Below are 171755 nucleotides of genomic sequence, written 5' to 3'. Positions count from 1 at the left end.
TCCTTTCGGGCCTGATTCCCTGTCGGCGGGGCCTTTCGACATTCACTACGTTAGCCGATTCCCTCGGCAACTCATAATCGAGTTCCGCGAGTTCGAATTCGGGCGTGCGGGCACGCCGAAATCGCCCCCGCTGAGGGGATGTCGTAGGTAGTGGTTTGGCCGCTCTCGGCTGCTGGCGATCGCCGTAACCGGGTCAAGCGGCTGGGGCCACGTTACGCACCTTCCAAGAGCGAGTCAACTTGAGCGCCGCCTCGGGACATGAGCGCGGTAGGGGCTCACTGTCGGGTCGTCGGCGACCCAGAACCGCCAGGGGTGCACGCCCCCTTCGCCGGCCACTCCTGTCCGCGGACCGCTGCCTACCTGGTCGGAGGCGACGGGGGTGCCGGTCAACACCCGCAGCGGTGTCTCTCCCGCGTCGCACGCGTCCGTGCCGTCCAGGGCCCGGTCCACGCCCAGGGCCGTGGCCAGGCGGGCAGGCCCTTTGGCCAGTTCTTTGTCATTTCGGGCCGAGAGTCGACGTTTGCGCGCCAGTTCGGCGCCCTCGGTGACCTCGCCGGCCCGAAGCAGGACGGCGCTCGCCCAGCCCTCCGGTCCGCACACCAGGTTCATGCAGAACCACATGCCGTAGGTGAAGTAGACGTACACATGCCCGGGCGGACCGAACATCACGCCGTTGCGGGCCGTGCGGCCGCGATAGGCGTGGGAGCCGGGGTCGTTCTGGCCGTCGTAGGCCTCGACCTCCGTGATGCGGAGCACGATCGGACCGTCGGGGGTCGTACGGACGAGGAGACGGCCGAGGAGGTCGGGGGCGACCTCCAGTACGGGGCGGTCGAAGAACTCTCGTGGCAGTGGCGTACGGTCCGGGGGCGTGATCATGGCGTACGAGCGTAGTCCAGACGGGTGCGTGCCAAGGGGTGGTCAAGGGTTCGTCCGCTTGCCAGGGTGAGGGCGCGGAACCGACCACGGCCGGATCGCGTTTGTAGGGATCAGGAATCCGCGCGTTCTAAGAGGAGAGACATGGCGTTCAAGAAGCTGCTCGCGAGCCTGGGTGCCGGTGGGGCTTCGGTGGAGACGGTGCTGACCGAGGTCAACGTCGTTCCCGGTGGTGTCGTCCAGGGCGAGGTGCGGATCCAGGGCGGGTCCGTCGACCAGGAGATCGAGGGGCTGTCGGTCGGCCTCCAGGCCAGGGTCGAGGTCGAGAGTGGCGACCAGGAGTACAAGCAGGACATCGAGTTCACCAAGGTCTCGCTCGGCGGTGCCTTCACGCTGCAGGCGAACGCGGTGCACACGGTGCCGTTCGGGCTGGAGATCCCCTGGGAGACGCCGGTCACGATGATCGACGGTCAGGCGCTGCGCGGGATGAACGTCGGTGTGACGACCGAGCTGGCGATCGCGCGTGCCGTGGACTCCGGTGACCTGGACCCGGTCAACGTGCACCCGCTGCCGGCGCAGAAGGCGATCCTGGACGCCTTCATGCAGCTGGGCTTCCGCTTCAAGAACGCGGACCTGGAGCGCGGTCACATCCGGGGGACGCGGCAGCAGCTGCCGTTCTACCAGGAGATCGAGTTCTTCCCGCCGCAGCAGTACCGCGGGCTCAACCAGGTCGAGCTGAGCTTCGTCGCGGACGGCAACGCGATGGACGTCGTGCTGGAGATGGACAAGAAGCCGGGACTGTTCAGCGAGGGCAGTGACACCTTCCGGTCCTTCCAGGTGGGGCTGCACGACTACCAGAACACCGACTGGGCCGGCTACCTCAACCAGTGGCTGTCCGAGGTCGGCAGCAAGCGCAACTGGTTCTAGGCTCGGGAACTGCTGATTCCGGTAATCGATCAGGAGGTACCGAGGTGACCGAGCTCAAGCGGCGGCCGCTCCCCCACGACTTCCATCCGCCCGTCCCGTCGTTCACGGTGACGAGCGAGGACGTGCAGGAGGGCGGCACGCTCAAGGACGCTCAGGTCTACGCGGCCGGCAACACCTCTCCGCAGCTGCGCTGGGAGGGGTTCCCGCCGGAGACCAAGAGTTTCGCCGTGACCTGCTACGACCCCGACGCGCCCACGGGCAGCGGGTTCTGGCACTGGGTCGTGTTCGACATCCCGGTCTCGGTGACCGAGCTGCCGGTCGGTGCGGGCAGCGGCAAGTTCGAGGGGCTGCCGGAGGGTGCCGTACAGGCGCGGAACGACTACGGGTCGAAGGACTTCGGTGGGGCCGCTCCGCCGGCCGGGGACGGACCGCACCGGTACGTCTTCACCGTGTACGCGGTGGACCAGGAGAAGCTCGGGCCGGATGCGGATGCGTCTCCCGCCGTTGTGGGCTTCAACCTGCGTTTTCACGCGATCGCGCGGGCCCATTTGATCGGTGAGTACGAGGTGCCCGCCGAAGACTGACGTTCATCGGGCGTTTGCCCGCCTCTGGTCTTGGAATTGATCAGAGGCGGGCACTTTTTTATTGCGTTGTCCATCTCGGCGTGCCCGGCCAGAGTTGATCCAAGCCCAAGCCCGCCAGGGGGTGGGACGGTGCACATGGGAGGTGGGCTGACATGCGGGACACGCTGGTACTGAACGCGAGCTTCGAGCCGCTGTCGACGGTGACGTTGAACCGAGCCGTCGTTCTGGTGCTTCAGGACAAGGCCGTCGTCGAGCAGTCCCACCCCGAACTGCGCATGCGCGGAGCCGCGGTCGACATACCGGCGCCCCGGGTGATCAGGCTGTGCAGGTATGTGCGGGTGCCCTTCCGAAGACAAGCCCCCTGGTCCCGGCGGGGTGTTCTGGTGCGTGACCGGCACAGGTGCGCGTACTGCGGGCGGCGGGCGACGACCGTGGACCACGTGGTGCCGCGGTCGCAGGGTGGTCAGGACACCTGGCTGAACACGGTGGCCTCCTGTGCGGAGGACAACCACCGCAAGGCGAACCGGACTCCGGCGGAGGCGGGGATGCCGTTGCTGCGGGAGCCGTTCGAGCCGACTCCGGCGGACGCGATGCTGCTGTCCCTGGGGCACGAGGACTTCTCGGCGCTGCCGGATTGGCTGGCGCGGGAGGCCGCCTGAGCCTTTGCCGAGATCGGTTCGTCGGCGGCCTGCGGGTTCGTCGTGGCTGGTCGCGCAGTTCCCCGCGCCCCTGGGTGGGTGCGGGGAACTTTGTGTTCACGGCTCTGTCAGTCGATCTTCGGGGTTTCCCGGCGTTCCGAGCCGCCGTTGCCTCCGCCTGAACCGCCGCCGAAGTTGCCGAAGTTGCCCATGGCTCCGGAGAGGCCCTTGAGGGCGTCGCCGATTTCGCTGGGGACGATCCAGAGCTTGTTGGCGTCGCCCTCGGCGATCTTCGGGAGCATCTGGAGGTACTGGTAGGAGAGGAGCTTCTGGTCCGGGTCTCCGGCGTGGATCGCCTCGAAGACCGTGCGGACGGCCTGGGCTTCACCTTCCGCGCGCAGGGCGGCCGCCTTGGCCTCACCCTCGGCGCGCAGGATCTGGGACTGCTTCTCACCCTCGGCCGTGAGGATCGCGGCCTGGCGCGTGCCCTCGGCGGTGAGGATCGCGGCGCGCTTGTCGCGGTCGGCGCGCATCTGCTTCTCCATCGAGTCCTGGATGGAGGTGGGCGGCTCAATTGCCTTGAGTTCGACGCGGTTTACCCGGATGCCCCACTTGCCGGTGGCCTCGTCGAGGACGCCGCGCAGGGCCGCGTTGATCTCCTCGCGGGAGGTCAGGGTGCGCTCCAGGTCCATGCCGCCGATGATGTTGCGGAGGGTGGTGACGGTGAGCTGCTCGATGGCCTGGATGTAGCTGGCGACCTCGTAGGTCGCGGCCCGGGCGTCGGTGACCTGGTAATAGATGACCGTGTCGATGTTGACGACCAGGTTGTCCTGGGTGATCACGGGCTGCGGCGGGAAGGGCACGACCTGTTCGCGCAGGTCGATGCGGTTGCGGATGGTGTCTATGAACGGGACGACGATGTTGAGGCCCGCGTTGAGCGTGCGCGTGTAGCGGCCGAAGCGCTCCACGATGGCGGCGCTCGCCTGCGGGATGACCTGGATCGTCTTGATGAGGGCGATGAAGACCAACACCACCAGGATGATCAAGACGATGATGACCGGTTCCATCGTGCTCCCCGTGCCCTTCTCTGCCTCGGCGTTCTCGGAAGATCTTATGGTTGTTGAAGATCTTGCTGGTCGAGTCTGACAGACCGTCGCCCAACTCGTGGTGCGTTCCGTTCAGTTACATCCTGCGAGGTCACATGATGATCGCCGTGGCTCCCTCGATGTCGACGACATCCACTTCCTGGCCTACTTCGTAGGCACGCCCGGTGTCGAGAGAGCGGGCGGACCAGACTTCTCCGGCGAGCTTGATCCGGCCACCGCCGCTGTCGACGCGCTCCAGGACGACGGCCTGTCTGCCCTTCAACGCGTCGATGCCCGTGACGAGTTGGGGGCGCTGGGAGCGGTGCCGGGTCGCGATGGGCCGTACGACGGCGATGAGGGCCACCGAGACGACGGTGAAGGCGAGTACCTGGACGACGACGTCACCGCCGAGTCCGGCCGCGACGGCGGCGGCGACGGCGCCCACCGCGAGCATCCCGAATTCCGGCATCGCGGTCACCACGAGCGGGATTCCGAGCGCTGCCGCGCCGACGAGCCACCACACCCATGCGTCGATGTCGTTCACGTGGTCATGGTAGGTCCGGGAGTACCGCCTCCGACAGGGCGCGATGAGGCCGGGAGGCGCTTCTTACCCGTGTTTTTGCGGGGACTTCACGTGATCACGACAGCGGAAGGCCCTGGGCGGTCCAGCGGTCGCCGACCTGCTCGACGACGAGGGGCAGGCCGAAGCACATGGAGAGGTTGCGGGAGGTGAGTTCGAGCTCCAGGGGACCCGCGGCGAGCACCCGGCCCTGACGGATCATGAGGACGTGGGTGAAGCCGGGGGCGATCTCCTCGACGTGGTGGGTGACCATCAGCATCGAGGGGGCGATCGGGTCGCGGGCGAGCCGGCCGAGGCGGCGGACCAGGTCCTCGCGGCCGCCGAGGTCGAGGCCGGCGGCGGGCTCGTCGAGGAGGAGGAGCTCGGGGTCGGTCATCAGGGCGCGGGCGATGAGGGTGCGCTTGCGCTCACCCTCGGAGAGGGTGCCGAACCTGCGCTCCAGGTAGTCGCTCATGCCGAGGCGGTCGAGGAAGGCGCGGGCGCGCTGCTCGTCGATCTCCTCGTACTCCTCCTGCCAGCCGGCGGTCATGCCGTACGCCGCCGTCAGCACGGTCTCCAGGACGGTCTGGCGCTTGGGGAGCTTGTCGGCCATGGCGATGCCGGCCATGCCGATGCGCGGGCGCAGTTCGAAGACGTCGGTGCCGGGCTTGCCGAGGGTTTCGCCGAGGATGGTGGCGGTGCCCTTGCTGGGGTAGAGGTAGCTGGACGCGAGGTTCAGGAGCGTGGTCTTGCCGGCGCCGTTGGGGCCGAGAATGACCCAGCGCTCGCCCTCCTTGACCGACCAGGAGACCTGGTCCACCAGAGCCCGGTCCTCGCGGACCACGGATACGTCCTGAAGCTCCAGAACATCGCTCATGAGCGCGTTGTCTCCCCTTGCAGTGTGACCGGTGTCGGCGTCTCGGCTGGCGCGTGCGCGCGTTTGGGCGCAGCCCTCGATGAAATCTACGCCACCGGTCGGCCGCTCCCGTCCAGTGGTCCGGTCCTTAGGCTGGGGGGCATGTTCTCGGAACCGCGCTCTGGACGCCTTGCCGCTTGGGGAAACGGTCTTTTGGCCGGACTTGTCTCGCCGGACGACGCCGTGTCGGCGATCGTCGGTGACGATGCCGTGCACCGGGTCGAGGGGCTGCCGGGTGAGACGGCGGCCGTCGGTCTGACGCTGGCGCTGGGGCGGCTGCGGTCGCTCGGCGTGACGGGACTGCGGGTGGCGCTGCCCGCTCCCGGGCATCCGCTGGGGCTGAGTGGGCCGCCGGAGTTCAACGCGCGGGCGTTGGAGGCGGAGGAGGCGGTGGTCTGTCACGGCGCCGCGCTGGGCCTGGTGCCGGAGGTGTACGAGGCCGGGCCCGCGGGTGATGTGCATGTCGAGGTGGTGTGGCATGTGCTGCCGGTGCGGGAGGCGCCGCCCGCGGACGTCCCGTCGCTGGGCGAGGCCGAGCGGGAGCTCGCGGAGGCCTTGCGGGAGGCGACGGAGGTGCTGTCACGGCTGGACGTGGCCGCGTCGGGGCCGGTGGCGGAGGCGGCGATCGGGGCGTACCGGGCTCGGGCCGAGCGGGGGCGGGAGTTGCTGGCGCCGGGGTACCCGCCTCGGGCGGTCCGGGTGTTGGAGCTCGCTCAGCGGGTGGGCCTGCTGGTGGCGCTGGCCCAGGAGAACGGTCACGGGGGTGCGGTGAGCTCCGCCGAGATGAGGGCCCGAGGGGAGGCGCTGCGGCCGGTGGAGCGGACGGGGCGGCGGGCGCAGGTGGCTGCCTACAACGCGTACGTGGAGGAGCTGGAGCGAGGGGTGCGGTGACCGGCGCGGGTCCGGCCGGCCGAAGCCCGGCGGTTTCACGGTGCGGATCGCGTGCGGGGCGGACGGACCGGCCTCCCGGGTGCGTGACGCACCCGGGAGGCCGAAGTCACTGCCCGCTCGGCGGGGGACGTCAGTGGTTGAGACCGAGGTTGCCGAAGGCGGGGTTCAGCACGCCGATGACGTTCACGCTGTTGCCGACCGCGTTCACCGGGATGTGCACCGGGGCCTGGACGAGGTTGCCCGAGACGACGCCGGGCGAGCCCACGGCCTTGCCGTCGGCGTGCGAGCCGTCGGTGGCGGAGGCCATACCGGCACCGGCGGCGATCAGCCCGCCGGCCACCATCGTCACGGCCGCTGCCTTCTTCAGGTTCTTCACTTCTAAGCCCTCCTAGCGATGGCCGCGGCAGTCGCCGCAGCACGCACTGGAGAACGGCGGACCGTCAGGAAGGATGCGCCATTCGGGGGACATTCCCACGACGGTATGAATCTCACTCCGGAGCGGAACCCTCCGTATTGCCGTGCACCTCGTGGATCAACCGGCCACTCCGTGACGAACCGCCCACAGTGCCGCCTGGGTCCGGTCCGCCAGGTCGAGTTTCATCAGGATGTTCGAGACATGTGTCTTGACGGTCTTCTCGGAGAGGACCAGCGCGCGGGCGATCTCCCGGTTGGAGCGGCCGTCCGCGATCAGCCCGAGCACCTCGCGCTCGCGCTCGGTGAGCGAACCGCCTCTGCCCTGCCCTGAGTTGTTCTCCTCCTGGGACAACAGGGCGTCCGCGACCTCGGGCTGGAGCAGGATGTGCCCGGCGTGCACGGAGCGGATGGCGCCGGCGAGGGCGTCGGGGTCGACGTCCTTGTAGACGTAACCGGCGGCGCCCGCGCGCAGGGCCGGGACCACCGTGCGCTGTTCGGTGAAGCTGGTGACGATCAGCACGCGCGCGGGGTTGTTCAGTTCGCGCAGTTTGCGCAGGGCGTCGATGCCGTCCATGCCCGGCATCTTGACGTCCATGAGGACGATGTCGGGCTTCAGCTCCTCCGCGCGCGCGACGCCCTCGGCGCCGTCGGCGGCCTCGCCCACGACCTCTATGTCGTCCTGCACTTCGAGGAAGGTGCGCAGTCCCCGGCGGACGACCTGGTGGTCGTCGACGAGCAGGACCTTGATCGCGTCAGCCACCGGGGACCTCCATCTCGATGGTGGTGCCCTTGCCGGGCGCCGATTCCACGGTCAGCGTGCCGCCGACCCCGCTGGTGCGGTCCCGCATGGAGACCAGGCCGAGGTGGCGCCCCGCGCGGCGGACCGTCGTCGGTTCGAAGCCGCTGCCGTCGTCCGTGACGCGCAGGACGGCTCCGCCGCCGCGCCGGTCCACGCTCACGTCGACATGCTCGGCTCCCGAGTGCCGCAGCGCGTTGTGCAGGGCTTCCTGGGCGACGCGGAGCATGGCCTCCTCCTGGGCGGCCGGCAGCGCGCGGAAGCTGTGGGCCGCGAAGGTCACGCGCGCGGTGTGGGCGCGGTCCAGGACCTGGATGTGCGTGCGGAGGGTGGCGGTCAGGCCGTCCTCGTCCAGGGCGGCGGGGCGCAGTTCGACGACGGCGGCGCGCAGTTCGTCGGCGGCTTCGGCGGCGAGGGTGGCCACGTGGTGCAGTTCGCCCTTGGCGCGGGACGGGTCGCGGTCGACGAGGGCGGCGGCGGCCTGGGCGGTCAGCCGCAGGGAGAAGAGCTTCTGGCTGACCGCGTCGTGCAGTTCGTGGGCGAGGCGGGAGCGCTCCTCGGCGATCGTGAGCTCGCGGCTGCGTTCGTAGAGGCGTGCGTTGGTCAGGGCGATCGCGGCGTGCTGGGCGAGGATCGACAGGAGTTCCTCGTCCTCCTCGGTGAAGCCGCAACCGCCTTGCGGCTTCGGGCAGTTCTTGTTGGCCAGGAAGAGCGCGCCGATCACCTCGTCGCCGTCTCTGATGGGCAGGCCCAGGAAGTCGGACATGTCGGGGTGGGCGGACGGCCAGCCCTCGAAGCGGGGGTCCTTGCGGACGTCGGCCAGGCGCTCGGGGGTGGCCTCGTGCAGCATCGCGGCGAGGATGCCGTGCTGGCGCGGGAGCGGGCCGATGGCCTTCCACTGCTCGTCGCTGACGCCGTCGACCACGAACTGGGCGAAGCCGCCGTGGTCGTCCGGGACGCCGAGGGCGGCGTACTGCGCGTCGAGCAGCTCGCGGGCCGAGGCGACGATCGTCTTGAGGACGTCGCGCACCTCGAGGTGCCTGCTCATGGCCAGCAGCGCGGAGCTCACCGCGGCGAGGCCGGACCGGGGGCCTTGACTCATGACCTCAGCGTACGGGCGGGGTGTGACACCGCGGATCGGACCTGTGACGGCCTTCGGCTAGGGCGAGCGACCTAGGGCAAAGGGCCTCGCCGCATTGCGGCCCGCGTCCGAGGCGACCGGGGCGGTCCCGTTCCTACGTTGGGAGCACGCCGATCAGGAGGCGTGGAGGACGAGGGGACGTGTGTCATGCCGGTAGCGATCATCACGGGGGCCTCGAAGGGGCTGGGGCGGGCGCTCGCCGAGGCGCTGGCCGCGCGGAACTGGGACCTGGTGCTCGACGCGAGAGGCGCCGAGGTCCTCCTGGACACGGCGGCGTGGCTGGAGACCCACGGAACGCGGGTGACCGCGCTGCCGGGAGACGTCACGGATCCGGCGCACCGCTCGGAGCTGGTGGCCGCGGCCTCGAAGCTCGGTGGCGTCGACCTGCTGGTGAACAACGCGAGCGCGCTGGGCGCCGAGCCGCTGGCGCGCCTTGAGGGGCTGCCCCTGGACGGGCTGCGCCGCGCGCTGGAGGTGAACGTGGTGGCCGCGCTGGGCCTGGTCCAGGAGGCGCTGCCGCTGTTGCGGGCCTCGGAGTCCGGCTCGGTGATCGCGGTCAGTTCGGACGCCGCCGCCGAGGCCTACGAGACGTGGGGCGGCTACGGGGCGTCGAAGGCGGCCCTTGACCACCTCGCGGCGGTGCTGGGCGAGGAGGAGCCACGACTGCGGGTGTGGGCCGTGGATCCCGGGGACATGGCGACGGACCTGTACGCGGCGGCCGTACCGGACGACCGGGATCCGCGGCCGGAGCCGGCGCGTGTGGTGCCGGCGTTTCTGCGGCTGCTGGACGAGCGGCCGGTGAGCGGGCGGTACGGGGCCCCGTCGCTGCTGGAGGGGCGATGAGGCTCGCGACGGGGGTCCCCCCGCTTGAGCCCGTTCGAAAGCGGGCGAGCGTACCGGAGGAACTGTCGGCACGGGTGCCGGCCGAGCAGCGTGGGGCCGGGCTCGACCGGGACGCCGTCCGGCTGCTGGTGTCGCGGGGCACCGAGGTGTCGCACCACTGCTTCGGGGAGCTTCCCCGGCTGCTGCGGTCCGGTGACCTGCTCGTGGTGAACACCTCCCCCACGCTGGCCGCGGCCGTCGACGGCCGGATCGGGCACGCGCGTGTGGTGGTGCACTTCTCCACGCGCGGGGACGACGGCCGGTGGGCGGTGGAGCTGCGGGATCCCGACGGGCGGGGCACCACGCGTGCGCGTGCGGGCGGGCCCGCGGGGACAGAGGTGCGGTTGCCCGGGGGCGGGCGGCTGGTCCTGGAGGAGGCGGTGAGCGGGCGACTGTGGTGGGCCCGGGTCTGCGAGGCGGACGTCGTAGGGCTGCTGCGGGAGCACGGGCGGCCCATTCGGTACTCCTACACGGAACGGGACCAGCCGCTGTCCGTCTACCAGACGGTGTTCGCCCTGCCCTCGCCCGACGGGGCGGGCAGCGCGGAGATGCCCAGTGCGGCGCGGCCCTTCACCGCGCGGCTGGTGGCGGAGCTGGTGAGCCGGGGTGTGCAGTTCGCGCCGGTCACGCTGCACACCGGGGTGGCCTCGGCGGAGGCGCACGAGCCGCCGTATCCGGAGCGCTTCTCGGTGCCGGAGGCCTCCGCGCGGCTGATCAACGCGGTGAGGGCCGGGGACGGCAGGGTCATCGCCGTCGGGACGACGGCCGTGCGGGCCGTGGAGTCGGCGGCCGGGGCCGACGGGGCCGTACGCGCGTGTGCGGGGTGGACGGATCTCGTCGTGACCCCGGAGCGCGGGGTGCGGGTGGTGGACGGGCTGCTGACCGGGCTGCACGAGCCGGAGGCCTCGCATCTGCTGATGCTGGAGGCGGTCGCGGGGCGGGCGGCGGTCGACCGCGGGTACGAGGAGGCGCTGCGCCGGAACTACCTGTGGCACGAGTTCGGGGACGTGCACCTCCTCCTGCCTCGGGAGGATCCTCACACAGAGCATTGCGTCCGCAACTGCTGGTGAGGCCGCTGTGCGCCCGATGTGAGCCCGCACATAGGGCGCAGATCACGTACTAAGAGAAATAGGAGACAAGACCCTCCTGTATGAGCGGGAAAGACGTTCCGGTCTGTCCTATTTTGCCCTCCCCCGGTCCACTACCCGGGGTCGTACGTCACACCTTTGCCGGGTGGTTTTGCGCCAGCTAAGAATGGCCAACGTCGCTCAGCGCCGTGGGTTCTCCCCGCGGCGTTTGTGCAGGAAGCACCCGTGTCCGCCCCCGGACAGCGAGCGACCTCCGCGCTATTCGAAGAGGTCCATCCCGCATGCCCAAGAACCCTTTCACCCGTGGTCATAGTCGCGCGCTGACCAAGCGCCACAAGATCGCCGTCGCCGGAGTCGCCACGCTCGGTGCAGCCGCCGTCGCCTTCAGCGCGGTTCCGGGCAACGCGGAGACCACGACGTCCGAGGCGGCCACCTACTCGGCCCCCGTGAAGTACTCCTCCGAGCAGCTCAAGGGCCTCCAGGCCGACGTCAAGGAGCAGCTCGCGGCCAAGGCCCTGCAGAGCAAGGCCGCCGAGGCGAAGGCGAAGGCAGAGGCTGCGGCCAAGGCGAAGGCCAAGGCCGCGACCGCCGCGAAGAAGAAGGCCGCCGCTGCCGCCGCCGCCAAGAAGGCCGCGCAGGCGCGCAAGGCCAAGGAGGCCGCGAGCCGGGCCGCGCACCGCGCCAAGCTCAAGGCCGCCGCGCCCAAGAAGAGCTACGCGAACAACCTGGACGGGTGGATCAAGGAGTCCCTGTCCATCATGCGGGCCAAGGGCATCCCGGGCAGCTACAACGGTCTGTACCGCAACATCATCCGGGAGTCCTCGGGCAACCCGAACGCGATCAACAACTGGGACATCAACGCCATCAACGGCATTCCGTCGAAGGGGCTGCTCCAGGTCATCCCGCCGACGTTCAAGGCGTACCACGTCGCCGGCACGTCCTGGAACATCTACGACCCGGTCGCCAACATCACCGCCGCCGCCAACTACGCGGCCGACCGGTACGGCTCGATGGACAACGTGAACAGCGCTTACTGAGGTCGCGCGGACCTCTCGTACGCACAAGGGCGGCACCCGGTCGGGGTGCCGCCCTTCACTGTCGTACGACGGTGGTCACTTGCGCATGACCTCGGGCTCGTGGCGGCGCAGGAAGCGGGAGACGAGGAAGCCGCAGACGACACCGATGGCGATGAGGGCGATCATGTTCAGGCCCCAGGTGCCGAGCGTGTGGTTCCACAGCGGGTCGGTTGTGTCGCCCGGTTTCACGGGTGGGTTGACCTGGTTGAAGTCCAGCGTGGCGCCGGCAGCGGCGACCGCCCAGCGTGACGGCATCAGGTACGAGAGCTCGTTGACGCCGATGGTGCCGTGCAGGGTGAACAGACAGCCGGTGAAGACGACCTGGACGATCGCGAACATGACCAGCAGCGGCATGGTCTTCTCGGAGGTCTTCACGAGCGCGGAGATGATCAGCCCGAACATCATCGAGGTGAACCCGAGCCCCATGATCGGCAGACAGAGCTCGGCGAGGGTGGCGTTGCCGAGGACCAGTCCCTCCTTGGGCAGTCCGCGGGTGGCGAAGCCGATGACGCCGACCATCAGCCCCTGCAGGATGGTGATCACGCCCAGCACGACCACCTTGGACATCAGGTACGCCGAGCGGGACAGGCCGGTGGCGCGCTCCCGCTCGTAGATCACCCGTTCCTTGATCAGTTCACGGACGGAGTTGGCCGCGCCGGCGAAGCAGGCGCCGACCGCGAGGATCAGCAGGACGGTGGTGGCCGTGCTGTTGGGCTCGGGAAGCTTGGTCCTGGGGTCGACCGGCTTGGGCAGGAGGTTGTCACCGAAGTCGATGAGCAGGCTCACCGAACCGAGGACGAGGGGCAGGATCACCGTCAGGGCCAGGAAGCCCTTGTCGGACGCGATGACCGACACATAGCGGCGCACGAGGGTCCCGAACTGACCCGTCCAGCGCTGTGGCTTCGGCGGCTTCATGCCGTGCATCGGAGGCGTCTGTACGGACTGCGGCGCAACGGCGTCTATGTCCGCGGCGTACATCTGGTAGTGCTGCGAGCCCTTCCAGCGGCCGGCCCAGTCGTAGTCGCGGTAGTTCTCGAAGGCGGAGAACACGTCGGCCCAGGTGTCGTAGCCGAAGAAGTTCAGTGCCTCCTCGGGCGGCCCGAAGTAGGCGACCGCGCCGCCCGGGGCCATCACGAGCAGCTTGTCGCACAGGGCCAGCTCGGCCACGGAGTGGGTCACGACGAGGACGGTGCGGCCGTCGTCGGCCAGGCCGCGCAGCAGCTGCATGACATCGCGGTCCATGCCCGGGTCGAGGCCGGAGGTCGGCTCGTCGAGGAAGATCAGGGACGGCTTGGTGAGCAGCTCCAGGGCCACCGAGACGCGCTTGCGCTGGCCGCCGGAGAGGGAGGTGACCTTCTTCTCCTTGTGGATGTCGAGCTTCAGCTCGCGCAGCACCTCGTCTATGCGGTGTTCGCGCTCCTGCGCCGTGGTGTCGGCGGGGAAGCGGAGCTTGGCCGCGTACTTGAGGGCCTTCTTGACGGTCAGCTCCTTGTGCAGGATGTCGTCCTGCGGGACCAGACCGATGCGCTGGCGCAGCTCGGCGAACTGCTTGTAGAGGTTGCGGTTGTCGTAGAGGACGTCGCCCTGGTTGGCGGGCCGGTAGCCGGTGAGCGCCTTGAGCAGGGTCGACTTGCCGGAACCGGACGGTCCGATGACCGCGATCAGGGACTTCTCCGGGACCCCGAAGGACACGTCCTTGAGGATCTGCTTGCCGCCGTCGACCGTGACGGTGAGGTGGCGGGCGGAGAAGGAGACCTCGCCGGTGTCGACGAACTCCTCCAGCCGGTCGCCGACGATCCGGAACGTGGAGTGGCCGACGCCGACGATGTCGCTCGGGCCGAGCAGCGTGGAGCCGCCCTTGGGGATCGGCTGGCCGTTGACGTACGTGCCGTTGTGTGAGCCCAGGTCGCGGATCTCCATACGGCCGTCGGGCATCGAGTGGAACTCGGCGTGGTTGCGGGAGACCTGGAGGTCGGAGACGACCAGGTCGTTCTCCAGGGCACGGCCGATGCGCATGATGCGGCCGATGGTGAACTGGTGGAACGTGGTCGGGCTGCGGTCGCCGTAGACCGGCGGCGCGCCCTCGCCCGCGCCTGCGCCTGCGCCTCCGCCGGGACCCTGCTGCTGCGGGATCTTCTGCGGTGGCTGGTGCGAGTACGGATGCGGCTGCGGCTGTTGCCGGGGCTGCGGCTGCGGCCAGCCGGACTGCGCGGCCTGCGGCGGGGGTTGGTGCGCGGCCGCCTGCTGCGGGGCCTGCTGTGGTGTCTGCTGGGCCCAGGCCGGGTTCGCGCTCTGTGCGGCGTACGGCTGCTGCCTGGACTGCGGTTGTCCGTCCGGGGCAGCGGCGCCGGACAGGCTCAGCAGCGGGCCGTCGCTCGCGTTGCCGAGGTGGACGGCCGCGCCGGGGCCGATCTCCGTCTGGTGGATCCGCTGGCCCCGCACGAACGTGCCGTTGGTACTGCCGTGGTCCTCGATGACCCAACCGCGCCCGCTCCAGCTGATCGTGGCGTGACGCCAGGACACCCTGGCGTCGTCGAACACGATGTCCCCCTGCGGATCGCGTCCAAGGCTGTACGACCTGGACGGATCGAGCGTCCAGGTACGTCCATTCGCTTCCAGTACGAGTTCCGGCACTCCAAGCCCCACTGAGTAGTCCCCCGCATTGCCCCCGTCACAGGGAGTGTAGGGATGTCGAACATCGTCGGGAACTATTTCAGGATCCCCCTCCTGACCGAAAGTCGAGCCCCGAGAACACCACGTTCGCACGCTTCGGCCGGTTCCGTTGACGGGGTTGAAACCGACCCGGAGAGTGGGTAATCCACGCGAGGGGGACAAGCGCGGTCTCGGCCGCGCCGCGGATCGGGGGGTCTGCCATGAGTGCGTCCACGGACGTCGAGACCACGAAGCACGCTGTGCGGCTGCCGTGGGGGGACATCCTGCTGTCCGCGACAGCCGCCGTGAGCTGGGCCTTGATCGGGATGGCGGGTGCCGCCGCGCTCGGTCTGCATCTGCTGGAGGCCGATTCCGCGGCCTCGCTGGGCCCGATGACCGCGGCTGTTGTGGCCCTTGCGGCGGGTGGTTCGGTGACGCCCTCCGGCGACGTGTCCGCGTTCGGGTTGACGGGGGCTCAGGCGGCCACCGCCATCGAGATCACGCCACTGGGCGTCAGCCTGGTCGGTGCGGTGCTTTTGTCATGGTTCTTCCTACGGTCCCTGCGGGGGGCCGGGGCGGTGATCGCCCCGTCCGAACTCCTCGCGCGCGCGGGCTCGGTGGTCGTCCTGTTCACGGCGATGATGGGCGGCCTGGCCTGGGCGGGGCACGACGTCATCACGATCGACGGGGGTGCGCTGGGGCTCGACAAGCTGCCCGGCGCGGGCGGGGGCGGCGGTCTCGACATCCCCGGGCTGGGGGACGTCGGGGACATCGGCGGCCTGCTGCCCGACCGGATCGGCGACCTCGTCGACGCGAAGGCCGCGGTCGGCTTCACGGTGGACACCGCACCGACGCTGCTCGGCGGGCTCGGCTGGTCGGTGGGGATCCTGCTGGTCGCACTGCTGGCGTCCCGCCGTACGCCGCTGCCCCGCGGCTGGGAGGCGGTGCACCGAGTCGTACGGCCGGCCGTGTCCGCCCTCGTGACGGTGCTGCTGGTCGCGGTGGCCGCGGGCCTCTCCGCGGCGGCGTACGCGGCGATCGGCGACGACCACCCCAAGCGGATCGCGGGAGCGGCGCTGCTCGGGGCGCCGAACGGGGTGTGGCTGGGCATCCCCGTCGGCCTGTTCGTCCCCTTCGACGGCCGGGCGACGGGCGTCCTCACGAACTTCCTCCCGGCCCCCCTGGACCGGCTGCTCGACTCCGACTCCGACCAGTCGATGACGCTGGGGCGCCTGGCGGAGCTGGACGGGCGGGTGTGGCTGCTGGGGGTGGGGGCGGCGTTGATGATGCTGCTGGCGGGGGTGCTGACCGCGGTGCGGACGCCGGTGGGAGGCCGGAGGGACGGCACGGGTGCGGTGGGGTTCGCGGGGCGGTGTGCGGTGCGGCTGGGTGTCGCGACCGCGTTGGCGCTGCCGCTGCTCGCCTGGCTGACGGAGGTGTCGGTGGACGCCTCGCTGTCGGTGCTGGGGTTCGACGCGTTCGGCGCGGGGGTCCGGATTCAGGGTCAGCTCGGCATGGCGGTGCTGCTCGGAGCGCTCTGGGGGGCGGGGGCGGGCGCAGCGGGCGCCCTGCTGGCACGGGCGACGGGGGCGGCGGGGTCCCGGGCGTCGGGGTTGGCACTGGGTGACTCGGTGGGGGGTCTCGGGGCGGGGTCCGTGGTCGGGTCGGGATCGGGGTCGGTGGGGGCGTGGGGGGCAGGTGCGGGGGCTCCTTACGCGGGAGGGGCTGGTGCGGGCTGGGGCGGTGCCGGGCCACGTTCCGGGGAGGCGAGGGGCTACGAGGGCGGGGGCGGGGCTTCGGGGGGCGTGCCAGGGAGGTACGAGGCTGGCGCCGACTCAGGGAGGTACGAGGGTGAGGCCGGGGCTGCTGGAGGCGCCCCAGGGAGGTACGACGGGACGGGTGGCTCGTACGACGACGTGTCGAGGTCCTACGAAGGCGGGGCACGCTCCTTTGACGAGGGCGCGGCCGGACCGTACGGCGGCGGTGAGGCGGGCACGTATCGCGGGGGCGAGGGCGCCTACCCGGGGGGAGCGGGAGGGCAAGGTGGGGCCGCGCCGCGCGGTGGTGACGCGGGGCCGGATCGCAGCGGCGAGGGCGCCTACCCAGGCGGCGCGGGAGGGCACGGTGGGGCCGCGCCGCGCGGTGGTGACGCGGGGCCGCAGAGCCCCGGCGCCGGTACCTCTCGCGGTGGGACCGGGCCGTACGTGCCCGGTACGCCGTACCGGGCGCCCAATCCGGCCACCAACCCGTACCTGCGGGTCCCGGACGAGCTGCGGAGCCCCGAGGACGCGCGGCCCGGTGACGACGGTGGGCGGGCGCCGGGGCGGGGCGGGGGCCGCGGTGAGGATCACCGGGGGGCGCGGGGACCGGAGGGTTCGGGAGAGGGCAGCGGTTCGGCGCAGGATGCCGTGCGGCCTCCTGAGGGGAGCGCTCGGCCTTCGGCGGGGCCACGCCGGCCTGAGGCTCCGCCACCGCCCGGCGACGACACCGTCTACGGCGCCCCGACGGTGGCCCGACCGATGGACCGGCCCCCACGTGCACCACGCCGACGCCCCGGGGACGAGGGTCCGCAGTCGCCACCACCGCCTCCTCCCCCACCCCCACCGCCACCACCCCCCGGAAAGCCGAAGGGGCGGCGCTGACCGGCACGGGCGTCGTGCGCTCGTGGCCCGCCGGCAATGACCTCGCCACCGGCTCGACACCGAGTGTTCCGTGTCCGTCAGACGGACCGCGGGAGCGGAAGGCACTGGGTGCCGGATACGGTGGAGGCACCATGAGCGCTTCGCAGACCTCGTCCTCCGACGTCCCCACGCTTCTCGTCAAGATCTTCGGGAAGGACAGGCCGGGCATCACGGCCGGCCTCTTCGACACCCTCGCCGCCTACTCCGTCGACGTGGTCGACATCGAGCAGGTCGTCACGCGTGGCCGCATGGTGCTGTGCGCCCTCGTGACCGCGCCGCCCCGGGCACTGGAGGGCGATCTGCGGGCGACCGTCCACAGCTGGGCCGAGTCGATCAAGATGCAGGCGGAGATCATCTCCGGTCTCGGCGACAACCGTCCGCGAGGGCTGGGGCGTTCCCTGGTCACCGTGCTCGGGCACCCGCTCACCGCGGAGGCCACCGCCGCCATCGCCGCCAAGATCGCCAAGGCGGGCGGCAACATCGACCGTATCTTCCGGCTGGCCAAGTACCCCGTCACGGCCGTCGAGTTCGCGGTGTCCGGTGTGGAGACCGAGCCGCTGCGCACCGCTCTGGTGACGGAGGCCGGCAGGCTCGGCGTGGACGTGGCCGTCGTGGCCGCCGGTCTGCACCGCAGGGCTCAGCGGCTCGTGGTCATGGACGTGGACTCCACGCTCATCCAGGACGAGGTGATCGAGCTCTTCGCCGCGCACGCCGGCTGCGAGGACGAGGTCGCCGGGGTGACCGCGGCCGCGATGCGCGGCGAGCTGGACTTCGAGCAGTCGCTGCACGCGCGTGTGGCGCTGCTGGAGGGGCTGGACGCCTCGGTCGTCGACAAGGTGCGTTCCGAAGTGCGGCTGACGCCGGGCGCGCGCACCCTGATCCGTACGCTGAAGCGGCTCGGCTTCCAAGTGGGTGTCGTCTCGGGTGGGTTCACCCAGGTGACCGATGACCTGAAGGAACGACTGGGGCTGGACTTCGCCCAGGCGAACACGCTGGAGATCGTCGACGGGAAGCTGACGGGCCGGGTCACCGGGGAGATCGTGGACCGCGCGGGCAAGGCGCGGCTGCTGCGCCGGTTCGCCGCCGAGGCGGGGGTGCCGCTGTCCCAGACGGTGGCGATCGGTGACGGCGCCAATGACCTGGACATGCTCAACGCGGCCGGGCTCGGGGTCGCCTTCAACGCCAAGCCGGTGGTGCGGGAGGCCGCGCACACCGCGGTGAACGTGCCCTTCCTCGACACCGTGCTGTATCTGCTCGGCGTCACCCGCGAAGAGGTCGAGGCGGCGGACGCGCACGAGGAGGACTGACCTCCGGCGACGGATCGGCAGGGGCCCGGCACCGTGACGGTGCCGGGCCCCTGGCGTGTCTCGTGAGAGTGGGGTTCGGGCGTCGTCAGTCGGACGGGGCCCAGTAGTCGACAAGGGTGGCCGCACCGGGCTCCAGGGCCTTCCAGGGGCCGCTGAACGACAGGACGGCGAAGGCGGCGGCCGGGAAGCCGCGGCCGCTCATCCGCTGGCGGGCGTCCCCCTCGGCGGCGCCCGCGAGGACGTCGGCGAGGCCCTGCACCCCTGGGTTGTGGCCGATCAGGACGGCGTTGTGCACGTCGTCCGGCGTCTCGTTCAGTACGGCGATCAGCTCACCCGGAGAGGCCTCGTAGATCCGCTCCTCGTAGACCGTTTTCGGCCGGTGCGGGAACTCCTGCACGGCGAGCTTCCAGGTCTCACGGGTACGGGTCGCGGTGGAGCAGAGGGCCAGGTCGAGGGGGATGCCGGAGTCGACCAGCCGTAGTCCGGCTTCGGCTGCATCTGTTCGGCCCCGGTCGGCGAGCGGCCGCTCGTGGTCGGTCACCTGCGGCCAGTCGGCTTTCGCATGCCGGAAAAGGACAATCCTGCGGGGATCTGCGACGCTCATGCAATCCAGCTTCGCATGAAACAGGCCATGGGGCGCAGGGAGTTGACGGGCGGCTTTGCGGGTGCTCAGCGGGCTATGAGCTGCTGTACGCGCTCCAGGAACCGGGTGACGAGGGGGTCGCCGGAGGCCGCGTGCGCGTCGGAGGGATTGAGGATGAGGGCCAGGAGCACCACGAAGGCGATCGTCGGCAGTACGAGGGCCCACCAGGGCAGCCGGATGTCGACGCCGCCCCGGGACGCCGGGTGGGGCGGGGTGTGCGTAGGGGCCGACATGAGTGCCTCCGCGGGTCTTCGAGTCCGGCGTGATCCGCTTCTCGCGGCCACTCCTCGAAGGTACGGAACCGGCGGGCCTCAACCCATCCGGTGATCCACCCAGTTGACCCTGACACTCGCCCCCTAGGGGATGTGGGGTTAACCCCACCATCGGGCCGGGAGCGGGTGCGCGGGATCAGGGCGAGGCGATCGTCGCGATGATCGCGATGATGACGAAGATGGCGAAGAACGAACCGAAGACCAGCAGCATCTTCTTCTGGCCGTTCTGAGGATTCGGGTCGAGCACTGGCATGCGCCCAGTCTCGCACCCCGGTCTCCCGTCGCGGCCGCCAGGGTGGCCTCAGCGGGCCGCCTCCTCCTCCACCGTGCGGTCGCGGCCCGCGAGCACCCCGACCGCCATCTGCGGGATCATCAGGCCGATCATGAGCGCGATCGGCAGGCCCCAGCCGCCGCTGTGCTGGTAGAGCACGCCCACCAGGAGCGGTCCCGGGATGGAGATCAGGTAGCCGGTGCTCTGCGCGAACGCGGACAGCTGGGCGACGCCCGCGCCGGTCCTGGCACGCATCCCGACCATGGTGAGGGCCAGCGGGAAGGCGCAGTTGGAGACGCCGAGCAGGACGGCCCAGGCCCAGGCTCCGGCGGCGGGGGCGAGGTAGAGGCCCGCGTACCCGGCGAGGCCGCAGACGCCGAGCGCGATCACGATGGGGCCCTGGTGCGGCAGCCTCGTGGCCACGCGCGGGATGACGAAGGCCAGCGGGACGCCCATCACCATCGTGACGGCCAGCAGCAGCCCGGCGGTGCCGGCGGGCACGCCCGCGTCCCGGAAGATCTGCGCCATCCAGCCCATGGTGATGTAGGCGGCGGTGGCCTGGAGCCCGAAGAAGACGGCGAGCGCCCAGGCGGTCCGGCTCCGGGTGATCCGCAGCACGGGCGGTTCCCCGCGCGCGGGCACCTGCCGGACGGGTCCGGCGCCCTCCACACGCGTGTGCACGCTCGGGGCCGCCTGCGGCTGCGTCGACCGCGGCCCCCGGTCCCGTACGAGCGGAATCCACGGCAGTACGGCCGCCGCGGCCAGGGCCGCCCACACCGCGAGCCCGGACTGCCAGTTGCCGCCCAGCGCCTCGGTCACCGGCACGGTCACGGCGGCCGCAGCCGAGGTGCCGAGGGCGAGGGCCATCGAGTACAGGCCGGTCATGGAGCCGACCCGGTCCGGGAACCAGCGCTTGACGATGACCGGCATCAGGACGTTGCTGACGGCGATGCCCATGAGGGCGAGGGCGCTGCCGGCCAGGAAGCCCGCCGTGGAGCCCGTGTACGGCCGTATGAGCAGGCCCGTCGTGATGGCGACCATGCCGGCGCACACCACCGCGCCCGCGCCGAAGCGGCGGGCCAGACGGGGGGCCATGACACCGAAGACGGCGAAGCACAGCGGGGGCACCGAGGTGAGCAGTCCGGCCAGGCTGCCGCTCATGCCGAGGCCGTCGCGCACCTCTTCGAGGAGGGCGCCGAGGCTGGTGATGGCGGGGCGGAGGTTGAGCGCGGACAGCACGATGCCGACGACGACCAGGCGCACCGCCCACGTGCGCGGGGCGGGCACCGCGGCTCCCCGCTCCGGGCCGGACGCCGAGTCGTGCGCGCTCGCGGAAAGGTGGGGGTTCGTCGACTTCACTGTCCGGGTTTCCTCGCTCGCCATGACAGTCATCATAGAATCATAGGATGATTGGTTGTCCATCCCCGGGGCGTCCGACGCCGTCCCGCCCGTGCGAAGGTGTGCCATGCCCCTGAGCCATCCCCGCCGCTCGGCGCTCTCCGAGCAGGTCATCGCGGCGCTGCGCAACCAGATCACCTCGGGCGAGTGGCCGGTCGGCTCGCGGATCCCGACCGAGCCGGAGCTGGTCGAGCAGCTCGGGGTGGCCCGCAACACCGTCCGTGAGGCCGTCCGCGCGCTCGCGCACAACGGCCTGCTGGACATCCGTCAGGGCTCGGGGACGTACGTCGTGGCGACCAGTGAGCTGGCGGGCGTGATGCACCGCAGGTTCGCCGACGCGGACCCGCGGCACATCGCCGAGCTGCGCTCCACCCTGGAGTCGTCCGCGGCGCGGCTGGCCGCCGAGCGGCGCACCGAGAAGGACCTCAAGCAGCTCGACGCGCTCCTGGTGCGGCGCGAGGAGGCCTGGGAGTCGGGGGACGCGGAGGCCTTCGTGACGGCGGACACCACCTTCCACCTGGCCGTGGTGGCCGCCTCGCACAACGACGTGATGACCGAGATGTACGCGGACCTCGGCGAGGTGCTGCGGGACTGGCTGCGCGAGGACGTCGGCGAGGAGCTGACGCCGGAGACGTACATGGACCACACCCGGCTCGTCGACGCGATCCGCGCGGGCGACGCGGCGACGGCCGCCGAGGAGGCGGCCGGCTACCCCTTCCTGTGCCGTCCGGGACGGTTCAGCGCGCCAGCTTCCGGTGGCTGACCCACACCGAGCGGACCTCTTTCCAGCACCGGCCGGTCAGCCGCACGGTCTGCGCGGGTCCTGCCTGGACCTCGGGGCCGTCGGTGTCGAGGTCCCACCAGCGGTCGCACTCGATGTGCAGGCGGACGCCGTCGGTGCGCGGATACGGGTTGTGGCAGTAGGTGGTCACCTCGGAGCCGGTGACCTTGCTGCGGCAGGAGGCGCCGAACAGCTCCGAAGGCGCGGCTCCGGGCTCCCGCACGCGTGCGTGCGACATCGCTTCGTACGGCAGGGACATCACGAGACAGACGGCTGCGGTCACTGAGGCCAGACTGCGGGACAGGCGCACAAGGGGACCTCCTCGGCCGTACTGGGGAGGGAATCACGGGTGAACGCGTAATCCAGAGTGCCCAGTTGCCGGCCGTGCGCGCCCGGCCTGGTAGGCCGAACGGGGGACGCCCCGCTCCCTGGGGGAACGGGGCGTCGAGGACGTACGGGAGATCAGGCGCCGATGGCGTGCAGGCCGCCGTCCACGTGGATGATCTCGCCCGTGGTCTTCGGGAACCAGTCGCTCAGCAGGGCGACGATGCCCTTGCCGGCCGGCTCCGGGTCCTTGAGGTCCCACTCCAGCGGGGAGCGGTCGTCCCACACGGCGGCCAGGTCGCTGAAGCCCGGGATGGACTTGGCGGCCATGGAGGCGAGCGGGCCCGCCGAGATGAGGTTGCAGCGGATGTTCTGCTTGCCCAGGTCGCGGGCGACGTAGCGGCTGGTGGCCTCCAGGGCGGCCTTCGCCGGGCCCATCCAGTCGTACTGCGGCCAGGCGTACTGGGCGTCGAAGGTGAGGCCGACGACCGAGCCGCCGTTCTGCATCAGCGGCAGACAGGCCATGGTGAGCGACTTCAGGGAGTACGCCGAGACGTGCATGGCGGTGGCCACGGACTCGAACGGGGTGTTCAGGAAGTTGCCGCCGAGCGCGTCCTGCGGCGCGAAGCCGATGGAGTGCACGACGCCGTCCAGGCCGCCGAGCTCCTCGCCGACGACGTCGGCCAGGCGGCCCATGTGCTCGTCGTTGGTGACGTCGAGCTCGATGACCTTGGTGGGCTTGGGGAGCTTCTTGGCGATGCGCTCGGTCAGCGTGGGCCGCGGGAACGCGGTCAGGATGATCTCCGCGCCCTGCTCCTGGGCCAGCTTCGCGGCGTGGAACGCGATGGAGGACTCCATCAGCACACCGGTGATCAGGACGCGCTTGCCCTCGAGAATTCCGCTCATGGTGTTCAGTGACCCATTCCCAGTCCGCCGTCAACGGGGATGACGGCTCCAGTGATGTACGAGGCGTCGTCCGAGGCGAGGAACCGCACCGTCGCGGCGACCTCCTCGGGCTGCGCGTAACGACCGAGCGGCACCTGCTTCACGATGCCCGCACGCTGCTCGTCGGTGAGCACCTTGGTCATGTCGGTGTCGACGAAGCCGGGCGCGACGACGTTGAAGGTGATGTTGCGCGAGCCCAGCTCACGGGCGAGCGAGCGCGCGAAGCCGACCAGGGCGGCCTTGGAGGCGGCGTAGTTGGACTGGCCGGGGCCGCCGTAGAGGCCGACGACCGAGGAGATCAGGACGACACGGCCCTTCTTGGCGCGCAGCATGCCGCGGTTGGCGCGCTTGACCACGCGGAAGGTGCCGGTGAGGTTGGTGTCGACGACCGAGGTGAAGTCCTCCTCGGACATCCGCATCAGGAGCTGGTCCTTGGTGATGCCGGCGTTGGCGATCAGGACCTCGACCGGGCCGTGCTCGGCCTCGATCTCCTTGTAGGCCTGCTCCACCTGCTCGGTGTCGGTGATGTCGCACTTGACGGCCAGGAAGCCGGCCGGCGGCTCACCCGAGCGGTACGTGATGGCGACCTTGTCGCCGGCATCGGCGAACGCGTGGGCGATGGCGAGGCCGATGCCCCGGTTGCCTCCGGTGACGAGAACCGAGCGGCTCAACGGATCACCCTTTCCCTTGGGGTCTGACACACCCGCCCGAACACCCTGGATGGCAGGCGGCTTCTCCGAAAACCTATCGGGCCGGTCCCGCCGGAGGACATTCGGGCACCGACAGTGGCTTCCGGGACTCGCTGTCGGGTCCCTACAGAAAGTTGCCGGCGGCGGTCACAAACGTGTGGTCCGCGCACCGGTCGCCGCGACATGATCGGAGCAGCCGTCGCCCACCCTCATGCCGACAGGAAGAGACCCAGGTGCCTCATACGATCGACGAAGCCTTCACTGCGCTTCCCCTACGTGCCCTCGCCGACGCCGCGCTGGCACGCGCGCGTGCGCTCGGCGCCGAGCACGCGGACTTCCGGTTCGAGCGGGTGCGCAGCGCGTCCTGGCGGGTCAGGGACGCCAAGCCGTCCGGGTCCTCGGACACCACCGACCTCGGGTACGCGGTGCGGGTGGTGCACGGCGGGACCTGGGGCTTCGCGTCGGGTGTGGATCTGACCATGGACGCCGCCGCCAAGGTCGCCTCGCAGGCCGTGGCCATGGCGAAGCTCTCCGCGCAGGTGATCCGGGCGGCCGGCTCCGACGAGCGGGTCGAGCTCGCCGACGAGCCCGTGCACGACGACCGTACGTGGATCTCCTCGTACGAGATCGATCCGTTCTCCGTGCCCGACGAGGAGAAGGCGGCGCTGCTCGCGGACTGGAGCGCGCGGCTGCTGGCGGCGAACGGCGTCAACCACGTCGACGCCTCGCTGCTCACCGTGCACGAGAACAAGTTCTACGCCGACACCGCGGGCACGGTCACCACACAGCAGCGGGTCCGGCTGCACCCGCAGCTGACGGCGGTCTCGGTCGACGAGTCCAGCGGCGAGTTCGACTCCATGCGGACCGTCGCGCCGCCGGTCGGACGCGGCTGGGAGTACCTGACCGGCACCGGCTGGGACTGGGAGAGCGAGCTGGAGCAGATCCCGGAGCTGCTCGCCGAGAAGATGCGGGCGCCCAGTGTCGAGGCGGGTCTGTACGACCTCGTCGTCGACCCGTCCAACCTGTGGCTGACCATCCACGAGTCCATCGGCCACGCCACCGAGCTGGACCGCGCCCTCGGCTACGAGGCCGCCTACGCCGGCACCTCCTTCGCCACCTTCGACCAGCTCGGCAAGCTGCGCTACGGCTCCGAGCTGATGAACGTCACCGGTGACCGCACCGCCGAGCACGGCCTCGCGACCATCGGCTACGACGACGAGGGCGTCGCGGGCCAGTCCTGGGACCTGGTGAAGGACGGCACCCTCGTCGGCTACCAGCTGGACCGGCGGATCGCGAGGCTGACCGGCTTCGAGCGGTCCAACGGGTGCGCCTACGCCGACTCCCCCGGGCATGTCCCGGTGCAGCGCATGGCCAACGTGTCGCTCCAGCCGGACCCGGCGGGTCTGTCCACGGAGGATCTCATCGGCAGCGTGGACCGCGGGATCTACGTCGTCGGGGACCGGTCCTGGTCGATCGACATGCAGCGCTACAACTTCCAGTTCACCGGCCAGCGGTTCTTCAGGATCGAGAACGGGCGGATCGCCGGGCAGCTGCGGGACGTCGCCTACCAGGCCACCACCACCGACTTCTGGGGCTCGATGGCCGCGGTGGGCGGCCCGCAGACCTATGTCCTCGGCGGCGCCTTCAACTGCGGCAAGGCCCAGCCGGGCCAGGTCGCGGCCGTGTCGCACGGCTGCCCCTCGGCCCTCTTCAAGGGCGTCAACATCCTCAACACCACGCAGGAGGCCGGTCGATGAGCGCCCGCACCAACAAGCCGCACGAGATCGTCGAGCGGGCCCTCGCACTGTCGCGGGCGGACGGCTGTGTCGTCATCGCCGACGAGCAGTCGACCGCCAACCTGCGCTGGGCCGGCAACGCGCTCACCACGAACGGCGTCACGCGCGGGCGCACGCTCACGGTCGTCGCGACCGTCGACGGCAAGGAGGGCACCGCCTCCGGGGTGGTCTCCCGGTCCGCGGTGACCGCGGACGAGCTGGAGCCGCTGGTGCGGGCCGCCGAGGCCGCCGCCCGCGGTGCCGGGCCCGCCGAGGACGCCCAGCCGCTGGTCACGGGCGTACCGGAGTCCCCGGACTTCACGGACGCACCCGTGGAGACCTCCTCGGCGGTCTTCGCCGACTTCGCGCCGGCGCTCGGCGAGTCCTTCGCACGCGCGCGTGCGGGCGGCCGTGAGCTGTACGGCTTCGCCAACCACGAGTTGGTGTCGACGTACCTGGGCACGTCCACGGGGCTTCGGCTGCGCCACGACCAGCCCAACGGCACGCTGGAGCTCAACGCCAAGTCGCCGGACCGTACCCGCTCGGCCTGGGCCGGACGCTCCACGCGGGACTTCAAGGACGTCGACCCGGCGGCGCTGGACGCCGAGCTCGCCGTACGCCTCGGATGGGCCGAGCGGCGCGTCCCGCTGCCCGCGGGGCGGTACGAGACGCTGCTGCCGCCGACCGCGGTCGCGGACCTGCTGATCTACCAGCTGTGGTCGGCCTCGGGCCGGGACGCGGTCGAGGGGCGGACGGTGTTCTCCAAGCCCGGCGGCGGCACCCGGGTCGGCGAGTCGCTCACCGATCTCCCGCTGACCCTGCGCAGCGACCCGAACGAGCCGGGTCTGGAGACCGCGCCGTTCGTGGTCGCGCACTCCTCCGGGGGCGACCAGTCGGTGTTCGACAACGGCCTTCCGGTCGGGGCGACCGAGTGGGTACGGCAGGGCACGCTGGCGCATCTGACCACCACCCGGCACAGCGCGGGCCTGACCGGGCTCGCCGTCGCCCCGGCGATCGGCAACCTGATTTTGGACGGCGGCCAGGACCTCTCCCTGGAGGAGATGGTCGCCAACACCACGCGCGGGCTGCTGCTGACCTGCCTCTGGTACATCCGCGAGGTCGACCCGGCCACACTGCTGCTGACCGGGCTGACCCGCGACGGTGTGTACCTCGTCGAGAACGGCGAGGTGACGGGCGAGGTCAACAACTTCCGGTTCAACGAGTCGCCGGTCGGTCTGCTCGGGCGGGCGACGGAGGCGGGGCGGACGGAGAAGACGCTGCCGCGGGAGTGGAGCGACTGGTTCACCAGGGCCGCGATGCCCGCGCTGCGGGTGCCCGACTTCAATATGAGCTCTGTCAGCCAGGGCGTATAACCTCGTAGCCGGTAGCCGTTCGGCTGCCCGAGGATTTTCCGAGGAGATGCGAGAACCGTGACGGACATCGTCGACGAGCTGAAGTGGCGTGGGCTGTGGGCCCTGTCCACTGACGAGGACGCTTTGCGCAAGGCGCTCGCGGACGGTCCCGTCACCTTCTATTGCGGTTTCGACCCGACCGCGGCCAGTCTGCACGTCGGTCACCTGGTGCAGGTCCTCACCATGCGCCGGCTCCAGCAGGCGGGCCTGCGCCCGCTGGCGCTGGTGGGCGGGGCGACCGGCCAGATCGGCGACCCGCGCCCCACGGCCGAGCGCACGCTGAACGACCCGGAGACGGTCGCGAACTGGGTGACCCGGCTGCGCGGGCAGATCGAGCCGTTCCTGTCCTTCGAGGGCGAGAACGCCGCGGTCATGGTGAACAACCTGGACTGGACGGCCGGCATGTCGGCCATCGAGTTCCTGCGGGACATCGGCAAGCACTTCCGCGTCAACAAGATGCTCACCAAGGACTCGGTCGCGCGCCGGCTGGAGTCCCAGGAGGGCATCAGCTACACGGAGTTCAGCTACCAGCTGCTCCAGGGCATGGACTTCCTGGAGCTGTACCGGCGGCACGGCTGCACGCTCCAGCAGGGCGGCAGCGACCAGTGGGGCAACCTGACGGCGGGCCTCGACCTGATCCACCGCCTGGAGCCCGACGCGTCGGTGCACTGTCTGGCGACGCCGCTGATGGTCAAGGCGGACGGCACCAAGTTCGGCAAGACCGAGGGCGGCGCCGTCTGGCTCGACCCGGAGATGACGACGCCGTACGCGTTCTACCAGTTCTGGCTGAACGTGGACGACCGGGACATCTCGACGTACATGCGCATCCTGTCCTTCAGGTCCCGCGAGGAGCTGGAGGAGCTGGAGAAGCAGACCGAGGAGCGGCCGCAGGCCCGGGCCGCCCAGCGGGCGCTGGCGGAGGAGCTGACGACGCTGGTGCACGGCGCGGACCAGACGGCCGCGGTGATCGCGGCTTCGAAGGCTCTCTTCGGGCAGGGCGAGCTGGCGGAGCTGGACGAGCGGACGCTGACCGCGGCGCTCTCCGAGGTGCCGCACGTCCGGGTCGCCGAGCTCGGTGCCGTGGTGGACCTGTTCGCCGAGGTCGGACTGGTGGCCAGCAAGTCGGCCGCGCGGCGGACGGTGAAGGAGGGCGGGGCCTACGTGAACAACGTCAAGGTCGCGGCCGAGGACGCCGTCCCCGCCAAGGAGGACCTGCTGCACGGTCGCTGGCTGGTGCTGCGCCGGGGCAAGAAGAACCTGGCCGCGGTCGAGGTCACGTCCGCCTAGGTCCGGACACGGCGGAAGGGGGCGCCTCCTCGGGGGGCGCCCCCTTCGTCGTACGGGCTGTCAGGTCCGGTGTTTGCGCTTGCCCAGCGTCGCCATGTAGAGCATGTCGCCGACGGCGACGATGATGATCGCGGCGATGAGCTGGAAGACGTGGCGGCTCCAGTCGATGCCGGGGGTCTCCTCCACGCCGAACCCGCGCGCCATGGCGTTGCCGGCGATGGCGCCGAGCATGCCGAAGATGGTCGTCAGCCAGAGGGGACTGTGCTGCTTGCCGGGGATGATCGCCTTCGCGATCAGGCCCAGCACGAATCCCACGATGATCGCCCACAACCAGCCCATGGCTGCCTCCTCGTACGGCTCTACGTGAGCATTACGGCCAGTGTCGGTCCGTTCGCACTACGCCGCATGTCGGGTGCGGCCGTACGTGCCCTGGGCGAGCCCGTTGGTCCGGGCGGGAGGTGACCCGGTCTCGTAGGCGGCGCAGGCGCGGCGTACCGTGGAAGCTGTCCGGGTCCGATACCTCCACCGGGTACGGAGCGGACGCGGAGCCGGGAGCAGTCCGAAGCGGGCGGATGGTGGAATGTGATGCGGAAGCAACATGGTGGCGGCGGCGCCCAGGTGTTCCGGATCACCGGAGCCCGCACGAGCCTTCAGGAGGACGTGCGCGGGCGTCAGCGCCGGTACGTCATCTCGATGACGGTCCGTACGATTTCCGTGGTGCTCGCGGCCACCCTCTGGAACGTCGAACGGCACGTCGCGATCGTCGCGCTGGTGCTGGGGGCGGTTCTGCCGTATATCGCCGTCGTCATCGCCAACGCGGGGCGGGAGAACGCGCCCTCGCTGCCGTCGACCTTCGTGACGGCTCCGGCCCGGCCGATGATCATGCCGCCGGGGGCCGACGAGGACTTCGCGGAACCCGTGCCGGAAGACGGGGCGGGCGGAGCGGCGTCGGGCGCCCGGGGCGAACCGCGCGAGCGGACGTGACAGGTCCTCCGGTCACCAAGCTCAAGAAAAGCTCAGATCAATCATGTTGTTCCAGTGCCGGGCCAAGGGTTACCCGTGACATACTTCGTACGCGCTCCGCATCCCCCGTCGGAGCGACAGACCGACGCCGGGCAGCTCCCCCCGTGGCTGCTCGGCGTCGCCTTTTCCCCCTGCTGGTGAGACGAAATCCGTGAGTGACGAGACCCCGATCTGCTCCGCGAAGGGCTGCCGTGCCGACGCCGTGTGGGTGCTCGCGTGGAACAACCCGAAGCTGCACACGCCGGAGCGGCGGAAGACCTGGCTGGCCTGTGAGGAGCACCGGGAGCATCTGTCGCAGTTCCTCGGAGTGCGGGGCTTCCTCAAGGACGTCGTGAAGTTCGAGGACTGGCAGGCGCCCGAAGGGGCCTAGGGCCTGTCGTTTGGATCAGGCCGGCCGTGAGGTGCGGTGCTTTTCTGCCGACGCGAGCGACGCCGGGCTGATCCGAACGACAGGGCCTAGCCTCCGATCGCGGACATCGGGCGGTCCGGCTGGACGAATGTCGGGTCGTCCAGGCCCGCGCCGGCCTTCTTGCCCCACATCGCCTCGCGCCAGATACGGGCGATCTCCTCGTCGCCGGCGTCGGAGCGCAGGGCCGCTCGCAGGTCCGTCTCCTCGCGGGCGAACAGGCAGGTGCGTATCTGGCCGTCGGCCGTGAGGCGGGTGCGGTCGCAGGCCGCGCAGAACGGGCGGGTGACCGAGGCGATGACGCCGACCACATGCGGGCCGCCGTCGACGATCCAGCGCTCCGCGGGAGCCGATCCGCGCTTGTCCGCCCCCTCCTCGGTGAGCTCGAAGCGGGTGCGCAGGGAGGCCAGGATGTCCCCGGCGGTGATCATGCCGTCGCGCTTCCAGCCGTGCTGGGCGTCCAGGGGCATCTGCTCGATGAAGCGCAGTTCGTAGTCGTGCTCGACCGCCCAGGCGAGGAGGTCGGGGGCCTCGTCGTCGTTGAGTCCCGGCATCAGGACGGAGTTCACCTTGACCGGGGTCAGGCCCGCCTCGCGGGCGGCGTCCAGACCCTCCAGGACATCCTTGTGACGGTCGCGGCGGGTCAGGGTCTTGAAGACGTCCGGGCGCAGGGTGTCCAGCGAGACGTTGACCCGGTCGAGGCCCGCCGCCTTCAGGGCCTGCGCGGTGCGCTTGAGGCCGATGCCGTTGGTGGTGAGGGACATCTGGGGGCGCGGGTCCAGGGCGGCGACGCGCTCGACGATCCCGACCAGGCCGGGACGCAGCAGGGGCTCGCCGCCGGTGAAGCGGACCTCCTCGATCCCCAGGGAGGTGACGGCGATGTCGATCAGGCGGACGATCTCGTCGTCGGTGAGCAGGTCCGGCTTGGCCAGCCACTGCAGGCCTTCTTCCGGCATGCAGTACGTGCAGCGCAGGTTGCAGCGGTCGGTCAGCGAGACTCGCAGGTCGGTGGCCACCCGGCCATAGGTGTCGATGAGCACGTGGGCCCCCTCCCTCGTCGCGGATCAGTGCCGAATCCATCGGTTTCCGTCACTTGCGAGCCTACGTGACGTCACTGACAACGACAGTGCCCGATCCCACGACGTACGAAGCGGCCGCGTCGTAGAGATCTACGAGGCGGCCGCTTCAGGGCGCGGGTCAGTGGGCGCCGGTGCCGGTCAGCGACCGGACCTCCAGCTCCGCGTACTTCGCCTTGTCCGGCTCCTCCTTGGAGAGGTAGGTGCCGATGATGCCGAGCAGGAAGCCGACCGGGATCGAGATGATGCCCGGGTTCTCCAGCGGGAACCAGTGGAAGTCGACGTCCGGGAACATCGAGCTGGGCTTGCCGGAGACGACCGGCGAGAACAGCACCAGGCCGACCGCCGTGACGAGGCCGCCGTAGATCGACCACAGGGCGCCGGAGGTGGTGAACCGCTTCCAGAAGAGGCTGTAGATGATCGTCGGCAGGTTTGCCGAGGCGGCGACCGCGAAGGCGAGGGCGACGAGGCCGGCGACGTTGAGGTCGCGGGCGAGGGCGCCCAGCAGGATGGAGACGGCGCCGATGCCGACGGTCGCCCAGCGGGCAGCGCTCATCTCCTGCTTCTCGGTGGCCTGACCACGCTTGATGACGTTCGCGTAGATGTCGTGCGCGAAGGACGAGGACGAGGCCAGGGTGAGGCCGGCGACGACCGCGAGGATGGTGGCGAAGGCGACGGCCGAGATGGTGGCCAGCAGGATCGCGCCCCAGTTGGAGTCGACGCCGCCCAGATGCAGGGCCAGCAGGGGCGCCGCGGTGTTGCCCGCCTTGTTGGAGGCGATGATCTCGTCCGGCTTGATGAGGGCCGCGGCTCCGAAGCCGAGGGCGAGGGTCATCAGGTAGAAGGCGCCGATGAGGCCGATGGCCCAGATGACCGACTTACGGGCGGCCTTGGCGGTGGGCACTGTGTAGAAGCGGATCAGGATGTGCGGCAGTCCGGCGGTGCCGAGGACCAGGGCGATGCCGAGCGAGATGAAGTCCAGCTTGGTGGTGCCGGTGGCGCCGTACTTCAGGCCCGGCTCCAGGAAGGCCGCGCCCTTGCCGCTGTTGTCGGCGGCCGAGCCGAGCAGGTCGGAGAGGTTGAAGTTGAACTTCAGCAGCACCAGGAAGGTCAGCAGCAGCGCGCCGGCGATCAGCAGCACGGCCTTGACCATCTGGACCCAGGTGGTGCCCTTCATGCCGCCGATGGTGACGTACACGATCATCAGGACGCCGACCAGGGCGACGACGCCGATCTTGCCGGCGTCGCTGGTGATGCCGAGCAGCAGCGAGACCAGGACGCCCGCGCCCGCCATCTGGGCCAGCAGGTAGAAGATCGAGACGACGATGGTGGAGGTGCCGGCCGCGGTGCGGACCGGGCGCTGGCGCATCCGGTACGCGAGGACGTCACCCATCGTGTAGCGGCCGGAGTTGCGCAGCGGTTCGGCGACCAGGAGCAGGGCGACGAGCCAGGCGACCAGGAAGCCCACGGAGTAGAGGAAGCCGTCGTAGCCGAAGAGGGCGATGGCGCCCGCGATGCCGAGGAAGGACGCGGCGGACATGTAGTCGCCGGAGACGGCGAGGCCGTTCTGGAAGCCGGTGAACTGGCGGCCGCCCGCGTAGAAGTCGGAGGCGTCCTTGGTCTGGCGTCCGGCCCAGACCGTGATGACCAGGGTCGCGACGACGAAGACCGCGAACAGGCTGATGATCAGCGGCCGGTGCTCGCTGGCCTCGCCGGCCGCCAGGGTGATCGCGGGGCTCATGCGCCGCCCTCCATCCGGGACTTGATCGCCTCGGCCTTGGGGTCGAACTTGGCGGCGGCCACGCGCGAGTACCACCAGGCGATGAGGAACGTGGTCAGGAACTGCGCGAGGCCCAGGACCAGGGCCACGTTGATGTTGCCGAAGAGCTTGGTGCCCATGAAGTCGCCCGCGTAGTTCGACAGCAGGACGTACAGCAGGTACCAGGCGATGAAGCCGACGGTCAGCGGAAAGGCGAAGGAGCGGTAGGAGTGGCGCAGTTCACCGAACTCCGCGCTCTCCTGCACCTCGGTGAACTCCTCGGTGGTGGGGAGTTTGTGCGTCTCTTTCGAGGGTGGCGGTGCGTCGGTGGCCACGGAGTCTCCTCGCGTTGCGGGTGCGGTTGTGACGGGGATCGGGGGCGAGTGTCCTCGCGTTCCCTGTTCAAGGTCACGGCGCCGCGCTGGCCCCGGTTCAACTCGCTTTGCTTCTTTCCGAACTCACCTTGGGGAAGTCATTGCTGGCCAGCGACTTCGGGAGATAGCTTCGGCCTGCACCACCCGTCATGTACCTGCCCGAGCGACACCTGTGTCTCGGGCCGGTTTCGTTTCCGGATGATGTGGAGACCCCATGTCCCAGCCGCGTTCCAGACGCAGCCTGGCGCTCGCCGTGCCCGTCGTACTGTCCCTGACGGCCTCGCTCGGCTTCCTGCCGTCGGCTGCCTCGGCCGCGCCCTCCGCGCCGGCCACGGCTCAGACCGAGGACGCGACGCACCTGTCGTACGTCGTCAACACCAAGCTGGACCACCGCACGATCGCGTCGGTGAAGAAGGCGATACCGTCGGCCGGCGGCACCATCGTGATCGCGTACGAGAAGATCGGCGTGATCGTCGTCCGCTCCTCCGCCCCGGACTTCGCCCAGAAGATCCGCACAGTGCGCGGGGTGCAGTCGGCCGGCGCCACCCGCACCGCGCCGCTGGCCCCGGCGGGCACGACGGACGAGGGCGCGGTCCAGGTCCTCTCGGCCGCGCAGGCCGCGAAGGTCGCCGGGGCCTCCGCCGCGGCGCCGGACAGCGAGCCCCTTGAGGCCGACCAGTGGGACCTGCGCGCGATAGGCGCCGACAAGGCCGCCAAGATCAACCCGGGCAGCCGCAAGGTGACCGTCGCCGTGATCGACACCGGCGTCGACGACACCCACCCGGACATCGCGCCGAACTTCTCCGCCGCCCAGTCGGCCAACTGCGACGGCGGTGTCCCCGACACCAGCGCGGGCGCCTGGCGGCCGTACACCGCGGACGACTACCACGGCACGCACGTGGCCGGTGAGATCGCCGCGGCCCGCAACGGCATCGGCGTGGCCGGGGTCGCGCCCGGCGTGAAGGTGGCGGCCATCAATGTGACCGACCGGAGCAACGGCCTCTTCTATCCCGAGAGCGTCGTGTGCGCCTTCGTGTTCGCGGCCGACCACGGCGTCGAGATCACGAACAACAGCTACTACGTTGATCCATGGCTGTACAACTGCATGGACGATCCGGATCAGCGGGCCATTGTTGATTCGGTCAACAGGGCACAGCAGTACGCGCAGAAGAAGGGCACGCTCAGCCTGGCGTCGGCGGGCAACTCCAACGACGACCTGGACTCCGACGCGATCGTCGACGCGTCGAGCCCCGACGACTCGACACCCGTGGAGCGGACCATCGATCCGCACGAGTGCTTCGACGTGCCGACGCAGCTGCCCGGTGTCGTCACGGTCAGCGCGACGGGCGTCAAGAACCTCAAGTCGTACTACTCCTCGTACGGCAAGGGCGTCATCGACGTCGCGGCCCCCGGTGGTGACCGGCTCTACCAGATCCCGGACACGCCGTCGCAGAACGGCCGCATCCTGTCGACCCTGCCGAACGGCCAGTACGGCTTCCTCCAGGGCACCTCGATGGCCTCGCCGCACGCCGCGGGTGTCGCCGCGCTGCTGAAGTCGACGCATCCCAAGGCGAGTCCGGCCCAGCTCCAGGCGCTGCTCAAGGCGCAGGCGAACGCCACGAGCTGCCCCGCGTCCTACGACCAGGACGGCGACGGCACGCAGGACGCGGTGTGCGAGGGCGGCGCCCGGGTCAACGGGTTCTACGGCTTCGGCATCGTCAACGCGCTGCGCGCGGTCAAGTGACCCGCTGCTCCCGCGACTTCGCCCGACCCGCACCCTCCGCACGGACCGCTCGTACCGAGAACGAACTGGAGAGATTCGCATCATGACTGGGCCTCATCCGCGCTGTCGGCGCACGCTCGCGATCCCGCTCGGTATGGCCGTCGCGACGGCCATGGCGTTCCTGCCGGGCGCCACGGCGTCCGCGACCGGCCTGTCCGGCACCGCCGCCGTCAGCCCCGGCGCCGTCGGCGACGCCCTCGCCTCCGCCGCCGCGGACGGGACGCCGCTCAGCTACGTCGTCAACGTCCGTGCCGGGCACGGCCCTTCCGCCCAGGTGAAGAAGGCCATCGGCAAGGCCGGCGGCACGATCGTGACGTCGTACGACCAGATCGGCGTGATCGTCGTCCACTCGTCGAACCCCGACTTCGCCAGGACGATCCGCAAGGTCCGCGGGGTCGAGTCGGCGGGCAACACGCGCAACGCGCCGCTGCCCGCGCAGTCGACGACCGACGAGGGTACGCCGAAGGCGCTCAGTTCGGCGCAGATGGCCGCCGCGCGGACCGCCGCGGCAGCCGGCCAGGACCCGCTGGAGTCGTTGCAGTGGGACCTGCCCGCCATCAAGGCGGACAAGGCGCACGAGAAGTCGCTCGGCAGCAGCAAGGTCACCGTCGCCGTGATCGACACCGGCGTCGACGACACCCACCCGGACCTCGCGCCGAACTTCGACCGGGCCGCCTCGGTCAACTGCGTGACGGGCAAGCCGGACACCGCCGACGGGGCATGGCGGCCGAGCGCCGAGGAGAGCCCGCACGGCACCCACGTGGCCGGTGAGATCGCGGCCGCCAAGAACGGCGTCGGCATGACGGGTGTGGCACCCGGCGTGAAGGTGGCGGGCATCAAGGTGGCGACCACCGCCGGTTACTTCTACACGGAGGCCGTGGTCTGCGGCTTCATGTGGGCGGCCACGCACGGCGTCGACGTCACCAACAACAGCTATTACACCGACCCGTGGTACTTCAACTGCACCGACGACCCGGACCAGAAGGCCCTCGTGGACGCGGTCACCCGGGCCTCTCGGTACGCGGAGAAGCGCGGCGTGGTCAATGTCGCCGCGGCTGGCAACGAGAACTACGACCTCGCGGCGGACGAGATCACCGACCCGGTCTCGCCGAACGACGGCACGCCCTCGGACCGGGTCGTCGACCCGTCGGAGTGCTTCGACATACCGACCCAGCTGCCGGGTGTGGTGACGGTCGCGGCGACCGGCGCCAAGGGCATCAAGTCGTCCTTCTCCAACCACGGCCTGGGTGTCATCGACGTCGCCGCGCCCGGCGGTGACTCGACGGCGTACCAGACACCCGCGCCGCCCGCGACCAGCGGGCTGATCCTGGGCACGCTGCCCGGCGGCAAGTGGGGCTACATGGCGGGTACGTCGATGGCCTCGCCGCACGTCGCGGCCGTGGCCGCCCTGATCAAGTCGACGCACCCGTACGCCCCGCCCGCCCTGGTGAAGGCGCTGCTGTACGCCGAGGCCGACGCCACGCCGTGCACCGACCCGTACGACATCAACGGCGACGGCAAGGTCGACGCGGTGTGCGAGGGGTCCAAGAACCGCAACGGCTTCTACGGCTGGGGAACGGTGGACGCGCTGGACGCCGTGACGAAGTAGCGGTACAGGGCGATCAAGAATCGTCCATATGTTGATTCAGTCAATACTGCATAGTGCAGTCATGACTGGAATCAAGTTCGTGGTGCGGGAGGGCGCTCTTCAGGGGCGCCTTCCCGTGCAGAAGCTGGCACGGACCTGTGTCGCCGAGTGCGCGCTGGCCGCCGCCGGACTCGCGGCACGGCGGGCCGGGCTCGCCGAGGTGCCGGCGGCGCGCGTGGACGACGGGGCGGTCGCCACCGCTTTCCTGAGCGAGCGTCATCTGTTGATCAATGGTCGCGCGCCGGTCAACTTCGCACCGCTGTCCCGGTTCTGGCGGACGGCGGACGGCTGGGTCCGCACCCACGCGAACTACCCGCACCACCGGGCGCGGCTGCTCGCCGCACTGGGGGTGGGCGAGGACGCGGCGGCCGTCGAAGCGGCGCTCGCCGAGCGGTCCGCCCTGGACGTCGAGGAAGCCGTGCACGCGGCCGGGGGTCTCGCCGTGGCCCTGCGCTCCCCCGAGGAGTGGGCCGCGCACCCGCAGGCCGCCGAGGTGGCGAAACGGCCACTGGTCGAACAGGGGCGACTGGACACGGCACGCGCGCGTGCCCTCGCACCGCTGGACACCTCTCCCCTGCTGCCGGCGGCCGGTCTGCGCGTCCTGGACCTGACACGGGTGCTCGCCGGCCCGGTCGCCACCCGCACGCTCGCCCTGCTCGGCGCGGACGTCCTGCGCCTGGACGCGCCCCGGCTGCCCGAACTGCCGGACCAGCACGCCGACACCGGCCTCGGGAAGCGGTCGGCGACGCTCGACCTGGCCGCCGACCGGCAGACCTTCGAGGAACTGCTCGCGGCGGCGGACGTGGTCGTCACCGGGTACCGGCCCGGCGCCCTGGACCGGTTCGGGCTGTCCGCCGAGGCACTGGCGGAGCGGCGGCCCGGGGTGGTCGTGGCGCAGTTGTCGGCATGGGGCGCGTACGGGCCCTGGCGTGAACGGCGGGGCTTCGACAGTCTCGTCCAGGCGGCCACCGGGATCGCGGCGCTGGAGGGTTCGGCGGAACGGCCGGGCGCGCTGCCCGCGCAGGCCCTCGACCACGGGACGGGCTATCTGCTGGCGGCGGCCGTGTTGCGGGCGCTGACCGAGCAGTCGGACGAGGGCGGCAGCCGGTTCGTGCGGCTGGCGCTCGCGCGCACGGCCCGATGGCTGACGGACGGTGTGGACGGCACGGACGCCCTGGCCGCGGCGACCGCCGAGAGCGACTCCTACGACGGCCCGGAACCTTGGTTGACGCAGACGGACAGCGCGCTGGGACGGCTGCGGTACGCGCTGTCGCCGGTCTGTTTCGAGGACGGTCCGGCGGACTGGAGCCGGCCTCCGGTGCCGTGGGGGACGGACGCCGCGCGCTGGCTCTGAGCGGGCCTGAACCAGGAGCGGCAGCGGAGACGTCCTTATGGGTGGAATGCCGTACCACCACTTGTTTCCCTGCAGTTGCCCGGTTCTGTCCGTCGTGGTGAAGATCGTGGGGTGACCTTGACCGGACGCACCTCCGAGGTGACCGACGCGCACGACCCCTCGCGGCGTCCCGGCACCGGCCGGGCGGTCGCCGTCCTCGGCCTGGCTGTCCTGGCCGTGGCGATTCCGTCGTTCGGGCCGTCCGCCGCGCTGCACGGCACCGGGGAGGCCGCCGCGCCCGGCACCGGTGGGGTGGCCCTGCTGCGGACGGTGCTGTTCGCGGCGTTGTGTGTGCCGCTGGGCGAGCTGTTCGCGGGCCGGCGGGCCCGCTCGGTGCCCGGCGCTCCGCCGTCCGCTCCGCGCTCCTGGGCTCCCTGCGCGGCCGCCGCCGGGTTCCTCGCCGCGCTGGGCCTGGCGTCGGTCGTGGCGACCGGCAACCTGGTGCCCCACAGCCTCTCCGAGATCGATGTCGGCGGCCTGTACGCGACGCGGGACGGCCAGGTGGCCCTGCTGGAGGTCAACGCGTTCCTGATCGCCGGTCTGTGTGCCCGCTCAGGCCGTCCGGCCCTCCAACTGTGGCCGCTGTCCGCCGTGGTGGTGGCGGAGGCCCTGCGCGCGCATCCCGCGACGGAGCACGGTCCGCTGGTCGGCGCCGGGCTGACGGTGGTCCACCTGACGTGCGCGGCGCTGTGGGCGGGCGGACTGCTGCACGTGCTGCGGACACTGCGACGTTGGGGCCCCGGGGAGCCGGGCGCGGCACTGCTCGGACTCTACGCGCGGGTGGCCGCCTGGCTGCTCGCCGCCGTCTCCGCGACCGGTGTGTGGAGTTCGCTGCGCCGGATGCCGCCCGGCACGGTCATGGACCAGCTGACGGACACGGCCTACGGGCGCACTCTGCTCGCCAAGGTGCTCCTCGTGGTGGTCGTCGCCGCGCTCGCCCTGTGGGCGCGGACCCGGCTGCGGCGCGCCTCCGACCCCCTGACCGCCTGCGCGCCCGCGCGCGTGGAGGTCGTCGCCCTGGGGCTGGTGGTCGTGGTGTCGGGGCTGCTGACGGCGCTGCCGCTGCCGATCCGCTGGTGACCGCTAGTCGGTGACGAGGACCTTGAGCGCGGTGCGTTCGTCCATCGCCTTGTAGCCGGCGGGGACGCCCTCCAGGTCGACGGTCATGTCGAAGACGGGTGAGGCGTCGACGGTGCCGTCCAGGACGTCGGGGAGCAGGTCGGGAATGTAGGCGCGGACCGGGGCGACGCCGCCGCGCAGGGCGATGTTCCGGTCGAACATGACACTGAGGTCGAGGCCGGTGCCGCTGCCGTGCGGCACGCCGACGAAGCCGATGGCGCCGCCGTCGCGGGTGATGCCGACCGCCGTGCGCATGGACTGTTCGGTGCCGACCGCCTCGACGACGGCGTGCGCGCCCTGGCCTCGGGTGAGTTCACGGACGGCCTCGACGGCCGCGTCCCCGCGCTCGGCGACCACGTCGGTGGCGCCGAACCGGCGCGCGATGTCGGTGCGGACCTGGTGGCGCCCCAGGGCGATGACGCGTTCGGCGCCGAGCCGCTTGGCGGCGAGCACCGCACACAGGCCGACGGCTCCGTCGCCGACGACGGCGACCGTGGCGCCCGGGCGGGCTCCGGCGCCGAGGGCCGCGTGGTGCCCGGTGCCCAGGACGTCGGAGAGGGTCAGCAGGGAGGACAGCAGGCGGTCGTCGGAGGCCGCCTCCTTGGGCAGGCGTACGAGGGTCCCGTCGGCGAAGGGGACGCGGACGGCCTCGCCCTGGCCGCCGTCGTAGCCGACGGAACCCCAGAATCCGCCGTGCTCGCAGGAGGTGGTCAGGCCCTCGCGGCAGTAGTCGCACACGCCGTCCGACCACATGAAGGGCGCGACGACGAGGTCGCCCCGCTTGAGGGTGGCGACCTCGGAGCCGGTCTCCTCGACGACGCCGAGGAACTCGTGGCCGATCCGCTGCCCCGGCCGCCGCGCCGCCTCGCCTCGGTAGGCCCACAGGTCGCTGCCGCAGATGCAGGCGCGCAGCACCCGGAGCACGGCGTCGGTGGGCAGTTGCACCACGGGCTCGGGCACGTCCTCCACGCGCATGTCGTAGGGGGCGTGGATGGTGGTGGCGCGCATGGCGGGGGTCCTTCTCGTGCGGGGTCTGGCAGCGCTCAGGGGGTGGTCGAGCGCGGGGTCGGACGCTTGGTCGCGCGCTCGGTCGAGCGCACCTCACCGTACGTCGCCATCGGTCCCGGGCGCGCTTCGAGGGCTCGGGTTGTGCCACTGGCCAGCAGGAACTGCGCGGCGACATACGTGAGCATGATCCAGAATTCGGGCCGTGGGAGCTGGGGCCAGTCGGCGACGCCGGTCGCGATGAGGGTGTCCGACAGGAGGAAGAGGGCCCCGCCGAGTCCGGTGAGCGCCCCGAACCGCACGGCCGAGGCGCACGCCATCGTCGTGAGCAGCACGCTGTAGCCGGCCACGGGCACGCGCAGTCCGGCGGGCAGGTCCGGCCACAGGGCTACGACGGTGCCGACGAGGGCGGTGGCGTAGGCGGGCGCGAGGAGGCCGGCCCGCGCGCGGGGGCTGCCGTACGCCTGGAAGAGCGCGAGGTAGCAAACATGGCCGGCCGCGAAGGAGGCCATGCCGGCGAGGAAGGCGGGGTCGGCGTCGGAGAGCAGGAGCACGTCGCCGCCCCAGCCGCACAGGAGGGCGCCGACCAGGAGCCGGGGCGCCCCGGACGTGACGCAGTACGCGGCCAGGAGGGGCATCAGGAGCGGCTTGGCGACGGTGTGGCCGGGGGTGAAGCCGACGGCCAGGGAGGTGAGGTCCACGACCACGGTGAGGGCGAAGACCGTGAGGAGTGCGTGACGGGTTCCGTGGGTGCTCGGCATTCTCACGCGGGCACGGATTCCTCGGCCGGCTCCGGCAGCGGCGCCGGTGCCCAGCCCGGGCCCCTGAAGACGCGTCCCGCACGCTCACGCCAACTCCGTGCCCTCTTGACGTCCTTGATGATCGCTACGTACTCGTGGGTGGCCACCTTGATCGGGTTGAACGTGTTGATGTTCTTGGTCAACCCGTAGACGGGCCGTTCGGTCTCGGCGACGAACGAGCCGAAGAGCCGGTCCCAGACGATGAGGATGCCGCCGAAGTTGCGGTCCAGGTAGCCGCCCTGGGACGCGTGGTGGACGCGGTGGTGGGACGGGGTGTTGAAGACGAACTCGAACCACCGGGGCATCTTGTCGATGCGTTCGGTGTGGATCCAGAACTGGTAGACGAGGTTCGCGGAGGAGCAGAAGGCGAGCGCGGCCGGGTGGACGCCGGCGGCGACGAGGGGGACGTAGAACGGCCAGACGGTCAGGGTCGTCCAGGGCTGGCGCAGCGCCGTGGTGAGGTTGAACTTCTCGCTGGAGTGGTGGACGACGTGGCAGGCCCACAGGACGCGGATGACGTGGTGGCCGCGGTGGGACCAGTAGTAGAAGAAGTCCTGCCCGAGCAGCATCAGCGGGACCGTCCACCACAGGACGGGGACGCGGAGCGGGGTGAACTCGTACAGAGCGGTGTAGATCGCGACGATCGGGATCTTCCAGAAGAAGTCGAAGAAGAGGCTGCCGAGACCCATGCCGATGCTGGTGGCGGCGTCCTTCGTCTCGTAGCCGGCCGCGTCCTCGTCCGGATGGATGCGGACGCTGATGATCTCGATGACGGTGAGCAGCACGAAGGCGGGTATGGACCAGACCACGACGTCGGGGAGGTTCGGCATGCGTGCACCGTAGAACCGCCGGTCGGGCGCGGCTAGACGTTGTTACCCACAAGTATTTCCAGTGGTACGCGCTTGCTTCTTGGCGATCTCCGCCAAGGGACGCCAACGGGTGGTCCGCCCTCGCCGATCAACTGCGCGGGCTGGTCGACGACTTGGCCGCCAGGAGCGGCACCGGGAGCTCGCGGGCCGCCCTGCGCTAAATCCCCGCCGCCCCCAACAGCAGCCCGACCCCGTAAGTGACCCCCATCGCCAACAGCCCGCCCCCGACATTCCGCGCCACCGCCCGCCCGGGCGCCGCCGCCCCCAAGCGCGCACTGCTCCACCCCGTCAGCACCAACGCCGCCACCACCGACACCACGGTCACCGGCACCCGCCAGCCCGACGGGGGCAGCACGATGGCGAGCAGGGGCAGCAACGCCCCGGCCGTGAACGCCAGGAAGCTCGCCCAGGCCGCGTGCCACGGGTTCGTGAGTTCGTCCGGGTCGATGCCGAGTTCCACGCGCGCGTGCGCCCGGAGCGCGTCACGTTCCGTCAGCTGCTCCGCCGCCTCACGGGCCACGTCCCGGGACAGGCCGCGTTCCTCCAGAAGCTGCGTCAACTCCTCCAGCTCCGCCTCGGGCTGTTCGCGGAGTTCTCGTTTCTCCATGGCCAGCGCGGCCATCTCGGAGTCGCGCTGGGTCGACACGGACACGTACTCCCCGGCCGCCATGGACATCGAGCCGGCCAGCAGGCCCGCCAGACCCGCGGTCAGCAACGCCGCGCGGTCGCTCGTCGCGCCGGCCACACCGACGACGAGGCCCGCCGTGGAGACGATGCCGTCGTTCGCGCCGAGGACGGCGGCGCGCAGCCAGTTGAGGCGGGCGCCGAGCCCACCGCCGTGCGCCTCGCCGTGCGCCGGTCCACTCACACCCTCTTCGGTCATCCCCGGAGGATCGCACCCCGGTCGCCGCGAGCCGCGTACCGACGCCGCCGTGAGGGACTGTCAGTCGCGGCCCGTATCCTCGTGAACCATGCTCGATGACCAGACGACCGCAGCGTCCTCCCCCACAGCGTGGCCGACCGCGTATCCGCAGGGATACGCGGTCGTCGACGTGGAGACCACCGGCCTGGCCCGCGACGACCGGATAATCTCCGCGGCCGTCTACCGACTTGACGCCCGCGGAGAGGTCGAGGACCACTGGTACACGCTGGTCAATCCGGAGCGCGACCCGGGCCCCGTGTGGATCCACGGGCTGACGAGCGACGCACTCGACGGCGCCCCTCTCTTCCAGGACATCGCCGACGAGTTCTCGGCCCGCCTCGACGGCCGGGTGCTCGTGGCGCACAACGCCGTCTTCGACTGGCAGATGATCGCCCGCGAGTACGCGCGCGCGGGCCGGGTGGCGCCGGTGAGTCAGCGGCTGTGCACCATCGTCCTGTCGAAGGAGCTCGACCTGCCGCTGCCCAACCACAAGCTGGAGTCGCTGGCGGCCCACTTCGGCGTCGTACAGCAGCGCGCGCACCATGCCCTCGACGACGCGCGCGTGCTCGCGGAGGCCTTCCGGCCGAGCCTGCGGGCCGCCGCCGCGCGCAGTGTGCGGCTGCCGCTGCACGAGTGCCGGCCGCTGACCGAGTGGACGGACCGGGCGGTGCCCCGGCAGTCGGCGGGCGGCTACGGCGGTTACCGGGCCACCAGTTGGCGGCCCACCCGCAAGCGGCCCGCGTGCCCCTACCCCAACCCGGGGCGGTACGAGGACGGCAAACCCCTCAAACAGGGCATGCGGATCGCCTTCTCCGGAGACACCTCGATCGAGCGCGACCTGCTGGAGGACCGTGCGATCGAGGCCGGGCTGCATGTCGCGACCAGCATCTCCCGGCTGACCAGCCTGCTCGTCACCAACGACCCGGACTCGGGCACGTCCAAGGTGGTCAAGGCCCGGCAGTTCGGCACACCGGTCGTCGACGAGGCGGCCTTCGGGCAGCTTCTGCGGGATGTGGAACCCGCGTCGCGGGGATGACCGAGGCCCTCACCGCCCTGTCCGCACAGGTCGGCCCGGCGTCGGTCACACCGCCGAGCCGACCTTGTCCACGATGCCGGCCTTGCCCTCCGCGCGGGCGCAGTGCGCGCCGCAGAACCAGTGGCCGTCCACCTCGACGCCCTGGCCGATGATCTGCACCCGGCAGTGCTCGCAGATGGGTGCCATGCGGTGGATCGCGCAGGCGAACGAGTCGAAGACGTGGCGTGCCCCGTCCCGGGTCTCGACGGTGAACGCCAGCTCGTAGTCGTTCCCACACACTTCGCAACGTGTCATAAGCCGAATCGTCAGGGGCGGTGGCGGCCCCCGCAAGCCGACAGGGTCCCCCCGGGTGGGCGTCGGCGACGGAGGTGAGCGCACCCCTGTGGGAAGGCTCCGCGGTCCGAGTTGTACGGTCGTGGGGTGTACCGCTTCCTGTTGTCCCGGCAGTGGGTGATCCTCACGCTGGTCGCCCTCCTCCTCATCCCCACGATGATCAGGCTGGGCATCTGGCAGATGCACCGCTACGAGACGCGCACCGCCCGCAACCAACTGGTCGCCGACGCGCTGTCCGCGACACCGGTGCCCGTGGAGCGGATGACCTCGCCCGGACACGCGGTCACCACCCACGACCGGTACCGCAGGGTGACCGCGAACGGGCACTTCGACCCCGACGACGAGGTCGTCGTCCGGCGCCGCACCAACTCCGACGACGAGGTCGGCTACCACGTCCTGACCCCCTTCGTCCTCGACGACGGCAAGGTGCTGCTGGTCAACCGGGGCTGGATCCCGGCGAACGGTCCGAGCCAGACCGCGTTCCCCGAGGTCCCCGCTCCCCCGAAGGGCGAGATCACCGTCACCGGGCGGCTGATGCCCGACGAGACGACCGCGGCGAGCGGCATCAAGAACCTCAAGGGGCTGCCGGACCGGCAGGTCATGCTGATCAACAGCGAGCAGGAGGCCGAGCGGCTCGGGGCCACCGTGCTCGGCGGGTACATCGCCCAGACGGCGCCCGAGCCGAAGGGGGACAGCCCGGAACTGATCGGCGGCAACCCGGGCAAGGAGGACGCCGCGCTGAACTACGCCTACGCCATCCAGTGGTGGCTGTTCTCGGTCGGCGTTCCGATCGGGTGGGTCGTCCTCGTGCGGCGCGAGCTCCGCGACCGCCGGGAGAAGGCGGAGCAGGAGGACGCCGCGGAGGCGGAGCCGGCCGCGGTGTGACCCACCGGCCCGCCCCCGGTCCGCCCCGGCGACGTCAGCGCAGCGCCATCAACAGCACCGCCCCTGCGGATGGGCCTCCCGATGCCGTGCGCGCAGCACCTCGTACTCCCGCCGGGTCGGTACGGGTGCGAGCGGGTGCCGGTGCAGCTGCCGTTCGCGGTAGCGGTCGTACTCCGCCTCCCCGGTCAGCTCCCGCAGGTACCAGCGGACGCCTCGCGCCCACCGCCGTACGGCAGCGCCCAAGGCCCTGGTCACGGGCGCACTCCCACGAGACCCTCCCCGGCCCGCTCGGGCACGTCGAGCCGTGACTCGACGTACGGCGCCTCGGTGGTCGGCAGCCTTCCCGGCGCCCGTACGGCCCGTACGCACACGATCCCCGCGTTGACGATCACGACCGCGACCAGCAGCAGGAACAGGGCGATCAGCACCCCGTCGACCGTGGAGTTGGTGACCACCGTGTGCATGTCGGCCGGCGTCCTGGCGGGCGCGAGCACCCGGCCCGCGTCGATGCCGTCCGCGTACCTGAACCGCTGGGCGAAGAACCCGACCCGCGGATCTGCGGAGAAGATCTTCTGCCAGCCCGCGGTGAAGGTGATCGCGACCACCCAGGCCAGCGGCACCCCCGTGACCCACGCCCACCGCAGCTTCCCCGACTTGACGAGGACCGTCGTGCACACGGTCAGCGCGATCGCGGCCAGCAGCTGGTTCGCGATGCCGAAGAGCGGGAAGAGCTGGTTGATCCCGCCCAGGGGATCGGTCGCGCCGGAGTGGAGGAAGTAGCCCCAGGCCGCCACGACCAGCCCGCTGCACAGCCAGATGCCGGGCTTCCAGTTGACCCGGCCGACCGGCTTCCACACGTTGCCGAGCATGTCCTGGAGCATGAAGCGCCCGACCCGGGTGCCGGCGTCCACCGTCGTCAGGATGAACAGCGCCTCGAACATGATCGCGAAGTGGTACCAGAAGGCCTTCATCGCGGTCCCGCCGAACACCCCGGAGAAGATCTCCGACATGCCGACCGCGAGGGTCGGGGCGCCACCGGAGCGGGCGATCAGCGACTGTTCCTCGACCGCTTTTGCGGCCTGCGTCAGCTGGTCGGGCGTGATGGTGAAGCCGAGGCCCGCCACCGCGTGCGAGGCCGACTCGACCGTCGTGCCCAGGAGTCCGGCCGGGGCGTTCATCGCGTAGTAGAGGCCGGGCTCCAGCGTCGCCGCCGCGATCAGCGCCATGATCGCGACGAACGACTCCATCAGCATGGCGCCGTAGCCGATGAGCCGGACCTGCGACTCCTTCCGGATCAGCTTCGGTGTGGTGCCCGAGGACACCAGTGCGTGGAAGCCGGACAGCGCGCCGCACGCGATGGTGATGAACAGGAAGGGGAACAGGGAGCCCGCGAAGACCGGCCCGGCGCCCGAGGTCGCGAAGTCGCTGACCGCGTCCGCGCGCAGCACCGGGGCGGCGACCACGACCCCCACCGCGAGCAGCGCGATGGTGCCGATCTTCATGAAGGTGGAGAGGTAGTCGCGGGGCGCCAGGAGCATCCAGACCGGGAGGACGGACGCCACGAAGCCGTAGCCGACCAGGCAGAAGACCAGGGTCGTCGGGCTGAGGGTGAAGGCGGAGGCCAGCGAGGAGTTCTGGACCCAGCTGCCGCCGACGATCGCCATCAGGAGCAGCGCGACGCCGATGAAGCTGGTCTCCACGACCCGGCCGGGGCGGATGCGGTGCAGCCAGAAACCCATGAACAGGGCGATCGGGATCGTCATCGCCACCGAGAAGGTGCCCCAGGGGGAATGCGCGAGGGCGTTGACCACGACCAGGGCCAGCACGCCCAGCAGGATGATCATGATGGCGAAGACCGCGACCAGCGCGGCCGCCCCGCCCGCCCGGCCGATCTCGTCCCGGGCCATCTGCCCGAGCGACGTGCCGTCCCGGCGCATGGACAGGAAGAGGACCACCATGTCCTGCACCGCGCCCGCGAAGATCACTCCGGCGACGATCCACAGCGTGCCCGGCAGGTAGCCCATCTGGGCCGCCAGGACCGGGCCCACCAGCGGTCCGGCGCCCGCGATGGCCGCGAAGTGGTGGCCGAGGAGCACCCGCTTGTCGGTGGGGTGGAAGTCGACGCCGTCCTCCAGGCGTTCGGCCGGGGTGGCGCGGCGGTCGTCCGGTTCCAGGACGCGGCGGGCGAGGAAGCGGGAGTAGAAGCGGTAGGCGATCGCGTACGAGCCGAGCGCGGCGACCACCAGCCAGACCGCGGAGATCCGCTCGCCCCGGGCCAGCGCCAGCACACCCCAGGCGACCGCGCCGAGCAGCGCGACGACGGCCCACAGAAGCATCGATCGAGGTGACATTCGTGATTTTTCAGGCACCTCAAGGGCAGGCTGAAGGACGGTTTCGGGCATGGCGGCTCCTCACCAGGAAACGGCGGGTACGGAAGAGTTCAGCGACGATCCCGGTCGGTCAGCGCATACGCCGCGAGCAGGCACAGACCGCACCCCGGCACCCAGGCGAGCTGGTACCAGTAGAAGAACGGCGTGCCCGCGATCCGCGGCTCCGCACCGGCGTACACCGGGACCCACAGCAGTCCGGCGGCGGGGGCGAGGAGCAGTACGGCGATCGCGACGCGCCGTAGCCGGTGATGACCGGTCCGTGCCATGACCTGCGCTCCTCTCCCCATCGCTGTGGGTCTGTGCAAGAGTTGCGCACCTCCCGCGGACGGTTGACAGCGAATTCCGGGGAGATTTCCCGCCGATGTCCGTCCTCCGAACCGGCGGCCCGCGCAACTAATGCGCGAGGGCACGAACACACCAAGGACGGTGACCATGGCCGGCACAGCCATGACCGCGACGTTCCTCGCCGTGATCGGCGGGGCGTCGCTGCTCGCCGTGACCGCGCGCCGGCTGCGCCCCAGCGACCGGCTGCCGTCCCTGGAGGGCTGGGCGCTCGCCGACCGCAGCCTCGGCCCGGTGTGGACCTGGCTGCTGCTCGGCGGGACGATCTTCACGGCGTACACCTTCACCGCGGTCCCGGGACTGGCGTACGGCAACGGCGGGGCCGCCTTCTTCGCGGTGCCGTACACGGTGATCGTCTGCCCGATCGCGTTCGTGCTGCTCAGCCGCCTGGGCGAGGTGGCCCGCCGGCACGGCTACATCACCGCCGCCGACTTCGTGCGCGGCCGCTACGGTTCGCCGCCGCTGGCCCTGGTGGTCGCACTGACCGGGATCCTGGCGACGATGCCGTATCTGGCGCTGCAACTGCTCGGGATACGGGCCGTGCTGACCGCCGGGGGCGTGTATCCGCGGGGCGCGACCGGCGACCTGGTGATGGTGGCGCTGTTCGCTGGGCTCGCGGTGGCCACCTACCGGCACGGGCTGCGGGCGCCCACCGTGATCTCGGCGCTCAAGGCGGTCGCCGTGTTCGTCTCGCTCACCGCCGTGACCTGGCTGGTCCTCGAACGGCTCGGCGGCCCGGGCCCGGTGTTCGACGGGGCCGCCGAGCGGCTGGGCGCCCCGGCACTGCTGCTCACTCCAGGGCAGCAGCCCGCCTACGCCACCCTCGCCCTCGGTTCCGCGCTCGCCCTGCTGATGTACCCGCACGTCCTGACCGCGGGTTTCGCCGCCGACGGCCCGCGCACCCTGCGCAAGGTCGCCGTGGCCCTGCCGGCCTGGACGGGGCTGCTCGCGCTCTTCGGGTTCCTCGGCATCGCGGCGCTCGCGGCCGGGGTACGGGCACCGGAGGGCGGCGCCGAGACGGCCGTACCGATGCTGGTGGACCGGCTGATGCCGGGGCCGCTGGCCGGGCTGGTGTTCGGCGCGATCACCGTGGGGGCGCTGGTGCCGGCCGCGGTGATGTCGATCGCGGCGGCCACCTCCTTCGTGCGCAACGTGTACGTCGAGTACGTGCACCCGACGGCCACGCCCAAGCGGCAGGTACGGGTCGCCAAGGCGGTGTCGCTGACGGCGAAGGTGGGCGCGGTGGCGTTCGTGTTCGGGCTGCGCGACCAGGACGCCGTCAACCTCCAGCTCCTCGGCGGGGTCTGGATCCTGCAGATCTTCCCGGCCGTCGCCGTGGGCCTGTTCACCGGTCGGCTGCATCCGAGGGCACTGCTCGCCGGATGGGGCGCAGGCATGCTGGCCGGCACCTTCCTCGTCGTCCGCGAGGGGTTCTCGACGATCGGGGCCGGCCCCTTCCGGATCTACGCCGGTCTCGTCGCCCTCCTGCTCAATCTGACCGTCGCCCTGGCCGGAACCGCGGTCCTCGAACGGCTCGGCGTCCCGCGCGGCACCGACCTGACCGACCTGCCGTCGCGCCTGACCCTCCGGCGGCGCCCCGAGACGGGAGCGAACACCCCGTGAGACAGCACCTGAGACACGGCACGCCCGTGCCCGTCCCGCTCACCCCGGCGGCGGCCGATCCGGCCGAACGGGAACGCGAGGCGGGTGTGGCCCGTCTGTTCGAGCTGCACTACGCCTCGATGCTCCGCCTCGCCGTGCTGCTCGGCGCCGACGACCCGGAGAACGTGGTCGCCGAGGCCTACTACCAGATCTACCGTAAGTGGCGGCGGCTCAGGGACGCCGAGGCCGCGGAGGCCTATCTGCGCTCCACGGTCTGCAATCTGACCCGGATGCGGATACGGCACCTGCAGGTCGCCCGCCGACACGTCGAGGCCCCGTCCACCGAACTCGTCGCCTCCGCCGAGAGCACCGCGCTGCTCCACGACGACCAGCGTGTCCTCATCGACGCGCTCCAGCGGCTGCCCGCCCGGCAGCGCGAGGCGCTGGTGCTCAGGCACTGGCTCGGACTGAAGGAGAGCGAGATCGCCTCGGCGATGGGGATCTCCTGCGGCTCCGTCAAGACCCACACGGCACGCGGCCTGGCCGCCCTGACCCAGGCGATGGAGGCCCGGCGATGACGCACCGAGACGCGACTCCCTCGCCCGACACGAGTCCGCACCGCACCGAGCGGGAGCTGCAGCAGGCCCTCGCCGCGCTGGCGGGCGAGGTGCACGCGGCGCCCGACGCCTATCGCACGGCGCGCGGCGCGTGGCTGCGCCGGGAACGCCGGCGCCGGCTGGTCCTCGCCGTCCTCATCGCGGTGGTGTTCGCGCTGGCGACCCTGATCGGCCTGTGGGTGCTCAACCAGACGCCGGCGCACCCGGGGGTGATCTTCTCCGGCACGGCGGCGTCACTCCCCCGGCCCCACCCCTGATTGCCCGCACGACCAGCAGGGAAACCGCACATCGTGCACCCCCGTATCGAGGACTACGCCCTCATCGGCGACGAACAGACCGCCGGCCTGGTCGGCATGGACGGTTCCCTGGACTGGCTGTGCCTGCCCCGCTTCGACTCGGCGGCCTGCTTCGCCAGGCTGCTGGGGGACGAGGAGAACGGCCACTGGCGGATCGCTCCGCTGAACGCCGACCGGTGCACGAGGCGCGCCTACCGCCCCGGCACCCTCGTCCTGGACACCGAGTGGGAGACCGACGAGGGCGCGGTGCGCGTCACCGACCTGATGCCGCAGCGCGACGTCGCGCCCGACGTCGTACGCGTCGTGGAAGGGCTCCGCGGCCGGGTCACCGTGCGCAGCACGCTCCGGCTGCGCTTCGAGTACGGCTCGGTCGTGCCGTGGATGCGCAGGGCGGACGGGCACCGGGTGGCCGTCGCGGGACCCGACGCGACCTGGCTGCGCAGCGAGCCCCCGGTGCGCACCTGGGGCGAGCACTTCGGGACGTACTCGGAGTTCACCGTCGAGGCGGGCGAGAAGGTCGCGTTCGTCCTCACCTGGCACCCCTCGCACGAGCCGCGTCCCCCGCTGACCGACCCCTTCGAGACGCTGGAGAGCAGCGTGGCCGACTGGCAGGCGTGGTCGGCGCGCTGCCGCTACGTCGGTCCGCACCGGGACGCCGTGATCCGTTCCCTGATCACTCTGAAGGCGCTCACCTACCGGCCGACCGGCGGCATCGTGGCCGCCGCCACCACTTCGCTGCCGGAGGAGATGGGCGGGGTCCGCAACTGGGACTACCGCTACTGCTGGCTGCGCGACTCCACCCTCACCCTGTCCGTCCTGGTGCAGTGCGGCTATCTGGAGGAGGCCGAGGCCTGGCGCGACTGGCTGCTGCGCGCGGTCGCCGGCGACCCGGCGGACCTCCAGATCATGTACGGCGTGGCGGGTGAGCGGCGGCTGCCCGAGTTCGAGCTGCCGTGGCTGTCCGGCTTCGGCGGCTCCCGGCCGGTGCGCATCGGCAACGAGGCCGTGAAGCAGCTTCAACTGGACGTGTACGGCGAGGTCATGGACTCGCTGTCGCTGGCCCGGCGGGCGGGCCTGCCCGCCAAGCCGCACATGTGGTCCCTGCAGAGAGTGCTGCTGGACTTCCTGCGGTCCTCCTGGCGGCAGCCGGACGAGGGGATCTGGGAGGTGCGCGGCGACCGCCGCGACTTCGTCCACTCGAAGGTCATGGTGTGGGTGGCCGCCGACCGCGCGGTGCGCACCCTGGAGGTCCTCCCGGACCTGATCGGCGACCTGGAGGGCTGGCGCGCGCTGCGCGACGAGGTGCACCGCGAGGTCTGTGAGAAGGGCTACGACCCCGAACGCAACACCTTCACCCAGTACTACGGCTCGCGCGAACTCGACGCGTCCCTGCTGCTGATCCCGCGCACCGGCTTCCTGCCGCCCGACGATCCCCGTGTCGTCGGCACCGTCGACGCGATCCGCGCGGACCTGGAGCACGACGGACTGGTACGGCGGTACAGCGCCGAGGAGACCCCCGTCGACGGGCTGCCCGGCGGCGAGGGGGCCTTCCTGGTCTGCTCGTTCTGGCTCGCCGACGCGCTCCACATGACCGGCCGTACGCAGGAGGCGCGGGACCTCTTCGAGCGGCTGCTGGGACTGGCCAACGACGTGGGGCTGTTGTCCGAGGAGTACGACCCGGGGGCCGGCGCCCAGCGCGGCAACTTCCCGCAGGCGTTCAGCCACATCGGTCTGGTGACCACCGCCCTCACCCTGTACGGGGGCGAGGGGGCAGGATAGGAACCATGGATCTTGGACTGAGGGACCGTGTGTACGTCGTCACCGGAGCGACCCGGGGGCTCGGCAACGCGGCCGCGCGTTCGCTGGTCGCGGACGGGGCGAAGGTCGTGGTGACCGGGCGCGAGGAGGAGCGGGCGCTCGCCGCGGCCGCGGAGCTGGGGCCGAACGCCGTGGGCGTGGCCGTCGACAACGCCGATCCGTCGGCGCCCGAGCGGCTGATCGCCACCGCGCGGGAGCACTTCGGCGGCTTCGACGGAGTGCTCATCAGTGTCGGCGGGCCCCCGCCCGGTTTCGTCGCCGACAACACGGACGAGCAGTGGCAGTCCGCGTTCGAGTCGGTCTTCCTCGGGGCGGTCCGGCTGGCTCGGGCGGCCGCGGCGGAGCTGGAGGACGGGGGCGTCATCGGGTTCGTGCTGTCGGCGTCCGTGCACGAGCCGCTTCCCGGGCTGACCATTTCGAACGGGCTGCGTCCCGGTCTTGCCGGGTTCGCGAAGTCGCTCGCGGACGAACTCGGACCGCGGGGCATCCGGGTCGTCGGGTTGCTGCCCTCGCGCATCGACACGGACCGGGTGCGCGAGCTGGACGGGTTGTCGGCCGATCCCGAAGCCACGCGGACCGCCAACGAGTCCCGCATTCCGTTGCGGCGGTACGGGACGCCGGAGGAATTCGGGCGGGTCTCGGCGTTCCTGCTGTCGCCGGCCGCCTCTTACCTGACCGGGGTCATGCTGCCCGTCGACGGCGGCATGAGGCACGGGTTCTGAGGCGCGGGCCGGTGGGCGTCGGTCGCTCGGTTCCCCGCGCCTCGGACAACGTCAACTGACCCTTTCCGCCTTGTGCTTGGCCCCCGTCATGCGGACCTCGGACGGCAGTGAGTCGAGCCCCGCCGAGTTGCGGGCGTGGGCCAGGGCCTGTGTCGTCAGGTGGTTCAGGGTCGTTCCCGGGTCCGCGTGCGGCTCCAGCAGGAGTCGTACGCGGGTTCCCGGAGTGTCCGGGCGGCCGGTCAGACGGGCGTGGGCCCGGTGGACGCCGTCCAACTCCGCTGCCTCGCCTTCGAGTACACCCTCCAGGGCCCGGCCCCTCAGGAGCGCGCCCTCCCCGTCGCCGGTGTTGACGCGCACCTCCGTGAGCCGGCGCCTGCGCAGCACCGCCGTCAGCCACCACAGGGTCAGGAGCACCACGAGCGCCAGTGCGGCGATGACCGTCGGCCACCACCAGCCCTCGCCGTCCCAGCGGGTGCGCTCGGCGTCGCTCAGCAGGACGTCCTTCTTGCCGTCGTGGATCCACCAGGAGGGCGGGTCGACACCGAGGCCCACGGCGAGCACCGAGCCGCCGACGGCGAGCAGCACCAGGCCCACCAGGCCGATCAGTACACGATTGACGGTCCTGGACATCGGCCTCAGCCCTTCTTCCTGGTCGTGCGCGCCACGTGCACCGACAGGGCGGGGGGCCGGGCCAGGCCCAGTCCCCCGATCGCCTCGGTGAGGGTGGCGTCCAGGTCGGCGCGTACGTCGTCCAGTTCACGGAAGTGGGAGACCGTGCGGACGTCGGCCTTCTTCCGCCTCATCCGTACGCGGGCGGACTGGACGCCGGACACCTCCATGGCCCGGTCGCGCAGCACCATGGCGGCGGCGTCCCGGTGCAGGCCGGCGCGGACGTCGGGGTGGGTGCGGCTCATCGGGAGGAGGCCGCGCAGACCCGGTGTGAGGGCCAGGACGATCAGCCACAGGCCCAGGGCGGCGGCGACACCGGCGCCGATCAGCACCCAGATGTCGTCCAGCGGCCGCTCGGCGAGCTGTTCGGACAGTGCGCGGCGCCAGTGCATGGCGGGCCGGTCGGCCCGGACGGCCGCGATGTCGTAGAGGAAGATCCCCGCGAGGAGCAGGAGCAGCAGGGCGACGATCCCGGCCGGAACCCTGCGCGCCGACCAGAACCGGCGCGCGCCGCCGCCCGCCTGGGCCTCCAGGACGGGTGGTGGTCCGTACGCGGACTGGTCGCTTCGGTCCGGTTCCGCCTCCCGTTCGATGACCGGCAGCCGTTGTGTGGTGCCTTCGGAGCCCTGGGGCTCGCTCATCGCGTCCTCCCCTGTCCCGCGCCGTACGCCTGTGCCGGATACAGCCGCTCCACCTGGACGGCGACCTCCGACACCTCCATGCCCACCAACGCGACTACCCGCTCGACCACATGCTGACGCACCCCTCGGCAACGCGCGCCGATGTCGCAGGGGTAGCCGAGTTCGAGGTGCAGGCGGATGCGGGCCACTTCGTGGTGGACGACGACGGTGGCGTGCGGGGGCCCGGCCTCGGCGGGGAGTTCTCCGAGCGCCTCGCGGGCCGCCTGTCCCGCGACCTTGGCGACCACCCGGTCGGCGATCCGCGTCGCGCCTCGGTCACCGGGCGGAACGGCGGTCGCGGTCAGGGGCCCGCGCAGCCCGTCCACCGTGCCGTTCGCACCGCTCACGGACGTCATGGCCGCCGGTCGCGTCGGTCGTCACGGGTACGGAAGAAGTCGCCGATCTCCAGGTCCCCCTCCAGGAACCGGCCGACGACGAAGCCGATGGCGCCCAGCGCCGCCACCAGCAGGAAGGCGCCGAACCCGCCGAAATACCCTGCGAAGCCCAGCGCCATGCCGGCGATCATGCCGACCACGGCCATGCTCATCGTGCGCTCCCTAAAGGTCCTTCAAGGTGTGGTGCGGCGACTACTGAAGCCGGGACTCCGGCTCCTCGTCCTCCTCGTCGGGCAGCTTCACGTCGCTCACCGCGACGTTGACCTCGACGACCTCCAGTCCGGTCATCCGCTCCACCGCGGCGATGACGTTCTCCCGCACGGCCTTGGCCACGTCGGAGATGGAGACGCCGTAGTCGACGACGATCTCCAGGTCGAGCGCGGTCTGCACCTCGCCGACCTCGACCTTGACCCCGCGGGTGGCGGACTTCGAACCGCCGGGCACCCGGTCCCGCACGGCCCCGAAGGTACGGCTCAGACCGCTGCCCATGGCGTGGACGCCGAGGACGTCCCGTGCCGCGAGTCCGGCGATCTTCTCCACGACACCGTCGGCGATGGTGGTCCGCCCACGGGTCGCCGGGTCGCCGCCGCCGCGCTTGGTGGTCTTCCGCAGTTGCCCCTGCGGGTCCGCCTCGGTGCTCTGCGTCATGTCGGTCATCGCGTCACCCCTTTCGCTCGTCCTCCTTCGACCACCGTAAGCGCGGTTGCGCGATCGCGCGCCGGAGATGCGGCAGGCTGGAGGAATGACGGCGGAGCAGTGGGCACGGACGGTGCGGCATCAGCTGGGGCTGGGCAGACTGCTGCCCCTGGGCGGGCCGCGCGACGGCGCGTGGATCTCCGAGGAGGCTGTCCGGGCGGTGCTGCGGACCGCCGCCGAGGACCTGCGGGGGGTGCGGCTGGGCGCGGTGCGGATCGGGCTCGCCCGTCCTGAGGAGGCGCACGAGTCCGCCGTACCGCCGCCTCCGAGCGCGCTGCCGCCCGGTCCGCTGCGGCTCGCGGCGGAGTTCGAGGCGACGCCCGCGGAGCCGCTGCCGGTGACGGCGGAGCGGCTGCGCGCGGCGCTCGCCGGGGCGGCGGCCGGGGTGCTGGGGCTGGAGCTCGACGAGGTGGATCTGAAGGTGACGGCCCTGCTGGAGGAGGACGCCGAGCGTTCCCCCGTACGGGTGCCCGAGCCGCCGCGTCCCGCGGAGGCGGGGTCCGGTGACGAGACCCTCGTGGCCGTGGCCGCGCTGGCGGTGCCCGGGGTCGACCGGCTGACCGGGGTGCTGGGGCGGCCGGTGCACATCGAGGACCGGGAGACCGGGGACGGCTCGCTTCCGCGCCGCCATGTCCGCGTCGAACTGGCGGTGGGCGCGGACCGCCGGGCCCTGGACGTGGCCCGGGAGGTCCGCGCCGCCGTGGGAGAGGTGCTGGCGGACCGGCCGACGGTGGCCGTGCTGGTGACGGCGGTGACGGCCTAGGGCCTGTCGTTTGGATCAGCCCGGCGTCGCGTCGGCAGAAAAGCACCGCACCTCACGGCCGGCCTGATCCAAACGACAGGCCCTAGTCGCCGACTCCGGCGAGGTCCCGCAGCCGCCGGGTCTGGGCCGCGCGCTCGGCGCCGCGCTGCTCGTCGTAGGTACGGTCCTGGGCGCCGCGCAGCAGCGCCTTGGTCTCGATGACGGCGTCGCGGGGTGCGGACAGAAGTGCGGCCGCCAGGTCGTGGACGGCCGCGTCGAGCTGGTCCAGGGGGACGGCGACGTTGGCGAGGCCGGTGCTCACGGCCTCCTCGGCCGTCACGAAGCGCCCGGTGGCGCAGATCTCCAGCGCCCGGGCGTAGCCGACGAGGCCCACCAGGGGGTGGGTGCCGGTGAGGTCGGGAACCAGGCCCAGGCTGGTCTCGCGCATGGCGAACTGCACGTCGTCGGCGACTACGCGCAGATCACAGGCGAGGGCCAGCTGGAAGCCCGCCCCGATGGCATGCCCCTGGACGGCGGCGATGGACACGACGTCACTGCGCCGCCACCAGGTGAAGCCCTCCTGGAACTGGGCGATGGCGGCGTCGAGTTCGGCGTCACCACTGCGGGCGAGATCGATGAACGACGGCTCGCCCTCGATCCCCTCCGGCGTGAACATCTGCCGGTCGAGGCCGGCGGAGAAGGACTTGCCTTCGCCACGCAGCACCACGACCCGGACGGAGCCCGGCACCAGCCGGCCGGCCTCGGCGAGCGCGCGCCACAGAGCGGGGCTCTGGGCGTTGCGCTTGGCGGGGTTGGTCAGCGTCACCGTGGCGAGGGTGTCCTCGACGGTGAGCCGTACGCCGTCCTTGTCGAGCAGGGGAACGAGTTCCTGGCCATCCTGGCCGGACGTCGCCATGGGGCGCCTCCGATGAGTGCGGTCATCCGCCGTGCCGCGGAACGGCACAGCTAAGTGACTGCACAGTAACCACCCGGTCGGTCGTCCGACCGACCGGGTGGCCACCGTCGAAGCCGATGGCCCGCCCGGATCAGGACGATGCGGCCTTCTTGCCCCGCGTCGCTCCGCCACGCCCACGAAGCGTGACGCCCGATTCGCTGAGCATCCGGTGGACGAAGCCATACGAGCGGCCGGTTTCCTCGGCCAGTGCCCGAATGCTCGCACCGGAGTCGTACTTCTTCTTCAGGTCTGCCGCGAGCTTGTCGCGCGCGGCGCCGGTTACCCGGCTGCCCTTCTTCAGAGTCTCGGCCACCCGTGCCTCCTCATGGGAAGTGCGCTCTGGTTCTCTCATGATCACCCCTCCGGGCGTTCATGGCCACCCATTCGGCAAGGTCCGTAAGACCTGGTTTTGACGACAGGAGCGGGTCCCCACATGCGGAATCCGGGATTCCACCCGGGCGCGTTCGTACCGCCGAACGGGTTCCTTTGTGAAAGGCCAGGTCAGAGACGCACGACGGCCGAGCCCTTGTCGATAAAGGACTCGGCCGTGAAATCGATGTAGGACACACCTCGGTACGAGGAGATCTCACACAGATGGTGGATCACCGGTGGGCCGAATGATCCATACGCCGTTGATCACGCATTCGATCACGCGGCACCGACGGTCAGGCGAGGGCGACGAGATCCGCGTAGTCCGCGCCCCACAGGTCCTCGACGCCGTCCGGCAGCAGGATGATCCGCTCCGGCTGGAGCGCCTCGACGGCGCCCTCGTCGTGGGTGACCAGCACGACCGCGCCCTTGTAGGTGCGCAGGGCGCCGAGGATCTCCTCGCGGCTGGCCGGGTCGAGGTTGTTGGTGGGCTCGTCGAGGAGCAGGACGTTCGCCGAGGAGACGACCAGGGTGGCGAGCGCGAGACGGGTCTTCTCACCGCCGGAGAGGACTCCGGCCGGCTTGTCGACGTCGTCGCCGGAGAACAGGAACGAGCCGAGCGTCTTGCGCACCTCGACGAGGTCGAGGTCGGGGGCCGCCGAGCGCATGTTCTCCAGGACCGTGCGCTCCGGGTCGAGCGTCTCGTGCTCCTGGGCGTAGTAGCCGAGCTTGAGGCCGTGGCCGGGCACGACCGCGCCGGTGTCCGGCTGCTCGGTGCCGGCGAGCAGCCGCAGCAGGGTGGTCTTGCCCGCGCCGTTGAGGCCCAGGATGACCACCCGGGAACCCTTGTCGATGGCCAGGTCGACGTCGGTGAAGATCTCCAGCGAGCCGTACGACTTCGACAGGCCCTCCGCCATCAGCGGGGTCTTGCCGCAGGGCGCGGGCTCGGGGAAGCGCAGCTTGGCGACCTTGTCCTGCTGGCGCACCGCGTCGAGGCCGGCGAGCAGCCGGTCGGCACGCTTGGCCATGTTCTGCGCGGCGACCGTCTTGGTGGCCTTGGCGCGCATCTTGTCGGCCTGCGAGTGCAGGGCGGCGGCCTTCTTCTCGGCGTTCTGCCGCTCGCGCTTCCTGCGCTTCTCGTCGGCCTCGCGCTGCTGCTGGTAGAGCTTCCAGCCCATGTTGTAGACGTCGATCTGCGCCCGGTTGGCGTCCAGGTAGAACACCTTGTTGACGACCGTCTCGACCAGGTCTACGTCGTGGGAGATCACGATGAAGCCGCCGCGGTAGGTCTTGAGGTAGTCGCGCAGCCAGATGATCGAGTCGGCGTCGAGGTGGTTGGTCGGCTCGTCGAGGAGCAGGGTGTCGGCGTCGGAGAAGAGGATCCGGGCCAGTTCGATACGGCGGCGCTGACCACCGGAGAGGGTGTGCAGGGGCTGGCCCAGCACCCGGTCGGGGAGGTTCAGCGCGGCGGCGATGGTGGCGGCCTCGGCCTCGGCGGCGTACCCGCCCTTGGTGAGGAACTCCGTCTCCTGGCGCTCGTACTGGCGCAGGGCCTTGTCCCGGGTGGCACCGCTGCCGTTGGCGATGCGCTGCTCGTTGTCGCGCATCTTCTTCAGCAGGATGTCGAGGCCGCGCGCGGAGAGGATGCGGTCGCGGGCGAGGACGTCGAGGTCGCCGGTGCGGGGGTCCTGGGGGAGGTAGCCGACCTCGCCGGAGCGGGTGATCTGGCCCGCGGCGGGGATGCCCTCGCCGGCCAGGCACTTGGTGAGGGTGGTCTTCCCCGCGCCGTTGCGGCCGACCAGGCCGATGCGGTCGCCCTTGGCGACTCGGAAGGTGGCGGACTCGATGAGGACTCGGGCGCCGGCGCGCAGCTCGATACCGGAGGCGGAGATCACGGACAGACTCCAGGGCGGATTCGGGATTGACGGGTGGGCGGCTGAGGACGTTCCCGCCGTCTAATGCGCGAGGAGAATGGCCATGGGCCAAGTCTAACGGGGGCGTGCAAGCACTTTTTCTGCGTTCGGGTGTTCGCTTGGTCTCGCTCCGGGTATCCGGTCGATCCCCCGCGGTCCCTCGTTCGGATGCGTGTCCGAGGCCGGAGAGGGGCCGCCGGGCGAGGATGCCCAGCGGGGGCCGGTGCACGCGGAGGGCGGTCTCCATGCAGTTCGACGACGACGCCAGGCTGGACACCTCCGAGGTGCAGGACGTGCGCGGCAGCCGCATCCCGGGCGGGAAGGCGACCGTCGGCGGTGGCATCGGTGGACTGATCGTCCTGCTCCTCGGTCTCTTCCTCGGCGTCGGTCCCGACCAGCTCGGCCTCACCGACGGCGGCGGCCCGCCCGCGGCCACGGCCTCCGGTCTCGCCGAGGTCGAACGGAGCTGCCGGACCGGGCAGGACGCGAACACGCGCGACGACTGCCGGACGGTGGCGGTGGTCAACAGCGTGCAGGACTACTGGGACCAGGAGTTCGAGCGGCGCAGCGGCACGTACACCCCCTCCCCCACGGTCCTCTTCGGTGAGCGGGTCGGCACGGCGTGCGGCTCGGCGACCTCGGCGGTCGGGCCGTTCTACTGCCCGGGCGACCGGAAGGTCTATCTCGACCTCGGGTTCTTCGACGAGCTGCGGTCGAAGTTCGGGGCGAGCGGCGGGCCGTTCGCGCAGGCCTACGTGGTGGCGCACGAGTACGGGCATCACGTGCAGGACCTGACGGGCACGCTGAGCCGGTCGCAGGACGGGCGGACCGGCGCCGGCAGCAACGCGGTGCGGGTGGAGCTCCAGGCGGACTGCTACGCCGGGGTGTGGGCGCGTCACGCGACCACGACGAAGGACGAGTCGACGGGTCGGCCGCTCATCACCAGCCTCACGGACGCGGACATCGCCGACGGCCTGGACGCGGCGGCTGCCGTGGGCGACGACCGGATCCAGGAGCGGTTCCAGGGGCGGGTGACACCGGAGTCGTGGACGCACGGGTCGGCGCAGCAGCGGCAGAGCTGGTTCCGGCAGGGTTACGAGTCCGGCGACATGACGCGGTGCGACACGTTCCGGTGAGGGTCGCGCCGGTGCGGAGGCCGTTGTCGGTGGTCGCTGCGAGACTGGACGACAGAGGGGATGGGTGACTTCTGGTCGCGAGGGAGTGATCGGCATGGCAGGCACGAGCGGTGGGCGTCCGAGCATCTACCCGGCACTGCTGTACACGGACGCGAAGGCGGCGATCAGACAGCTGACGGAGGCCTTCGGCTTCACCGAACTCGCGGTGTACGAGGGCGAGGACGGCCTGGTGAGCCACGCCGAGCTGGTCCAGGGCAACGGCGCGGTGATGCTCGGTTCCAAGGGCACCGGCAGCGCCTACGACAAGCTGATGAAGGACGCGGGCCCTTCCGGGGTGTACGTCGTGGTGGACGACGTGGACGCGCACCACCGCCGCGCCGTGGAGCACGGCGCGGAGATCCTGATGCCCCCGACGGACCAGGACTACGGCTCCCGGGACTACATGGCCCGGGACGCCGAGGGCAATGTGTGGAGCTTCGGGACGTACGCCCCCGACACGGCGGGCTGAGCGTCCTTCAGCTGCCGCCGGTGTGCACCTGGAAGGCGGCCCGGCGGACGGCCTTGGCGAGGGCCGGGTCGGGGTGGGCGGCGGCGAGGGCGACCAGCACCTGCACGGTGCGCGGATGACCGACGGCCCGTACCTCGTCGAGCAGTCGGGGGACGGTCGGCTGGAGGGCCGACTCCAGGTGCCGCACCAGCATGGGGGCCTCGCCATGGTCCGCGACGGCGGCAGCCGTGTCGACCCACAGCCAGGTGGCCTCCTCCCGGGTGAGCACCTCGTGGGCGTCCTCCGGGTCGATCCCGTCGTGCTCGGCCAGCCACAGCAGCGCGTACGGCCGCAGGGTGGGCTCGTCGGCCACGGAGCGGACGTCGGGCTCGGCCGGGGCGCCGACGACGCGCAGGGCCTCGAAGGCGAGGCCGCGCAGCAGGGCGTCGTCGCCGCGGGCGGCGCCGAGCAGCTCGGTGACCGCGCTGCCGACGGGGCGGGCGGCGAGCCAGGCGCGGTACTCGGCGCGGGCCGCGTTGGGACGCAGCTGGGCGCAGCCGCGCAGCATCTCCTCGGCGGCCACCTCGATGTTGCCGGCCGGGCTCTGGGCGGCGACGCAGATCTGCTCCAGCTTGACCCACACCGCCCAGCTGCCGAGCGGGGTCAGGGTGGCCTGGCCGTCGCCGTAGGTCAGGGCGCCGACGGAGGCCAGGGCGCGCAGGGCCCAGTCGAGGAGCGGGGCGAGGGGGGCGTCGGCCGCCTCGGGCTCCTCCACGGGCTCCGGCTGCGGGCCGTAGGGGATCTCGCAGCGCTCGGTGCGCAGTTCGGTGACGCGCTGCTCCAGGAGGTCCAGGAGCTGCTCGACGGGGACCGGGCCGGCCGACAGCTGGAGGAAGGAGAGCACCTGGGGCATGGCCGAGACGACTTCGGCGACGGCGGCGGGCTCGCGGTCGGCGGGTTCCGGGACGGCCAGCGACCAGGCGTCGAAGAGGGCGACCCAGCCGCGCAGTACGGCGCTGTCGTCGCGGTCCCAGGCGCGCAGCCGCCAGCCCGGGCGGGCGTCGTCGCCGTGCACCTCGACGAGACCGGCGAGGCGGGCGGTGTCCCAGTCCGCGCGGACCTGAGCCGCGGTCAGGCCGAGATCCCCGGCCGCGCGGGCGGCTGTCTCGTCGGAGAGGGTGCCGTTGCCATCGCCGGTGCCGTCCCTGCCGGGGCCCAGGGCACCGTCGGCCCAGTGCGCGACGCGGGCCGCGTCGGCAAGACCTCTGCGCGCCATTCTGGCCAGTTCCGCGGGGGCCGGTGTGCCCTCCGGGGGGCGGGGCGCGGGGCGGCGCGGGCGCCGTTGGTTCACAGCTGAGGGGGCGGCGGCCAGGGGTCGCGGGCGGACGAGTCGGAGCCTGGAGTCGCGCGGGATACGGGACGTCACGGGTGCAGTCTTCCGGTTGACGGTCCGAAAACCCAAACGGAATGCCCGCGCGGGCCCCGGGGAGGTCCGGCACCGGGGCCGCCCGGAGGGGCATACGCCGAGATCAGGCCAGTAGTACGGGCTTAAACGGAACCTGTGGGACCGGGGCGCCCCGCGGTCACATCAGGGGGGTGAGGAAACGGCGCAGTGCCTCTTCGTAGCCGCTCGGGTCGGCGTTCCACATGGCCGCGTGGGGGGCCTGGCGGACGGTGTGGAGAGCGATCCGCTCGGGGTGGGCGGCGGTGAGGCGGCGGGAGAGGTCCCAGGGGGCGATCGTGTCGTCCGGGCCGTGGAGGATCAGGGTCGGCGGCGGGGGCCGGTCGGGGCCCATGTCGTCGGCCCGGTCCTCGTGGTCGTCGTAGGGGACGGTCCGGTCGGCGTACAGGCCGTAGTGGTCGCTGGGCAGGCCGGTGCGGCCCTGTGCCGCGCGCACCGCCAGCGGGAGGAGGACGCCGGGGGTGTGGCGGGCCGCGGCGAGGGCGCGCAGGGTCCGCTCCCAGCTGAGGACCGGGGAGTCCAGGACGAGGCCTGCGACCCGGTCGCGCAGACCCGAATGGGCGGCGGCGCGCAGGGCCATGGTGGCGCCGGTGGACCAGCCGAGCAGTACAAGTCGGCGGGCGCCGTTGCCGACGGCGTGGCGCATGGCCGCGTCCAGGTCGCGCCACTCGGTCTCGCCGAAGTGGTTCAGGCCGTCCGGCGGGCGGGGGGCGCCGACGTCGCCGCGGAGGGCGGGGGCGAGGACCGGGAAGCGGTGGCGGTGCAGGAACTCCATGACGTTCAGGGCGTGTTCGCGGGTCGTGCCGAGGCCGTGGACCGCGATGACCCAGGTGTCCCTTTGACCGGGGACGAACCATGCGGGCAGGACGCCGAGTTCGCCCGGGATACCGACGTCGGTGTGGTCGAGGCCGAGGGTCGACGCGGGGTCGCCGACGTAGGCGTTGGGGGTGAGCCAGACCTTGTCGCCGGGGGCCAGGGTGCCGTGGGTGACGCGTTCCAGACGGCGGACGACGGTGTCGGCGCTGTGCGGTTCCGCGTCGAGGACGGGGCCCACGACGGCGTGGGAGCCGTCTCCGGCGAGGCCGTAGATCCCGGGGCGGAGGGCGGCGAGGTCACGGGTGAGGGCGATGCGGCCGGCCGCGGTGGAGTGCACGGTGAGCCGGGGTTCGCCGGGCAGCGGACGGCCCGGGGGCGCCTTCAGTCCGGCGTCGCTGGCGATCCGCCCGGCGACGATTCCGGCCGCGCCGGCGGCGAGGGCAGCGGTGACGGCAGCGGCCGTCGCTTTGACAGTGCGCACGTCTTTCAGTGTCGCGGGGGAAGTCGGTGACGGCCAGTGGGGGCGGGCGTCCTGCGCAGTTCCCCGCGCCCCTGATGCCTGCGGCGGCCTGCGCGGGCCCGGTGGGAGCTTGTGTAGCGCGTTCCGTTCGGTGGGTGGGTCGGGGCCGGGGTGGGGGGTATCCGTCCTCGGTCCGGCGGCTCGGCTGTTTCAACAGGGCCCTGTAACGGACGCCGGCCGCTGCGGGCGGACACCCCCCACCCCGTCCCCTTCTCGCCGTACGCGGCTGCACGAGCGTCCACATGGCCCACCCAGGGGCGCGGGGAACTGCGCGACCGGCCACAACGAACCCGCACCCGCCGAACAACCCGACCCGGAACCCTCAGGCGCGCTGCCCGTACCCCCGCAACCGCTCCCCCACCTCCGCCAGCTGTTCCTCCGTCAGGAGATGGGGGGTCAGGCCCGGTACCGCTCGGGCCGTGAGCCACAGGTGGCACATCCATTCCAGTTGGGCCGTGCGGTCGAAGGCCTGGGACAGACTCGCCCCGTAGGCGATCGTGCCGTGGTTCTGGAGGAGGCAGGCGGAGCGGTCCGCGAGGGCGTGGAGCATGTTCTCGGCCAGCTCGTCGGTGCCGTAGGTGGCGTAGGGGGCGACCCGGACGGGGCCGCCGAGCGCGCTGGTCATGTAGTGGATCGTGGGGAGTTCGGGCACGAGCGTGGAGACGGCCGTGGCGTGCACCGCGTGGGTGTGGACGACCGCACGGGCGTCGGTGCTGCGGTAGACCGCCAGATGCATCGGGAGCTCGCTCGTCGGCACCAGCGTGCCCAGGACCTGACGGCCCTCCAGGTCGACACCCGTCACGTCGCCGGGTGCGAGGCGGTCGTAGGGGACGCCCGACGGGGTGACCAGGACCGTGTCCCCGACGCGCACGGAGACGTTGCCGGAGGTGCCGACGACCAGTCCGTCGGTGACCGTCCGGCGGGCCGTGTCGACCAACTCGCCCCAGGCGTCCACCTCCTCGGCCCGCACGCCCCTCGTGCCGCCCCCGGCACCCCGTACCTCTCGCGGATCCCGCTGTTCCTCAGCCATGCCGCGATCCTGCCAGCCGTGGCACCGGACGTCGCGGGGCCGGGCGATGCGGGGCGCGAGGGGGAGTTTCAAAGGAGCGCATTTTTCGCATGCACGCCCCCCTTGTACCCCTTGACCGGAGATCGACCGTAATCCGGCGATCTTCCAGTACCGTCTGGGCTTTGCCGTGCACGACGCCATTCCGGGGGGACACATGGCCCGTGATCGCAGGACCGCCCGTAACCGAACCCGCGCCCTGGCCCTGTCGGCGGCCGCGCTCGCCCTGGGAGGCCCGGCGTTCGCCGGGACGCCCGCCTCCTCAGCGAGCCTGCCCAGGGGGCACGACGTGTCCTCGCACCAGAAGGACGTCGACTGGCGCAGGGCCAGGGCCGCGGGCGCCAGCTTCGTCTACGTCAAGGCGACCGAGTCGACGGCCTACCGCAACCCGCACTTCGACCGCCAGTACGACGGGGCGCGCGACGCCGGCATCCTCCGCGGGGCGTACCACTTCGCGCTGCCGGACAAGTCGTCGGGCAGGACGCAGGCCGCGTATTTCGTACGCAACGGCGGCGCCTGGTCCGCGGACGGCCGGACGCTGCCGCCCGCACTCGACGTCGAGTACAACCCGTACGACAAGAAGCGCCAGTGCTACGGCATGAGCAGGGCGAGGCTGGTCGACTGGATCAGGTCGTTCAGCGACGAGGTCAAGCGGCTCACCGGGCGCCGGCCCGTCATCTACACGACCGCCCACTGGTGGAACACGTGCACGGGCGGCAGCGGCGCCTTCGCCTCGGACCACGCGCTGTGGGTGGCCCGTTACCGCTCGGCGGACGCGGGAGCGCTGCCCGGCGGATGGTCGTACTGGACGATCTGGCAGTACGACAACAGCGGCAGCCTGCCGGGTGACCAGAATCTCTTCAACGGGTCGGCGCGGCAGCTGAAGAGGTTCGCCGCCGGGTCGTAGCCGTGGGGCATATGGGGCGTACGGGGGTCGCGGGGTTCGGCGAAGCCAAGGGCGAAGATTCCGGTCACCGTGCGGCCCGCCCCAGTTCACCTTCCGTTCATCCAGGTTACTTACGTTCAACATGCCAATGACCTCGAACGATTGCCTGGGTAAATGGAAAACTTCTCGCTGATCCTCGCGATTGTGGTCGTAACCGCACTCGCGTTCGATTTCACGAACGGTTTTCACGACACCGCCAACGCGATGGCCACCACCATCTCGACCGGTGCACTCAAGCCCAAGGTCGCGGTGGCCATGTCCGCCGTGCTCAACCTTGTGGGCGCCTTTCTCTCGGTGGAGGTCGCCAACACGATCTCCAAGGGTCTCGTCGACGAGACCGGCATCCGTCCCGAGGTCATCTTCGCCGCCCTGGTCGGCGCGATCCTCTGGAACCTGCTGACCTGGCTGGTGGGTCTGCCCTCCAGTTCCTCGCACGCCCTCATGGGCGGTCTGATCGGCGCCACCATCGCCTCGGCCGGCATGGGCGCGGTCCATGGCGACGCGCTCGTCACCAAGGTCCTGATCCCGGCGATCGCCGCGCCGATCGTCGCGGGCGTCGCCGCCATGCTGGCCACCCGGCTCTCCTACTCGCTGGGGAAGAAGGCCGACGGCAAGGCCGCCGCGAAGGGCTACCGCACCGGCCAGATCGCCTCGGCCGGTCTGGTCTCGCTGGCCCACGGCACCAACGACGCGCAGAAGACGATGGGCATCATCACCCTCGCCCTGGTCGCCGGCGGCGCCGTCGCCCCCGACTCCGACCCGCCCACCTGGGTCATCCTCTCCGCGGGTCTCGCCATCGCGCTCGGCACCTACCTCGGCGGCTGGCGCATCATCCGCACGATGGGCAAGGGCCTGACCGAACTCCAGCCGCAGCAGGGCTTCGCCGCCCAGACCAGCGCGGCCACCGTCATCCTGGCCTCCTCCCACCTCGGCTTCTCCCTCTCCACCACGCACTCCGTCTCCGGTTCGGTGATGGGCGCGGGCCTCGGCCGCAAGGGCGGCGTCGTCCGCTGGTCGACGGCCACCCGCATGTTCGTCGCCTGGGGCCTGACGCTCCCGGCGGCGGCCCTGGTGGGCGCCCTGGCCGAGTCGGTCACCAACCTCGGCGACTGGGGTACGGCGGTCGTGGCGGTCTTCCTCGTCGCCTCCAGCGCGGCGATCTGGAAGCTGTCGCGGCGCGAGGTCGTGGACGCGTCGAACGTCAACGAGACCGACGAGCCGGCCGGCGTGGTGACCACGGCGATCGCCGCCGTGACCCCGCCGCCCACGGGCACGGTGACCGAGGACCTCACCGCCACGATCCCGGCCCCGCCCGTCACGACGGAACCGGCCGCCCCGCCGGCCGCCGTCTGAACCCGCAGCACTAAGGAAGCAGCCTCTCCATGAAGATCGACTGGGAAGCACTCGGCTCCGTCTTCGGCGTCAGCCTCGTCGTCACCGTGGGCCTCGTGGCCCTGTTCACCCTCGGCATCATGGGCCTGTCCCGCCAGGAACGGGCCACGGCCCAGGGCGACTCGGCCGCTCTCGCGGTCACCGGCGCCTACGCCTGCTTCGCGGCGTGCGCGGCGGCGGTGGCGTACGGGATCTATCTGATCGTGGCCTGACGGCACTCCCGTCACTCGACGGCCGGGCGGGCACGGAACCTCGGTTTCCGTGCCCGCCCGGCCGTCTTCCATGACCGGTGGTGTGGGGTTCTGCACACTCCCCCGCCGCAGGTCAACAGCAAGTTGACGGGTCTCGAAGGCCCGTGGTGGACTGCCGGAGCCATTTACGGCAGCAGGAGAGGAAGCCGGTGCGAATCCGGCGCGGTCCCGCCACTGTCACCGGGGTAGGTAGCCCCGGGAGCCAGGAACTCTCGCCGCCGGACTCGTCGAACCAGGGCGTGGACACCCTGAGTGAGGACATGACGCGATGCTCGCCTGCCGATCGACCAGCAGTACCAGGCACTTGAACGACCCCGCGATCGGCTGACCCGATGCGTGCCGATCGCGTTTTCGCGTACGGCGCCGCCGCCGGTCTGATCGGTGACCTCCTGCTCGGTGACCCACGTCGTGGGCACCCGGTCGCCGCGTTCGGGCGGGCCGCCGGTGCCGTGGAGCGGGTGCTGTGGCGGGACCACCGGGGGTGGGGCGCGCTGCACACCGCCGTGTGCGTGGGTGGTGCGGTGGGGCTCGGGGCCGTCGCGCAGTACGTCGTACGTCCGTCCCGTACCGCTTCCGTCGCGCTCACCGGCGCCGCCACCTGGGCCGTCGTGGGCGGGACGTCACTGGCGCGGGAGGCCCGGGTCATCGGGCGGGCGCTGGAGGCCGGGGACGTCGAGGCGGCACGGGAGCGGCTGCCGCATCTGTGCGGGCGCGACCCTCAGGCTCTCGACGCCGACGGGATCGCCCGGGCCGTCGTGGAGTCCGTCGCCGAGAACACCTCGGACGCCGTCGTGGGGGCGCTCGTGTGGGGAGCGGCCGGCGGGGTCCCGGGGCTGCTCGGGTTCCGCGCCGTGAACACGCTCGACGCCATGGTGGGGCACAAGTCGCCCCGGTACCGGCGGTTCGGGTGGGCCTCGGCCCGGCTCGACGACCTCGCCGGGTGGCCCGGGGCGCGGCTGACCGCCGTACTCGCCGCCCTGGCCGGGGACAGTCCGCGGGGCGCGGTGCGGGCCTGGCGGGAGGACGCGGACAGGCACCCCAGTCCCAACGCGGGGCCCGTGGAAGCCTCGTTCGCGGGGGCGCTGGGTGTCCGGCTCGGGGGGACCCTCTCGTACGCGGGGCGGGTCGAGCACCGGCCGGTGCTGCACCAGGAGGGGCGCGCCGTCGCCCTCCACGACATCGAGCGCGCGGTACGGCTGTCGCGGCGCGTCTGCCTGCTCGCGCTCGGCGCCGGTGTCGCCGCGCGGGCCTTCGTGAAGGGGCGTACGGCATGAGCGGCGGGGGTCTTCTCGTCGCCGGCACCACCTCGGACGCCGGCAAGAGTGTCGTCACCGCCGGGATCTGCCGGTGGCTGGTGCGGCAGGGGGTGAAGGTCGCTCCGTTCAAGGCGCAGAACATGTCCCTCAACTCGTTCGTGACGAGGGAGGGCGCCGAGATCGGGCGGGCTCAGGCCATGCAGGCGCAGGCCTGCCGGGTCGAGCCGACCGCGCTGATGAATCCCGTGCTGCTCAAGCCCGGTGGCGAACAGAGCAGTCAGGTCGTACTGCTCGGGAAGCCGGTGGGAGAGATGAGTGCCCGCGGGTATCACGGGGGGCGCCAGCAGCAGTTGCTCGGGACCGTGCTCGACTGTCTCGCCGAGTTGCGGGGCACGTATGACGCGGTGATCTGTGAGGGGGCCGGGAGCCCGGCCGAGATCAACCTCCGGCGGACCGACATCGTCAACATGGGAATCGCCCGCAACGCCGGGCTGCCCGTGCTGGTCGTGGGCGACATCGACCGCGGGGGCGTCTTCGCGTCCTTCTTCGGGACCGTCGCGCTGCTCTCGCGGGAGGACCAGGCGTTCGTCGCCGGGTTCCTCGTCAACAAGTTCCGGGGTGACGTCTCGCTGCTCGACCCCGGGCTCGACATGCTCCACGGGCTCACGGGCCGGCACACGTACGGCGTGCTGCCCTTCCGGCACGGGCTCGGGATCGACGAGGAGGACGGGATGGGGGTCCGCGACTCCCGGGCCTCCGCCCCGGTGGGCGAGGACGTGCTGCGGGTGGCCGTGTGCGCGATTCCGCTCATGTCGAACTTCACCGATGTCGACGCGCTCGCCGCCGAACCCGGTGTCGTGGTGCGGTTCGTGGACCGGCCGGAGGAACTGGCCGACGCCGACCTCGTCATCGTTCCGGGGACCCGCGGGACCGTGCGCGCGCTGGACTGGTTGCACGAGCGTGGGCTCGCCCACGCCCTCGTCCGAAGGGCCGCGGAAGGGCGTCCGGTGCTCGGCATCTGCGGCGGCTTCCAGATCCTCGGCGAGCACATCGAGGACGAGATCGAGAGTCGGCAGGGACACGTCGACGGCCTCGGCATCCTTCCCGTCCGCGTGCGGTTCGCGCGGGAGAAGACCCTCACCCGGCCGGTGGGTGAAGCCCTCGGCGAACATGTCGAGGGGTACGAGATCCATCACGGGGTCGCCTCGGTGACCTCAGGAGAACCCTTCCTCGACGGCTGTCGCGTCGGCCAGACCTGGGGCACGCACTGGCACGGCTCGCTGGAGTCGGACGGCTTCCGGCGGGCCTTCCTGCGGGAGGTGGCGGCCGCCGCGGGCCGCCGGTTCGTACCGGCCCCCGACACCTCGTTCGCCGGGCTGCGCGAGGAGCAGCTCGACCGGCTCGGCGACCTGATCGAACAGCACGCGGACACGGACGCGCTGTGGCGGCTCATCGAGTCCGGCGCGCCGCAAGGACTGCCTTTCATTCCACCGGGAGCGCCCGCATGAGCACAGTGTTGTTGTTGTCCACCGCCGACACGGACCTGTTGGCGGCCCGGGCCGCTTCGGGTGCCTCGTACCGGATCGGGAACCCGACCCGGGTCGATGTCGCGCAGGAGCTGCCGGCGCTGGTCGAGGGCGCGGACATCGCCGTCGTACGGCTGCTCGGCGGCAAGCGGGCCTGGGAGGACGGGCTCGCCGCGCTGAAGGCCTCCGGCATCCCGACCGTGCTGCTGGGCGGGGAGTCCGTACCCGACGCGGAGTTGATGGCCGAGTCGTCCGTGCCCGCGGGTGTGGTCGCGGAGGCGCTGAAGTACCTCGTCGAGGGTGGTCCCGCGAACCTGGAGGAACTCGCCCGGTTCCTCTCCGACACCGTGCTGCTGACCGGTGAGGGGTTCGTCGAGCCGCACAGGATGCCGGAGTACGGCGTCCACGGCTCGTACGCGCGCGAGAACGGCCGCCCGACCGTCGGCGTGCTCTTCTACCGGGCCCACGAACTGAGCGGCAACACCGGCTTCGTGGACACCCTGTGCGAGGCGATCGAGGCGAAGGGCGCCAACGCCCTTCCCGTGTACTGCGGTTCACTGCGCGGAGCCGACGCCGGGCTCTACGAGCTGCTCGCGGGGGCCGACGCCCTCGTCGCCACCGTCCTCGCCGCCGGTGGCACGCATGCCTCGGAGGCCTCGGCCGGCGGGGACGAGGAGGCCTGGGACATCGGGGCGCTGGCCGACCTCGACGTACCGGTGCTGCAAGGGCTCTGCCTGACGACGTCCAGGGCGGTCTGGGACGAGTCCGACGCGGCCCTGTCCCCCATGGACGCGGCCATGCAGGTCGCGATCCCGGAGTTCGACGGGCGGCTCATCACCGTGCCGTTCTCCTTCAAGGAGCAGGGCCCCGACGACGTCCCGGTGTACGTGGCCGACCCGGAGCGGGCCGCGCGGGTGGCCGGGATCGCCGTACGGCACGCGAAGCTGCGGCACAAGCCGAACGCCGAGAAGAAGCTCGCGCTGGTCTTCACCGCGTACCCGACCAAGCACTCGCGGGTCGGCAACGCGGTGGGCCTGGACACGCCCGCCTCGGCGGTGCGGGTGCTGGACGCGCTCAGGGACGCCGGGTACGCGCTCACGGAATACCCCTCCGGCGGCGACGAGTTGATCCACCGGCTCATCGAGGCGGGCGGGCACGACGTCGAGTGGCTCACCGAGGACCAGCTGGCCTCCGCCCCCGCGCGGGTGCCGCTCGCCGACTACCAGGCGTGGTTCGACCGGCTGGACCCGGAGTTGCGGCAGGCCATGCTGGACGCGTGGGGTGAGCCGCCGGGCTCGCTGTACGTCGACGGGGACGACATCGTGCTGGCCTCCCTCCAGTTCGGGAACGTCGTCGTGATGATCCAGCCGCCGCGCGGCTTCGGGGAGAACCCGATCGCGATCTACCACGACCCGGACATGCCGCCGTCGCACCACTACATGGCCGCCTACCGGTGGCTGGACCACTCGTTCGGCGCGGACGCGGTCGTCCACATGGGCAAGCACGGCACGATGGAGTGGCTGCCGGGCAAGGGACTTGGGCTCAGCGGTGGGTGCGCGCCGGACGCCGTCCTGGGCGAACTGCCGCTGATCTACCCGTTCATCGTCAACGACCCCGGCGAGGGCACCCAGGCCAAGCGGCGCGGACACGCCACCGTGGTCGACCACCTGGTGCCGCCGATGGCCCGCGCCGACACCTACGGCGACCTCGCCAAGCTGGAGCAGCTGCTCGACGAGTACGCGCTGGTCTCCGACCTGGACCCGACCAAGGCCCCGGCCGTGCGCGCCCAGATCTGGACGCTGGTCAAGGCGGCCGAGCTGCACCACGACCTGCATGTCGACGAGCAGCCGGACGACGAGACGTTCGACGAGTTCGTCATGCACATCGACGGCTATCTGTGCGAGATCAAGGACGTGCAGATCCGCGACGGGCTGCACATCCTCGGCGGCGGTCCGGTCGACGAGGCCCGGGTCAACCTGGTGCTGGCCGTGCTGCGCGCCTCGCAGGTGTGGGGCGGGCAGGCCAACGCCCTGCCGGGACTGCGGGCCGCCTTCGCCGCCCATTTCGGGCTGGTGGAGAAGGAGTTGCTCGCCGAGCCGGGGGCGCCGGTGAAGGTGCCGGTGGAGCTGTCGGACCTCGTGGAGGGACCGTCCCGTACGGCCGCCGACGCGATCGACCTGCTGGAGCAGCTGTGCCGGCGGGTCGCGGAGGGCATGGAGGCCGTGTCCTGGGACACGGCGGCCGTCCCCGGTCTCGTCCGTGACGTGCTCGGCACCGAACTCGCCGACGCCGTCGCCGTGCTGGAGTTCGCCTGCGACGAGGTCGTGCCGAGGCTGGCCCGCACGACCGACGAGATCGGGCACATCCTCAAGGCCCTGGACGGCGGGTACGTCCCGGCCGGGCCCTCCGGCTCCCCGACCCGTGGCCTGGTCAACGTCCTGCCGACCGGCCGGAACTTCTACTCCGTCGACCCCAAGGCCATTCCGTCCAGGCTGAGTTGGGAGGTCGGGCAGGCGCTCGCCGACTCGCTGGTGCAGCGCTATCTCCAGGACACGGGCGAGTACCCGAAGTCCGTGGGGCTGACGGTCTGGGGCACGTCGGCGATGCGCACCCAGGGCGACGACATCGCCGAGATCCTGGCGCTGCTGGGCTGCCGTCCGGTGTGGGACGAGGCCTCGCGGCGGGTCACCGGCTTCGAGGTGATCGGCCTGGAGGAGCTGGGACGGCCCCGCATCGACGTGACCGTCCGCATCTCCGGGTTCTTCCGGGACGCGTTCCCGCACGTGGTCGGGCTGATCGACGACGCCGTGCGCAAGGTGGCCGAGCTGGACGAGCCGGCCGACCGCAACTTCGTGAAGGCGCACGCCGACGAGGACACCGTCGAGCACGGTGACCGGCGACGCGCCACCGCCCGGATCTTCGGGTCCAAGCCGGGGGCGTACGGCGCCGGGCTGCTGCCCCTGATCGACGCCCGCAACTGGCGCTCGGACGCCGACCTCGCCGAGGTGTACGCGGTGTGGGGCGGCTACGCCTACGGGCGCGGGCTCGACGGGCGGGCGGCGCGCGGGGACATGGAGACCGCGTTCAAGCGGATCAACGTCGCCGCGAAGAACGTCGACACCCGCGAGCACGACCTGGTCGACGCCGACGACTACTTCCAGTACCACGGCGGCATGGTCGCCATGGTGCGCCACCTCACGGGCACCAACCCCGAGGCGTACGTGGGCGATTCGGCCACGCCCGACCAGGTGAGGACGCGCACGCTCGGCGAGGAGACCCACCGGGTCTTCCGGGCCCGGGTGGTCAACCCGCGCTGGATGGCGGCCATGCGGCGGCACGGCTACAAGGGCGCCTTCGAGATGGCGGCGACCGTCGACTACCTCTTCGGCTACGACGCCACGGCAGGCGTGGTCGACGACTGGATGTACGAGAAGCTCAGCGCGGAGTACGTCTTCGACGCGGAGAACCGGGACTTCATGAAGAAGTCCAACCCCTGGGCGCTGCGGGGCATCACGGAACGGCTCCTGGAGGCCGCCGACCGTGGGCTGTGGGCCGAGCCGGACGCGGAGACGCTGGAGCGGCTGCGGGCCACGTACCTGGAGCTGGAGGGCGACTTGGAGGGTGACGAGAAGTGAGTACCCCGTTTCCGTTCACGGCCGTCGTCGGCCAGGACGACCTGCGGCTCGCGCTGCTGCTGAACGCCGTGTCACCGGCGGTCGGCGGAGTGCTGGTGCGCGGCGAGAAGGGCACCGCCAAGTCGACGGCGGTACGCGCCCTCTCGGCGCTGCTGCCCGAGGTCGCGGTGGTCCCCGGCTGCCGTTTCTCCTGTGACCCGGCCGCACCGGACCCGTCCTGCCCGGACGGCCCGCACGAGGTGGGCCCCGGCACCACCCGCCCCTCCCGCATGGTCGAGCTCCCCGTCGGCGCCTCCGAGGACCGGCTGGTCGGCGCCCTCGACATCGAGCGGGCGCTCGCGGAGGGTGTGAAGGCCTTCGAGCCGGGGCTGCTGGCCGACGCCCACCGGGGCATCCTCTACGTCGACGAGGTCAACCTCCTCCACGACCACCTCGTCGACCTGCTCCTCGACGCGGCCGCGATGGGGGCGTCGTACGTCGAGCGCGAGGGCGTCTCGGTACGGCATGCCTCGAAGTTCCTGCTGGTCGGCACCATGAACCCCGAAGAGGGCGAGCTGCGGCCCCAGTTGCTCGACCGGTTCGGGCTGACCGTCGAGGTCGCGGCCTCGCGGGAGCCGGACCAGCGGGTGGAGGTCGTGCGGCGCAGGCTCGCGTACGACGACGATCCGGCGGGTTTCTCGGCGCGTTGGGCGGACGAGGAGTCGGCCGTACGGCAACGGGTCGTCGCCGCACGGGAGTTGCTGCCGTCGGTGCGGCTGGGCGACGGGGCGCTCCGGCAGATCGCGGCGACCTGTGCCGCGTTCGAGGTGGACGGCATGCGGGCCGACATCGTGATGGCGCGTACGGCGACCGCGCTGGCCGCGTGGGCCGGGCGGACCGACGTGCTCGCGGAGGACGTCCGGCAGGCCGCGCTGCTCGCGCTGCCGCACCGCAGGCGCCGTAACCCCTTCGACGCGCCGGGACTCGACGAGGACAAGCTCGACGAGACGCTGGAGGAGTTCAGCGGCTCCGGGGACTCCGGGGGTTCCGAGGACTCCGGGAACGACGACGAGCCGGACCCGGACGGGCCCGGCGGGGGTGGCGGACAGCCGCCCTCCTCCGACGGGCCGCAGGCCGACGGGGGTTCCGGCGCGCAGCCGGAGGCCGGCGACGGTGGTGAGCCGCAGCCGTCCGGGGCCGGTGCCGGGGAACAGGCCGCCGCACGGGCCTCCGAGCCGTTCCGCACCAAGGTGCTCAGCGTCCCCGGCCTCGGAGAGGGCGCTGCCGGGCGGCGCTCCCGGGCGCGGACCGAGCACGGGCGGACGACGGGGGCCCGGCGCCCCCAAGGAGCCCTGACGAAGCTGCACCTGGCGGCCACCGTGCAGGCGGCCGCACCCCATCAGCGGGCGCGGGGACGGTCGGGGCGCGGTCTCGTGGTCCGGCGTGACGATCTGCGGCAGGCGACCCGTGAGGGGCGCGAGGGCAATCTCGTGCTGTTCGTCGTCGACGCCTCGGGGTCGATGGCGGCGCGGCAGCGGATGAGCGCGGTGAAGGGGGCCGTGCTGTCGCTGCTCCTCGACGCGTACCAGCGGCGGGACAAGGTGGGGCTGGTGACGTTCCGGGGCTCGGCCGCGGAGGTCGCGCTGCCGCCCACCTCGTCGGTGGACGCGGCGGCAGCTCGGCTGGAGACGCTGCCGACCGGGGGGCGTACCCCGCTCGCGGCCGGACTGCTGCGGGCGCACGAGGTGCTGCGGGTGGAGCGGCTGCGGGATCCCGCGCGGCGGGCGCTGGTCGTGGTCGTGACGGACGGGCGGGCCACCGGCGGACCCGAGCCGGTCGCCCTCGCGGGACGCGCGGCCCGGCTGTTCGCCGCGGAGGGGCTCGCCTCCGTCGTCGTGGACTGCGAGTCGGGGCCCGTGCGGCTGGGGCTGGCCGGACAGCTCGCCGGTGAACTGGGCGGTACCGCGGTGACGCTGGACGAGTTGCGGGCCGACTCGATCGCCGGACTGGTGAAGGACGTACAGAGGAGGGCCGCGTAATGCCGCAGGGACAGCCGAGTGTGGTGCCGGAGGACGGACTGACGACTCGTCAGCGTCGTAATCGGCCGTTGGTCGTGGTGCACACGGGCATCGGCAAGGGGAAGTCGACCGCCGCTTTCGGGCTTGCCCTGCGGGCCTGGAACCAGGGGTGGCCCATCGGGGTGTTCCAGTTCGTCAAGTCGGCGAAGTGGAAGGTCGGCGAGGAGAACGCGCTGCGGGTGCTCGGGGCGTCCGGCGAGGGCGGGTCCGTCGACTGGCACAAGATGGGCGAGGGCTGGTCCTGGGTGCAGCGGGACGCCCAGATGGACAACGAGGAGAAGGCCCGGGAGGGCTGGGAGCAGGTCAAGCGGGATCTCGCCGCCGAGACATACAAGCTGTACGTGCTCGACGAGTTCGCCTACCCGATGCACTGGGGGTGGGTGGACACGGACGAGGTGCTCGATGTGCTGCGGGAGCGGCCCGGGACCCAGCATGTCGTGATCACCGGCCGTAACGCGCCCGAGAAGCTGGTCGACTTCGCCGATCTCGTGACCGACATGTCCAAGGTGAAGCACCCCATGGACGCCGGGCAGAAGGGGCAGCGGGGTATCGAGTGGTGATGTCCTCCTCCGTCTCCGTCCCCCGGCTGGTCATCGCCGCGCCGTGCTCCGGCAGCGGCAAGACCACCGTCGCCACGGGGTTGATGGCCGCGTTCGCCGCGCGGGGGCTCGCCGTGTCTCCGCACAAGGTGGGCCCCGACTACATCGATCCCGGCTATCACGCGCTCGCGAGCGGGCGGGTGGGGCGGAACCTCGACCCGTACCTGTGCGGGTCCGAACTGGTGGCTCCGCTGTTCCTGCACGGGGCGCGCGGGTGTGACCTCGCCGTCGTCGAGGGTGTGATGGGGATGTTCGACGGGGCCGCCGGGGAGGGTGAACTGGCGTCCACCGCTCATGTCGCCAAGCTGCTGCGGGCGCCGGTGGTGCTGGTCGTCGACGCCTCGTCGCAGTCCCGGTCGGTCGCGGCGCTGGTGCACGGGTTCGCTTCGTGGGATCCCGAGGTGCGGGTGGCGGGCGTGATCCTCAACAAGGTCGCGTCCGATCGGCATGAGGAGCTTCTGCGGGAGGCGCTGGAGTCGGCCGGGGTGCCGGTGTTCGGGGTGCTGCGGCGGGTGGCGCAGGTGGACACCCCGTCCCGGCATCTGGGGCTGGTGCCGGTCGCTGAGCGGCGCGGGGATGCGGTGGCTTCCATTGCCGCGATGGCTGCGCAGGTGGAGCGGGGGTGTGATCTGGAGGGGCTGGTCTCGCTCGCACGAAGCGCCGGCGCGTTGCCGTGTGCGGCTTGGGACGCGGCGGAGGTCCTGGGGGCGGAGGTCCTGTGGGCTGCGCCCCCAGCCCCCCATCGGCCCGAAGGGCCTCATCCTCAAACGCCGGACGGGCTGGAAGACACGACCAGGTGGGCAAGTCAGGGGCGCGGGGAACTGCGCGACCAGCCCCCACCGGACCCGCGGCCGAGCTCTCCCCTGGTTGCCGTGGCCGGTGGACCCGCCTTCACCTTCTCCTACGCCGAGCACGCCGAGCTGCTCGCCGCCGCCGGTGCCGAGGTCGTGACGTTCGATCCGCTGCGGGACGAGCAACTGCCCGAGGGGACGGCCGGGTTGGTCATCGGGGGCGGGTTCCCCGAGGTCTACGCCGCCGAGCTGTCCGCCAACGAGCCGCTGCGCAAGGCCGTCTCCGCCCTCGCAGAGACCGGCGCTCCCGTCGCCGCCGAGTGTGCCGGGCTGCTCTATCTGTGCCGGGAGCTCGACGGGCAGCCGATGTGCGGGGTGCTCGACGCCTCGGCGCGGATGGAGGAGAAGCTCACCCTCGGGTACCGCGACGCCGTCGCCGTCAGCGACAGTTCGCTCGCCGTCGCCGGGACGCGGATGCGGGGGCACGAGTTCCACCGGACCGTGGTGGAGCCGGGGGCGGGGGACGCCGCGGCCTGGGGTGTGCGGGTGCCCCGACGGCGGCTCGAAGGATTTGTACAGCGTGGTGTGCACGCGAGTTATCTGCACACGCACTGGGCCGCGGAGCCCGGTGTCGCCCGTCGGTTCGTGGAGAGGTGCCGGACGTCATGAGCAGCAGCAGGTTGATCGGGGTCGGGGTCGGGCCCGGGGATCCGGAGCTGGTGACCGTCAAGGGTGTCAACGCCCTGCGCGCCGCCGACGTGGTCGTCGTACCCGTGATGGACACCGGAGAGCGCGGGCGGGCCGAGGCGACCGTGCTGCACTACGTGCCGCAGGAGAAGATCGTCCGGGTGGTCTTCGCCCTCAACGAGCGGAGCGATCACGGCCGCCGTGAGGCCGCCTGGGACGCCGCCGGGGAGCGGGTCGCCCGGTTGCTCGCCGCGCACCCGTCGGTCGCCTTCGCCACCATCGGCGACCCGAACGTCTATTCCACCTTCACCTATCTCGCCCACACCATCGGCGCGCTCGTGCCCGGTGTCGTCGTCGAGACCGTGCCCGGCATCACCGCCATGCAGGATCTCGCCGCACGCTCCGGGGCCGTGCTGACCGAGGGCACCGAGCCGCTCACGCTGGTGCCCGTCACCGCCGGTTCCGCCGTGCTCAAGGACGCGCTCAGCGGGCCCGGGACCGTCGTGGCGTACAAGTTCGGGCGGCAGGCCGCGGAGGTGGCCGAGGCGCTGCGGGAGACCGGGCGGCTCGACGACGCCGTATGGGGATCGGCGCTCGGTCTTGAGGCCGAGTCCATCCGGTCCGCCGCCGAGCTCGACGGGGCTCCCCTGCCGTATCTCTCCACCCTGATCGCGCCCGCGCGGCGGGACGGCAGCCGGGGCGGCAAGTTGTGAGGCCCGTCAGAGAGGCGGCCGGATCAGCCGGCCAGTCCCACCACCAGCCAGATGAAGCCCACGCCCGCGACCGTGCACAGCAAGGTCGAGCGGGCGGGGTGCTCGTGGTGGGCCTCGGGGAGGATCTCGGCCGCCGCGAGATAGAGGAGCGCGCCGCCGAAGAGGCCGAGATAGCCACCGAGCAGGCCCTCCGGGATGGTCACGAACGACGTCGAGGCGGCGCCCACCACCGGGGCCGCCGCGTCCGCGAACAGCATCGTCAGCGCTTTGCGGCGGTCGTTCCCGTACAGGCTCGTGATCGTGTAGGTGTTGAAGCCGTCCGCGAAGTCGTGGGCCACGACGGCGAGTGCGACCGCCGTGCCCATGCCGCCGCCCACCTGGAAGGCCGCGCCGATCGCCACGCCGTCCATGGCACTGTGGCCGACCATCGCGGCCGCCGCCGTGAGGCCGACCTCGGGGACCCGGCCGTCGTGCTCCTCGCCGCCGTGCGCGGCCTGGCGGGCGGCCAGCAGGCGTTCCACCAGATGGGCCAGCAGGAAACCGGCCACGAACAGCAGCAGGGCCGCGGGCACGCCGAAGACCTCGTCGCCGGCCGCGCGCAGCGCCTCCGGCAGCAGGTCCAGGCCGACCACGCCGAGCATCAGTCCGCCGGCCAGGCCGAGGACCAGATGACGGCGGTCGGTCACCCGCTGTGCCGTCCAGCCGCCGGCCAGCGTCATCAGGAACGCGCCGAGCGCGACGAAGACCGCCATAGGGCCTTGGTATCCGATCAACCCCCGTTCGCGCACATCCGGCCACCTCGCCGACCGCAGCCGTAAGACCTTTTCCCGACTTTTGTGATGAGAGGACCGATTTCCATGGCCGTTGCCCCCACCGGCAAGGTGACCTTCGTCGGTGCCGGCCCCGGCGCCGCCGATCTGCTGACGTTCCGGGCCGCGCGCGCCATCGCCGAGGCGGACGTCGTGATCTGGGCCGCGAGCCTGGTGCAGGCGGAGGTCCTCGACCACGCGCGGAAGGACGCGGAGATCCTCGACTCGGCGACCATGTCGCTGGAGGACGTGGTCGCCGTGTACGAGCGGGCCCGCGAGGAGGGTCTCCAGGTCGCACGGATCCACTCCGGCGACCCCGCCCTGTGGGGCGGTACGCAGGAGCAGCTCGACCGGTGCGCGCGGATCGGCATCGCCACCGAGGTCGTGCCCGGGGTCTCCGCCTTCTCGGCGGTGGCCGCCCTCGCCCAGCGCGAGCTGACCATCCCCGAGGTCGCGCAGTCCGTGGTGCTCACCCGGCTCGGCGGCGGCAAGACGCCGATGCCGCCCGGTGAGGAGGTGCGGGAGTTCGCCAAGCACGGCACCACCATGGCGATCTTCCTGTCCGCCGCGCGCAGTGGCCAGTTGGTGCGCGAGCTGCTGGAGGGCGGCTATCCGACGTCCACGCCGGTCGTGGTCGCCTACCAGGCGACCTGGCCCGAGGAGCTGGTGGTGCGGTGCACGATCGAGACGCTGGAGGAGACCGTCAAGGAGCACAAGCTGTGGAAGCACACGCTGTTCCTGGTCGGTCCGGCGCTGGACGCCGAGGGCACGCGGTCGCACCTGTACCACCCCGGCCACTTCCACGGGTACCGCAAGGCCGACCCGGAGGCCCGGCGGGCGCTGCGGGCGGCGAAGGGCGCCGGAACGTGATCACGGTCGTGGGTACGGGGACGGCGGCGGCGCCCGCGGAGTCCCTGGCCGGGGCCGAGCTGGTCGTGGGCGGGCGGCGGCACCTGGAGGCGGCGGCGGTCCCGGCGGACGCCGAGCGGGTCGTCCTCGGACCGCTGGCTCCGGCGCTGGACATCATCGAACGCCATCACGACAAGGGCAGCCGGGTCGTCGTGCTGGCCTCCGGCGACCCCGGGTTCTTCGGGATCGTGCGGGTGCTGGCGGAGCGGTTCGGGGCGGCGGCGCTGGACGTCCGTCCCGGTGTGTCCTCCGTGGCCGCCGCGTTCGCCCGGGTGGGGTTGCCGTGGGACGACGCGGTGGTGGTCAGCGCGCATGGGCGGGATCTGCGGACGGCGGTGAACGTGTGCCGGGCACATCCGAAGGTGGCGGTGCTGACCGGGCCCGGGGCGGGTCCTGCGGAGCTTGGTGCCGCGTTGGGCAGGGGGGCGGGTGCGGCGCCGTCGGGGCTGGTCGCGCAGTTCCCCGCGCCCCTGGAACGCGTACTCCTCGTTGCCTCTGCCCTCGGCACCGAGGACGAGTGCGTCGAACGCGTCACCCCCGCCGAGGCCGCGGGACGCGACTGGGGTACGGCCGTCAGTGTCGTCCTCTGTCTCGACGAGCGGCGGGCTCTCGGTGCCGTGCGCACCGTCGCCGGGCCTCCCCCACCCCCCTCTCAATGGGCCCTGGAAGAAGGCGAGTTCGCACACCGCGACTCCATGATCACCAAGTTCGAGGTGCGGGCGCTCGCGCTCGCACGGCTCGGGCCCCGGCTCGGGGAGCTGGTCTGGGACGTCGGTGCCGGGTCCGGGTCCGTGGCCGTGGAGTGTGCGCGGCTCGGTGCCGCCGTCGTCGCGGTCGAGAAGGCCGCCGACGGAGTCGAGCGGATCCGCGCCAACGCGGCCGCGCACGGGGCCGACGTCCAGGTCGTCCACGGGTCGGCACCGGACGCGCTCGCCGAACTGGACGATCCCGACGCCGTGTTCGTCGGTGGCGGCGGACGCGAGCTGCCCGGGATCGTCGCCGCCTGTGCCCGCCGGGCCCGGCGGAGTGTCGTCGTGGCGATGGCCGCGCTCGACCGGGTGCCGGCCGTCCGCGCGGCCCTCACCGACGCCGGGCTGGACTGCGACGGCGTACTGCTGCAGTCGTCCCGGCTCGCGCCGCTGCCCGGGGACGTGACCCGGCTCGCGGCGACCAATCCGGTTTTCCTGCTGTGGGGCGTCAGAAACCCCGTGTATCGAGAGGGAGTTGCTCAGTGATCGGCCTTATTTCCGCCACCGCGGCGGGAGCGGCGGCACGCGACCGGCTGGCCGCGGCCTGGCCGGACCGCACGCGCGTGTACGACGGCCCCGTGGGGGACGCCGTACGGCGGGCGTTCGCGGAGTGCGAGCAGCTCGTGTGCTTCCTGGCCACGGGGGCGGTCGTCCGCCTGATCGCGCCGCTGCTCGGCGACAAGGCGTCCGACCCGGGTGTGGTGTGCGTCGACGAGGGCGGGCGGTTCGCCGTCTCCCTGGTCGGCGGCCACGGCGGCGGCGCCAACGAACTCGCCCGGGAGGCCGGGGAGTTGCTCGGCGCCGAGCCCGTGGTGACGACGGCGACCGACGCGGTGGGGGTGCCGGGGCTCGACACCCTGGGGCTGCCGGTGGAGGGAGCGGTGGCGGCCGTGTCGCGGGCCCTCCTGGACGGGGAACCCGTCGCCCTGCACAACGAGTCGGACTGGCCGCTGCCGCCGCTGCCGGTCGCCGGGGAGGGGGCGTACGGCATCCGTGTCACGGACCGGCTCGTCGAGCTCTCCGAGCGGGAGGTCGTGCTGCGGCCGCCCACGCTCGTGGTCGGCGTCGGCGCCTCCAAGGACGCGCCCGCCGAAGAGGTACTGGAGTTGATCGAGGGCTCGTTGCGCGAGGCGGGGCTGTCGACGAGGTCGATCGCCGAACTCGCCACCGTGGACGCCAAGGCCGAGGAGCCGGGGATCGTCGCGGCGGCCGGGCGGCTCGGTGTGCCCCTGGTGACCCACTCCGCCGAGGAGCTGGCCGCCGTCGAGGTGCCCAACCCCTCGGACGCGCCCCTGGCGGCCGTCGGCACACCGTCGGTCGCGGAGGCCGCCGCGCTGATCGGTGGCGGTGAACTCCTCGTCCCCAAGCGGAAATCGGCCGCCACGCCCGCCATGGCGACCTGCGCGGTCGTACGGCGTCCCGCGCGCGGCCGGCTCGCGGTCGTGGGACTCGGACCGGGCGCCCGGGACCTGCTCACGCCCCGCGCGCGGGCGGAGCTCCAGCGGGCTTCCGTGCTGGTCGGGCTCGATCAGTACGTCGACCAGATCCGCGATCTGCTGCGGCCCGGCACCCGGGTCCTGGAGTCGGGCCTGGGGGCCGAGGAGGAGCGGGCGCGCACGGCCGTCGAGGAGGCCCGCAAGGGCCAGGCGGTCGCGCTCATCGGCAGCGGGGACGCCGGGGTGTACGCCATGGCCTCCCCCGCGCTCGCCGAGGCCTCCGACGACATCGACGTGATCGGCGTTCCGGGGGTGACCGCGGCACTCGCGGCGGCCGCGATCCTGGGGGCCCCGCTGGGCCACGACCACGTGTCCATCAGCCTGTCCGACCTGCACACCCCGTGGGAGGTCATCGAGCGGCGGGTGCGCGCGGCGGCCGAGGCGGACATCGTGGTCACGTTCTACAACCCCCGTTCCCGGGGCCGGGACTGGCAGCTGCCCAAGGCGCTCGCGATCCTCGCCGAGCACCGGGAGCCCACCACGCCGGTCGGCGTCGTACGCAACGCCTCCCGGCCCGACGAGTCCGGCCGCCTGACGACACTGGCCGCTCTCGACCCGGCGACGGTCGACATGATGACGGTCGTGACCGTGGGCAACACGGCGACCCGTGACATCGCGGGGCGCATGGTGACGCCGCGCGGCTACCGCTGGCAGACGTCGGAGGAGGGCTCGAAGTGAACCGTGTCGTCCACCCGATCGAGGTGGAGTCCTACCGGCGGCTGCGTGCCCGCCTGGACACCTCGCACTTCCCGCCGCTGACCCGGGCGGTGGTGGAGCGGGTCATCCACTCCGCCGCCGATCTGGAGTACGCCACCGATCTCGTCATGGACGAGGCCGAGTTGGAGAAGGCGCACGCCGCGCTGCACTCCGGGGCGCCGGTCGTCACCGACGTGGAGATGGTCGCGGCGGGCATCACCCGGCGGGAGACCGTCTGCCGGCTGCGGGACGCCGAGTCCGGCCCCGGGCTGACCCGTTCGGCCCATGCGATCCGTCTCGCCCACGAGCAGGTCGGCCCGGGGGCGATCTGGGTGATCGGCAACGCCCCCACCGCGCTGGAGGAGCTGCTGACCCTGGACGCGGCCCCGGCGCTGGTCATCGGGCTGCCCGTCGGTTTCGTCGGCGCGGTCGAGTCCAAGGCCGCGCTGCGCGAGAGCGGCCTGCCCGCTGTGAGCAACGTGTCCGAGAAGGGCGGGTCCGCCGTGGCCTCCGCCGCGCTCAACGCCCTGCTGTACCACCCCACCCACCCCGCTGAGGAGACATCGTGACCACCCCGCCGCCCGCCCTGCTCATCGCCGGTCATGGCACCCGGGACGAGGCCGGAGCCGAGGCGTTCCGCGACTTCGTCCGGGAGCTGGGGGCCCGCCATCCCGAACTGCCCGTCGCGGGCGGCTTCATCGAGCTGTCCCCGCCACCGCTGGGCGACGCGGTGACCGAGCTGGTCGAGCGCGGTGTCCGCCGGTTCGCCGCCGTGCCGCTGATGCTGGTGTCCGCCGGGCACGCCAAGGGCGACATCCCGGCCGCGCTGTCCCGCGAGAAGGAACGCCACCCGGGGATCTCCTACACCTACGGCCGTCCGCTGGGCCCGCACCCGGCGCTGCTGAACGTGCTGGAGCGGCGCCTCGACGAGGCGCTCGGCGCCACCGGGAGCCGTACTCCGATGGACCGGGCGGACGTCACCGTGCTGCTCGTGGGCCGCGGCTCCACGGACCCCGACGCCAACGCGGAGGTGTACAAGGCGGCCCGGCTGCTGTGGGAGGGGCGCGGCTACGCGGGCGTGGAGACGGCCTTCGTGTCGCTGGCCGCGCCGGACGTGCCGAGCGGACTCGACCGGTGCGTGGCCCTGGGCGCGCGCAGGATCGTCGTCCTGCCCTACTTCCTGTTCACCGGGATCCTGCCGGACCGGGTGCGGCAGCAGACCGAGGGCTGGGCGGCCGCGCATCCGGAGGTCGAGGTGCGTTCCGCCGACGTCATCGGCCCGGAGCCGGAGCTGCTGGACCTGGTGATGGAGCGCTACCAGGAGGCCGTCAAGGGCGATCTGCGGATGAACTGCGACTCGTGCGTGTACCGCATCGCGCTGCCCGGGTTCGAGGACAAGGTGGGCCTGCCGCAGCAGCCGCACTTCCACCCGGACGACGACGACCACCACCACGGCCACGGCCACCACCACGGAAGCCACACCCATGCGCACTGACCGGGCCGGGGGCCACGATCTGCGGCACCACGGCGACGCCGAGGTGCGGGACGACGGGGCGCGGCTCACCGACCTCGCCGTCAACGTCCGCGCGGACACTCCCCCGGCCTGGCTGCGGGAGCGGATCGCCGGGTCGCTGGCCGGGCTCGCCGCCTATCCCGACGGCCGGCAGGCGCGGGCGGCGGTGGCCGTCCGGCACGGGGTGCCGGTGGAGCGGGTGCTGCTGACGGCGGGGGCCGCCGAGGCGTTCGTGCTGCTCGCCCGCGCTCTGACGGTTCGTCATGCCGTGGTGGTGCACCCGCAGTTCACCGAGCCGGAGGCGGCGCTGCGGGATGCCGGGCACGAGGTCCACCGGGTGCTGCTGCGGGAGGAGGACGGTTTCCGGTTCGACCCGGCGGCGGTCCCCGAGGAGGCCGACCTGGTGGTCGTGGGAAACCCGACCAACCCCACCTCGGTCCTGCACCCGGCCGACACGATCGCCGGACTGGCCCGTCCCGGGCGCACGCTGGTGGTGGACGAGGCGTTCCTGGACGCGGTGCCGGGCGAGCGCGAGGCCCTGGCCGGGCGCACGGACGTGCCCGGACTCGTCGTCCTGCGCAGCCTGACCAAGACCTGGGGCCTGGCCGGGCTCCGCATCGGTTACGTCCTCGCCGCCCCGGAGACGATCGCCGGCCTGGAGCGGGCCCAGCCCCTGTGGCCGGTCTCCACTCCCGCTCTCGCGGCGGCCGTGGCGTGCACGGAGCCCCGGGCCCTGGCGGAGGCCGCCCACGCGGCCCACCGCGTGGCCACCGACCGGGCCCATCTCGTCGCCGGGCTGCGGGAGTTCGCCCCGGACGGCCTGCGGGTGGTCGAACCGGCGCAGGGCCCCTTCGTCCTGGTCCGCCTGCCGAGGGCAACGGACGTCCGGCGGCATCTGCGCGACCTGGGGTTCGCGGTGCGGCGCGGGGACACCTTCCCGGGGCTCGGTGAGGAGTGGCTGCGGCTCGCGGTGCGGGACCGGGCGACGGTCAACTCCTTTCTCCAGGCGCTGGATCAGGCCGTGACGCTGGCCCAGCACTGAGGCGGGTGCCGTCGGGGAAGCGGATCTCGACGGCGCCCGCTGCGGTGAGGGTGGCGCCCGCGCCCGTGACCCGCACATCGGTGCCGAGGGCCACGAGGGTGACCAGGAGGGGGCCGGTGCCTTCGAGGACGGGGGTCGCCGAGTGGCGCCCGCAGGCGTTGGTGTCCTCGGCCGCCACGACCCTGCCCATGCCCTCGCCCCAGCCGTACAGGCCGACGACGGTGCTCGTCAGTCCGTCCGCGGCCCGGCGGACCCGCGCCCAGCCCGGCCCGGACTCGGCGACCGGCGGCTCGGCGTCGTCAGCGATGGCCCAGCCCCCTTCCCGCGCGCGGACGTTGCTCCCCGGGACATGGTGCACGCGCGCCTCCCACGGCCCGTGGACCACGCTCACCGTCTCGACGCGGTGCCCGTGTGCGCGGTGCCAGGAGGCGGCCGTACGGCCTTCGCAGCCCAGCGGATGGATACGGCCGCGCGGTGACGGGGTGCCGTCGGGGGCGAGCAGGGCGAGGTGGTTGTCGGGGCCGAGGGGGGTCTCGGGGGCGGTGGCGGTGGAGTAGGCGAGCTTGGCGTAGTGCGGGCTGTCGGCGTCGGTGGCGGGTGGGGGCGGGAGGCGGTCGGTGCCGTGGTTGACGAGGCGGACGATCCCGTCGGAAGCGGTCGAGTGGAGCAGCCAGCCGGGGGCGGGCAGGGCGAGGACGGTGTCGGCGGTGTCGACGGGGCCGGGTTCCTCGGGGGCCGTCCACACGGGGTGGTCGGCCGGCAGCAGCAGACCGAGGAACGCCTTGCTCGCCCAGTACGGGGAGGCGGGACCCGAGTAGCGCTGGAGCACTCCCTCGAACGGCCGGTACCAGCCGAGGGTGAGCAGGCCGCGCTCGTCGGGGACGCCCCGCTCGGTGAAGTGCTTCAGGGTGCCCGAGGCCAGGCGCCGGGTGCGGCCGGGCGGCAGCGGGGTGGCGTCGGAGAGGGCGCCCGCCCAGAGCGGGGCGGCGGCGGCGAACCGGTAGGTGAGCGAGCGGCCCTGGTGGACGGGGGCGCCGTCGGAGCCGAAGAAGTACTGGTGGACGCCGAGGAACTCGCGCAGCCGGTCGCGGTGGCGGGCCACGGTCGCCGGGTCGGCGCGCGGTCCGGCGATCCGGGCCCACAGCACCGGGTACAGGTGCAGCGCCCAGGCGTTGTAGTAGTCGAACTTCTTCCCGTCGCCGTCGGTGTACCAGCCGCCGCCCCGGTACCAGTCGTCCAGCCGGGCGAGGCCCGCCTCGATCTCCGCCCGGCTGTGCGGGGCGCCGACGGAGGCCAGGAACTCCTCCGTGATCACCTGGAAAAGCCGCCAGTTGGAGTCGTTGGCGGTGGCCCCGACGAACCCGCCCAGCCACTCGACCACCCGGCCCCGCACTCCGTCGTCGAGCCGGTCCCACAGCCAGGGCCGGGTCTCGTGCAGCGCGAGGGCGACCGAGGCGGCCTCCACCATCGGCTGGGCGCGGTCGGTGATCGGCGGCCAGTGCTCGGGGTGGTGCGGATCGGTACCGGCGGCGAGCCCGGCGGCGTACCGCTCGACGAGCGCGGGAGCGACCCGCCCCGCCGACCCGGCGATGCGGAAGGCGGCGAGCAGGAAGGACCGCGCGAACCCTTCGAGCCCGTCGGACCAGGCGCCGGAGTGGCTGGGCGGCCCGGGCAGCCGGTACTGGGCGAAGCCGGGGGTGGCGTAGGGCAGCAGCCCGTCGAGGAGGCGGTCGGCGACGGCTTCCCAGTGGGCGCGGGTCCAGCCGGTGAGGGGTGAGCGGAGCGGGTCGGTGGGCGGCAGGTCGAGGTGGTGCGTCGGGTCGTCGGGGGGCGACACATGCGGCGCGGTCATACGGGGGTGAGTCCTCCGTCGGTCGGTGGTGGGGCGACGCTTCGGCGTACGACGATGTGCGTGCCCAGCAGGTGGTGGCTTCCGGCGGCGTGTTCGGGGTCGCGCAGGGCGATGCGTACGGCGGCCCGGCCGAGCTCCTCGGCGGGCGTGCGGACCGTCGTCAGCGGGGGGTTGAAGTCCTCGGCGAGCGGGATGTCGTTGTAGCCGACGACGGAGAGGTCCGCCGGCACGGCGAGCCCCGCGTCGGCGATGGCACGCAAGGCCCCCGCGGCGACCATGTCGTCCCCGGCGACCACCGCCGTGAACTCCCTGGTCTCCTTGAGGAGTTCACCCATGGCCCGCAGTCCGGCCGCCCGGCCCAGCCCGCAGTCGACGACCCGCGCGGCCTCGGGAGGCAGCCCGTGCTCGGCGAGCGCGGCCCGGTACCCGGCGACGCGTGCGTCCAGGGCCGTGTTCCCGGGCAGGCCGCCGAGGAAGACGATCCGCCGGTGCCCCGCGGACAGCAGGTGCCCGGTGATCGCCCGGGCCCCGGCCTCGTTGTCGAACTCGACGACCAGCGCCGGGATCTCGGGATCCGGGGCGGGACGGCCGCACAGCACGAGCCGGGCCCCGGTGGAGTCGAGCGCCTGGGCGTAGTGGGCCACCCGCTCGCGGTACGCCTCGTCCTCGACGACCCCGCCGACGAGGATCACCAGCCGGGCCCCCTCCTCCCGCATCAGCTGCACGAACTCCATCTCCCGCTGCGGGTCCCCGCCGGTCGCCCCGACCACGCACAGCCAGCCGCGGTCGGCGGCCTCGGCCTCCACTCCCTCGGCGACCTGGGCGTAGAAGGGGCTGGTCACCTGCCGGACGACGACGGCGGCCATCTTGCGGCCGCCGCCGACCAGGGCCCGGGCGTGCGCGTTGGCGACGTAGTCGAGATCGCGGGCGGCGCGCAGGACCCGGGCCCGGGTCGCGGCCGGTACCGGGTGGTTGCCGCTGAGCGCGCGGGAGGCCGTCGCCATCGACACCCCCGCTCTTTCGGCGACCTCACGGATCGTGACCCGTCGCCTGGACCCCGGCTCCGTCATGTCGTTCTCCATCCCCCGCGTCTCCTGTTCCACCGGCGGCGCCTCATGTGTTGGCCGCGTAGTCCTTCGCGAACTCACCGGCCATTCTGTCGCCGCCCCGGTCCCGCCACTTCTTGACCACCGCGTCCCACTCGGACAGCGGCAGCCGCCCGGCGACGATCCCGGTGACGGCGTCGTCGAGCATCGCCTTGAGCGTGGTGCCCTGGGCGTTCCTGGTGCGGGACTGCAGGCCGTTGGAGGCGTTGCGGATGGCGTGCGGCACGACCTTCCGCTGCCAGGAGTGCAGGGCCCGTACTGCGTCCGGCATGCCCGGCACGAACAGCACCTGCGGGCCCTCGGCGAGGTACTTCAGCGGCAGGTTGGTGTTGTTCTCGACCTCGCCGAGCTCGGTGGGCTCGGGCGAGCCGTCCTTGCCGCGGGTGAAGTGGGTGCCCTCGACGCCGTAGTGGACGAGCTCCCACTCCCTGCTGCCGAAGGGGGCGGCGAGGTAGTCGAGGATGCGCAGGAGGAGTTCGACGCGCTCCTTCCCGGCCTTCTTCAGGACGGTGTAGCCGAAGGAGCGGCGGGCGGCGACGATCCCGCCGCTCTCGCCGTCCACGCTGTAGGGGAGCGCTGCGGCCGGGGTCAACTTGCCCTGTGACTCACGGTACTTGGACAGGTAGGCGCCGAAGCCGTCCTGCATGGAGCCGACGGTGCCGTTGTAGTAGAGGGTGGTCAGGTCGATCTGGGACACGGACGTCGAGTCGGGGTAGTAGGAGCCGTTCTTGCGGAGTCCGGCCTGGAAGGCGATGGCCGCCTTGTAGCGTTCGTCGGTGGCGCAGTGGTGGAAGGTGCCGTCCTTGGTGACGGCCCACTCGTTGGGCGCGTTGTGGGCGGCGGCGTGCACGGCGTTGCCGAACAGGGAGCCGTTGGCGGCCCCGAGCGCGTAGGTGCGGCCGCTGGTGGCCCGCTGGGCGACGGCGGCGAAGTCCTCCGAGGTCCAGCCCTCCTTCATTCCCGAGTCGGTGAACAGGCCCTGGTTGAGCCAGAGGGTGGAGCCGGGCAGCGGGCGTTCCAGCGGGATGCCGTAGATGCGGCCGGCGATGCGGCCCATGTCCTGCCAGGCGTGGGTGGGGATGCCGGCCAGGTTCGGGTAGTCGGCGATCGCCTCGCCGGACAGGTACGGGGTGAGGTCCTCGGCCCGGCGTTGCACGAACTCCGCCTCGCGGGGCAGGACGAAGCCGGAGAACAGGTTGATGATGTCGGGCAGGGTGTCGGCGTCGCCCGCCATGACCGTGGCCATCTTCTTCTGGTAGTCGGCCTGGGAGACGATCGTGTACTCGATCCTCACGCCCAGCGCCTTCTCGACGGCGGCCCAGAACCGGTTCGCCGAGGCCGGTTTGGGCGGGGTGCCGAAGGACACCGACATGACCTTGACGGTCGAGCCGTCGCCGGGGGTGCGGGAGACGGACCTGACCAGGTCGGCGGGGTAGGCCGTGTATCCGGCCTGGACGCCCGCCCGGGTGGGCGCGAGGTCCGGCTTGGGCCCGCTCGCCGCCTTGTACGCGGGCCAGGGGGCCAGCTTCTTGCCCGCGTTGGAGACGTCGCTGTCGCCGGAACCGGTGGAGCAGGCGGTCAGCGCACCGGGGACGGACAGGGCCGCCGCGGACAGCAGCAGGGTGCGTCGGGACAGGCTGGGCATGGGTGAATCACCTCGTGTCGGCTTGTGTCAGCTCGGGTCAGCTCTTGATGGCGCCGGTGAGCACGCCCTTGGTGAAGTACTTCTGGAGGAAGGGGTAGATCAGCAGGATCGGCACGGTGGCGATCACGAGGACCGCCATCTGCACGGTCTGCGGGGCGGTGACGGTGCCCTCGCCGGTGGTGGCGTCGGTGAGCCCGGAACCGGCCACCACGTAGGTGCGCAGCACCTGTTGGAGGGGCCAGTGGTCGCTCTCCAGGTAGAGCGAGGCGTAGAACCAGGAGTTCCAGTAGGCCACCGCGTAGAAGAGCCCCACGACGGCCAACGCGGCTTTGGACAGCGGCAGTACGACGGAGACGAGCACCCTCCAGTCCCCCGCCCCGTCGAGGCGCGCGGCCTCGTACAGCTCGTCGGGGATGCCCTGGAAGAAGCCGCGCAGGACGACCAGGTTGAAGACGTTCACCAGGACGGGCAGCACCAGTGAGGCGTAACTGTCCAGCAGGCCCAGCTCCTTGACCAGCAGGAAGCTCGGGATCATGCCGGGCGGGAAGAGGAAGGTGAACAGGACCAGGAGGAGGACCGGCCGGCCGCCGAGGACGCCGGGTCGGGCGAGGGCGTAGGCGAGGGTGACCGTGCACAGGAGGCTGAGCGCGGTTCCCACGACCGTGACGCCGACGCTGACGCCGAGGGCGTGGGTGACGATCCCGCCGTCGAGGATGTCCCGGTAGGCCTGCAACGAGGGACGGGTCGGCCACAGCACCCAGCCCCCGTTGTCGACGACCTCCTCGGTGGAGGCGAGCGAGGTCGACACGATGACGAGGAACGGCACGCAGACCAGCAGGACGACGACGGCGAGCGCCATCGCCTTCGCGGCCTGGGTCACCGGCTTCGGTTTCTCCAGCCATCCCGGACGGGTCTGGGCACTCACTTGTAGACCCCCTGTTCGCCGAGGCGGTGGGCGACCTTGTTGGCCGCGTAGACGAGGAGGGCGCCGACGACGCCCTTGAACAGGCCCGCTGCGGCGGCGAATCCGTAGTCGCCGCCGACGATGCCCTGGTAGTAGACGAAGGTGTCGATGATCTCGGAGGCCTCGGGGCCGACGGCGTCGCGCTGGAGCAGCATCTGCTCGAAGCCGACGGAGAGGATGTCGCCGAGCCGCATGATCAGCAGCAGCACGATCACCGGGCGGACGGCGGGCAGGGTGACGTGCCAGAAGCGCCGCCAGGGGCCCGCCCCGTCGATCGCGGCGGCCTCGTACTGCTGCTCGTCGACCTGGGCGAGGGCGGCGAGGAAGATGATCGTGCCCCAGCCCGCGTCCTTCCAGACGACCTGGGCGACGACGAGCGGCTTGAAGGCGTCGGGGTTGCCGATGATGTCGACGGTGTGCAACCCCATGCCGTCCAGGCCCGAGTTGAGCAGTCCGGTGTCGCCGAGCAGCTGCTGGAAGAGGGCGACGACGATCACCCACGAGATGAAGTGCGGGAGATAGGCGACCGACTGGACGAACCGGCGGACGCTGCTCCAGGTGAGGCTGTGCAGCAGCAGGGCGAGGCCGAGCGGGACCGGGAAGTAGAACACGAGCTGGAGAACGGCGATCCAGACGGTGTTGAGCACCGCGTCCCAGAACGCGGTGTCCTCGAACATCCGCCGGAAGTTGCCGAGTCCGGTCCAGGGGCTGCCCCATATGCCGTCGAACGGGACGTACTCCTTGAACGCGATGACGTTGCCGACCAGCGCGCCGTAGTGGAAGAGCAGGAAGTAGGCGAGGCCGGGCAGCATCAGCAGGAGAAGGGTCCTGCTCTGGAAGCGTTTTCGTCGGGCGACTGCCAAGACTCTCCCTCTTCCTGGTGGGTCAGATCGAAGAGGAAGTTAAAGCGCTTTCATTCAGGGGTCAACAGTTCTGACAAATCTGGGGAGTTGAGGCAGGTCGGAGCGATGAGGTGAAGGATCAACGTGAGTGAAAACGCTCTCAGAGACTAGGCCCGTGCGCGGCGCCCCAGAAGGACGCTCGCGATGATCACCCATACGCCCGCGAGTGCGAAGGCGAAGAAGCCGACCCAGGGGACGAAGACCAGGACCCCGAGGACGAGCGCGGCCCAGCTCAGCCAGCGGGGCAGCGGCGAGTCGCCGGAGCGGACCGTGGCCAGGCCGGCGGCCAGGAGCATCAGGCCCATGCCGGCGACGAACGGGATGAAGAAGTCCTCGTTGACCGCGTTGAGCGTCTGGAGCGCCGCAGGGGTCGCGGAGGACTTGTCCGAGAGGTCCAGCAGGGCCAGGGTGAGGGCCGCGCCCACCAGGAAGCCCGCGGCGATCAGGACGCCGCCGGCGAGGACCACGCGGTGCAGCCACTCGCCGCCGGGCGGGAGGTCCCGGACCGCGCGGGCCAGGTACGCGGCGAAGAGGACGAACAGCACCGCGGCGATGACCAGGAGATACAGGCTCACTCCGGTCTGCGCGCGATGGTCGTCGTAGAACGACCTCACCTCGCGCCCGGAGGCGCCGACGCCCGGAGTGTCGCCGAGCAGAAGGAATGCGGCAACCGTGAGCGCCACGGCCACGACACCGGTGAGCGGTGCTACGCGCATGGGGACCTCCTCACCCCCCGGGCACAGCCGCCCCCTCGTTTTCCACGGTGGCAGAGATGCGGCCGCTGCGCCATCCGGGTGAGTGCCGGGCCCCGGTGCGGGCGAGGTGGGCGGTCAGCCCCGGCGTCGGGCCACCACCACGGCTCCCGCACCGGCCACGAGCAGCGCGAGCGCCCCGCCGAGGAGGTACGGCGTGACGGAGCTGCCGCCGGTCTCGGCCAGGCCCGCCTCCTCGACGGGGCCGCCCTGGGGTTCGACCTCGTCCGCGGGCGACTGCGAGGCGGCGGGGGCGGCCGGTGCCTCGCAGGTCGCCTTCGCGAGGGTCAGGGTGCCCTCGACGTCGGCGACGCCCAGCTTCAACGGGTTGACGGAGACGGTGAGTTCGAGCGCGGTGGCGGCGGCCGTGCGCGAGCTGGTCGCGTTCCTCGACAGGTCGAGGCGGACCTCGCCGACACCGGGCACCTTGACGTCGGTCGGGCCGCCGGCGGTCACCGTGACCTTCTTGCCGAGCACCGTGACCGCGCCCAGGAGGTTCGAGGAGGCGGTCGGGGTCCGGCCGGCCTCGCAGACCGCCTCGGAGGTGACGCCCTCGATCTCGATCAGGGACAGCAACGGAAGACCGGGGACATGGACCTTGGCGTGGGTGAGACGGGTGGACGCCTCGGCCTTCCCGTCGGTGACCGTCGCCGTGGCGTCGGCCGCCTCGGCGGCGAGCACACTGAACGGCCGTCCCCCGTCCACACCGTCCAACGTCGCCGTCAGCGCGGTCTGCCGGGCGCTCCGGGGTGCCTCGACCTCGTTGAGGGCGACCGCGAGGGGGACGTGCACGGTCTTGTCGAGCAGGTTGACGTCCAGCCCCGTGCGCAGGACGACGGCGCTCGCGTGCCCCTGGTCGCCGGTCGCGTGCGCGGCGCCCGCACCGGCCAGCGCCGCGGGACCGGCGGCCAGGACGGTGGCCGTCGCCACGGTGGCGAGACGGCGTGCGGGCATGCGGAAGTGGGTGCTGTTCACGGTGGTGGGACCCCCAGGAAGGACTGGCTCGGGACCTCGAAAGGATGTCGCACCACCGGTCGTTCGACAGCGATCCGCCGGGAGTTCACACGATCGTGGCGCATCCGCGCACGCTTTCGAGCCCGCACGTCCCCGGCGCCTACTCCACCACCCGGCCGTTCAGCACGACCTGGAGCGGAGCCGCCAGAACCCGTACGTCCGCACGCGGATCCTGCTCGTACACCACCAGGTCCGCGGGTGCCCCCTCCTCCAGACCCGGGCGTCCCAGCCACGCGCGGGCGCCCCATGCCGTCGCCGACAGGGCCTCGACCGGGGGGATTCCGGCCGTCACCAGTTCCGCGACCTCCGCCGCCACCAGCCCGTGCGGGAGGGTGCCGCCCGCGTCCGTGCCGACGTACACCGGGATGCCGGCGTCGTAGGCGCCGCGGACGGTGTCGTAGCGGCGCTCGTGGAGCCGCCGCATATGGGCGGACCAGCGGGGGAACCGGGACTCGCCGCCGTCCGCCAGCTTGGGGAAGGTCGCGATGTTGACCAGGGTCGGGACGATCGCGACGCCCCGCTCGGCGAAGAGGGGGATCAGGTCGTCCGTGAGGCCCGTCGCGTGTTCGACGCAGTCGATGCCCGCCTCGACCAGGTCCTTCAGGGAGTTCTCGGCGAAGCAGTGCGCGGTGACGCGGGCGCCGAGGCGGTGGGCCTCCGCGATGGCCGCCTCGGCCGCCTCCCGCGGCCAGCTGGGTGCCAGGTCGCCCACCTCGCGGTCGATCCAGTCGCCGACCAGCTTCACCCAGCCGTCACCCCGGCGGGCCTCCTGCGCGACGTACGCGACGAGGTCCTCGGGCTCGATCTCCCAGGCGTAGTTCCTGAGGTAGCGGCGGGTGCGGGCGATGTGCCGGCCGGCCCTGATGATCTTCGGCAGGTCCTCGCGGTCGTCCACCCAGCGGGTGTCGGAGGGCGATCCGGCGTCGCGGATCAGCAGGGTGCCGGCCTCGCGGTCGGCCAGCGCCTGCTTCTCGGCCACGCCCTGGTCGACCGGGCCGTGCGCGCCCAGGCCCACATGACAGTGCGCGTCCACCAGACCGGGCAGCGCCCAGCCCGACACCGTGCGGACGTCACGGGCGGCGACGGGACGGTCGTAGGAGATCCGTCCGTCGACCACCCACAGCTCGTCCCGGACGTCCTCGGGGCCGGCCAGGATCCGGCCCTTCACGTGCAGCACCGCGTGATCGTTCATGGATCGCACCCTAGTCAGCCGGGCGTCACTGTTCCCAGGGCGGTGGCCCCTCGAAGGCGAGCTGGTGGACGTCGAAGAGGACCGCCGCCTCGACGCCGAGGGCGGGACCGCCCTGTCGGGCCGCCCAGGTCAGGAAGGGGCGCGGCTCGAAGGCCCCGGCGCCGAGGCCCTTGGTGTACTCGGCGTGCGCGGCCAGGGAGGCGATGCCCCGCTCCAGGGGTTCGCCGGTGACGTCCACGCCGTGGGTGGGGCGGTCCGTCCCGGCGACGGCCACGAAGCGGACTCCGCCCCAGGGTTCGAGACCCTCGTCGGCGAGTTCGGGAAAGATCCAGCGGTTGCCGGCGTCGCGTGCCGCGTCGAGCGCGGCGAGGCCCACCACGCGGTGGTCGGCCTGGTTGACCACCCCGGCGACCATCCGCACGGTGTACGCCCCCGTCACCACGACCTCGGGACGGTGCCGCCGGATCGCCCGCACGATGTCCCGGCGCAGGGCCGGGCCCTCCTCGATCATCCCGTCGCGGTGGTCGAGGAACTCCACCGTGTCCACGCCGACTTCCCGCGCGCCCGCCCGCTCCTCGGCCTCGCGCAGCGGGGCCGCCTGATCCGGGTGCAGCCCGTCGATGCCCGCCTCGCCACGGGTGACCAGCAGATACGTGATCCGCTTGCCCTGGGTGGTCCAGCGGGAGACCGCGGACGCCGTCCCGTACTCGATGTCGTCCGGGTGCGCGGCCACGGCCAGGCAGCGCTCCCAGTCCTCCGGCAGCGGGGGCAGTGTGCCGCCCGCTCCGAAGCCGCCCGTGTCTCCGAGAGTCGTCATGCCCGAATGATGGCGCTTGTCAGGCTCTGTGCGACAGGGGAACGTACGTCCCCTGTCGGGGATCCTGTCGGGGATCCTGGCGGGGAACCTGTCGAGGGATCCTTTCAGCTGTCCTTTCCGATGCCCTCTCCCCCGCCGTCCTCCTGCACGTCGGCCATCGCCGGGTCGAGGAGCCGGGAGAGGAAGTGCCGGGTGCGCTCATGGCTGGGGTCACCGATGACCTGGGCCGGGGTGCCGTCCTCGACGATCACTCCGGCGTCCATGAAGACGACCCGGTCGGCGACCTCGCGGGCGAAGGTCATCTCGTGGGTGACGACCATCATCGTCATGCCCTCCTGGGCCAGCATCCGCATGACCGCGAGCACGTCGCCCACCAGCTCCGGGTCGAGGGCCGAGGTCGGCTCGTCGAAGAGCATCACCTCCGGGCCCATGGACAGGGACCGGGCGATCGCGACCCGCTGCTGCTGTCCGCCGGACAGGGAGGCGGGGTAGGCGTCCGCCTTCTCCGCGAGGCCCACCCGCTCCAGGTTCTCGGCGGCCACCTTCGCGGCCTCCGCCTTGCCCCGCCTGAGGACCCTGCGCTGCGGCAGTGTGAGGTTCTCGGTCACCGTGAGGTGCGGGAAGAGGTTGAACTGCTGGAAGACCATGCCGATACGGCGGCGTACGGCGTCGATGTCGACGTCGGGGTCGGTGAGTTCGGTGCCGCCGACGAAGACCTGGCCCTTCGTCGGCTCCTCCAGGAGGTTCACGCACCGCAGCAGCGTGGACTTGCCCGACCCCGAGGGGCCGATCACACAGACGACCTCGCCCTGGCCGATCTCCAGGTCGATCCCCTTGAGGACCTCGTTGGTGCCGAACGACTTGTGCAGACCGCGTACTTCGATCTCCGGCCGGCTCGCCTCAACGGTCATTTCACGGCCTCCTGGGCCTTGGCCTCCATACGGCGGACCACGAACCCGAGCGGGATCGTCACCAGCAGGTAGCACAGGCCGGCGACGAGGATCGGTGTGGAGTTGGCGGTCGTACTGGCCAGGTCCCGGCCGTACTTGGACAGTTCGCGCTCCTCCAGGGTGACACCGAGGAACAGCACCAGGGAGGAGTCCTTGAAGAGCAGGACGAGTTCGTTGGTCAGCGGCGGGAGGATGATCCGGAACGCCTGCGGGATGACGATCGAGACCATCGCCCGGGCCGGGGAGAAGCCCAGTGAACGGGCCGCCTCCATCTGCCCCTTGGGCACCGCCTGGATGCCCGCGCGGATCGTCTCCGCCATGTAGGCCGCCGCCACCAGACCGAGAGCGAGGGCGACCTTGCCGTACGTGCCGCCGATGATCTCCGTGCCGGGGAACGCGAGCGGTACGGCCACGCCGATGAAGATGAAGATCAGCAGGGCGGGCAGGCCGCGGAAGATCTCGATGTAGACACCGGCGAACCAGCGGTACGGGCCCACCGACGACAGCCGCATCAGCGCGATGACCATGCCGAGGACGAGCCCGACGACGAAGCCGGACAGCGTGTAGAGCACGGTGTTCTTCAACGCCAGCGTGATGACGTCGGGGAACATCTGGTCGGCGATGTCGGCCTGCGCGAACTGGTTCTTCAGCCGTCCCCAGTCCGCCGAGAGCGCGAAGGCGACCACGACGGCGACGAAGACGACGTACTGGACGCCGCGGGACAGGCTGCGCTTCTGACGCCGGGTCAGGCCCTTTTTGCGAGGCTGGAGTTGCGTGTCCGTCGCGGTCATGAGGCGGAGGGCGACGCGGCCGACGCGTCGTAGGGGCCGATCCACTTCTCGTAGAGCTTCTTGTAGGTGCCGTCGGCCTTGGCGTCCGAGAGCGCCTTGTTGATGGCGGCCCGCAGCTTGGTGTTGCCCTTCTTCACCGTGAAGCCGTACTGCTCACCGGTGTTGATGTTGTCGGCGACCTGGAAGGCGTCGGCGTTGGCCTTGTTCTTCAGCCAGCCCTGGACGACCGGGTAGTCGATGACGACGGCCTTGACCTGGCCGGAGCGCAGGCCGTTGAGGACGGCGTCGGAGGACTCGAAGGAGACCGGGTCGAAGCCCTGCGCCTTGACGTAGTCCTCGCCGGTGGTCTGCGCCTGGGCGCCGAGCTTCACCTTCTTCGCCTTGGCGTCGGCGAGCGAGGAGATCCCGCTGCCCTTGGCGACCAGGAGGGCCTGGGTGGCGTCGAAGTAGGGGTCGGAGAAGTCGACGTTCTTCTTGCGCTCGTCGGTGATGGTCATGCCGGCCGCGGCCAGGTCGCACTCGCCGGAGTTGAGGAAGGCGCCGGTCTTGAAGTTCTCGAAGGGGGTGTCGAGGATCTCCTGCTTCACGCCCAAATCCTTGGCGACCAGGTCGATCAGCGAGACGTCGAAGCCCTGGACCTTGCCGTCGATCTCCGACTGGAAGGGCGGGTACGGCAGGTGGGTGCAGGTGGTGAGCTGTCCGCCCTTGACCAGTTCGACCCCGCCCGCGGCGGTCTTCGAACCGCTGCCGCCGTCGTCGCTGGAGGTGCAGGCAGCGACGAGCAGGAGCCCGGCCGTCGCGGTGGTGGCGGCCAGGACGCGGGTCCGGCGCCCGGAGAGGGTGTTCACGGGAGGCCTCCTGTGGGGGAACTGTGGGTTCCGATTATAAGGAAAGGTTTGAGTCTCTCAAACCAAACCGATGGTTGCGAGGCCGTTCAGCCTAAGAAGTCGCCGGTCGTCGGGGGTCGATGGGGAACGGTTACGCTCGTCACGTCTACCCCAGTGAACGAAGAGAGCACCGTCGTGACGCACCCCTTCCTGGACCTGGCCCCGCTCGGCGCGGCACAGTTCGCCTCGATCGAGGACCGTGTGGCGCGGCTGCTGCGCACCGAGCAGGACGTCGTGATCATGCAGGGTGAGGCGCTGCTGCCGCTGGAGGGGGCGATCCGCTCCACGGCCGGTCCGGGTACGACCGCGCTGAACGTCATCACCGGTCCGTACGGGCAGACCTTCGGGGACTGGCTGCGGGACTGCGGCGCGACGGTGATCGACCTCGCGGTGCCCTTCCGCACGGCGGTGACGGCCGCGCAGATCTCCGCGGCGTTCGAGGAGCACCCGGCGATCGACTTCGTGTCGCTGGTGCACGCGGAGGCGGCCACGGGGAACACCAACCCGGTCGCGGAGATCGGGGACGTCGTACGGCGGCAGGGCGCCCTCTTCTACCTGGACGCGGTGGCCTCCGTCGGCGCCGAGCCCGTGCTGCCGGACGCGTGGGGTGTGGACCTGTGCGTGATCGGGGCACAGAAGGCGATGGGCGGGCCCGCGGGCGTGTCGGCGGTGTCGGTGAGCGAGCGGGCGTGGGCCCGCATGGCGGCGAACCCACAGGCCCCGCGCCGGTCGTACCTCTCCCTCCTGGACTGGAAGGAGCGCTGGATCGACGGCGGCCGCAAGGCGCTGCTGCACGCTCCGGCGCAGCTGGAGATGCTGGCGCTGGAGGCGTGCGTCGAGCGGATCGAGGCGGACGGACCGGAGGCGGTGATGGGCCGGCACCGGGCCGCCGCGGCGGCGACCCGGGCGGGGGCGCGGGCGCTGGGCGGGGGCCTGGAGCCGTATGTGCACGAGGACCGCGAGGCGGCTCCTGTCGCCACGACGCTTCGGGCACCGGCGGGAGTGGTCGCGTCGGAACTGGTGTCCCGGGCCCTGTCCTCCGATCCCGCACTGCCGCTGGCCGCGGGTGGGGGTGCGCTGGCCAAGGAGATGATCCGGGTCAACCACTACGGGGTGGACGCGACACGGGGGGCCGTGCGGGCCTGTCTTGCGGCGCTGGGGGCGGCACTGGGCGAGCGGGGCCTGCCGGTGGACGTGGAGGGCGCGCTGCGTTCCGCGGAAGAGGCGTGGCGCTGAGCGCCCCTTGTCGGAGAGCCGGCCCGAGTTCCACCGGGACATAATTCGTGAGGTAATTCCAGAGTTTATAAGAGCTTAGCTTCCCGTATTCTTCTGCCCGCTTTCCCTCGACCTAAACGCAAAGATTCTGCGAACGCTGGGCGGTCGAATTCGAGGAGATCTCGTGGGGGTTACACGCCTGTGACGCGTTACACACCTTGATCAATTTGCCCCTTATTTGTGGGTCATAACCACCCATACCCGTCACTTCTTGCGCGCTGGTGCGCGCCCGCGTGATAACACATGGAACGCCCGCGCGTAACCCCGTCCGACGATGCAATTTTGAATTTCCCTCGGTAAATTCAATTCGCATGACTGCAGCACAAGCAGACCTGCAAATCGACCGACCGACGGTCGCGGACGGAGCCGCACTGTGGCGGATCGCCCGCGACTCCGAGGTCCTCGACCTGAACTCGTCGTACAGCTATCTGCTGTGGTGTCGCGACTTCGCCGCCACATCGGCGGTGGCACGGAACGAGAGCGGGGAGCCGATCGGCTTCGTCACCGGGTACGTCCGCCCGGACCGACCCGGCACCCTCCTCGTCTGGCAGGTGGCCGTGGACTCGGCGTACCGCGGCCGCGGGCTCGCCGCCGCCCTGCTCGACGGACTGACCGCGCGGCTCGCCGCCGAGCGCGGACTGACCACCGTCGAGACCACCATCACGCCGGGCAACACCGCCTCCGAGCGGCTGTTCACCGCGTTCGCCGAACGCCGTGGCGCCCGCCTGGAGCGCGAGGTGCTGTTCGACACGAGCCTGTTTCCCGACGGGCCGCACGACCCCGAAGTGCTCTACCGGATCGGACCCCTCTCCCCCGGTTCCGCCACTCCCTCCGCCTGACCCCCCACGCACCCGAGGAGCGATTCGTCGTGACCATCACCCAGCCCGACCTCAGCGTCTTCGAGACCGTCGAGTCCGAGGTACGCAGCTACTGCCGCGGCTGGCCCACCATCTTCGACCGCGCGCAGGGCAGCCGCATGTACGACGAGGACGGCCACGCCTACCTGGACTTCTTCGCCGGCGCCGGTTCGCTGAACTACGGCCACAACAACCCCGTGCTGAAACGGGCGTTGATCGACTACCTGGAGCGTGACGGCGTCACGCACGGGCTCGACATGTCGACCACCGCCAAGCGCGCCTTCCTGCAGACCTTCCAGGACCTGGTGCTGCGCCCGCGCGACCTGCCGTACAAGGTCATGTTCCCGGGCCCGACGGGCACCAACGCCGTGGAGTCGGCGCTCAAGCTGGCCCGGAAGGTCAAGGGCCGCGAGGCCATCGTGTCCTTCACCAACGCCTTCCACGGGATGTCGCTGGGCTCCCTCGCCGTGACCGGCAACGCCTTCAAGCGGGCCGGCGCCGGTGTCCCTCTGGTGCACGGCACGCCGATGCCGTTCGACAACTACTTCGACGGCACCGTCGAGGACTTCCTGTGGTTCGAGCGGCTCCTTGAGGACCAGGGCTCCGGCCTCAACAAGCCGGCCGCCGTGATCGTGGAGACCGTGCAGGGCGAGGGCGGCATCAACGTCGCCCGCCGGGAGTGGCTGCAGGCGCTCGCCGCGCTGTGCGAGCGCCAGGACATGCTGCTCATCGTCGACGACATCCAGATGGGCTGCGGCCGGACGGGGGCCTTCTTCTCGTTCGAGGAGGCGGGCATCACGCCCGACATCGTCACCGTCTCCAAGTCCATCAGCGGCTACGGCCTTCCCATGTCCCTGTGCCTGTTCAAGCCGGAGCTGGACATCTGGGAGCCGGGCGAGCACAACGGCACCTTCCGCGGCAACAACCCGGCCTTCGTCACGGCCACCGCCACCCTGGAGCAGTACTGGGCGGACGGTTCCGCGATGGAGAAGCAGACCCGGCAGCGCGGCGAGCAGGTCGAGCAGGGGCTCATCTCCATCACCGAGGAGAACCTGGCCGACGTGAAGGAGTACCGCGGGCGCGGGCTGGTGTGGGGCCTGGAGTTCCACGACAAGGAGCGCGCGGGCCGGGTGGCGCACCGGGCCTTCGAACTCGGGCTGCTCATCGAGACGTCGGGCCCCGAGAGCGAGGTCGTGAAGCTGCTTCCGGCGCTCACCATCACCCCCGAGGAACTGGACGAGGGGCTGAGCATCCTCGCCCGTGCCGTCCGCGAAACCGCCTGAACCACAGCCTGAACCACCGACTGAACTGTCTACATAGGAGGCATCGCAGCACCGTGATCGTCCGCTCGTTCAAGGACATCGAAGGCACCGACCGTCATGTGAAGGCCGCGTCCGGCACCTGGGAGAGCAAACGCATCGTGCTCGCCAAGGAGCGGGTCGGCTTCTCGCTGCACGAGACGATCCTGTACGCGGGTACGGAGACGTCGATGTGGTACGCGAACCACATCGAGGCCGTCGTCTGCGTCGAGGGCGAGGCCGAGCTGACCGACCACGAGAGCGGGCAGACGCACTCCATCACGCCGGGGACCATGTACCTCCTGGACGGTCACGAGCGGCACACTCTGCGGGTCAAGGAGGACTTCCGCTGCATCTGTGTGTTCAACCCGCCCGTGACCGGCCGGGAGGACCACGACGAGAACGGCGTCTACCCGCTGCTCACCGAACCCGAGGAGGTGTGACCGCACCATGACCACCACCACCGTCACCGATCTCTACCCCAGCCGCGGCGCCACCGAGGTGTCGATCCCCCGCAAGGACCCGGTCGTCTGGTCGGCGCCCGGCGCGCCGGGGCCGATCGCCACGGGCGAGCTGGAGGCGTTCGAGCGCGACGGCTTCCTCGCCGTCGACCAGATCATCCGGCCCGACGAAGTCCCCGTGTACCAGCGTGAGCTGGAGCGGCTCGTCAACGACCCGGACATCCGCGCGGACGAGCGCTCGATCATCGAGCCGAAGTCCAAGGAGATCCGTTCGGTCTTCGAGGTGCACAAGATCAGCGAGGTGTTCGCGACTCTGGTGCGCGACGAGCGGGTCGTCGGCCGGGCCCGGCAGATCCTCGGCTCGGACGTCTACGTCCACCAGTCGCGGATCAACGTCAAGCCCGGTTTCGGTGCCAGTGGCTTCTACTGGCACTCCGACTTCGAGACCTGGCACGCCGAGGACGGCCTGCCCAACATGCGCACGGTGTCCGTCTCGATCGCGCTGACCGAGAACTACGACACCAACGGCGGGCTCATGATCATGCCGGGCTCGCACCGCACCTTCCTCGGGTGCGCGGGAGCCACCCCGAAGGACAACTACAAGCAGTCGCTGCAGATGCAGGACGCGGGCACGCCGTCGGACGAGGCGCTGACGGCGATGGCCTCGGAGTACGGCATCAAGCTGTTCACCGGCAAGGCCGGTTCGGCGACCTGGTTCGACTGCAACTGCATGCACGGCTCCGGCGACAACATCACGCCGTTCCCGCGCAGCAACGTGTTCATCGTGTTCAACAGCGTGGAGAACCAGGCCGTGGAGCCGTTCGCGGCGCCCATCCGGCGGCCGGAGTTCATCGGCGCGAGGGACTTCACGCCGGTGAAGTGACCCGCCAGGGTGACCCCTCCGGGTGACCCTCACAGCCACGACAGCGACGCGGCCCGCTCCAGTACGTTCCGTACGGCGGCCGCGTCGCCCGTCGTGTCCCGGGGCACGGCGTCCGGCGCGTACCGGCCGCCGACCAGCAGACAGAAGTCCACCGGGTCCAGGGTGAGTTCGGCGGCCACGGGGTCGCTCCGCGAACCCAGGACCCACTCCTCGCCGCCCCTGACCGCGAACAGCACCGGCGGCGTCTCCGTCCCGAGGACGGTGTCGAGCACACGGACGGCCAGCCCGATCAGCTGCCCCAGGTGCTCCTCGGGCGGTGGCGGCACGGTCAGGCCCAGGGCGCGACCGATGTCGTCGGTGTGGATCCACGCCTCGAAGGCCCGCGCCAGGAAGTGCTCGGCGACCGGCAGCCGGAGACCCATCAACAGCGTGGTCCCGGCGGCGAGTTCGGGGTCGCGGGCGTGCGGGGTGCCGAGCAGCTCGGCCGCCTGAGCGGACCAGTCGGCGACGGTCTCCTCGGGCCTGCGGCCGTACTCGTGGGCGATCACCTCAGCGCTGCGCCGCTCCCAGGTGTCCGTCCAGTCCGCGTCCTCGTCGATCCGCGCGCCCGGCACCCGGGCTTCGATCCCGAGCCGCAGCGCCAGGTGTTCGTCGGCGGCGAGCAGATGGGCGACGGTGGCGTGCACGTCCCAGTCGTGGACGACCGGGGTGGACCAGCGCCCCGGCAGCTCGGGCAGCAGCGCCCTGAGCCCCGCGACCGCGGCCGCGTAGGGGGCGGCGTGCCGGGCCACGCGGGGCGGCGCTGGACGGGCCCGGAGGGCGCCGGCGAACGGGGTGTCGAAGGGGGACGGCGGCTCGTCGAGCGGCGGCCCTTCCAGCATCCGTACCGTCTCGCGCAGCTGTTCCGCCTCGGCGGCGCAGTCCTGGCACCGGGCCAGGTGGAGCGGGACCGCGCGCTCCTCGGCCGGTTCCAGGGCGCCGAAGGCCCAGGCGGCCAGCAGGTCGCGTACGTCGTCGTGCTCGGTCACCGCTCGCCCCCTTCCCCGTGTTCCCCTGCCGCCATCATGCGCCCCCTTCCCACGCCCGGTCGGGTGGGTCGGCCAAAGTCTCCGCGAGGGTGCGCAGCGCGGTGCGCAGCCGGGTCTTCGCGGTGCCCTCGGGGATGCCGAGCTCGACGGCGGCCTGCCGGTAGGTGCGGCCCGCGAAGTAGGCGAGGTGCACCACCTCCCGTTGCGGCTGCGGGAGTTCGGCGAGGGCGGTGTGCAGCTGGAGGGAGCGCTCCCGGTCGACGACCGCCTCGGCGGGGCCGGGAGAGGCGTCCGGGATGCCGTGCAGGGCCAGGTCGTCGGCGCGGACGTCCTTGCGGTGCCGGGCCTCACCGCGCACCCAGTCCACGGCTCGCCGGTGCGCCAGTACCGACAGCCAGGTGCGCAGGCTGCCCCGGCGCGGCTCGAAGGCGTACGGCCTGCTCCACAGCTGCGCGAAGACCTCCTGCGCCACGTCCTCGGCGGCGGCCCGGCTGCGGGTCACCCGCATCGCGACCGCCCGCACCAGCCCGCCGTACGCCCCGTACGCCTCGGCCAGCGCGGACTCGTCGCCGTACACCAGCCGCCGGTGCAGCTCCGCGTCTGCGGGTTGCTGCACGGACGTCGTCCCGTCCGTGGACTCCACGGCACCACCACCCCTTGGTGCCCTTCCTAGCGTCCCGGGCGGCGCGGCGCCAGCGGTTCAGTGAGACAGGGCGTCCAGAATCCGGTCGACATCCGCGGCCGTGTTGTAGAGGTGGAAGGAGGCACGCAGGTTGCCGGCGCGGTTGGACACCTCGATGCCCGCGGCGCTCAACTCGGGCTGCCGTCCGCCGAGTCCGGGCACGGACACGATCGGCGAGCCGGGGGCGGGCAGGGGTGCGTGGCCGAGCGCGGCGAGTCCGGTGCGGAAGCGGTCGGCGAGGGCGAGGTCGTGGGCACGCACGGCGTCCACGCCGAGCTCCTCCAGGAGTTCGAGGGAGTGGCGGGTGCCCGTGTAGGTGAACAGGGCCGGGCTGACGTCGAACCGTCGGGCGGAGTGGGCCAGTTCGGCGACGGGTCCGTAGCAGCTGTCCCAGGGGATCTCGCCCGCGACCCAGCCGGCGAGCACCGGCCTGAGGTCGCCGAAGTCCTCCGGCACGGCGAGGAAGGCCGCGCCGTGCGGGCCGAGCAGCCACTTGAAGGTGGTGGAGACCGTGTAGTCGTAGGACCGCGCGTCCACCGGGAGCCAGCCCGCGGCCTGCGAGAAGTCGACGTAGATGCGGGCCCCGTGCGCCCTGGCCGCGTCCCGCAGGGCGGGCAGGTCGGCGATCCGGCCGTCGGCGGACTGGGCGGCGCTGACGGCGACGAGGGCGGTGCCGGGGCGGACGGAGTCGGCGAGCCGCTCCAGCGGCACGATGCGCACCTTGAGGTCGCCGCGAGTGTGGAAGGGGTTCACGACGGAGGTGAAGTCGTCCTCGGCGGTGAGGACTTCGGCGCCCGGCGGCAGCGAGGCGGCGACCAGACCCGAGAAGGTGGACACGGACGGTCCCGCCGCGATCCGGGTCACCGGGACACCGGCGAGCCTGGCGAACGCGGCGCGGGAGGCCTCCACGTCCTGGAACAGCGGGTCCAGCGGCCTGCCCTCGGCGCGGATCAGCGCGGCCTGCTGGAGGGCGGTCACGGTGCGGGCGGGGAGCAGGCCGCTGCTCGCGGTGTTGAGGAAGGTGTTCTTCGGGGCGAACTCGGCGCGGACGAGGCTCTCGAAGGTCTCCATGACTCCACTGTGGGGCCGGAAGACCTCTCGGTCCATTGCGATTTTCTACGTGGTTTCGCCAAGGAACGCTTATACGTCCGCGCCGACCTGCGTGTTCTGTCAGCCCTGCTGCGGTACGGCGCACCCGTCGGGACCGCAGGCCTCGGCGGAGGCGTCGCCCTGGTCGATCAGCTGCAGCGGGGAGCGGTTGCCCCAGGCCTGGGTGAGGGCCTGGGCGAAGACCTCGGCGGGCTGGGCGCCGGAGACGCCGTACTTGCGGTCGAGGACGAAGAAGGGGACGCCGTTGGCGCCGAGCTCGGCGGCCTCGCGCTCGTCGGCGCGGACCTCGTCGGCGTAGGCGGTGGGGTCGGCGAGGACCTTGCGGACCTCACCGGCGTCCAGGCCGGCCTCCACGGCGAGCTCGACGAGGCGCTCGTCGCCCTCGGAGAACAGGGACCGCTCCTCGGCGAAGTTGGCCCGGTAGAAGATCTGGACGAGCTCGTCCTGCCTGCCGTGCTCCTTGGCGAGGTGGAGGAGGCGGTGCAGATCGAAGGTGTTGCCGTGGTCGCGGTCACGGGTCCGGTAGTCGAGGCCCTCGGCGGCGGCCTGGGCCCCGAGGTTCTCCTCGCCGGCCTGGGCCTGGGCCTGGCTCATGCCGTACTTCTTGCTGAGCATGGCGAGAACGGGCTGGACGTCGCTCTTGTCCCGCCCGGGGTCCAGCTCGAACGACCGGTGGACGACCTCGACGCCGTCGCGGTGCGGGAAGGCCTCCAGCGCCTTCTCGAAGCGGGCCTTGCCCACGTAGCACCAGGGGCAGGCGATGTCGCTCCAGATCTCGACGCGCATGTCTACGGCTCTCTCCAGCTCGAACGGGTGCGGAGACTCCCTCCGCCTCGTTTGCTGAACATTCAAACAGCGCGGGCCATTCCCGGGGCGCGCAGCGTCCTCAGGGGCGCGGGGAACTGCGCGACCGGCCACGACGGGCCCGCACCCGCCGCACCACCGGCCCGGCACCCCCATGTGCTTCTGCCCCCGCCGCCGGAGGCCTCAGCTGCCGTCCCGCAGGTCCGCCGGCCACTCGGGCCGGTACTCGATGTGGTCGTACGTGACCACGCAGCCCTCCCCCATCGGCGACTGCGACATGAAGCCGACCAGGGCCGCGCCGGTCTCCTTCTCGTCGCCCAGGGTGAACAGGCGGACGAAGGTCCAGCGCTTGCCGTCGCGGGAGGCGTGGAAGGCGAAGGCCCGGCCGGTGCGGCTGACCCGCAGCCACACCGAGGTGCCGTCCACAGTGAAGGAGTTGCAGTCGTCGGAGTGCCCCCGGGTGACGACCGTGCAGACGGTGGGCACGGCCGGGGAGTTCTCCAGGCAGAGCTTGGCCCACGCCCGCTCGCCGACGTGGACGTAGAGGACGCCCGCGTCGAACGATCCGTTGAAGCCCACGGTGACGCGGGCTATCAGCTGGAAGTCGCCCTCGGGGGCACCGAGCAGACGCGGCGCGTCGGCGGCGGGGTCCAGGGACTCCCCGGTGGGCGGCACGAACCGGTCCTGCCGGGGGCCGGCCCAGCCGGAGAGAATGCCGTCCTCGTACGCCCAGTGCCCGTCAGGGCCGTAGGTGCGGAGAGAGAAAGGGAGTTGGGGAAGTTCGACGTCCATCCTCAGAGTTTTCCAGTTCCCTCTCCGCGGGTGACCCCCGGGTGCCTAGCGTTCGAGAACGTTGTTGAAGCGGCGCGGCAGACCCAGCGGGTTGTCGTCCCGCAGCTCCGGCGGCAGCAGGGCCTCCGGCGCGTTCTGGTAGGCCACCGGGCGCAGCCAGCGCTCGATCGCCGTGCCGCCCACCGACGTCGACGTGGACGTCGTCGCCGGGTACGGGCCGCCGTGGTGCTGGGCGGGGGCCACCGCGACCCCGGTCGGCCAGCCGTTGACCAGGACACGGCCGGCGAGCGGCGTCAGCTCCGCGAGGATCTCCGCGCCGCGCCCCTGGCCGGCCGCCTCCCCCTCGGACAGGTGGACCGTCGCCGTGAGGTTGCCGGGCAGCCGGGACAGCACCGTGCGCGCCTGCGCGTCGTCGTCGTAGCGGACCACCACGGTCACCGGACCGAAGCACTCCTCAAGGAGCAGGTCGTACGCCCCCTCGGTGGCCAGCTTCTGCGCCGACACCGTGAGGAAGCCCGCGCTGACCGTGTGCTCGCCGCCCGCGCCGGGCGTCACCGGCGACTCGACCTCGGGGAGCTCCGCGCGCTCGGCGACACCGGCGACGAAGTTGTCCCGCATGCGGTGGTCCAGGAGGACGCCGGCGTCGGTGTCGCTGACGGCGTCGGTCAGGGACTTCACCAGGCCGTCACCGGCCGCGCCGGACGGCACGAGGACCAGGCCCGGCTTCACGCAGAACTGGCCGACGCCGAGGGTCATGGAGCCCGCGAGCCCGGCGCCGATGGCCTCCGCGCGCTCGGCCGCGGCCTCCTCCGTGATCACGACGGGGTTCAGGGAGCCCAGCTCACCGTGGAAGGGGATCGGCACCGGGCGCGCGGCCGCCGCGTCGAACAGGGCGCGGCCGCCCTTCACGGAACCGGTGAAGCCCGCGGCGGCGACCAGCGGGTGCTTGATCAGCTCGATGCCGGCCTCGAAGCCGTGCACGAGACCGAGCACGCCCGCGGGGATGCCGTGCTCGTCGGCGGCCCGGCGCAGCACCGACGCGACCAGCTCGGACAGGCCCGGGTGGTCCGGGTGGGCCTTGACCACGACCGGGTTGCCGGCCGCGAGCGCGCTCGCGGTGTCGCCGCCGGCTACCGAGAAGGCGAAGGGGAAGTTGGAGGCCGAGTAGACGGCGACGACACCCAGCGGCACCTTGTAGCGGCGCAGGTCCGGGATCGGCGGGGTCGCGGTGTCGTCGGGGTGGTTGATCACCACGCCGAGGAACTCGCCCTCGTCGACGATGTCCGCGAAGGCCCGCAGCTGGTAGCAGGTGCGGGCGAGCTCGCCGGTGAGCCGGACCGGGCCGAGCGCGGTCTCGGCGTCCGCGGCCTCGACGAGGTGGTCCTTGGACTCTTCGAGCTTGGTGGCCGCGGAGCGCAGGAAGGCCGCGCGGACCGTGCGGTCGGCGAGGGACGCGCGCGCGTCGTACGCGGCACGGACGGCGGCGTCCACCTCCTGGGCTGTGGCCTCCACCGCAACCTGTTCGCGCTGCTTCCCGGTTCGGGGGTCGACACTCCAGACTGGTGCTGCTGCCACCGCGGGTCCCTCCACGTGTATCTGGGTCATCCACCAGGAACGTTCGATATGCTGAACGCTGTCTCTGATGGTGAATATGCTGTTGGAGACTATAACTCTGGTTCTCGTCCAACAAAGGGGTCAAGGGCGATGTCGGCAGGCGAGACGGGCGGCGGGTCACAGGTCAAGTCCGCGGTACGGACGGTTGAACTGCTCGAATACTTCGCCGGGCGCCCCGGCATGCATTCCCTGGCAGCGGTGCAGGAGGCCGTGGGCTATCCCAAGTCAAGCCTCTACATGCTGCTGCGCACGCTCGTCGAGCTGGGCTGGGTGGAGACCGACGCGACGGGCACGCGGTACGGCATCGGGGTGCGGGCGCTGCTCGTCGGCACCTCGTACATCGACGGCGACGAGGTGGTCGCGGCGGCCCGGCCGACCCTGGACCGGCTCTCCGACGACACCACCGAGACCATCCACCTCGCGCGCCTCGACGGCACCAACGTCGTCTACCTGGCCACCCGGCAGTCCCAGCACTACCTGCGGCCCTTCACCCGGGTCGGCCGCCGCCTCCCGGCGCACTCCACCTCCCTCGGCAAGGCGCTGCTGAGCACCTACTCCGACGAACAGGTCCGCAAGATGCTGCCGGAGACCCTGCCGGCGCTCACCGAGCACACCATCACCGACCGCGAGAAGCTCATCGAGGAACTGCACCAGATCCGCGAGCAGGGCTTCTCCGTGGACCGCGAGGAGAACACGCTGGGGCTGCGCTGCTTCGGCGTCGCGATCCCGTACCGCACACCCGCCCGGGACGCGATCAGCTGCTCGGTGCCGGTGGCGCGGCTGACCCCGGCCCACGAACAGCTGGTCAAGGACGCGCTGTTCGACGCACGGGACCGGCTGACACTGGCCACCCGCAGGCTCTGAGCGCGGCCCCCGCGCCCTTCGGACCGCTCCGACGCACCCTGTCGAGGCCGCACACGGCTTCTCAGGGGCGCGGGGAACTGCGCAGAACGCCCGCCCCCACCAAGCCGAGGACAGACAACCGCCCCACCGCCGGCAAGCCCTACGCTCTGAGGTATGCAGATCGTTCTCCGCGAAGTCCATGACAGCGATCTGCCGGTCTTCTTCCGGCAGATGAACGACCCCGAGGCCGTGCACATGGCGGCCTTCACCCCGAAGGACCCGGCCGACCGGGACGCCTTCGACGCCCACTGGGAACGGATCCGCGCCTCCGACGCCGTGCACCGCACGGTCCTGCTGGACGGGGACGTGGTGGGCAGTGCGTCGGTGTACGGCGAGCCGGGTGAGCGCGAGGTGACCTACTGGATCGACCGCGCCTACTGGGGGCGCGGCGTGGCCACCGCGGCCCTGCGCGAGCTGGTCGCCCAGGTGCCCGAGCGTCCCCTGTACGCCCGCGCGGCCGCCGACAACACCGGCTCCCTGCGCGTCCTGGAGAAGTGCGGTTTCCGGGTGAGCGCCCAGGCGTCCGGGTACGCCAACGCGCGCGGGGCGGAGATCGACGAGCTGGTGCTGACGCTGGACGCGTGAGGCCTCCGTGGCGGAAGCCGTGCGAGCGGCCGTGGATGAACGTCCGATGAGAAATGCGGGCGGACGGGAACGACCCGGTCCCGCCTGATCGTCCTGCTAGTGGGATGAACAAGACGATCAGGCGGGCATCGGTCTTCGCGCTGCTCCTGGTGTTCGCTCTGCTGATCCGAGCGACCTGGGTGCAGTTCTACGAGGGCCAGGCACTCGCGGACGACAACGACAACCGGCGGAACGCGATCGAGACGTACTCCTCGCCGCTCGGGAACATCATCGTGGCCGGAAAGGCCGTGACGGGTTCCGCGAGGACGACGGACAGCGACCTCGCGTACAAGCGGACCTACACGAACGGCAAGCTGTACGCGGCGGTGACGGGCTACGCCTCGCAGGCCTACGCCCCGACCCAGCTGGAGGGCATCTACGCCGACCTCCTCAACGGCACGGACAGCCGGCTGAAGACCGTCATGGACACGGTCACCGATCAACGGGCCGAGCCCGGTGATGTGATCACGACGATCGACCCGGCCGTGCAGAAGGCCGCGTACGACGCGCTCGGCGACAAGAAGGGCGCGGCCGTCGCGATCGACCCGGCGACCGGCAAGATCCTTGCGGTCGTGTCGACGCCCTCCTACGACCCGTCCTCGCTGACGGACGCCAACACCGCGGGCACGGCCTGGAAGCAGCTCACCGCGGACTCCGACAAGCCGCTCACCAACCGTGCGCTGCGCCAGCCGCTGCCGCCCGGCTCGACGTTCAAGCTGGTGGTGGCCGCGGCCGCGCTGGAGGACGGCCTGTACTCCTCGGTGGACGAGAAGACCGTCAGCCCGGACCCGTACACCCTGCCGGGCACGGTGACCCCGCTGGGGAACGAAAGCGCCTCGGCACCCTGCGAGAACGCCTCGATCCGGGTCGCGCTCGAGTACTCCTGCAACACCGTCTTCGCGAAGATGGCCGTCGACCTCGGCCAGGACAAGGTCCGGGCGATGGCCGAGAAGTTCGGCTTCAACGACGACCAGCAGGACGTGCCGGTGCGGGCGTACACCAGCGTCTACCCCTCCGACATGGACAAGTCCTCGACGGCCCTGACCGGTATCGGCCAGTACGACGTCACGGCCACCCCGCTCCAGATGGCCATGGTCTCCGCGGCCATAGCCAACGGCGGCAAGCTGGTCTCGCCGCACATGGTGTCGACGGTCACCGACCACGGCGGCGACGTCCTGAAGAACTACGACGACGAGGCGAGCACGAAGCAGATCGTCAGCTCTCGCACGGCGGAGCAACTCCAGTCGGCGATGCAGTCGGTGATCACGGACGGCACCGGCACCAACGCCAGGATCGACGGCGTGACGGTCGGCGGCAAGACGGGCACCGCCCAGCACGGCGAGAACAACAGCAAGACGCCGTACGCCTGGTTCACGTCCTACGGCAAGGCCGACGGCAAGGAGGTCGCCGTGGCGGTGGTCGTGGAGCAGTCCAACGCGGCCCGCTCGGAGGTGAGCGGCAACGGACTGGCCGCCCCCGTGGCCAAGGCCATGATGGAGGCGGCCCTGAAGAACTGAGTCCTTCGGTGGTTACTTGGCGCCGAGCACCTGCTCGATCGGGTCGATGGCGAAGTACACGAGGAACAGCGCCGAGGCGGCCCACAGCAGCCAGTGGATCTCCTTGGCCTTCCCCAGCACCACCTTGATCACGACGTAGGCCAGGAAGCCCGCGCCGATTCCGTTGGTGATCGAGTAGGTGAACGGCATCACGGCGATGGTCAGGAACGCCGGGATCGCGATGTCGTAGCGGTCCCAGTCGATGTGCTTGACCTGCGTCATCATCAGGAAGCCCACGGCGACCAGGGCGGGCGCGGCGGCCTGGAGCGGGACGATGGTCAGCAGCGGGGTCAGGAACAGCGCCAGCGCGAACAGCCCGCCCGTGATCAGGTTCGAGAACCCGGTGCGCGACCCTTCACCGACGCCGGCGGCCGACTCGATGTACGAGGTGGCGGAGGACGCCGACGCCGCGCCGCCGGCCACCGCCGCGGCCCCGTCGATCAGCAGGACCCGGCCGAGGTTGGGCACCTTGCCCTCCTCGTCCAGCAGCCCGGCCTCCGCGCTGATGCCGACGACCGTGCCCATCGTGTCGAAGAAGTCGGACAGGATCAGCGTGAAGATCAGCAGGACGACCGTCACGATCCCGACGCCGGGCGCGCTGAAGGAGCCGAACAGGCTGAAGTGGCCGATCAGGCCGAAGTCGGGGGTGTCGACGATCTTGTCGGGCCACTGCGGTGTCGTCAGGCCCCAGGACTTGATGTCGGCGATCGAGTTGATGACCATCGCGAGGACCGTCATGGTCACGATGCTGATCAGGATCGCGCCCTTGACCTTGCGCGCGAGCAGCCCGATCGTCAGCAGCACCCCGAGACAGAAGACGAGGATCGGCCAGCCGGTGAGTGCGCCGGTGCCGCCGAGCTGAACCGGCACGGTGGTGTTCGCGGCGTCGGGGATACGGCTCACGAACCCGGCGTCCACGAAGCCGATGAACGCGATGAACAGCCCGATGCCGACACTGATCGCCTGCTTGAGCGGTTGCGGGATGGCGTGCATGACGGCCTCCCGCAGACCGGTCACCACCAGCACGCAGATGAGCAGCCCCTCCAGGACGACCAGTCCCATCGCGTCGTCCCAGCTCATCAGCGGGGCGATCTGGAAGGCGACGACCGCGTTCAGCCCGAGCCCGGCGGCGAGCGCGAGCGGCAGGTTCCCGCCCACACCCATGATGATCGTCATCACCGCGGCCACCAGGGCCGTCGCCGTGGTGAGCTGGACGGCATCCAGCTGGTGCCCGAACTTGTCCTTCGCGCTGCCGAGGATGATGGGATTCAGGACCAGGATGTAGGCCATCGTGAAGAACGTGGCGAAGCCGCCGCGTATCTCACGCGCGAAGGTGGATCCCCTCTCGGAGATCCTGAAGTACCGGTCGACGGACATGCTCACTGCTCCTTGGTGCCTGAATGATCGGTGTGCGGATGCTGGCTGGATTGTTCCTGTGGTGAACGCGCCTCAGGTTTTCTCCGTGTTACGGATTCGGGGTCCGACCCGTCATCCTCAGTTCGAAGACCCGTACGAGAGCGCTTACTCGATCGCTGCTAGGCTGCCGGATCTCCGCCCGGCCACCCCCGGACGATCACATGTCATTCACATGACACACAAGGGAGAGGGAGCCCGTGGGCACAGTCGTCGACGACGCCGCCTCCGTGGAGTTCCACGCCTTCTTCGAACGCCACTATGCCGAACTGTCCCGTCTCGCCCACCTGCTGACCGGTGAGCCGGACGCCGCCGACGACCTGGCGGCGGACGCGCTGCTGGCGCTGTGGCACCGCTGGGACCGGGTGCGCGCGGCCGATCACCCGGCGGCGTACGCGCGCGGAGTGGTCGCCAACCTGGCCCGCACCCGTATCCGCAGCGCGGTCCGTGAGCGCCGGCGCATCGCCCTGTTCTGGTCCCAGCGCGAGGAGAAGGTCGAGAACCCCGACGTGGCGGGCACGGTCGACGTCCAGGAGGCGCTGCGCAGGCTGCCGTTCCGCAAGCGGGCGTGTGTGGTGCTGCGGCACGCGTTCGACCTGTCCGAGAAGGACACCGCGCTGGCCCTGGGTGTGTCGGTCGGTACGGTTAAGAGCCAGACCTCCAAGGGGATGGCCGAGTTGCAGCGGCTGCTCGGCCCCCGGAACGCTCCGCTGAGGGTGCACGCCGCGATGGCGCGCACCAGTGACACCGGAGGAAGGGACCGATGACCATGCAGCGGGACGTGCACGGCGAACTGCGCGCCCGGCTGCAGGACGCGGCCGAGGCGCACACACCGAACCGCGAGCAGATCCTCGCCCGGGTCGAGCGTGGCATGTCGGAGAAGACCCGCCCCGACCACCGGGCGACGCGGCCGCCGCTGTACGGCTGGGTGCGGGTGGTGAGCGCCACGGCCGCGGTCGCCTGTGTGCTGGGCCTCGGCGGGTACGCGGTGGCGTCCGCGGTGAAGGACGAGCCGGCCGCGCAGACGTCGGTCGCCGCCACGGGCACGCCCACCCCCTCCCCCGACGCGACGAGCCGTCCGCCCTTCCGGTCGGCGGTTCCGGCGCCGAGCAGCGCCCCCACGCACCGGTCCGGCACGCCGAGCGCCACGCCCTCGGGGGCACCGAGCGCCTCCGCCGAGGGGCCGGCCCCGGGTGTCCAGGACGGTCCGCTGTGGTCGGACGGCTCACTGGACACGCACAGCAACGAGTTCTGGGCGCAGAGCAATCTGACCCTCAAGACCTCCGCGGAACTGACCGCCCTCACGGTCGAGGTGCGGATCGCGCAGACCGGTGGCGTCACCAGTTCCGGCGCCTGGCGCTCCCTGCCCGAGGACGACTTCACGCTGACGGTCGCCGAGAAGGACGGTTTCCTCGTCTACACGTGGGTGCTCAAGGACGGCCGTAAGGTCCCGAAGGGCGAGTGGGTGTTCGCGGGACAGTACAACCACGAGCGCGGCGGCCGGAACGCGAAGGACGACACCTACACGGCGACGGCGACCGCGCGGTCCGGGGACCTCGCCGTCAAGGGCGGCTTCGCGGCCCAGGACGACGGGTCGGCGGACGGGGGGTAGCCCTCGGTGCGGAGTCCCGCCGAAAAACCTCCGCCGGGGCGGCAACCCTTTGCCCTTCGGCGACCACACAGGTGGTGCGTGGAGTCCGCCGGGCCGTTCCCACGGCCTCCACGCGGCACGCGACGCACTTCCTCACCACGAGTTCGAGGTGGGGGAACAACCATTCGGTCGCCTTCGTCGTCCTTGGTAGTGCCTGGATGACGGAGTACGACCGCAGAGACCTGCCGGCCTGAGCCCCCCTCAGCCGGCAGCTGCCGGCTGGAGCCCCCCTCGGGCCGGCACGAGGAACGCCCCGCCTGTGACGACAGGCGGGGCGTTTCCCCGTTCGGCCGCTCAGTTCATCGTGGTGCCCACCGTGGTGGAGCCGGTGGTCAGGAAGGGCGTGGCGGGCAACGACCCGTCCGTACCGCGGGCGCCGTACGCCGTGCCGGCGTCCGTCGACCGGAACACCGGAGTCGGCACGCCCGCGTCCCAGTTGTTCGCCGCGGACACCGTGGCCGGACCCAGTTCCGACAGGCCGCCCCGGTTGCCCGCCGCGAGGTTGCGCGCCAGCCGGGCCCGGCCGCCGGCAAAGTGGAACCCGGCCTCGCCGTTGGAGTACGCCGTGTTGCGGCTGAGCACGATCGCCCCGGTGTTGGAGGTCGCGTTGAACCCGTTCAGGGCGTTGCCCCAGGCCGCGTCGTCATGGACGAGGTGCGCCACCGTCACGCCGCCGCCCAGCTCGAACCCGTTGCCGTCGCCCTCGAAGGCGCGGTCCCGCCACCGGTTCCTGCCGTTCCCGAAGGCCCAGCTGTGCTCGACGGTGACCGGCGAGGAGAACTGCCACAGGTCGATGCCGTCGTCGGAGTTGCCGTACAGGCGCGCCCCGGTGATCCGGTTGCCGGTCCCGGAGCCGAACTTCACGGCGATCCCGTCGGCGTTGCGACCGTGCCCGGCGGGGTCGTAGTTGCCGTGACTGTCCAGGTTCCGCACGAGGTTGTCCCTGGTCCCGTCGCCTCGGAGGAGGTGACGACGAGGCCCTGGGCCGGCGAGTTCTTGAAGGTGAGGTTCCGGACGGTCCAGTGGTCGCCGTCGATCCCGGCCAGCCAGGACCCGGGAGCCGGCCCGGACCCGTCGATCCGCACCTTCTCGCCGCCGTACGCCCGCAGGGTGATCGGTGCCGAGCGCGTGCCGTTCGCCGTGCCCCTGAGGGTGGCCGACGGGGTGTACGTCCCGGCGCGGACCTGGATGACCGTGCCCGCGGTCGCGTTCCGCACCGCCGCCTCCAGCCGGGCCGTGGTGGAGACCGTGACCGTCCTCGACGCGGCCTCGGCCCCGCCGTCCGACAGGCCCAGACACACACCGCCCGCGCCCGCGGCGACGGCGACCGCCGCGGCGAGGGAGAGCGTGCGGGCCCTGCGGTGGCGTCCGTTGCTGTGCCGCACGGGGCGTTCCTTTCCTCGGCGAAGGGGGCGCCCCGAAGTCGCCGCCACGGCCGGCGAGGTTGCCGTGGCACGACGAAAGCAACCGAAACTTTCGCTGCCGCTGATCGCGCACTCACCGATTGACGTGCTGTGTCTCGCTCGTAACACTCCGAAGGCGCGCACAGCCCTCAACAGAAACCCCCACACCCCCACATCTCCAGGAGCGACATGCGCCCACGCATCCTCCTCGTCGCCTGTCTCTCGCTACTGCTGTCCCTTCTGACCGCACCGCCCGGTTCCGCCCTCTCAGGAGCACCGCCCGTGAGCCACCCCAAGTACGCCGGCTATCTCTTCGCCTACTTCACCGGCGAGGGCACGGCCGACGGCGAGCAGATCCGCTACGCGCTCAGCCGCGGCAACGACCCCCTGCACTGGCGCGAGCTGAACCAGGGCAAGCCGGTGCTGACCTCGACGACCGGGGAGAAGGGCCTGCGCGATCCCTTCGTGATCCGCTCGCCGAAGGGCGACAGGTTCTACCTGATCGCCACCGACCTGCGCATGTACCGGAACAGCAGCGGCAGTTGGGACGACGTCCAGCGGCACGGCAGCAAGTCCGTCATGATCTGGGAGTCCACCGACCTGGTGCACTGGACGGACCAGCGGCTGGTGAAGGTGGCCCCCGACAACGCGGGCAACACCTGGGCGCCGGAGGCCTACTGGGACGACAGCCTCGGTGCGTACGTCGTCTTCTGGGCGTCGAAGCTGTACGCCGACGACGACCCCGGGCACACGGGATCGACGTACAACAAGATGCTGTACGCGACCACCAAGGACTTCCGCACCTTCAGCGCGCCCAAGGTCTGGGACGACCCCGGCTACTCGGTCATCGACTCGACGGTCGTGAAGTACAAGGACACCTATTACCGCTACACCAAGGACGAGCGGGACCCCACCTCCAGCTCGCCCTGCGCCAAGTTCATCACCGGCGAGAAGTCGACGAGTCTGACCTCGACCAAGTACGACCTGGTCGCGGACTGCATCGGCAGCGGTGCGATGGACCGCGGTGAGGGTCCGACGGTGTTCAGGTCGAACACCGAGAAGAAGTGGTACCTGTTCATCGACGAGTACGGCGGTCGCGGGTACGTCCCCTTCGAGACCACCGACCTCGACTCGGGCACGTGGACCCCGTCCACGAACTACCAGCTGCCCGCGAGTCCCCGGCACGGGACGGTTCTTCCGGTGACGCAGGCCGAGTACGACCGTCTGCTCGGCGCGTATCCGGCGACCGGGGCCTCGGTCGTGGACGCGACGGCTTCCGGCCAGAAGGGGTACGCGATCGTCACGGAGGCGGCCTCGAAGGTCGTGCTGCCGATGCGGCCGGGCACCGATCTCACCCGTCTCGCACCGCAGTTGGCGGTCGGCGCGGGCGCCACGGTCACCCCTGGGTCCGGCACCCGGCGGGACTTCCGCAAGCCGCAGAAGTACACCGTGACGGCGGCCGACGGGACGACCCGCGGATGGACCGTCGAGGCCGTGCCGACCGGCAGTCCGGTCCTGCCCGGCCTCAACGCCGACCCGGACGTGCACTATCTCGACGGCGAGTACTGGATCTACCCGACGACCGACGGCTTCAACGGCTGGAGCGGGACGCGGTTCAAGGCGTACTCGTCGAAGGACCTGGTCCACTGGAAGGACCACGGGGTCGTCCTCGACCTCGGCGCGGACGTGTCGTGGGCCGACAAGTACGCGTGGGCTCCGGCGATCGCCGAGCGGGACGGGAAGTACTGGTTCTACTTCTGCGCCGAGCAGCAGATCGGTGTGGCGGTGGCGGACTCCCCCGCAGGCCCGTTCAAGGACGCGCTCGGCAAGCCCCTGGTGGCGAAGGGCGGTTCGCTGCAGGGCCAGATGATCGACCCGGCCGTCTTCACGGACGACGACGGGACGTCGTACCTGTACTGGGGCAACGGGCACGGCTATGTCGTCCCGCTGAACGACGACATGACCTCCTACGACGCCGCCGCGGTCAAGGACATCACCCCGGACAACTTCCGCGAGGGCTCCTTCGTGATCAAGCGGAACGGCACGTACTACTTCATGTGGTCCGAGGACGACACCCGCAGCGAGAACTACCACGTCGCCTATGCGACGGGACCGTCCCCGCTCGGCCCGTGGACCAAGAAGGGGACGATCCTGTCCAAGCGTCCCGAGTACGGCGTCCTCGCCACCGGTCACCACTCCGTGGTGAACGTCCCCGGCACCGACGACTGGTACATCGTCTACCACCGGTTCGCCCTGAACGGGCCGGGGAGGCCCGGCGGGGACGGGATGCACCGCGAAACCACCGTCGACCGCATGGAGTTCGCGGTGGACGGCACGATCAAGCCCGTGGTGCCGACCCTGGAGGGGATCCGGCCGGTGCGGGACTAGCTCACGAAGTACGTCGGGTTCGGGAGCTTGTACGTCCGGTCGGCGTAACCGCCGTCGAGGTCGGAGTACTGGTCGCCGAAGTTGGCGATGATCTCGTACCCGAGGTCCTTCTCGATGTGCGCCCGGGTGCCGGACTTGTACTGCACGGTGGTGCAGGTCCAGGTGCCCGGCGTGGCGCAGGCGCTCAGGTAGGCCGGCGGGTTCGCCTTGTCCTTGAGGAACACGTGGTCGGCGTCGAGGTTCACGTCGGCGCCGATCTTCTTCAGGTTCTCGACCGCGGCGGAGCGCTGGGCCTCGCTGAGGCCCGAGTTGTAGAAGACCTCGACGCCCTTCTTCTCGGCGTACTGCACGAGCTCGGGGCTGCCGAAGACGGCCGGGCGGTCGGCCCGGTTCACGTAGTCGGCCCAGGTGGTCGCGTTGTAGGTGTAGTTGTAGCGCTTCTCGTAGTCGAGGCTGAGCAGCAGCGTGTCGTCGATGTCGAAGACGACGGCGGGCTTCTCACCCCTGTGGTGCGCCTTGCGGGCGGCCTGGTCGATGTACTTGCGCGCCGCCTTGTCGATGCTCGCCAGGTCCTTGGCGTAGGGGCTGGTGGGCGACGCCTGGTAGACACCGTTGGCGTCGGCCGTGGTGCCGTAGTAGGTGTCGATGTCCTTGACCAGGAGCCCGATGTTGTAGGGCTCGTGCGTGGAGTTCGCCGTGGACTGGTGGGCCGTGGCCGCACCGGCGCCGTACACGGCGACGCCGACGACCGCGCAGGCGGTGGCGACGGCTGCGATACGCAGTGACTTATGCATGACAGAGGTTCTACGCGCGTCACCCCGGTGGGCGCGAGACCCGCCCGGTAAAAAACGGGTCAAGCGCCCCGAGCCGGGGTTTTCGGAGGCCGCGTCAGTTCATGGCGGCGTCAGTTCATGGTCGCGCCGATCGTGGTGCTGCCCGTCGTCAGGAACGTGGTGGCGGGCAGGGTGCCGCTGGAGCTGCGGGCGTTGTACGTCGTCGACGCGTCCGTCGACCTGAAGGCGGGGGTGCTGATCCCGCTGTCCCAGTTGTTGCCGGACGAGGTCACCTTGGAGCCCTTGCTGACCGAGCCCCCGCCGTTGCTCACCGCGAGGTTCTTGCCGAGCTTCGCGGAGCTGGTGGCGAAGTAGTAGCCCCACTTGCTGTTGGCGTAGGCGGTGGTGCGGTTGATGACGATGGCGCCGGTGTTGGAGTTCTCGGTGAATCCGTTGCCCGCGTTGCCCCAGGCGGCGGAGTTGTTGATGGCGTGCGCGACGACCTCGCCGTCGCCGCCCAGCTTGTAGCCGTTGCCGTCGCCCGCGAAGGCGGAGTCGGACCAGCGGTTGACGCCGTTGCCCATGGACCAGGTGTGCTCGACGGTGACGGGCGAGGAGAAGGACCAGAAGTCGATCCCGTCGTCCGAGTTGTTGTAGAGGCGGGCCCCGGTGATGAGGTTGCCGGTGCCGGAGCCGAACTTCACGGCGATGCCGTCGGCGTTCTCCCCGTGGTTCGCGGCGTCGTAGTTGCCGTAACTGTCGATGTTCTTGACGGTGTTGTTGACCGTCCCGTCGCCGGTGAGCGTGAAGCCGGAGTCGCCGCCGTTGACGGTCTTGATGTTGTTCCAGACCGTCCCGGTGCAGGACTGGCAGACCACCGCGCTGTCCGGGGAGTTCTGGAAGGTGATGTTGGAGACGTTCCAGTAGTCGGCGGTCAGCTTGAAGATCCAGTCGCCGTCGGGCAGCGACGAGCCGTCGATCTTCACGGTCTCCGAGCCGTACGCGGTGAGCGTGATCGGCGCGGAGGAGCTGCCGTTGGCCGTGGACTGGAGGGTGGCCGTCGGGTAGTAGGTGCCGCCCCGGACCTGGATCACCGTGCCGGCGGTGGCGTTCTTGATGGCGTTGGACAGGTCGGTCGAATTGCTGACGACGACCGTCGCGGCCTGGGCCTGGGTGGGGAGGACGGCGAGGCCCGAGCCGAGGGCGAGGGCTGCCGTGGCGATGAGAGCGGTACGACGAGACATGGAGTGCGGGTCCTTTCGTCGTGCTTTTCGGGGAGGGGGTGGTCACAGGACGGCGTCGAGCCAGCCGAAGACCTCGTCCTGCATGCGGTCGACGAAGACATGGCCCAGGTCGGGCCAGGTCTTCAGGTGCAACCGCTCCTCGGCGTGGCGGGAGTGCCAGACGGCGCGCAGCTTGTCGTGGGCGACCTGTACGCCGTCGGCGGGGAACAGCGGGTCGAGCCCGCCGTCGAAGAAGAGCATCGGCCTGGGGGCGGCGATGCTCGCCACGTCGGGGAAGTCGAGGAACCGGGGCAGCCCCGGGTGGATCATGTAGTAACTGGACTGTCCGCGCAGGGTGTTGTTGCCGGGCACCATCATTTCCTTGAGGCCGGTCATCCAGCAGACCGCGGCCGTGGCCCGGACGGCGTCGGTCAGCGCGGCGGTCTGCCAGGCGCGGTAGGCACCCATGGAGAAGCCGACGGCCGCGACCCGGCGGGCGTCCACCCGGTCCAGGCCGGCGAGGAACTCGGCGGCACGGGCGTCCTCACGGGCCATGAGCCCGGCCAGCGAGGAGCCGAGGTGGTAGAAGTTGGAGGCCAGGGCCTGCTGTTGGTCGTAGGCGATCGGGCCGCGGTCGCCCCAGCCGAGGGCGTCCGCGCACAGGACGACATAGCCGCGCCGGGCCAGTTCGTCGCCGACGAACCGGCCGCTGAAGTACCTGTCGGCCCAGGACCGCGCGGAGGCGAGCCGGGTGTCGTCGTACCAGGGCCGGACGAGCTTCTCCTTGCCGATGTCGAACCTCGCCCCGTGGTCGTGGAGCAGCAGCACCGCGGGGAACGGCCCGGGACCGTGCGGGGTGAGCAGCGCGGCGCGGACGCGTTCGTGGTGGGTGAGGGAGAGGGTGACCAGCTCCCGCGTGTAACCGTCGCCCTGGGCGGCCTGTCCGTGCTCGGGGGCGTACGGCGTCCGGTCCTCGCGGTCGACGAGAAGGTGCTCCTCGACCTTGGCGCGAGCCTGCCGACGCCATCCGCGGAAGTCGCGGACCGGTGAAGTCCCCCAGGCCAGCGGGAAGTTCAGCTCGGACTTGAGGGCCGGGTGGAAGTCGGGCAGCGGGCCGTCCACCACCCCGGCATCGGCGGGGCTCACCGCTCCCCCGGCCAGCACGGCCGCACCGGCGCCCACCACGAAAGCCCGTCGTCCCAGCGGGTCACCGGCACTCATAGGGCCTCCAGTCCCCGAGATAGGTACGCGGGGTGTGCGCGGCGGCCTCGGCGGTGGTCAGCTGGGGCCGGTTGTCGGGGACGGAGATCACCGCGCCGGGGCCGGAGTTGGCGTACTCGCGAAAACGCATGGTCTGCCAGGGGTAGGCGTCGCGCATGTTGGTGTAGGGCGCGACCGGATCGACGCCGGGGCCGATCCAGGAGTTCCGCACCACGAGCGACGGCCAGGCGGTCGTCTCGTACGACGGCACCCAGGGGCGCGCCAGCTTGTACGCCCCGTTCTCTGCGCCGGAGGTGATGCGGGAGCGGACGGCGAGGATGCCGTGCGGGTTGGCGCGGGCCGTGGACGGGGCGAAGACCATGCCCTTGGGGGTGAAGCCGACGTCCCGCTGGAGGGTGTGGAAGTGGCACTCCTCGAAGACGGCGGTGGCCCGGCCGAAGACGAAGTCCACGTCGCCCTCGATGTAGCAGCGCCGGAAGTACTGCCGGTCGAAGGCGGTGAGCGCGGTCGTCTCGACGAAGAGGGTGTCCTGGTGGGCGAGGAGGCGGACGTTCTCGAAGCGGGTGCGGTCGCCGAATGTGCAGGCGGCGACCGCCTGGGTGCCGGTGATGTCGGGGTGGTCGGCGCGCAGCCAGTCGTTGGCGAGGGTGAGGTCGCGGACGGTGAGGCCGGGGGCCGCGGAGGTGAAGGTGGCGGAGCCGGCGGTGCCGTAGGTGCCTGAACCGTCGGACTTCTGGGTGCCGTTGGCGTTGTCGTACACGATGACGGCCGCGCGGGCGTCGCGGACGGCACCACGCACGGTCAGCTCGGCTGCGGCAGCGGGGATGCTGACGACCTCGCGATAGGTGCCCGGGTGCACGACGATCGTCCAGCCGGGGCCGGTGACCGCGTCCACGGCGGCCTGGACGGACTCGCCGGGGCGGACGTGGAGGACACGGCGGCCGCCGGTGGCGAAGGCGGGGGTCGCTCCCGCCACGGCGAGTCCGAAGCCGGCCGCGAGAAGGGTGCGCCTGCGCATCAGCACGACACCTTCCAGGGTCGCCAGTCGCCGAGATAGGCCTCTCGCGTCGCCGACTCGGCCTGCTCGGAGGTGAGTTGGGGCCGGTTCTCGGGAACCGTGATCCGGGCGCCGGGCCCGGTGTCGCGGTACTCGGCGAAGCGCTGGTTCTGCCAGGGGAAGGCGTCCGACATGTTGGTGTAGGGCGCGACGGCGTCGATCCCGGGGCCCAGCCAGGTGTCCCGCACCACGAGCGAGGGCCGGGCGGTGGTGTCGGAGCTGGGCACCCATGGGCGGGCCAGCTTGTAGAAGCCGTCGGGGGCTTCGCTGCTGACGCGGCTCCTGGTGACGAGGTAGCCGCGCGGGTTGGCCCCCGCCGTGGAGGGCGCGAAGACGAAGCCGTACGGCGCCCCCGCCAGGTCGGTCCGGTTCAGGGTGCGGAAGTGGCAGTGCTCGTGGACGGCCGTGGCCCGCCCGAAGACGAAGTCGACGTCGCCCTCGGCGTAGCAGTGCGAGAAGTACTGGCGGGCGAAGGAGGTGAGGGCGATCGAGTCGGCGTAGAGGGTGTCCTGGTGGCCCAGGAAGCGGCAGTGGTGGAAGGCGGAGCGGTCGCCCTGGACCTTGAGGGCGACGGCCTGGGTGCCGGTGATGTCGGGGTGGTCGGCGCGCAGCCAGTCGTTGGCGAAGGTGATCCAGCGGGCGGTGAAGCCGTCGGCCTGGACCGTGGTGGTGGCGGAGCCGGTGGTGCCGTAGGTGCCGCCGCCGGGCTTGGGGGTGCCGGCCGCGTTGTCGTAGACGATCACGACGTCCCGGGGGTCCTCGGAGGCGCCGATCCAGGTCGCCTCGGTGCGGGTGACGTCGACGGCGACGGTCTCCCGGTAGGTGCCGGGGGCGAGGACCAGGGTCCAGCCGCTGCCGGTGGCCGCGGTGACCGCGTCCTTCACGGTGGTGTGGTCGCCCCGGCCCCGCGCGTCGACGTAGAGGGTCTGCGGGGTGAGCCGGGCGGCCGGTGATCCGAAGCGGCCGAAGGGGTGCCGGGCGCCGGCGTGCGCGGGGGCGGGTGCGAGGGCGAGCGCGGCCGCCGCTCCGGTGCTCGCGAGCAGGAATCCCCTTCTGGACAGGGAGAGTCGGGTGTCGTGCGAGGACATGCGGGTGCTCCTTGGACATGCGGCTCAGGGGTGGGGTGCCTCGCGTGGGGGGTGAGGTGGGTGGCCGGGGCGGCCGCTGGATTCCGCCCCGGCCGGTCAGGGGGCGGGGTCAGCAGATGCGGCCCGCGCCCGCACCGCGGTCGACGATCCCCGGCACCTTCTTGGCCGGGTCGACCTTCGTGCGCAGGGTCGGCGTCCAGCCCGCGCCGGACTCCAGGGTCTCGGCGGGGATCTCGGCGTTGTGGACGGCGATCAGGTCGGTGGGCTTGCCGTTGACGTAGTTGTCGTCGGCGGTGAGCGGGGAGACGTTCCACCGCTTGAGCACCTTGGCCGCGCTGATCCCCTCCGGCAGCGTGAACGCGTTGTGCTCGGCGACGAGCTGGGACTCCTTGCCGATGCCGAAGCTGTAGGAGTAGTCGGCGTTCGCCACGAAGTGGTTGTTGTAGGAGTCGACCTGTCCGAAGCGCACGCGGGGCGCGCGCTCGACGAGGTTCGAGAACAGGTTGTGGTGGAAGGTGACCTTGAGCTTGCCCCGGTCCCCCGCCGCCGTGGACTCGCTGTCGCTGTTGCCGATCAGGATCGTCTTGTCGTGCTCGGTGAAGACGTTCCAGGAGGCGGTGACGTGGTTCGCGCCCTTGACGATGTCCAGCTCGCCGTCGTGCTGCTGGTAGAGCATGCCGAAGTAGGTGGGCGCCGCGCTGTCGGGGTGGCTGCCGTCGGTGAAGGTGTTGTGGTCCAGCCAGACATGGGTGGAGCCGTAGACGACGGCGGTGTCGTACTCGGAGTTCCAGTTGCCCTTGTCGCCGTCGGTGGGGTCCCACTGCGGGAAGCAGTCGATGGGGCTCTCGAAGGTGAGGTTGCGGACGATGACGTTGTCGACGGCCTTGATCTGGAGGCTCGCGCCCTTGAACCCGGCGTTCTTGCCGACACCGATGATCGTGGTGTTGGCCGGGACGTTCGCCTTGATGGTCTGGTCCTGGTGGGCGGCGGAGGCGCGGCGCAGGCCCTCGGGGCTGTCGTCGGGCTCGGCGCTCAGGTCGGTGTCCAGGCCCCAGGCCTCGGGCGAGTACTTCGCCAGATAGGCGTCGAAGTCGTAGCCGGGCGCGGCGAGGGAGTCACAGCCCTCGGAGACCGCGTCGATGGTCCCCTTCACCTTGATGATCTTCGGGGCGCTGCCACCGGCGGCGAGGGCCGCCTTGAAGCCGGCCCAGTCGGTGACGGTGTACACGTGGGCGGCGTCGGCGGCGGCGCCTCCGGTGGTGCCGGTGCCCTCGGAGGCCCAGCCGTCCCCGGCGGCGAGGGTCTCGCGGGCCGTGTCGTGTCCCTTGGCCTGGGCGGTGGTGCCGGTGACCGCGAGGACCAGGGCGGCGCAGCCCGCCACCGCCATCACCTTTGTTATGACATGCCCATGACATAGCTGTGCGTTCATTGTGCGGCTCTCTTTCGACTGCGAGGAAGGGATGGTCAGACGGCGGCCGGCGACGGCCAGGTGATCCAGGACTCCGGGATCTCGGCGTCGAGCCGGCGCACGTCCCGGGGCGCCAGCACGCGGTGCTTCAGCAGCTCACCGGCGACCAGACGCGCCACCGCGATGGCACCGGGCGGGTTGAAGTGCGTGTTGTCCTGCTCGGTGTCGGTCCAGTTGAAGTACTTCTTGGTCTCCTCGACGCCCAGCCGCTGCCACAGCGCCAGGGACAGCGCCTGGATGTCGAGCAGCGCCACGCCCTCCTCCCCGGCGAGCGCCCGCATCGCGGCCGGGTACTCCCCGTGGGTCGGCACGGCGTTGCCGTTCGCGTCGAACTTCCGCCGCTCGACGGGGGTGGCGAGGACCGGCCGGGCACCCTTCGCGCGGGCGCCGTCGAGGTACCGGCGCAGATAGTCCTGGTACGTCGTCCAGGGCTCGGTGTAGCGGGTCGGATCGGCGCTCTTCTCGTCGTTGTGCGCGAACTGGACGAGCAGGAGGTCACCGGGCCTGATCAGCCCGAGAATCGCGTCGAGCCGCCCTTCGTCGACGAAGGACTTCGAACTCCGCCCGTTGACCGCGTGGTTGGCGACAGCCAGGTCCTTGCACAGGAAGAAGGGGAGCGCCATGCCCCACCCCGTCTCGGGCGCGGCGTCGGAGTATTTCTGGGCGGCGGTGGAATCACCGGCGATGTAGAGGGTGCGAGCCCTCCGGGGAGAGGCTTGAGCGGTGCCGGCCGCGCCGAGAGCGAGCGGCACGGTGGCAAGCGCCGCGACGGTGACTTGTCTGCGCGTGAGTGTCATATCAGGTGCACCTTTCTGACCTGTGAGGGGCGCGGGGAACTGCGCGACCAGCCACGACGAACCCGCAGCTCCCCACGACCGCATTCACCCGGGCTCTTAGCCGTTCTGTTCCTTCCACTCGGCCTGAGCCTTGTTCAGCTGCTCGGCCATGGTGTCCAGGAAGTCCTTGGCGCTCATGTCGCCCAGCAGCACCTTCTGGAAGTTGGGCTCGTTGTCCGCCTTGGAGATGGTGTTCCAGTCGGGCAGGTAGTACGGCAGCTGGACGATGGTGGTGGAACCGTCGGTCAGCGCGGCGGCGGCCAGCTTCGTGGGCTCGGCCTGCGAGATCCAGGCGTCCTTGGCGGCGTCGTTGTTCGACGGCACCTGCCCGGCGGACTTGTTGAACTTCGAGTTCTCCGCCGCGGAGGTCGCGAACTCGATGAACTTCCAGGCCGCGTCCTTGTTCTTCGAGCTCTTGAACACCCCGAGCCCGTCGACGGGGTTGGACACCTGCACCCGCTTGCCGGTGGCGCCGATCGGCTGCGGAATGCCCCGGAACTTGTCGGCTCCGAGCGCCTTCAGGTGGTCCTGGTACGACCCCAGGTTGTGGTTCAGCATCCCGATGGTGCCGGAGTCCCACTGGGCGACCATCTTGGTGAAGTCGTTGTTGAGGTCGGCCGCCGGGGTGTCCTTCTTGTACAGCGCCACGTACTTCTCCAGCGCCGCCACGTTCTTCGGGTCGTTGAGGGTGGTCTTGTCGCCGTTCCAGAAGGAGGTGATCCCGCTCTGCCCGTACGCCGCGTCCAGGGCCTGGGCGATGGACCCGGCACCGCCGCGGATGGTGTAACCGAACTCGTTCTTCTTGGCGTCGGTGAGCTTGTCCGCGGCCGCGTAGAACTTGTCCCAGGTCGTCGGCTCGTCGAGGCCGGCCTTCTTGAACAGGTCGGTCCGGTAGTAGAGCACTCCGTTGTTGGCGGAGGTCGGGATCGAGTACAGGGTTCCGTCCCCGCCCCCGGCCGCCTTCAGCGACTCGACCATGTTCTCGTTGAGCTTGCCGCTCAGGGAGGACTTGGCGAGCCGGTCGTCCAGCGGCTCCAGCGCGTTCTGGGCGGAGAACCCGGCGAGCATGGCCGCCCCGACACCGCCGACGTCCGGCAGGCCGCCGCCCTGGATGGCGGTGTCGACCTTGGACTGGTACTCGGTGGACGCGATGCCGACGTACTCGACCTTGATGTCCGGGTTCGCCTTCTGGAAGTCGGCGATGACCTCCTTCCAGATGTCGGTGCGCACACCGCCGTTGTTGTCCCAGAAGACGATCTTGCCCTTGCCGCTGCCCGCGTCGCCCTTGTCGCCGCCGGCTCCGCTGCCGTCGTCACCGCAGGCGGTGGCGGTCAGCGCCAGGACGGACCCGAGGGCGACTGCTATGGCAGCGCGCCTGCTTCTGCGGATACTGATCTTCATTGATCGGCTCTCTTCTTCTTCTGATTCCAGCGGAGAAATGAAGTCGTGGGGGGAAGTCAGTGGCGGCTGTGGGGTGCCCAGCCGTCGGTGCCCTTGAGGTAGTTCGCGACGGTGTACGTCTTCGCGGCGGCGGCGTCGAGCTGCGGCCGGTCGGCGCTCGGGGCGGCTCCCGGCCCGGAGTTGCGGAACTCGGTGAACCGCGCGTCCTTCCAGGAGAAGCCGCTCATGTCGGTCCACGGCGAGCTCTTCACGGCGGCCGGCAGTACGGTGTCGCGGATCAGCACCTGCGCCACGGCGGCGGGTTCACCGCCCGGGTGCCACGGCCGCCCCAGGTGGAACGTCTGGTCCGGGGCGTCGCTCACGACCTTCGACCGGGTGATCAGGAACCCGTACGGGTTGCCCGTCCAGGTCGAGGCGGCCGTGATGTAGCCGTTGTTGGAGTCCGAGCCGCGGCTCAGCGCCCGGATCACGGACCGGTCGATCACCGTGGTCGCCCGGCCGTAGATGAAGTCGACATCGCCCTCGATGTACGCGTCGCGGAGGTAGACCCGGCTGATCACGTCCAGCTTGGGGCTGTCCGTCATCAGGGTGTCCTGGTTGCCCAGGAAGGCGGTGTCCTCGAAGACGATCCGGTCACCGGTCGTCTTCATCGCGAGGGCCTGTTCGCCCTTCAGCTCGACCGCGGCCTCGTCGAAGTCGTTGCTGAAGGTGAGGTGGCGGGCGGTGACGTCGTTCGCGGCGATCCGGACCGTCGCGCTGCCCGTCGAACCGCCGTACTCGGCGGGGGTGTCGTAGACGATGACGGTGTCGGACCGGCGCTGTCCAGTCCCCTGGAGCACGATGTTCGGCTTGGTCGCCGGGATGTACACCTTGGCCCGGTAGGTACCCGGCGCGACGGCGATCGTCACCGGCACGGCGTTCTGGTCGGGTACGGCGTCCACGGCGGCCTGCACGCTCGGGTAGTCGCCGGGGACGTGCAGGGTCACCCCGATGCGCTGCTGCGGTCCGGAGAACCTCGGCACCAGTGAGGGCACGGCGGCGGCCGGGTCCAGCCGGTAGGCGTAGAAGGAGCGCGGGTCGAATGCCGTGCCCCACGCGTCCGTTCGTCCGGTGGTGTTCTTCAGGATCGACCCGCGCTGCACCAACTCGGCGGTGGCGTCGGCCTGGTAGGGGTGCTGGACCCCGTCGTAGTAGCTGTTCTCGATGACCATCTTCGTCCGGCCGCGCGACCAGTTCCCGTACGTCCACACCGGGTCCCCGTCGGCGACCTGTGCCGAGAGGTAGTTGTTGTAGAGGTGGGCGTAGGCGCAGTTGTCGGCGGACGGGTTGCGCTGCTTGGTCCCGGTGAACCAGTTGTGGTCGATGGTGATCTGGGTCAGCACGTTGGTCGTCCAGCCGATCCCGAACGCCTTGTTGTGGCTGCGGAACTGGTTGTACGAGACGGTGACGTACTGGCTGTCCTTGCGGATGTCGAGCAGCCCGTCGCCCATGTGCTCGAAGCGGTTGTGGTCGATCCAGACGTGGTCGGCGGTGTCCATCTGGATCGCGTCGAAGTCGGTCGTCTTGCCGTCCCAGTCGCCCTCGACGTACGAGTCCCGGATGGTCAGGTTGCGGATGATCACGTTGTGCGTGCCGGGGTTGAGATGCAGCTCGCCGTGGACGATCTCGCCGGTGTCGCCGACGCCGATGATCGTCTTGTTCGAGGCCACCACGATGTCCGAGCCGAAGGGCTCGACGGCTATCGCGCCCGAGATCCGGATGACGTACGGCTCCTCGGCCGCCGCGTAGGCGGCCAGGGCGGCCTGGTCGGTGACGGTGACGACCTTGCCGCCGGCCCCGCCGGTGGTGCCGCCGGCGAGGGAGGCGAAGCCGTGGGCCCGGTCGCTCCAGCGGTCGGCCGGGGCGCTCCGGGAGTCGGCCGGGGCCTTCTCGACGGCCCTGGCCTGCCCGATCGCCCCGAGGCTCAGCGCGGCCAGCAGGCCGAGCACAGCGGCCAGGACCATGCCGTGCCCCGGTCTCTGCAAGCGCTTGCTACGAAGGTGCTGCGTCATTGCGGCTCCCAACTGGCGTACGGGTCAGGTGCGTTACAGGTGGTCGATCCTGAAGTGCGAGAAGGTTGCCGCGCCGGCGTGTCCTCCTCCGAGGGGCGCGAGGGCGAACAGTCCGAGCAGGGCTCCGACCCAGCGCCAGGGGGTGGCGGCGAAGACGGGTCCGGAGGGCTGCGGGCCGTCGCCGAGGTCGTGGAAGAACCGGCAGCGCGCGCCCGCGCCGATCTCGATCCGCAGCCGGACCCGCCCTTCGGGGGCGAGCCGCGGATGCTCGGCGTCCCGCTCCTGCTCGGCGACCCCCTCGGCGAACCGGTGCACGAGATGAACGCTTCCGTCGGCGCCCCGCTGGAGCCCGATCCAGCTGAACGCGTCCCCGAGGACGGCGAGTCCGGCCCGCGCTCCCGGTTCCTCGCTGTGCAGTCGCAGGTCCACCTCGACCGCCGAGGGCGTGCCGGGCAGCCGCTGAGTGAGGACGTTCGGCAGTCTGCGCAGGTCGTGCGCGTCGGCCGAGCGGACACAGGTGAGCCGCAGTCCGTCCCCGGAATGGTGGGTGGCCCAGCCGGGCTGGGGGTTCGCGGTCCACTGCCACTGGCGGCCGAAGCGTCCGCCGGGGAAGTCGTCGTCGGTGGCGGGCGCGGCCTCCGACTGCGGTGGCAGATCGGGCCTGTCGTGTACGGCGACGGGGGCGCCCTCGTCGCCGAGCACCGGCCAGCCGTCCTCTCCCCAGCGCATCGGCTGGAGGTGGACGACCCTGCCGTAGGGGCCCTTCTGCTGGAAGTGCAGGAACCAGTCCTGGCCGGACGAGGTGCGCACCCAGCCGCCCTGGTGCGGGCCGTTGACGTCGGTGTCCTTCTGCTCCAGGACGACCTTCTCCTCGTACGGGCCGAAGAACCCGCGCGAGCGGAAGGCGCCCTGCCAGCCGGTCTCGACTCCCCCGGCGGGGGCGAGGATCCAGAACCAGCCGTCGTGCTTGTACAGCTTGGGGCCTTCGAGGGTGAACCAGCCGGGGATCCGGTCGCCGTCGACGATCACCTTGCCCTCGTCAAGGAGTTCGCGCCCGTCCAGGTCCATCCGGTGGCCGGTGAGGCGGTTCTTGACGCCGGAGCGGGACCTGGCCCAGGCGTGCACCAGGTAGGCCTCGCCGCTGTCCTCGTCCCACAGGGGGCACGGGTCGATCAGGCCCTTGCCGGACTTCAGGAGGTGCGGGCGGCTCCAAGGGCCCCTGATCTCGGGGGCGTTGATCTGGAAGATGCCCTGGTCGGGGTCGCCCCAGAAGATCCAGAACCGTTCGTCGTGGTACCGGAGAGAGGGTGCCCAGACCCCGCAGTCGTGCCGGGGCCTGGTGAACTCCCCCGCCGGTTCCAGGCGTTCGAGGGCGTGCCCGATCAGGGTCCAGTTGACGAGGTCGCGGGAGTGCAGCAGCGGCAGGCCGGGGACCCGGCCGAAGCTGGAGGCGGTGAGGTAGAAGTCGTCGCCGACACGGACGACATCGGGGTCGGACCAGTCGGCGTTCAGGACGGGGTTCGTGTACCTCACTGGCTGACCGCCTTCCGTACCAGGGCCGCCACGTCGAGCCGGGGCAGGCGTCCGTCGGCGACGACGGTGACGATCCGCCGTACGACGGTCTCGCCGGGCGGGATCGGCAGCCTGGTGTCGAGGGCGAGCGAGGAGCCCACTCCCGGGTACTCGTCGGCGCGCACGAACCACGGATCACGGCGGGTGCGTTCGGTGGCACCGGCGAAGACGAGGGTCCAGGTGGTGCCGGAGAGGGCGACCCAGTCGGCGCGGGTGCCGTGGACCGCGGCCTCGCCCTCGTGGTCGGCGGTGAAGACGTCCGGCGCCTGCTGTTCCTTGCGGGCCCGCCAGAAGAAGCCGCCGTAGGCCGCGCCCGGGCGGCCGTTGGTGGCCGGGCTGCCGATCGACAGGGGGTCCCGGGTGACGTTGGTGAGGGAGAAGGTGAAGTCCAACGCCCAGGCGGAGGCGGTCAGTTCGGTGGCCGCGACGGTACGGCGCTCGCGCAGCAGCTCGGCTCCCGAGGCGACCCAGCGCAGCTCCTCCACGAAGCCGTCCGGGTCGCGGAGCTGGAAGGAGTGGTGGCGTTGGGCGCCGTGGTTGTCGAGCTCGGTCGGGCCCTGGTCGCGGACGTAGGTGCGCCCGCCCCAGAAGTTGTGCCCCTCCACGTCGGGAACGGCGACACCGACGCCGAGGTGGTGGATGTGGTCGGCGGGGCCGAGTTCGGTGACCGCCGTTCCGGCCAGGGTGGTGACGGGGTGCAGATAGGGGCGCGGGGAGAGCCGGGCGGGCAGCTCGGGCCGGGTGACGTAGCGGCCGACCGGGCGGCCCGCGACACGCAGGACGGGGGAATCGGGGGTCGTCATGTACTCACCTCGTTCGCGACGTGTGGCCGGGCCCAGTCGGCGCCCAGCTCGGAGTAGAGGGCGAGGTTGTCGGCGGCGGCCGCGACGAGTCCGTCGATGCCGGGGACGACCCGTCGCTCCTCGTCGGGCAGCAGGTGCCAGGCCGTGGCCGGGAGCGGGGTCGGGTCAGGGGCCAGCCGGATCGCCTCGACGACCTTCATGAAGGCGCCCGTCACCTCGGGGACGACCAGGAGGCCGTCGCCGTCGGTGACGTGGTCCACCAGGTTCTCCAACAGGTCGGTGCGGCCGTACTCGTACTCCTCGGGGCCGTGGCCGGCCCGCTGGAGCAGCACGCGGTCCTGCTTGTACCAGTAGGTGATACGGCCGTGGCTGCCGTGCACGACGACGTACGGCTCGTCGGGGTCCTCGGCGCACAGCGTCGCGGCGACGACGACCGGGATGCCGTTCGCGGTGGTGAGGCGGACGCAGGAGGTGTCGTCGGACTCGATGTCGTTGGCGCGCAGCAGCTCGGTCTCGATCCGGGTGACGTCCTCGGCGCGGGTGCTGCCGTTCAGGGCGAGCGCGGTGGCGACGGCGTGCGCGAGAGGGTTGGTCAGCACGCCGTCGATCACGTCGACGCCGTTCATCCGCCGCTTGCCCGCCCAGGGCGCACGCCGGTAGTACGCCTCGGCACGCGCCCAGGCACCGGCCCCGCCGATCCCGGTCACCGCGCCGACCGCCCCCTCCTCGACCAGCTCACGGATCGCGGGCACGGCGTGCGAGCCCAGCGACTGGAAGCCGATCTGGCAGGCGACCTGGGCCGCGGCGACCCCGTCGGCCATCCGGCGGAACTCGGCGTACGACGGCGCCGGGGGCTTCTCCAGCAGGATGTGCACACCTCGGCGAGCGGCTTCGAGCGCCAGGTCCGTGTGGGTCGGGATCGGGGTGCAGATCACCGCGATCCGGGCGCCCGTGGAGTCGAGGAGCGTGCCGAAGTCGGCGGACTGCTCGGGCGTGCCCAGGCCTTCGGGGATCTCGTCGCCGGTCAGCGGGGTCAGCTCGCAGATCCCCGCCAGTCGTACGATCCCCTTGTCCTGCAGCCGACGGATGTTCTCCAGGTGCCAGCGGCCGTGGCCGCGCGCGCCCGCCAGGACGATGTCTACGGTGCCCGTGGTGTCTTCGGTGTTCATGGCATCCTCCCTGCGCCCGCGCCGCGCGCCACCTGTCGGTCGGCCGCCTCGGCGCTGTCGATCTTTGTGTGCAGGGTAGGCGTCCAGCCGACGTCCGCCGTGAGGTCACGCTCGCTGCCGGAGTTGTAGGCGTTGTGGATGGCCAGCAGGTCCACCGGATAGCCGTTGAAGAGGGTGCCGCTCTGGTGCAGCGCGCTGCCGTTCCAGCTCTTGACCAGGTCGGCGACCTCGACCTGGCCGGGGGTGTGGAAGGCGTTGTTCTCGGCGAAGATCGCGGACTCGGAGGAGACGCCGAGGGAGTAGCGGTAGTCGTCGCCGCCCGGTACGACGTACCGGTTGTTGTAGACGTGCACCTGTCCGAACCGGACCCTCGGCGCCCGCTGGACGACGGACTCGAACTCGTTGTGGTGCAGGGTGACCCGGAGCCTGCCGCGGTCGCCGGTGGCCGAGTCGCTGTTGCCGATGAGCATCGCCTTGTCGTGATCGGCGAACCGGCTCCACGAGACGGTGACCAGGTCGGAGCCGTTGGTGATGTCCAGCAGGCCGTCGTGGCGCAGGTAGTTGCGGGCGAACCAGGTGGGCTCCTGCGCGTCCGGGTGGCCCTTGTCGCTGAGGGTCACGTGGTCGACCCACACGTGGGTGGCGCCGGTCAGCCAGATGGTGTCGTAGGCCGTCTTCCAGTCGCCGAGGCCGCCGGTGTTGGGCTGCCAGACGGGGAAGCAGTCGTAGGCGTCCCGGATGTCGAGGTTGCGGATGATGACGTTGCCGGCGTTCCTGACCTGGAGGCTGCCGCCCTTGAGGACCGCCTTGCCGAGCCCGACGATGGTGGTGTTGGACCCGACGAGCAGCTCGACCCGCTCGGCCTGCTTCCTCGCGGACGCCTGCCGGGCCTCTTCCTGCGGGCCGCTGGGCTTGGCGGAGCCCCAGGTGCGGGGGTCGTAGGCGGCGAGGTACTTCGTCAACCGGTAGCCGTCGGTGGCGTAGTCGGCGCAGTCCAGGTGGTCACCGTCGTCGTCGGTGTTGGCGTCGACGGCCCCGGCGATCCTGATGATCTTCGGCGTGTCGCTGCCGCCGTCGAGGGCCCGGACCAGTCCGGCCCGGTCGGTGACGGTGTACACGTGGTCCGCGTCGGCGGCGGAGCCTCCGGTGGTGCCCTCACCCTCGGCGGCCCAGCCGTCGTTCACGGGCAGGGTGTCCCGGCCGATGTCCCGCGCCCCGGCGTGGGCGGGGAGACAGAAGAGCCCCACCATGCCTGCGGCCAGCACGATATGACGGAGTCTCATAGCGCCACCTCCGCAACGGAGTTGGCGGCCGCCGCCCGCTTCCGAGCACCCGCGTCCCGGGCGTGGCGCGGAGTCGCCCCCGTCGCCCCGGACACCCGGGCGTCGCCCAACCCCAGCAGGACACGGCCGACGGCACGCCCCTCAGCCCTGACGACGACCCCCACGAGGCCCACGACCACACCGCCCATGGCGATCCGACGGAGTCTCACCTCACCCTCACCTCCTGAACGGCCACGGCGGCCGGGACTCGCCCAGGGCGGCTCGGGCCCCAGCCGAGGTCTGCTGCCGAGGCCCACGGACCTACGACCGAACCCACCGGGACCTCGACCGCACGGTGGCCGACCGCACGGACACAACCGTCCGCCGGGACGTCCGTCCCCAGGTGGCCGACCGCGTGGTCACCACCGGAGGCCGCCCACAGGCCGTCGGACGCAGTCCGCCCAGCGAGAACCGGGCCCCGGCCAGCCGGCACGGCACTCCGGCCCCGGCCGCCCGGCGCCACATCCCGGCCGGAGCCGGCTGCCGACACCCACGGACCTGCGACCCCATGGCAGCCGACCCCACGGACACCACCCGAGGCCAACAGACCGCCGGACGCAGCCCGCCCAGGCAGAACCGGGCCCCGACCAGCCGGCACGGCACTCCAGCCCCGGCCGGCCGGCGCCACATCCCGGCCGGAGCCGGCTGCCGACACCCACGGACCTGCGACCCCACGGCAGCCGACCCCACGGACACCACCCGAGGCCACACACAGGCCATCAGACGCAGCCCGCCCAGGCAGAACCCGGCCCCGACCAGCCGGCACGACACTCCACCCCCGGCCGGCCGACGCCACACCCCGGCCGGAGCCGGCTGCCGACACCCACGAACCTGCGACCCCACGGGTACCACCGGAGGTCACCCGAAGGGCGTCGGCCGGTGCCGTTTCCCGGGGTTCCTGTCTGCTCCATGTGCCCCGCGGGCCGGGTGCCCCGGCGAGGGGCCGGACGGTGCTGGTCCACCCGGGCGCGGCACTCGCCGACGCCGGCTCGGAGGAGGCCCCGGCCTTCCGGTGGGCCGTGTGGTCATGGCCGTCAGCGGCCGGTCTCGGGGAGTCCGGCGCGTTCGTGCGGCTGATCCGACGGAGTCTCATCCCTTCACCGCCCCCGCGCTGAAGCCCGTGATCAGCCACTTCTGGATGAAGGCGAACACGATCACCACGGGTACCGCCGCGATGATGCCGCCGGCGGCCAGTGCGCCGAGGTCGACGCTGTCGGCGCTCATCAGGGTGTTGAGACCGACCGGGATCGTCTGCTTGTCCTGGTTGTTGAGGAACATCAGGGCGAACAGGAAGTGGTTCCAGGAGTGCACGAAGGCGAAGGAGCCGACGGCGATCAAGCCGGGGCGGAGAAGGGGCAGGACGACGATCCTGAAGGCCGTCATCCGGTTGCAGCCGTCGACCCAGGCCGCCTCCTCCAGGGAGTACGGCACGTTCTTGATGAAGTTACTGATCAGGATCATCGACAGCGGCAGCTGGAAGACCGTCTCGGCGATGATGACGCTGCCCAGCGAGTTGATCATGTTCAGCTCGGCGAAGATCTCGAACAGCGGGACCAGCAGCAGCGCGCCCGGTACGAACTGGGAGCAGAGCAGGGCCAGCATGAACGCGTTCTTGACCTTGAAGTCGAAGCGCGCCAGGGCGTAGCCGCCGGCCAGGGCGACCAGCGTCGTCATCACCAGGGTGGCGAGGCCGACGTAGACGCTGTTCTCGAAGTAGGTGCCGAAGGCCCGCTGCGTCCACACCTTCTCGAAGTGGTCGAAGGTGATCGGCCAGGGCACGAGCGAGGTCGAGCCGGCCGGGCGCAGCGCGAAGAGGAGGATCCAGTAGAAGGGGATGAGGGTGAAGACGAGGTAGATCGACAGCGGCAGGTATATGTGCCAGCGCGGGACCTCGTCCCAGGCACGGCGGCGCTTCACCGACCGGGGCGGTTCGGGGGTCTCGTGCACGGGCGCGGGCGCGAGCTCCGTGGCCTCCTTGGTGATCACTTGGAACCGCCTCCGAACTTGCTCAGCCGCAGATAGACCATCGAGCAGAAGAGCAGGATCACGAACGCGACCGTGGTCAGGGCGGACGCGTAGCCGAAGTTGTGGGCGTCGACGCTGGTGTTGGCGATGTAGAGCGGGAGGGTGGTCGTCTCCCCCGCGGGTCCGCCGCCGGTCAGGGTGTACAGCAGGTCGACGTTGTTGAACTCCCACACCGCGCGCAGCAGCGTGGACAGGATGATCGCGTCCTTGAGGTGGGGCAGCGTGATGTGCCAGAACTGCTTGATCGTGCTGGCCCCGTCGACCTCGGCGGCCTCGTACAGGTCCTTCGAGACGGACTGGAGGTCGGCGAGGATGAGGATCGCGAAGAAGGGGACACCGCGCCACAGGTCCGCCACGACCGCCGCCGAGAAGACGGTGGAGGTGTCCGACAGCCAGCTGGTGCCGTAGGAGCCGATGCCCATGTCGGCGAGGTAACGGGTCACGCCCGTCTGGGAGTTGTAGAGCAGCACCCAGATCGCGGAGGTCAGCACGCCGGAGACCGCCCACGGGGAGAAGACGAGCGCGCGGCCCACCGCCCGGCCCACGAAGGTCTGGTTGACGATCAGCGCGAGCGCCAGGCCGAACAGCAGCTGGAGCCCGACCTCGACGAAGACCCACTTGGCGCTGAAGGTCAGCGTGTCCCAGAACTGCGGGTCCTCGGTGAAGATATGGACGAAGTTGTCGAAGCCCGCGTAGCCGTTCCGCCACGGCTTGGTGGGGTTGTAGTTCTGGAGGCTGTAATAGAAGACGCTGATCACCGGGTAGGCGATGAAGCCCAGCATCAGCAGGGCCGCCGGCGCGATCAGCAGGTACGGCAGCCTGCGCGGGGTGGCGGAGGCACGGCGCCGCCGGGGTGGCGCGGGCGGTTTCGCCACGGCTGCGGCTTGGGCCATGACAGGGGCTCCGTTCTCGGTACGGCTTGCGTTCGTGGTGCAGTAAGCGCTTTCTCGCTGTGCATGGGTGCCACTTGCTGTTGCTTGGGGGTGCGGCGTGCGTGGTGGCTGGGCGCGCGGTTGCCCGCGCCCCTGGGGAAGACTCGTCAACCGGCGTAGGGGTCTGGGACCTTGCCTTGCCTGGCCAGGAACTCGAAGTCGCAGCCGGTGTCCGCCTGCGTGATCTGGTCGTTGTAGAGGGCGCCGTAGCCCCGCTCGTAACGGGCGGGCGAGGGCGTCCAGTCCTTGCGGCGGGACTCCAACTCCTCTTCGTCCACGTTGAGTTGCAGGAGGCGTGCCTCGACGTCGAGGGTGATGCTGTCCCCCGTGCGCACGAGGGCGAGCGGGCCGCCGACATACGACTCGGGCGCCACGTGCAGCGCGCACGCGCCGTAACTCGTCCCGCTCATGCGGGCGTCGGAGATCCGGACCATGTCCCGCACGCCCTGCTTGAGCAGGTGGTCCGGGATCGGCAGCATCCCGTACTCGGGCATGCCCGGGCCGCCCTTGGGCCCGGCGTTGCGCAGCACCAGCACACTGTCGGCGGTGATCTCCAGGGCGGGGTCGTTGATGGTGCGTTGCATGGTCCGGTAGTCGTCGAAGACGACCGCGGGCCCGGTGTGCTTGAGCAGGTGCGGCTCGGCGGAGATGTGCTTGATGACGGCGCCGTCCGGACAGAGGTTGCCGCGCAGGACGGCGACCCCGCCCTCGCTCGCGACCGGGTTGTCCCGGGTGCGGATGACGTCGTCGTCGTGCACGACGGCCCCCTCGATCTGCTCGCCCAGGGTGCCGTTGACGGTCGGCCGGTCCAGGTGGAGCAGATCGGTGATCCGGGAGAGGAAGGCGGGCAGGCCGCCGGCGAAGTGGAAGTCCTCCATGAGGTACGTCTGTCCGCCGGGCCGTACGTTCGCCAGCACCGGAACCGTGCGGGCGATGCGGTCGAAGTCGTCCAGGGTGAGCTTCACGCCCGCCCGGCCGGCCATCGCGATCAGGTGGATGACCGCGTTGGTGGAGCCGCCGAGTCCGAGCACCGTGGTGACGGCGTCCTCGAAGGCCTCGCGGGTGAGGATTGCGGACGGCCTGAGGCCGGTCCAGGCGAGCTCCACCGCACGGCGCCCGGAGGCCGCGGCCATCCGCTCGTGCGCGGAGTCGACGGCCGGGATCGAGGAGGCACCCGGCAGGGTCATGCCAAGGGTTTCCGCGGCCGCGGTCATGGTCGACGCGGTCCCCATGGTCATGCAGTGACCGGGGGAGCGCGCCAGCCCGCCCTGCAGTTCCCGCAGTTCACAGTCCGTCAGGTTGCCGGCGCGGTGCTCGTCCCAGTACTTCCACATATCGGTGCCGGACCCGAGGGTCTCGCCCCGCCAGTGCCCCGGCAGCATCGGACCCGCGGGCACGAAGATCGAGGCGACGTCCGCCGAGGTCGCGCCCATGAGCAGCGCCGGCGTCGACTTGTCGCAGCCGCCGAGCAGCACCGCCGCGTCGATGGGATACGACCGCAGCAGCTCCTCCGTCTCCATCGCGAGCAGGTTGCGGTAGAGCATGGGGGTGGGCTTCTGGTAGGTCTCCGAGAGCGTGGCGACCGGGAACTCCAGCGGGAAGCCGCCGGCCTGCCACACCCCGCGCTTGACCGCCTCGGCGCGCTCGCGCAGATGGACGTGACAGGGGTTGATGTCGGACCAGGTGTTGAGGACGGCGATGACCGGGCGGCCCTGGTACTCCTCGGCCTCGTAACCGAGCTGGCGCATCCGGGCGTTGTGCGACCAGGTGCGCAACTGGCCCTCGCTGCCGTACCACTGGTGGCTTCTGAGCTCTTCGGGGCGCTTCCGGTCGGTCATATGGACCACCCCGCGGCTATCGCGGCGACCTCGGCGCGCCCGGCCTCGGGCAGCTCGCGGCTGGGCGGGCGCACCGCGCGGCGGCACAGGCCGAGGGAGGCGAGGGCCTCCTTGACGACGGTGACGTTGTCCGCTGAGCCGTTGGCCGCGCGGAGTTCCTCGAAGCGGCGGATCTGCTCCCAGACCTTCATGGCGGCCGGGTAGTCACCGGATCGCAGCGCTTCGATCATGTTCAGCGAGACGGCGGGGGCGACGTTCACGAGCCCGGAGGTGAAGCCGGTGGCGCCCGCCGAGAAGTAGGAGGGCGCGTAGGGCTCGGCGAGCCCGGCGACCCACACGAAGCGTTCCAGTCCCGCGTCCCGGGCGAAGGCGGCGAACCTGGCCGCGTCCGGGACGGCGTACTTCACGCCGATCACGTTCGGGCAGGCGTCGGCGAGTTCGGCCAGGCGGTCGCCGGTGAGCTGGGCGTTGCGGATGTACGGGACGACGCCGAGTTCCGGGACCGCCGAGGCGATCGCGCGGTGGTAGTCGATCCAGCCGCCCTGCGAGACGTAGGGGTGGACGGGCTGGTGGACCATGACCATCCCCGCACCGAGCTCCCGGGCGTGCCGGGCGGAGGCGACGGCGGTGGGGACGTCGTGGCCGACGCCGACGAGGACGTCGGCCCGGTCCCCGGCCTCCTCGACGGTCAACTCCGTGACCAGGCGGCGCTCTTCGGGGCTGAGGGCGTAGAACTCGCCGGTGTTCCCGTTGGGGGTGAGGGTGGTGATTCCTCCGTCGAGCAGCCGGCGCAGCAGGGCCCGGTGGGTGTCCCGGTCGACGGTGCCGTCCTCGGCGAACGGCGTCACCGGGATCGCCACCACGTCGGCCAGGGCCGCCCGCTGGGGCTCGAAGGTCTCGCTGCTCATTCCTGGCCCTCCTGGTCCAGCACTCCGGGGAACGCTCGTTCCACGAAGGACGCGATGTGGGCGTGCAGGGCGCGGGCCGCGCCGTCCGCGTCGCCGTCCAGGGCGAGGCGCAGGATCTCCCGGTGCTCGCCGGCCTCCCGGTCCCAGGAGGGCGAGGCCGCCCAGGCGACCGCGGAGACCAGGGCGGCCTGGTCGCGGACCTCGTCGAGCATCCGGCCGAGCAGCGGATTGCCGCAGGGCAGGTAGAGGGCGCGGTGGAACTCCCGGTTGGCGAGGGAGCGTTCGGCGGTGTCGGTGGCGTCGTCGGCCTTGGTCAGGGCGTCGCGCGCGGCGTCGAGGGAGGCTCCCCGCCGTACGGCCCGCTTGAGTGCCTCGGGTTCGAGGAGCAGCCGGACGTCGTAGACCTCGCGCGCCATGTCCGCGTCCACCATGCGCACCGTGACGCCCTTGTACTGGCTCATCACGACGAGCCCGGTCCCGGCCAGGGTCTTGAGCGCCTCGCGCACCGGGGTCTTGGACACCCCGAACTGTGCGGCGAGTTCGGTCTCGACCAGGGCCTGACCAGGCGTCAGGCGCCCGGTGAGGATGCGGCGTTTGATCTCCTCCAGCACGTACTGCGTGCGGGAGGGGATCGGCGTGGGCACAGAGGTCATGCGCGCCTCTCGGATCTCGCGTATCGGATCTTGTGTATCTGATCTCGCGTATCGCGTCTCATATATGACGTACGAAGTACGACGCGTTGAAGGTAAGAGGACGGTGTTGTTTCGTCAATGCTTCCGGCAGACGAAGCCGAAGTTTCTCTGCGGGCGCGTCACACGAGCCGGGTGGCTCCCTCGAAGGCCGTGCTCGTGCGCCCGGCGAAGGCCACGGCCGCACGCGCGGTGGCCGCCTCCCTGGTGAGCGAGGGTCCGACATGCGTGACGACCAGTTCCCGCGCCCCGGCCTTGCGAGCGATGTCACCGGCGTCCTCGGGGGTCAGGTGGACCTGTTCGCCTTCGTGATGCCGATCGATGCCGAAGCCGAAGATTCTGCGCAGGCGCGTCACACGAGCCGGGTGGCTCCCTCGAAGGCCGTGCTCGTGCGCCCGGCGAAGGCCACGGCCGCGCGCGTGGTGGCCGCCTCCCTGGTGAGCGAGGGTCCGACATGCGTGACGACCAGTTCCCGCGCCCCGGCCTTGCGAGCGATGTCACCGGCGTCCTCGGGCGTCAGATGGACCTGTTCGCCTTCGTGATGCCGGTCGATGTCCGCCTCGCAGAGGAACACATCGGATTCCGCGGCGAGTTCGACGAGGGCGGCGCAGGGTCCGCTGTCCCCGGAGTACGCGAGGACGCGTCCGGCGCACTCGGCGCGCAGGCCGTACGCCTCGGTGCCGTGCGCGACGGCCCGGGCGGCGAGCCGCAGGTTCCAGTGCCGGACGGCATGGCCTTCGTACAGGGGATGGAAGGCGAGGATGCCGTCGAGGAAGCGCGGGTCGGACTGACCGAAGAACCCGGCGAGCCGGTGCGCGCAGCCGGGTGGCGCGTACACCGGGATCGGGGCGGGCGGGGTGAGTCCCCCGTAGGCGAAGGCATAGACGGCGGAGAGGAGATCGGCAGTGTGGTCGGCGTGCAGGTGGGAGATCCAGATCGCCGTCAGCCGGGAGGGGTCCGTGTGCCGCTGCAACTCCGCGAAGGTGCCGGGCCCGGCGTCCACCCACACCTCGGCGCCCCCGCCGCGCAGCAGATAGCCGGAGCAGGGGCGGCCCGGCGCCGGGTGCGGGGAGGCGGTACCGAGGACGGTGAGGCTGAGGGGCGGCATGGTCGGGAGCGTACGGTCCGGGCCCGCCGCCCGCCGCCCGTTTCCGTGCCTCTACGGCACGCGCGTACCGGTGTCTACGGCGTCCAGCCCGGGTCGCGCCCACTGAGGCCCACGGCCCGGTCCAGCAGCGACGCGTCCTGCGGCACCGGGATGATCGGGCCGAAGATCGCGTCCCGGCTCGGGTCCTCGGCGGAGGCCCGGAGGAAGTCGTACGACGCCTGGAGCGCGGCGGGGTCCGGGTCGTACGGCCGGCCGACGGCGCGGGCCAGGTCCCAGCCGTGGATGACCAGTTCGTCGATGGCGACGGCCGCGGCGATCTCCGCGGGCAGGTCCACGCCGCCCGCGCGGGTCATGCCGGTCCAGGCGGCCGGGTCGCGCCAGGCCTCGGCGAGTTCGTCGAGGGTCTTCGGGAGCTCCTCGCGCCAGCCGGGGCCGATGTCCGGGACGGAGTCGGTCGGCGGGGTGTCGGTCGTGGGGCCGAGGTCCTTGCGGGCGGCGTCACGGAAGGCCACGGAGAGGCCCAGCAGGTGGCCGAGCATGTTGCGCACCGTGTGCTCCGGACACGGGGTGGCGTTCCCCAGCCGGTCATCGGTGACGGCTTCGGCCAGCCGGGCGATGACGAGGGTCTGCGGTCCGAAGTCCAGGGGCGGGACGGTCATGCGGTGCTCCTCGGGGTTCGCGATGTCGTGAAGGGTGGACCGTCGCCGCCCCGAGAACTCATCGCTCGAATCCGGGGAACCTGCCCCATCCCACCGTGGGGGCCTTAGATCCACGATGTCCAGGCATGAAGAGGACATGGGCGGTGCTCCACGACCGCAACGCGAGGCTGTATCTCACCGGAGTTCTGGTCTCCGGCTTCGGCACTTCGGCCCTGTGGCTGGTGTCCGGCGTCTGGGTCAAGGACCTCACCGGCTCGGACGGCCTGGCGGCGCTGTGCATGCTCGCGCTGTGGGTGCCGACCCTGGCGGGCCCGCTGCTGGGCCCGATCGCCGACCGGGTGCGCCGCAAACCGCTGCTGATCGGCACCGACCTGCTGCTCGCGGCCCTGCTGCCGGTCCTCCTCACCGAGCGGGTGCCGGTCGTCCTGGCGGTCCTTCTCGTCTACGGCGCCGTGGGCGTGGTCCATGACGCGGCGGAGTCGGCCCTGGTCGCCGGCGCCGTCGCCCCGGCCCTGCTCGGGGACTTCAACGGGCTGCGGATGGCGATCACCGAGGGCATGAAGCTGGTGGCCCCCCTGGCGGGAGCGGGGCTGTACACCCTCTGCGGCGGCCCCGCCGTGGCGCTCCTGGACGCGACCACGTTCGCGCTCGCCGCGCTCCTCCACCGCGGTCTGCGGGTCCGGGAGGACGGACCCGAGCCGTCCCGCCGCACCCCGTTCGTCGAAGGCGCCCGCCACATAGGGGCCCACCCCGCGCTCCGCCCCCTGATCCTGGCGGGCGGCACCACCATGCTGTGCGCCGGGTTCAACGGCGCGCTCCTGTACGCGGTGATCGACGGTCTCGGGCACTCCCCCGCGTACGCCGGTGCGCTGTACGCCGTCCAGGGCGCCGGTTCCGTGGCGGTGGGGCTGGTCTCCGGGCCCGCCCTGCGCCGGCTGGGCGGGCGCCGGTTCGCCGCGTACGGCATCGCCCTGACGGCCGTGGCCGCCGGGCTGCGGGCGATCCCCTCCGACCCGCTGGCCCTGGCCTGCAGCGCGGCCGTCGGCGCGGGGCTGCCCTGTGTGCTGATCGCCGCGTTCACCGCCGTGCAGCGCGAGACCCCGGACGCACTGCTGGGCCGCACGGTCGCCACCGCCAACACCCTGGTGTACGCCCCGAACGTGCTGGGTCTCGCGGCGGGCGCGGCGCTGGTCGAACCGGTCGGCCAGCGACCGCTGTCGGCCGTTCTCGGCGTGCTCTGGCTCCTCGCGGCGGTCCCGCTGCTTCAGCGCCCGGACAGCGCCGAGCGGACCGCCTCCAGGTCGCCGTCCGACGCCAACCCGGCGTGATACAGCCGGACTTCGCTCGCCCCGGACTCCTTCGCGCGGGCCATGTCCGCGGTGAGGGTGCCAGGGCTGCCGCCCATCGCCGAGACGACGGGGAAGTTGGCCGCGACGACCGCGTCCGCACGGACCCGGGCGAAGGGGGTGAGCAGCTCCGGTCCGCCGGCGCAGGGCACGACGACACCGTCCGCGACGGACAGGATGTGCTCGGGGTCGACGCCGGGGTTGGCCCCGACGTGGTACGTCACCGGGTCGGCGTGCAGCAGGATCCGGAAGCCTTCGGGAGCGGCCGCGCGGACCGCCCGCACCGCCGTCTCCTGGAGCGTACGGGCGATCTCGTCGCGCCATGCGCGCGTGGCCGCCGCCGTCCCGGCACCGAGCAGCTTCTCGACCCCGGCCCAGCCCCCGTCGTCCGGCGCGCCCTGCCACAGCGGCTCCAGCGCGGCCCGTACCGCGGCGGCGAGCGCGTCGGCGTCCAGCCCCTGGTCGCCGTACCCCGCGCGGCACGTCCCGCAGAAGCAGAGCGCCATGAGGTACATCCCGGCGTCGCCGAGGGGCACCCCGCCGGTCTTGTCGTGGGCGTGCAGGTGCTGGAGGCCGTACCAGCCGAGGGACTCCAGTTCGGTGCCGGCGGCTCCCGGGCGCAGCGCCGCCTCGACGGCGAGGTCGACGAGGTACGCGCGCGTGGCGGGCTGTGCGATGCAGGGGGCCCACGGGTAGCGGTCGCCGTAGGCGTTGACGACGGAGGTGTCGGGGTACTCGGCGCCCAGGCGGGAGTTGTGCGCGAGGACGACCCAGGTGTGCACGTCGAGGCCCGCTGCCGCCAGTGCCTCGGCCGCCTCGCCGAAGGCGTCGCCGGGAGCCCAGTCGCCGGCCGCGTACGGCCGCAGGGCACGCCCGTCCCAGCGGGAGTCCGTCGGGTACAGCACGGCCGCGTGCTCGGCGGTGACGATGCGGTGGCGCGGGTGGCGGGGGGTCAGCGCGCGCGTGGAGTGGTAGGCGGAGGCGAGGGTCGCCTGCTGCACGCCGAGCCCGGCGATACGGGCCGCGGCCTCCGGGTCCCCGTTGACGTCCCAGGGGTAGACGAACGTCGACGCCTTCACTGTGCCTCCTCCAGGAGCGCGTATCCGCGCTCGATGATCTCCGCGAGCTGCTTCACATGATCCTCGCCCGGCTCGTGCAGCGGCGGCCGGACCTCCCCCACGTCGAGGCCGCGCATCCGGACGCCGGCCTTGACGAGGGAAACCGCGTACCCGCGGCCACACGCGCGCAGTTCGACGAAGGGACGGTAGAAGCCGTCGAGCAGACGGTCGGCCGTCGTCCGGTCCCCGTCGAGGAGCGCGCGGTGGAAGGCGAGGGCGATCTCGGGGGCGAAGCAGAAGACGGCGGACGAGTACAAGGGGACGCCGATGGCCTGGTAGGCGAGCTGGGTCTGCTCGGCGGTCGGCAGTCCGTTGAAGTAGAGGAAGTCGCCGGGCACCTCGGTGCGCACCGCGCTGACGATCCGCTGCATGAGGTCGAGGTCGCCGAGGCCGTCCTTGAGGCCGATGATCCCCTCGCTGCGGGCGAGTTCGACGGCGGTCTCGGGGGTGAAGACGGCGTTGTCGCGCTGGTAGACGATCACCGGGAGCGCGGTCGCGGCGGCCACCTCGCGGTAGTGCCGCAGCAGCCCCTCCTGCCCGGCGACGACGAGGTAGGGCGGCATGGCGAGCAGTCCGTCGGCGCCGGCCGCCTCGGCGAGCCGCGCGTACCGTACGGCGAGCGCGGTGCCGTATCCGGCGCCCGCGACCACCGGTACGCGCCCCGCCGTCTCCTCGACGGCCGCCCGGACGCAACGCTCGAACTCCTCGGGCGTGAGCGCGTGGAACTCCCCGGTGCCGCAGCACGCGAACACGGCCGCGGCCCCCGCGTCCACGCCCGCGCGGATGTGCGCGCGGTACACGGCGAGGTCGACGGATCCGTCCGGACCGTAGGCGGTGACGGGGAAGAACAGCGGCCCGCTGGGGATGCCGAGTCGATGGGCGAGGTCGGCAGACGTCACAGGCGCTCCCTAGAACGAGTGGACGAGAAGAAACGGGCGTGCGGGATTCTGATCGGAGTTTACATTTATGAACATAGCTCGCGCCACCCTTGACGGAGCAGGGCAATGATCCTTAGCTTGTCCACGAATGTGAATACCGTGCACTCATACGGCCGTCGCCCCAAGGAGACCCGAGAATGCCCGCTCCCCGTACCGTTCTGCTCACCGGTGCCGCCGGCGGGCTCGGCACCCTGATGCGGGATCTGCTCCCGGCCTACGGCTACGACCTGCGCCTGCTCGATCTGCGCCCCGTCGAGGGCGCGCCGGACGCGATCGTCGCCGACCTCGCCGACAAGGACGCCGTACGCGAGGCCGTACGAGGTGTCGACGCGATCATCCACCTCGCGGGCATCTCCCTGGAAGCCCCCTTCGAGAAGATCCTCAAGGCGAACATCGAGGGCACCTACCACCTGTACGAGGCCGCGCACGCGGAGGGCGTCGGACGGATCGTCTTCGCCTCCTCCAACCACGCCGTCGGCTACACCCCGCGCCCCCAGGGTGCCGACCCGCTGATCCCGATCGACACCCCGCGCCGCCCGGACACCTTCTACGGCCTGTCCAAGTCCTTCGGCGAGGACCTGGCGCAGTTCTACTGGGACAAGCACGGCCTGGAGACCGTCTCCGTGCGCATCGGCTCCTGCTTCCCCGAGCCGACCAGCGTGCGCATGCTCTCGCTGTGGATGAGCCCGGCCGACGGCGCCCGCCTCCTGCACGCGGCCTTGACCGCCGAGCAGGTCGGCCACACCGTGGTCTACGGCTCCTCCGCCAACACCCGCCTGTGGTGGGACCTCACCTCCGCGCGGGCGCTCGGCTACGACCCGCAGGACGACTCCGAGCCGTACGCGGAGAAGCTGATCGCCGAACAGGGCGAACTCCAGGAGGGCAACGAGGGACACGCCTACCTGGGCGGCCAGTTCGTCACGGACCCGCCGATCTGGCCGTACTGACACCGTTGACAACGGCGGGCGGGCACCGAACGGGCCCGCCCGCAGACGTATCCGGGCAAGGACGGCCTCCTGAGGGCAGGCGCGACAGCGCCACGCCCAGGGGCGCGGGGAACTGCGCGACCAGCCAAGACGAACCCGCAGCCGCTCCCCGACCGCACACCCCACCCACGTGGGCCCGTCCCGCCCGAACGGGCACACGCGGTCACTATCACCCCCGCAACAGACCTGGTCACCACCTCGCACCCGCTGTACAACTTCCTGCATACGGCCCGAACGGGCAGACGGCACAGGAAAGCGGGTGACACCATGACCGGAACCGCGGAAGAACGCCAGCGGCACATCGTGCGCGCCGCCCGCACCACCGGCTCCGTCGACGTCAACACCCTCGCCACCCAGCTCGGCGTGGCCAAGGAAACCGTGCGCCGGGACCTGCGCGCCCTGGAGGACCACGGCCTGGTCCGCCGTACGCACGGCGGCGCCTACCCCGTGGAGAGCGCCGGATTCGAGACGACCCTAGCCTTCCGCGCCACCAGCCACGTGCCCGAGAAACGCAGGGTCGCGGCCGCCGCGGCCGAGCTGCTCGGGGACGCCGAGACGGTCTTCGTCGACGAGGGCTTCACCCCGCAGCTCATCGCCGAGGCCCTGCCCCGGGACCGGCCGCTGACCGTGGTCACCGCGTCCCTTCCGGTCGCCGGCGCCCTCGCCGAGGCCGAGCACACCTCCGTCCTGCTGCTCGGCGGCCGGGTCCGCCCCGGCACCCTGGCGACCGTCGACCACTGGACGACGAAGATGCTGGCCGGTTTCGTCCTCGACCTGGCCTTCATCGGCGCCAACGGCATCTCCCGCGAGCACGGTCTCACCACCCCCGACCCCGCGGTCAGCGAGGTCAAGGCGCAGGCGATCCGGGCCGCGCGCCGCACGGTCTTCGCCGGCGTGCACACCAAGTTCGGCGCGGTCAGCTTCTGCCGGTTCGCGGAGATCGGCGCGCTGGAGGCGATCGTGACGAGCACACTGCTGCCCGCTTCCGAGGCCCACCGGTACTCACTGCTGGGGCCACAGGTCATCCGCGTCTGACATCCGCGTCCGACTCTCCGACTGACGTGACCCGTAGTGCTTTTGCGCTGTAGAGCGCCCGTTATATCCCTCTATGTCCAGGAGCGATCCATGCGAACCCAGAGCCGACGACGGCCACCGCGAGCCACGCTCGCCATGGCCGCCGCAGGGACGCTGCTCGCCCCGCTGCTGTCCGGCTGCTGGGTCGGGGCGGGCGGGGCGGGGTCGGGCGGTGACGCCATCAACGTTCTGATGGTCAACAACCCCCAGATGACCGAGCTGCAGAAGCTGACCCGGGCCCACTTCACCAAGGAGACCGGGATCAAGGTCAACTTCACCGTCCTGCCCGAGAACGACGTCCGCGACAAGATCAGCCAGGACTTCGCCAACCAGGCAGGCCAGTACGACGTGGCGACCCTGTCCAACTACGAGATCCCGATCTACGCCCGCAACGGCTGGCTGCACGAGATGAACTCGTACGTGGCCAAGGACCCTTCGTACGACGAGAAGGACGTCCTGGCGCCGATGCGCCAGTCACTGACCGGCGACGACGGCAAGCTCTACGGCCAGCCTTTCTACGGCGAGTCGTCCTTCCTGATGTACCGCAAGGACGTCTTCGAGCAGAAGGGCCTGACGATGCCGGCCCGGCCCACCTGGCAGCAGGTGGCGGACCTCGCCGCGAAGGCCGACGGGGCGCAGCCCGGCATGAAGGGCATCTGTCTGCGCGGCCTGCCGGGCTGGGGCGAGGTCATGGCCCCGCTCACCACGGTCGTGAACACCTTCGGCGGCACCTGGTTCGACAAGAGCTGGAAGGCCCGGCTCGACTCCCCCGCCTTCGAGAAGGCCACGAAGTTCTACGTCGACCTCGTCCGCGAGCACGGCGAGTCCGGCGCCGCCCAGTCCGGGTTCGCCGAGTGCCTCAACAACATGACCCAGGGCAAGGTCGCCATGTGGTACGACGCCACCTCCGCGGCCGGTTCCCTGGAGGCGAAGGGCTCCCCGGTCAAGGGCAAGGTGGGCTACGCCCCCGCCCCCGTCGAGGAGACGAAGTCCTCCGGCTGGCTCTACACCTGGGCCTGGGGCATCCAGGACGCCTCCCGCAACCCCGACAAGGCCTGGAAGTTCGTCTCCTGGGCCTCCAGCAAGCAGTACGAGCAGCTGGTCGGCGACCAGATCGGCTGGTCCAACGTGCCGGCCGGCAAACGCGCGTCGACGTACACCAACCCTGCCTACGTCAAAGAGGCCGCTGCCTTCCAGGAGATGACCAAGCAGGCCATCGAGCAGGCCCGGCCCAACGACCCGGGCGTGCAGCCGCGCCCCGCGCCCGGCATCCAGTTCGTCGGCATCCCCGAGTTCACCGATCTCGGCACCAGGGTCTCCCAGGAGATCAGCGCGGCCATCGCCGGACGCCAGTCCGTCGAGTCGGCCCTGAAGAAGTCCCAGCAGATCGCCGAGAAGATCTCCGAGGAGTACGAGGGACGATGACCGCGACGACCACGGCCCAGGTGGCCACCACTCCCGTCCGTACCGTGCGGCAGCCCTCGGGCCGACTGCGCGCCTGGGCCACCCGCGCCCCGCTGCTCCCCGCCCTGATCTTCATGATCGTGGTCACCCAGCTGCCGTTCGTGGCCACGGTGGTGATCTCGTTCTTCGACTGGAACTCCCTCTATCCCAAGGCCCGTCACTTCACCGGCGTCGACAACTACCAGGACGTCCTCACCGACGCCGACCTGCGCCACTCGGTGTGGACGACCATCCTCCTGACGGTGACCGTGGTCCTGGTCAGCCTGGTCCTCGGACTCCTGCTGGCCCTGCTCCTCGACCGCCGCTTCAAAGGCCGGGGCGTGGTCCGCACCCTGCTGATCGCCCCCTTCCTGGTGGTCCCGGTGGCGGCCGCCCTGCTCTGGAAGCACGTGCTCTACAACCCTGAATACGGCCTGCTCAATGGGTTGTTGCACTATGTGGGCGGCCCACAGCCCGACTGGATCTCGAACACCCCGCTGCTCGCGGTCGAGGCCTCCCTGGTCTGGCAGTGGACCCCGTTCATGATGCTCATCCTGCTGGCCGGCCTCCAGAGCCGCGACCAGCAGCAGATGGAGGCCGCGCGGGTGGACGGCGCGAGCGACTGGCAGATCTTCCGCTATCTGACGCTCCCGCATCTGCGCCGCTATCTCGAACTCGGCGCGCTCCTGGGCTCGATCTACATCGTCCAGAACTTCGACGCCGTCTTCACCATCACGTCCGGCGGCCTCGGCACCGCCAACCTTCCCTACACCGTCTACCAGAGCTTCTACCAGGCCCACGAGAACGGCCTCGCCTCGGCGGCCGGAGTCCTGGTCGTCATCGGCTCGATCATCATCGCGACCTTCGCCCTGCGCGTGGTGTCGTCCCTGTTCCGTGAGGAGGCGGGTCGGGCATGAGCAGCAGCATCGCCGTGAAGCACAAGGGACAACGCAAGGGACTCGGCCTGGGCCTGGTGGCCTGGCTGCTGGGCATCGTCTTCTTCCTGCCGATCGCGTGGATGGCCCTGACGTCCTTCCACTCGGAGACGGACGCGGCCACCAACCCGCCCTCCTTCGGCGCCGCCCTCACCCTGGACGGCTACCGCGAGTTCTTCGGCACGGGCGGCGGCGCGAGCCCCTGGCCCGCGCTGATCAACTCCACGGTCGCCTCGCTGGCCTCGACCCTCTTCGTCCTGCTCCTGGCCCTCCCGGCGGCGTACGCGCTGTCCATCCGGCCGGTCAAGAAGTGGACGGACGTCCTGTTCTTCTTCCTGTCGACGAAGATGCTGCCGGTGGTGGCGGGCCTGCTGCCCATCTACCTGTTCGCGAAGAACACCGACATGCTCGACAACATCTGGCTGCTGGTCATCCTCTACACGTCGATGAACCTGCCGATCGCGGTCTGGATGATGCAGTCCTTCCTCGCCGAGGTCCCGGTCGCGGTGATCGAGGCCGCGCGCGTGGACGGCGCCCGGCTGCCGACGATCCTCGCGCGCGTGGTGGCCCCCATCGCCCTGCCCGGCATCGCGGCCACGGCCCTGATCTGCTTCATCTTCAGCTGGAACGAACTGCTCTTCGCGAGGGTGCTCACCGGCGTGGTCGCCGAGACCGCCCCCGTCTTCCTGACCGGCTTCATCACCAGCCAGGGCCTGTTCCTGGCGAAGGTGTGCGCCGCGTCGCTCGTCATCTCCCTGCCGGTGCTCGCCGCGGGGTTCGCCGCCCAGGACAAACTGGTCCAGGGCCTGTCGCTGGGAGCCGTGAAATGAAGGCCGCCGTCATCGAGTCCGTGGGCCGTGCCGTCGTCGCCGAGGTCCCCGACCCGACACCCGGCCCGCGCGAGGTCGTCGTCGAGGTCGCCGCGTGCGGTCTGTGCGGCACCGACCTGCACATCCTCCAGGGCGAGTTCGCCCCCGAGCTGCCGATCGTGCCGGGCCACGAGTTCGCGGGCGAGGTGGTCGGGGTCGGCACCCGGGTCACCGAGCTGGCGGTCGGCGACCGCGTGGCCGTGGACCCCTCGCTCTACTGCCATGAGTGCCGGTACTGCCGTACGGGCCACAACAACCTCTGCGAACGCTGGGCGGCGATCGGCGTGACGACGGCGGGCGGCGCGGCGCAGTTCGCCGTCGCGCCGGTGGCCAACTGCGTACGGCTGCCCGAACACGTCCGTACCCAGGACGCGGCGCTGGTGGAGCCGCTGTCCTGCGCGGTCCGGGGCTACGACGTCCTCCAGTCCCGCCTGGGCGCCCATGTGCTGATCTACGGCTCGGGGACGATGGGCCTGATGATGCTGGAGCTGGCCAAGCGGACCGGCGCGGCGAGCGTGGACATGGTCGACGTGAACCCGGCCCGCCTGGAGACGGCCCGCAAGCTCGGTGTCTCGGCGTCCGCCGCGAACCCGGACGAGCTGGACCGCCCGCAGGGCTGGGACCTGGTCATCGACGCGACGGGCAACGCGGCCGCGATCCAGGACGGCCTGGACCGGGTGGCCAAGGCGGGCACCTTCCTGCAGTTCGGCGTGGCCGACTACGCGACACGGGTGACGATCGACCCGTACCGCATCTACAACCAGGAGATCACCATCACCGGGTCCATGGCGGTCCTGCACAGCTTCGAGCGGGCGGCCGAACTGTTCGCGACGGGGGTACTGGACCCCGACGTCTTCATCAGCGACCGCCTGCCGCTGGACCGGTATCCGCAGGCGCTGGAGCAGTTCGCGGCGGGGGTGGGACGCAAGATCGTGGTGGTGCCGTAGCCCCGCGGGGCCGGAGCGAAGTCGGTCCGGCCCCCCATTTGGCCCTCGGGTAAGGGAACGGCAAAGTGGGCCCGATCGTTCACGGGGCATGACAGCTATGACCCCCGGCTCGAACATCCCCCTGTCCGCCGCCCGCGTGACGGTGGACGTCGCCGCGCCCGTGCGCCTCGACGTATCGGGCCTGCTGCTCACCGCCGACGGCAAGGTGCGCTCCGACGACGACTTCATCTTCTACAACCAGCCCTCCGGCCCGGGGGTGACGTACCGCTCGGGCGGCGGTGCGGCCCCCGACGCGATCACCGTCGACACCTCGGCCGTACCGCCCGGCATCGAGAAGATCGTCGTCACCGCGAGCCCGGACGCCGCGGGCCAGACCTTCCAGGGCATCGAGCCGACCGCCACCATCCGCAACGCGGACGACAACAGCGTGCTGGCCACCTTCACCCCGCCGCAGCTCGGCACCGAGACGGCCCTGGTGATCGTGGAGGTCTATCTGCGCAACGGCGCCTGGAAGGCCCGCGCGGTGGGACAGGGGTACGCCAACGGGCTGGCGGGCATCGCGACGGACTTCGGCGTGACGGTGGAGGAACCGGCGGCCGCGCCCGCCCCGGCGCCCGTGGCCGCGCCGGCCCCGCCCACCGTGCAGACTCCGGTGGCCCCGCCCGCCCCGGCCGTGGACCCGCGGATCGCCGCGCCGCCGGCGCCCGCCGCTCCTCCGGCCGCTCCCCCGGCCCCGCCCGCTCCCGGTGCCGGCAAGATCAACCTCGACAAGGGCCGCGTCAGCCTCCAGAAGAACCAGACCGTGTCCCTGGTCAAGGGCGGGCGCCCGCTGCTCTCCCAGGTCAAGATGGGGCTCGGCTGGGAGCCGGCGTACCGCGGCAAGGACATCGACCTCGACGCGTCGGTCATCGCCTACGGCCCGCAGCGCAACCACATCGACAGCTGCTACTTCGGCAAGCTGTCCATCGTCGGCGGCGCGATCAAGCACTCCGGCGACAACCTCACCGGTGAGGGCGGCGGTGACGACGAGGTGATCGTCGTCGACCTCGGCCGGCTCCCCCAGGAGGTCACCGGCCTCGTCTTCACGGTCAACTCCTTCTCCGGGCAGAAGTTCACGGAGGTCGCCAAGGCGTACTGCCGCCTCATCGACGCCGCGAGCGGAGAGGAACTGGTGCGCTTCGACCTCACCAACGCGGAGGCGCAGACGGGCGTGATGATGGCCAAGCTGATCAAGCAGTTCTCCGGCGAGTGGGAGATGACGGCGATCGGCGACTTCGTGAAGTCCCGCACGGTGAGGGGCATGGTGAAGCCGGCGGCCCAGGCGCTCTAGGCAGTTGTTCGGCTGCGGGCCGGTGGGTGCGGTCGACGCCTGCCTGGCTGTACCCACCCAGGGGCGCGGGGAACTGCGCGACCAGCCCCCACTCACCCGCAGCCGCAGGACGACACAGCGAGGCACATCCGTAGGCGGCGCCCCTACCCCCGCAGCCCCTCCGTCAGCAGCGTCAGATACCGCCGGATCGACTCCCCGCCCCCGCCGTCCAACTCCGCGGCCCCCGCCACCCCGTGCGCCAGCCGAAGCAGCTCCACCGGCTCCACGTCCCCGCGCAGCGAGCCTTCCTCCCGTGCCGCCGACACCAACCGCTCCGCCGCGCCCCGCACCTGCGTCCCGCAGGCCGTGAGCAGGGTGCTGTCACCGTCCGTGACGGCGCATCCCAGCAGCGTCCTCATGCCCCGCACCTGGATCGTCCCGACGCACAGCTCGTACAGCCACTCCGTCAGCGCCTGCCCCGGCGGCAGCTCCCGCGCGAGTTCGTCGGCCCGCCGCGCGAAACCCTCCAGGCGGTCCACGTACGCCGCCTCCAGCAGGGCCCGCCGCGTCGGGAAATGCCGGTAGAGGGTCCCGGATCCGACACCCGCCCGCTTGGCGATGTCGTCGAGGGACGCACCCTCCCCGTGCTCGGCGAACGCCTCCGCGGCCACCGTCAGCAGCCGCTCGTAGTTGCGCCGAGCGTCCGCGCGCATGGGCCTGACCTGCGTCATCCAGATACTCCTAGCGGACCGGAGACTCTCTCCGCATGGTAGCGAACACCAGACGGAGGCAGCCCCTGACCGCTGCGGAAGCAGTCGTCGCGGCTCGGTCGCGACGGCAGGCCCGGGGCGGGTCAGAACAACGCGCTGTACCCGTTGAGCGCCGGCTGCCCGCCGAGGTGGGCGTAGAGCACGGTGGAGTCCGCGCCGATCTCCCCGCGCCGGACGAGATCGATCATCCCGGCCATGGACTTGCCCTCGTACACGGGGTCGGTGACCATGCCCTCGGTGCGGGCCGCGAGACGCATCGCCTCCAGGGTGGTCTCGTCGGGGATGCCGTAGATCCCGGCGTGGTACCGCTCGTCCAGCTCCACGTCCTCCTCGGTCAACTCCTTCTGCACGCCGATGAGCTGACCGGTGCGGTGGGCGATCCGCGCGATCTGTTCCCGAGTGGTGACGGGCTTGGCGGAGGCGTCGATGCCGAGGACGCGCCGGGGCCGCCCTCCCGCCTCCTCAAGGGCCCGGAACCCGGCGACCATGCCGGCCTGGGTGGACCCGGTCACCGAGCACACCACGACCGTGTCGAAGAAGACGCCCAGCTCACGCTCCTGGTCGGCCACTTCGTACGCCCACGCGGCGAACCCCAGCCCGCCGAGCGGGTGGTCGGAGGCGCCGGCGGGGATGGCGTACGGCTTTCCCCCGGACTCCTCGACATCCCTGAGCGCCTGCTCCCAGCTCTCCTTGAACCCGATCCCGAACCCGGCCTTCACCAGCCGTACGTCGGCCCCGGCGAGCCGGCTGATCAGGATGTTGCCGACCTTGTCGTACACGGCGTCCGGCCAGTCCACCCAACTCTCCTGGACCAGCACGCACTTGAGCCCGGCCCGGGCGGCGCAGGCGGCGACCTGACGGGTGTGGTTGGACTGGACGCCACCGATGGAGACCAGCGTGTCGCAGCCCTTCGCGAGGGCGTCGGCGACCAGGTACTCCAGCTTGCGGGTCTTGTTGCCGCCGTACGCGATCCCGGAGTTGCAGTCCTCGCGCTTGGCCCACAGCGCGGCGCCGCCGAGGTGCGCGGTCAGGCGCTCCAGACGGTGGACGGGGGACGGTCCGAAGAGGAGGGGATAGCGGTCGTAGGACGCGAGGGGCATGGGGACCTCCGGGGTGGGGCGCAGTGGGTTCAGTCGCTGTCGGCGAGTTCGGCCAGGCCCCGCCAGATCTCCGCCGTGACCCGGACCGCCCCGTCCACGTCACCGGCCGCGCAGGCCTCGATCAGCCGGTCGTGCAGGCCCGCGGAGCGGCAGTTGCCGCCCTCGGCGAAGCGCCGGCGCTCCAGGCGGCGGATGAGCGGGGTGTAGCGGGCGGTGGTGGCCGCGGCCGCGCCGTTGCCGCTGACCCGGACGAGGACGTCGTGGAGCTGGTCGTCGGCGCGCAGGGCCTCGTCCACGTCACCGGCGGCGACGGCGGCCGCGAAGCGTTCGTTGGCCGCGCGCATGGTCTCGATGTCGGCGGCGAACAGCCGGGGCACGGCGACCCGCGTGACCAGTTCGTGCATGGCCCCGACCACGGCGGCCGCGTCCCGCACGTCGGCGGCGACGACCTGGGTCACCCGGGTGTAGCTCTGCGGCTTGCTCTCCAGCAGCCCCTCGTCGACGAGGCGCGCGAAGGCCTCCCGCACCGGCGCCCGCGACAGCCCGAGCCGCTCGGCGAGCTCGGCGTCCCGCACCACCGCCCCGGGTTCGATCTCCCCGGCCACGATGGCGTCCCGGATCGATGCGTAGGCGCGGTCCCGGAGCAGGGTGCGGGTGAGCGGCCGGATGGCTTCCATAAACTGAAATGTTAGATATTAGTTGGCGGGCGGACAAGTAGGGCTTGCATGCAAGGCAGGACGGAGTGCCGGTCGACACCGAGAGACTGAGCAAAAAACCAGACAGAAGGCGAAGAACGCAAGGATGGCAATCAAGGTTTCGGACACACTGAACCGCTCTTCTCGGTGTCACCGGTCTTGAGATCACCTGATCCGCACCAGGCTGGCGACAGGAGGAAGCTACTCACCCCCGCTGCGCCGGTGTCGAGCCAGACCTCCTGATACCTGCGGCTCTGCTTCTGGCGCACTGGTTGAACACGTGGATTGTTCAGGTGTTGGTAATTGGGAGTCAACGCATGGCAGTTCGGGCACAACAGGCGCACGTCCTCCGGACGGTTCTTCGTACGGTCGCCGCCGATGTGGTCCACATGCAGTGGCACTCGTCCCGAGACCGGGTTGACTTCGGCCCATCCGCATTTCTCGCAGCGCTGCCCTCTGAGTAGGACAAGCCCCTGACGCACTCTCCAATCCGGTCTGCCGTCTTCTCTGGTGCCGCTGACCTCACCTGCTTGCCACGCCGCCAGCCAACGCGCGAAGGTGCCCGTGCGCTCGTAGCGGTCGTTGTTGAAACACTCCCAGGAGCAATACGGCCCGGCGGAGCGGGGCCGCCGTTTTGTAGTTCCACAACGGAGGCACGGGGTGGGCTTTCCACGACGTGCCTCCGCCTCTTGTCTGCGTGTCACGTTGGCGCAGGTGCGGCCGCAATGGACCGCTCCACGCGTCAGGACGGGCTTTCCACACTGAGGGCACTGCGGCTTGGGCTTCCTGTGTGATTCAGCGCGCCTTCGTGCTGTCCCCTGAAGACTGCAACGGTTACTGCAGTAGCGCCTACGCGCATTCCTCACCAGCCCGCCGCACTGCTCACACAACTTGGACATGCCGGAAAGCTATGTCCAACACGCTCAGCCTTCAGCCGATTCGCACGGGCCCACCCGGACGAGTGACCCTTTGTTCTAGCGACGCTGACGCTTCCAGGGGCCGGTGATCGCGAGCATGATTCCGGGGGTCTGGATGTTGGCGTAGAGCGTCCTGCCGTCGGGCGAGAACGTCACGCCGGTGAACTCGCTGTACTCCGGCTCCTCTTCGGTGCCGATGTTGAGTTCGTTGCGGGCGATCGGGTAGGTGCGGCCGCTCTCGGTGGCGCCGAACAGGTGCTGGACGCCCTCGCCGTCCTCCGCGATGACGAGGCCGCCGTACGGGGAGACGGTGATGTTGTCGGGGCCGTCGAACGCGCCGTCCTTGGACGGGTCCGGGTTCACGCCGAGGAGGACCTTGAGCGTGAGGGTGCGGCGCTTGGGGTCGTAGAACCAGACCTGGCCGTCGTGCTGGACGGGGCTCTCCTCACGGGCGTACGAGGAGACGACGTACGCGCCGCCGTCGCCCCACCACATGCCCTCGAGCTTGCGGGCGCGGGTGACCTGGCCGTCGGTGAACTGCTTGCGGACGGAGACCGTCCTGGCGTCGCGGTCGGGCACGTCGACCCAGTCGACGCCGTACACCGTGCCGATCTTCGTGGCGCGGGAGAGGTCGTCGACGAACTTGCCGCCGGAGTCGAAGCACTTGAAGGCCTGCAGGGCCCCCGCGTTGTCGGCGAGGGTGCGCAGCTTGCCGGGGCCGTGGTGGAAGCCCGTCGGCGGGGTCCAGCGGAAGAGCAGGCCGTTGGGGCCGGAAGCGTCCTCGGTCAGGTAGGCGTGGCCCCGCTTGGGGTCGATGACGACCGCCTCATGGGCGTACCGGCCGAACGCCTTGACGGGCTTGGGGTCGCGGTTGGCGCGGCGGTCCTCGGGGTCGACCTCGAAGATGTAGCCGTGGTCCTTGGTCATGCCGTTCTGGCCGGCCTTGTCCTCGGTCTCCTCGCCGGTGAGCCAGGTGCCCCAAGGAGTGGTGCCGCCCGCGCAGTTGGTGGACGTGCCGGCGACGCCGACCCACTCGGCGACATGCCCATGGCGGATCTCGACGACCGTGCAGCCACCGGAGGCGGCGGGGTCGTAGACGAGGCCCTCGGTGAGCGGCACGGGGTGCGGCCAGTTGGCACGCGGGCCCTTGAGCTCGTGGTTGTTGACCAGGAGGGTCGCGCCGCGCGGGCCGCAGAAGGTGGCCGTGCCGTCGTGGTTGGAGGGGGTGAACTCGCCCGACTCCAGCTTGGTCCTGCCGCTGTAGGTGATGACCTTGTACGTGAACCCGGCGGGCAGCGCGAGCAGGCCCTCGGGGTCGGCGATCAGCGGGCCGTAGCCGACGCCGTGGTGGGCGCCCGCGGACTCGGCGCCCTCGCTCTCGACGTCGGTGGCGGCGAGCGCGTTCGGTGCGGTGGCGAGAGCGCCGACGGTGCCGGCCAGCGCGATCCCGGCGCCGGTGAGCGCGGTTCTGCCGGCGAAGTCCCTGCGGGTGAGCGACATGGTGTCTCCTGAGACGGTGGGTAAACGCCGTGGAGGGTGGCGGACCTCGGTTCGGCGCAACCGTCCCGCCCATGTCTGAACAGGAGTTGAACAGCGAGCGGATTCGGTGGAGCAGCTTTAATGAATCAACACAGGGTGATGGGATTTCCTTTAGGGGCGCGGGGCACGCTCAGCCCCCTTGCTGCGACCGCGCCTTGAACGCGGCCTTCCGCGCCTCCTTGGCCACCTTCTTGTCGGGATGCAGCCGCCCCATCGCCTCCAGCACGTCCGCCGTGGCCGGGTGGTCCACCCGCCAAGCCGCCGCGAAGAACCCGCTGTGCTGCTGGGCCAGTCCCTCGACCAGCCCCTGGAGCTCCTCGGAGTTCCCCTCCGCGGCCAGCTGTGCGGCCACCGTGTCCACCGTGAGCCAGAAGACCATGTCCTCGGAAGGCGCGGGCACGTCCTCGAACCCCCGCTCGACCAGCCAGACCCGGGCGAGCCCACCCAGTTCCGGGTCGTCCAGAACCTCCCGCAGCGCGGGCTCGGCGACCACACCGACCAGCGACAGGGCCTGCTGGCAGCGCAGTCGGCGCAGGGGTGCCCCCGGGTCGCTCCCCCGCGCCGCCGCCAGCAACTCCCGTGCCGCCGCGAGAGGTTCATGCCGGTCCAGCCACTGCTCGGTCTCGGCCTGGGCGGCAGCGGGCGGGAACGCCGAGGTCCCGTCGAGCAGCGCGTCCGCCCCCTTGTCGGCGAGGTCGCCGACGGCAGGCGCCGCGATTCCGGCCTCCAGCAGCCGCGACCGCAGTCCGTACAGGCCGAGCGGGGTCAGCCGCACCATGCCGTACCGGGAGACGTCGGTGTCGTCGACGACCGCGGCGGGCTCCTCGTCGGCGTCGGCCATCAGCGCCTCGTCGACGGGCTGGTACTCGACGATCCCCGCCGGCTCCAGGATCCGGAACTGGTCGTCCAGCCGCATCATCGCGTCGGACACCTGCTCCAGGACGTCGTTGGTCGGTTCGCCCATGTCGCTCGGCACGATCATCGACGCGGCGAGGGCGGGGAGCGGCACGGGCCCGTCACCGGGGCCGTCCTCACTGACCGTGAGCAGGTAGAGGTTGCCGAGCACCCCGTCGAGGAACTCCTGCTCGGCCTCCGGGTCCCAGTCCAGGGAGGCGAAGTCGATCTGACCGCCGTCGTCCATGGCGTCGACCAGGTCGTCCAGATCCGGCACGCTCGCGTCGGCCAGCGCGGTCTCCAGGGCCGTCAGCCACACGCCGAGCACGTCCTGCGGGGATCCGGACAGCAGGGCCAGGTCCTCGCCCGTGGCGACGGTGCCCTCCTCCTCGTCGACGATCTCGACGAGTCCGGTGTCGACGGCGACCCGCCAGGCCTCGCTCGCGTGGGCCGCGGCCTCGTCCCCGGTCAGTCCGAGGTGGGCGGCCGCCGCGGGCAGCTGCTCTTCGACGAGTCCGCCCCCGGCGTCGACCCGCGTGTCCTCGCCGGCCCAGCGGGCGAGCCGGGCGGCCCGGGCGAGCAACGGCGTGGACAGGGCGTCCCGCGCCAGCTCCGCTTCGGGGTGCAGCCGCACCGGCGGCAGGGAGGACTTGTCTGACATCGGCTGGTTCTCCTAGGGCGCCTCTGAAGGCCGTACCACCGAGTACGGCCGAAGAACGACGGCGGGCCGTACGGCCATCCGGACGCCGTACGACTCAGTCGCTCAGCCTAGACGGATATCCACCCATGCCGCCCGGTTCATCTCCCCGACCGCTCCCGTCCATGGCTGAAACCTTGACAACTGGACTGACCAGGCAGGAGATTGACGCGCGTAGAAATCCGGCGGACATCTGTTCACTGTATTTTCTACGCGCGTCGCCACCGCCCCACAGGTCGCGGCTCCCACCGTTCCACGTTCACCCTCGTCCCGGCGCCTACGTTCGTCCCCGGAGGGATCCCGTTGCCGAGCAAGAAGTCCGCGCGTCTCGCCGCGCTCACCGTCGCCGCCCTGTCGGCGGCCTCCACCGTCGCCCTCGTCTCGCCCGCGCACGCGGCCGGCGTGAGCATCCACGACATCCAGGGCGCGACCCGGATATCCCCGTACGCCGGCCAGAAGGTCACCGATGTGGCCGGAATCGTCACCGGCGTGCGCACCTACGGCTCCTCCAAGGGATTCTGGATCCAGGATCCGAACCCCGACGCCGACCCGGCCACCAGTGAGGGCGTCTTCGTCTTCACCAGCTCCGCCCCGAAGGTCGCCGTCGGTGACGCCGTCACCGTCACCGGCACGGTCTCGGAGTACGTCCCGGGCGGCACGTCCAGCGGCAACCAGTCGGTGACCGAGATCACCAAGCCGACGGTCACCGTCGTCTCCAGCGGCAACGCGGTCCCGGCGGCCACGGTGGTCGACGCGAAGTCGGTGCCTGCCGCGTACGTCCCGGCGGGCGACTCGGCCGCGGCCGGTTCGATCAACGGCCTGACGCTGGAGCCGAAGAAGTACGCCCTGGACTTCTACGAGTCCCTGGAGGGCATGAACGTCCAGGTCAAGGACACTCGCGTGGTCGGCGCGACCGACCCGTACACCGAGCTGTGGGTGACGGTGAAGCCGCGCGAGAACGCCACCCGGCGGGGCGGCACGCTCTACGGTTCCTACGACTCGCAGAACACCGGCCGGCTGCAGATCCAGTCGCTCGGCGCGACCGCCGCCTTCCCTGTCGCGAACGTCGGCGACGTGCTCACCGGTTCCACCGCGGGCCCGCTGGACTACAACCAGTTCGGCGGCTACACCCTGGTGGCGAACGAGATCGGCACGCTGAAGAGCGCCGGTCTCGCGCGGGAGACCACGCAGAAGCAGAAGAACGGCGAGCTCGCGGTCGCGACGTACAACGTCGAGAACCTCGACCCGTCCGACGCCACCTTCGAGGAGCACGCCTCCGCGATCGTGAACAACCTGAAGTCGCCCGACATCGTGTCCCTGGAGGAGATCCAGGACAACACCGGCGCGAAGGACGACGGCACGACCGCCGCGGACGTCACGGTGACCAAGCTGATCGACGCGATCGCCGCGGCGGGCGGCCCGAGGTACGACTGGCGCTCGATCGACCCGGCCAACGACACCGACGGCGGCGAGCCGGGCGGCAACATCCGCCAGGTGTTCCTCTTCAACCCGGAGCGGGTCTCCTTCACCGACCGCGCGGGCGGCGACGCCACCACCGCGGTGGGCGTCACCAAAGTCCACGGCAAGGCGCAGCTGACGGCCTCCCCGGGCCGCATCGCCCCCACGGACGACGCCTGGAAGTCCAGCCGCAAGCCGCTGGCCGGCGAGTTCGTCTTCCGTGGCCGCACGGTCTTCGTGATCGCCAACCACTTCAACTCCAAGGGCGGCGACTACGGGCTGAGCTCGGCCACCCAGCCGGTGCCGCGCAGCTCGGAGATCCAGCGCCACCAGCAGGCGACGCTGGTGAACGGCTTCGTCAAGGACATCCTCGACACCCAGAAGAACGCGGACGTCATCGCCCTCGGTGACATCAACGACTTCGAGTTCTCCGACACCGCGAAGATCCTGGAGGGTGACGGCGAGCTCTGGTCGGCGATCAAGTCGCTGCCGAAGAGCGAGCGGTACACCTACGACTACCAGGGCAACCAGCAGGTCCTGGACCAGATCCTGGTCAGCCCGTCGATCCGGCGCGGCTGCGACTTCGAATACGACAGTGTGCACATCAACTCGGAGTTCAACGACCAGATCAGCGACCACGACCCGCAGGTGCTGCGCTTCAAGCCGTAACCCGCCCGCGGTCAGGCCTGGTGGAACACCCCGTTCAGCCAGGCCTGCCACTCGCCCTCGCACTCCTTGATGTCGGAGTCGGGGGCGAAGTCGTGCAGGGAGATGCCGACCGGGTGGCCCCAGTGGTTGCGCCCGAAGATCCGGGTCAGGCCCCGGTCGGTGCGCAGCCCGATGAAGTAGGGGTTGCGGAAGTCGACCACGGCCTCGAAGGTGTCCGGGCCCTGGACCGTGACGCGCGTGCCCGCGGCCACGTCCTCGCCGACACCGAGGGCCCGTCCCACGACGGCGAGCGCGTCGGGGGCCTTGGACGCCTCGGGGCCGTCGAAGGTCGCGAAGGCGGCCGGGCGGGGCGCGAAGTGGGTCAGGTACTCGCGCAGGGTGTGCAGATAGAAGTCGGTGTGCTTGGCGGCACCGTCGTACTGGTTGTCCCAGTCGTCGACGAAGATCCCGCTGTGGACGTACCGCACCCAGGCCCGGCGGCCCTCGTCACGGGGTTCGACGGTGTAGTCGAGCTGGTTTAGGGTCTGCTCGGAGATGCCGTCGACGTTCTCGACGCGGTTGGTGTAGCGGTGCGGCGGGTCCCAGGCGATGACCTTGGACCCGAAGGGGCCGGTGCCGCCGACGCGGGGCTCCGGCGGCTCCATCGGCCACAGGTAGCCGCCGGTACCGGTGGTGATCGCCTCCCACACCTGCTCGGGGCTCGCGTCGACCTCGAACTCGCGGGCGATCTCGAATTCCTTGGACATGATCTACTCCAACTCGGTCTGTTCGGTCTGCTCGGTCAGCTTGGTCTGCTCGGTGGGCTCGTTCTGCTTGAGCGTCGGATGGACCGCCACGACGATCCGGTGATCCCGTCCGCCCTCGGCGTCCGGGGCGTCGTACTTGCGGATCAGGGCGGTGACTCCGGCCGTCAACTCCTGGATGAACGCGGCCCGTTCGGCGGCGGAGGCGAAGCGCACCTCGCCGTCCAGCGCATAGGTGGCCAGCCGCTTGCGGGCCTTCGCCGCGCCGGTGATCAACTGACCGACGTCCCGCACGAGCCGGGCCCCCAGCGCCAGCAGCCAGCGCGCGGAGAGCTGGTCGCGGAAGCGGTCGGGGTCGGGCTGCACGGCGGCGAGCGCGAGCGGCGAGATCACGTACGAGGCCGCGGTCGCCCGCATCAGCCGCTCGGTGACATTGCCCTTGCGGCGCTCCCCCGCGAGCTCGACCAGGCCGTGCCGCTCCAGCGTCTTGAGGTGGTAGTTCACCTTCTGCCGGGGCAGCCCGACCTGACCGGCCAGCATGGCGGCCGACGCGGGGCCGGCCGCCAGCTCGGCCAGCAGCCTCGCCCTTATGGGGTCCAGCGAGACGGCTGCGGCCTCGGGGTCCTCGATCACGGTGACGTCCAGCATGGGTCCACCGTCTCACCGAACACTTTTTTTGTCCAGACGGTTCGAGTTTTCGGAGCGGTCGGGGAACAGGTGGCCGGCCTTCAGTCCGGGACGAGGCCCAGGGCGTGGTCGTACCGGCTGACCACACTGCTCTTCAGCCCCGGCCAGGTCTGCACACGCTCCCAGCGGTCCGAGGCCGAGCCGATCCCGTCCCCCGGGGCGGCGAGCGCGTCGAGGTGGGCCTGGGCGCTCTCCCACTCGGCGTAGTTGAGGACGCGGGTGCCGTCGGCGCTGAGGTGGAAGTGGCCGCTGATGCCGCCCGGGTGCGGGGCGGGCTCGCTCTCCAGGGCTTCGAGAACGGCGTCCACCCAGGCCCGCTGCCGCCCGGGGTCGGGACCGTCGAACTCGATGTCGACGATCACGATGCAGCCCGGAGCGCGCCGGTCGCCGTCCCGGACCGCGCTGCGGTAGTGCCGGTAGCGGCCGAGCCCCGTCCGCTCGATGTGGGGGACGGCGGTGTCGATCTCGTCGACGCGCTCCAGCCGCTGTGTCCGTGCGAAGGCGTGGTACGCCTGCTCGTCGGTCCACTGCGAGTAGTGCAGGAGGGTGGCGGTGTCGTGTCCGGTGTAGACGTGGTAGCCGAGCAGTCCGTCGGCGGGCCACGGCCGGCGTTGCCAGGCGCCGGCGACGGCGTCGACGGTCAGCCGCTGCCGCAGCGGATTGCCCACCCGCCAGGTGCTGAAGAGGGACGCGCCCACCTCGGGCCGGGTGAGGTCGGGATGGATGTCGGTACGGCGGGTCATGCGCGCGGCCTCCTCGGATCGCTGATCGATGCGTTCTTCGGCCACCCTCCGACCTCAACCACGATTCAGGTCAAGTCGGCGGTTCGGGAGGGGGTTTCGGGAGACCCGCCAGGACATGGACAAGCAGGCCGACGCCAGCCCAGCAGCCCCCTGAAGTTACCCGCGCGTTCCTGGCGCGCGGTGCTGCGGCGCACCGCGAAGGAGCTGTTGGACGACGAACTCGTCGACCGGGCGGCGGCGTTGACGTACTACGGCGTCCTCTCGCCGTTTCCCGCCCTGCTGGTGATGGTCTCGCTGCTGGGTGTGGTGGGGCAGCGCGCCACGGACAAGATCCTGGACAACATCGGGCACCTGGCGCCGGGTCCGGCCCGGGACGTCCTGCGGGAGGCCGTGGTCCAGCTCGGCGACAGCGGCGGCACGGGCAGCGTCCTGGCGGTCGTCGGCCTGCTGGCCGCGCTGTGGTCCGCCTCCGGTCCAACGCGGTGTACGACCTTCCCGAGGGGCGTCCGGTGTGGAAGCTGACGCCGCTGCGGCCGGCGCTGACCGTGACCCTGATGCTGATGCCGGCGGTGAGCGCGCTGATCGTGGTGTTCACCGGCCCGCTGGCCATGGGGGTCCCCCCGGTCGAACGAAGTTGAGACTGGGGGAGGGCGGGCCGGGCGGTGGGGTTCGGTGACGCGGCGATCGCGATCTGGGGCATCGCCAAGTGCCGGTGCTGCTGCTCCTGGTCATCGTGATGATCGGGCTGCTGTACTGGGCCGCCCCAACGTCCGTGGCCGCGGCTTCCGTTGGACCTCCCCGGGCAGTGTCGTCGCCACCCTGGTCTGGCTCGCCGCCTCCGCGGGTTTCGCCCTCTTCGCCGCCAACTTCGGTTCGCACAACAAGACGTACGGAACTCTCGCCGGTGCCGTCGTCTTCCTGGTGTGGCTCTGGCTGACGAACCTGGCGATCCTGCTGGGCCTGGAGTTCGACGCGGAGCTGGCCCGCGAGCGGGCGATCGTCTCCGGGACGGCCGAGCCGGCGGAGGAGCCGTACGTGGAACCCCGGGACACCCGGAAGTGGCCGGCGAGGCTGCGGGCATCCCGCGGAAAGTGACCACGGCCGAACAGCACCGGACCATACGCACGGACGTCATCCCCGCATCCCTGGATGCCGCACCACACCACCGGCGCGGGCGCCGCTGCTCACCTCCAGCCGCCGCACCGCACTCACGGACGTGGACGGCACCCCGCGTCCCCGGATCCCGCCCCCACACGCACCCACGTCGGCCCCACCCCACGCGCGCCCCAGGCGCCGCACCGCACGCGCGGACGGCTATGCCCCTCGCCCGCCCCTCCAGATGCCGCAACGCACGCGCGGACGTGGGCGCCGCCTTCGCCTCCAGCCGCCACACCACAGGCACCGACATCGGCCCACCCCCGCGCCCCAGGCGCCGCTCCTCACCTCCAGACCTCCCGCCGCCGCACCGCACGCACGCACGGACGTGGGCGGCACCCCGTGTCTCCGGGTGCCGCCCACGTCCGGTGTTCCGCCGGTCGCGGCCTACTTCTTCGGGTACCGCCACGACACGACGACGACCGTGGCCAGGGCCGCGCCGACGATCAGCGTCGGCCGGGGGTGCCGTATCGCCGCCATGACCAGGGGCCGGACCAGCCGGGGCACGCCGTGCTGGGCCCTGCGCTCCAGCTCGGCACTCGTCCGGGAGGCCTTGCTCTGGGTGATCTCGCCCGCCCGCTGCGTCCGGTCCTGGACCCGGTGACCGGTCTTCGCCGCCCGGTCCTGGACCTTGTGGCCGGCCTGGGTGATCTCGCCCGCCCGCTGCGTCCGGTCCTGGACCCGGTGACCGGTCTTCGCCGCCCGGTCCTGGACCTTGTGGCCGGCCTGGGTGGCCTTGTCCTGCACGGTGTGACCGGCCTGGGTGGCCTTGTCGTGCACCGTGTGGCCGGCCTGCGCCGCGCTGCTGCGCAGCTGCACGGTCATCGCGCCCGCCTTGTCCCTGAGATCTGCCGCACGGGCCCTCGCTCGGCCCTTGACGTCCATCTTTCCTGCCAACTCCTCTACTGTGTCGCCGAGTTCGCTGCGGGTGCGCTCGATCTGCCGCCGCAGTTCATCGGGGCCCTTGGCCCCCGTCACGGGGGGCTCGCCGCCCGTCCTGTCCGTCATCGGTGCGCCCTCTCCCTGATCTCCTCGACGTCCGCCTTGACGCTGCCGAGGGCCTCCTCGGGCGTCGGGGGTGTGGCACGGCGCAGGTGGGCGCGGCCGACGGCGGCCAGTACCGCCGCGATCACGAACAGCACAGCCGTCACGATCAGCGCCGAGGCCCACACCGACAGCACCAGGGCGAGCGCGGCGGTGGCCGTTCCGGCCAGGGCGAGCAGTCCCGCGTAGGCGAAGGCGCCGGCGGCACCGAGCAGCCCGCCACCCTTCCCGGCCCGCCGGCCCTTCTCGGCCAGCTCCTCCTTCGCGAGCGCGACTTCCTGCCGCACCAGCCGGGAGACCTGTTCGGTGGCCTGTCCGACGAGTTCGCCCACCGAGTGATGTTCGTCGTGCACCGGCCTGGGGGTCGTGGTTCCGGTCACGGTGTTCCGCCTCCTCTCGGGTCGGAACACCCGGGTACCCGGCCCGGCCCACGGCTACCCCCCTTGCGGACCGCCGTCCGGGCCGCCCTGTCCGAGCCGGGCCAGCTGGCTCTGGAACCAGTCGAGCCGGGCCTGCAACAGGGCTGCCTCAGCGGCGAGTTCGGGCACCCCGAGCTCCTCGGGCAGGCCCGGCACACCGTGCACGGGCACGGCGGCCGGCCGTGCCACCACCCGCAGTCCCTCACCGGCCAGCCGGGCGAACCCGGCGAGCGAGACGGCCGTACGTCCGCGCAGGCAGCCCGCGCAGGAGGGGGCCAGGGCCCGCCAGCCGGGTCTGCCCCAGCCGGCGTCGGCGAGCGCCGCCGCGACCGCGCCGCAGGCGCAGGCACCGACGGTGGCGGTCCGCACCCGTTGACGGGCGTAGCGGAAGCCGAGCTCGAAGCGGAGGTAGCGGCCAAGGACCAGGACGTCGAGGAGGACGGCCGTGCGGTGCTCGGCCGTGCACAGCAGCGCCTCGGCCGCCGCGCGGTCGTGCACGCAGTGGAAGCCGCAGTCGCAGCGGCGGTTCGGTGCCCGGTGCCGCAGGCCGTACACGCAGGACGCGTCGGCCAGGACGCCGTACGGCAGCGCGCCGCCGAGCGACACACCGGTGAACCCGGCCCGGGTGCCGTCCTGGGACAGCACCGGGTGGGCGATCTTGTATCCGGTCGGCGGCTCCGTCGGGCGTTCCTCCGGAAGCCGCAGCCTCATCGCGCTGCCGGAACCTCTTCGGGAGCCTTCAGTTCCTTGATCTCCTCGGGGAGTTCGAGCTCCTCCTCGTGGATCTCCGGCCGCTCTTCCGCGACTCCGGTGGCGAGTGCCTTGCCGAGCTTCATGACGCCTCCAGGACCAGTGGTCGTGCACCGTCCTGACCATGGTGACTCATCCGGGCCCGATTTGGACATAGGACCTCTTCGCAGCATCCCTTACCGATACACCGTAGAAGAATTAAGTGGAGCTTCACGGTCGGTCTGCCGAGACTACGCGTATGACGACCACCGCCCCGCCCTTCGGCCGCGCCCTCTGCGCCATGATCACGCCCTTCGACGAGGCCGGCGCCCTCGATCTCGACGGCGCGCAGACGCTCGCCGACCACCTGGTGACGCAGGGCTGCGACGGGCTCGTCCTGTCCGGCACGACGGGTGAGTCGCCGACCACGACGGACGCGGAGAAGGCGGCACTGGTGGCGGCCGTGCGTGAGGCGGTGGGCGAGCGGGCCTCGGTGGTGGCGGGGGTGGGCACCTTCGACACCCGGCACACCGTGGAACTGGCCCTCGGCGCCGAGAAGGCGGGCGCGGACGGGGTGCTGGTGGTCAGCCCGTACTACAGCAGGCCGCCGCAGGACGCGCTGGAGGCCCACTTCCGCGAGATCGCCGACGCCTCCGGACTGCCCGTCATGCTCTACGACATCCCGGGCCGCACCGGCACCCGCATCGAACCGGAGACGATGATCCGGCTCGCCGAGCACCCCCGGATCGTCGCGGTCAAGGACTGCTCCTACGACCTCCTCGGCGCCCAGAAGGTCCTCAACCGCACGGAGTTGGCGTATTACGCGGGCTGCGACGAGCACATCCTCGCCCTGTACGCGGTCGGTGGAGCGGGATACGTCAGCACGGTGGCCAACGTGGTCCCGGCCCGGCTCCGGGCGATCCTGGACATGTTCGAGGCGGGCGACACCCCCGTGTCCGCCCGCCTCCAACAGCGGGCCACGCCGCTGATCGAGGCGATGATGTCGGCGGGCCTGCCCGGCACGGTCACCGCCAAGGCCCTCCTGCACGCGCTCGGTCTGCCGGCGGGCCCGGTCCGCGCCCCGCTGCGTCCCGCCGGCCGGGAGGCGGCCGACGGGCTGCTTGCGGAGTACGAACGCCTCGTGGCCGCCTGATCAGGGCTGGGCGAACAGCGGCTCCCAGCGCCCGGCGTCCCCGTCGTGGCCCTCCCGGAAGCCGCTGAGCGGGACCTCCTTGTCACTGCCGAGGGTGACCAGGACGAGCCGCTGATGGAACTCGTTCCTGTCGTTCTCGGCGATGTCCCAGGCGACGAGCTGCGTGTTGCCCACCCAGGCGAGCAGTTGCTGTCCGCGCACCTCGGTCTTCGCACCGGTCATGGCGTCGAGGACCCAGGAGGAGGTCTTCCACTTCTTGCCCGCGAAGTCACCGGCGACGAGCCTGCCGTCCGGCGACCTGCCCGCGTCGACGAACCAGGCCAGGTACTTCTCGCCCGCCGGCGCCGGGACGTTCTTGCCCGAGAGGTCGTGGAACACGTAACCGGGCTCCATGGGACTGCCCTCCCAGACGTACCGGCCGTCGGCGGTGAGGGCGAAGTCCTGGCGGCTGTTCATCATGGTGCCGCCCATGGGGTCGTCCGCCCCGCCCCCGAGCCTGACCTCGGTCCAGTCGCCGCTCCCGGAGGCCACGTCGAGAAGGAAGAAGCCGGTGCGGCTGGACGTCCACGGCTGGCTCCACTCGCCGTCGCCCTCCGTCCTGACCAGCCGGTCGGGGTTCTCGCTGTACGTCGTCGCGACCAGCTTGCGGCCGTCGCGGGAGAAGGCGAGTCCGCCGACTCCGTGGTCGACCGGGATCCACCGCCGGACCTTGCCCGTGATCAGATCGAGCAGGCCGATCCGGGAGGCGGGCAGGTCCCGTTCGAGGACGGCGGCGGTCCTGCCCCCCGGGGCGACGGCGACCCAGGACCAGTCGGCGGCCTCGGTGTACGTGCCGGTCCCCGGGTTCAGCAGGTGGTAGGTGCGCTCGAGGACTGCGCTGTCCGCGCTCTTCACGACCCGCTCCGGGACGGAGTACCCGACCAGGGTCGTGCCCCCGACGGAGATCCTGTCCCGCGGCGGCGACTGGTCGGGGCGGGACTCGACCTTCTTCGGGGTCACGATGCCGCCCGAGGGCCGTACGTCCTCCTTGCCGGAGTCCAGCAGCGGCACCGCCACCCCGACGGCGACCACGGCGACCGCGACCACGGCGGCGACCGTGATCCTGCGGGTACGGCGGCGGCGCCGGACGGCGAGCACCCGGTCGGCGAACCCCGCTGCCGCCGGGGGCTGTTCGGCGGCCTGTTCGCGCAGGGCGTCGCGCACGATGTCGTCGACGTTCACGGACGCACCTCCACGGGCGAGTAGTCACGGGCGTCGAACCGCTCCGCCTCCGCGGGCCCGAGGGCGGCGAGTTCCGGAGCGAGCTGACGCAGCCGGGCCAGCGAGCGGTGAGTGGTGGACCGCACGGTGCCGACCGAACAGCCCAGCAGCCGGGCCACGTCGGCCTCGGGCAGGTCCTCGAAGTAGCGCAGCACCAGCACGGTGCGCTGGCGTGCGGTGAGCCGGGCCAGGGCCTGGCGTATCACCAGGCGCAGTTCGGCCGCGGCGGCGGTGTCGAGGCCGGGTTCGCCGGCGTTCGACGGTTCGGGCGGCTCGGCGACAGTGACCTCCCGCCGCGGCCACTTGAGCCGCCAGCGGCTGACCTGCTGGCGGTAGAGGACCTGCCGTACGTAGGCCTCGGGCTCGTCGATCTTCTGCCACCGCCCGGCCGTCCTGACCAGAGCGTTCTGCAGCAGGTCCTCACCGGCGTGCTGGTCTCCCCCGCACAGCAGCACAGCGGTCTTCAGCAGAGCGGACGACCTGCTGTCCACGAAGTCCCGGAAACTCTCCAGCCCTTCGGCATTCATCGTCACCTTCTCTTCCCCGGCGACGCCTGTGCGCCGCCCCTCCGCTCCTTGTGACGCGTACGGGTGGCCGCCGCTATGCCGTGGCCACGAAAAAAAGTCGCCGCGAAGGACAATGCGTCCTCCGCGGCGACCTTCGCCTGTGCCAGGTCAGTTGTGGCTGTGCAGGACGTCGTTGAGGCCGCCCCAGACCGCGTTGTTCGGGCGGGCCTCGACGGTGCCGGTGACCGAGTTGCGGCGGAAGAGGATGTTCGAGGCGCCGCTGAGCTCACGGGCCTTGACGATCTGCCCGTCGGGCATGGTGACCCGGGTGCCCGCGGTGACGTAGAGACCGGCCTC

At 71.3% G+C, this 171755-nt stretch carries 161 protein-coding genes, 4 pseudogenes and 1 riboswitch (1 of these 166 running past the window's edge); of the genes and pseudogenes, 67 read left to right on the top strand and 98 right to left on the bottom strand.

Annotated elements, in window-relative coordinates; genetic code table 11:
* Positions 1–234: 234 nt before the first annotated feature.
* A complete protein-coding gene (locus AQI94_RS07330; protein WP_031060372.1) occupies positions 235–876 on the bottom strand; it encodes a DNA-3-methyladenine glycosylase in 642 nt (213 codons plus the stop codon).
* A gap of 141 nt (positions 877–1017) precedes the next feature.
* Between AQI94_RS07330 and AQI94_RS07325 the strand changes: the two genes are divergently transcribed.
* From AQI94_RS07325 to AQI94_RS07315, 3 genes are all read left to right on the top strand, one after another.
* Positions 1018–1800: a sporulation protein gene (locus tag AQI94_RS07325; protein ID WP_031060375.1), complete on the top strand. Its 783-nt coding sequence runs from the start codon at positions 1018–1020 to the stop codon at positions 1798–1800.
* 44 nt (positions 1801–1844) lie between these two features.
* On the top strand, positions 1845–2384 hold the full coding sequence (locus AQI94_RS07320) for a YbhB/YbcL family Raf kinase inhibitor-like protein (RefSeq protein ID WP_031060378.1): 540 nt from the start codon (positions 1845–1847) through the stop codon (positions 2382–2384).
* Positions 2385–2536: 152 nt separating this feature from the next.
* On the top strand, positions 2537–3043 hold the full coding sequence (locus AQI94_RS07315) for an HNH endonuclease (protein ID WP_031060381.1): 507 nt from the start codon (positions 2537–2539) through the stop codon (positions 3041–3043).
* Positions 3044–3150: 107 nt separating this feature from the next.
* Here the strand turns inward: AQI94_RS07315 and AQI94_RS07310 are convergent, their stop codons facing one another.
* From AQI94_RS07310 to AQI94_RS07300, 3 genes are all read right to left on the bottom strand, one after another.
* Entirely contained in the window at positions 3151–4089 is a 939-nt protein-coding gene (locus AQI94_RS07310; protein ID WP_031060384.1) for an SPFH domain-containing protein, read from the bottom strand.
* Positions 4090–4219: 130 nt separating this feature from the next.
* Positions 4220–4651 carry an NfeD family protein gene (locus AQI94_RS07305; protein WP_031060387.1) on the bottom strand — a complete coding sequence of 144 codons (432 nt, stop codon included), beginning with the start codon at positions 4649–4651 and terminating at the stop codon, positions 4220–4222.
* A 94-nt stretch (positions 4652–4745) separates the two neighbouring features.
* Positions 4746–5543 carry an ABC transporter ATP-binding protein gene (locus AQI94_RS07300; protein ID WP_031060390.1) on the bottom strand — a complete coding sequence of 266 codons (798 nt, stop codon included), beginning with the start codon at positions 5541–5543 and terminating at the stop codon, positions 4746–4748.
* A gap of 141 nt (positions 5544–5684) precedes the next feature.
* Between AQI94_RS07300 and AQI94_RS07295 the strand changes: the two genes are divergently transcribed.
* Entirely contained in the window at positions 5685–6473 is a 789-nt protein-coding gene (locus AQI94_RS07295; protein WP_078902997.1) for a hypothetical protein, read from the top strand.
* Positions 6474–6603: 130 nt separating this feature from the next.
* Here the strand turns inward: AQI94_RS07295 and chpE are convergent, their stop codons facing one another.
* The 3 genes from chpE to AQI94_RS07280 all read right to left on the bottom strand — a co-directional run bounded on the left by chpE (position 6604) and on the right by AQI94_RS07280 (position 8785).
* A complete protein-coding gene (chpE, locus tag AQI94_RS07290; protein ID WP_031060399.1) occupies positions 6604–6849 on the bottom strand; it encodes a chaplin ChpE in 246 nt (81 codons plus the stop codon).
* Positions 6850–7005: 156 nt separating this feature from the next.
* Entirely contained in the window at positions 7006–7647 is a 642-nt protein-coding gene (locus tag AQI94_RS07285) for a response regulator (protein WP_031060402.1), read from the bottom strand.
* Positions 7640–8785, bottom strand: coding sequence for a GAF domain-containing sensor histidine kinase (locus AQI94_RS07280; protein WP_031060405.1), 1146 nt, complete (start codon positions 8783–8785; stop codon positions 7640–7642). Before AQI94_RS07280 ends, AQI94_RS07285 begins: the two co-directional genes overlap by 8 nt.
* Positions 8786–8971: 186 nt before the next feature.
* On the opposite strand from AQI94_RS07280, the gene AQI94_RS07275 reads away from it, so the two are divergent.
* The 3 genes from AQI94_RS07275 (at position 8972) to AQI94_RS07265 (ending at position 11831) form a co-directional block, all read left to right on the top strand.
* Positions 8972–9667, top strand: a complete 696-nt coding sequence (locus AQI94_RS07275) for an SDR family NAD(P)-dependent oxidoreductase (RefSeq protein ID WP_031060408.1) — start codon at positions 8972–8974, stop codon at positions 9665–9667.
* Positions 9664–10776 carry an S-adenosylmethionine:tRNA ribosyltransferase-isomerase gene (locus AQI94_RS07270; RefSeq protein WP_031060409.1) on the top strand — a complete coding sequence of 371 codons (1113 nt, stop codon included), beginning with the start codon at positions 9664–9666 and terminating at the stop codon, positions 10774–10776. The genes AQI94_RS07275 and AQI94_RS07270 overlap by 4 nt, the downstream gene beginning before the upstream one ends.
* A gap of 299 nt (positions 10777–11075) precedes the next feature.
* A complete protein-coding gene (locus AQI94_RS07265; protein ID WP_031060412.1) occupies positions 11076–11831 on the top strand; it encodes a transglycosylase SLT domain-containing protein in 756 nt (251 codons plus the stop codon).
* Between the two features lie 75 nt (positions 11832–11906).
* Here the strand turns inward: AQI94_RS07265 and AQI94_RS07260 are convergent, their stop codons facing one another.
* Positions 11907–14504, bottom strand: a complete 2598-nt coding sequence (locus tag AQI94_RS07260; protein WP_031060413.1) for an ABC transporter ATP-binding protein/permease — start codon at positions 14502–14504, stop codon at positions 11907–11909.
* Positions 14505–14743: 239 nt separating this feature from the next.
* On the opposite strand from AQI94_RS07260, the pseudogene AQI94_RS46545 reads away from it, so the two are divergent.
* Positions 14744–16186, top strand: a pseudogene (locus AQI94_RS46545) (streptophobe family protein); the annotation flags it as partial.
* A 1109-nt stretch (positions 16187–17295) separates the two neighbouring features.
* On the top strand, positions 17296–18510 hold the full coding sequence (gene serB / locus AQI94_RS07250; RefSeq protein ID WP_031045480.1) for a phosphoserine phosphatase SerB: 1215 nt from the start codon (positions 17296–17298) through the stop codon (positions 18508–18510).
* Positions 18511–18595: 85 nt separating this feature from the next.
* On the opposite strand, the gene AQI94_RS07245 is transcribed toward serB, so the two are convergent.
* From AQI94_RS07245 to AQI94_RS07235, 4 genes are all read right to left on the bottom strand, one after another.
* Positions 18596–19114 (bottom strand): SixA phosphatase family protein, encoded by a 519-nt coding sequence (locus AQI94_RS07245; RefSeq protein WP_031045479.1) that lies wholly within the window; start codon positions 19112–19114, stop codon positions 18596–18598.
* 65 nt (positions 19115–19179) lie between these two features.
* On the bottom strand, positions 19180–19386 hold the full coding sequence (locus AQI94_RS07240) for a hypothetical protein (protein WP_031045477.1): 207 nt from the start codon (positions 19384–19386) through the stop codon (positions 19180–19182).
* A gap of 175 nt (positions 19387–19561) precedes the next feature.
* Positions 19562–19678, bottom strand: coding sequence for an SGM_5486 family transporter-associated protein (locus AQI94_RS46205; protein WP_086023195.1), 117 nt, complete (start codon positions 19676–19678; stop codon positions 19562–19564).
* Positions 19679–19726: 48 nt separating this feature from the next.
* Positions 19727–21091 (bottom strand): CynX/NimT family MFS transporter, encoded by a 1365-nt coding sequence (locus AQI94_RS07235; RefSeq protein ID WP_031045474.1) that lies wholly within the window; start codon positions 21089–21091, stop codon positions 19727–19729.
* A 70-nt stretch (positions 21092–21161) separates the two neighbouring features.
* Between AQI94_RS07235 and AQI94_RS07230 the strand changes: the two genes are divergently transcribed.
* Positions 21162–21857 (top strand): FadR/GntR family transcriptional regulator, encoded by a 696-nt coding sequence (locus tag AQI94_RS07230; RefSeq protein ID WP_031045471.1) that lies wholly within the window; start codon positions 21162–21164, stop codon positions 21855–21857.
* On the opposite strand, the gene AQI94_RS07225 is transcribed toward AQI94_RS07230, so the two are convergent.
* From AQI94_RS07225 to fabG, 3 genes are all read right to left on the bottom strand, one after another.
* Positions 21832–22185 carry a hypothetical protein gene (locus AQI94_RS07225; protein WP_031045469.1) on the bottom strand — a complete coding sequence of 118 codons (354 nt, stop codon included), beginning with the start codon at positions 22183–22185 and terminating at the stop codon, positions 21832–21834. The two genes, AQI94_RS07230 and AQI94_RS07225, sit on opposite strands and share 26 nt — an antisense overlap.
* A 152-nt stretch (positions 22186–22337) precedes the next feature.
* Positions 22338–23105, bottom strand: coding sequence for an enoyl-ACP reductase FabI (gene fabI / locus AQI94_RS07220; RefSeq protein ID WP_031045467.1), 768 nt, complete (start codon positions 23103–23105; stop codon positions 22338–22340).
* A gap of 5 nt (positions 23106–23110) precedes the next feature.
* Positions 23111–23815, bottom strand: a complete 705-nt coding sequence (fabG, locus tag AQI94_RS07215) for a 3-oxoacyl-[acyl-carrier-protein] reductase (protein ID WP_031045465.1) — start codon at positions 23813–23815, stop codon at positions 23111–23113.
* 251 nt (positions 23816–24066) lie between these two features.
* On the opposite strand from fabG, the gene AQI94_RS07210 reads away from it, so the two are divergent.
* From AQI94_RS07210 to tyrS, 3 genes are read left to right on the top strand one after another with little or no spacing between them, the layout of a single operon-like run.
* Positions 24067–25590, top strand: coding sequence for a TldD/PmbA family protein (locus tag AQI94_RS07210; RefSeq protein WP_031045463.1), 1524 nt, complete (start codon positions 24067–24069; stop codon positions 25588–25590).
* Positions 25587–26981, top strand: coding sequence for a metallopeptidase TldD-related protein (locus AQI94_RS07205; RefSeq protein ID WP_031045462.1), 1395 nt, complete (start codon positions 25587–25589; stop codon positions 26979–26981). Before AQI94_RS07210 ends, AQI94_RS07205 begins: the two co-directional genes overlap by 4 nt.
* A gap of 57 nt (positions 26982–27038) precedes the next feature.
* A complete protein-coding gene (tyrS, locus tag AQI94_RS07200; RefSeq protein ID WP_031045461.1) occupies positions 27039–28307 on the top strand; it encodes a tyrosine--tRNA ligase in 1269 nt (422 codons plus the stop codon).
* 60 nt (positions 28308–28367) lie between these two features.
* Here tyrS and AQI94_RS07195 read toward each other — a convergent pair whose 3' ends face one another.
* Positions 28368–28646, bottom strand: coding sequence for a GlsB/YeaQ/YmgE family stress response membrane protein (locus tag AQI94_RS07195; protein WP_031045460.1), 279 nt, complete (start codon positions 28644–28646; stop codon positions 28368–28370).
* Positions 28647–28892: 246 nt separating this feature from the next.
* Between AQI94_RS07195 and AQI94_RS07190 the strand changes: the two genes are divergently transcribed.
* Positions 28893–29291 carry a DUF3099 domain-containing protein gene (locus AQI94_RS07190; protein ID WP_031045459.1) on the top strand — a complete coding sequence of 133 codons (399 nt, stop codon included), beginning with the start codon at positions 28893–28895 and terminating at the stop codon, positions 29289–29291.
* A 190-nt stretch (positions 29292–29481) separates the two neighbouring features.
* Complete coding sequence (locus AQI94_RS07185) at positions 29482–29700, top strand: hypothetical protein (RefSeq protein ID WP_031045457.1); 219 nt, start codon at positions 29482–29484, stop codon at positions 29698–29700.
* An 86-nt stretch (positions 29701–29786) separates the two neighbouring features.
* Here the strand turns inward: AQI94_RS07185 and moaA are convergent, their stop codons facing one another.
* The 3 genes from moaA to AQI94_RS07170 all read right to left on the bottom strand — a co-directional run bounded on the left by moaA (position 29787) and on the right by AQI94_RS07170 (position 32906).
* A complete protein-coding gene (moaA, locus tag AQI94_RS07180; RefSeq protein ID WP_031045456.1) occupies positions 29787–30776 on the bottom strand; it encodes a GTP 3',8-cyclase MoaA in 990 nt (329 codons plus the stop codon).
* Between the two features lie 157 nt (positions 30777–30933).
* Positions 30934–32553, bottom strand: coding sequence for a solute symporter family protein (locus AQI94_RS07175; protein ID WP_031045453.1), 1620 nt, complete (start codon positions 32551–32553; stop codon positions 30934–30936).
* Positions 32550–32906 (bottom strand): DUF485 domain-containing protein, encoded by a 357-nt coding sequence (locus tag AQI94_RS07170; protein ID WP_031045450.1) that lies wholly within the window; start codon positions 32904–32906, stop codon positions 32550–32552. The genes AQI94_RS07175 and AQI94_RS07170 overlap by 4 nt, the downstream gene beginning before the upstream one ends.
* Before the next feature lie 253 nt (positions 32907–33159).
* Here AQI94_RS07170 and AQI94_RS07165 point away from each other — a divergent pair, with 253 nt between their 5' ends.
* The 4 genes from AQI94_RS07165 (at position 33160) to AQI94_RS07150 (ending at position 38849) form a co-directional block, all read left to right on the top strand.
* Positions 33160–34689, top strand: a complete 1530-nt coding sequence (locus AQI94_RS07165; RefSeq protein WP_031045447.1) for a S8 family serine peptidase — start codon at positions 33160–33162, stop codon at positions 34687–34689.
* 82 nt (positions 34690–34771) lie between these two features.
* On the top strand, positions 34772–36337 hold the full coding sequence (locus AQI94_RS07160) for a S8 family peptidase (RefSeq protein ID WP_062229633.1): 1566 nt from the start codon (positions 34772–34774) through the stop codon (positions 36335–36337).
* Positions 36338–36398: 61 nt separating this feature from the next.
* Positions 36399–37730, top strand: coding sequence for a CoA transferase (locus AQI94_RS07155; RefSeq protein ID WP_031053363.1), 1332 nt, complete (start codon positions 36399–36401; stop codon positions 37728–37730).
* 111 nt (positions 37731–37841) lie between these two features.
* Positions 37842–38849, top strand: a complete 1008-nt coding sequence (locus AQI94_RS07150) for a CopD family protein (RefSeq protein WP_062229632.1) — start codon at positions 37842–37844, stop codon at positions 38847–38849.
* Positions 38850–38852: 3 nt separating this feature from the next.
* Here the strand turns inward: AQI94_RS07150 and AQI94_RS07145 are convergent, their stop codons facing one another.
* From AQI94_RS07145 to AQI94_RS07130, 4 genes are all read right to left on the bottom strand, one after another.
* A complete protein-coding gene (locus AQI94_RS07145; protein WP_031046202.1) occupies positions 38853–39896 on the bottom strand; it encodes a zinc-dependent alcohol dehydrogenase family protein in 1044 nt (347 codons plus the stop codon).
* Positions 39897–39931: 35 nt separating this feature from the next.
* Complete coding sequence (locus AQI94_RS07140) at positions 39932–40654, bottom strand: lysoplasmalogenase (RefSeq protein ID WP_031046207.1); 723 nt, start codon at positions 40652–40654, stop codon at positions 39932–39934.
* A 2-nt stretch (positions 40655–40656) separates the two neighbouring features.
* On the bottom strand, positions 40657–41523 hold the full coding sequence (locus AQI94_RS07135) for a sterol desaturase family protein (RefSeq protein ID WP_031046209.1): 867 nt from the start codon (positions 41521–41523) through the stop codon (positions 40657–40659).
* Positions 41524–41719: 196 nt separating this feature from the next.
* The gene (locus AQI94_RS07130) at positions 41720–42445 is read right to left on the bottom strand and encodes a VIT1/CCC1 transporter family protein (RefSeq protein ID WP_031046211.1); all 726 of its coding nucleotides are present in this window, start codon (positions 42443–42445) and stop codon (positions 41720–41722) included.
* 88 nt (positions 42446–42533) lie between these two features.
* On the opposite strand from AQI94_RS07130, the gene AQI94_RS07125 reads away from it, so the two are divergent.
* Complete coding sequence (locus AQI94_RS07125) at positions 42534–43520, top strand: DEDDh family exonuclease (protein ID WP_031046213.1); 987 nt, start codon at positions 42534–42536, stop codon at positions 43518–43520.
* Positions 43521–43565: 45 nt separating this feature from the next.
* Here AQI94_RS07125 and AQI94_RS07120 read toward each other — a convergent pair whose 3' ends face one another.
* Positions 43566–43814 (bottom strand): hypothetical protein, encoded by a 249-nt coding sequence (locus AQI94_RS07120; RefSeq protein WP_031046215.1) that lies wholly within the window; start codon positions 43812–43814, stop codon positions 43566–43568.
* A 126-nt stretch (positions 43815–43940) separates the two neighbouring features.
* On the opposite strand from AQI94_RS07120, the gene AQI94_RS07115 reads away from it, so the two are divergent.
* Positions 43941–44738, top strand: a complete 798-nt coding sequence (locus AQI94_RS07115) for an SURF1 family cytochrome oxidase biogenesis protein (RefSeq protein WP_031046218.1) — start codon at positions 43941–43943, stop codon at positions 44736–44738.
* Positions 44739–44786: 48 nt separating this feature from the next.
* Here the strand turns inward: AQI94_RS07115 and AQI94_RS07110 are convergent, their stop codons facing one another.
* The 3 genes from AQI94_RS07110 to AQI94_RS07100 form a co-directional block, all read right to left on the bottom strand.
* Positions 44787–44993, bottom strand: a complete 207-nt coding sequence (locus AQI94_RS07110; RefSeq protein ID WP_051832242.1) for a YbdD/YjiX family protein — start codon at positions 44991–44993, stop codon at positions 44787–44789.
* The gene (locus AQI94_RS07105) at positions 44990–47089 is read right to left on the bottom strand and encodes a carbon starvation CstA family protein (RefSeq protein ID WP_225890156.1); all 2100 of its coding nucleotides are present in this window, start codon (positions 47087–47089) and stop codon (positions 44990–44992) included. The genes AQI94_RS07110 and AQI94_RS07105 overlap by 4 nt, the downstream gene beginning before the upstream one ends.
* Before the next feature lie 89 nt (positions 47090–47178).
* Positions 47179–47394, bottom strand: a complete 216-nt coding sequence (locus AQI94_RS07100; protein ID WP_031046225.1) for a DUF3311 domain-containing protein — start codon at positions 47392–47394, stop codon at positions 47179–47181.
* A 166-nt stretch (positions 47395–47560) separates the two neighbouring features.
* On the opposite strand from AQI94_RS07100, the gene AQI94_RS07095 reads away from it, so the two are divergent.
* From AQI94_RS07095 to AQI94_RS07075, 5 genes are read left to right on the top strand one after another with little or no spacing between them, the layout of a single operon-like run.
* Entirely contained in the window at positions 47561–49093 is a 1533-nt protein-coding gene (locus AQI94_RS07095; protein ID WP_031046228.1) for a sodium:solute symporter family protein, read from the top strand.
* Positions 49090–49650 carry a sigma-70 family RNA polymerase sigma factor gene (locus AQI94_RS07090; protein ID WP_051832244.1) on the top strand — a complete coding sequence of 187 codons (561 nt, stop codon included), beginning with the start codon at positions 49090–49092 and terminating at the stop codon, positions 49648–49650. The genes AQI94_RS07095 and AQI94_RS07090 overlap by 4 nt, the downstream gene beginning before the upstream one ends.
* Complete coding sequence (locus AQI94_RS07085) at positions 49647–49946, top strand: hypothetical protein (RefSeq protein WP_031046233.1); 300 nt, start codon at positions 49647–49649, stop codon at positions 49944–49946. Before AQI94_RS07090 ends, AQI94_RS07085 begins: the two co-directional genes overlap by 4 nt.
* Before the next feature lie 33 nt (positions 49947–49979).
* Positions 49980–51764, top strand: a complete 1785-nt coding sequence (locus AQI94_RS07080) for a glycoside hydrolase family 15 protein (protein ID WP_031046236.1) — start codon at positions 49980–49982, stop codon at positions 51762–51764.
* Between the two features lie 5 nt (positions 51765–51769).
* A complete protein-coding gene (locus tag AQI94_RS07075; RefSeq protein WP_031046240.1) occupies positions 51770–52525 on the top strand; it encodes an SDR family oxidoreductase in 756 nt (251 codons plus the stop codon).
* Positions 52526–52576: 51 nt separating this feature from the next.
* Here AQI94_RS07075 and amaP read toward each other — a convergent pair whose 3' ends face one another.
* Genes amaP through AQI94_RS07050 form a run of 5 tightly spaced genes read right to left on the bottom strand, consistent with a single transcriptional unit; the run spans position 52577 to position 54926 of the window.
* Complete coding sequence (amaP, locus tag AQI94_RS07070; RefSeq protein WP_031046243.1) at positions 52577–53155, bottom strand: alkaline shock response membrane anchor protein AmaP; 579 nt, start codon at positions 53153–53155, stop codon at positions 52577–52579.
* A gap of 5 nt (positions 53156–53160) precedes the next feature.
* Positions 53161–53835 (bottom strand): DUF6286 domain-containing protein, encoded by a 675-nt coding sequence (locus AQI94_RS07065; protein ID WP_031046244.1) that lies wholly within the window; start codon positions 53833–53835, stop codon positions 53161–53163.
* Complete coding sequence (locus AQI94_RS07060) at positions 53832–54230, bottom strand: Asp23/Gls24 family envelope stress response protein (RefSeq protein ID WP_031046248.1); 399 nt, start codon at positions 54228–54230, stop codon at positions 53832–53834. Before AQI94_RS07060 ends, AQI94_RS07065 begins: the two co-directional genes overlap by 4 nt.
* On the bottom strand, positions 54227–54421 hold the full coding sequence (locus AQI94_RS07055; RefSeq protein WP_020121359.1) for a hypothetical protein: 195 nt from the start codon (positions 54419–54421) through the stop codon (positions 54227–54229). The genes AQI94_RS07060 and AQI94_RS07055 overlap by 4 nt, the downstream gene beginning before the upstream one ends.
* Before the next feature lie 40 nt (positions 54422–54461).
* Positions 54462–54926, bottom strand: a complete 465-nt coding sequence (locus AQI94_RS07050) for an Asp23/Gls24 family envelope stress response protein (protein WP_031046253.1) — start codon at positions 54924–54926, stop codon at positions 54462–54464.
* Between the two features lie 85 nt (positions 54927–55011).
* On the opposite strand from AQI94_RS07050, the gene AQI94_RS07045 reads away from it, so the two are divergent.
* Entirely contained in the window at positions 55012–55728 is a 717-nt protein-coding gene (locus tag AQI94_RS07045; RefSeq protein ID WP_062229631.1) for a hypothetical protein, read from the top strand.
* An 82-nt stretch (positions 55729–55810) separates the two neighbouring features.
* Here AQI94_RS07045 and AQI94_RS07040 read toward each other — a convergent pair whose 3' ends face one another.
* The 3 genes from AQI94_RS07040 to AQI94_RS07030 all read right to left on the bottom strand — a co-directional run bounded on the left by AQI94_RS07040 (position 55811) and on the right by AQI94_RS07030 (position 58926).
* Positions 55811–56623 carry an enoyl-CoA hydratase/isomerase family protein gene (locus AQI94_RS07040; RefSeq protein ID WP_031052177.1) on the bottom strand — a complete coding sequence of 271 codons (813 nt, stop codon included), beginning with the start codon at positions 56621–56623 and terminating at the stop codon, positions 55811–55813.
* 130 nt (positions 56624–56753) lie between these two features.
* Positions 56754–56975 carry a helix-turn-helix domain-containing protein gene (locus AQI94_RS07035; protein ID WP_004002281.1) on the bottom strand — a complete coding sequence of 74 codons (222 nt, stop codon included), beginning with the start codon at positions 56973–56975 and terminating at the stop codon, positions 56754–56756.
* A 352-nt stretch (positions 56976–57327) separates the two neighbouring features.
* Complete coding sequence (locus AQI94_RS07030; protein ID WP_031052180.1) at positions 57328–58926, bottom strand: ABC-F family ATP-binding cassette domain-containing protein; 1599 nt, start codon at positions 58924–58926, stop codon at positions 57328–57330.
* 263 nt (positions 58927–59189) lie between these two features.
* Here AQI94_RS07030 and ypfJ point away from each other — a divergent pair, with 263 nt between their 5' ends.
* Together ypfJ and AQI94_RS07020 are read left to right on the top strand one after the other, a co-directional pair.
* Positions 59190–60080 carry a KPN_02809 family neutral zinc metallopeptidase gene (gene ypfJ, locus AQI94_RS07025; RefSeq protein WP_031052182.1) on the top strand — a complete coding sequence of 297 codons (891 nt, stop codon included), beginning with the start codon at positions 59190–59192 and terminating at the stop codon, positions 60078–60080.
* Positions 60081–60174: 94 nt separating this feature from the next.
* Positions 60175–60588 carry a VOC family protein gene (locus AQI94_RS07020; protein WP_031052184.1) on the top strand — a complete coding sequence of 138 codons (414 nt, stop codon included), beginning with the start codon at positions 60175–60177 and terminating at the stop codon, positions 60586–60588.
* 7 nt (positions 60589–60595) lie between these two features.
* Here the strand turns inward: AQI94_RS07020 and AQI94_RS07015 are convergent, their stop codons facing one another.
* The 3 genes from AQI94_RS07015 to AQI94_RS07005 all read right to left on the bottom strand — a co-directional run bounded on the left by AQI94_RS07015 (position 60596) and on the right by AQI94_RS07005 (position 64395).
* Positions 60596–61993 (bottom strand): hypothetical protein, encoded by a 1398-nt coding sequence (locus AQI94_RS07015; RefSeq protein ID WP_208611834.1) that lies wholly within the window; start codon positions 61991–61993, stop codon positions 60596–60598.
* 157 nt (positions 61994–62150) lie between these two features.
* Positions 62151–63326, bottom strand: coding sequence for an alpha/beta hydrolase (locus AQI94_RS07010; protein ID WP_031053581.1), 1176 nt, complete (start codon positions 63324–63326; stop codon positions 62151–62153).
* Positions 63327–63687: 361 nt separating this feature from the next.
* On the bottom strand, positions 63688–64395 hold the full coding sequence (locus AQI94_RS07005; protein ID WP_031044035.1) for a class II aldolase/adducin family protein: 708 nt from the start codon (positions 64393–64395) through the stop codon (positions 63688–63690).
* Between the two features lie 193 nt (positions 64396–64588).
* Between AQI94_RS07005 and AQI94_RS07000 the strand changes: the two genes are divergently transcribed.
* The 10 genes from AQI94_RS07000 (at position 64589) to cobI (ending at position 78284) form a co-directional block, all read left to right on the top strand.
* Positions 64589–65338 carry a lysozyme gene (locus AQI94_RS07000; protein WP_031044030.1) on the top strand — a complete coding sequence of 250 codons (750 nt, stop codon included), beginning with the start codon at positions 64589–64591 and terminating at the stop codon, positions 65336–65338.
* Positions 65339–65491: 153 nt separating this feature from the next.
* Positions 65492–66730: an inorganic phosphate transporter gene (locus AQI94_RS06995; RefSeq protein ID WP_031044027.1), complete on the top strand. Its 1239-nt coding sequence runs from the start codon at positions 65492–65494 to the stop codon at positions 66728–66730.
* Positions 66731–66759: 29 nt separating this feature from the next.
* Positions 66760–66981, top strand: coding sequence for a hypothetical protein (locus tag AQI94_RS06990; protein WP_020121372.1), 222 nt, complete (start codon positions 66760–66762; stop codon positions 66979–66981).
* Between the two features lie 130 nt (positions 66982–67111).
* Positions 67112–67251, top strand: a riboswitch (cobalamin riboswitch).
* Positions 67252–67352: 101 nt separating this feature from the next.
* Complete coding sequence (locus AQI94_RS06985) at positions 67353–68294, top strand: cobalamin biosynthesis protein (protein ID WP_031044021.1); 942 nt, start codon at positions 67353–67355, stop codon at positions 68292–68294.
* On the top strand, positions 68291–69784 hold the full coding sequence (locus AQI94_RS06980; protein WP_031044019.1) for a cobyric acid synthase: 1494 nt from the start codon (positions 68291–68293) through the stop codon (positions 69782–69784). Before AQI94_RS06985 ends, AQI94_RS06980 begins: the two co-directional genes overlap by 4 nt.
* Positions 69781–73437, top strand: a complete 3657-nt coding sequence (gene cobN, locus AQI94_RS06975) for a cobaltochelatase subunit CobN (protein ID WP_031044016.1) — start codon at positions 69781–69783, stop codon at positions 73435–73437. The genes AQI94_RS06980 and cobN overlap by 4 nt, the downstream gene beginning before the upstream one ends.
* On the top strand, positions 73434–75455 hold the full coding sequence (locus AQI94_RS06970) for a putative cobaltochelatase (protein ID WP_031044011.1): 2022 nt from the start codon (positions 73434–73436) through the stop codon (positions 75453–75455). The genes cobN and AQI94_RS06970 overlap by 4 nt, the downstream gene beginning before the upstream one ends.
* Complete coding sequence (gene cobO, locus AQI94_RS06965; RefSeq protein ID WP_031044008.1) at positions 75455–76054, top strand: cob(I)yrinic acid a,c-diamide adenosyltransferase; 600 nt, start codon at positions 75455–75457, stop codon at positions 76052–76054. The genes AQI94_RS06970 and cobO overlap by 1 nt, the downstream gene beginning before the upstream one ends.
* Positions 76054–77553 carry a cobyrinate a,c-diamide synthase gene (locus AQI94_RS06960; protein ID WP_031044006.1) on the top strand — a complete coding sequence of 500 codons (1500 nt, stop codon included), beginning with the start codon at positions 76054–76056 and terminating at the stop codon, positions 77551–77553. The genes cobO and AQI94_RS06960 overlap by 1 nt, the downstream gene beginning before the upstream one ends.
* Positions 77538–78284: a precorrin-2 C(20)-methyltransferase gene (cobI, locus tag AQI94_RS06955; RefSeq protein ID WP_031044003.1), complete on the top strand. Its 747-nt coding sequence runs from the start codon at positions 77538–77540 to the stop codon at positions 78282–78284. The genes AQI94_RS06960 and cobI overlap by 16 nt, the downstream gene beginning before the upstream one ends.
* 23 nt (positions 78285–78307) lie before the next feature.
* On the opposite strand, the gene AQI94_RS06950 is transcribed toward cobI, so the two are convergent.
* Positions 78308–79036, bottom strand: coding sequence for a ZIP family metal transporter (locus AQI94_RS06950; RefSeq protein ID WP_031044000.1), 729 nt, complete (start codon positions 79034–79036; stop codon positions 78308–78310).
* A 105-nt stretch (positions 79037–79141) separates the two neighbouring features.
* Here AQI94_RS06950 and cobM point away from each other — a divergent pair, with 105 nt between their 5' ends.
* The 6 genes from cobM to cobC are packed head-to-tail and all read left to right on the top strand — an operon-like array spanning position 79142 to position 85498.
* The gene (gene cobM, locus AQI94_RS06945) at positions 79142–79963 is read left to right on the top strand and encodes a precorrin-4 C(11)-methyltransferase (protein WP_031043999.1); all 822 of its coding nucleotides are present in this window, start codon (positions 79142–79144) and stop codon (positions 79961–79963) included.
* Positions 79960–81237: a bifunctional cobalt-precorrin-7 (C(5))-methyltransferase/cobalt-precorrin-6B (C(15))-methyltransferase gene (locus AQI94_RS06940; protein WP_031043996.1), complete on the top strand. Its 1278-nt coding sequence runs from the start codon at positions 79960–79962 to the stop codon at positions 81235–81237. Before cobM ends, AQI94_RS06940 begins: the two co-directional genes overlap by 4 nt.
* On the top strand, positions 81234–82925 hold the full coding sequence (gene cobJ / locus AQI94_RS06935) for a precorrin-3B C(17)-methyltransferase (protein WP_031043993.1): 1692 nt from the start codon (positions 81234–81236) through the stop codon (positions 82923–82925). Before AQI94_RS06940 ends, cobJ begins: the two co-directional genes overlap by 4 nt.
* A complete protein-coding gene (locus tag AQI94_RS06930; RefSeq protein ID WP_031043988.1) occupies positions 82922–83512 on the top strand; it encodes a precorrin-8X methylmutase in 591 nt (196 codons plus the stop codon). The genes cobJ and AQI94_RS06930 overlap by 4 nt, the downstream gene beginning before the upstream one ends.
* A complete protein-coding gene (locus tag AQI94_RS06925) occupies positions 83509–84438 on the top strand; it encodes a sirohydrochlorin chelatase (protein WP_031043985.1) in 930 nt (309 codons plus the stop codon). Before AQI94_RS06930 ends, AQI94_RS06925 begins: the two co-directional genes overlap by 4 nt.
* Positions 84428–85498, top strand: coding sequence for an Rv2231c family pyridoxal phosphate-dependent protein CobC (cobC, locus tag AQI94_RS06920; RefSeq protein ID WP_062229629.1), 1071 nt, complete (start codon positions 84428–84430; stop codon positions 85496–85498). Before AQI94_RS06925 ends, cobC begins: the two co-directional genes overlap by 11 nt.
* Here the strand turns inward: cobC and AQI94_RS06915 are convergent.
* The 12 genes from AQI94_RS06915 to AQI94_RS06860 all read right to left on the bottom strand — a co-directional run bounded on the left by AQI94_RS06915 (position 85446) and on the right by AQI94_RS06860 (position 98331).
* A complete protein-coding gene (locus tag AQI94_RS06915; protein ID WP_051833040.1) occupies positions 85446–87350 on the bottom strand; it encodes a DUF2264 domain-containing protein in 1905 nt (634 codons plus the stop codon). The genes cobC and AQI94_RS06915 overlap by 53 nt on opposite strands.
* On the bottom strand, positions 87347–88420 hold the full coding sequence (locus tag AQI94_RS06910; RefSeq protein ID WP_031060863.1) for a LacI family DNA-binding transcriptional regulator: 1074 nt from the start codon (positions 88418–88420) through the stop codon (positions 87347–87349). The genes AQI94_RS06915 and AQI94_RS06910 overlap by 4 nt, the downstream gene beginning before the upstream one ends.
* Before the next feature lie 43 nt (positions 88421–88463).
* On the bottom strand, positions 88464–90101 hold the full coding sequence (locus AQI94_RS06905; protein ID WP_062229628.1) for a type 2 periplasmic-binding domain-containing protein: 1638 nt from the start codon (positions 90099–90101) through the stop codon (positions 88464–88466).
* Between the two features lie 37 nt (positions 90102–90138).
* A complete protein-coding gene (locus AQI94_RS06900) occupies positions 90139–91026 on the bottom strand; it encodes a carbohydrate ABC transporter permease (protein WP_031060869.1) in 888 nt (295 codons plus the stop codon).
* Positions 91023–91877, bottom strand: coding sequence for an ABC transporter permease (locus AQI94_RS06895; protein ID WP_031060870.1), 855 nt, complete (start codon positions 91875–91877; stop codon positions 91023–91025). Before AQI94_RS06895 ends, AQI94_RS06900 begins: the two co-directional genes overlap by 4 nt.
* Before the next feature lie 197 nt (positions 91878–92074).
* Entirely contained in the window at positions 92075–92683 is a 609-nt protein-coding gene (locus tag AQI94_RS06890) for a hypothetical protein (protein WP_031060874.1), read from the bottom strand.
* A 114-nt stretch (positions 92684–92797) separates the two neighbouring features.
* Positions 92798–93694, bottom strand: coding sequence for an SCO1860 family LAETG-anchored protein (locus tag AQI94_RS06885; RefSeq protein WP_031060876.1), 897 nt, complete (start codon positions 93692–93694; stop codon positions 92798–92800).
* Positions 93695–93833: 139 nt separating this feature from the next.
* Positions 93834–94925 carry an amidohydrolase family protein gene (locus tag AQI94_RS06880; RefSeq protein WP_031060879.1) on the bottom strand — a complete coding sequence of 364 codons (1092 nt, stop codon included), beginning with the start codon at positions 94923–94925 and terminating at the stop codon, positions 93834–93836.
* Between the two features lie 25 nt (positions 94926–94950).
* A complete protein-coding gene (locus AQI94_RS06875) occupies positions 94951–95742 on the bottom strand; it encodes a PIG-L deacetylase family protein (protein WP_051833043.1) in 792 nt (263 codons plus the stop codon).
* 104 nt (positions 95743–95846) lie between these two features.
* Positions 95847–96653: an amino acid ABC transporter ATP-binding protein gene (locus AQI94_RS06870; RefSeq protein WP_031060885.1), complete on the bottom strand. Its 807-nt coding sequence runs from the start codon at positions 96651–96653 to the stop codon at positions 95847–95849.
* A complete protein-coding gene (locus AQI94_RS06865) occupies positions 96650–97483 on the bottom strand; it encodes an amino acid ABC transporter permease (RefSeq protein WP_031060888.1) in 834 nt (277 codons plus the stop codon). Before AQI94_RS06865 ends, AQI94_RS06870 begins: the two co-directional genes overlap by 4 nt.
* The gene (locus tag AQI94_RS06860; protein ID WP_031060891.1) at positions 97480–98331 is read right to left on the bottom strand and encodes a transporter substrate-binding domain-containing protein; all 852 of its coding nucleotides are present in this window, start codon (positions 98329–98331) and stop codon (positions 97480–97482) included. Before AQI94_RS06860 ends, AQI94_RS06865 begins: the two co-directional genes overlap by 4 nt.
* A 174-nt stretch (positions 98332–98505) precedes the next feature.
* On the opposite strand from AQI94_RS06860, the gene AQI94_RS06855 reads away from it, so the two are divergent.
* The 5 genes from AQI94_RS06855 to thpD all read left to right on the top strand — a co-directional run bounded on the left by AQI94_RS06855 (position 98506) and on the right by thpD (position 103144).
* Entirely contained in the window at positions 98506–99606 is a 1101-nt protein-coding gene (locus AQI94_RS06855) for a pyridoxal-phosphate-dependent aminotransferase family protein (RefSeq protein WP_062229645.1), read from the top strand.
* A 350-nt stretch (positions 99607–99956) separates the two neighbouring features.
* Positions 99957–100484: a diaminobutyrate acetyltransferase gene (ectA, locus tag AQI94_RS06850; protein WP_031050916.1), complete on the top strand. Its 528-nt coding sequence runs from the start codon at positions 99957–99959 to the stop codon at positions 100482–100484.
* A 29-nt stretch (positions 100485–100513) separates the two neighbouring features.
* The gene (gene ectB, locus AQI94_RS06845; RefSeq protein WP_031050913.1) at positions 100514–101785 is read left to right on the top strand and encodes a diaminobutyrate--2-oxoglutarate transaminase; all 1272 of its coding nucleotides are present in this window, start codon (positions 100514–100516) and stop codon (positions 101783–101785) included.
* A gap of 53 nt (positions 101786–101838) precedes the next feature.
* Complete coding sequence (locus AQI94_RS06840) at positions 101839–102243, top strand: ectoine synthase (RefSeq protein WP_007381148.1); 405 nt, start codon at positions 101839–101841, stop codon at positions 102241–102243.
* A gap of 7 nt (positions 102244–102250) precedes the next feature.
* Positions 102251–103144: an ectoine hydroxylase gene (gene thpD / locus AQI94_RS06835; RefSeq protein WP_031050910.1), complete on the top strand. Its 894-nt coding sequence runs from the start codon at positions 102251–102253 to the stop codon at positions 103142–103144.
* 29 nt (positions 103145–103173) lie between these two features.
* Here the strand turns inward: thpD and AQI94_RS06830 are convergent, their stop codons facing one another.
* From AQI94_RS06830 to AQI94_RS06805, 6 genes are all read right to left on the bottom strand, one after another.
* Positions 103174–104172 carry a maleylpyruvate isomerase family mycothiol-dependent enzyme gene (locus tag AQI94_RS06830; protein ID WP_031050907.1) on the bottom strand — a complete coding sequence of 333 codons (999 nt, stop codon included), beginning with the start codon at positions 104170–104172 and terminating at the stop codon, positions 103174–103176.
* Positions 104173–104206: 34 nt separating this feature from the next.
* A complete protein-coding gene (locus AQI94_RS06825) occupies positions 104207–104815 on the bottom strand; it encodes an RNA polymerase sigma factor (RefSeq protein WP_031050904.1) in 609 nt (202 codons plus the stop codon).
* A gap of 57 nt (positions 104816–104872) precedes the next feature.
* Positions 104873–105925: an aminotransferase class V-fold PLP-dependent enzyme gene (locus tag AQI94_RS06820; RefSeq protein WP_031050902.1), complete on the bottom strand. Its 1053-nt coding sequence runs from the start codon at positions 105923–105925 to the stop codon at positions 104873–104875.
* A 99-nt stretch (positions 105926–106024) separates the two neighbouring features.
* Complete coding sequence (locus AQI94_RS06815; RefSeq protein ID WP_031050901.1) at positions 106025–106750, bottom strand: DsbA family oxidoreductase; 726 nt, start codon at positions 106748–106750, stop codon at positions 106025–106027.
* A gap of 201 nt (positions 106751–106951) precedes the next feature.
* Positions 106952–107560, bottom strand: a complete 609-nt coding sequence (locus tag AQI94_RS06810) for a DUF1349 domain-containing protein (protein ID WP_031045939.1) — start codon at positions 107558–107560, stop codon at positions 106952–106954.
* 45 nt (positions 107561–107605) lie between these two features.
* Entirely contained in the window at positions 107606–109135 is a 1530-nt protein-coding gene (locus AQI94_RS06805; RefSeq protein WP_078902747.1) for an aldehyde dehydrogenase (NADP(+)), read from the bottom strand.
* Positions 109136–109264: 129 nt separating this feature from the next.
* Here AQI94_RS06805 and AQI94_RS06800 point away from each other — a divergent pair, with 129 nt between their 5' ends.
* From AQI94_RS06800 to AQI94_RS06790, 3 genes are all read left to right on the top strand, one after another.
* Positions 109265–110038: an IclR family transcriptional regulator gene (locus AQI94_RS06800; protein ID WP_020121403.1), complete on the top strand. Its 774-nt coding sequence runs from the start codon at positions 109265–109267 to the stop codon at positions 110036–110038.
* A gap of 153 nt (positions 110039–110191) precedes the next feature.
* On the top strand, positions 110192–110662 hold the full coding sequence (locus tag AQI94_RS06795) for a GNAT family N-acetyltransferase (RefSeq protein WP_031045934.1): 471 nt from the start codon (positions 110192–110194) through the stop codon (positions 110660–110662).
* A gap of 104 nt (positions 110663–110766) precedes the next feature.
* Entirely contained in the window at positions 110767–112218 is a 1452-nt protein-coding gene (locus tag AQI94_RS06790; protein ID WP_031045930.1) for a peptidoglycan D,D-transpeptidase FtsI family protein, read from the top strand.
* Between the two features lie 12 nt (positions 112219–112230).
* On the opposite strand, the gene AQI94_RS06785 is transcribed toward AQI94_RS06790, so the two are convergent.
* Entirely contained in the window at positions 112231–113634 is a 1404-nt protein-coding gene (locus AQI94_RS06785; RefSeq protein WP_031045926.1) for an NCS2 family permease, read from the bottom strand.
* Positions 113635–113870: 236 nt separating this feature from the next.
* Between AQI94_RS06785 and AQI94_RS06780 the strand changes: the two genes are divergently transcribed.
* The gene (locus AQI94_RS06780; protein WP_031045923.1) at positions 113871–114437 is read left to right on the top strand and encodes a SigE family RNA polymerase sigma factor; all 567 of its coding nucleotides are present in this window, start codon (positions 113871–113873) and stop codon (positions 114435–114437) included.
* Complete coding sequence (locus AQI94_RS06775) at positions 114434–115282, top strand: hypothetical protein (RefSeq protein ID WP_031045920.1); 849 nt, start codon at positions 114434–114436, stop codon at positions 115280–115282. The genes AQI94_RS06780 and AQI94_RS06775 overlap by 4 nt, the downstream gene beginning before the upstream one ends.
* 333 nt (positions 115283–115615) lie before the next feature.
* Here AQI94_RS06775 and AQI94_RS06770 read toward each other — a convergent pair.
* Positions 115616–116706: pseudogene (locus tag AQI94_RS06770) on the bottom strand (right-handed parallel beta-helix repeat-containing protein).
* A 207-nt stretch (positions 116707–116913) separates the two neighbouring features.
* Here AQI94_RS06770 and AQI94_RS06765 point away from each other — a divergent pair.
* Positions 116914–119112, top strand: a complete 2199-nt coding sequence (locus AQI94_RS06765) for a family 43 glycosylhydrolase (RefSeq protein WP_031045917.1) — start codon at positions 116914–116916, stop codon at positions 119110–119112.
* On the opposite strand, the gene AQI94_RS06760 is transcribed toward AQI94_RS06765, so the two are convergent.
* The 22 genes and pseudogenes from AQI94_RS06760 to AQI94_RS06655 form a co-directional block, all read right to left on the bottom strand.
* Positions 119109–119906: an HAD family acid phosphatase gene (locus AQI94_RS06760; protein WP_031045914.1), complete on the bottom strand. Its 798-nt coding sequence runs from the start codon at positions 119904–119906 to the stop codon at positions 119109–119111. The genes AQI94_RS06765 and AQI94_RS06760 overlap by 4 nt on opposite strands.
* Positions 119907–120016: 110 nt before the next feature.
* Positions 120017–121129 (bottom strand): right-handed parallel beta-helix repeat-containing protein, encoded by a 1113-nt coding sequence (locus tag AQI94_RS06755; RefSeq protein WP_031045910.1) that lies wholly within the window; start codon positions 121127–121129, stop codon positions 120017–120019.
* 42 nt (positions 121130–121171) lie between these two features.
* On the bottom strand, positions 121172–122329 hold the full coding sequence (locus tag AQI94_RS06750; RefSeq protein ID WP_031045907.1) for a dienelactone hydrolase family protein: 1158 nt from the start codon (positions 122327–122329) through the stop codon (positions 121172–121174).
* Positions 122316–123347: a pectinesterase family protein gene (locus AQI94_RS06745; protein WP_031045904.1), complete on the bottom strand. Its 1032-nt coding sequence runs from the start codon at positions 123345–123347 to the stop codon at positions 122316–122318. Before AQI94_RS06745 ends, AQI94_RS06750 begins: the two co-directional genes overlap by 14 nt.
* Positions 123347–124474, bottom strand: coding sequence for a pectinesterase family protein (locus tag AQI94_RS06740; RefSeq protein ID WP_062229627.1), 1128 nt, complete (start codon positions 124472–124474; stop codon positions 123347–123349). The genes AQI94_RS06745 and AQI94_RS06740 overlap by 1 nt, the downstream gene beginning before the upstream one ends.
* A 109-nt stretch (positions 124475–124583) precedes the next feature.
* Positions 124584–125903, bottom strand: coding sequence for a pectate lyase family protein (locus tag AQI94_RS06735; RefSeq protein ID WP_031044744.1), 1320 nt, complete (start codon positions 125901–125903; stop codon positions 124584–124586).
* Positions 125904–125938: 35 nt separating this feature from the next.
* Positions 125939–126739: a rhamnogalacturonan acetylesterase gene (locus AQI94_RS06730; protein WP_031044746.1), complete on the bottom strand. Its 801-nt coding sequence runs from the start codon at positions 126737–126739 to the stop codon at positions 125939–125941.
* 96 nt (positions 126740–126835) lie between these two features.
* Positions 126836–128179, bottom strand: a complete 1344-nt coding sequence (locus AQI94_RS06725) for an ABC transporter substrate-binding protein (RefSeq protein WP_031044749.1) — start codon at positions 128177–128179, stop codon at positions 126836–126838.
* Positions 128180–128235: 56 nt separating this feature from the next.
* Positions 128236–130230 (bottom strand): pectinesterase family protein, encoded by a 1995-nt coding sequence (locus AQI94_RS06720; protein WP_031044753.1) that lies wholly within the window; start codon positions 130228–130230, stop codon positions 128236–128238.
* 33 nt (positions 130231–130263) lie between these two features.
* Positions 130264–131763, bottom strand: a complete 1500-nt coding sequence (locus AQI94_RS06715; RefSeq protein ID WP_031044756.1) for a glycoside hydrolase family 43 protein — start codon at positions 131761–131763, stop codon at positions 130264–130266.
* Positions 131760–132605, bottom strand: a complete 846-nt coding sequence (locus AQI94_RS06710; protein ID WP_031044759.1) for a DUF6807 domain-containing protein — start codon at positions 132603–132605, stop codon at positions 131760–131762. Before AQI94_RS06710 ends, AQI94_RS06715 begins: the two co-directional genes overlap by 4 nt.
* Positions 132602–133774, bottom strand: a complete 1173-nt coding sequence (locus AQI94_RS06705; protein ID WP_031044762.1) for a Gfo/Idh/MocA family protein — start codon at positions 133772–133774, stop codon at positions 132602–132604. Before AQI94_RS06705 ends, AQI94_RS06710 begins: the two co-directional genes overlap by 4 nt.
* On the bottom strand, positions 133771–135057 hold the full coding sequence (locus AQI94_RS06700) for a pectate lyase family protein (RefSeq protein WP_031044766.1): 1287 nt from the start codon (positions 135055–135057) through the stop codon (positions 133771–133773). The genes AQI94_RS06705 and AQI94_RS06700 overlap by 4 nt, the downstream gene beginning before the upstream one ends.
* Positions 135054–135266 carry a hypothetical protein gene (locus AQI94_RS06695; protein WP_158806248.1) on the bottom strand — a complete coding sequence of 71 codons (213 nt, stop codon included), beginning with the start codon at positions 135264–135266 and terminating at the stop codon, positions 135054–135056. Before AQI94_RS06695 ends, AQI94_RS06700 begins: the two co-directional genes overlap by 4 nt.
* Before the next feature lie 919 nt (positions 135267–136185).
* Positions 136186–137082, bottom strand: a complete 897-nt coding sequence (locus tag AQI94_RS06690) for a carbohydrate ABC transporter permease (RefSeq protein WP_031044772.1) — start codon at positions 137080–137082, stop codon at positions 136186–136188.
* Entirely contained in the window at positions 137079–138014 is a 936-nt protein-coding gene (locus AQI94_RS06685; protein ID WP_007381174.1) for a carbohydrate ABC transporter permease, read from the bottom strand. Before AQI94_RS06685 ends, AQI94_RS06690 begins: the two co-directional genes overlap by 4 nt.
* A 146-nt stretch (positions 138015–138160) precedes the next feature.
* Positions 138161–139891, bottom strand: coding sequence for an L-arabinonate dehydratase (araD, locus tag AQI94_RS06680; RefSeq protein ID WP_031044775.1), 1731 nt, complete (start codon positions 139889–139891; stop codon positions 138161–138163).
* Positions 139888–140799, bottom strand: coding sequence for a dihydrodipicolinate synthase family protein (locus AQI94_RS06675; protein WP_031044777.1), 912 nt, complete (start codon positions 140797–140799; stop codon positions 139888–139890). The genes araD and AQI94_RS06675 overlap by 4 nt, the downstream gene beginning before the upstream one ends.
* Positions 140796–141452 carry a GntR family transcriptional regulator gene (locus tag AQI94_RS06670; protein WP_031044780.1) on the bottom strand — a complete coding sequence of 219 codons (657 nt, stop codon included), beginning with the start codon at positions 141450–141452 and terminating at the stop codon, positions 140796–140798. The genes AQI94_RS06675 and AQI94_RS06670 overlap by 4 nt, the downstream gene beginning before the upstream one ends.
* A 158-nt stretch (positions 141453–141610) precedes the next feature.
* Positions 141611–141811: pseudogene (locus AQI94_RS06665) on the bottom strand (MBL fold metallo-hydrolase); the annotation flags it as partial.
* A 29-nt stretch (positions 141812–141840) separates the two neighbouring features.
* Entirely contained in the window at positions 141841–142596 is a 756-nt protein-coding gene (locus AQI94_RS06660; RefSeq protein ID WP_062229625.1) for an MBL fold metallo-hydrolase, read from the bottom strand.
* A gap of 74 nt (positions 142597–142670) precedes the next feature.
* The gene (locus tag AQI94_RS06655; RefSeq protein WP_031044789.1) at positions 142671–143255 is read right to left on the bottom strand and encodes a TIGR03086 family metal-binding protein; all 585 of its coding nucleotides are present in this window, start codon (positions 143253–143255) and stop codon (positions 142671–142673) included.
* Between the two features lie 125 nt (positions 143256–143380).
* Between AQI94_RS06655 and AQI94_RS06650 the strand changes: the two genes are divergently transcribed.
* The gene (locus AQI94_RS06650) at positions 143381–144583 is read left to right on the top strand and encodes an MFS transporter (protein ID WP_062229624.1); all 1203 of its coding nucleotides are present in this window, start codon (positions 143381–143383) and stop codon (positions 144581–144583) included.
* Here AQI94_RS06650 and AQI94_RS06645 read toward each other — a convergent pair.
* Together AQI94_RS06645 and AQI94_RS06640 are read right to left on the bottom strand one after the other, a co-directional pair.
* The gene (locus AQI94_RS06645; protein WP_031061608.1) at positions 144520–145680 is read right to left on the bottom strand and encodes a hypothetical protein; all 1161 of its coding nucleotides are present in this window, start codon (positions 145678–145680) and stop codon (positions 144520–144522) included. The genes AQI94_RS06650 and AQI94_RS06645 overlap by 64 nt on opposite strands.
* Complete coding sequence (locus tag AQI94_RS06640) at positions 145677–146618, bottom strand: 5-dehydro-4-deoxyglucarate dehydratase (RefSeq protein ID WP_031061606.1); 942 nt, start codon at positions 146616–146618, stop codon at positions 145677–145679. Before AQI94_RS06640 ends, AQI94_RS06645 begins: the two co-directional genes overlap by 4 nt.
* A 176-nt stretch (positions 146619–146794) precedes the next feature.
* Between AQI94_RS06640 and AQI94_RS06635 the strand changes: the two genes are divergently transcribed.
* From AQI94_RS06635 to AQI94_RS06605, 7 genes are all read left to right on the top strand, one after another.
* Positions 146795–147604 (top strand): NAD-dependent epimerase/dehydratase family protein, encoded by an 810-nt coding sequence (locus AQI94_RS06635; RefSeq protein WP_031061602.1) that lies wholly within the window; start codon positions 146795–146797, stop codon positions 147602–147604.
* A gap of 306 nt (positions 147605–147910) precedes the next feature.
* Entirely contained in the window at positions 147911–148678 is a 768-nt protein-coding gene (locus AQI94_RS06630; protein WP_031061598.1) for a DeoR/GlpR family DNA-binding transcription regulator, read from the top strand.
* Between the two features lie 90 nt (positions 148679–148768).
* Positions 148769–150142, top strand: a complete 1374-nt coding sequence (locus AQI94_RS06625; protein ID WP_031061595.1) for an ABC transporter substrate-binding protein — start codon at positions 148769–148771, stop codon at positions 150140–150142.
* The gene (locus AQI94_RS06620) at positions 150139–151077 is read left to right on the top strand and encodes a carbohydrate ABC transporter permease (RefSeq protein ID WP_031061592.1); all 939 of its coding nucleotides are present in this window, start codon (positions 150139–150141) and stop codon (positions 151075–151077) included. The genes AQI94_RS06625 and AQI94_RS06620 overlap by 4 nt, the downstream gene beginning before the upstream one ends.
* Positions 151074–151925, top strand: coding sequence for a carbohydrate ABC transporter permease (locus AQI94_RS06615; protein WP_031061589.1), 852 nt, complete (start codon positions 151074–151076; stop codon positions 151923–151925). Before AQI94_RS06620 ends, AQI94_RS06615 begins: the two co-directional genes overlap by 4 nt.
* The gene (locus AQI94_RS06610) at positions 151922–152911 is read left to right on the top strand and encodes a zinc-dependent alcohol dehydrogenase family protein (RefSeq protein ID WP_031061586.1); all 990 of its coding nucleotides are present in this window, start codon (positions 151922–151924) and stop codon (positions 152909–152911) included. The genes AQI94_RS06615 and AQI94_RS06610 overlap by 4 nt, the downstream gene beginning before the upstream one ends.
* Positions 152912–153008: 97 nt before the next feature.
* Positions 153009–154241 (top strand): TerD family protein, encoded by a 1233-nt coding sequence (locus AQI94_RS06605; protein WP_107119416.1) that lies wholly within the window; start codon positions 153009–153011, stop codon positions 154239–154241.
* Positions 154242–154384: 143 nt separating this feature from the next.
* Here AQI94_RS06605 and AQI94_RS06600 read toward each other — a convergent pair whose 3' ends face one another.
* The 5 genes from AQI94_RS06600 to AQI94_RS06580 form a co-directional block, all read right to left on the bottom strand.
* Positions 154385–154951, bottom strand: a complete 567-nt coding sequence (locus AQI94_RS06600; protein ID WP_031047901.1) for a TetR/AcrR family transcriptional regulator — start codon at positions 154949–154951, stop codon at positions 154385–154387.
* A 122-nt stretch (positions 154952–155073) separates the two neighbouring features.
* The gene (locus AQI94_RS06595) at positions 155074–156090 is read right to left on the bottom strand and encodes a 1-aminocyclopropane-1-carboxylate deaminase (protein WP_031047904.1); all 1017 of its coding nucleotides are present in this window, start codon (positions 156088–156090) and stop codon (positions 155074–155076) included.
* Between the two features lie 29 nt (positions 156091–156119).
* Positions 156120–156767, bottom strand: coding sequence for a GntR family transcriptional regulator (locus tag AQI94_RS06590; RefSeq protein ID WP_031047907.1), 648 nt, complete (start codon positions 156765–156767; stop codon positions 156120–156122).
* Positions 156768–157759: 992 nt separating this feature from the next.
* Positions 157760–159202 carry an alkaline phosphatase PhoX gene (locus AQI94_RS06585; RefSeq protein WP_031047909.1) on the bottom strand — a complete coding sequence of 481 codons (1443 nt, stop codon included), beginning with the start codon at positions 159200–159202 and terminating at the stop codon, positions 157760–157762.
* A gap of 169 nt (positions 159203–159371) precedes the next feature.
* Positions 159372–160796, bottom strand: coding sequence for a hypothetical protein (locus tag AQI94_RS06580; protein WP_031047912.1), 1425 nt, complete (start codon positions 160794–160796; stop codon positions 159372–159374).
* Between the two features lie 339 nt (positions 160797–161135).
* Between AQI94_RS06580 and AQI94_RS06575 the strand changes: the two genes are divergently transcribed.
* Complete coding sequence (locus tag AQI94_RS06575) at positions 161136–162959, top strand: endonuclease/exonuclease/phosphatase family protein (protein ID WP_031047915.1); 1824 nt, start codon at positions 161136–161138, stop codon at positions 162957–162959.
* Positions 162960–162970: 11 nt separating this feature from the next.
* Here the strand turns inward: AQI94_RS06575 and AQI94_RS06570 are convergent, their stop codons facing one another.
* The 3 genes from AQI94_RS06570 to AQI94_RS06560 form a co-directional block, all read right to left on the bottom strand.
* Positions 162971–163705 (bottom strand): SRPBCC family protein, encoded by a 735-nt coding sequence (locus AQI94_RS06570; RefSeq protein WP_031047917.1) that lies wholly within the window; start codon positions 163703–163705, stop codon positions 162971–162973.
* Positions 163706–163708: 3 nt separating this feature from the next.
* On the bottom strand, positions 163709–164350 hold the full coding sequence (locus tag AQI94_RS06565) for an ArsR/SmtB family transcription factor (protein ID WP_031047919.1): 642 nt from the start codon (positions 164348–164350) through the stop codon (positions 163709–163711).
* Positions 164351–164430: 80 nt separating this feature from the next.
* A complete protein-coding gene (locus AQI94_RS06560) occupies positions 164431–165132 on the bottom strand; it encodes an antibiotic biosynthesis monooxygenase (protein WP_031047921.1) in 702 nt (233 codons plus the stop codon).
* Between AQI94_RS06560 and AQI94_RS06555 the strand changes: the two are divergent.
* Positions 165109–166227: pseudogene (locus tag AQI94_RS06555) on the top strand (YihY/virulence factor BrkB family protein). The gene AQI94_RS06560 and the pseudogene AQI94_RS06555 overlap by 24 nt on opposite strands.
* 447 nt (positions 166228–166674) lie before the next feature.
* Here AQI94_RS06555 and AQI94_RS06550 read toward each other — a convergent pair.
* From AQI94_RS06550 to AQI94_RS46200, 4 genes are read right to left on the bottom strand one after another with little or no spacing between them, the layout of a single operon-like run.
* Positions 166675–167295 carry a DUF3618 domain-containing protein gene (locus AQI94_RS06550; RefSeq protein WP_062229622.1) on the bottom strand — a complete coding sequence of 207 codons (621 nt, stop codon included), beginning with the start codon at positions 167293–167295 and terminating at the stop codon, positions 166675–166677.
* A complete protein-coding gene (locus AQI94_RS06545) occupies positions 167292–167711 on the bottom strand; it encodes a phage holin family protein (RefSeq protein ID WP_031047927.1) in 420 nt (139 codons plus the stop codon). Before AQI94_RS06545 ends, AQI94_RS06550 begins: the two co-directional genes overlap by 4 nt.
* Positions 167712–167765: 54 nt before the next feature.
* Positions 167766–168461 carry a hypothetical protein gene (locus AQI94_RS06540; RefSeq protein WP_062229621.1) on the bottom strand — a complete coding sequence of 232 codons (696 nt, stop codon included), beginning with the start codon at positions 168459–168461 and terminating at the stop codon, positions 167766–167768.
* Positions 168458–168586, bottom strand: coding sequence for a hypothetical protein (locus AQI94_RS46200; protein ID WP_256122893.1), 129 nt, complete (start codon positions 168584–168586; stop codon positions 168458–168460). The genes AQI94_RS06540 and AQI94_RS46200 overlap by 4 nt, the downstream gene beginning before the upstream one ends.
* Before the next feature lie 152 nt (positions 168587–168738).
* Between AQI94_RS46200 and dapA the strand changes: the two genes are divergently transcribed.
* Positions 168739–169632, top strand: coding sequence for a 4-hydroxy-tetrahydrodipicolinate synthase (gene dapA, locus AQI94_RS06535; protein WP_031057566.1), 894 nt, complete (start codon positions 168739–168741; stop codon positions 169630–169632).
* Here the strand turns inward: dapA and AQI94_RS06530 are convergent, their stop codons facing one another.
* From AQI94_RS06530 to dapD, 3 genes are all read right to left on the bottom strand, one after another.
* Positions 169633–170853: a YncE family protein gene (locus tag AQI94_RS06530; RefSeq protein ID WP_031057568.1), complete on the bottom strand. Its 1221-nt coding sequence runs from the start codon at positions 170851–170853 to the stop codon at positions 169633–169635. It abuts the gene before it with no gap.
* Positions 170850–171419 (bottom strand): SigE family RNA polymerase sigma factor, encoded by a 570-nt coding sequence (locus AQI94_RS06525; RefSeq protein ID WP_031057569.1) that lies wholly within the window; start codon positions 171417–171419, stop codon positions 170850–170852. The genes AQI94_RS06530 and AQI94_RS06525 overlap by 4 nt, the downstream gene beginning before the upstream one ends.
* A gap of 147 nt (positions 171420–171566) precedes the next feature.
* A protein-coding gene (gene dapD / locus AQI94_RS06520; protein WP_031057570.1) for a 2,3,4,5-tetrahydropyridine-2,6-dicarboxylate N-succinyltransferase crosses the window boundary here: on the bottom strand, positions 171567–171755 show its final stretch. 801 nt of this gene lie beyond the right edge of the window; the window shows 189 of its 990 coding nt (coding positions 802–990); its start codon lies off the right edge, out of view; its stop codon occupies positions 171567–171569.

It is taken from the genome of Streptomyces pseudovenezuelae, from assembly GCF_001513955.1.
Taxonomy (GTDB): Bacteria; Actinomycetota; Actinomycetes; order Streptomycetales; family Streptomycetaceae; genus Streptomyces; species Streptomyces pseudovenezuelae.
Note: the sequence above shows the minus strand (reverse complement) of the source record. Positions and strands in the feature narration are given on the sequence as shown.

Coding starts and splice junctions, on each gene's coding strand:
- AQI94_RS07330 (WP_031060372.1), bottom strand. CDS start 876: ATGATCACGCCCCCGGACCGTACGCCACTGCCACGAGAGTTCTTCGAC.
- AQI94_RS07325 (WP_031060375.1), top strand. CDS start 1,018: ATGGCGTTCAAGAAGCTGCTCGCGAGCCTGGGTGCCGGTGGGGCTTCG.
- AQI94_RS07315 (WP_031060381.1), top strand. CDS start 2,537: ATGCGGGACACGCTGGTACTGAACGCGAGCTTCGAGCCGCTGTCGACG.
- AQI94_RS07310 (WP_031060384.1), bottom strand. CDS start 4,089: ATGGAACCGGTCATCATCGTCTTGATCATCCTGGTGGTGTTGGTCTTC.
- AQI94_RS07300 (WP_031060390.1), bottom strand. CDS start 5,543: ATGAGCGATGTTCTGGAGCTTCAGGACGTATCCGTGGTCCGCGAGGAC.
- AQI94_RS07295 (WP_078902997.1), top strand. CDS start 5,685: ATGTTCTCGGAACCGCGCTCTGGACGCCTTGCCGCTTGGGGAAACGGT.
- AQI94_RS07280 (WP_031060405.1), bottom strand. CDS start 8,785: ATGAGTCAAGGCCCCCGGTCCGGCCTCGCCGCGGTGAGCTCCGCGCTG.
- AQI94_RS07275 (WP_031060408.1), top strand. CDS start 8,972: ATGCCGGTAGCGATCATCACGGGGGCCTCGAAGGGGCTGGGGCGGGCG.
- AQI94_RS07270 (WP_031060409.1), top strand. CDS start 9,664: ATGAGGCTCGCGACGGGGGTCCCCCCGCTTGAGCCCGTTCGAAAGCGG.
- AQI94_RS07265 (WP_031060412.1), top strand. CDS start 11,076: ATGCCCAAGAACCCTTTCACCCGTGGTCATAGTCGCGCGCTGACCAAG.
- serB (WP_031045480.1), top strand. CDS start 17,296: ATGAGCGCTTCGCAGACCTCGTCCTCCGACGTCCCCACGCTTCTCGTC.
- AQI94_RS07245 (WP_031045479.1), bottom strand. CDS start 19,114: ATGAGCGTCGCAGATCCCCGCAGGATTGTCCTTTTCCGGCATGCGAAA.
- AQI94_RS07240 (WP_031045477.1), bottom strand. CDS start 19,386: ATGTCGGCCCCTACGCACACCCCGCCCCACCCGGCGTCCCGGGGCGGC.
- AQI94_RS46205 (WP_086023195.1), bottom strand. CDS start 19,678: ATGCCAGTGCTCGACCCGAATCCTCAGAACGGCCAGAAGAAGATGCTG.
- AQI94_RS07235 (WP_031045474.1), bottom strand. CDS start 21,091: ATGATGACTGTCATGGCGAGCGAGGAAACCCGGACAGTGAAGTCGACG.
- AQI94_RS07230 (WP_031045471.1), top strand. CDS start 21,162: ATGCCCCTGAGCCATCCCCGCCGCTCGGCGCTCTCCGAGCAGGTCATC.
- fabI (WP_031045467.1), bottom strand. CDS start 23,105: ATGAGCGGAATTCTCGAGGGCAAGCGCGTCCTGATCACCGGTGTGCTG.
- AQI94_RS07205 (WP_031045462.1), top strand. CDS start 25,587: ATGAGCGCCCGCACCAACAAGCCGCACGAGATCGTCGAGCGGGCCCTC.
- AQI94_RS07195 (WP_031045460.1), bottom strand. CDS start 28,646: ATGGGCTGGTTGTGGGCGATCATCGTGGGATTCGTGCTGGGCCTGATC.
- AQI94_RS07190 (WP_031045459.1), top strand. CDS start 28,893: ATGCGGAAGCAACATGGTGGCGGCGGCGCCCAGGTGTTCCGGATCACC.
- AQI94_RS07175 (WP_031045453.1), bottom strand. CDS start 32,553: ATGAGCCCCGCGATCACCCTGGCGGCCGGCGAGGCCAGCGAGCACCGG.
- AQI94_RS07165 (WP_031045447.1), top strand. CDS start 33,160: ATGTCCCAGCCGCGTTCCAGACGCAGCCTGGCGCTCGCCGTGCCCGTC.
- AQI94_RS07160 (WP_062229633.1), top strand. CDS start 34,772: ATGACTGGGCCTCATCCGCGCTGTCGGCGCACGCTCGCGATCCCGCTC.
- AQI94_RS07155 (WP_031053363.1), top strand. CDS start 36,399: ATGACTGGAATCAAGTTCGTGGTGCGGGAGGGCGCTCTTCAGGGGCGC.
- AQI94_RS07145 (WP_031046202.1), bottom strand. CDS start 39,896: ATGCGCGCCACCACCATCCACGCCCCCTACGACATGCGCGTGGAGGAC.
- AQI94_RS07140 (WP_031046207.1), bottom strand. CDS start 40,654: ATGCCGAGCACCCACGGAACCCGTCACGCACTCCTCACGGTCTTCGCC.
- AQI94_RS07135 (WP_031046209.1), bottom strand. CDS start 41,523: ATGCCGAACCTCCCCGACGTCGTGGTCTGGTCCATACCCGCCTTCGTG.
- AQI94_RS07130 (WP_031046211.1), bottom strand. CDS start 42,445: ATGACCGAAGAGGGTGTGAGTGGACCGGCGCACGGCGAGGCGCACGGC.
- AQI94_RS07125 (WP_031046213.1), top strand. CDS start 42,534: ATGCTCGATGACCAGACGACCGCAGCGTCCTCCCCCACAGCGTGGCCG.
- AQI94_RS07120 (WP_031046215.1), bottom strand. CDS start 43,814: ATGACACGTTGCGAAGTGTGTGGGAACGACTACGAGCTGGCGTTCACC.
- AQI94_RS07105 (WP_225890156.1), bottom strand. CDS start 47,089: ATGTCACCTCGATCGATGCTTCTGTGGGCCGTCGTCGCGCTGCTCGGC.
- AQI94_RS07100 (WP_031046225.1), bottom strand. CDS start 47,394: ATGGCACGGACCGGTCATCACCGGCTACGGCGCGTCGCGATCGCCGTA.
- AQI94_RS07095 (WP_031046228.1), top strand. CDS start 47,561: ATGGCCGGCACAGCCATGACCGCGACGTTCCTCGCCGTGATCGGCGGG.
- AQI94_RS07085 (WP_031046233.1), top strand. CDS start 49,647: ATGACGCACCGAGACGCGACTCCCTCGCCCGACACGAGTCCGCACCGC.
- AQI94_RS07075 (WP_031046240.1), top strand. CDS start 51,770: ATGGATCTTGGACTGAGGGACCGTGTGTACGTCGTCACCGGAGCGACC.
- amaP (WP_031046243.1), bottom strand. CDS start 53,155: ATGTCCAGGACCGTCAATCGTGTACTGATCGGCCTGGTGGGCCTGGTG.
- AQI94_RS07065 (WP_031046244.1), bottom strand. CDS start 53,835: ATGAGCGAGCCCCAGGGCTCCGAAGGCACCACACAACGGCTGCCGGTC.
- AQI94_RS07060 (WP_031046248.1), bottom strand. CDS start 54,230: ATGACGTCCGTGAGCGGTGCGAACGGCACGGTGGACGGGCTGCGCGGG.
- AQI94_RS07055 (WP_020121359.1), bottom strand. CDS start 54,421: ATGAGCATGGCCGTGGTCGGCATGATCGCCGGCATGGCGCTGGGCTTC.
- AQI94_RS07050 (WP_031046253.1), bottom strand. CDS start 54,926: ATGACCGACATGACGCAGAGCACCGAGGCGGACCCGCAGGGGCAACTG.
- AQI94_RS07045 (WP_062229631.1), top strand. CDS start 55,012: ATGACGGCGGAGCAGTGGGCACGGACGGTGCGGCATCAGCTGGGGCTG.
- AQI94_RS07040 (WP_031052177.1), bottom strand. CDS start 56,623: ATGGCGACGTCCGGCCAGGATGGCCAGGAACTCGTTCCCCTGCTCGAC.
- ypfJ (WP_031052182.1), top strand. CDS start 59,190: ATGCAGTTCGACGACGACGCCAGGCTGGACACCTCCGAGGTGCAGGAC.
- AQI94_RS07020 (WP_031052184.1), top strand. CDS start 60,175: ATGGCAGGCACGAGCGGTGGGCGTCCGAGCATCTACCCGGCACTGCTG.
- AQI94_RS07005 (WP_031044035.1), bottom strand. CDS start 64,395: ATGGCTGAGGAACAGCGGGATCCGCGAGAGGTACGGGGTGCCGGGGGC.
- AQI94_RS07000 (WP_031044030.1), top strand. CDS start 64,589: ATGGCCCGTGATCGCAGGACCGCCCGTAACCGAACCCGCGCCCTGGCC.
- AQI94_RS06995 (WP_031044027.1), top strand. CDS start 65,492: ATGGAAAACTTCTCGCTGATCCTCGCGATTGTGGTCGTAACCGCACTC.
- AQI94_RS06990 (WP_020121372.1), top strand. CDS start 66,760: ATGAAGATCGACTGGGAAGCACTCGGCTCCGTCTTCGGCGTCAGCCTC.
- AQI94_RS06985 (WP_031044021.1), top strand. CDS start 67,353: ATGCGTGCCGATCGCGTTTTCGCGTACGGCGCCGCCGCCGGTCTGATC.
- AQI94_RS06980 (WP_031044019.1), top strand. CDS start 68,291: ATGAGCGGCGGGGGTCTTCTCGTCGCCGGCACCACCTCGGACGCCGGC.
- cobN (WP_031044016.1), top strand. CDS start 69,781: ATGAGCACAGTGTTGTTGTTGTCCACCGCCGACACGGACCTGTTGGCG.
- cobO (WP_031044008.1), top strand. CDS start 75,455: ATGCCGCAGGGACAGCCGAGTGTGGTGCCGGAGGACGGACTGACGACT.
- AQI94_RS06960 (WP_031044006.1), top strand. CDS start 76,054: ATGTCCTCCTCCGTCTCCGTCCCCCGGCTGGTCATCGCCGCGCCGTGC.
- AQI94_RS06950 (WP_031044000.1), bottom strand. CDS start 79,036: ATGGCGGTCTTCGTCGCGCTCGGCGCGTTCCTGATGACGCTGGCCGGC.
- cobM (WP_031043999.1), top strand. CDS start 79,142: ATGGCCGTTGCCCCCACCGGCAAGGTGACCTTCGTCGGTGCCGGCCCC.
- cobC (WP_062229629.1), top strand. CDS start 84,428: ATGCGCACTGACCGGGCCGGGGGCCACGATCTGCGGCACCACGGCGAC.
- AQI94_RS06915 (WP_051833040.1), bottom strand. CDS start 87,350: ATGACCGCGCCGCATGTGTCGCCCCCCGACGACCCGACGCACCACCTC.
- AQI94_RS06910 (WP_031060863.1), bottom strand. CDS start 88,420: ATGACGGAGCCGGGGTCCAGGCGACGGGTCACGATCCGTGAGGTCGCC.
- AQI94_RS06905 (WP_062229628.1), bottom strand. CDS start 90,101: ATGCCCAGCCTGTCCCGACGCACCCTGCTGCTGTCCGCGGCGGCCCTG.
- AQI94_RS06895 (WP_031060870.1), bottom strand. CDS start 91,877: ATGCTGCCCGGCCTCGCCTACTTCCTGCTCTTCCACTACGGCGCGCTG.
- AQI94_RS06890 (WP_031060874.1), bottom strand. CDS start 92,683: ATGCGCGTAGCACCGCTCACCGGTGTCGTGGCCGTGGCGCTCACGGTT.
- AQI94_RS06880 (WP_031060879.1), bottom strand. CDS start 94,925: ATGAACGATCACGCGGTGCTGCACGTGAAGGGCCGGATCCTGGCCGGC.
- AQI94_RS06875 (WP_051833043.1), bottom strand. CDS start 95,742: ATGACGACTCTCGGAGACACGGGCGGCTTCGGAGCGGGCGGCACACTG.
- AQI94_RS06870 (WP_031060885.1), bottom strand. CDS start 96,653: ATGACCGTTGAGGCGAGCCGGCCGGAGATCGAAGTACGCGGTCTGCAC.
- AQI94_RS06865 (WP_031060888.1), bottom strand. CDS start 97,483: ATGACCGCGACGGACACGCAACTCCAGCCTCGCAAAAAGGGCCTGACC.
- ectA (WP_031050916.1), top strand. CDS start 99,957: ATGACTGCAGCACAAGCAGACCTGCAAATCGACCGACCGACGGTCGCG.
- thpD (WP_031050910.1), top strand. CDS start 102,251: ATGACCACCACCACCGTCACCGATCTCTACCCCAGCCGCGGCGCCACC.
- AQI94_RS06820 (WP_031050902.1), bottom strand. CDS start 105,925: ATGGAGACCTTCGAGAGCCTCGTCCGCGCCGAGTTCGCCCCGAAGAAC.
- AQI94_RS06815 (WP_031050901.1), bottom strand. CDS start 106,750: ATGCGCGTCGAGATCTGGAGCGACATCGCCTGCCCCTGGTGCTACGTG.
- AQI94_RS06810 (WP_031045939.1), bottom strand. CDS start 107,560: ATGGACGTCGAACTTCCCCAACTCCCTTTCTCTCTCCGCACCTACGGC.
- AQI94_RS06800 (WP_020121403.1), top strand. CDS start 109,265: ATGTCGGCAGGCGAGACGGGCGGCGGGTCACAGGTCAAGTCCGCGGTA.
- AQI94_RS06795 (WP_031045934.1), top strand. CDS start 110,192: ATGCAGATCGTTCTCCGCGAAGTCCATGACAGCGATCTGCCGGTCTTC.
- AQI94_RS06790 (WP_031045930.1), top strand. CDS start 110,767: ATGAACAAGACGATCAGGCGGGCATCGGTCTTCGCGCTGCTCCTGGTG.
- AQI94_RS06785 (WP_031045926.1), bottom strand. CDS start 113,634: ATGTCCGTCGACCGGTACTTCAGGATCTCCGAGAGGGGATCCACCTTC.
- AQI94_RS06775 (WP_031045920.1), top strand. CDS start 114,434: ATGACCATGCAGCGGGACGTGCACGGCGAACTGCGCGCCCGGCTGCAG.
- AQI94_RS06765 (WP_031045917.1), top strand. CDS start 116,914: ATGCGCCCACGCATCCTCCTCGTCGCCTGTCTCTCGCTACTGCTGTCC.
- AQI94_RS06760 (WP_031045914.1), bottom strand. CDS start 119,906: ATGCATAAGTCACTGCGTATCGCAGCCGTCGCCACCGCCTGCGCGGTC.
- AQI94_RS06755 (WP_031045910.1), bottom strand. CDS start 121,129: ATGTCTCGTCGTACCGCTCTCATCGCCACGGCAGCCCTCGCCCTCGGC.
- AQI94_RS06750 (WP_031045907.1), bottom strand. CDS start 122,329: ATGAGTGCCGGTGACCCGCTGGGACGACGGGCTTTCGTGGTGGGCGCC.
- AQI94_RS06745 (WP_031045904.1), bottom strand. CDS start 123,347: ATGCGCAGGCGCACCCTTCTCGCGGCCGGCTTCGGACTCGCCGTGGCG.
- AQI94_RS06740 (WP_062229627.1), bottom strand. CDS start 124,474: ATGTCCTCGCACGACACCCGACTCTCCCTGTCCAGAAGGGGATTCCTG.
- AQI94_RS06735 (WP_031044744.1), bottom strand. CDS start 125,903: ATGAACGCACAGCTATGTCATGGGCATGTCATAACAAAGGTGATGGCG.
- AQI94_RS06730 (WP_031044746.1), bottom strand. CDS start 126,739: ATGACACTCACGCGCAGACAAGTCACCGTCGCGGCGCTTGCCACCGTG.
- AQI94_RS06725 (WP_031044749.1), bottom strand. CDS start 128,179: ATGAAGATCAGTATCCGCAGAAGCAGGCGCGCTGCCATAGCAGTCGCC.
- AQI94_RS06720 (WP_031044753.1), bottom strand. CDS start 130,230: ATGACGCAGCACCTTCGTAGCAAGCGCTTGCAGAGACCGGGGCACGGC.
- AQI94_RS06710 (WP_031044759.1), bottom strand. CDS start 132,605: ATGACGACCCCCGATTCCCCCGTCCTGCGTGTCGCGGGCCGCCCGGTC.
- AQI94_RS06705 (WP_031044762.1), bottom strand. CDS start 133,774: ATGAACACCGAAGACACCACGGGCACCGTAGACATCGTCCTGGCGGGC.
- AQI94_RS06700 (WP_031044766.1), bottom strand. CDS start 135,057: ATGAGACTCCGTCATATCGTGCTGGCCGCAGGCATGGTGGGGCTCTTC.
- AQI94_RS06685 (WP_007381174.1), bottom strand. CDS start 138,014: ATGGCCCAAGCCGCAGCCGTGGCGAAACCGCCCGCGCCACCCCGGCGG.
- araD (WP_031044775.1), bottom strand. CDS start 139,891: ATGACCGACCGGAAGCGCCCCGAAGAGCTCAGAAGCCACCAGTGGTAC.
- AQI94_RS06675 (WP_031044777.1), bottom strand. CDS start 140,799: ATGAGCAGCGAGACCTTCGAGCCCCAGCGGGCGGCCCTGGCCGACGTG.
- AQI94_RS06670 (WP_031044780.1), bottom strand. CDS start 141,452: ATGACCTCTGTGCCCACGCCGATCCCCTCCCGCACGCAGTACGTGCTG.
- AQI94_RS06660 (WP_062229625.1), bottom strand. CDS start 142,596: ATGCCGCCCCTCAGCCTCACCGTCCTCGGTACCGCCTCCCCGCACCCG.
- AQI94_RS06655 (WP_031044789.1), bottom strand. CDS start 143,255: ATGACCGTCCCGCCCCTGGACTTCGGACCGCAGACCCTCGTCATCGCC.
- AQI94_RS06650 (WP_062229624.1), top strand. CDS start 143,381: ATGAAGAGGACATGGGCGGTGCTCCACGACCGCAACGCGAGGCTGTAT.
- AQI94_RS06635 (WP_031061602.1), top strand. CDS start 146,795: ATGCCCGCTCCCCGTACCGTTCTGCTCACCGGTGCCGCCGGCGGGCTC.
- AQI94_RS06630 (WP_031061598.1), top strand. CDS start 147,911: ATGACCGGAACCGCGGAAGAACGCCAGCGGCACATCGTGCGCGCCGCC.
- AQI94_RS06625 (WP_031061595.1), top strand. CDS start 148,769: ATGCGAACCCAGAGCCGACGACGGCCACCGCGAGCCACGCTCGCCATG.
- AQI94_RS06620 (WP_031061592.1), top strand. CDS start 150,139: ATGACCGCGACGACCACGGCCCAGGTGGCCACCACTCCCGTCCGTACC.
- AQI94_RS06615 (WP_031061589.1), top strand. CDS start 151,074: ATGAGCAGCAGCATCGCCGTGAAGCACAAGGGACAACGCAAGGGACTC.
- AQI94_RS06610 (WP_031061586.1), top strand. CDS start 151,922: ATGAAGGCCGCCGTCATCGAGTCCGTGGGCCGTGCCGTCGTCGCCGAG.
- AQI94_RS06605 (WP_107119416.1), top strand. CDS start 153,009: ATGACCCCCGGCTCGAACATCCCCCTGTCCGCCGCCCGCGTGACGGTG.
- AQI94_RS06600 (WP_031047901.1), bottom strand. CDS start 154,951: ATGACGCAGGTCAGGCCCATGCGCGCGGACGCTCGGCGCAACTACGAG.
- AQI94_RS06595 (WP_031047904.1), bottom strand. CDS start 156,090: ATGCCCCTCGCGTCCTACGACCGCTATCCCCTCCTCTTCGGACCGTCC.
- AQI94_RS06590 (WP_031047907.1), bottom strand. CDS start 156,767: ATGGAAGCCATCCGGCCGCTCACCCGCACCCTGCTCCGGGACCGCGCC.
- AQI94_RS06585 (WP_031047909.1), bottom strand. CDS start 159,202: ATGTCGCTCACCCGCAGGGACTTCGCCGGCAGAACCGCGCTCACCGGC.
- AQI94_RS06580 (WP_031047912.1), bottom strand. CDS start 160,796: ATGTCAGACAAGTCCTCCCTGCCGCCGGTGCGGCTGCACCCCGAAGCG.
- AQI94_RS06570 (WP_031047917.1), bottom strand. CDS start 163,705: ATGTCCAAGGAATTCGAGATCGCCCGCGAGTTCGAGGTCGACGCGAGC.
- AQI94_RS06565 (WP_031047919.1), bottom strand. CDS start 164,350: ATGCTGGACGTCACCGTGATCGAGGACCCCGAGGCCGCAGCCGTCTCG.
- AQI94_RS06560 (WP_031047921.1), bottom strand. CDS start 165,132: ATGACCCGCCGTACCGACATCCATCCCGACCTCACCCGGCCCGAGGTG.
- AQI94_RS06550 (WP_062229622.1), bottom strand. CDS start 167,295: ATGACGGACAGGACGGGCGGCGAGCCCCCCGTGACGGGGGCCAAGGGC.
- AQI94_RS06540 (WP_062229621.1), bottom strand. CDS start 168,461: ATGAGGCTGCGGCTTCCGGAGGAACGCCCGACGGAGCCGCCGACCGGA.
- AQI94_RS46200 (WP_256122893.1), bottom strand. CDS start 168,586: ATGAAGCTCGGCAAGGCACTCGCCACCGGAGTCGCGGAAGAGCGGCCG.
- dapA (WP_031057566.1), top strand. CDS start 168,739: ATGACGACCACCGCCCCGCCCTTCGGCCGCGCCCTCTGCGCCATGATC.
- AQI94_RS06525 (WP_031057569.1), bottom strand. CDS start 171,419: ATGAATGCCGAAGGGCTGGAGAGTTTCCGGGACTTCGTGGACAGCAGG.